The following is a 230,001-nucleotide window of genomic DNA, read 5'->3' as shown; positions in this document are numbered from 1 at the left end:
CTCGAGCGGCGTCAGGCCCATCGACGTCTCGACCGACCGGCCGCCGCGGACCGCGGTCGCGGACGCCCCGTTGCCGAGGTGCAGCACGATGACGTTGACCTCGCTCGGGTCCTTGCCGAGGAACGCCGCGGCCTGGCGCGAGACGTACAGGTGCGACGTGCCGTGCGCGCCGTACCGGCGGATCGCGTACCGGCGGGCGACCTCGCGGTCGATCGCGTACTCGTACGCGGCGGGCTCGAGCGTGCTGTGGAACGCGGTGTCGAAGACCGCGACGTGCGGCGTCGAGGGGAACGCGTGGCGCGCGGCCCGCACGCCCGCGACGTTCGCCGGGTTGTGCAGCGGCGCGAGCGAGGAGAGGTCGTCGATCTGCTGGAGCACCGCGTCGTCGATCACCGCGGGGCCCGCGAAGACGCTGCCGCCCTGGACGATGCGGTGGCCGACGGCCGTGAGCTCGGACTCGACGAGGCGCGGGCCGTGCTCCTCGAACAGCTGCAGGACCATCGCCATGCCGGCCTCGTGGTCGGGGACGGGTTGCTCGAGCGTCGTCGTGCCCGCCGGCCCGGTGTGCTTGAGCTTCCCGGTCGGCTGACCGATCCGCTCGACGAGCCCCGTGGCGAGGGCCTCGTGCGTCTCGACGTCGAGCAGCTGGTACTTGATCGAGGACGAGCCGGAGTTAATGACGAGGACGCGAGTGCTCACTGGAGGCCTTCCGGGTCGGACGCGCCGAGCGCGTCGAGCGCCTGCGCCTGGATCGCGGTGATCGCGACGGTGTTGACGATGTCCTGGACCAGGGCACCGCGCGACAGGTCGTTGACGGGCTTGCGCAGGCCCTGCAGCACCGGGCCGACGGCGACCGCGCCCGCGGACCGCTGGACCGCCTTGTAGGTGTTGTTGCCGGTGTTCAGGTCGGGGAAGACGAACACCGTGGCGCGCCCCGCGACCGCGGAGTCGGGCATCTTGGTCTGGGCGACCGAGGCGTCGACGGCCGCGTCGTACTGGATCGGGCCCTCGACGCTCAGGTCCGGGCGGCGCTCGCGCACGAGCTCGGTCGCGCGGCGCACCTTGTCGACGTCCGCGCCCGAGCCGGACTCGCCTGTCGAGTACGAGAGCATCGCGACGCGCGGCTCGATGCCGAACTGGCTCGCGGTGGCCGCCGAGGAGATCGCGATGTCCGCGAGCTGCTCGGCGGTCGGGTCCGGGTTGACCGCGCAGTCGCCGTAGACGAGCACGCGGTCCTCGAGGCACATGAGGAAGACCGACGAGACGATCGAGACGCCCGGGACCGTCTTGATGATCTCGAACGACGGCTTGATGGTGTGCGCCGTGGTGTGCAGCGCGCCCGAGACCATCCCGTCGGCGAGCCCGAGCTGGACCATCATCGTGCCGAAGTACGACACGTCCGCGACGATCTCGCGGGCACGGTCGAGCGTCATGCCCTTGTGCTTGCGCAGCTCGGTGTACTCGGCCGCGAAGCGCTCGAACAGCTCGCCGGACGCCGGGTCCACGACGTGCGCGTCGTCGAGCCGGAGCCCGAGCTCGACGCCGCGAGCCCGGATCGATGTCTCGTCGCCGAGCAGCGTGATGTCCGCGACGCCGCGCTGGAGCAGCGTCGACGCGGCACGCAGGATGCGGTCGTCGTTGCCCTCGGGCAGCACGATCTTCTGGCGCGAGGAGCGCGCGCGGTCGAGCAGCTCGTACTCGAACATGAGCGGCGTGACGACCTCGATGCGCGGGACCTCGAGCGCCGCGAGCAGCGCCGGGCCGTCGACGTGCTTCTCGAACAGCGCGAGCGCGAGGTCGACCTTGCGCTGGGAGTCGCTGCTCAGCCGGCCGCGGGTGCGCGCCGCGGCGCTCGCGCTGCGGAACGTCCCGAGGTCGGTGCGGATGATCGGCAGCCGGACGCCGAGGCCCTCGACGAGGCGCGCGACGGTCGGCGGCGGGTAGAAGCCGCCGTTGAGGATGATCCCGGACAGCGACGGGAAGCCCTCGGCGGCGTGCGCCGTGAGCAGGCCGAGCAGGATGTCGGAGCGGTCGCCCGGGGTGATGACGACGACGCCGTCGTGCAGCCGGTCGAGCAGGTGCTCGATCGACATCGCGCCGACCAGCACGTCGACGACCTCGCGCGAGAGCAGCTCCTCGTCGCCGACCGTGAGGTGCCCGCCGACCGCGTCCATGAGCTGGCGGACGGTGGGCGCGGAGAGGAACGGCTCCTCGGGCAGGGCCCACGCGGGCACCTCGGAGCCGAGGGCGACCCGCACCGCGTCGAGCGCGCCGGGGTCGCAGCGGTTCGCGACGACCGCGATCGCGTGCGCGTGGTTCGCCTCGAGCTCGGACAGCGACACCTCGGCGGCCTGCCGGACGGCGTCGGGCGTGCGGCCGTACCCGCTCACGACCAGCAGCACCGGGGCGCCGAGGTTCGCCGCGATGCGCGCGTTGTACGCGAGCTCGGTCGGCCCGGCGACGTCGGTGTAGTCGGTGCCGACGATCACGACGGCGTCGCACCGGCGCTCGACCGCGTGGTAGCGCTGGACGATCTCGGCGAGCGCGGCCTCGGGGTCGGCGTGCACCTGCTCGTACGTCACGCCCACGCAGTCGTCGTACGCGAGGTCGACGCCGTCGTGCGCGAGCAACAGCTCGAGCACGTAGTCGCGCGTGTCGGTCGAGCGGGCGACGGGCCGGAACACCCCGACCCGCTGCACGGTGCGCGTCAGGAGGTCGACGAGGCCGAGCGCGACGGTCGACTTGCCGGTCTCGCCCTCGGAGGACGTCAGGTAGATGCTGCGGGCCACGGGACTGCTTCTCTCTGTGCTGGTCCCCGTGCTGCCGGGGACGGCGGACGCGGACGGGGCGCCGGGACGGTGGTCCCGACGCCCCGGTGCGTCACTCGTTGTCGCCGCCGGTCGCGGCGGTGGCGTTGTGGCCGGCGAAGGTCTGCCGCTGGCCCTCGTACTCCGTGCCGCTCGCGTCCCGGCCGGTCTCGCCTGCGTCGGGCCAGACCCAGTCGCGCACCTCGGGGATGTCCTCCCCGTGGCGGCGCGTGTACTCGCGGGCCTCGATGCGCCGGTCGTCCATGCGCTGCCGCAGGCTCGCGGCCTTCGAGCGCAGGCCCGGGGTGTGGTCGATGACGTCCATCACGAGGTGGAACCGGTCGAGGTCGTTGAGCATGACCATGTCGAACGGCGTCGTCGTGGTCCCCTCCTCCTTGTACCCGCGCACGTGGATGTTCGCGTGGCCCTTGCGGCGGTACGTCAGGCGGTGGATGAGCCACGGGTAGCCGTGGTACGCGAAGACGACGGGCTTGTCGGTCGTGAACAGCGTGTCGAAGTCGCGGTCGGAGAGCCCGTGCGGGTGCTCGCGCTCGTCCTGCAGGCGCATGAGGTCGACGACGTTGACCACGCGCACCTTGAGGTCGGGCAGCTCGCGCTTGAGGATGTCCGCGGCGGCGAGCACCTCGAGCGTCGGCACGTCGCCGGCGCAGCCGAGCACGACGTCCGGGTCCTCGCCGGGCACCTCGGTGCCGGCCCAGTCCCAGATGCCGAGGCCCCGGGTGCAGTGCGCGACGGCCTGGTCCATCGTCAGGAAGTTCGGCGCCGGCTGCTTGCCGGCGACCACGACGTTGACGTACTGGCGGCTGCGCAGGCAGTGGTCGTACGTCGAGAGCAGCGTGTTCGCGTCCGGCGGCAGGTACACCCGGACGATCTCGGACTTCTTGTTGACCACGTGGTCGATGAAGCCCGGGTCCTGGTGGCTGAAGCCGTTGTGGTCCTGGCGCCACACGTGGCTCGACAGCAGGTAGTTCAGGCTCGCGACGGGCCGGCGCCACGGGATGTCGTCGGTGACCTTGAGCCACTTCGCGTGCTGGTTGAACATCGAGTCGATGATGTGGATGAACGCCTCGTAGCAGTTGAACAGCCCGTGGCGCCCGGTCAGAAGGTACCCCTCGAGCCAGCCCTGGCACTGGTGCTCCGACAGCATCTCGACGACGCGGCCCACGCGGGCGAGGTGGTCGTCGACCTCGTCGCTCTTGTACTCGGCGTTCCAGACCTTGTCCGTCACGTCGAACACGGCCTGCAGGCGGTTGGACGCCGTCTCGTCGGGCCCGAAGATCCGGAAGTTGTGGGGGTTGAGGCGGATGACCTCCGTGAGCCACTGGCCCAGCACGCGCGTCGCCTCGCTGATCGAGCCGCCCGGGACGGGCACGTCGACCGCGAAGTCGCGGAAGTCGGGCAGGCGCAGGTCCTTGAGCAGCAGGCCGCCGTTGGTGTGCGGGTTGTCGCTCATGCGGAGCGTCCCGGCCGGCGCGAGCGCGGCGACGTCCTCGACGAGCCGACCGTTCTCGTCGAACAGCTCCTCCGCGCGGTACGAGCGCAGCCACCCGTCGAGCACCTGGAGGTGCTCCTCGGTGTCGCGCGCGCTCGCGAGCGGCACCTGGTGCGAGCGCCAGGAGTCCTCGACCTGCTTGCCGTCGATGACCGGCGGGCACGTCCAGCCCTTGGGGGTGCGGAAGATGATCATCGGCCACTGCGGGCGCGTCTCGTCGCCGTCGTGCGCGCGGGCCTTGATCGCGGCGATCTCGTCGAGCACCTCGTCGAGCAGGGCCGCGAACCGGGTGTGCACCGCGGCGTGGTCCTCCTGGTCGAACCCGCCCGTGAACACGTACGGCTTGTGGCCGTAGCCGCGCATGAGGTCGAGCAGCTCCTCCTCGGGGATGCGCGCCAGGACCGTCGGGTTCGCGATCTTGTAGCCGTTGAGGTGCAGGATCGGCAGCACGACGCCGTCGGTCCGCGGGTCGACGAACTTGTTCGAGTGCCAGCTCGTCGCGAGCGGGCCCGTCTCGGCCTCGCCGTCGCCGATGACCGTCGCGACCAGCAGGTCCGGGTTGTCGAACGCCGCCCCGTACGCGCGGGACAGCGCGTAGCCGAGCTCGCCGCCCTCGTGGATCGACCCCGGGGTCTCGGGGGCGACGTGGCTCGGGATGCCGCCGGGGAAGGAGAACTGGCGGAACAGCCGGCGCACGCCCTCCTCGTCCTGCGTGATGTCGGAGTACACCTCGGAGTACGTGCCCTCGAGGTAGGCGTTCGCGACGAGGCCCGGGCCGCCGTGGCCGGGGCCGGTGATGTAGATGGTCGACTGCTCGCGCTCAGCGATGACCCGGTTGAGGTGCGCGTAGAGGAAGTTCAGGCCCGGGGTCGTACCCCAGTGGCCGAGGAGCCGGGGCTTGACGTGGTCGCGCGTCAGCGGCTCGCGGAGCAGGGGGTTGGCGAGCAGGTAGATCTGCCCGACCGAGAGGTAGTTGGCGGCGCGCCACCACGCGTCGATGCGCCGGAGCGTCTCGTCGGTGACGGCGGCGCCCGTGCCGGTGCGCCAGGAGGTGTGCTGCGAGGTCGTCGTGCTCATGTGCTCGTCTCCCCGTGGGTGCTGGGTGCTTGCTCGTCGTTCGTTCCTGCGTGCCCCCGCGCCGTGCGCGCTGCGCGCGTGGTGCCGGTTCCAGCCTTGCGCGGACCAGGACGTCGAGCCGGGACGTCCGACCCAGGCGCGACCCCCGACGGTGCGGTGCACCGGGGTGCGCCGTGGTGTCGGTCCCCGCCCCATACAACCCCATCGGGGTCGGCGCCGCACGGTCGCGTCCCCGTGACGCGCGTCGCGCCGCCGCGCCCCGGTGGGAGCGTTCGTGCTGGTCATCGGGGTCGCGGCCGCCGCGCGGGCGGCCCCGGGGTCGGTCGGGGAGCGGCGCCGGGAGGGCTTCGCGCGGGCCGCGCGAGGTACCGTGCAGGCGTGCTCGAACCCGCCGGACCGGACCGTCCCGACGCCGCCCCCGGGGGCCGTGACGTCGGTCACGCCGGGGGTGCCGCGGGGCACCTCGCGGACGGGGCGGGCTCCGGGTCGACGACCTTCGCGCGGGCGGCGGTGCGCCCCCGCATGCTCGTCCTGCTCCTCGTGCTGCTCGCGGCCGCCGCGGTGTGCGCGCGCCTCGGCGTGTGGCAGCTCGACCGCGCCGAGATCCGCGGGGCGTCGCAGGCGGCGGAGCGGCGCGCCGAGCAGGCGGCGGCGGAGCCCGTCGGGATCGGGACCGTCCTGGCCCCCCAGACGACGTTCCGCGGCGAGCTCGTCGGGCAGCACGTCACGGCGCGCGGCGCCTACGAGCCCGCGGGGCAGCTGCTCGTCGAGGGCCGGGCGCTCGACGGGCGGACCGGCTACCTCGTGCTGACGCCGCTGCGCGTGCACGACGCGGACCCTGGCGCGGGTGCGGGGGCGGACGGGACCGGCACGGCGGGGGCCGGCGACCCGGTGCTGCCCGTCGTGCGCGGCTGGGTCGCGGACCCCGACGACGCCGCTGCGCTCGCGGTCCCCGAGGGAGAGGTCACGGTCTCCGGCTACCTGCAGTCGTCGGAGGGGGCGGGCGACGGCGGCTCGCTGCCCGGGCGGACCGATGCGATCAGCTCGGCGGCGCTCGTCAACGCGTGGGGCGGTCCCATCTGGAGCGGCTACGTCGTCCTCACGCGGTCCGAGCCCGACCAGGGCGACGCGCTCGCGCAGCTCCCGCCGCCGACCCGCGCGGGCTCGGGGCTCAACGTGCAGAACCTCGCGTACGCCGCGCAGTGGTGGATCTTCGGTGGCTTCGCGCTCGTGCTCTGGATCCGGATGGTGCGCGACGAGGCGCGCGGCGACGTCCCGGGGATGCCGGGCGTGGCGGGCGGGCCGCCCGGCCCCGAGCCCGCGCCCGAGGCCGAGGCGCCGGGCGAGCGCGACGGCGGCATGGTGCAGGCCGGGCCGACGGGCGCGGCGGACGGCGGCGTCCCGCGGGGCTGACGCGCGGGCGTCCCCGCCTTGACGGTCCGGAGGCCGTGCCCTAGCGTCGGCCGCGTTCGGAAAGCGCTTTCTACAGTGAGGTAGAGATGCACGCACGACGACGCACCCGACTGCTCGCGATCCCCGTGGCCGTGCTCGGCCTCGTCGTGGGAGGGCTCGCCCCGACCGCCACGGCCGCCGCGGCAGCGCCCGACGCCACCGGCGAGGCCGCGCCGGACGGCACGCGCGCGGGCCCGGGCCACCACGGCGGTCACGGCCGGCCCGACGCGACCGTCTCGGCCGACGGCCGCGGCGACTTCACCAGCGTCCAGGCCGCGATCGACGCCGCACCGGCGGGCGCGACCGAGCCCTGGGTCATCGCGGTCCGGCCCGGCGAGTACCGCGAGCTCGTCAAGGTCCCCGCGGCCAAGCCGTTCCTCGCGCTCGTCGGCACCGGCCGGACGGCGCAGGACGTCGTCATCGCCTACGACAACGCGAACGGCACCCCCAAGCCCGACGGCACCGGGACCTACGGCACGAGCGGCAGCGCGAGCGTCACGGTCGACGGAGCCGACTTCACCGCCCGCAACCTCACCTTCGCCAACCTGTTCGACGAGGCCGCGCACCCCGAGATCACCAACCGTCAGGCGGTCGCGGTGCTGACCCGCGCGGACCGGCTCGTCTTCGACGGCGTCCGCTTCCTCGGCAACCAGGACACGCTGTACGTCAACAGCTCGTCCGCCGCCGTCGTCGCGCGCGCGTACTTCCGCGACTGCTACGTCGAGGGGGACGTCGACTTCGTCTTCGGGCGGGCGACCGCCGTGTTCGAGGGCTGCGAGATCCGGTCGCTCACGCGCGGGTCGACGACGAACAACGGCTACGTCACCGCGCCCAGCACGATGATCGCGAACCCGTTCGGCTTCCTGTTCACGCGCTGCCGGTTCACGAGCGACGCCCCCGCGGGGACCGTCTTCCTCGGTCGGCCGTGGCACCCGAGCAACGACCCGGACGCGATCGGCCAGGTTCTCGTGCGCGACTCGTGGATCGGCGCGCACGTCGGCGCGCCCGCGTGGAGCGACTTCTCGGGCGGCTGGTCGTGGCGCGACGCGCGCTTCGCCGAGCACCACAACCGGGGGCCGGGCGCGCTCGTGACGCCCGATCGGCCGCAGCTGACGCGCGCCGAGGCCGCAGCCTTCACACCGCGGACCTACCTCGCGGGCGACGACGGCTGGGCGCCGTTCCGGCGGAGCTGACCGGCACCCCGGCGGCTCAGGCGTCGGGGCGGCGGCGCAGCGCCTTGACCTCGCGCCTGCGCCGCTCGTCCGTGGCGCGCCGGACCCGCGAGGCCCTGCTGGGTCGGCTCGGGCGCCGGGGCGGCGGCGGGGGTGCGAGCGCGCCGTCGAGGAGCACGGTGACCCGCTCGAGCGCCGCCTCGCGGTTGCGCAGCTGCGAGCGGTACTCGGAGGCGGCGACGACGAGCCGGTCCCCGTCGAGCCGCGCCGCGAGCCGCTCCCGGACGCGCGCCTCCTGGTCGGGCGAGCGCCAGAGCACCGCGGTGAGGTCGACCAGGAGCTCGGCGCGCGAGTCGGCGGTGTTCACGGACTGCCCGCCCGGTCCGCCCGACCGAGAGAACCGCCAGGCGAGCGCGTCCGGGGGCAGCACGACGCCGCCGCGGAGCTGGACGGGGGCGAACATGACCCCAGGATCCGGCATCCGCGGCGCCACGTCGCCGGGATAGTCTGCGTCGGCCGTCCCCCGCGCGATCCGGCGCGACCCGGGGGCGGCTGTGGCGGCGCGGCGCGGCCCGCGCGGAGGAGGGACCCGTGGCGTTCATCCGGCCGTACGAGGCGTTCGACCGCGCCGACGTGTACGACGTGTGCGTGCGCACCGCGGCCGCGGGCGGCGACGCGCGCGGCCTCTACCGCGACGACGACCTCATGCCCGACCTGTTCGCGGGGCCCTACCTGCTGCTCGAGCCCGAGCTCGCGTTCGTGCTCGACGACGGCGACCGGGCCGTCGGCTACGTCCTCGGGACGTCCGACACGGCGCACTGGGTCGCGGAGCACCGCCGCCGCTGGCTCCCGCTCGTCGCGGCCCGGTACCCGCTGCCCGCGGAGCCCGGCACCCCGGACGCACCGTTCGTCGAGCTCCTGCACCACCCGGAGCGCAACCTGCACCCCGAGCTCGCGGGCTACCCCGCGCACCTGCACATCGACCTGCTCCCCGAGCACCAGGGCGCCGGGCACGGTCGCGGCCTGGTCCGGGCGTTCCTCGCGGCGCTGCGCGAGCGGGGCGTCACGGCGATGCACCTCGGCATGGACCCCGCGAACACCTCGGCGCGCGCGTTCTACGACCGGCTCGGGTTCCACGAGATCCCGGTCGCCGACGGGGGAGCCGCCTACCTCGGCATCGCGACGGACGCGCCGGTCTGACGCGGCACGGCGCGCCCGCGGCCGCGGGTGGGCGGAGGCGTGACCGCGACCCGGGGGCGCCGTCCGTCGCGCCCGGACGGCCACACCGCCCAGGCGGCCACGCCGCCCAGGCGCCCACGCCGCCCAGCCGGCCACGCCGCCCAGCCGGCCGCGCCGCCCAGCCGGACACGCCGCCCAGCGGACCGCGCCGCCCACCCGTCCGCGCCGCCCAGCCGGTAGCGGCACCCTCGCGCGAGAGGGCGGGTGGCCGTGCGTCGGCCACCCGCCCTGCGTCGTCGGACGCCCTGTTAGCCGCCCTGTCAGTCGCGCTGCCAGGAGTGCCACAGCGCGGCGTAGTCGCCGCCGGCCTCGACGAGCTCGTCGTGCGAGCCGATCTCCGTGATCCGGCCCGCGTCGACCACCGCGACCCGGTCCGCGTCGTGCGCGGTGTGCAGCCGGTGCGCGATCGCGACGACCGTGCGCCCCTCGAGCACCGCGGAGAGCGAGCGCTCGAGGTGCCGGGCCGCGCGCGGGTCGAGCAGGCTCGTGGCCTCGTCGAGCACGAGCGTGTGCGGGTCGAGCAGCACGAGGCGGGCGAGCGCGACCTGCTGCGCCTGCGCCGGCGTCAGCACCGTGCCACCCGAGCCCACCGCGGTCGAGAGCCCCTCGGGGAGCGCTGCGACCCAGTCCCACGCGTCCACGGCCCGCAGCGCGCGCTCGAGCTGCTCGTCGGTCGCGGTGTCGTCGGCGAGGCGGAGGTTCTCGGCGACCGTCCCGACGAAGACGTGGTGCTCCTGCGTGACGAGGGCGACGTGCCCGCGCAGCTCGTCGAGCGGGAGGTCGACGAGGGGGACGCCGCCGACCGTGACCGTGCCGCCGGTGGGCGGGTGGATGCCCGCGAGCATGCGCCCGAGGGTCGACTTCCCGGCGCCCGACGGCCCCACGACGGCGAGCCGCTCGCCGACCCGGAGGTCGAGGTCGACGCCGTGCAGCACGTCGTGCCCCGCCCGGTAGGCGTACCGCACGCCGCGGCCCTCGACGTGCTCGTCCGCGGGCGTGCCCGGGCGGGCCTGGCGGTCCGGCTCGACGGCGGCGACGCCGATGATCCGCGCGAGCGACGTGGCGCCGACCTGGATCTCGTCGAGCCAGAAGATCAGCTCGCCGATCGGGTGCATGACCTGCGTCGCGTACAGCGTGATCGTCGTGACCGCGCCGATCGTCGCGGAGCCGGTCGACACCAGGTAGGCGCCCCACACGAGGACCGCGACGACGGGCAGCAGGAACGCGCTGTCGACGCCGGGGAACAGGATGGTGCGCAGCCACAGGGTGTGCCGCTCGGCCTCGAACGCCTCGCGCAGGTCCGCGTCGACGCGCGCACGCCGGCGGGCGCCGAGCGAGAGCGCGTCGATCGTCCGGGCGCCCTCGACGGACTCCGTGATGGTCCCGTTGAGCCGCGCGTAGGACGCCGACTCGCGCAGGTACGCAGGGGCGGCCCGGCGCAGGTACCAGCGCGTGACGCCGAGCAGCAGCGGCAGGCCGGCGAGCAGCCCGAGCGCGACGAGCGGGTGCGTCACGAACGCCGCGACCGCGGTGAGCGTGATCGTCGCGACCGTGACGAGCACCCGGGGCACGCCGAAGCGCACGGTGTACTGCACGCGGTCGATGTCGGTCGTGGTGCGTGCGACGAGGTCGCCGGTGCCGGCGCGCTCGACGGTCGACAGCGGCAGCCGGGTGACCGTCGAGACGAAGTCCTCGCGGAGCTCGGCGAAGACCCCCTCGCCGAGCACCATCGCGGAGCGCTGCGCGTACCGGATGAGCACGGTCTGGGCGAGCACCGCGACGACGAGGACGGCGGCGGTGCGGTCGACGTGCGCGGTCGTCGTGCCCTGCGCGACCGCGTCGACGAGCCCGCCGAGCAGCCACGGAGCGGCGAGCCCGGCGGCCGCGGCGAGGGTGTGCAGCACGACGACGAGCAGCAGGCCGCCCCGGTGGCGCCGCAGCAGCAGCCCGGTGTGGCGACGCAGCGCGGGTGCGTCAGCGACGGGCAGCTTCACGGTCGTCCTCCTTCGTCACGCGCAGGGTCTCGCCGAGCTCCTCGGCGAGGTCGTCGGCCGTCCCGTCGACGGTGCCGGGTGCGGCCGCCGGGCCCGCCGGCGGCTCGGCGGTCGAGCGGGACACGACGTCGCGGTACGCGCGCGACGCGTCGTCGGTCCCGTCCATGAGCGCCCGGTGGACCCCCCGGGCGACGACGCGCCCGCCGGAGACGAGCGCGACCTCGTCGACGACGTCGAGCACGAGCGGGCTCGCGGTGACCACGACCGTGGTGCGCCCGCGGCGGGCCTCGACGAGCCGCGACGCGATGCGCGCCTCGGTGTGCGCGTCGACGGCGCTCGTCGGCTCGACGAGCACGAGCACCTCGGCCTCGGTGAGCAAAGCGCGCGCGAGCGCGACGCGCTGACGCTGCCCGCCCGACAGCGAGCGGCCCTTCTCCTCGACCTGGCCGCCGAGGCCGCCCGGCAGGGAGTCGAGCACGTCCGCGGCGTCCGCGACGTGCAGGGCCCGGAGCAGCGCCGGCTCGTCCGCGGTGCCGCGCACGTCGAGCTCCTCGGCGAGGACGCCCGTGAACAGGTGCGGCGTCGACTCGGCGACGACGATCCGGTCGCGGACCTCGCGCAGGTGGAGCTCGTCGAGCAGCGTGCGGCCCCAGCGCACCGCGCCGGTCGCCGCGTCGCCGTCGGTACCGCCGAAGCGGCCGAGCCGGGTCGCGACGCGCGCCGTCTCGTCGGGGTCGGCGCTCACGAGCGCGAGCACGTCGCCGGGACGTACGACGAGGCCGCTCGCCTCGTCGACGAGCTCCGCGCGCGCGTCGGGCGTCGTGCCGGGCGCGGCCGCCCCGCGCGCACCCGTGCCCGCCGCGACCGCCGGCCGGCCGCCCGCCTCCGGGACGGCGAGCACCGCGAGGATCTTGCGCGAGCCCACGACGGCCCGGGTCAGGACGCGCATCGCCTCCGTCGCGGTCCACAGCGGCTGGGTCAGGAACGCGGCGAAGCCGTAGAACGCGACGAGCTGACCTGCGGTGATGTCGCCCGCGATCGCGAGCCGCGCGCCGGTCCACACGACGGCCGCGACGAACAGCCCGGGCAGCAGCGTCTGCAGCGCGTCGAGCAGCGACTGGGTCCGCGCGACCTCGACGCCCGCCGCCCGCACCCGCTGGGACTGCGCGCGGTAGCGGCCGGCGAACACGTCCTCGCCGCCGATCCCGCGCAGGATGCGCAGGCCGGAGACCGTGTCGGCGCCGAGCGTCGTCAGGCGGCCCGCGGCCTCGCGCTGCGCGGCCTGGCGGCGCTGGAGCGGCTTGACCAGGAACGCGAGCACGCCGACGACGACGGGCAGGCCCAGCAGCACGAGCAGGCCGAGCACGAGCGACGTGCGCAGGAGCACGACGCCGACCGCGACGTAGGCGACGAGGCCGCCGACGAAGCGCGCGGCGATCGCGTAGACCTCGCCGAGGCGCAGCGCGTCGGAGGCGACGGTCGAGACCACCTCGCCGGTCGGCAGCTCCGCGGTCACGGCATCGCCCGTCCGGGTGATGTGGTGTCCCACCAGCTGGGACGTCGTGAAGGCCGCACGGAGCCAGTTCTCGACGTCGAGGCGGTGGCCCCACATGTTGCCGAGGACCTGGACGAGGCCGACCGCGGCGAGCGCCGCGCACCCGGTCCAGAGCTCGGTGGAGAGCCCCGCGGCGAGCCCGCCGTCGATGATCCGACCGAGCAGGTACGGCATCGCGGCGGCCGCGAGGTTGCCGACGACCCCGACGGCCACGGCGCCGAGCAGCAGGGGCAGCTGACGGCGTGCCTGCCACCCGAGCAGCGCCCGCGGGGAGCTCAGGGGAGGGGAGCCGGGATCCGGCAGGGGGAGGGTGCGCACGGTCACCCACGGTAGGCGTCACCACCGACGCGCCCGCACGGATTTTCACCCGTGGCGGCCGCCGGGCGGAGCGTCCGTGCGTGGCGGGGGCACGCACCGTGAGCGGCGCCACACCCCGGCGCTGCGCCGGATGAGCGACGATGGTCCCCGACCCCCGAGAGAGGACCCCGCACCGTGAGCGAGACCCGTCCGACCACCACCCCCGTGCCGACGCCGGCCGCGCGTGCCTGGGCGGACAAGGCCGACGGGTCGCTGCGCCGCTACCGGGTCATGGCGTGGGTCACGGGCGTGATGCTGCTGGTCCTGACGGTGGAGATGCTGCTCAAGTACGTCGTCGGGGTCGGCGACGACGTCCTGCGCTGGATCGGCTGGGTGCCGTTCGCGCACGGCTGGATCTACGTGGTCTACCTCGTGACGGTGCTCGGCCTGTGGTCCGCGATGCGGTGGTCGTTCGGCCGTCTCGTGAGCCTCGTGCTCGCCGGCGTCGTGCCCGTGATGTCGTTCGTGGTCGAGCGGCGCGTGCACGCCGAGGCGCGCGAGCGCATCGACGCCGCGCGCTGACCGGTTCACCCGGGCGGCCGGTCCGGCCGCCCCTCCCCGCAGCCCTGCGGGTCAGCCGCCGGCGCGTGCCCCGGCGTCGTCGACGGTGACCGCGCTGCCCTCGCGCAGGCCCCACCGCGCGAAGCTGCCGACGGGGGCCTCGAGGACGTCGCGCGTGCCCCGCGGGGCGCCGACGAGCCCGAGCGGGCGCAGCACCCGGGTGCTGAGGACGGTGCCGTCGGGCGCGAGCATCGCGACGTCGAGCGGCTCGCGCATGCCCATGCCGTGCACCGAGCCCGAGGGGCGCAGGAGGAGGGCGGGCGGCAGCGGTCGCCGACCGAGCATGCCCCGCAGCCGCGTCCAGTAGGTGTCGGCGATCAGCACGTGTGCGACCTCGCGGCCGTCCACCATCAACTGATATGAATGCACGCGCCGTCACCCGTTCGCTGAAGTTCACCCGGAATCGGTCAAAACCGGCCAGGTGGTCGATGTTAACGTTCGGGCCGCGCCGACATGGACGGGGGTCCTGGCCGGGCGTCCCCTGGGAGTGGAGAGGACCTCGCCGTGCCTGTGATCGTGATCGCCGACCGCGCGAGCGTGCCGGACGGGCTGCGCGCTGTCGCTCCCGACCGCCGCGCGCTCGTCGACGCGGTCGCCGAGCTGCCGCCTCAGGCGCCCGTCGTCCTCGTCGCGGTCGACGCCGTCGGCTGGGCCGAGGCGCGCGCCGCACGGCTCCTGTACGGCCGCGAGGACATCGGCCTGCTGCGCCTCGACCTGCCGCCGACCGCCGTCTTCGTCGTCGCCGCGGGCCTCGAGCTCCTCGCGGACGAGAACCTCGGTCTCGTCGGCGCGGTCGTCGACGCCTCGGCCCGGGTGATGCGCACGTACGCGCTCGTCTCGTCCGTCGGCAAGCTCGAGCGGCCCACGCCGAGCTTCGGCCAGCACGTCGCGAGCCTGTGGCCGTCGACCCGCTTCCTCGTCGACCTCACCGCCGGGACCGTGACCCCCGCGCGCGAGCTCCCGGGCCTCACCGGCATCGCCGCCGTCGCGCGCTCGGCCACGACGTGGCGCGGCTTCGACGAGTCGACCCTCCCCGAGAACCGCATCGACCTGCCGTCCGGCCTCGCCGCCGCGCCCTGGCGCTCCGCCCGCTGGGTCGAGGTCACCGCGGTCGACGGGTGGATCGACGACATCGTCGCCACGGTCACGTCGCCGGCGCACGTGCGCACCCTGCCCACGTGCCGGTCCTGCACGCGGCCCGGGCACGGCGCGCGCTGCGTGTTCTGCCAGCTCCCGCTCGACGCGCCCGCCACCAGCGCCGTCGCCACCCCCGCCCTCACCCCAGGAGGACACGCGTGAACCCCCGCCAGCGCCGCGGCGCACTGCTGCTCGTGATCACCTCGATCGGGGCGATCGTCGTGTTCTTCGCGGTGCTCGTCTACCTCGGTGACGTCAGCTCGAAGGTCGGCCCCATGACCGCCGTCGTGCAGTTCACCCGCGACGTCGACGCCCTCGAGCCGATCGAGGAGGACATGGTCACCACGGTCGAGGTCCCCGAGCGCTGGGTGCCCGAGACCGCCCTGCGCTCCACGACCGACGTCGTGGGCCTCGTCGCCGCGACCGCCTACACCGAGGGCTCGACGCTCCAGGAGGGGATGCTCGTGCCGCGGCCCGGCGTCCAGCCCGGGTACCGCGAGGTCGCGATCGTCGTCGACGCCGAGACCGGCGTCGCGGGCAAGGTCGCGTCCGGCAACCACGTCGACATCATCGCGACGGTCGAGGGCGACGAGACGACGCCCTCGCGCTCCGAGATCTGGGTGTCCAACGCGCTCGTCCTCGAGGTCGGCCTGCCGACCGACGTCGAGGGCTCCGACGCCTCCGGCAACTTCGAGTCGACCCAGGGGGTGCCCGTGACGTTCGCGCTCACGTCGGCGGACGCGCTGCGTCTGGCCTACATCGAGAGCTTCTCCGTGAAGCTGCGCCTCGCGCTGCGCGGCGACGGCGACGACCAGGACCTCGCGCCGGCCGACAAGGTCTTCCTCGGGCAGGGGGCGCAGGGCTGATGGCCATCGAGATCCTGCTCGCCACGGCGAGCGAGCGCACCCGCCAGCGCGTCGGCCACATGCTGGCCGAGGCCGAGAACCTCCGGCTCGCGCACGTCGCGGCCGACGGCGACGGCGTCGAGGACACGCTCGCGCGCATCTCCGGCATCGACGTCGTCCTCGTCGACGAGGGGCTCGACGGTGGCCGCGGCCACGCCGTCGCCCGTGCCGTCGGCGCCTCGAACCCGCTGGTCGGCGTGGTCCTGCTCGTCGAGAGCGCCGGACCCGAGCAGTTCGCCGCCGCGATGGAGTCGGGGGCGCGGTCCGTCATCTCGGAGTCGTCGAGCCTGCCCGAGATCGTCGCGCGCCTCGAGGCCGTCGCGCAGTGGTCCGCCGCCGCGCGCACCGCGGTCTCGTCCGAGCTCAGCGGGGGCCGCGGCGGCCGGGTCGTCGCCGTCGCCGGTGCCAAGGGCGGGGTCGGCGCGTCGACGGTCGCGCTGCTCGTGGCCCAGGGGCTGACCGGCGCGCGCACCGTCTCGGTCATCGACTTCGACCTGCAGTCCGGCGACCTCGCCGCGTACGCCGGGGTGCACACGCGCCGCTCGGTCGTCGACCTCGTGGACATCGCGAGCGAGATGTCGGGGCGCGTCCTGCGCGAGACGTCGTACGACATCGAGGGCGGCCTGCGGCTGCTCCCCGCGCCGAACGAGGGGGAGCGCGCCGAGGAGATGACCGCCGAGGCGGCGCGCGCGCTCGTCAACGCGCTGCGCTACCAGTTCGACGTGTCCGTGATCGACGTCGGCTCGCGCCTCGACGACGCGACGGCGCTCGTGCTGGAGTACGCCGACGTCGCGCTGCTCGTCGCGACGCCGGACCTGCCGGCCCTGCGTGCGGCGCGCCGCTCGATCGCGATGTGGGAGCGCCTCGCGGTCCGCAACCCGTCCGAGGTCGACGTGGTGCTGAACCGCCGGTCGAACCGCAGCGAGGTGCAGGAGTCGCTCGCGAACCGCATCGTCGACGCGCCGGTGTCGCTCGTCATCCCCGACGGCGGCTCGGTCTTCGAGTCCGCGATGAACACCGCGTCGATCCTGTCGGCCTCGACGCCCGCGCACGCCGCGGCGGCCAAGGTCGCGGCGCTGCTCGAGCGCGGCACCGTCGAGCGCGGGTCCGAGGGCGAGCTCGTCGCCGCCGGGCCGGCGGACGGCGTCGCCGCACCCACCGAGAAGCGGCGCGGCCGGCGCGGTCGCGGGCGCAAGGGCTCCGACAGCGGGCAGTCCGTCGTCGAGCTGCCCGTCGCGTTCGGGATCGGCCTGCTGCTGTTCCTCGTCGCCGCGCAGTGCCTCGGCTGGGGCGCCGGGTTCCTGCTCGCGCGCAACGCCGCGCAGGAGGGCGCCCGCACCATCGGGATCGCCGAGGCCTACGACCAGGCGTCGGTCGACGCCGCACGCGCGGACGCGCTCGGCGAGCTCAGCGGCCCGTGGCGCAGCCGCGCGTCGGTCAGCGTCGGCCCGGACCAGGTCCAGGTCGCGATCACCACGCCGACGATCGTGCCGGGCCTGCGCCTCGTGTCCGACGCGACGGCGGCCGTCTTCCGGGAACCGCGGTGAGCGCCGCGCTGCGGGCCCGCGTGCGCCGGCTGCGGCCCGCGAGGGAGCGCGGTGCGGCGGCGGTCGAGCTCATCGGCACCGCCGCGATCCTCGCGGTCGTCGGCTCGGTGTGCGTCCAAGGCCTCTACATCACGCAGGTCGGCCCGGCGACGGAGAAGGCCGCGCGCGACGGGGCCCGTGCCGCGTCGCTCGGCCGCGACGTGCGCACCGCCGTCGACCGCCAGCTCCCGGGCTGGGCACCGATCGAGTCGCTCACGACCGGCGCGGCCGCGGTCCCGTCGTGCGGCGGGGACTGCGTGCGCGTCGAGGTCCGCGTGCCGATCGTGATCCCCGGGATCACGACCAGCTCCTTCACCGTCGCCCGCGACGCCGAGCTCCCGAGGGACTGACGATGGCGCTGCGCGACCGCGTCCAGCGGACCGAGACCCGCTCCGACGAGCCCGACCTCGTCGGCCACTACCGCGACCGCCTGCTCGAGGAGGTCGACCTCGACGTCCTCGCGCGGCTCAACCCCACGCAGCGGCGCGCGCGCCTCGAGCGCATCCTGTCGACCCTGCTGTCGATGGACGGGCCCGTGCTCGCGACGCGCGAGCGGTCGACCCTCATCCAGCGCGTCGTCGACGACGCGCTGGGCCTCGGCGTGCTCGAGCCGCTGCTCGCGGACGAGACCATCACCGAGATCATGGTCAACGGCCCGAACGACATCTTCGTCGAGCGCCGCGGGCGGGTCGAGCGCGTCTCGACGACGTTCAGCTCGACCGAGCACCTGTACCAGACCATCGACCGCATCGTCTCGACGGTCAACCGCCGCGTCGACGAGTCCTCCCCGATGGTCGACGCGCGCCTGCCCACCGGCGAGCGCGTCAACGTCATCATCCCGCCGCTCGCGCTCGACGGTCCGACGATCACGATCCGGCGCTTCCCGCGCCCGTTCCGGCTCGGCGAGCTCGTCGGCATGGGCAGCCTCGACGAGCGCACCGCGGCCCTGCTCGGCGCGTGCGTGCGCGCCCGCCTCAACGTGATGATCTCGGGCGGTACGGGCACCGGGAAGACGACGTTCCTCAACGCCCTGTCGGGGCTCATCCCGGACCACGAGCGCATCGTCACGATCGAGGACGCCGCCGAGCTCTCGCTCCAGCAGGAGCACGTCGTGCGCCTCGAGTCGCGCCCCGCGAACGTCGAGGGCCGCGGCGCCGTGTCGATCCGCGACCTCGTGCGCAACTCGCTGCGCATGCGCCCCGACCGCATCGTCGTCGGCGAGGTCCGAGGCGGCGAGACGCTCGACATGCTGCAGGCGATGAACACCGGCCACGAAGGCTCGCTCGCGACGGTGCACGCCAACAGCGCGCTCGACGCGATGGGCCGCCTCGAGACGCTCGCGACGATGAGCGAGCTCGAGCTGCCCGTGGCGACGATCCGCGACCAGATCAACAGCGCGATCGACGTCGTCGTGCACCTCGAGCGCGGCGTCGACGGCACCCGCCGCGTCGCCGAGGTCGGCGCGCTCGTCTCGGTGCGGCGCGACGACTACGAGATGGTCCCGCTCGCGCTGTTCCGGCCGGACCCCGTCGGCCCGGACCGCAAGGTGACCGGACGCTTCGAGCTGCACCCCGTGCCGGCGCGGATCCGTGAGCGCCTGTACCGCGCGGGCGAGCCGGTGCCGGGGGAGGCCCCCGCATGACGGCCGGGGTCATCCTCACCGTCCTGTTCGTGACGCTCGTGCTCGGCGTCGTGACGACGGCCGTGATCCAGGAGAACCGCGCCTACCGCCGCCGCCTCCTCGAGGCCGTGGACTCCCGGCCCGCGTGGCGCAGCGACCTCGTGCAGCGCGCGGACGAGCGGCTGCGGCGCACGCGCCTCGGCGCGCGGTTCGCGGCGCTGCTCGCGGGCTCGGGCCTCGTCGGCTGGTCGCCCACGCTCGCGCTGCTCGGGGTGGTCGGCAGCGGCGTCCTCGGCGTGCTCGTGACCCAGCCCCTCGTCGGGCGGTACGGGTCCGTCGCGTTCGGCGTCGCGGTCGTCCTGTCGTTCAAGCGCTGGCTCGACCACCGCCGCCAGGCCCGGATCGAGAAGTTCGTCGGCCAGCTCCCCGAGCTCGCGCGCCTGCTCGCGAACGGCGCGTCCGCGGGCCTGGGCGTCACGCGGTCCATCGAGCTCGCCGCGCGCGAGATGGACGAGCCCGCGTCGGCCGAGCTCGCGCAGCTCAGCTCGGAGCTCGCGGTCGGCCAGCCGCTCGCGGCCGCGCTGCACCACCTCGCCGAGCGGCTGCCGTCGCGCGAGCTCCTCGTGCTCGTCCAGACCCTCGTCATCCAGGGCAAGGCCGGCGGCGCGCTCGTCTCGGCGCTGTCCAACATCGCCGCGACGCTCGACGAGCGCCGCAAGCTGCGCCGCGAGATCAAGACGGCCACGGTCGGCGCCGCGTTCTCGGGGTACGCGGTCATCCTCATCGGCGTCGGCTCGCTGTTCCTCATGAACGTGATCTCGCCCGGGTCCCTCGACATCATGCTCGGGACGCTGCTCGGCCGGGTCGTGGTCATCGCGGCGCTCGGGCTGTTCGCGATCGGGTTCGTCGCGATCCAGCGGCTCACGAAGGTGGACGTCTGACGTGATCCTGCTCATCCCCTTCGCCGCCGCCGCGCTCGCGGTCCTCGCCATCGTCGGCACGCAGATGCTGCGCACGACCGGCCTCGAGGACGTCGAGGCGTCCATGCGCGCCGCGCGCACCTCGGAGCGGCCCCAGCGCGGGCTGATCCCGCTGCTCGACCTGCTGGGCAAGCGGCTCGTGGGCACCGCGATGCGCGCGTACGGCACCAAGCGGCTCACCGCGCTCGAGGAGACGATCCGCCGCGCGGGCCGGCCCGACGGCGTCACCGTGACGATCTACATCCGCCGCCAGATGGGCTTCCTCGTCCTGACCGCGATCCTCGTGGTGCTGTTCGGGCTCGTCGGGCAGGTGCACATCGGGCTCCTGATCGGCGCGGTGCTGTGCGGGTGGATGCGGCTGTGGCTCACGACGACGGGCCGCAAGCGCCAGGCGCAGATCGAGAGCGAGCTGCCCGACTTCCTCGACGTGCTCGGCGTCACCGTCACGGCCGGCCTCGGCTTCCGGCAGGCCGTCGAGCGCGTGTGCGAGTTCCACAAGGGCCCGCTCGCCCAGGAGATGACGACGGCGCTGCGCGAGATGTCGGTCGGCGTCTCGCGCCGGCAGGCGTTCCTGTCGCTGCGTGACCGCACGCGCTCGGAGGCCGTCGGCACGTTCGTGACCGCGATGCTCCAGGCCGAGGAGCTCGGTGTGCCGCTCTCGGACGCGCTCACCGACATCGCGGCCGACGTGCGCCAGGAGTACGCCCAGCGCGTGCGCCAGCAGGCGGCGAAGGCCGCGCCGAAGGTCTCGCTCGTCATCACCACGACGATCGTGCCGGGGGCGCTGCTGCTCATGATCGGCGCGGTGGTGCTCGCCAACGCGGAGTCGTTCCGTGGCCTCTTCTGAGGTCCGCGCCGTCGACCGCGAGACCGCGGCCGCGGTCGAGGCCATCGGCAGCGTCGTCCGGCTCCTGTGCCACCTGCGGATGGCCGTCCTCGCGCTCAGCGCGGTCACGGCGTTCGTCGCGGGCGGGCTCACGGGCGGCGCGCTGCTCATCACGGCGCTCGCCGTGCCGTTCTCCTACGTCCCGGCGCGCACGTGGGAGCGGCGCGGGGAGCACCTGAGCCGCTCGGGGATCCTGCTCTCCGCGGACCTCGTGATCACCGCGATCGTCATCGCGGTCATGCCGGACTTCCAGCCCGTCGTCGTCTACGCGGCGGCGACCGTCGCGCTGTTCGGCGCGGCCGTCGGGCTGAGCCTCGCGCTCGTCATGGCGGCCCCGATCGCGCTGCTCGTGCTCGTCTCGGTCAACGCCGACCCGCAGCGCCCGCACTGGGCCGTCGGGCTCGCGGCCGCGGCCGCCGTCGCGGTGCTGGCCTGGGCGGGCTCGCGCATCGGTGACGGGCTGCGCGCGCAGGCCCGCACCGCGCGCTCGCTGCGGCTCGTGCAGGCCGGGCAGGCCGCGACGCTCGAACGGGTGCGGATCGCGCGCGACCTGCACGACACCGTCGCGGGCGACCTGGCCGGAATCGTGCTGCTCACGAAGGCCCTCAACCGTCGCCTCGCCGACGCGGACGTCCCCGCGGAGACCCTGCTGCTCGCGCAGCGGCTCAGCGAGGCGTGCGAGGAGGCGCACCGGGGCACGCGCGTCGTCCTGGGGGAGCTCCGGCGCGCGTCGGACGCCCCGAACCTCATGCTCGAGACCACGTGCCGGCAGTGGGCCGAGCGCGCCGGCGTCGCGATCGACGTCGACGTCGACGACCACGTGGCCGACCTGTCCGCCGCGCTCGCCGACGACCTGCGCTCGATCCTCGTCGAGGCGCTCGAGAACGTCCGCAAGCACGCCGGCGCGACGCGGGTGAGCGTGCGGGTCGCGCTCGAGGAGGACTGCGTGCGCCTCGTCGTCACCGACGACGGCCGCGGCATCGGCCCCGGCGAGGCCGCCGCCACGTCGGCCCCGGAGGGCGCCGTGGACGGCCACTTCGGGCTGCTCGGGATGCGCGAGCGCGCGGCGCTGCACGGCGGGGAGCTCGTCGTCACGGGCGCGCCCGGTGAGGGCACGACGGTCACGGTCCGGTTCGACCACGAGAAGGCGGGAGCGGCATGAGGATCCTCGTCGTCGACGACAACAAGCTGATCCGGCTCGGGCTGCGGGCGTCGCTCGAGGGGCTCGACGGCGTCGCCGCCGTCCAGGAGGCCGTCAACGGCCAGGACGCGCTCGACGCCGCGGGGACGTTCGCGCCCGACATCGCGCTGCTCGACGTGCGCATGCCGGTCATGGACGGCCTCACGGCGCTGCCGCGGCTCCTCGAGCACTGCAAGGTCGTGATGCTCACGAACACCGACGACCTCGACGTCGTGGCCGACGCGATGACGCTCGGGGCCAGCGGCTACATCCTGCACGGCTCGCTCGAGCCCGAGGGGATCCTCGCGGCGCTGCGGGCGTGCCTGCTGGGCGGCACGTTCACCGCCGGCCTGGCCCCGTGGGAGCGCCTCGCCGCGCCCGCGACGGGCGCCGTGGCGACCGAGGAGCAGACCGTCCTGTCGCCGCGCGAGACCGAGATCATGGAGCTCGTCGCCGAGGGCCTCGCGAACGGGCAGATCGCGGTGCGCCTGTTCCTGAGCGAGAAGACGGTCAAGAACCACATCAACTCGATCTTCGCCAAGCTCGGCGTCTCGTCACGCCCCCAGGCCATGGCCCTGTGGCACGCGGGCCTGCGTGGGCCCAGGGACCCACGCTGAGCCGGGCAGGACTTGGGCCCCGGATTGGGTCCTGGGGACGTCGTCCCCCGATGCCCGGTTCCGTAGGTTTCTGGTCATCGGAGCTCCCCCGCTCCACACCAGCAGATGGCCCGCGACGGCCGTCTCGACCTCGAAGGAGATCGTCATGATCGAGACCCTGAACCGCAAGGCCGTCCTCGCCCGTCTCGCCGTCACCGGCTACGTCCTCGGCGCCTTCGAGCGTCGCGACGAGCGCGGCCAGGGCGCCGTGGAGTACGTCGGCATCATCCTCGTCGTGGCCGCCATCATCATCGCCCTCGTCGCGCTGGGCCCCGGTCTGGGTGCCGCTATCGGCGCGAAGATCACCGCGGCCATCGCCAGCTTCTGACGTACCGTCGGGCCGGGCGCTCCCCGGAGCGCCCGGCCCTGCTCTGCCCGCCCTCGGAAGGGAAGTCCCGTGCGCCGAACCGCTGCCGGCCTGGCCGCCACCGTCCTCGTGCTGCTCACCGCGTGCACGGGGGGTTCACCGGACCCGGACCCGACGGCGAGCACCGGGCCGACGCAGCAGGCCACGGCGGACGCGGGACCCGAGGCGGTCGTCGCCGAGGCGACGTACCTGTCGCTCCCCGTCGAGGTCGAGGTCGCGCCGGTCCGGGTCAAGGACGACGTGGCGCTCCTGCAGGTCGAGTACCGCCTCGGCGCCGACGCCCCCGCGGGGTCGACGTTCAGCGCCGGCCAGGTGCTCAAGACCACGACCGGCCCGGTCGGGCCGAACGGCGTGCGCCTCGTCGACCTCGGCACGGGCGAGGTCTTCCTGCCCGGGACCGACGCCGCGGGCCAGCCCGCCGTGACGCGCGACTACGTGCAGGCCACCCCGGGCACCCCGGCGACCTCCGAGGGCCTGTACCAGGCCCCCGCCGGTGAGACCGTCGCGGTGCTCTTCCCCTACCTCGGACTCGTGCGCGAGGTCCCGGTCGTGCGGCTCGACGCCGGCGAGGACCTCCCCGTGACCGCGCAGGACCTCGGCCGCGAGGGCGAGCTCACCTACGCCGGTGCGCCGATGGACGCCTTCACGGTCGCGTTCGACGACTCCTCGTCGACCCGCGTCACGCAGGAGGAGGTCACGGTCTCGCTCGCGTCCGACGTGCTCTTCGGCGTCGACCAGGCCGACCTCACACCGCAGGCACAGGCCGTGGTCGACTCCGCGGCGACCGAGATCGCGGCGAAGGCCGCCGAGGGCAGCGTGCAGGTCATCGGGCACACCGACGACGTCGCGTCCCCCGAGTACAACCAGGACCTGTCGGTCCGGCGCGCGCAGGCCGTCGTCGACCGCCTGGCCCCCGTGCTGGGCGCCGCGTACGCGGTGACCGCCGAGGGCCGCGGCGAGAGCGAGCCCGCCGTCCCCGGCACGACCCCCGAGGCCCGCGCGGCGAACCGCCGCGTCGAGATCCGCTTCACCGCCGTGACCCCGGGCACCTCGGTCGAGATCGGCACGGGCGCCGCCCTGCCCGAGCCCACCGGCCCGGTCGCGTCCGGCAGCTCGGCCGTCGAGGTCGCCGGCGTCACCGGCTTCGCGGTCCGCGCGACGCAGGTCGAGCGCGTCGGACCGTTCCTCGTCGGCTCGCTCGAGGTCGAGCGCACCGGCACCGGGACCGGTCAGCCGACCGGCCTGTTCGGCGACTTCGTGCAGGGCCGGGCCACCGCGCGCGGCCTCAGCGCCTTCTCGATGGGCGGCGGCGCGCACAACGCGACGCTGCTCGGCACCGCGAGCCGGTACTACCCGCTCGACTACGTGCGACCGCCGTCCGCGGTCCCCGGCCCGGACGTCCGCGCGGTCGTCGCCGACGAGTGGATCGTCGCGCCCATGGCGCCGGGCGACACCGTCACCGCGACCGTCCTGTGGCCCGACCCGGGCGGCGACACCGTCACCCTCGACGTCCCGGAGCGGTTCCGCCTCACCGACGTCCCCGTCACCTCTCCCTGATCCACGTCCGCCGGAGGTCCCGCATGTCCCGATCCCACCGCACCGCGCGGACCTCGCTCTGGAGGCGTGCGGCCGCCTCGCCCGACGACGGCGCCGGCTCGCTCGAGTACCTCGGCGCGACGATGTTCGTCGCCCTGATCGTCGGCTCGCTGCTCATGGTCGCGACGCCCCTGGGCAACCAGATCGGGGCCCGGCTCTGCGCCGCGATCGGCACGACGTGCGGCAGCGACACCGGCGCGCAGGACGACCTGCCCCCCGACGAGCCGTGCACCGTGCGGACCGACGACACGCACATCGAGGGCGGCGTCAGCATCTCCTTCATCTCGCTCGGGTCGAGCGGCGACATGTCGGTCGAGCGGCTGAGCGACGGCACGTACAAGGTGACGGTCGGCGGCGAGCTCGGCGCGGACGCGTCCCTGAGCGCCGGCGAGGCGCAGGGCACGTTGCGGATCGGCGACTACGGCGGCGAGCTGGGCGCGGAGGCCTCGGTCTCGGGCGGGGTGTTCGCCGGGGCGGGCGTCGAGTACTCGTTCGACAGCAAGGAGGAGGCCGACGAGTTCACGAACTGGGTCGAGCGCACCGTGGCGAAGGAGGGCGCCAAGTCGGTGTCGAACGCCCTCATCCCCGGCAGCGGCGCCTCGGTCGAGGTGCTGAACTGGCTGTGGAACAAGGCGACCGGGTACGACTACGAGCCTCCGGCGCCCAACGTGTCGTACTACGAGGGCGGGATCAGCGCCAACGGCTCGGCGTCGGCCGGCGCCATCGTGGCCGGCGGCAACGCCTCGCTCGACTACGCGAACGCGCTCGGCGTGAAGTTCGACCACGACAAGGGCACCACGACCGTCTACAACAAGATCACGCTCGACGGCGAGGCCGCCGCCCAGCTCGGCCTGTCCGCGACGGACGGCAACTGGGGTGCGGGCGGCGAGGGCTCGGCGGGCATCGAGCTCGTCGTCGCGACGACGCTCGACAAGAACAACCAGATCTCCGAGGTGTCCTTCGACGGCGCCGCGACCGCCGAGGGGGCCGGCTCGCTGACGGCGCTCGCCGGCATCCCGCTCCAGGGTGGCGGCGGCAAGGGCGTGCAGCTCAAGGCGACGGTCCCGGTCACCGACGCCAACCGCGCGCAGGTCACGGCGGCGCTCGGCGGGCTCGGCGCGATCGCCGCCGCGCCGGGCGGCACCTCGATGGTCCCGGCCGTCGCGATCCCGATGATCATGCAGCAGGCTGCGGCGAACGGGGACGTCACGGCGCAGTTCCTCGACGTGAACTCGTCGAACCTCGTCGACGCGGCGCTCGGGCTCGAGGCCCCGGCGATCGGTGGGCTGTCCTTCAGCCTCGGCGCCTCGACCGCGACCTCGGAGTCGACGGGCGCGTACTACCTCGGAGCGAACGGATGGCAGGAGTGGGCAGCATGCGCGGTGTGAGGACGACAGCAGCGGTCGTGTGCCTCGGGGCGGCGCTCGCCCTCGCGGGGTGCTCGCGGGGCGAGGAGCCGGCGGGCGACGACGAGAGCGGGCGCACGGAGATCGCGCCCGAGGGCGACGCGCTCGAGATCGAGGCGCTCGACGACCTCGGCGGCGGCGAGACGTACAGCGACGACGTGCTGAGCATCGCGGTGCCCGAGGGCATGACCGCGTCCGCGACGCCGGCCGGCGAGGGCACGAGCATCCAGCTCCGTGCGGCCGGTGCGCCGCGCGCCGCGGTGATCGTCACGGTCACGCCGCAGGAGCCCGCCAACCCGGACGCCGTCGACGCCGCCTCCGCCGCGGCCGCGGCCCAGCTCGGCGCGAGCGGGGTCGTGGACGACCTCGAGCGGGTCCCCGCGACCTGGTCGGCCGTGCCGTACGCGGTCGCCGCGACGTACACGATCACGCTCGAGGGTGCGGAGCCGCTCGACGGGCTGCTCGTGACCACGCACAACGAGGCCGAGACGTACCTCGTGGCCGTGTCGACGGAGGCGCCGCAGGGCGAGCTCCTGTCCTCGCCCGGCTACGACGCGCTGCGCACGCTCACGCTCAAGGACTGACGGTCACGCTCGGCACGGATGCCGCAGCGGTCCACGGAGAGGACGGATCCACATGACCGCACGCTCGGTCGACCTGCGCGGGGTGGGGCTGTTCGTCCTGCTCGACCTCGTGACGTACGCCGCCGTGTACTGGCTCATCGTGCCGGCGCTCGAGGAGGTGCTCGCGACGCTCGACCCCACGACGCTGACCGCGACGGGGCACGTGCTGACCGCGGTGCGGCTGACCTTCATCGGGGCCGTCGTGACGCGCGCGGTGCGCAGCCGGCGCGGCCTCGCGAACCGCACGGACATCATCCCGACGATCGTCGTCGCCGCGGTGCTCGCGTGGGGCCTGCAGACGACGTTCGGGGTCGCTGCGCTGGTGCTCATGGGCCTGCCGGCGATCGGCTGGGACGTCGTCGTGGCGCTCGTCGAGTGGGTCGCGTTCGGGCTGCTCGGGGCGATGTTCGTGACTCCCGGCGAGGCGATGACCGTGCCTTTGCGCTACCGGGTCGCGGCCGACGACCGGGGGAGCGTCAACATGTTCCTCGTGCCCGCGACCGTCGCGCTCGTGTTCGTCACGCTGCTCGCGATCGTGGTCATCGGCTCGGGCACGAACGACCGGCGCGAGGCGACGACCGCCGCCGACGCCGCCGCGCTCGCGGCCGTGCAGGAGTGGGAGCGGGAGCTCGAGGGCTTCTACCTGCCGCGCGCGTCCGCGTCGCAGCACGCGTCGTTCTGGTCGCTCGCGGGGACCCCGCTGAGCGCGCTGGTCCCGGCGGGCGCCATGGAGGCCGAGGCGGCGAAGTTCGCGGATCGCAACGACGCGACGCTCCTCGACCTCGACATCGACGTGGCCCGCGCCGAGGTCCGGGTCCGCGTGCGCAACGACGACACGGTCCCCCAGACCGGCCGTCAGGTCGAGTCGACCGCGTCCGCGGCGCTCGAGTTCCGCAGCGGGCTGTGTCGCTCGGGCGGGCGGCTCGGCTACCTGATCGGCGGCACGTGCGTCACGACGCCCGCGCCGCTGCCGACCCCCACGCCGACCCCCACACCGACCGTCACCCCGACGCCGGGTGTGACCCCGCCGCCGGTCACGCCGGCCCCGCCGCCGCCGTTCTCCATCCCGGGCGGCCTGGGCGTCTTCCGCGTGGACGCGGTCATCACCGGCTGACGCCCTCGGTGACGATCTACCCTGGCCGCGTGTCCCCTGCCGCGCCGCCGCCCGCACCCACCCACCCCTGCGACGCGGGGGTGCGCGGGTGAGCGGCGCCCGGGTCCTGCTCCTCGGGCTCGTCGTCGTGGTGTTCGTGGTCGCGTGCCTCGCGGTGTTCGCGTGGCGGATCAGCCGGCACCGGGCCTTCACGCGCGGGCTCCGCGGCACCGCGGTCGTCGTGGAGGTCCGACCCATGACGCTGCTGCAGCGCAAGTCGGTCACGGAGCGCCCGACCGAGTTCGTGACCGTCGCGACCGCAGAGGTGCCCCGCGGCGTGCAGGTGTCCCAGAAGATCCCGGCCGGCTCGTACGCCGTCGGTCAGGTCGTGCCCGTCGTGCAGCACCCGCGCGACCCGCACCGGCTCTACCTCGACCGCCCCGACCTCGAGCCGAACGCCCTGGTGGTCTACCTGCCGCTCGTCGCGGCGCTCATGGCCCCCGTGACGCTCGCGATCGCCGTGACGCGGGCGGGGGCGGGGGCCTGATGAGCGTCGTCGCCCGCACCGGTTCCCTGCCGCTCGTCGAGCCCGGTCCCGAGCTCGACCCCGCGACCGCCGCCCGCTACGCCCGGCACCTGAGCCTGCCCGGCATCGGTGTGCTCGGGCAGCGCCGCCTCGCCGCCGCACGCGTGCTCGTCGTCGGCGCGGGCGGGCTCGGCAGTCCCGCGCTGCTCTACCTCGCCGCGGCCGGGGTCGGCACGCTCGGGGTCGTCGACGACGACGTGGTCGACGAGACGAACCTCCAGCGCCAGGTCCTGCACGCGCGCGCCGACGTGGGCCGGCGCAAGGTCGACTCCGCGCGCGAGGCCGTGCTCGCCGCGAACCCCGACGTCACCGTCGAGGCCCACCCCGTGCGCCTGACCGCCGCGAACGCGCTCGAGCTCGTCTCGCGCTACGACCTCGTGCTCGACGGCTCGGACAACTTCGCGACCCGCTACCTCGTGAGCGACGCGACCGCGATCGCGGGGGTCCCGCACGTGTGGGGCGCGCTCGACCGGTTCCAGGGCCAGGTCAGCGTGTTCTGGTCCGCGCCGCCCGCGGGCCTCGAGCCCGTGACGTACCGCGACCTGTTCCCCGAGGCGCCCGCGCCCGGGACCGTGCCGACGTGCGCCGAGGGCGGCGTGCTCGGGGCGCTGTGCGCGACGATCGGCTCCGTCATGGTCAGCGAGGCCGTCAAGCTGGTCACCGGCGTGGGCCGCTCGCTGCTCGGTCGCCTCGCGCTGTACGATGCGGCGGACGTGCGCTGGCGCGAGCTGCGGGTCGCCGCAGACCCGACGCGCCGCCCGGTCACGGAGGTCGCCGAGCCGGACGCCGACGTCTGCGCGGTGCCGCCGGGCGGGTCCGCCGGGTCCACGTCCGCGAGCACCGCGATCTCCGCGCTGCAGCTGCGCGACCTGCTCGACTCGCCGGCGCCGCCGTTCGTGCTCGACGTGCGCGAGGAGCACGAGCGGGCAGTCGTCGCGATCCCCGGGTCGGTGCTGCGGCCGGCGGGGACGCTGCTGCGGCCCGCGCGGCCCGTGCTGCCGGGGGCGGACGGCGCCGTCGACGACCCCTTCGACGGGCTCCCGCGCGACCGCCTGGTCGCGGTCTACTGCAAGTCCGGTGCGCGCTCGCAGCGCGTCGTCGAGGCGGCCCACGCCGCGGGCCGCAGCAACGTCGTGCAGGTCACGGGCGGCGTGCTCGCGTGGGTCGCGGACGTCGACCCGACGCTCCCGCGGTACTGACGCACCCGGCCCCGCGGCGCCGGAGCGGCGGGTCCGGGGACACGCCGCCTCCGACCGCTCCCGGAGCCGGGCCCACCGCACGACCGCGGGGATCCGCTGCCGCTCAGAGCGCGAGGTCGAGGTTCCCGGGCGGTCCGCACACGAGGCCGGTCGTCGGGGACGAGGCGAGCGCCTGCTCCCGGCGGGGGATCCGCCCCGCGAGCCGCGCCGCACGCCCCGCCTGGACCGCGAGGGCCATCGCCCGCGCCATCCGGGCCGGGTCCGCCGCGCGCGTGACCGCCGACGCGACGAGCACGCCGCTGCACCCGAGCTCCATCGCGAGCGCCGCGTCCGACGCCGTGCCGATCCCGGCATCGAGGATCACGGGCACCTGCGCGCGGTCGGCGATCGCCTCGATGCTGCGGGGGTCGAGGATGCCGAGCCCGGAGCCGATCGGCGACCCGAGCGGCATGACCGCGGCGCACCCGACGTCCTCGAGCCTGCGCGCGACGACCGGGTCGTCGCCCGTGTAGGGCAGCACCGTGAACCCCTCGCGCACGAGCCGGTCCGCGGCCTCGACGAGCCCGAACGGCTCGGGCAGCAGCGTGACGTCGTCCGCGAGCACCTCGAGCTTGACCCACGACGTCCCGCACGCCTCGCGCCCGAGCTCGGCGGTGAGCACCGCCTCGCGCGCCGTGAAGCAGCCCGCGGTGTTGGGCAGCGCGCGGATGCCGAGCCGTGCCAGCAGCCCCCAGACCGACTGCTCGCCGCCCGCCCGGACCCGCCGCAGCGCGACGGTCGTCAGGCGCGTGCCCGACGCGACGAGCGCGTCCTCGAGCCGGTCGAGGCTCGGCGCGCCGCCCGTGCCGAGCACGAGCCGCGGGCCGACGACGGTCCCCGCGATCACCAGGGGGTCGTCGGCGGGCGGCCCGCCGGGGACGGTGCCGGGTGCGGGTGCGGGTGCAGGTGACGGGCGTGGCGTGGCCGACGGGCGCGGCGTGGCCGAGGTGCTCGAGGTCGCCGGGGGCGGGGTGGCGCTCATCCGCCCTGCACCGCCGTCACGACCTCGACGCGTGCACCGGCCCGCACGAGCGTCGAGCCCCACAGCCCGCGCGGGACGATCGCGTCGTCGACGGCGACCGCGACCCCGTTCGGCGCGTCGCCGTTCGGTGCGTGGTCGTTCGCCGCGCCGCCGTCCGGTGCCCCGCCGGGGGTCGGCGCGGCGACCGGGGTGCCGGCGTCGTCGGCGAGGAGCTCGGTGACGAGGGCGGCGACGCTCACGGGGTCGGTGAGCGGGCGTTCGACGCCGTTGACGGTCACGGTCGGCGCGGTGGGGGTCATGCGGGTCCTCTCGCGGACACAGGGGCAGGAACAGGAGCGGGAACGGGGACGGCGTCGGGGAGGGGACCGGCCGCGGGAACGTCGCTCCCGGCCCGCGCGGCGAGCCCCCGGGCGTCGCGCACCCGCACCGCCTCGGGCAGGGCCCCGGCCGAGGGAAGGACTCCCGCAGCGCGCGCGGCGAACCGCCGGGGGTCGCACGCCCGCACGGCCTCGGGCAGCGGCTCGCCAGCGAGCAGGGCGTCGAGCACGGCCGCGGTCAGCGGGGTCTGCAGCACCCCGTTGCGGTGGTGGCCGGTCGCGAGCACGAGCCCCGGGACCGCCGCGGGGCCGACGAGCGGCACGTGGTCGGGCGTCGCCGGGCGGGCGCGCGTCGTCACGTCGACGAGGGGCAGCTCGTCGAGCCCGGGCAGGAGCGCGCGGGCGTCGCGCAGCAGCGCGAAGACGTCCCCGGCGCGCGTCCCGTCGGCGGGCTCGCGCTCGTCGCTCGTCGCGCCGACCACGACCTCGCCGGTCGGCCGCGGCACGACGTAGACGGCCCGGTGCTGGACCGTCCCGCGCACGACGGGCAGGCCGCGGAACCCCGGGACGCCGCGCGCGTCGAGCCGCAGCGTCGTCCCGAGCACGGGCCGCACGGGGACGGCGAGGTCCGGCTCGTCGCGCACGACGAGCGCCGAGCCGGCGCCGGCCGCGAGGACCACGAGACCGGCCGGGTGCACGTCGCCGCGGTCGTCGCGGAGCCCCACGACCTCGCCGCCGCGCCCGCGCACGAGCCCGGCCGCGGCGGCCTCGACGACGCGGAGGCGCCCGTCGGCCGGGTCCACCCCGGGGCCGGTCCGGCGGGTGAGCACCGTGCGCAGCGCGGCCAGGACCGCGCGCGGGTCGACCTGCCGCTCGCCCGGGGCCCACGTCGCCGCGCTCACGTGCGGGCCGAGGAGGGGGACGCGCTCGCGCGCCTCGGCGGGCGTGACCTCGTGCACGTCGAGCCCCCACGAGCGCTGGAGCGCGAGCAGGTCGCGGCACCGCCGGGCGTCCGCGGCGTCGTACGCGACCGCGAGCGTCCCGGTGGCGGCGAGCCCGACGTCGACGCCCGACGCGTCCTGCAGCGCGCGCGCCAAGCCCGGCCACAGCGCGGCCGACGCGAGGTTGACGCGGGCCAGCGCGTGCTCGCCGTGCTCGGCCTCGGAGACCGCCGCGAGCATCCCGGCGGCGGCGTGCACGGCCCCGGCCGACCCGCGCAGGCCCGCGGGGTCGAGCAGCGTGACCGCCAGCCCGGCGTCGAGCGCGCGCCACGCGACGGTGAGCCCGACGATCCCGCCGCCCACCACGAGCACGTCGTCGGGTGCGCCGGGGCGCGGCGCGGACGTTCGGCGGGGCGTGCGGGGACGGGCGGCGCTCATCGCGCGTGCTCCCTTCGCTGGCATGACCCAGATCAGGTTCGACGGTCGGCTGCGACGCCCTCTCAGCCCCGCTCTCGTGCGGGGCTCCCGTGCGGCGGTCAGACTACGCTGCCCGGCATGTCCGATGTCCAGGCCCGGGTTCGGCTGCGCGCCCGGCTCGCCGACGCCCACGTGTACCTGTGCACCGACGCCCGACGCGAGCGCGGCGACCTCGAGCCGTTCCTGCACGAGGTGCTCGCGGGCGGCGTGGACGTGGTCCAGCTCCGTGACCGCACGCTCGACGTCGCCGACGAGCTCGCCCTCGGGGCGCTCGTGCGGGACGTCGCGCACGAGCACGGCGCGCTGTTCGCGGTCAACGACCGGGCGGACCTGGCCCGGGCGCTGCGCGCGGACGTGCTGCACACCGGCCAGCGGGACCTTCCCGTCGCGGTGGCCCGCGAGGTCGTCGGTCCCGGTGTGCTGCTCGGGCGCTCGTCGGGCGGCGGCGACCAGGCCGCGGGGGCCGACGCCGACCCCGAGGTCGACTACTTCTGCGTCGGGCCGGTGCTCGCGACCCCGACGAAGCCGGGCCGCGAGCCGGTCGGCCTCGGCGCGGTCCGCGCGGTCGCCGACACCGCACCGGCGACGCCGTGGTTCGCGATCGGCGGGGTCGACGAGGCGCTGCTCGACGAGGTCGTCGCCGCCGGGGCGCACCGGGTCGTCGTCGTCCGGGCGCTCACCCACGCGCCGGACCCCCGGGGCGTCGCCGAGCGGCTGCGCGCGAGCCTCGTCGCCGCGCACGCCGCCGCCACGACCACGGCCGCGGCCGACGCCCGGTAGGCACCCGGGCAGCCGCACGTGAAGACGCGTGCGCAGGCACGCGCGGTCGACCGCAGCCGCCCGGGAGCCGTCCGGCGGCGGTCCAGCGGCCGCCCGGCGACGGCCCAGCAGCCGCCCGGCAGCCGACCGGCCACGGCGACGCGAACCCGCGGACCGGCGTCCGGAGCGGGCGGTGCGCCGCCTATCCTTGGCCCCGTGACCTCCGACGAGCAGACCACGCCGCCGCCCGCCGCACCCCCCGTGTCGCCCGCGACCCTCGAGGACGCGCCGACGGAGCACCGCCCCGTCCTCGTGGTCGACTTCGGTGCGCAGTACGCCCAGCTCATCGCCCGCCGCGTGCGCGAGGCGAACGTGTACTCGGAGATCGTCCCGCACACCGCGAGCGTCGAGCAGATCCTCGCGAAGGACCCGGCGGCGATCATCCTCTCGGGCGGCCCGTCGAGCGTCTACGCCACGGGTGCGCCGTTCGTCGACGCGGCGCTGTTCGAGGCCGGCGTCCCGGTGCTCGGCATCTGCTACGGCTTCCAGGCGATGGCGCAGGCGCTCGGCGGGACGGTCGCGCAGACCGGCGCGCGCGAGTACGGCGGGACCGCGGTCGAGGTCGTCGCGGGCGGCACGGTGCTCGCGGGCAGCCCCGACTCCCAGACGGTGTGGATGAGCCACGGCGACGCGGTGCACGCCGCGCCCGAGGGCTTCGTGGTGCTCGCGACGTCCGCCGGCTCGCCGGTCGCGGCGTTCGAGGACACCGACCGCCGGCTCTACGGGATGCAGTGGCACCCCGAGGTCAAGCACTCGGTGCTCGGCCAGCGCGCGCTCGAGAACTTCCTCTACGAGGGTGCGGGCCTCGCGCCCGACTGGAACGCCGGCAACGTCGTCGCCGAGCAGGTCGAGCGCATCCGTGCGCAGGTCGGCGACGCGCGCGTGATCTGCGGGCTCTCCGGCGGCGTCGACTCGTCGGTCGCCGCGGCGCTCGTGCAGAAGGCCGTCGGCGACCAGCTGACCTGCGTGTTCGTCGACCACGGGCTGCTGCGCTCGGGCGAGGCCGAGCAGGTCGAGGAGGACTTCGTCGCGGCGACGGGCGTGCAGCTCAAGGTCGTCGACGCGCGCGAGCGGTTCCTCACGGCGCTCGCGGGCGTCAGCGACCCCGAGACCAAGCGCAAGATCATCGGCCGCGAGTTCATCCGGGTCTTCGAGCAGGCGGCCCGCGAGGTCGTCGCCGACGCCGGCGAGCACGGCACCGAGGTCAAGTTCCTCGTGCAGGGCACTCTGTACCCGGACGTCGTCGAGTCCGGCGGCGGCGAGGGCGCGGCCAACATCAAGAGCCACCACAACGTCGGCGGCCTGCCCGACGACCTGCAGTTCTCGCTCGTCGAGCCGCTGCGCACGCTGTTCAAGGACGAGGTCCGCGCGGTCGGCCTCGAGCTCGGCGTGCCCGAGGGCATCGTGTGGCGCCAGCCGTTCCCGGGCCCCGGCCTCGGCATCCGCATCGTCGGCGAGGTCACCGCCGAGCGGCTCGAGACGCTGCGCGCCGCGGACGCGATCGCGCGCGAGGAGCTCACGCGCGCCGGCCTCGACCGCGAGATCTGGCAGTGCCCGGTCGTGCTGCTCGCGGACGTGCGCTCGGTCGGTGTGCAGGGCGACGGCCGGACCTACGGCCACCCGATCGTGCTGCGTCCGGTCTCGTCCGAGGACGCCATGACCGCCGACTGGACCCGCCTGCCCTACGACGTGCTGCAGGTGATCTCGACGCGCATCACGAACGAGGTCCCCGAGGTCAACCGGGTCGTCCTCGACGTCACGAGCAAGCCGCCGGGCACGATCGAGTGGGAGTGAGCGCCCGCGCCTGACGCGCCGGGCGGTCGGGGGGAGCGAGCGGGCCACCCGGGGCGTCGACGCCACCGGGCTCCGACGTCGGCGTGCTCAGGCGACGCCGGCGTGCTCAGGCCTCGACGCCCGCCCGGTCGCCCGTGCGCTCCGCCCTGCGTTCCCCCGTGCGCCGGCGCTTGTCCTCGTACATGCGCTGGTCGGCCTGCGCGACGGCCTCGGCGGTCGTGCTGCGCACCCCGGCGGGGACGTGGTGGACGCCGATCGACGCGCCCGTGCCGAGCACGAGGTCGCCGAACGGCACCGGGCGGTCGAGGCACGCGCGCAGGCGGGCGACGACGTCACCGGTGTCCGGGCCGCCCTCGTCGACCACGAGGAACTCGTCCCCGCCGAACCGGGCGACGCGCGGCCCGGGCCCCAGGGTCGTGACGAGGCGCTCGGCGACCGCGGTGATCAGGGCGTCGCCCGCGCCGTGCCCGTAGGTGTCGTTGATGTCCTTGAGACCGTCGACGTCGAGGAACAGGACCGTGACCCCCGCGGTCCGGCCGTCCGCGACCCGGTCGAGCGTGCGCTGCAGCTGCTCGAGCCCGGCGCGGCGGTTCTCGAGGCCCGTGAGCTCGTCGTGCGTCGCGAGGTGCGCGAGCGCGCGCTCGGCACGGGCCTGGCGCCGGGCGAGTCCCGCGATGCGGGCCACGACGAGCGGCACGATCAGCGCCGTGCCGACGGTCAGCAGCAGCCAGTCGACGTCGCCCCGGAACGCCTCCTGCACCCCCGCGAGCAGCGGGTTGAGGCCGAGCGCCACGCCGAGCGTCGCGAGCCGGGCGGGGCCCAGCCGGTCGCTCGGCGGCTCGGCGCCCTCGGCCACGCGCGCGTGCGTGGGGTGCACCGCGGCGGCGGCGAGGCAGCTGTAGCCGAGGATCCACAGAGTCGCGACCCACGGTGCGTACAGGCCGGTCGCCGGGTCGGTGGTCAGGACGATCGCCACGTTCCCGACGAGGGTCAGCAGCACCGAGGTGCACACGTAGACCAGCGCCGGGCGGGCGGCGCGGTGCACGAGCGCCGCCCGGAGCACCATGCCCCCGATCCCGCTGACCAGGACGACGAGCAGCAGCGTGTACAGCCGGACGCCCACGGGCGCACCGGTCGCCACGAGCGCCGGGTGCACCAGGACGGTCCACAGCAGGCTCGCGCACGCGAGCCACAGCACCGCGGCCTCGACCAGGCCGCCGCTGTCGCGCCGCGCGAACGGCAGCAGGATGGCGATCGCCGCCGCGAAGAGCAGCAGGTAGCCGATGGGCAGGGTCACGTCGACGACCAGCCCGGGCTCGGCGGGATCGACGTCCTGACCGCTCACGTCGACGACCCACGCGAGGCCGTTCACCGTCAGCACGCCGAGCGCCGCGCACAGCAGCGTCCACGACGCCGCACGCCGGACCCGGTGCCGCGCGAGCAGGACCAGCACGATCGTCAGCGGGATCGCGCTCGCGAGCACGAGCATCGAGGCCCGGAGGACGCCGCTGGACGCGAGGAACGTCGCGGCGATGGCGAGGCCCGTCGCCACGAGCGCGGCGTGCGCCGGGACGCGTCCTCGAGGGTTCACGTCCTGCTCATCGGCCGTCGGATGCCGCGCTGTGACCTGTGCGGCGGATGATTCTGCCGACCCGGCCGCGTCGGGTGCGCGACGTCGGCACCGGCGTGCGTGCAGCCGCTCCCGGGCCCCGAGCGGGAGACGCCGCGTGGGCCCCCGGCGGACTGCCGGGGGCCCACGCGTGCCGTGCGTCCGCTCAGCGCGACGTGCACGCCTGACCGTCGAGGAACGCGAGCGGCGAGACGGCGCCGGACACGCCCGCGCCGGTGTAGCCGAACGTCGCCGTGGCGCCGGGCCGGAGCACCGAGTACGGCTTGGCCGTGACGGTCACGACCGCGCCGTCCTGCGCCCAGCCCGCGCTCCACAGCTTCGTGATCCGCTGGTCACCGCTGAACGCGAACCGCAGCTCCCAGTCGCGCAGGGGCTCGGTGCCGGTGTTCGTCACCCAGACCTGCGACGTGAAGCCGGTCGCCCAGGAGCCGTGCACGGTCGTGCGGACCTGGCACGACGGTGCGTCGACGGGCGGAGCCGCGAGCTCGACGAGCTCCCGGGCCTGCTCGACGAACCAGCCGCCGGCCCGCGGGTCCTCGATGCCGCGCTCGGGGTCGAGCGGGCCGCCCGTGCCGCGGTAGCACTGCCCGTCGGACTCGCCGGGGATCTTGATCCACAGGAAGCCGTCGACGACGTCGTCGTCCGTGTCGAGCGTCGGGCGCACCCCGAGGCCGCGACCCGGCGGGTTGCACCAGACCTCGGCGTCCGTGTACTTGCCCGGGGGAGCGGTCCACGCGCCCTGGCCGTTGCGGCTCGTGTCGATGACCGCGTGCTTCTGCGCCGCGCGGTCGCGCACGAGGCCCGTGTCGGCGAACGCCTGGTCGTACGCGGCGTCGGAGAGGTCCCACGTGCTGATGTCGTCGGGCGTGGCCGGGTAGTACTGGCTCGCGCACCAGGCGGGCTCCCACCACGTCTGCGTCGACAGGGCGATGCAGTCGGACACCCAGCCCGCGTACCGCTGGACCTTGTCGGTCGGCTGGTAGTTCGACGCGTTGAGGAAGAAGCCCTCGGTGCGCTCGACGCCGGCGCGGATCAGCCGGTCGGTCGCGTCGCCCACCCCGAGCCAGCCGTTGTGCGTGCCGTCGAGGTACGCGCGGGTCGCGGGCAGCGCCGCGAGGGCGTCGACGGCGTGGTTGAGCTGTTCGAAGCGGCTCGCCGCGGCGGTCGCCGGGTCGGCCTCGGCGGGCTTGCACCACTCGGCCTCGCCGTTGACGTTCGTGTACCAGGGGATGATCCCCAGGCCGTCGGGCTCGACGACGACGATCGCCTCGCGGTCGCCGATGCCCGCGGCGAACGCGTCGACCCAGGCGTTGTACGACGCCGTGTCGAGCGCGCCGCCCGCGGAGTACTGCGCGCAGTCGCGGTACGGGAGGTTGTACGCGACGAGCACCGGCACGGCGTCCTCGGCGTCGGCCGCGGAGACGTAGGAGTCGACGGCGGCCTGCACCTCGGCGGGGGTGCCGCTCGTGAACCAGCGCGCCGACGGGAAGCTGCCCAGCAGGAGGGCGTCGTCGCGCGCCTGCCCGGTGAGCGTGCCGGCGGCCTGCACGGTCGAGCTGTTCCAGTCGACGAAGAGGCGTTCGTCGTCGTACGGCGCGGCGGTCGCGGCGAACGGGACCGCGACGAGGGCGGTCGCGGCGAGCGCGGTCGTGGTGAGTGCCGCGGCGAGCGCCCGGCGCGGGGCCGGGCGTCGGGCGGGGCGGGATGGAGCTGACGGCATGCGAGGTCCCCTCGGTCCGGACCGGCCGGGCGTCGTTGCCTGGTCGGGCAGGTCCGGTGGTGGCTCGCGCGCGCGGTCGCCACCCGGACCCGCCCGGGCTCGGTCGTGCCGTCACCGTCGCCGAGCGGGGTCCGGCGCGTCAACGAGCGCACGAATGCCGAAACGATTCGGTGAACGCGCTCGTACACGTCCGGGTGGTCCTGCGGGCGCGCGTGGACGGGCCGAGTCGCACGGGGCGGGCGTCCGCCCAGGTCGTGCGCTCGCGCGACCGGCACGCTCCCGGGTCCTTCGGCAGGACGTCCGCCGGGCCGCGTCACGGCCCGCAGGACGGGCGGCTACCCTGTGCCGGTGCGGATCGTCCACGTCTCCGACTGCTACCCGCCCCGGACGGGCGGGATCGAGACGCAGGTCAGCGACCTCGCCCGTCACCAGTCCCTCGCGGGGCACGACGTGCACGTCCTGACGGCCACGCTCGGTGAGGCGGGGGAGCGCGGCGGCGTCGTCGACCTCGACGGCGGCGTCCACGTGCACCGCCTCGGCACCCGGCTCCCGTTCGACCTCCCCGTCAACCCTGTGGGCTCGCGCCTGGTGCACGCCGCGCTGCGGGACGTCGCGCCCGACGTCGTGCACGTGCACGCGGGCGTCCTGTCGCCGTTCGCGTTCGACGGCGCGCGGATCGCGCTCGGCCACGGCCTGCCCACGGCGATCACCTGGCACTGCATGCTCGACGGCACGGTCCCCGCGCTGCGCACCGCCGTGCGCCTGACCGGCTGGCGCACCGCCCGCGCCGCACTGAGCGCCGTGAGCACCGCCGCGGCGAGCCGGGTCCGCGACGCGTTCGGCGCCGAGGTCGGCGTCGTGCCCAACGGGATGGACCTCGACGTGTGGGCGCCGCTCGAGCCCGCGGCCCGCGCGGCCGCCGACGCACGCCCCGGGCCGACGGACGGCGCCGCGGCCCCGGAGCCCGACGGCCCGGTGCGGCTCGTCGCGACCATGCGGCTCGCCCCGCGCAAGCGCGCCGTCCCGCTCGTCGAGCTCGTCGGCGCGGCCGCGCGCCGCCTGCCGCCGGGCCGCCTGCACCTCACGATCATCGGCGACGGGCCGGTGCGCGGGCGTGTCGAGCAGGTCGTCGCCGCCCAGGGGCTGCGCGACGTCGTGACGCTGCGCGGCCGGCTGCCCCGCGAGCAGGTGCGCGCCGCGTACGCCGACGCCGACGTGTTCCTCGCGCCGGCCGAGCTCGAGGCGTTCGGCATCGCCGCGCTCGAGGCCCGCACCGCCGGGCTCGCGGTCGTCGCGCGGCACGGCACCGGGATCGAGGAGTTCGTGGCCGACGGCACGGACGGCCTCCTCGTCGCCGACGACGAGGAGATGACCGAGGCGATCGTGCACCTCGCGCGCGACGAGCGGCTGCTCGCCGGGATCCGCGCGCACAACCGCGCGGTCCGGCCCGCGTTCGGGTGGCCGCGCGTGCTCGACGCGGCCGACGCCGAGTACCGGCGGGCCACCGCGCTGACCCCCTGAGCAGGCTCGTCCGGGGCACTCCCCGCGTCGCCGGCAAACGGACAAAACCCCTGGTCAGGGACGTCTCGACGCATTAGGCACGGTGCCGTGCGTGCATGACCAACGTCCCTGATCGACCGCGTGACGAGGGGCCACTCTTGTCATGTCAGCCCCACGGGGCAGACCGGGACTGGTGCCTACCAGAACCGCATCCGGGGGTAGACGGGAAACGGAGCAGGACAATGAACAACGGGGCCAAGACCGCTCGCATCATCGGTGCCATCACCGCGATCGCAGGGCTCTTCCTCATCATCGCCGGTGGCGTCACCTGGGGCACGGTCTCGGGTCGCCTGGCCGACGAGAAGATCACCGTCGCCGAGGACGCCGCGAGCTTCGCGGGCCAGCCGGTGACCAGCCCCTGGACGGCCTTCGCGGAGGCGGACATCATCGCCCACCACGCGCTCGACGCCACCGAGGGCAAGACGTACGCGGAGCTCGACCGCGAGGACCCGCTGCGCGCCACGGCCATGAACGGCTCGTTCCTCCGCGCCTCGCTCTTCACCTCGGTCGTCGCCTTCGGTGTCGCCGCCCTGGTCATGGGCCTGGGTCTGCTCTTCATCCTCGTCGGCTACGCCGTGTGGGTCCTCGCCGGTCGCTCGGCGGTCACGCCCGGCACCGCGGCGCAGGGCGTCCCGGTCACCGTCTGACGCTCACCGCACACGGCCTCGGGCCGGTCGCGACAGCCCTCCGCTGTCGGGACCGGCCCGAGGCCGTTCGTGCGTGCGACCCCGGGTCCCCCCCGGCGCCCCCGGTGCGTCCGGCGGTGCCGGGGCGGCCCGGGTCGGTCAGCGCGGGCCGCCGCGCCGGCCCTTGAGCAGCGAGCCGACGAGCATCGCCGCACCCGCCACGCCGAGCAGCACGATCAGCGCCAGCTCCACGTCGAGCTCGTAGCCCGCCGAGAGCGCGAGGACGCCGATGCCGACCGCCACGATGACGAGGCCCCAGACGAACGTGCCGACGCGCACGCCGCGCCGCACGGCCGGCTCGCGCTGCGGTTCCGCTTCCGGTGCGGGGGTGTCCGCGGTGGGGGCGGACGGTGCCGGCTCGGGCCGGTCGAACGCGCTCAGCGGGTCCGACGAGGCCACGGGGTAGGCGGCGGTCGCCGTCCCCGGCTCGGTGCGGGACGCCTCCGTGGGGTCGGCGGCCGTCCGCCCGGGAGCCGTGCCGGCCGCGGGGGTCGTCGGGATCTTCTCGGTGGGTCCGTCGGTGCTCATCGTGCCTCCTCGATCGTGATGTCTCCTGCGCCGAGGTTCACGACGAGGGCGAGCTCGGGTGCCGTCCCGTCGACGACCTCGTCGCTGCGGTAGCTGCGCTCGCCGAGGCCCACGCCGCCGGTCTTCTCGAGCGGCTCGTCGACGTGCCAGGTGATGTCGCCCGCGCCGAGCGTCACGTCGGCGACGACCGCGGTGCCCTCGGGCACGAGGACCCGGAGCGAGCCGGCGCCCATGTCGATCGGCACGCGCAGGGTCTCGTCGGTGAGCTCGACGCCCGAGAGGTCGACCGTGCTGTCGCCGAGCCCGAGGTCGTACCCCCGGCTCGCGACCTCACGCTCCGTCACGAGGAAGTCGGTGTCCGCGATCGCGGCGTGCGAGTCGCCGTCCCAGGTCCAGTCGCGCTCGCCGGCCCAGGCCAGCGGCAGCACGACGAGCGTCGTGAGCACCGCGAGCGTGCCGAGACCGCTGCTGCGCCGGCCGCGCAGGCCCGAGACCATCGCCGCGAGGCCGAGCAGGACGATCGCGACCGCGCCGCCCGTGAGCCCGACCGAGCCGGTGAAGTCCCCGGACCTCTCGGCCGCGAGCAGGACCGCGAACGTGAGCAGGACGAGCGCGGCGACGACGCCGAACGTCGTGCTGCCGGGTCCCGGCGTGCTCACGCGGGGTGCGGGCGGCGGGACGGGCGCGTAGCCCTGCGTCGGGTAGGGCTGCGCGGGGTAGGGCTGCGGCGGCTGCGGCTGCCCGTAGTACGGCGCGGTGGGGGAGGGCGGGGCGGCCGGGTACGCGGCCGTGGGGTACGCGGACGTCGGGTAGGGGGCGGACGCGGCCGGCTCGGACGTCTTGGTCATCCGCACCGGGCCGTACGACGTGGTCTCCGTCGCGGCGGCGGACGGGCCGGACGCCGGGGTGCCGGTCTCGGTCGTGCCGGGCGCCGGGGGAGCCGGGATGCCCGGGTACGGGCCGTACGGCGGCGGTGTCCGGCGGTTGCCCGCGGCCTTGACGACGAGGACGACGGCGACGACGACCGCCGCGACCCACAGGAGCCCGTTGAGCCAGCCGAAGTCCGTGCCGCCCCACCAGCCGAACCAGTGGTCGTTGCGGTTGAGGCCCACGACGAGCAGCGCGACCGCACCGAGCAGCGCGGCGTCGAAGCGCCCGCGGATCGTCTCCTCGAGGTGGATGCGCCCGTCCTTCTGCTCCGGCAGGAGCGCCCAGCCGATCCCGTACAGGACCATCCCGAGGCCGCCGAGCAGCACGCTCGCGCCGAGGATGCCCCGCACGAGCAGCGGGTCCACCCCGAGCCGCAGCGCGATGCCGCCCGCGACGCCGCCGATCCAGCGCTCGTCGCTGCGGACGAGCCCCGAGCGGCGCACGGACGCGAAGAACGCGCTGTCGCCGGGCGGGGCGGGCGGCGGCGGGGTCGCCGGGGAGGGGTACGACGAGGGCGCCGGTCCGGGCTCCGAGGGGCGGGGCTCCGCCGGGTCGGGGGTCTGCGTGTCCATGGGTCGATCGTGGCCCGGCGCCCTGCCCGCGGGCATCGGGGGGAGCCCCTGACACGACCCTGATTCGCGCTCGCGGCGCCCCTGATCCTGGCCCGGACGGGGCCTCAGGGGCGTCCGGGCGTGTGACGATCAGGGGGTGAGCCCCACACTCCCCCCGGACGGCCGCCTCCCGGCGCCCGGCGTGCCCCGCGGCGCGCCCGGTGCCGGCGTCGTGCGCCTGCCGCTGCGCCGACCGCCCCACGGCCGGCGGCTCGGCGGCGTCGCGCTCGGGGTCGCCGCGCACCTCGACCTGCGCCCGACGCACGCGCGGCTCGCGTTCGTCGGCCTCGCGCTCGTCGGGCTCGGGATCCCCCTGTACCTGTTCCTGTGGCTCACGGTCCCCACGGGCGACCCGGCGGCCGCGGCCGGGGAGGCACGGCCCGCGACGCTGACCCGGCTCGCGCAGCGCCAGCTCGGCCCCGAGGGTGCGGCGGCGCGCTGGCCCGTGACCGACATCGCGGTCGCGATCGTGCTGCTGGTCGGCGCGGGTGCGCTCATCGCGACGCGGCAGGGCGCGGAGCTCGGCATGACGTGGGTCGTGCCGTCGATCATCCTGCTCGCGGGCGCGGGGCTCGTGTGGAGCCAGCTCGACGCGGTGCAGCGCGGCCGGTGGCGCGAGCGCGCGGGCGGCGGCCGCACCCCGGTGAGCGTCCTGCGGCTCGTCGGCGGCCTCGTGCTGACCGGCGTCGGGATCCTGCTGCTCGTCGCGCAGGAGCTCGCGCCCGGTGCGCTCGTCCAGTCGACGATCGCCGCGGCCGCGGTGCTCGCCGGGGTCGCGCTCGTCATCGCGCCCTGGTGGCTGCGGCTCGTGCGCGAGCTCGGGGACGAGCGGGCAGCGCGTGCCCGGGAGTCGGAGCGCGCCGACATCGCCGCCCACCTGCACGACTCCGTCCTGCAGACCCTCGCGCTCATCCGGGCGCGCGCCGACGACCCCGCGGAGGTCGCCCGCATGGCGCGCGCCCAGGAGCGGGAGCTGCGCGAGTGGCTGTACGACGACCGCCCCGCGCCGGGCACGTCGGTCGCGGCGGCGCTGCGCGCGATCGTCGCCGAGGTCGAGGACGGCCGCTCGGGACCCGGCGGCGAGGTCGTGACGATCGACACCGTGGTCGTGGGCGACCGCGTGCCCGACGCGGCGACCGAGGCGCTGCTCCAGGCGACGCGCGAGGCGCTCGTCAACGCCGTGGTGCACGGCCGCCCGCCCGTCTCGCTCTACCTTGAGGTCCGGCCCGACGTGGTCGAGGTCTTCGTGCGCGACCGCGGCGAGGGCTTCGACCTCGACTCGATCCCGCCCGACCGGTTCGGGGTGCGCGAGTCGATCCTCGGCCGCGTGCGCCGGCGGGGCGGGACCGCGACGGTCCGCTCCAAGGACGGCACCGAGGTCCACCTCTGCGTCCCGGTCGACGGCTCGGCGGACGAGCCCCCCGCCCCGCACGCCGCGGCCCCCGCACCCGTCCCGCACGCCGGGCCCGCCGCCGGCCCACCCGCCGCGCACGGCGCGCCGGGAACCACCAGAGAGGCATCCGTATGAGCGCACCGGTCGACGTGGTCCTGGTCGACGACCACCTCATGTTCCGCACGGGGGTCAAGGCCTCGCTCGACGACCGCGTGCGCGTCGTCGGCGAGGCCGCGTCGGTCGACGAGGCGGTCCGGGTCGTGCGCGAGCTGCGCCCGCCCGTCGTGCTGCTCGACGTGCACCTGCCCGGGGGGGACGGGGGCGGCGGCGCCGAGGTCATCCGCACGTGCACGGACCTGCTCGGGGAGACCCGCTTCCTCGCGCTGTCGGTCTCGGACGCCTCCGAGGACGTCGTCGCGGTGATCCGTGCGGGCGCCCGGGGGTACGTGACCAAGGCGATCTCGGGCGCCGACCTCGCGGACGCCGTGCAGCGCGTCGCGGGCGGCGACGCGGTCTTCTCGCCGCGGCTCGCGGGCTTCGTGCTCGACGCGTTCGGGACCGCCGCGGGGGACGTCGCGATCGGCGACGACGAGCTCGACCGGCTCTCGGCGCGCGAGCGCGAGGTCATGCGGCTCATCGCGCGCGGCTACTCCTACCGCGAGGTCGCGAGCGAGCTGTTCATCTCGATCAAGACGGTCGAGACGCACGTCTCGGCGGTGCTGCGCAAGCTCCAGCTGTCCTCGCGGCACGAGCTCACGCGCTGGGCCGCCGCCCGCCGCCTGCTCTGACGGTGCGGCCACCGGCCCGTCCGCCGCACGCGCGCGGCACCGCCTAGGGTGTGGCGCATGACCACCCTGTACTACGTCCTGCTCGTGCTGCACCTCGTCGGTTGGGCCATCGTGCTCGGCGGCGTCCTGGCGACGATGCGTGACCGCGTGCTGCCTCGGGGCGCGCTGCACGGCATCCTCACGGCGCTCGTGACCGGGGTGCTGATGGTCGGCCTCGCGTCCTCGGGCGCCGCGGACGTCGGCGAGCCGGACAACACGAAGATCGCGGTCAAGCTGCTGGTGGCGGTCGTCGTCACGGCGCTCGTCGTGCAGGGTGTGCGCAAGCCCGCGAAGGTCACGAACGGGCTGCTCGGCGCCATCGCGGGCCTCACCGCGCTGAACGTCGGGATCGCCGTGCTGTGGCGCTGAGGGTCCGCGCGTGAACCCGGTCGGTGAGGTCCTCGTCGGGGTGGTCATCGCGGTCGGCCTCGTCGGCGTCGTCGTGCAGGTGCTGCCCGGGAGCCTGATCATCCTCGGCGCCGTGCTCGTGTGGGCGGGCGAGACCGGCGGCGCGCTCGCGTGGGTCACGTTCGCCGTCGGCGTGCTCGCGATCGCGGCGGCGTCGGTCGGCAAGTACCTGCTCGCGGGCCGGCACCTCAAGGTCGCCGGGGTCCGCAACGCGACGCTCGTGTGGGGCGGGGTGCTCGGGGTGATCGGCTTCTTCGTCGTCCCCGTCGTCGGCCTCCCGCTCGGCTTCGTGCTCGGGGTCTACGCCGCCGAGCGCGTCCGCCGCCGGGAGCACCGCGCGGCGTGGACCGCGACGGTCGCGGCGCTCAAGGCCACGGGCATCACGCTGCTCGTCGAGCTCGCCGGGGCGCTCGTCGCCGCCGGGGCGTGGGCGGTCGCGGTCGCCGTCACCTGAGGGGGTGACATCGGGCCGGGCGGCTCACGCCGGGCCCGCACCGGGCGATAGGGCGTCGACATCCCGCCCCGACGTCGTGGAGCACCCTCATGAGCCGACTCGCCTCGCTGTCCATCCGCGGGCGCCTCCTGGCGCTGGTCGTCGTGACGGCGCTCGGTCTCGTCGCCGTCGTGACGCTCGCCGTCGGGCAGGCCGAGGGGCGGATCCTCGAGGAGCGCCAGGCCGCGACCCGGGCCGTCGTCGAGACGGCCGTCGGGATCGTCGCCGTGTACGGCGAGCGCGCCGCGGCCGGGGACCTCACCGAGGCCGAGGCGCAGGAGCTCGCGATCGCCGCGGTGCGCGAGCTGCGGTACTCCGGCGAGGAGTACTTCTGGATCAACGACATGACCCCCGCGATGGTCATGCACCCGATGAAGCCCGAGCTCGACGGGACCGACCTCACCGAGAACGCCGACCCCGACGGCAAGCACCTGTTCGTCGAGATGGTCGAGGTCGTCGAGGCGGACGGCGCGGGGATCGTCGCGTACCAGTGGCCCAAGCCGGGCGCCGAGGACCCGCAGCCCAAGATCTCCTACGTCGCGGGCTACGAGCCCTGGGGCTGGGTCGTCGGCTCGGGCGTGTACGTCGACGACGTGCGGGGCGCGGCCGTGGCGGACGCCCGGGGGCTCGTCGTCGGGTCCGCGCTGGTGCTCGCGCTGGTCGTGGGCCTGAGCCTGCTCGTCGCGCGCAGCATCGTGCGCCCGATCGGTGTCGCCGCGGACGTGCTCGCGAGCGGCGACCTCGGGGCCCGCCTCGACGCCGGGCGCGGCACGACCGAGCTCGACCGGCTCGCCGCCGCGCTCAACGCGACGCTCGACCGCACCGCGGCGGTCGCGGCGAGCGTGAACGACGTCGCGCGGGACGTGCGCGCCGCCGCCGGCCGGCTCGCCGAGACGAGCGACGCGATGGGGACGGTCGTCGAGGGGTCCGCGCAGCGCACCGCCGAGGCCAGCACCGCCGCGCACGAGGTCAGCGGGGGCATCGACGCGGTCGCGTCGGGGACGACGCAGATGGGGGCGTCGATCGCCGAGATCGCGTCCAACGCGAACGCCGTCGCGAAGATCGCGGGCGAGGCCGTCGAGGTCGCCGAGCGGACCAACCGCACGGTCGCGCAGCTCGGGGAGTCCTCGGCGCAGATCGGCAGCGTGGTCAAGGTCATCACCGCGATCGCCGAGCAGACCAACCTGCTCGCGCTCAACGCGACCATCGAGGCGGCGCGTGCGGGGGAGGCCGGCAAGGGCTTCGCCGTCGTCGCCGGCGAGGTCAAGGAGCTCGCCCAGGAGACCGCGCGTGCGACCGGCGACATCTCGGCACGCGTCGACGGCATCCAGGCCGCGGTCGACCAGGCCGCCGCGGAGATCGCCCAGATCGCGCAGATCATCGACCGGATCCACGACTACCAGGGCACGATCGCGGGCTCCGTCGAGGAGCAGACCGCGACCACGAGCGCGATGGCGCACGCGGTCGCCGAGGTCGCGACGAGCGGGCGCGGCATGGTCGCGACGCTCGGCGACGTGCAGGCGGCCACCGCGCGCACCACGAGCGACCTCGACGGCATCCGGGACGCGGCGCACGAGCTCGAGGCGACGAGCCGGCGGCTGCAGGAGTCGGTGGGGGTGCTGCAGGGCTGAGCGGTGCCCGCTGGCGGGGCGTGTACCGGGGTGTCGGTGGCGTTGCCTAGGCTGGTGGTGCCATGACGTCGCTCTTCGAGAACCTCCCGCTGCCCGGCTTCGGCGCAGCCGACCTCCCGCGCCCGACGACCGCCGCAGCCCAGCGCGGACCGGGGGCGGGGCGCCCCGCCGACGCCGCCTCGGGCGTGCCGGGCGCGCGCGGGCGCGCGTTCACCCAGGCGACGCTCGACGTGCCGGACGACGCGTCGCTGCCCGCGGCCACGCCGGCGCGCACCCACGACGCGGCGGACGACGTGCCCGACGGCCGCGTGCACGCCTCTCCGGCCGAGGACCGGCACGCGGACGACGAGCACGCGCACGGCTCGCGCCGTTCCCGCGTCGAGCCGGACGCGCTGCTCGAGGGGCTCAACCCGGAGCAGCGCGAGGCCGTGCTGCACCGCGGCAGCCCGCTGCTCATCGTCGCGGGGGCCGGCTCGGGCAAGACGCGCGTCCTCACGCACCGCATCGCGCACCTGCTCGCGACCCGGCAGGCGCGCCCGGGGGAGATCCTCGCGATCACCTTCACGAACAAGGCCGCCGCCGAGATGCGCGAGCGCGTCGAGGCGATCGTCGGCCCGCAGGCCCGGATGATGTGGGTCTCGACGTTCCACTCGGCGTGCGTGCGCATCCTGCGCAAGGAGGCCGCGACGCTCGGGCTGCGGTCGACCTTCTCGATCTACGACTCGGCGGACTCCCAGCGCCTCCTGACGATGGTCGCGCGCGAGCTCGACCTCGACTCCAAGAAGTACCCGCCCAAGGCGCTCGGGTCCAAGATCTCGGCGCTCAAGGACGAGCTCGTCGACCCCGAGACGTTCGCCGCGACGGTCCCGAGCGACGCGGGCTCGTTCGACGCCGTGCTGGCGCAGGTCTACCAGCGCTATCAGACCCGGCTGCGCCAGGCCCACGCGCTCGACTTCGACGACCTCATCATGACGACCGTCAACCTGCTGCAGGCGTTCCCGGCCGTCGCGGAGCACTACCGCCGGCGGTTCCGGCACGTCCTGGTCGACGAGTACCAGGACACCAACCACGCGCAGTACACGCTCGTGCGCGAGCTGGCGGGCGTCGGTGCCGCGGTGCGCGCAGCGGCGGCGGACGGTGCCGCTGCGGGCGGGTCGGCCCAGGGTGGTGCGGGCGACGGCGGTCCGGGGGAGGCCGGGCGCGACGAGCTGCGCGGCGAGCTCACGGTCGTCGGCGACGCGGACCAGTCGATCTACGCGTTCCGCGGCGCGACGATCCGCAACATCCTCGAGTTCGAGGCCGACTACCCGGACGCGCGCACGATCCTGCTCGAGCAGAACTACCGCTCGACCCAGACGATCCTGTCCGCCGCGAACGCCGTGATCAGCCGCAACCCGGGCCGGGGGCCCAAGCGGCTGTGGACCGACTCGGGCGCGGGCGCGCAGATCGTCGCGTACGTCGCGGACAACGAGCACGAGGAGGCGCGGTTCGTCGCCGAGGAGATCGACCGCCTCGGGGACTCCGCGGGTGTGCGCCCCGGGGACGTCGCGGTGTTCTACCGCGCGAACGCCCAGTCCCGCGCGCTCGAGGAGGTGCTGATCCGCGTCGGCCTGCCGTACAAGGTCGTCGGCGGCACGCGCTTCTACGAGCGCCGCGAGGTCAAGGACGCGGTCGCCTACCTGCGCGCGCTCGCGAACCCGGACGACGACGTCAACGTCCGCCGCATCCTCAACGTCCCGAAGCGCGGGCTCGGCGACCGCTCGGAGGCGATGGTCAGCGCGTACGCCGAGCGGGAGCGGATCTCGTTCGGCGCGGCGCTCGAGCGGCTCGACGAGGTCCCCGGCCTCGGCACACGGGCCGTCACGGGCCTGCGCGGCTTCGCGACGATGATGGCCGAGCTGCGGGCGCTCGTGGACTCGGGCGCCGGGCCGGCCGAGGTGCTGGGGGCGGTGCTCGACCGGTCGGGGCTGCTCGCGGAGCTGCGGGCCAGCGAGGACCCGCAGGACGCCTCGCGCGTCGAGAACCTCTCCGAGCTCCACGCGGTCGCGTCCGAGTTCGAGGAGTCGGAGCCCGAGGGCGGGCTCGCGGACTTCCTCGAGCGCGTGTCGCTCGTGGCGGACTCCGACCAGATCCCGGGCGGCGGCGAGGGCGGCGCGGACCAGGGCGTCGTGACGCTCATGACGCTGCACACCGCGAAGGGCCTGGAGTTCCCGGTCGTGTTCCTCACGGGCATGGAGGACGGGACGTTCCCGCACATGCGCTCGCTCGCCGACACCGACCAGCTCGCCGAGGAGCGCCGGCTCGCGTACGTCGGCCTGACCCGCGCGCGGGAGCGGCTGTACATCTCGCGCGCCGCGGTGCGCACCGCGTGGGGCGTGCCGAACGAGTTCCCGGCGAGCCGGTTCCTCGACGACCTGCCGGAGGACCTCGTCGACTGGCGCCGGCGCGAGTCGAGCATGGACGTGCTGCGGCGCCCGGGACCCGGGTCCGGGTACGGGTCGGGCAGCTACGGGTCCGGGGGCTTCGGCTCGGGCGGCTCGCGGTCGAGCGGGTCGGGCGGGTACTACGGCTCCGGCGGCGGCACGCGGTCCGACGCGGGCTCGCGCGGCGCAGCGGGCTCGCGTGCGCGCTCGACCCCGTCGGGCAGTGCGGGCGGGGCCGGCACGGCCGGTGCAGGGGCGGACGGACCGAAGTTCGGGTCCGCGACGCCGCGGCCGGACGGCGCGGTGCCGAGTCTCGCGCTCGGCGACAAGGTCACGCACGACGCCTACGGCATGGGCACGGTCATCGCGCTCGAGGGCTCGGGGCCGAACGCCGTCGCGAAGGTCGACTTCGGCAGCGAGGGCACCAAGCGGCTGCTGCTGCGGTTCTCCCCGGTCACCAAGCTCTGACGGCTGCGTCCCTGCCACGTCCGTCGGTCCCGCGCACGCCGGGCCGTGGGACCGGGCGATGCCGGGCGCCGAGCGGGCAGCGAGCCGAGAGGCGGAGACGGCCGGACTCCGGGGTGGACCGGCTCGGTGTGGCCCAGGCGACATCTCTCGATGTGAAGATACTTGCGATCCACGGCTACGATCGACGGGGCGCTGCGGCCAGACGAGGTCGCGATCGTGGGTCGACGGAAGGACCAAGCCAGGTGGACCTGTTCGAGTACCAGGCACGTGACATCTTCGAGAAGCACGGCGTTCCCGTGCTCGGCGGCGTGGTCGCCACGACCCCCGAGGAGGCCCGCGCGGGCGCCGAGCAGCTGCTCGGCGGCCGGCCCGGCGTCGTCGTGGTCAAGGCGCAGGTCAAGACGGGTGGCCGCGGCAAGGCCGGCGGCGTCAAGCTCGCCCGCTCGGCCGACGAGGCCGCGCAGCACGCCGAGGCGATCCTCGGCATGGACATCAAGGGCCACACGGTCCACCGCGTGATGATCGCCGCGGGCGCCAAGATCGCCAAGGAGTACTACTTCTCGGTGCTGCTCGACCGGGCCGAGCGCCGGTACCTCGCGATGGCGAGCGTCGAGGGCGGCATGGAGATCGAGCAGCTCGCCGTCGAGCGCCCCGAGGCCCTCGCGAAGGTCGCGGTCGACCCGCGCACCGGCATCGACGCGGCCAAGGCCGACGAGATCGTCCGGGCCGCCGGCTTCGACGCCGACGTCGCCCCCAAGGTCGCCGCGGTGCTGCAGAAGCTCTGGGACGTCTACGAGAACGAGGACGCCACGCTCGTCGAGGTCAACCCGCTGGTCCTCACGGAGGACGGCGAGATCGTCGCGCTCGACGGCAAGGTGACGCTCGACGGCAACGCCGCGTTCCGCCACCCGGACCACGCCGCGCTCGAGGACGCCGAGGCCGCCGACCCGCTCGAGGCCGCCGCCAAGGCGAAGGACCTCAACTACGTCAAGCTCGACGGCCAGGTCGGCATCATCGGCAACGGCGCGGGGCTCGTCATGAGCACGCTCGACGTCGTCGCCTACGCCGGCGAGGCGCACGGCGGGGTCAAGCCCGCCAACTTCCTCGACATCGGGGGCGGCGCGTCGGCCGAGGTCATGGCCGCCGGTCTCGACATCATCCTCTCGGACCCGCAGGTCAAGGCCGTGTTCGTCAACGTCTTCGGCGGCATCACGGCGTGCGACGCGGTCGCCAACGGCATCGTCGCGGCGCTCGAGATCCTCGGCGACCACGCGACCAAGCCGCTCGTGGTGCGCCTCGACGGCAACAACGTGCTCGAGGGCCGGCGGATCCTCGCCGAGGCGGGCCACCCGCTCGTCACGCTCGCCGAGACCATGGACGGCGGCGCGGACAAGGCCGCCGAGCTGGCGCACGCCGCCGCCTGAGCCCGGCCGCCCCTCACCCACGCAGACGCGAGAGACGAGAGAACAGCAGACATGGCGATCTTCCTGACCGAGGCATCCAAGGTCATCGTCCAGGGCATGACCGGCTCCGAGGGCCAGAAGCACACGACGCGCATGCTCGCGAGCGGCACGACGGTCGTCGGCGGCGTGAACCCGCGCAAGGCCGGCACCTCCGTCGAGTTCCCGACCGGCTCGGGCGCGCACGCCGCGTCGGTGTCGGTGTCGGTGCCGGTGTTCGGCTCGGTGGCCGAGGCCGTCGCGCAGACCGGTGCCGACGTGTCGGTCATCTTCGTGCCGCCGGCCCACACCAAGGCCGCGGTCGTCGAGGCCGTCGACGCGGGCGTCCCGCTCGTCGTCATCATCACCGAGGGCGTCCCGGTCGACGACACCGCCGAGTTCTTCGCGTACGCGCAGGACAAGGGCGTCCGCCTGATCGGCCCCAACTGCCCCGGCCTGATCAGCCCCGGGAAGTCGAACGTCGGCATCATCCCGGCGGACATCACGGGCCCCGGCAAGGTCGGCCTCGTGTCGAAGTCGGGCACGCTGACCTACCAGATGATGTACGAGCTGCGGGACTTCGGGTTCTCCACGGCCATCGGCATCGGCGGCGACCCGATCATCGGCACGACGCACATCGACGCGCTCGAGGCGTTCGAGGCGGACCCCGACACCGAGCTCATCGTGCTCATCGGCGAGATCGGCGGCGACGCCGAGGAGCGCGCGGCGGCCTACATCCAGGAGCACGTGACGAAGCCGGTCGTGGGCTACGTCGCGGGCTTCACGGCGCCCGAGGGCAAGACGATGGGCCACGCCGGCGCCATCGTCTCCGGCTCCGCGGGCACCGCGCAGGCGAAGAAGGAGGCCCTCGAGGCCGCCGGGGTCAAGGTCGGCAAGACCCCGAGCGAGACGGCGGCGCTCGCGCGCGAGCTGCTGTCCTGACCCGCACCTGACCGCACCCGACGGCGCCGTGCCCCCGCGAGGGGCGCGGCGCCGTCCGTGTGTCGTGCGACATTCCCGGCACGCCGCACCGCCTCGCGCGCTGCGGGCCTCCCGGCAGCGACGATGGACCCGTGAGCACCCCCAGCGGAACCGAGCGACTCCAGCGCGTGCGTCGTCAGCTGCTCACGACCGACGACGGCGCGTCCCGGTTCGGCGACGGCGAGGGTGCGGCCCGGTGGGTCGCGGGCCTGCTCGCGGGGCTCCAGGGCGCGGTCCTGTCGCTCCTGGTGGTCGTGCTGCCGGCGGTCGCCGCGTACGTCGTGACGTCGGCGGACCCGTCGAACGCCGAGGTCCCGTGGACCCGCTCGCTCGAGCTCGGGACCGGGCTCTGGCTGCTCGCGCACGGGGTCCCGCTCGCGGTCGGCTCCGACGTCGTGACCCTCGTGCCGCTCGGCCTCACGCTGCTCGCGCTGTACACGTGCCACGCCTCGGCCCGGCGCTCCGGCTACCCGACGTCGCTCGCGCTGTCCGCCGGGGTCGGCGGGTACGTCGCGGTCGCGGTCGTCCTCTCGCTGCTCGTGCGCGCGTCGGTCGGTCACGTGGTGCTCGCGGCCTCCGGCGCGCTCGTCGTCTCCGGGCTGGGGCTCGCGACCGGGCTGGCGCGCCGCCCCGAGGCACCCCCGTTGCGCGGCCTGACCCGGCCCCTGTGGTCGCGCGTCCCTGCGCCGGTGCGCGCCGGGGTGCCCGCGGGGGTGCTCGCGGTCGCGCTCGTGCTCGCCGTCGCGTCGCTCGTCACGGTCCTGTGGGTGCTCGCCGGGCGCGCGACGATCGTCGACGTGATCGAGGCGCTCGACCTCGACGCGGTCGGCGGGGGGGTGCTCGCGCTCGCGGAGCTCGCGTTCCTGCCGAACCTCGTCGTGTGGGCGTCCGCGTGGCTGGCCGGGCCGGGGTTCCACGTCGGGACGGGCACGACGTTCACGACGGCCGAGGTGGTGCCGGGCCCGATCCCCGCGCTGCCGGTGCTCGGGGCGCTGCCGCAGCCCGACATGGCCGGGGGGCCGCTCGTCGCGGCGCCCGTGCTGCTCGTGCTCGCGGGCTGCGTCGCCGGCTGGTGGCTGCACCGTCGGACGGTCCCGGACCGCGCGCGGGACATGGTCGTGGCGGGCGTGACCGCGGGGCTGGCTGCCGGGGCGTGCGCCGCGGGGCTCGTGTCGCTCGCGAGCGGGGCCGTCGGCCCCGGGAGGATGGCCGAGGTCGGGGCGTCCTGGGCGCCGGTCGGCGGGCTCGTCGCGCTCGGGGTCGCGCTCGGTGCGCTGCTCGTCGCGCTCCCGGCGGAGCCGCTCGTGCGCGACGCGGTGCGGAACTTTCGGCGGAGGTCGGGCGGGGGGACGCGCCCGGAGGGTGAGCGCAGGCCCGAGGGCTGACAGGGAGCGAGCCCCTGCACGCCTGCGGGCTGGGAGGAGCGCGTTCCTAGGGGCGGCTGCGCAGGGTGCGGTCGACGTCGAGGCCCCGGTCGGACAGCTCGTCCATGAAGGCGCTCTCGCACTCCGCCTGGGCGCTCACCGTGAGCGCGCCCCGCAGGCAGTCCTCGCGCTCCTGAAAGAGCGGCCACATCGAGATCATGCCGAGGAGCGCGGTCCCGATCAGACCGGTGAAGGCCAGCCCGGCGACGATCATCGGGAGCATGAGCCCGGGCAGGCGTGCCCGCCACGTCGTGACGAGCGCCCGGCCGCCGACCACGAGGGCGGCGCCGACGAGCACGAGGGCGCCGGCCTTCCACGGCAGCGGCAGCGCGATCGTGACGACGGCGCCGAGCACGAGCAGCCAGAAGTGCAGGAGCTGGCGGGACGCGCGGCGGACCTGGTCCGGGTCGGGCGGCTCGCGCGGCGGTACGGGCGGACGGGTGCCGCCGGGTCCCTGCGGGCCGGGCGCGCCCGGCCCGTCACCGGGAGCCCGCGGCGTGCGCGAGGCATCGGGACGCAGGTCCGGACGCGCGGCGCCCTCCTTCGGCGGCGCGTACGGGTTGCTCACCCGAGCATTCTCGCGCATCGCGGCCGCTAGGGTCGGCGCGTGCCCGCTCCGAACACGCCCCGCACCCCCCGCCCGGACGTCGTCCCGACGTCGACGCGCGTCGTCGTCCTCCTCTCCGGCACCGGCTCCAACCTCGCCGCGCTGCTGGCGGCGCACGCCGACCCGGCCTACGGCGCGCGCGTCGTGGGCGTCGTGAGCGACAAGCCCGACGCCGGCGGGCTGGTGCTCGCCCGGGAGGCCGGCGTCGCGACGGTCGTCGTCCGGCCCGGGGACTTCGACGACCGGGCCGCGTGGGACGCCGCGCTCGCCGAGGCCGTCGGGGTGTTCCGCCCGAGCCTGGTCGTGAGCGCCGGCTTCATGCGGCTGCTCGGCGCCCCGTTCCTGGCCCGCTGGGGCGGCCGCGTGATCAACACGCACCCCGCGCTGCTGCCGTCGTTCCCCGGGGCGCACGGCGTGCGGGACGCGCTCGCGCACGGCGTGAAGGTCACCGGGTGCACCGTCCACCTGATCGACGCGGGCGTCGACACCGGCCCGATCATCGCCCAGCGCGCCGTCGAGGTCCGGGACGACGACGACGAGGCGCGCCTGCACGAGCGGATCAAGACGGTCGAGCGGGAGCTGCTCGTGGACGTCGTGGGCCGCGTCGCGCGCGAGGGGCTCTCGGTCGACGGGCGCCGGGTGAGGATCGGCTCGGGCGGCTGACGCAGAACTCGTGGGTCCCGAGGGTCTCGGAGGAGGCTCCAGGCCTACGGTGAGAGCCATGCTCGTGGAGAACGTCGACCTGTCCTCCCATCCGGGCCTGCCGGGGGTCGCCATGAGCAGGCTGGTGCGGGGGACGGCCGCGGAGTCCGTCCGGGTCGACCTCGCGGTCCTCGAGCCGGGCGCGTCGTTCCCCCGGCACCCCGCCGACAGCGAGCAGGTGTTCGTCGTCGTCTCCGGAGAGGGGCGCGTGGCCGGGGACGACGACGTCGAGCACCCGGTCCGGGCCGGCTCCCTCGTGCGCTGGTCGCCGGGCGAGCAGCACACCTCGTGGGCGGACACGCAGATGACGGTGGTGCTCGTCGAGCGGCGCCCCGCGGGCTGACGGGCTTGCTCAGGCAGGCACCGGACGCGTTGTGGCGTCGCGCTGCGTCACTGTGACACCACCACCTCGCACAAGCCCTTGTCATGACACCACTGGTGGTGTCATTATGGCGTCATGGACCTGACCCGCTACGTCGACGACCTGCAGCACCGGCTGGCCTCGGCCGCCGACGCCGCAGGTCAGGACGCCCGCGAGCTCGCGCAACGGCTCGCCGCACCGCTCGACGCCGCCGTCCGGCTCGTCCTGCTGGACGCGCTCACCGCCGCCGCCGGCGAGATCTCCGCGGAGCTCGCACCCGGCTCGGTCGACGTGCGGCTGCGCAGCGGCGGCCCGGAGTTCGTCGTCGAGCTGCCCGGTGCCCGCCCGGAACCGGCGACGGCGCCGTCGTGGGCCCCGGCATCGCCGGCCGCACCCACGCCCGCCGCACTGCCCGCGCCGTCGGACATCGACGCCGGGGCCACGACCCGCACCACGCTCCGCCTGCCCGACCACCTCAAGGCCCAGGTCGAGCTCGCCGCCGCCCGGGAGGGCCTCTCCGTCAACACCTGGCTCGTGCGTGCGGTCGCCGGGGCGCTCGAGCAGGCGACCGACCTGCCCGCCGCCCAGGCGCGCGCCGAGCCGAGGGGCGGAACGCGCCTCACCGGCTGGGTGCGCTGACCCGGTCACCGCACGCCGGCCCGTCACCACGCACGGCACCTCGTCGCACGTCGGCGCGTCATCGATCGCCGCCCGTCACCGCACGCCGCCCGCACCGCACACCCGGGTCCCGCCGACCCGGTCCACGCCGTCCCGCCCATGCCCTGGAGCCGTCATGCCCACGTTCCCCGCACCCACCCCCGTCCCGGTCGTCGTCGACCTCCCCGTGGGCGCCGGCCTGCACGTCGTCGCCGGGGACCGCGACGACGTCGTGGTGACCGTGCTGCCCGCCGACCCGGCCAAGGCGAGCGACGTGCGCACCGCCGAGGAGGTCCGGGTCGGGCGCGACGACCACGCCGTGACGATCACCGGTCCGCGCGCCTGGAAGCAGTACGTGCCGTTCGCCGCGGGGAGCATCGCCGTCACGGTCGAGCTCCCCGCGGGGTCCGACCTCAGCGGCAGGACCGGCACGCTCTACGCCGAGGGCCGCCTCGGCGCGGTCGACGTGCAGGTCTCCGCGGGCGACGCCCGGGTCGACGAGGCCGGGCGCCTCGACCTCAAGGTGTCCGCGGGGTCGGTCGTCGTGGGCCGGATCACGGGGGCGGCGTCGGTCAAGGCGTCGGCCGGCTCGGTCCGCATCGCCGAGCTCGCCGGCGACGGCTCGGTCCGCGCCAGCAACGGGCCCACCGTCGTCGGCTCCGTGACGGGGTCCCTGCAGGTCACGGGCGCGCACGCGGAGATCTCCGTGGGGCGGGTCCGCGGGACCCTGACCGCGACCACCGCCTCGGCCGGCATCCGCGTCGAGAGCGTCGAGCACGGCACGGCCACGCTCACGACGTCCTACGGGACGATCGAGGTCGGCGTGCCGGAGGGGACGGCCGCGTGGCTGGACGTCTCGTCCGAGCACGGCACCGCGCGCAACCAGCTGATCCCCACCGACGGTCCGGCGGACGACCAGCCGACGGCCGAGATCCACGCCAGCACCAGCTACGGCGACGTCATCGTGCGCCGCCCCTGACTCACCCGGCCCCCGGGGTCGCGCCCTGACCTCGGCCAGGCCCGACGGACCCGCCCGCCCGACGAGGCACGGCGGCGCCCCGCTGCGCCCTCCTCCGCCGCCCGGACCGCTCCGGCCGCCCGGCGTCGTCGCACCACCCACCCACCCGCACCACGAGACGAGGTATCGCCATGCCGGGAACCGCTCCAGCGATCGCGCTCCGCGGTCTGCGCAAGTCCTTCGGGGACCACACCGTGCTCGACGGCGTCGACCTCGTCGTCCAGCCCGGCACGATCACGGCGCTGCTCGGCCCGAACGGCGCCGGCAAGACCACGACGGTCGGCGTCCTGTCGACGCTGCTGCGCCCGGACGGCGGGAGCGCCCACGTCGCGGGCCACGACGTCGTCACGGAGCCCCAGGCCGTGCGTGCGGCGATCGGTGTCACGGGCCAGGCGTCGGCGGTCGACGACCTGCTCACCGGCGCGGAGAACCTCCGGCTCATGACCGCGCTGCACCACCTCGGCCGGCGTGAGGGGCGGGAGCGCGTCGAGCAGCTGCTCGACCAGCTCGGCCTCACGGACGCGGCGCACAAGCCGGTCTCGACGTGGTCGGGCGGCATGCGGCGCAAGCTCGACCTGGCGATGACGCTCGTCGGGCACCCGGCGGTCGTCTTCCTCGACGAGCCGACCACGGGCCTCGACCCGCGCAGCCGCCGCACGCTGTGGGACGAGGTGCGGGCCCTCGTCGCGGGCGGCACGACGATCCTGCTGACGACGCAGTACCTCGAGGAGGCGGACCGGCTCGCCGACCGCGTCGCGGTGCTCGACGGCGGGCGCATCGTCGCCGAGGGCACGCCCGCGGAGCTCAAGTCCGCGCACGACGCCGGCTCGCTCGACGACGTCTTCCTGCGGCTCACGGAGCCGTCCACCGGCAGCGGCGCCTCCACCGACCGCGGGACCGGCACCACCACCCCGACGACCTCGAAGGAGGTGGCCTCATGACCACCGCGACCCTGACCCCGACCGCCGGCGCCCGGCCGGTCGCCGACACGCTCACGATGCTGCGCCGCAACCTGCTGCGGGCCGCGCGCTACCCGGGGCTGACGAGCTTCACGGTCGGCATCCCGATCGCCCTGCTGCTGCTCTTCGTCTTCGTGTTCGGCGGGGCGTTCGGCGCCGGCGTGGCGCCGGGCGTCGCTCCCGGGGCGGACGGCCGCGCGGCGTACCTCGACTACATCACCCCGGCGATCCTGCTGTTCGCGGTCGTCGGGGCGGCGCAGAGCGTCGCGATCACGGCGGCGATGGACGCCACGAGCGGGATCATGGCCCGGTTCAAGACCATGGCGATCTCGCCGGCCTCGGTGCTCGGCGGGCCCGTGCTCGGCACGGTGGTCCAGGGGCTCGTCGCCGTGCTCGTGGTGCTCGCGCTGGCCCTCGCGCTCGGCTTCCGCCCGGGCGCCGGGCCGCTCGACTGGCTCGCGCTCGCGGGCTTCCTCACGCTGGTCACGTTCGCGACGAGCTGGCTGTGCGTGGCGATGGGCCTCACGGCGAAGTCGGTCGAGACCGCGTCGAACACCCCGATGATGCTCACCGCGCTCCCGTTCCTCGGCAGCGGGTTCGTGCCGGTCGAGACCATGCCGTCGGCGGTGCGCTGGTTCGCCGAGTACCAGCCGTTCACGCCGGTCATCGAGACGACGCGCGCCCTGCTGGCCGGGACCGGGCCCGACGCCTCGACCACGCTCCTCGCGCTCGGCTGGTCGGCGCTGATCGGCGTGCTCGGGTACGTGTGGGCCCGCGCGCTGTACCGGCGCGAGCGCCGCTGACCGCCCGTGAGGCACGGCGGCGCGCGGCGCGCGGGCGAAGGCGACCCCCGCGGCGCGACGTCCGGCCGTGCCGACGGGCACCGTCGCCCGCACGGGCCCCCGGTGGGGACGGGACGCGTCGTCCCGCCCGCACCGGGGGCCGTGGCGTCAGGCGGCGGCGCGTCCGGTGCCGGTGCGCTGCGCGTCGCCCGGCCTGGCGCGCCACGCCGCGAGGGTCTCGTCGACGATGCGCGACCACGGCGTCGCCGTGACGCCGAGCACCCGCTCCGAGGCGGTCGCGTCGAGCACGAACGGCTCGACGAACTGGTACCCCATGGCGTGGACCTCGCGCATCATCGGGTTCACCAGTCCGATCGCGCGCACGACCGCGAGCGGGACGGTCCGGACCCGCGGGGCCGGCGCGCCGGCGGCGGTCGCGAAGCGGGTCGCGACCTCGCGGTAGGTCAGCGGCTCGGGCGACGGGACGTGCCAGGGCCGGCCCCAGGCGGCCTCGGTCTCGGCGGCGGCGACGAGGGCGCGCGCGAAGTCGGGCAGGTAGGTCCACGAGTGCGCGGTGTCGGCCGAGCCGATCGGGTACAGGGGCTTGCCGGCGAGGAGCGGCTCGAGCATGCGGGGGCCGACGTGCGCGTGCGCCTGCGCGCCGGGGCCGAGGTAGTCGCTGCCGCGGACCTCGGTCGCGCGCAGGGCGCCGGCGCGGTGGCGTCGCTCGGCCTCGACCCACATCGCGGCGCGCACGGCGCCCTTGGTCTCGGTCGTGGCGAGCGGGGAGTCCTCACGCATGAGCTGCGTGCCGCGTCCGTAGCCGTAGAGGTTGCCCGCGACGACGAGCACCGCGCCGGTGGCCTCGGCGGCGGCGAGCAGCGCGGACGCGACGGGCGGCCAGTCGGTCGTCCAGCGGTGGTAGGGCGGGTTGACGCAGTTGTGCAGCGCGGCGGCCCCGTGCGCCGCGCGGGTCAGCGCGGCGGGGTCGCTCGCGTCGGCGGCGCGGTGCTCGATGCTCCCGCCGGCGGGGGTCGTGCGGACGGCGGGGCCGCCGGAGCGGCTGAGCACGAGCACCTCGTGCCCCGCGTCGGCGAGCTGCTGGGCGAGCGTCGAGCCGATGGGTCCCTTGCCGACGACGACGTGTCGAGCCATGAGGTGCTCCGATGTGAAGTAAGAGCGGTGCTCTCGTCTGTGATCGATGCTTCCGCGCGGTGCCCCCCTGTGTCAAGAGCACTGCTCTCGTTTGCGTGCACCGCTCTGGTCGAGCATGCTCGGACGCATGCCGGAGCCGACGCACGCACCCCGCGGAGCCCGTGAGCGCGCCCGCGCGGAGATCATGGCGGAACTGTTGGCGAGCGCCCGGGCGCACCTCGTGGCCGACGGGGCAGCGAGCCTCTCGCTGCGCGCCGTCGCCCGCGACCTGGGCGTGGCGTCGTCCGCGGTCTACCGCTACGTCGCGTCGCGCGACGCGCTGCTCACGCTGCTCATCGTCGAGGCGTACGACGCCGCGGGCTCGGCGGCGGAGGGGGCCGCCCGGGCGGCGGAGCAGCGGGGGGACGCGCCCGCGCAGCGCTGGCTCGAGGCGGCGCGTGCCGTGCGAGCCTGGGCGCTCGCCCACCCGCACTCCTTCGAGCTCGTCTACGGCACGCCCGTGCGCGGGTACCGGGCCCCCGCGGACACGGTCGCCCCGGCGCTGCGGCTCTGGTCGGTCCTCGTCGGCGTGCTCGTCGCCGCGCACGCCGACGGCTCGCTGCGTCCCGTCGGCCCGGTCTACGACCCGCGCGGCCTCGTCGACCCCGGCGTGTACGCGTTCGCGGGCCTCGGCGCCGAGGACGAGGTGCCGGACGACGTCGCGCTCGCGCTCACCCGGTCGATGTCGCTGTTCGCGTCCCTCGTCGGGGCCATCACCGCGGAGCTGTTCGGGCACCTGCACAACGTCGCGGCCGACGCGGACCGGCTGTTCGACGTGACGATCGCGACGGCGTCCGCCGGGATCGGCCTCCACGTCGACCTCGGCGCGGGCGCCGGCCTCGGGGCCACGGCCGACCTCGGCTAGGATCGGTCCCGGCCGTGACTGGCGTACCTGAGGTGGGCTGAACCACCGGGGAGCGGCCGGAACCACCAACCGTCGCACCGTTCGCCTGGGTGCTCGGGTCCATGACGTCTCACGAGACCCACCGACCCGGGAGGTCGCCGCCATGTCCCACGAGCTCACCCCCCTCGAGCCCGTCCTCGACCCCACCGCCCCCGAGACGCGCCGGACGATCCGCCGCGCGCTCCTCAGCGTCTACGACAAGCAGGGGCTCGTCGAGCTCGCGACCGCGCTGCACGCCGCCGGCGTCGAGCTCGTGTCGACCGGGTCGACGGCCGGCACGATCGCCGGGGCCGGGGTGCCGGTGTCGAAGGTCGAGGACCTCACCGGGTTCCCCGAGTGCCTCGACGGGCGGGTCAAGACCCTGCACCCGCGCGTGCACGCCGGCATCCTCGCGGACACCCGCCGCCCCGACCACGTCGCGCAGCTCGCGGCGCTCGAGGTCGAGCCGTTCGACCTCGTCGTGGTGAACCTCTACCCGTTCAGCGCGACGGTGGCCTCGGGCGCCGGGCCCGACGAGTGCGTCGAGCTCATCGACATCGGCGGCCCCTCGATGGTGCGCGCCGCGGCCAAGAACCACCCGAGCGTCTCGGTCGTCGTCGACCCCGCGCGGTACGCCGAGCTCGCCGAGGCCGTCGCGGGCGGCGGCTTCACGCTCGCGCAGCGCCGCCGGCTCGCGGCCGACGCCTTCGCGCACACCGCCGCGTACGACGTGGCCGTCGCGTCGTGGTTCGCGTCGTCCTACGCGCCCGACGAGGTCGCCGGCGAGTCCGGCTTCCCCGCGGTGCTCGGCGGCACGTGGGACCGCGGGCGGGTGCTGCGCTACGGCGAGAACCCGCACCAGGGCGCCGCGCTGTACCTCTCGGCGGACGGCGCCGCGGGCGAGGGCCTGGCCGGCGCGACGCAGCTGCACGGCAAGGAGATGAGCTACAACAACTACGTCGACGCCGACGCCGCGTGGCGTGCCGCGCACGACCACGACGGCCCGGCCGTGGCGATCATCAAGCACGCCAACCCGTGCGGCATCGCGACCGGCACCGACGTCGCCGACGCGCACGCCAAGGCCCACGCGTGCGACCCGGTCTCGGCGTTCGGCGGCGTCATCGCGTCGAACGGCCCGGTGACGCTCGCCGCGGCGCAGCAGATCGCGCCGGTGTTCACCGAGGTCGTCGTCGCGCCGTCGTTCGAGCCCGAGGCCGTCGAGCTGCTCACGCAGAAGAAGAACATCCGCCTGCTCACGGTCGCCGGCACGCCGAACGCCGCGCCCGTCGAGCTGCGCCCCGTGACCGGCGGCGTGCTGCTCCAGGTCGCCGACCGCATCACGGCGCCCGGCGACGACCCGGCGTCGTGGACGCTGGCCGCGGGCGAGGTCGCCGACGACGCGACGCTCGCGGACCTCGTGTTCGCGTGGCGCGCCGTCCGTGCCGTGAAGTCCAACGCGATCCTGCTCGCGCACGACGGCGCGTCCGTCGGCGTCGGCATGGGGCAGGTCAACCGGGTCGACTCGTGCCGCCTCGCGGTCGAGCGGGCCAACACGGGCGACGTCGAGCGGGCCCGCGGCGCCGTCGCGGCGTCCGACGCGTTCTTCCCGTTCGCGGACGGGCTGCAGGTGCTGCTCGACGCGGGCGTGCGCGCGGTCGTGCAGCCCGGCGGCTCGGTGCGCGACGAGGAGGTCGTCGCGGCGGCCCAGGCGGCCGGCGTGACGCTCTACCTCACGGGCACGCGGCACTTCGCGCACTGACGCGAGCGCCCCGGGTGCGCCGGTGCAGCACGCCGGCGCACCCCCGGGCGGTCCGTGCGCTCAGCGCGGCGGTCGTCCGGGGGTGTTCGGCGTGGCGGTCGTCCGGGGTCCGCTCACGGCCGCCGTCGTCCCGGCGGGCTCACCGTGGCTCGAGCACCACGACGGCGGTCGGGGTCGACCGCGACGCCGTGAGGCCGTCGAGCCGCGGGTCCACGGCGATCCAGCGCTGCCACAGCCGCGCGCGCTCCGCACCCGCTGCGGACCGGGCGCGCACGGGGCGCGCGTCCTGGCCGGCGAGCCGGACCGCCGCCTCCGGGTGGGCCTGCAGGTTGAGCCACCACGCGGGCTCGCCCTCCGCCCAGCCGTTCATCGCGAGCGTCACCAGGTTCGGGCCGTCCTCGAGGTAGCCCAGGATCACGCTGCGCTCGGCGCCGGACCTCCGGCCGGTCGTCGTCAGCCGCAGCGCACCCCAGCCGCGCCTGCTCGACGTCGTCCACAGGAAGCGCCCGCCGCTCACGCGGTACAGGGCGCGGTGGACGCGCCACGCGGTCGTGACGACCCACCGCGGGGGCACCCGCGGCGCGGACGTGCTCCCGGTGCCTTCCGTGCCCCCGGTGCCCCCGGTGCCCCCGGTGTCCGCGGTGCCTGGTCCGTCCGCTGTGCTCATGACCGTCCTCGCTGTCGACGCCGACCCGCACACGCTAGCGGCGCGGACGTCGCCGGCCCAGGGCCGGGCTCAGCGTCGTCACAGGTCACGGTCCCTACGGTCGGCTCCGGGACGCCGCACCGGCGCGCCCACCACGCCGCGGTCCGGCGTCCGGGGTCGCCCGGGCGGGACCCCGCACCTGCCCGGAGGGCCCATGAGACTTCCCGATGCCGTCCACACGTCCTCCCCGTGGCGGATCCACGCGATCGCGCCCGACTTCGCGGTCGAGGACGTGTGGGCGCTCGCGACGCCCGGCGGCACCGACGAGCTGCCGCGGCTCGTCGAGGCCATGTTCGACGGCCGGTTCCCGGACGACGCCCCGATGGTCGTGCGGGCGCTGTGGACCGCGCGCGAGCGGATCGGTGCCGCGCTCGGCTGGGACCGGCCCGACGACGGGCTCGGCGCGCGCGTGCCGTCGCTGCGCGAGCGGCTGCCCGCCGACCTGCGACCACGCCCCGGCGGGCCGGACCCGGCGCCGTTCACGCCGCTCTACGCGACCGACGACGAGTGGGTCGCCGAGATCGCGAACCGGACCGTGCACGCCGTGCTCCACCTCGGCTGGGTCCCCGACGGCGACGGCGGGCACACCGGCCGGATGGCCGTGCTCGTCCGACCGAACGGGAGGCTCGGCGCCGCGTACATGGCCGCGATCGCGCCGTTCCGCCACCTGCTCGTGTACCCCGCGATGCTGCGCGGCATCGAGCGGCGCTGGCGCGCGGCCGGGGCGGGCGGACTCGCGGCGCCGGGCACCCGGTCAGTCGTCGGCCCGCGCCCGGAGCCACGGCGGTCCGAGCCCCGACCCGCCGAGCCTGGGCCCGCCGAGCCCCGGCCTTCCGCGGCGCGGCGGTCCGAGCTCCGGCGCTCCGCGGCCCGGTGAGCAGGCGGACGGGCTGCTGCTCAGAGGCCGAGCAGCCCGTCGATGCTGCTCGTGTTCCGCTCCGCGCGGTAGTCGTCCATCCCGTCCGGGCCCTTCTTCTCCGCGAACAGGCGCATCAGGTCCCGCTCCTCGGTGACGAGGTCCATCACGGGGACGCCCCAGCCGCACGAGTCGCTGATGCGCTCGACGTCGACGGTGATCACCGCCCGCGTGCTCGGGTGGTCGGGGTGCAGGGCCGACACCTCCGCGAACGCCGCGGTGCCCGGCAGGTGCACGTGGCCCCGCCCGTGCAGCCGCACGATGCGCGGGCGTCGGTCGAACGACGCGAACATGAGGCAGATGCGGCCGTTCTCGCGCAGGTGCGCGATCGTCTCGACCCCGCTGCCGGTGAGGTCGACCCAGCCGACGCGGTGCGGGCCCAGCACGGAGAACGAGTCGCTGCCGCGCGGGGAGACGTTGACGCGCCCGTCGGCCGCCAGCGGGGCGGTGGCGACGAACCACATCGGCTGCGCCTCGATCCAGCGGCGCAGCGACTCGTCGATCTCCTCGAACAGCTGTCCCATGCGCGGATCCTGGCAGACGGCGGGCCCCCGCCGGGCCGCCGGCCGAGGACTGGTCGCACCGGTCCTGCAGGACCCCTCGGGCGGAGCCCACCGACCCGAAGGCCGACGGGCCGTGCGTCGGTGGGCAGCGGCGGGGCACCCGGTCAGGGCCGGGGGAGTGGCCGCCCCGGGTCGGCGGCGGCGTCGCGGTCGACGTGCGGGAGCCGCGCGCCGGAGAACAGCCGGCGCGCGGCGGCGACGTCCCTCGGTCGGTCGACCGTGAGCACCGCCGTGAGCTCGTCGGTGCCGTGCGCGAACCACAGCGCCGACCAGCCGCCGGCGCCGGGGTCGCCGCGCAGCACCGCGTCGTCGGTCTCGCCGCGGTGGCCGTAGAGGGTCAGGTCGTGCCCGAGCTGGGTGGAGAACACGTAGGGCGCCGGGTCGTCCGCGGGGCCCACGGCGTCGACCGGGCGCGCGTGCAGCTCGGGGTCCCCGCCCGTCGTGCCCGCCGCCGAACCCGGGCGGACACCCGCCGTCGAACCCGACGGCACGCCCACCGTCGCACCCGCCGCAGCCCCGCCGAGCGAGCCCGGCCGCAGCAGGTCGCGCACCGCGACCGGCGGTCCCGTGAGCGCGCCGTCCCAGTGCCCGCCGGGGACGAGCCCGTGCCGGGGCGAGCGCCGCCGCGCGACGTCGCCGACCGCGCGCACGTGCCGCGGCCCGCCCGCGGGCGCCCACGTCGCGTCGACCCGCACCGCACCGTCGGGGTCGAGCGGGAGCGCGCCGTCGAGCCACGCCGTCGCCGGCCGGGCACCGACCGCCGCGAGCACGACGTCGGCGTCGAGGTGCCGCCCGTCGGTGAGCCGCACCCCGTCGCCCCGCACCTCCGCGACCCCGACCCCCGTGACCAGCCGGATCCCGGCCGCCGCGTACCACGGGACCGTGAGCGCCCCGACGTCCGACCCGAGCGCCGCAGCGAGCGGCGCCGGCGCGGCCTCGACCACGGTCACGTGCACGCCGGCCGCGACCCCCGCGACCTCGGCCCCGACCCACCCGGCGCCGACGACGACGAGCCGGACCCCGGGACGCAGGGCCGCGCGCAGGCGGGCCGCGTCCTGCGCGGTGTGCAGCACGTGCGCGTGCTCCCAGCCCGGCGGCCGGACCGCGTGCGCACCGCTCGCGAGCACGACCGCGTCGGCCACCACGGGACCCGCATCGGTCGTGACGACGACGTCGTCGGGGCGCACCTCGAGCGCACGCGCGGGCTCGGCGAGCCGGACGTCGTCCACGAGCGCGAGCGCGTCGACGCCGAGGTCCTCGGCGAGCCACACCGGCTCGGGGCGGTCGAGCAGGTGCTTGGACAGCGGCGGGCGGTCGTAGGGCGCGACGCCCTCGGCGCCCAGGAGCGTCACCGACCCGGTGAAGCCCTCCTCGCGCAGCGCGGTCACCGTGCGGTGCGCGGCGAGCCCGCCCCCGACGACGACGACGGACCGGGGCGAGCGCGGGGCGGGGTCGGTCACGTGCGCAACGGTAGTCTCACGCGCAGGAGGCAGACCGATGGCGCACGACCCGCAGGACCCCCAGCACGCCCGTGACCCGCAGCCCCACCGGACGGCGGCGTCCCCGTCGTCCCCGGGCGCGAGGCCCGTACCCGGCCCGGGCGGCCCCGTCGCGCTGCGGCCCGACGGCGGCCCGGAGCCGCAGGTCACGCCCCTGGACACGTCGACCGCGGGAGTGCCGGTCATCCCGCCGGAGGAGAAGCCGCTCGACCCGCGCCAGATCGCGCGCGAGTCCCTGGCCGCGAGCCGGAACTGGTCGCTGTGGCTCGTCGTGACCGGCCTCGTGGTCGCGTGCGTCGTCGCGACGGTCCGGGGCGGTGCCGCGGGCGCGCTCGTGATCGCGGCGATCCTCGCGATGTCCGCGGTCGTCCGCGCGGTCGTGCCCGAGCCGGCGCCGGTCGCCCTCGCGGTCCGCGCGCGGGCCCTCGACGTCGCGGTGCTGACGGGCCTCGCCGTCGGCATCGGGATCCTCTCGCAGGCCATCCCGACGAGCTGACCGCGGCAGTCGGGCCCCGGAGCCCGCCGGCCCCGGGCACAGCGACGCCCGAGCGACCGTGGACTGCCACGGCCGCTCGGGCGCTGCGTGCGGTGCGGTGCGAGGGGGCCGTGCCCCCGTGCCGGGGTCAGAGGGCGCGCTCGGCCTCGTCACCTGTCAGCACGACGACGTCGTCCTCGCCGAGCAGGTCGTCCTGGACGGGCTCCGCGCCGAACGCGCGGTAGAGCAGGCCGGCGAGCGCGGCGCCGACCAGCGGGGCGACCCAGAAGAGCCACAGCTGGCCGAGCGCCCAGCTCTCCGAGAAGACCGCCGCGGCGGACGAGCGGGCCGGGTTGAGGCCGCCGTTCGTCATCGGGATGGTCACGAGCAGGCCCACGACGTACGCGAAGCCGATCGCGGCCGGCGCGAGGCTGTTCGTCGAGCGGCGGTCGGTCGAGCCGAGGATGACGCCGACGAAGATCGCCGTCATGACGACCTCGATGAGGAGCGCGCCGAGCAGCGCGAAGCCCTCGCCCTGGACCTGGGCGCCGATCGGCGAGTGCGTGCTGTAGCCGTTCGCGACCGACGAGAAGAACTCGCGCGCCTGCTCGGCAAGGGTCGGGAAGGACGAGAGCGTCACGTACAGCACCGCGGCCGCGGCGACGCCGCCGACGAGCTGGGCGAGCCAGTAGGGCAGCACGTCCTTCCACGACGTGCGGCCGGCGATCGCGGCACCGAGCGTGACGGCCGGGTTGAAGTGCCCGCCCGAGACGTACCCGACCGCGACGGCGCCGGCGAGCAGCGCGAGCCCGAAGGCCAGCGCGGTCGCGAGCGGCCCGCCGCCGAGCCCGGTGATGTTCGCGTACAGCGCGGTGCCGAGGCCCGCGATCACGAGGAACAGCGTGCCGAACGCCTCGGCGGCCAGGCGCGAGCCGAGCCCGGGGCCGACGGGCACGGCCGCGACGGCGACGGGGGCGAGCGCCACGTCGTCGTCCAGGGAGGCGACGGGCGCCGGACCGACGGGTGCGGGCGCGACGGGCGTCGGGTCCAGGGGGGCGGGGGCGACCGGCTTGTCGAGGCCGACGGGCGCGGCGCTCGCGCCGGACGGCTCGGGGGTGACGGTGCCGCCCGCGCCGACCGCGGGCGTGGTGGTGGCGTCGGGGGTCACGGCGTCCGGGCCGGTGGCCTCGGGCGTTCCGGTGTTGTCCTGGGACATGGTGTTCCTGTCGTCGAGGATGGGGTGACGCGACCGGCGGCTGCGCGAGCCGGGCGCGGGGCGGTCAGCACCGGCCAGCATGCCAGCCGAACCCGCACGCGTCCTGGGTAACGCCTGGTCACCCGTGCGGCCGCCGGACCTGAAGCGGTTCAGCCCGCACGCCGCGGCGCCGTCGTCCCCGAGCGAACCGAGCCCGGCAGCGGACGGTCGGGGCAAAGTCTCTCGATGTCGAGTAATCTCGACACCGGACAGCACACGAGAGCTCAGGAGATCCCCGTATGGCGAAGATCAAGGTAGTGGGCCCGGTCGTCGAGCTCGACGGCGACGAGATGACCCGGATCATCTGGCAGTTCATCAAGGACCGCCTCATCCACCCGTACCTCGACATCGACCTGCGCTACTACGACCTGTCGATCGAGAACCGCGACGCGACCGACGACCAGGTCACGATCGACGCGGCGCACGCCATCAAGGAGCACGGCGTCGGCGTCAAGTGCGCGACGATCACGCCCGACGAGGCGCGCGTCGAGGAGTTCGGCCTGAAGAAGATGTGGGTCTCGCCCAACGGCACGATCCGCAACATCCTCGGCGGCGTCGTCTTCCGCGAGCCGATCATCATCTCGAACATCCCGCGCCTCGTGCCGGGCTGGAACAAGCCGATCATCATCGGCCGTCACGCGCACGGCGACCAGTACAAGGCGACGAACTTCAAGGTCGCCGGCGCCGGGACGCTCACGCTGACGTTCACGCCCGCGGACGGCTCCGAGCCGATCCAGCAGGAGGTCGTCACGTACCCCGAGGCGGGCGGCGTGGCGATGGGCATGTACAACTTCAACGAGTCGATCCGCGACTTCGCGCGCGCCTCGTTCGCGTACGGCCTGCAGCGCGGCTACCCCGTGTACCTGTCGACCAAGAACACGATCCTCAAGGCGTACGACGGCGCCTTCAAGGACATCTTCCAGGAGGTGTTCGACGCCGAGTTCGCCGCGGACTTCGCCGCCGCGGGCCTCACGTACGAGCACCGCCTGATCGACGACATGGTCGCCGCCGCGATGAAGTGGGAGGGCGGCTACGTCTGGGCGTGCAAGAACTACGACGGCGACGTCCAGTCCGACACCGTCGCGCAGGGCTTCGGCTCGCTCGGCCTCATGACGTCCGTGCTCATGACGCCCGACGGCAAGACCGTCGAGGCCGAGGCGGCGCACGGCACCGTCACGCGCCACTACCGCCAGCACCAGGCGGGCAAGCCGACGTCGACCAACCCGATCGCGTCGATCTTCGCGTGGACCGGCGGCCTCAAGCACCGCGGCAAGCTCGACGGCACCCCCGAGGTCACGCAGTTCGCGGAGACGCTCGAGAAGGTCGTCATCGAGACCGTCGAGAGCGGCAAGATGACCAAGGACCTCGCCTCGCTCGTCGGGCCCGGCCAGGCCTGGCTCACGACCGAGGAGTTCCTCGCCGCGCTCGACGAGAACCTCGCCGCGCGCCTGGCCTGACCGGCCCACCGGCGCCGCCGCACGCGCGGTGCCACCCCGCACGACCCGCACGCACCACGACGCACGGTGCCCGGCACGGCCCCTGGGCCCCGGGTACCGTGCGTCGTAGCGTGAGGGGCTCCTCGCCGGGCGTCCCGCGCGCGGAGCACCGCAGCACCGATCCCGAGCAGCGACCGATCGAGGGAGATCCCGGACCATGACAACGCCCGTGAACGTGACCGTCACCGGAGCTGCCGGCCAGATCGGCTACGCGCTGCTGTTCCGCATCGCGTCCGGTCAGCTGCTCGGCGCGCAGACCCCGGTGCGGCTGAAGCTCCTCGAGATCCCGCAGGGCGTCAAGGCCGCCGAGGGCGTCGCTCTCGAGCTCGAGGACTGCGCGTTCCCGCTGCTGTCCGGCATCGACATCTTCGACGACGCGACGGCCGCGTTCGACGGCGCGAACGTCGCCCTGCTGGTCGGCGCGCGCCCGCGCACCGCGGGCATGGAGCGCGGCGACCTGCTCTCCGCGAACGGCGGCATCTTCAAGCCGCAGGGCGAGGCGATCAACGCCGGCGCCGCCGAGGACATCAAGGTCCTGGTCGTCGGCAACCCGGCGAACACCAACGCGCTCATCGCCGCGTCGCACGCCCCCGACGTCCCGACGTCGCGGTTCACCGCGATGACGCGCCTCGACCACAACCGCGCGCTCACGCAGCTCGCGACGAAGGCCGGGGCGTCGGTCACCGACATCCAGCGCCTCGCGATCTGGGGCAACCACTCGGCGACCCAGTACCCGGACATCACGCACGCGACCATCGGCGGCCGCCCGGCGACCGAGGTCGTCGACGACCAGGCCTGGGTCGAGGGCGAGTTCATCCCGCGCGTCGCCAAGCGCGGCGCCGAGATCATCGCGGCCCGCGGCGCGTCGTCGGCGGCCTCAGCGGCGAACGCGGCGGTCGACCACGTGCACTCGTGGGTCAACGGCACGCCCGAGGGCGACTGGACGTCGGCCGCGATCGTCTCGGACGGCTCGTACGGCGTGCCCGAGGGCCTCATCTCGTCGTTCCCGGTCACGTCGTCGGGCGGCGAGTGGCACATCGTGCCGGACCTCGAGATCGACGAGTTCAGCCGCGGGCGCATCGACGCGTCCGTCGCCGAGCTCGGTGAGGAGCGCGACGCCGTCCGCTCGCTCGGGCTCCTCTGAGCGCACCTCTCCTCGTCGCCTGCGGGCCGTCGTCCGGGTCGTCCCGGTGGCGGCCCGCACGTGCGTCCCGGGCCGGTCGTGGCGTCCGCGCGATCGCGCACCCTGCAAGGTCTTGCTGAAACTTGCGGACAGTATGTACGGTCAGCCCGACACATCCCCTTTCCGCACGCCGGTGTGCGGTGACGAAGGAGTCCCGGGAATGGCTGCTGCCGACGCGCGCATCCGCACCACCACCTCATTGCTGGCAGCCACCGCGCTCGTCGCCGTCGGTCTCGTCGCGAGCCCCGCGACCGGTCCGGCGAGCGCCGCGACCGAGCCCGCACCCCGCACGTTCGCGCTCGTCGGCTCCCTGCAGGACGAGCTCGGCTGCGCGCAGGACTGGGCGCCGGAGTGCGCCGCGACCGAGCTCGCGCCGACGGGCACCGACGGCCGGTACGCGATCGAGGTGACGCTGCCGGCGGGCACCTACGAGTACAAGGTCGCGGTCGACGACGCGTGGGACGAGTCCTACGGCGCGGACGGCAACGGCGACAACACCCCGCTGGTGCTCGCGGGGGAGTCCGCCGTCCGGTTCACGTACGACGACGCAACCCACCGCACCGCGCTGACGCCGCTCGACCTCACCGGTGCCTACACGGAGGCCGACGACGCCCTCGTCGCGGAGCCCGTGCGCCAGCCCGGCTCGGACGAGCAGTTCTACTTCGTCATGACCGACCGCTTCGCGAACGGCGACCCCACGAACGACACCGGCGGGCTGACCGGCGACCGCCTCACGACGGGCCTCGACCCCACCGACAAGGGCTTCTTCCACGGTGGGGACATCGCGGGACTGCACTCCCGGCTCGACTACATCGAGGGGCTCGGGACGACCGCGATCTGGCTGACGCCGTCGTTCGCGAACCGTCCGGTCCAGGGCACCGGCGCCAACGCGTCCGCCGGCTACCACGGCTACTGGATCACCGACTTCACGCGCATCGACCCGCACCTCGGCACGAACGCCGAGCTCGAGGCGCTCATCGCGGACGCGCACGAGCGCGGCATCAAGGTCTACTTCGACATCATCACGAACCACACCGCGGACGTCGTCGACTACGCGGAGAAGACGTACGACTACGTCGACCAGAAGACCCGCCCGTACACCGACGCGGCGGGCACGGCGTTCGACCCGGCCGACCACGCCGGCACGGGCGAGTTCCCGGAGCTCGACGCCGCGACGTCCTTCCCGTACACGCCCGTCGTCGCGCCCGCCGACGCCGACCTCAAGGTCCCGGCCTGGCTCAACGACCCGACGCTCTACCACAACCGCGGGAACTCGACGTGGACCGGGGAGTCCGTCACGTACGGCGACTTCGATGGTCTCGACGACCTCATGACCGAGCACCCGACCGTCGTGAACGGCTTCGTCGAGGTGTACCAGGACTGGGTCGACCTCGGCATCGACGGCTTCCGGATCGACACGGTCAAGCACGTGAACATGGAGTTCTGGCAGGAGTGGACCACGCAGGTCCGCGACTACGCCCGCGCGAACGGCAAGCCCGACTTCTTCATGTTCGGCGAGGTGTACGACGCGGACGCCAAGAAGCTCTCGCCGTACGTCCGGAACACGGACATGAGCTCGGTGCTGGACTTCGCGTTCCAGGCGGGGGCGGCCGGCTACGCCAAGGGCTTCTCGGCGCAGGGCCTGCGGGACCTGTTCGCGACCGACGACTACTACACGACGCCGGACACGAGCGCCTCGGCGCTGCCGACGTTCCTCGGCAACCACGACATGGGCCGCATCGGGTACGCGCTCGCGGACTCGGGGACCCCGGCCGCGGACACGCTCGCCCGTGACGAGCTCGCGCACTCGCTCATGTACCTCACGCGCGGCCAGCCCGTCGTCTACTACGGCGACGAGCAGGGCTTCGTCGGCGCCGGGTCGCTCGGCGGCAAGGACAAGGACGCGCGCCAGACGCTGTTCGCGACGCAGGTCGCGGAGTACGCGGACCAGCCGCTCGTCGACGGCACCCCGGCCGGCTCGGTCGACCGGTACGACACCGACGCCCCGCTCTACGACCACATCGCGGAGCTCGCGGCCCTGCGCTCGTCGACGCCCGCGCTCTCCACCGGCGCGCAGGTCGAGCGGTACAGCGACGGCCCGGTCTACGCGTTCTCGCGCATCCACCGCGCCGAGAAGGTCGAGCACCTCGTCGCGCTCAACAACGCGACCGAGACCGCGACGGTCACGGTCCCGACGCTCACGCCCGGCGCGACGTTCACCCCGCTCGCGGGCACGGACGCCACGGTCATCGCCGACGCCGCGGGCGCGGTCACGCTCACGGTCCCGGCACTGTCCGCGGTCGTGCTGAAGGCCGACGCGCAGGTCGCCGCGTGGGCGGAGGGTGCCCCCGACGTCACGGTCGCCGTCCCGGCACCGGGTGCCGCGGTCACCGGGATCGCTCCGGTCGCCGCCGACGTCCCGGACTCGTCCTGGACCGAGACGTCGTTCGCCTACCGCGCGCTCGGCGACGACGCGTGGACCCCGCTCGGCACCGCCGAGGACACCGACCCGCGCGTCTTCCACGACGTCACGGGCCTCGCGAAGGGCACGGTCGTCGAGTACCGCGCCGTCACGGTCGACGCCGCGGGCGAGCGCACGGCCGCCTCGACGTACGCGGGCGTGGGCGTGGCGCTCGACGGCGCGGTGCCGACCGAGCCCGATCCCGACGGTGGCGTGGTGTCGATCCCGGGGAGCCACAACTCCGAGATGGGCTGCCCGGGCGACTGGCAGCCGGCGTGCGAGATCGCGCGCCTGACGCAGCAGCCCGGCGGCGCCTACTCCGGGACGTTCGACCTCCCGGCGGGCACCTACGCGTACAAGGTCGCCATCGACGGCACGTGGGACGTGAACTACGGCGCGGGCGGCGTGCTCGGCGGCGCCGACGTCAGCTACACGCACGCGGGCGGCCCGGTCACGTTCGTCTACGACCCGGTCACGCACTGGTTCACGTCGAGCGCGCAGGGCCCGCTGCTCACGGTCCCCGGCAGCCACCAGAGCGAGCTGGGCTGCCCGGCCGACTGGTCGCCCGACTGCCTCGCGCCGTGGCTGCAGGACCCGGACGGGGACGGCACGTTCACCGCGACGGCGACGTTCGCGAACGCCGCCACCTTCGACGCGAAGGTCGCGCACAACCTCTCGTGGGAGGAGAACTACGGGGCAGACGGCGTGCCCGGCGGCGCGAACATCACGTTCGCGGTGCCCGCCGGCCAGCCCGTGACGTTCACGTACGTGCTCGCGACGCACGCGCTGACGATCGGGTCGGCCGAGCCGACGCTCCCCGGCACGGGCGAGTTCCGCGCGCACTGGGTCGACGAGACCACCCTCGCGTGGCCCGCGGCCCTGGTGGGCGACGCCGACCCGGCCGACCTCGTCTTCGCCCTGCACGGCTCGCCCGACGGCGCGGTCGAGGTCGCGGACGGCGAGGTGACCGGTGGCGAGACGTTCCCGCTCACGGTGCGGGACGGCGGCCTGACCGAGGAGCAGCTGACGCGGTTCCCGGCGCTCGGCGGCTACGTCGCCCTCGGGCTCGAGGACGTCGACCGCGCGCAGGTCGAGGCGCTGCTGCGCGGCGAGCTGCTCGTGAGCCAGCGGGCCGCGGGCGACGAGGGCGCGCTGCAGGCGGCGACCGGGGTGCAGATCCCGGGCGTGCTCGACGACCTGTACGCGGACGCGGCCGACGACGGCGCGTTCGGTGCGACGTGGCGCAGGGGCGTCCCGACGCTGCGCCTGTGGGCCCCGACCGCGCAGGACGTCGAGCTCCTGCTGTGGCCCGCCACCAAGGGCTCGCAGGGGCCGGGCTCCGGGAAGCCGGACCTCGGCGCCGAGCCGACCCGCGTCGCGATGGAGCGCGGCGACGACGGCTCGTGGACGGTCCGGGGCGCGAAGTCGTGGCGCGGCGCTGCCTACAGGTACGCCGTCACGGTGTACGTGCCGTCGACGGACGCGGTCGAGGTCAACGAGGTGACCGACCCGTCGTCGGTCGCGCTGACCCTGAACTCGACGCACTCGGTGCTCGTCGACCTCGCCGACGGCGCCCACCGCCCGACGCAGTGGGAGAAGGCGAAGCAGCCCGTCGTCCGGCCGGTCGACCAGACGATCTACGAGCTGCACGTGCGTGACTTCTCGATCTCGGACGAGACCGTCCCGGCCGAGAAGCGCGGCACGTACTCGGCGTTCGCCGTCGAGAGCACCGGGCGCGAGCACCTGCGCGACCTCGCCGACGCGGGGCTCACGACCGTGCACCTGCTCCCGACGTTCGACATCGCGACGATCGAGGAGGACCGCGCGGAGCAGCTCGTGCCGCAGTGCGACCTCGCCGCCTCCGCCCCGGACTCCCCGGAGCAGCAGGAGTGCATCGAGGCCGTCCGGGCCGGCGACGCGTTCAACTGGGGCTACGACCCGCTGCACTGGTCGGCGCCCGAGGGCTCGTACGCGGTCGACGCGCACGGCGGGGCCCGCGTCGCGGAGTTCCGCACGATGGTCGGCGCGCTGCACGCCGACGGGCTGCAGGTCGTGCTCGACCAGGTGTTCAACCACACCGCGGCGAGCGGCCAGGACGAGAAGTCGATCCTCGACCGCGTCGTCCCCGGCTACTACCACCGCCTCAACGCGGTCGGCGCGGTCGAGACGTCGACGTGCTGCGCGAACGTCGCGACCGAGCACGCGATGGCCGAGAAGCTCATGGTCGACTCGGTCGTCACGTGGGCCCGCGACTACAAGGTCGACGGCTTCCGCTTCGACCTCATGGGGCACCACTCGGTCGAGAACATGCAGGCCGTGCGCGACGCGCTCGACGACCTCACCGTCCGCAGGGACGGCGTCGACGGGAAGCGGGTCTACCTGTACGGCGAGGGCTGGAACTTCGGCGAGGTCGCCGACAACCGGCTCTTCACGCAGGCCACGCAGGGCCAGCTCGGCGGCACCGGCATCGGGACGTTCAGCGACCGGCTGCGCGACGCGGTGCGCGGCGGCGGCCCGTTCGACGAGGACCCGCGGGTCCAGGGCTTCGGCTCCGGCGTCGCGACCGACCCGAACGGCGCCGCGGTCAACGGCACCGAGGCCGAGCAGCTCGCCCGGGCCGCCCACCAGGGCGACCTCGTGCGGCTCGGGATGGCCGGCAACCTGCGCGGCTACGCGTTCCTCGCCTCGGACGGCACCGTCCGCACGGGCGCGGAGATCGACTACAACGGCCAGCCCGCCGGGTACGCGGACTCGCCCGAGGAGGTCGTCACGTACGTCGACGCGCACGACAACGAGACGCTGTTCGACGCGCTGACGTACAAGCTCCCGGTCGGCACCGCGATGCCCGACCGGGTGCGGATGAACACGGTCTCGCTCGCGACGACCGCGCTCGCGCAGACGCCGTCGTTCTGGCACGCGGGCGCCGAGCTGCTCCGCAGCAAGTCGCTCGACCGCAACTCCTACGACTCGGGCGACTGGTTCAACCTGCTCGACCTGTCGAAGCAGGACAACGGCTTCGGCCGGGGCCTGCCGCTCGCGGCGGACAACGAGGCGAAGTGGCCGCTCCAGCAGGAGCTCCTCGCGAACCCGGCGCTCAAGCCCGCGCCGGCGGACATCCAGGCGGCGTCCACCGCCGCCGAGGAGCTCCTGCGCCTGCGGTTCTCGACGGACCTGTTCCGGCTCGGCTCGGCGGCGCAGATCGAGAAGAAGGTGACGTTCCCCGGCTCCGGGCCGGACGCCGACCCGGGCGTGGTGGTCATGCGGATCGACGACACGGTGGGCCGCAAGACCGACCGGAAGCTCGACGGCGTGCTCGTGGTGGTCAACGCGTCCGACGAGGCGACCACGCAGACCGTCCCGGAGCTCGCGGGGCACCGTCTCGCGCTCTCGCCGGTCCAGGCGTCGGGCGCCGACCCGGTCGTGAAGACCACGCAGTGGGTCGCGGCCGACGGCGAGGTCACCGTCCCGGCGCGCACCGTCGCGGTGCTCGTCGAGAAGGAGCACCACGCGTCGTGGTGGGACCGGGTCACGGACTGGTGGTCCGACCTGTTCCGCCGCTGACGCACGACCGCTGACCGGGGCAGGGCCCGGTCGGCGCGACACCGACGGCCGGCGCCGCACACCCGTGCGACGCCGGCCGTCGGCGCGTGCGACCGACCGCGGTCAGGACGCCTGCACCGCCGCCGCGAGCTCGGCCTGGAACGCCGCGACGTCGGTCGCGCCCGTGGCGAACCGCCCGGTGGCCGTCGAGATCCCGGTGAGCGTGCCGTTCGGGGCCGCCGCGCCGTGCGCGAGCGAGGACACGATGCGGTCCACGTAGAACGACTCCATCGCGCCCTGCTGGTAGTCGCTGAAGTACGACGACGACACGTCGCCCCGCGCCGGGATCGAGCCCTTCTCGAGGTTGAACGCCGTCTGCCCGTCGACCGAGCTGATGGTGTCGAGCCAGGCGCGCGCGCCGTCGGGGTGCGGGGCGCCGACCGGCAGCACGAACGAGTCGGCGAGGAAGTCGAACACGCCCTGCGTCCCGGGCACCGGGAAGTAGGTGAAGTCGGTCCCGCGGACCTTGCCGGCGTCCTCGAACTCGGCGACGGCCCAGTCACCCATGACGTTGAACGCGGCCTGCCCGTCCATGACGCGCTGCGTCGCGTCGGGCCAGTCCAGGCTCTCCCGGTCGTCGTTGCTCAGGTCGAGCAGCGCGCCGAAGTCCTCGAGCGCCGCCCGGACCTCGGGTCCCTCCCAGTCGGTCGTCCCGTCCCAGAGGCCCGAGTAGGCGTCGGCGCCGAGGTCGGCGAGCAGCACCGTCTCGAGCAGGTGCACCTGGGTCCACGTCGTGGCGATCGACAGCGGGGTGCGGCCGGTCGCCTCGACGGCCCGCAGCGCGACGATCCACTCGTCGATGCTCGCGTAGGTGGCCTCGGGGTCGAGGCCAGCCGCGCTCAGCACGCCCGGGTTCGCCCACACGACGTTGGCGCGGTGGATGTTCGACGGGATGGAGTAGATCTTCCCGTCGACCGTCAGCCGCTCGATCAGGTCCTCGGGGAACGCCGAGCGCAGCTCCCACTCGTCGTACAGCGACGAGATGTCCTCGAGACGGCCGGCCTCGATGTAGTCGGTCAGCTCGGCGCCGGCGTGCGCCTGGAACGTGTCCGGCGGGTCGTTCGCCTCGAGGCGCGACTGCAGGAGGTCCTTGGCGGCGCCGCCACCGCCGCCCGCGACGGACCCGTTGACGAACGTGATCTCGGGGTGCTGCTCGGCGAACGTCGCGACGAGCGAGTCGAGGCCGAGCTTCTCGGAGCCGCTGGCCCACCACGTGAAGACCTCGACCTCGTCGGGCTGGGCCGCGGTGGTGAGCGCGGTGGTCGGTTCCTCGGCCTCGGACGAGCAGGCGGTGAGCAGGAGGGCGGCCGCGGCCACGACGGCGAGCGCGCGGCGGCGGGGACGAGCTGGGTGCATGGGGATCAAACCTCTGTGACGGGGTCGGGGCTCCGACCGGCCCATGTCCAAGGACGGGGCCTGGTTGGTGTCAACTAGTGAATCGACGCACGACAGTGTTCCGCCCAGTTCGTCCGGGGGTGAAATGGTCTCGCGGCGCGGGGGAGCGCTCCCGTTCTCCGAACCGGGCGAACGGGCCGAAAGTGCTGCGCAGCGGGGATTCCCGACCGGTGCGCACGGACGCCCGACATGGCTGCGGACCCGCGCAGGCAAGCGCCTTCGCGGCGCTGTGTATCCTTCCCGCTGTGGGCACAGACCGGGTGACGCCGGGCTCCCAGACTTCACTGCGTGAAGCCAACCGGGCCCGGATCGTGAGTGCGGTCCAGCAGCGTGGCTCCCTCACGCAGGTCGAGCTGGCCGGGGTCACAGGGCTGTCCCCGGCGACGGTGTCGAACATCGTCAAGGAGCTCACGGTGCTCGGCGTCCTGCACACCGCACCCACGTCCCGCAGCGGCCGTCGCGCCCAGCAGGTCACCCTCGCCCGCAACCTCGGGCTCGTCGCGGGCGTGCACTTCGGCACCCGCTCGATGCGCGTCGCGCTGTCGGACGTCGCGCACCGCGTGATCGCCGAGCAGCGCATGCCCCTGCCGCCCGACCACCGCGCCGACGCGGGCCTCGACCGGGCCGCGCTCCTGCTCACCGAGATGGTCGAGTCCCTCGACGCGAGCATGGGAGAGGTCCTCGCGGTCGGGGTCGGGGTGCCCGCGCCCGTCGACGTGCGCACGGGCCGGATCGCGACGGTCGGGATGCTGCGCGGCTGGGACGGCGTCTCGGTGTCCGAGGTGCTCGAGCGCCGCATCGGCATCCCCGTGCACGTCGACAACGACGCGAACCTCGGGGCGCTCGCGGAGGTCCGGCTCGGTGCGGCCCGCGGCGCGCGGCACGTTCTCTACCTCAAGGTGTCGCACGGCGTGGGCGGCGGGCTCGTGCTGAACGGCGAGGTGTTCCACGGGCGCTCCGGCACCGCGGGGGAGATCGGGCACGTGACGCTCGACGACAACGGCCCGATCTGCCGGTGCGGCAACCGCGGCTGCCTCGAGACGTTCGTCGGCGCACCCGTGCTGCTCGCGATGCTGGCCGCGAGCCACGGGCACCTCACGCTGCGCGACGTCATCACGCGCGCGCAGGACGGCGACCCGGGCTGCCGCCGCGTCATCTCCGACGCGGGCCTGCACCTCGGCGCCGCGGCCGCGAACGTGTGCAACGTCTTCGACCCCGAGCTCGTCGTGGTCGGCGGCCAGCTCGCCGAGGCGGGCGCCATCCTGCTCGACCCGCTGCGCACGGTCCTCGCGCAGCGCACCGTGCCGAGCACCGCGGGGCCGGTCGACGTCGTGGCGTCCGAGCTCGGGGCGAGCGCCGAGGTCCGCGGGGCGCTCGCCGTCGCGCTCGACCGCGCCGCGATCGCCGGGTCCGTGGCGGTGGTGGGATGACCCGCCGCCGCTCGGGGCTCGCCGCCGCCGCAGCCGCCGTCGCGACCCTCGTCCTCGCCGCGTGCGCGCCGGTCACCGCCGGCGCCGACGGGCCGCCCACGCCGTCGGGCGAGACCATCGCGCTCCTGCTGCCCGAGTCGAAGACCGCGCGCTACGAGGGCGTCGACCGCCCGACGTTCGAGGAGGTCGTCGCCCGCCGCTGCCCGACGTGCCGGGTGCTGTACGCGAACGCCGACCAGGACGCCGCCCGCCAGCAGGAGCAGGCGGAGTCGGTCCTCACGCAGGGCGCCGGGGTGCTCGTGCTCGACGCGGTCGACGTCACCGCGGCGGCGAGCATCGTCGAGGCGGCGCGCGAGCGCGGCGTGACGGTCATCGGGTACGACCGGTTCATCGCGAGCGCCCCGCTCGACTACTACGTCTCGTTCGACAGCCGCCGCGTCGGCCAGCTCCAGGGCGAGGCGCTCGTCCGGGCGCTCGCGGAGAGCGGCGAGCTCGCCGACCGCGACGACCCGCCGGGCGTGCTGCTCGTCGGCGGCGCCCCCACGGACGCCAACTCGGCCGCGCTCGAGGCCGGGGTCCGCGGCGCGTTCGAGGGCACGGACATCCGGGTGCTCGCCGAGTACGGCACCCCCGACTGGAGCCCCGACAAGGCGCAGGAGTGGGTCGCCGGCCAGCTCACGCAGTACGCCGGGCGCGTCGACGCGGTCTACGCCGCGAACGACGGGACCGCGGGCGGCGCCATCTCCGCGATGAAGGCGGCCGGCCTCGACCCCGTCCCGCCCGTGACCGGGCAGGACGCCGAGCTCGCGGCGATCCAGCGCATCGTCTCGGGCGACCAGTACATGACGGTCTACAAGGCGATCACCGAGCAGGCGCGCACGGCCGCCGAGCTCGCGGTGCGCGTGCTGCACGGCGAGCAGCCCGCGACGACCGCGACCGTCGAGGGCGTCCCCGCGCTCCTGCTGACCCCCACCGCGGTGACCGTCGAGAACCTGAGCCGCGTCGTCGTCGACGGCGGCCTCTATACGATCGAGGAGATCTGCGTGCAGCCTTACACCCGCGCGTGCAGCGAAGCAGGTCTCGTGGGAGAGGTGGCCCGATGAACGGCTCGGTGCTCTCGCTCCGCGGCATCTCCAAGAGCTACGGAGCCGTGCGCGCGCTCGTCGACGTCGACCTCGAGATCCGGCCGCACGAGGTCGTCGCGGTCATCGGGGACAACGGCGCCGGGAAGTCGACCCTCGCGGGCGTGATCTCGGGGGCGCTCGTGCCTGACGCCGGCCAGGTGCTGCTCGACGGCCAGCCGGTCTCGCTGTCCACGCCCGCCGCCGCGCGCTCCCACGGCATCGCGGCGGTGTTCCAGGACGGCGCGCTGTGCGCCAACCTCGACGTCGTCGAGAACATCTTCCTCGGCCAGGAGGTCACGCGGGCGGTCCTGCTCGACGAGGTCGCGATGGAGAAGCAGGCGTGGACGCTGCTCGGGCAGCTCGCCGCGCGCGTGCCGTCGGTGCGCATCCCCGTCGGCGCGCTCTCGGGCGGTCAGCGGCAGGCGGTCGCGATCGCCCGCTCGCTGCTCGGCGAGCCGCGCGTCCTCGTGCTCGACGAGCCGACGTCGGCGCTCGGCATCACGCAGACCGCGGAGGTGCTCAGCCTCATCGAGCGGCTGCGCGAGCGCGGGCACGGCGTCGTCCTCATCAGCCACTCGATGGCCGACGTCCAGGCGGTCGCCGACCGGATCGTCGTGCTGCGGCTCGGCCGCGTCAACGGCGAGTTCGACGCCGCGAGCACGAGCTACGAGGACCTCATCGCGGCGGTCACGGGCGCGACGTCGGGCGCGCCCCGGCGCGGTGCACCGGACGTCGCGCGCGGTGACGGTCCGCGGCCGGCGGCTCGGCCCGGACCGGCGCGTGCGGAGGTGCCCGGGCGCGCCGACGGGCCCAGGCGCCCGGACGCGCACGAGGTGATCCCGTGAGCGTGCTCGGCGGCGAGCGCCGCGACGCGACCGCACCCGTGCCGACGGCGACGGGTCCGGGAGGCGCGCTGCGCGAGCTGGTGGGCCACGTGCGCTCGGGCGAGCTCGGGATGCTGCCCATCGTCGCGGCGCTCGCGGTCATCTGGCTCGTGTTCCAGCTCCTCAACCCCTCGTTCCTGTCGAGCGACAACCTCGTCAACCTGACGCTGCAGTGCGCCGCGACCGGGGTGCTCGCGCTCGGGGTCGTGCTGGTCCTGCTGGTCGGGCAGATCGACCTGTCCGTCGGCTCGGTCAGCGGCCTCGCGGCGGCCGTCGTCGCGGTCGGCGCCGTGCAGCTGCGCTGGCCCATCGCCCTGACCGCGCTCGCGGCGCTCGCGGTCGGCGTCGTCGTCGGCCTGTTGTACGGGGTCCTGTTCACGCGCCTGCGGCTGCCGAGCTTCGTCTTCACGCTCGCGGGGCTGCTCGTCTTCGCGGGCCTGCAGCTGCGCGTGCTCGGGCCGACCGGCTCGGTCAACCTGCCGTTCGAGTCCTGGCTCGTGCAGGTCTCGCAGCGCGGGTTCCTCCCCGCCGGCGTCTCGTACGCGCTCGTCGTGCTCGTCGTCGTCGGGCACGCCGCGAGCCTGCTCGTCGGGCGCGCCCGCCGGGAGCGCGCCGAGCTGCCCGTCCCGAGCCTCACGGTCGTCGCGGCGCGGGTCGGGGTCCTCGCACTCGTGCTCGGCGGTGCCGTCGCCTACCTCAACACCAACCGGGGCGTCGGGTTCACGTTCGCCCTGTTCGTCGGTCTGGTCGCCGTCGTCGACCTGCTTCTGCGACGCACGCGCTGGGGGCGGGCCGTCCGCGCCGTCGGCGGCGACGTCGAGTCCGCGCGCCGCGCCGGCCTGCCGGTGCAGCGCACCTTCGTCTCCGCGTTCGTCGCGTGCTCGACGCTCGCCGCCCTCGGCGGCATCCTGTCCGCCGGGCGCCTCGCGGCCGCGAACCAGGGGACCGGCGGCGGCGACATCTACCTCACCGCGATCGCCGCGGCCGTGATCGGCGGGACGAGCCTGTTCGGCGGCCGGGGGAGCGCGTGGTCCGCGCTGCTCGGCATCCTCGTGATCCAGTCCATCTCGAGCGGCCTCACGCTGCTCAACCTCGACACGTCCGTCCGGTACGTCATCACCGGCGTCGTGCTCGCGCTCGCGGTGCTGATCGACTCGGTCGTCCGGCGGGCCAACCAGGCCTGACGCGCCTCGCCTCCCGCACGGCTCCGCCCGCCGGCCCGGGTGGGCCGGCGGGCGGTCGCCGGTCGGTCAGCGCGTCAGCCGCACGGGGTGCCGTTGAGCGCGAAGCCGCGGGGGGTGGCGTTGGTGCCGGGGTGCGTGCCGTTGAGGCCGAAGGACGTGGAACCCCCGGCGGGGATCGTGGCGTTCCACGCCGCGTTGCGGGCGGTCACCTGGGTGCCGGACTGCGTCGTCGTCGAGCTCCAGGACTGCGTGACCTGCTGGCCCGAGGGGTAGGCCCAGGTCAGCGTCCAGCCGGTGACGGGCGCGGTGCCGGTGTTCCGCACGGTGATGTTCGCCGTGAAGCCGTTGTTCCACTGGTTCACGCCGTACGTCACGGTGCAGCCGCCGGCGGGGTTCGAGGTCGGCGTGGGCGTCGGGGTGGCGGTGGCCGTCGGGGTGGGCGTCGCGGTCGGGGTGACCGTCGGCGTCGGCGTCGGCGTCGGGGTCGCTGTCGGCGTGGGCGTCGGACCCGGCTGGTCGAGGCCGAAGAACCGGATGGCCTGCGCGGCGTCGACGGGGAGGTTGTGCGAGACGCCGGCCATGCTGATCGCCTCGACCGGGGCCTGTGGGCCGCCGCTGCCGTAGCGCGTGCGCGTGTACCCGGCGGCGGGGGAGTCGGTGGACGTCGGCGTCTGGCTCAGCCCGTGCACGTTCGTCCACTGCTCGACGGACTCGCCGAAGTTCACGTAGCTCAGCGTCTCGTCCTGCGTCCCGTGCCACAGCTGCACGCGGGGCCGCGCGCCCGTGTAGCCGGGGTAGGCCGCCCGCACGAGGTCGCCCCACTGCTGCGCCGTCCGGTTGATCCGCCCGCCCGAGCACTCGCTGTTCCACTCGGACCCGTTGGTCGTCGCGAAGCACGACGCCGGGACGCCGGCGTAGGCCGAGCCCGCGGCGAAGACGTCGGGGTAGTTGGCGAGCATGACCTGCGTCATCATCGCGCCCGACGAGACCCCGGTGACGAAGACGCGGCCCGGGTCGGTCGTGTACCGCTGCTGGACGTAGGACAGCATCGAGCGGATGCCGACGGGGTCGCTCCCGCCGTCGCGGCGCAGGGCCTGCGGCGAGGCCACGTCGAAGCAGCTGCCGCTCCGCGTCGCGGACGGGTACACGACGATGAAGCCGTAGCGCGTCGCGAGCTCGTCGAACTGCGCGCCGTTGTAGAACGCCGGGCCACTCCCGGTGCAGTAGTGGATCGCGAGGAGCACGGCGGGATTGGCCGGGAGCTGGTCGGGCACGAACAGGTGCATCCGGAGGTTGCTCGGGTTGGCGCCGAAGCCGGTGACCTCGACGAGCGAGGCGGCGGACGCCGTCGGGGCGGAGACGACCAGGCCGGTCACCAGCGCGGCCGACGCCGCGGCGCCCGTGAGCACGCGGGTCCAGGTCGTCCTGAGGCGGTTCATCGCGAGGGGGGTCCTCTCCGGGCCGGAGCACGACGGCGTCGTCGTGCGGGCGCGCGGCGGGACCGAAGTCTCGGCTCCGCCGCTGGGCTTTTTCGGAGCCTCGCGTCCGCGCGGAGTGGGGTCAACCAGGCGGCCGGGTCCGAATCGCTCCTCGCGCGGTCACGGCGCCCGCGGGCGGCACCGGGACCACGGCGCGCGGACGACGGCGACCGGGCGTCAGCGGAAGACGATCGTCCGGTGCCCGTCGAGCAGCACCCGGTGCTCCGCGTGCCAGCGCACGGCGCGGGCGAGGGCGCGGCGCTCGACGTCCTGCCCGAGCGCGACGAGGTCCTCGACCGTGCGCGTGTGGTCGACGCGCTCGACGTCCTGCTCGATGATCGGCCCCTCGTCGAGGTCGCCCGTGACGTAGTGCGCCGTCGCGCCGATGAGCTTGACCCCGCGGTCGTGGGCCTGCGCGTACGGGCGCGCGCCCTTGAACGACGGCAGGAACGAGTGGTGGATGTTGATCGCGCGCCCCGCGAGCCGCGCGCACAGGTCGGGCGACAGGATCTGCATGTACCGCGCGAGCACGACGAGCTCGACGTCGAGCTCCTCGACGAGCTCGAGCAGGCGGGCCTCCGCGGCGGGCTTGGTCGCGGCCGTCACGGGCACGTGGTGGAAGTCGATGCCGTAGAACGCGGCGAGCTCGGCGAGCACCGTGTGGTTCGAGACGACGGCGACGATCTCGATCGGCAGCTTCTCCGAGCGCTGGCGGAACGCGAGGTCGTTGAGGCAGTGCGCGGCGGTCGAGCCCAGCACGAGCGTGCGCACCGGACGGCCGGAGACGTCGAGCTCCCAGTCCATCGAGAAGCGCTGCGCGAGCTCGGTGAGCGGACCCTCGAGCTCCGCGCGCGAGGCGGCCGACGTCACCTGGACCCGCATGAAGAACAGCCCGGACAGCGCGTCGCCGAACTGCTGCGACTCGGTGATGTTCCCGCCGTGCTCCGCGAGCAGGCCCGCGACCGCGTGCACGATCCCGGGGCGGTCGGGGCAGGAGAGCGTCAGGACCCAGTGCGTGCCGGAGGCGGTGTCGTCGGTGGTGGCCACGACGGCTGAGCGTAGTCGAGCGGTCCGGACGTGCCCGTCGGTGCGCCGGTCCCGCGGACGCCCGGGCCGGCGGCGGCCCCGACGAGGGACGCCGCCGGCCAGGACGTCAGGCCCCGGTCCCGACGAGCTCGCGCGGCCGGTCGTCGGTGGCCACGTCCGCACCGGTGTCCGCACCTCCGCCGGCGCCCGTCCCGCGCTCCGCCGGGGCCTCGCCCTCGCTGAGCCCCGCGCGTGCGTGCAGCCGGGCGAGCGGCGCGGGCAGCCACCACACCGACCGCCCGAGCAGCCGCACGGTCGCGGGCACGAGCAGCGCCCGGACCAGGGTCGCGTCCACGAGCACCGCGAACGCCAGCCCGAGCCCGATGACCTTGAGGAACGCGACGCCGGACGTCCCCATCGCGACGAGCACGACGACGAGCAGCAGCGCGGCCGAGGTGATGGTCCGCCCCGTGCGCTCGAGCCCGACGACGACCGCGTCGTCCGCCGACCGCCCGCGCAGGTGCTCCTCGCGCACGCGGCTCAGCAGGAACAGCTCGTAGTCCATCGCGAGGCCGAACGCGATGACCCCGATGAGGACGAGGTTGGACGGGTCGATGCGCCCGGTCGCGGTGAAGCCCAGCGCCCCGGCGAGGTGCGCGTCGCCGAACGCCCACCACACGGCACCGAACGTCGCACCGAGCGAGAGGACGTTGAGCGCGATCGCCTTCACCGGCAGCACGAGCGAGCCGAGCGCGAGGAACAGCAGGACGGCCGTCGCGCCTGCGATGACGAGCAGCGCCCACGGGAGTGCCGACGCGATCGCGTCGGTCGAGTCCACGTTCGCCGCGGCCGCCCCGCCGACGAGCACCTCGACCGGTGCGCCGTCGGTCCCCGCGGGGCCCTCGAGCGCGCGCACGGCCCGGACCAGGTCGCGCGTCGCCGGGGCGTCGACCGCGCCCGGGGCCGTGACCGCCACGGAGGTGAGCCGGTCGGTCGCGGCGACGACCCGGACCGGGCCGGCGTCGGGGAGCGCGCCGAGCCCGGCGAGGTAGCCGTCGAGCGCGGCGGGCTCCGGGGCGCCGTCGAGCACGACATCGAGCGTGACCTCGCTGCCGCCGCCGGGGAAGAGGTCCGCGAGCCGCTCGGTCGCCTGCCGCGCGGGGGAGGAGGCGGGCAGGTCGCGCTCGTCGGACGAGCCGACCACGAGCCCGAGCGCGGGCAGCGCGACGAGCAGCAGGACGGCCGTGACGCCCGCGGCGACGACCCCGGGCCGGCGCAGCACGCCGCGCCCGAGCCGGGTCCAGGCCGGGGTGCGGCCCGCGCGCCGGGCGGCGAGCCGCTGCGTGAGGCCGCGCGGGAGCCGCCCGGCGTCGACCCGGCGGCCGAGCAGGGCGAGCAGCGCGGGCAGGAGCGTCACGGCGAGGACCATGTCGAGCAGGACGACGGCCATGCCGCCGAGCCCCATGCTGCGCAGGAACATCTGCGGGAACGCGAGCAGGCCCGCGAACGCGATGAGCACGGTGAGCCCCGAGAAGATCACGGTCCGGCCGGCGGTGGTGACCGTCCGGACGACGGCGGCGCCGACGTCGTCGGTGCGGGCCAGCTCCTCGCGGAAGCGGCTCACCACGAACAGCGCGTAGTCGATCGCGAGCCCGAGGCCGAGGATCGTCGTGACGTTGATCGCGAACGTCGAGACGTCGGTGACCAGGGTCAGCGCACGCAGCAGGCCCATCGCGCCGAGGATCGCGAGCACGCCCATGACGACGGGCAGCAGCGCCGCGACGCCGCTGCCGAAGATGACCGCGAGCAGGACCAGGAGCACGGGCATCGCGAGCGTCTCGGCCGCGGCGATGTCGGTCTCGGCGCGGTGCGTGAGGTCGGCGTTGACCGCGAGGGCCCCGCCGACCGCGGTGGTCCACGGCTCGGGCGCCGCGAGGGACGGCTCGAGGTCGCCGTAGGCCTGGACGCGGGCGTCGAGGTCGGTGCCCGGGACGGAGATCGCGACGAGCGCGGACCGGCCGTCGGTCCCGAGCAGCGCGGCCGCCGCGTCCGCGGGGAGCCCGGCCGTCCACGGCCCGACGACGCGGGCGGTCGCGTCGTCGGGCAGCGCGTCGAGGTGGGCCGTGAGGTCGGCGGCGAACCGCGGGTCGTCGGGGGTGAGCGTCGGGTGCGCGTAGGTCACGAGCACGTCGGGCCGGGTCGGCCCGAGCTCCTCGGCGACCCGCTGCTCGGCGCGCTCGGAGTCGGAGCCGGGGACGGTGAAGCCGCCGGCCTGGACGTGGTCGGAGACGGAGGAGCCCCACACCGCGGCGAGCGCGGCGAGGGCGAGCGAGACGGCGAGCACCCAGCGGGCGTGCCGGTGGGTCAGACGACTGAGCGCGTCGAGCACGGGACCTCCCAGGGAAGCGCGACGCGATTGCGCGTCACGAAGTAAACGGCGTTAGCGAACGCTGTTTACTCAAGCATCGAGCGTATGCTCGTGTCAACGCCCGGAGCGCGTCGGTCGCGTGGCACGCTGCGACGGACGCCGGACGGGCGGCGACGACCCCGCGCGACCGACGCCGACCCGGCAGCCGTCCGGGACCGGCGGTGACGAGGAGGAGCGCATGACGACGACCGACACGGTCGTGCCGCGACGCGACCGGCTGCGCGCCGCGACCGAGGCGGAGATCCGGGCGACGGCGCGCCGCCTCCTCGTCGCGGAGCAGGGCCAGCCACCCACGCTGCGCGGCATCGCCCGCGAGATGGGCATGACGGCGCCCGGGCTGTACCGCTACTACGCGAGCCTCGACGACCTGCTCCTCGCGCTGTGCGACGACCTGTTCGGCGAGGTCCACGGCGTCGTCACCGCGTCGCTCGACGCGCACGGCGACGACCTCGGCGCCCGGATGCTCGCCGCCGTGCGGACGTTCCGCCGGTGGGCGCTCGACCACCCCGCCGAGTTCGGGCTGATGTTCCGGAGCGGCGACGGCCTGTGGGCGGACCCGGACGACGGCTGCGAGCAGTCGCGCCGGTTCGCCGGGCTGTTCCTCGAGCTGTTCGTCGGGCTGTGGGAGGCCCGGCCGTTCCCGCTGCCCGATCTGCACGGGGGAGTGGCTGCGAGCTGCGGCCAGCTCGCCGCCTTCGCGCGGGGCGCCGGCGTCGACCTGCCCGAGCCGGCGCTCTGGGTCTTCGCCAACAGCTGGGTCCGGCTCTACGGCGTCGTGTGCATGGAGGCGCTCGGGCACCTGCGGTTCATGTTCACGGACGTCGGGCCGTACTTCGAGGCCGAGCTCGAGCAGGTCGCGCGCAGCATCGGCGTCGCCTACGCCCCGCCGGCCGCCGCGCAGGGCTGAGCGGCACCGGGCGGCCGGGCGCCGCGGGCGACCTCACCCGCGACCTCACCCGCGACCTCACCCCGGACGTCTGTCGCCGGGTGCGCGTCGGCTCTGAGACGATGGGCGCATGAGCGATCCCGAGGTCGACATCCGCCCCGTGACCGACGCCGAGTCGGGCGAGCTGCTCACGCTGCGCCGCGCCGCGTTCGTGAGCGAGGCGCAGATCTACGGGGACCCGAACATCCCGCCGCTGACCCAGACGCTCGACGAGCTGCGCGCCGACCTCGCGAACCCCGAGGTCATCACGCTCGGCGCGTGGGCCGGGCACCGGCTCGTCGGCTCGATCCGCGTGCTCCTCGAGGGGACCCGCGCGACGCTCGGCCGCCTCGCCGTCGCCCCCGACCTGCAGGGCCAGGGCATCGGCACCCAGCTCCTGCTCGCGATCCTCCCGCACCTGCCCGAGGACACCTCCGAGGTGTGGGTCTTCACCGGCCGGGACTCGGTGCAGAACCTCGCGCTCTACGAGAAGCACGGCTACGAGCACGAGCACGACCGCACGGTCGGCGACCTCACGTACGCGTACCTGCGCAAGATCCTGGGCGACAGCGCCGCCGTCTGACGGCGAGGAACGCGTTCCCGCGGGGGTGCCCGCGGTTGCTAGGCTGTGCGCGTCGCGACTGGCGCAACGGGTGGGTCACCACCGGGGAGCGACGAGCAGCAGCAGACTTCGGGTCGGACGCCTGGGCCCCCGGTCACCACACCGAACGGTGTGCGTGCCCGTCCCTGTGCCGGGAACCACCACGCACCCGCTGACTGCGAGGAGAACCATGAGCCTGCTCGACCAGAACCTGTCCGAGCTGGACCCCGAGATCGCCGCCGTCCTCGACGGCGAGCTCGCGCGGCAGCAGGGCACGCTCGAGATGATCGCGAGCGAGAACTTCGTCCCCCGCGCGGTGCTCCAGGCGCAGGGCTCGGTCCTGACCAACAAGTACGCCGAGGGCTACCCCGGCCGGCGCTACTACGGCGGCTGCGAGCAGGTCGACGTCGCCGAGACGCTCGCGATCAGCCGCGCCAAGGAGCTCTTCGGCGCCGAGCACGCGAACGTGCAGCCGCACTCGGGCGCCACGGCCAACGCGGCGGTGCTGCACGCGCTGATCAACGCGGGGGACAAGATCCTCGGCCTCGAGCTCGCGCACGGCGGCCACCTCACGCACGGCATGAAGATCAACTTCTCGGGCAAGCTGTACCAGGTCGGCGCGTACGGCGTGGACCCCGAGACGTTCCTCGTCGACATGGACAAGGTCCGGGAGAAGGCGCTCGAGCAGCGCCCCGACGTCATCATCGGCGGCTGGTCCGCCTACCCGCGCCAGCTCGACTTCGCGGCGTTCCGCTCGATCGCGGACGAGGTCGGCGCCAAGCTCTGGGTCGACATGGCGCACTTCGCGGGCCTCGTCGCGGCAGGCCTGCACCCGAGCCCCGTCGCGCACTCGGACGTCGTGTCCTCGACCGTGCACAAGACGATCGGCGGCCCCCGCTCGGGCTTCATCCTGAGCCGCGAGGAGTACGCCAAGAAGATCGACTCGGCCGTCTTCCCGGGTCAGCAGGGCGGCCCGCTCATGCACGTGATCGCCGCGAAGGCCGTCTCGTTCAAGATCGCGGGCACCGAGGAGTTCAAGGACCGCCAGCAGCGCACGCTCGACGGTGCGCGCCTCATCGCGGAGCGCCTCACGGCGGCCGACGTCACGGGCGCCGGCGTCTCGGTCCTCACGGGCGGCACCGACGTGCACCTCGTCCTGGTGGACCTGCGCCACTCGGACCTCGACGGCCAGCAGGCCGAGGACCTCCTGCACTCGGTCGGCATCACCGTCAACCGCAACGCGGTCCCGTTCGACCCGCGCCCCCCGCGCGTGACGTCGGGCCTGCGCATCGGCACGCCCGCCCTCGCGACGCGCGGCTTCGGCGACGCCGAGTTCGCGGAGGTCGCCGACATCATCGCGACCGCGCTCGTCGCCGGCGCGTCGGCGGACGTCGAGGCGCTGCGGGCCCGCGTCACGAAGCTCGCGGACGCGTTCCCGCTGTACGCCGGCCTGCAGCAGTACTGACCGTCGCTGCCGCACCACGCTCGACCCCTGCCGGCCCCCGCGCCGGTGCGCCCCCACGACCAGGGCGCACCGGCGCGGAGCCGGCGCCGTTCTGCCCGAGGAGACACCATGACCGCACAGATCCTGGACGGGACGGCCACCGCCGCCGCCATCAAGGCCGAGCTGACCGAGCGGGTCACCGCGCTGGCCGCCCGGGGCGTGCAGCCCGGGCTGGGCACGCTGCTCGTGGGCGACGACCCGGGCTCGCGCTGGTACGTCAACGGCAAGCACAAGGACTGCGCCGAGGTCGGCATCGCGTCGATCCGCGAGGACCTGCCCGAGACGGCGTCGCAGGACGAGATCGAGGCCGCGGTGCGCCGGCTCAACGACGACCCGGCGTGCACGGGGTTCATCGTCCAGCTCCCCCTGCCCAAGGGCATCGACACCAACCGGGTGCTCGAACTGATCGACCCCGACAAGGACGCGGACGGCCTGCACCCGACGAACCTCGGGCGGCTCGTGCTGCGGGTCAACGACGAGATCAGCTCCCCGCTGCCGTGCACGCCGCGCGGGATCATCGAGCTCCTCGAGCGGCACGGCATCGAGCTCGCGGGCGCCGACGTCGTGGTCGTGGGCCGCGGGACGACGGTCGGGCGCTCGATCGGGCTGCTGCTGACCCGCCGGGCGGTCAACGCGACGGTCACGCTCACGCACACGGGCACGCACGACCTCGCGGAGCACACGCGGCACGCGGACGTCATCGTCGCCGCGGCCGGCGTCCCGAGCATCATCACCGCGGACATCGTCAAGCCGGGCGCGGTCGTCATCGACGTCGGCGTCTCGCGCGTGCCCGACCCGGAGACGGGCAAGAGCCGCCTCGCGGGCGACGTGCACCCCGAGGTCGCCGAGATCGCGGCGTGGATCTCGCCGAACCCCGGCGGTGTCGGTCCGATGACGCGCGCGATGCTGCTGAGCAACGTCGTCGACTCCGCGGAGCGCACGCTCGACGCCTGACGCACCCGCGCGCACGACCTGACGACCCCCGCCGCACGCTCCGGCGGGGGTCGTCCGTCGTCCCCGGCGGCGACGGAGCCCGCCGGAGGCCGACGAATGTGACGGACCGGTAACTTTCCCTGTCCGGTCCGTGCCGGGACGACCGGGATGTGAGATGTTCACACCGGGTTCACCTCCCCCGTACACCAGCGTCGATCGGCTCCCGTAGATGTGTGCCGCCGACCGCTCGGGGTCGGCACCTGCGCTCCGTCCGCACGAGGACGACGCGCCCGGACTCGTCGCGGCACGTCCGCGCTCGAAGGGATCGACGCATGCACCTGTCCCACCCCTGGCTGCGGCGCTCCGCCGTCGCCGCTGCCGCCACCGCGGCGCTCACCGTCCCCGGGGTCGCCCCGGGGTACGCCGCCGTCGCACCCGACGCCGCGGTCGTGATCAACGAGGTCTACGGCGCGGGCGGCAACACCGGCTCCACGCTGACCCACGACTTCGTCGAGCTCTACAACGCCACCGACGCGGCCGTGGACCTGTCCACCTGGTCCGTGCAGTACGCGTCGGCCGCGGGCACCACGTGGAGCGGGATCGTCCCGCTCACCGGCTCGGTGCCCCCGCGCAGCACCTACCTCGTCCAGGCCGCCTCGCAGACGGCCGGCGCGGTCTCGAACCTCCCGGCGCCCGACGCGACGGGCACGGTCAACCTCTCCGGGACGAACGGCAACGTCGCCCTCGTCTCCTCCGGGACGAGGCTGACCTGCGCGACGACGGCGTGCGCGAGCGACCCCGCGGTCGTCGACCTCGTGGGCTTCGGCACCGGTGCCGCGTTCGCGGGCGAGGCCGCCCCGGCCCTCAGCGCGACGACGTCGATCGCGCGGACCGGCGCGGTCAACACCGCGAACAACAAGGCCGACTTCACGACCGGGGCACCGACCCCGGCGGGCACGGGCGACACGCAGCCGACCCCCGACCCGACCCCGACCGCCACGGCGACGCCGACCCCGAGCGCGACGCCCACCCCGTCCGCGACGCCGACCCCGACGACGGCCCCCGCGCCGCTCGCGATCGCGGCGATCCAGGGCACCGGCGCCGCGAGCACCTACGTCGGCGCGAGCGTCACCACGCGCGGCGTCGTCACCGCCGCCTACCCGACCGGGGGGCTGCGCGGGTTCGTGATCCAGACGCCCGGCACCGGCGGCCCGACCGACCCGGCGACGCGCACCGCGTCCGACGCGCTCTTCGTGTACCAGCCCGCGGGCGTCACGGCGACGGTCGGCCAGCACGTCGAGGTCACCGGCACCGTGTCCGAGTTCAACGGGCTGACCCAGGTCACCGCCGCGACGGTCACGCCCCTCGCGGCGGCCGAGCCCGTGACCCCGGCGGTCGCGCCGTGGCCGGCCACCGACGCGCAGCGCGAGACGCTCGAGTCGATGCTGTACGCCCCGGCGGGCGCCTTCACGGTGAGCAACTCGTACTCGACGAACCAGTACGGCGAGGTCGGGCTCGCGTCCGGCGACCGCCCGCTGATCCAGCCGACCGACGTCGCCGCCCCCGGTTCGCCCGAGGCCGCCGCGGTCGCCGCGGACAACGCCGCGCGTGCCGTGGTGCTCGACGACGGCGCGACGACGAACTTCCTGACCGCGGCGAACTCGTCGCAGACCCCGCCGTACGTCTCGCTGACCGACCCGGTCCGCGTGGGCGCCGCGGTGGTGTTCGCCCAGCCGCTGATCGTCGACTTCCGGAACTCGACCTGGAAGCTCAACCCGACGAGCCAGGTCACGGCCGCGACGCCGCTCGCGGAGCGCACGCAGTTCACGAACACGCGCACCCCGGCGCCCGACGCCGAGGCGCTGGGCGCCGCCGACCTGCGGGTCGCGTCGTTCAACGTCCTCAACTACTTCACGACGCTCGGCGCGGACACCGCGGGCTGCGCGCCCTACCGGGACCGCACCGGCGACGGCGTGACGGTCGACGAGTGCACCGACAACGGCCCGCGCGGGGCGTGGGACTCCGGTGACCTCGCACGCCAGCAGGCCAAGATCGTCGCGGCGATCAACGCCACGGACGCGGACGTCGTCGGTCTCATGGAGATCGAGAACTCGGCCGCGCTCGGCGAGCAGGCCGACGAGGCCACGCAGACGCTCGTCGCCGCGCTCAACGCCGCGGACCCGTCGGCGGGCTGGGCGCACGTCCCGTCCTCGGCGGACCTGCCCGACGCGAGCGAGCTCGACGTCATCACGAACGCGCTGATCTACCGGACGGGCTCGGTCGAGCTCCTCGGGGAGGCCCGCGCGCTCGGCGACCTGAGCGACACCGGCGAGGCGTTCGCGAACGCCCGCGAGCCGATCGCGCAGGCGTTCGCCCCGCTCGGCGGCGGCGAGCCGTTCCTCGTCGTCGTCAACCACTTCAAGTCCAAGGGCTCGGCGGGCCCGCTCCCGGGCGACGCCGACGCCGGTGACGGCCAGGGCGCGTCCAACGCGTCGCGCGTCGCGCAGGCCACGGCGCTGGCCGCGTGGGTCCCGACCGTGCTCGACGACTACACGACCACCCCGGTCGAGGCCGTCGCGCTCGTCGGCGACTTCAACGCCTACACGCGCGAGGACCCGCTCGAGGTGCTGTACGACGCCGGCTACACCGACGTCACCGCGCACTTCGGCACGGGCGAGTACTCGTACAGCTTCAGCGGGCTCGCCGGGTCGCTCGACCACGTGCTCGTCAACGAGGCGATGCTCGCGCGCTCGACGGGCGCGGACATCTGGGAGATCAACGCCCCCGAGTCCCTCGCGCTGGAGTACAGCCGGTACAACTACCACGGCACGGTCCTCACGGACGCGAGCCCGTACCGGTCCTCCGACCACGACCCGGTGCTGCTCGGCATCACGGCCGCCGCTCCCGCGGAGACCACCGAGCTGACGCTGCTCAACCTCAACGACTTCCACGGGCGCATCGACGCCAACACCGTGGCCGTCGCGGGGACCATCGAGCAGGAGCGCGCGGCGCACGGCGAGGACTCGACCGTGCTGCTGTCCGCGGGCGACAACATCGGTGCGTCGCTGTTCGCCTCGTCGGTCCAGCGCGACCAGCCGACGATCGACGTGCTCAACGCGCTCGACCTGCGCGCCTCGGCGGTGGGCAACCACGAGTTCGACGGCGGGTTCGCCGACCTCGTCGACCGCGTCGTCGCCGACCGGACCAACGCCCGGTGGGCGTACCTCGGCGCGAACGTCTACCTCGACGGCACCACGACCCCGGCGCTGCCGGAGTACGAGATCCTCGAGGTCGCCGGCACGCGGCTCGCCGTCGTCGGCGCCGTGACGCAGGAGACCCCGTCGCTCGTCACGCCGGCCGGCGTCGCGGGCCTCGACTTCGGGGACCCGGTCGACGCCGTCAACCGCGTCGTCGCGCAGCTCAGCGACGGCGACGAGGCGAACGGCGAGGCCGACGTGTTCGTGGCCGAGTACCACGAGGGTGCCGGTGCGGGCACGCCCGACGGCGCGACGCTCGAGGAGGAGGTCGCCGCGGGCGGCGTCTTCGCGAAGATCGTCACGGAGACCGACGCCGACGTGGCGGCGATCTTCACGGGCCACACCCACAAGCAGTACGTGTGGGACGCCCCGGTCCCGGGGCGTGCGGGCCAGACACGCCCGGTCCTGCAGACCGGCTCGTACGGCGAGTTCATCGGCTCGATCACGCTGACGGTCGACAACGCCACCGACGCGCTCGTCGCGTACGAGGCGAAGAACGTCAAGCGCACGACGACCCCTGCCGCCGAGCTCGTCGCCGCGTACCCGCGCGTCGCCGCGGTCAAGGCGATCGTCGACGCCGCGCTCGAGGTGGCCAAGGTCGAGGGCAACAAGGTCGTCGGCAGCATCACCGCCGACATCACGACCGCGTACACCGGCACGACGAGCGGCGACCGCGCGTCGGAGTCGACCCTCGGCGGGCTCGTGGCCGACGCGCTCCGGGCCAGCCTGAGCGACCCGACCCGCGGCGGCGCCCAGATCGGCGTCGTCAACCCGGGCGGGCTGCGCGCGGACCTGTTCGCGAAGCAGTCGTCGTACACCCCGCCGGGGCCGGCCGCGGACGGCCAGATCACGTACGCCCAGGCGAACGCGGTCCTGCCGTTCCTCAACAACCTGTGGACGGTCTCGCTCACGGGTGAGCAGTTCGTGACGCTCCTCGAGCAGCAGTGGCAGCGCGACAAGGACGGCAACGTCCCGTCGCGCCCGTACCTGCAGCTCGGCCTCTCGGACAACGTCACGTACACGTTCGACCCGGCGCTGCCCGAGGGCGACCGCATCACGTCGGTCACGGTCGACGGCGCGCCGATCGACCTGACCGCGTCGTACCGCGTGGGGACGTTCTCGTTCCTCGCGACCGGTGGCGACAACTTCCGGGTGTTCACCGAGGGCACGAACCCCCGCGACTCGGGTCTCGTCGACCGCGACGCGTGGATCTCCTACCTCGGCGCGAACCAGCCGGTCTCGCCGGACTTCGCGCGGCAGTCGGTCCAGGTGACCGGCCTGCCGACCGAGGCGACGCAGGGCGAGACGGTGTCGTTCGACGTGGCGAGGCTCGACCTCACGTCGCTCGGCAGCCCCGCGAACACGTCGCTCACCGCGACGTGGCAGGGCAGCGCCGCAGCGCCCGTCGAGATCCCGGTCTCGGCCGGTGCGGCGTCGGTCGAGCTGACCGTGCCCGACGACGTCGAGGGCGAGGTGCTGCTCACGCTCGTGGCGGCGCCGTCGGGCACGACCGTGACGATCCCCGTGACCGTCGAGGCCGGCGGACCCGTCGTCACCGTGCCCCCGGGCCGCGCGACGCTCTCGAGCGACAACGGGTGGGACACCGGCCTGCGGGACGGCGACTACACCATCTCGGCCGCGCTGTGGTGGGGCCAGAACGGCACGACGTTCCGCCTCTTCGAGAACGGGGTGCTGATCGACGAGCAGAAGCTGGTCGACCGTTCCCCGCAGCCGCAGTTCGCCTCGGTGAAGGTCACCGGCCGGGCCAACGGCACGTACGTGTACACGGGCGAGCTCGTCAACGCCGCGGGCGCGACCGCGACCACCTCGGTCACGGTCAAGGTCACGGACGCCAACCCGGGCAAGCCGTCGGTCTCGCACGACAACCACGACGGCGACGGCTCGTACACCGTGACCGCCACGAAGTGGTGGGGCACGGCGGCGACCGAGTACCGGCTCTACGAGAACGACGTCCTGGTCGACACGCAGGCGCTCACGGGCACCGGCCCGGGTGCGCAGTCCGCGTCGACCGCGTTCACCGGCAAGGCGGCGGGCACGTACCGCTACCGCGTCGAGCTCGCGAACGCGGCCGGGACGACCAGCAGCAACGAGATCACGGTCAAGGTCAAGAAGAAGTCCTGACCGTGGGATGACCCGGCGGTGAGTGCCGGGGACGGGGTGTCGGTGCCGCGAGGCGCCGGCACCCCGTCGTGCTGCCCGCCCGGTGCGACGGGTCGTGCCCACCGGGTGTGACCGGGGTCGCGTCCCCGGGGGTCGGGGGCTGTCGGTGGCATGGGGTTGGATGGTCCGGTGCTGACGATCGCGACCGTGAACGTGAACGGGATCCGTGCCGCCTGGAAGCGGGGCATGGGGGACTGGCTCACGACCCGCAAGCCTGACGTGCTGCTGCTCCAGGAGGTGCGCGCGCCCGACGAGCTGCTGAGCGACTTCCTGCCCACCGCCGAGTGGGACCTCGCGCACGAGGCGTCGGAGTTCAAGGGCCGCGCGGGCGTCGCGATCGCCTCGCGCCTTCCGATGTCCGCGATCCGCATCGGCCTCGCCACGGGGAACGCGTGCGACACCGGGCGCTGGGTCGAGGCCGACCTCGAGGTCGCCGCGACCGACACGACCCCGGCCCGCACGGTCACCGTGGTCTCGGCCTACATCCACTCGGGCACCGTCGGGACGCCCTCGATGGAGGAGAAGTACTCCTTCCTCGAGGCCGTCACCGCGCGCATGGCCGCGATCGCGGCGGACGGCGGGCTCGCCGTGGTCGCGGGCGACATCAACATCGCGCACCGCAACGTCGACCTGAAGAACTGGAAGGGCAACCAGAAGTCCGCGGGCTTCCTGCCGGAGGAGCGTGCCTACCTCGACCGCTGGTTCGACGACCTCGGCTGGCGCGACCTCGGCCGTGAGCACGGCGGCGAGGGCCCCGGGCCGTACACGTGGTGGTCGTGGCGCGGGCAGGCGTTCGACAACGACGCGGGCTGGCGCCTCGACTACCAGATCGCGACGCCGGCGCTCGCGGACCTGGCGCGCAGCGTCGAGGTCGACCGCGCCGAGGAGTACGCCGCGCGGTTCAGCGACCACGCCCCGGTCGTCGTGGGGTACGAGCTCTAGGTCCCCGGTGGCGGCGCGCCCGCAGGCCCGGACGGCGGCGTGAGGTCGGCGGGCGGGAGGGGCGCGGCGGCGGCGGCCGGTTCGGCGCCGGGGAGCTCCCGCATGCCGAGCAGCGGCGAGGCGAGCACCGGCACGGCGGCGAGCGTCACGCCACCGACGGCGAACCACAGCGTCGGCAGCACGCCCACGGTGCTGCCGAGCCAGCCGCCCACGAGCGCGCCGATCGGCATGCTGCCCCAGACCACGAACCGCACCGAGGCGTTCATGCGCCCGAGCAGCGTCGGCGGGCACAGCCGCTGCCGGAAGCTCACCTGGGCGACGTTGTAGACGACGACGCCGAACGACAGCAGCGCGCCGCCCGCGACGAGCGGCACCTCGGGCGGGACGCCGAGCTCGCGCAGCGGCGACGCGAGCGGCGTGAGCGCGTACGCCGGGGCGAAGAACAGGGCGCTGACCGGGATGATGCGGCCCTCGCCGACCCACCGGGCCAGCCGGTCCGCGAGGAGCGCGCCGAGCAGCCCGCCGACGGCCCCGGCGGAGAAGACGAGGCCGAGGCCCGCGGCGTCGAGCCCGAGGTGTCGCAGCGCATAGAGGACGACGAGCGCCTCGCCGGCCGCGTGGAACAGGTTGCCGATCCCGGTGCACGCGACGATGCGGCGCAGCAGCGGCTGCTGGAGGACGAACCGCAGCCCCTCGGCGATCGCGGCCCGCAGCGGCAGGTGGTCGCCGGGCGCGGGCAGGTCCTCGACGTGGCGGATCCGCCCGACGGCGAACGCCGACACCAGGTACGTCACGACGGTGACGACGATGAGCAGCGGTGCCGAGATGACCCGAAGCAGCGCGCCGCCGATCGCAGGCGCCGCGACCATCGCGACCGACTGCGTGGCCTGGAGCTTGGAGTTGCCCTCGACGACGTGGTCGAGGCCGACGAGCGCGGGGACGTAGCTCTGGTGCGCGACGTCGAAGAAGACGCTCGCGCAGCTGAGCACGAGCGCCGCGCCGTACAGCACCGCCATCGACGCGTGCCCCGTGAGCGCGAGCGCGACGACCGCCGCGAGGACGACCGCCCGGACCAGGTCCGCGGTGATGAGCACGCGGCGCTTGCGCATCCGGTCGATCCACGCGCCCGCGGGCAGGCCGATCACGAGGAATGCGGCGGTCTCCGCGGCACCGAGCGCGCCCATCTGCCACTCGGTCGCGTCGAGGTGCTGCACCGCGAACACCGGCAGCGCGAGGCCGGTGAGCTGGGCGCCGAGCTGGCCGAGCGCGTCGCCGGTCCACAGCCGGCGGAAGTCCGGGTCGAACGCGAGCGAGCGCCGCTTCGTCGCCCCGCGCGAGGGGCGCTGGGCGTCCGGGCCGGGGGAGCCGGGTGTGGTCACGCACGCAGCATGGCGCGACTGATTGAGAAGTGTCAATCAGTGGCTAGGATCGGACCGTGACCGGTGCGGAGCAGGATGCGGAGGACCCGGGACTGCGCGAGCGGGTCGAGGAGGACCCCGGGACGCGGGAGCGGGACGCGCAGGACCTGGGGGAGCGCGAGCGCGACGCCGACGCGCGCGCGCTCGCCTCGACGCTGCGGCTGCGCATCCTGCGGCTCTGCCTCGACGAGGCGCTCACGAACCGCGAGCTCGCCGACCGCCTCGGCCGCAACCCCGCGACGACCCTGCACCACGTCCGCACGCTCGTCGACCGCGGCTACCTCGCCGCGGAGCCGGTCCGCCGCGGCGCCCGCGGCTCACGGGAGGTCCCGTACCGGGCGACGGGCCGGTCCTGGCACTCCCGGAAGCCGAACGCGTTCAGCCGCGTGCTCATCGACACGTTCCTCGAGGAGGTCGCGCTGGCCGACCCGGACACCGTCGGGACGACCCGGCTCGGCGTCCGGCTCGACGCCGCGGGCAAGGCCGAGCTCGACCGGCGCGTGCAGGAGCTCTTCGACGAGCTCGCCGCGCGGCCGAGCGACCCCGACGGCACGCCGTACTCGATCTTCTACGCGGTCCACGAGGACACCGGCCGCCTCCGGCGCGACCGTCCCACGGGCTGAGCGCGCACCGGCTCACGGCCGGGGGAGACGCACCGGCCCGCGGTCCGGGTGGACGCGCGCCGGCGAACGGTCCGGGGGGGACGCGTGCCGGCGAACGGTCCGGGGGGACGCGTGCCGGCGAACGGTCCGGGGGCGACGCGTGCCGGCACGCGTTCCCCCCGGCGTCACGCCGTGACGTGCCCGCGCGTCAGCTGCCGTCGGCGGTCGAGTACTTCTCGGCCCACGCGTCGAGCTCGGCCTCGTGCTGGTCCACGAACTCCTGCTCGAGGGCGAACTGCACCTCGCGCGCCTTCTCCTCGTACTCCGTCGAGGCCTTGCAGCGCGCGTCGGCGACCGCGGTGGCGATCTCCTTCTCCGTGAACGCCGCGACGGCGGCCGGGTCGGGCTCGGGCGCCTCGGCGGTCGTGGCGGAGACGATCGCGCTGAACTCCTGGGAGACGGCCTCGACCGCGTCCTCGGGGGTGGCGAGGTCGGCGTACCCCGCCTCGGCCATGCACGCGGACCAGGCGGCGTTCGCCTCCGTCATCTTCGGGTCGCTCGTCGCGCGCTCGTACAGCGCGGTCATCTCCTCCTGCAGGGTCGCGAACTCCGGGTCCGCCCACGCCTGGCCCTGCTCGTAGACCTCGTGCTGCGCCTTGCCCTGGCAGCCTTGCGTGGTCCAGTCGCCGGAGGGCGCCGCGCCCTGGGCGGCCGCCGCCTGGTCGCCGAACAGCGCCGCCTGGTAGGCGGCCCGCTCCTCCTCCGACATCGCGGCGACGTACTCGGCGTTGGGGTCGACCCACTCCTCCTCGCCCGCGGCGGGCGCGTCGTACGAGGTCGACATGCCGTACCCGTGCTCCGCGGCGTACTCCTCGGTGCCGTACCGGTCGGCGTCCTTCTGGTCCTCCTCGATCGTCTCCGTGACGGCCGACATGTCCTGCTGCGTGTACTCGAACCCCTGCTCGCGCATGCACGCGGCGACGATCTCCTCCGAGCGACGACCCATCTCGGACCAGTCCTGGTCCTCCATGCTCCCCATGACGCCCTCGAGGTACGCGCTGAGCGGCCCCTTGTCGTCCTCGCTGACCGCGGCAGCGTCCTTGGGCTCCTTGTCGGAGCTGCACCCCCCGACGAGCAGGAGCACGGTGCAGCCGACCGCGGCTGCGGCGGTGGTCAGGGTGTGGGTCCTCATGAGGTGCCTTCCTCGGCGGGCGACGTCGTTCCGATTCCTCCGGGAACGTACCGGTTCCGCGCGCGTGCCGGGTCCCTCTCGGGGATGACCGGTCGCCCGGGACGCACGTGCGGCACCTCGCACGTGCGCCCCGGCGGGGGTCAGTAGCGGATCGCGTCGATCACCTTGACGCGGACCGCGACCGTCGCGGGGATGAGCCCGGCGAGCGCCCCGACCCCGGTGGCGCACGCCATGCCGACGAGCGCGGCCGACACCGGGAACGGGGGCATGTCCTGGACCCCCGTGCCGAGCACGCGCTCGATCGGGAGGTTCTTGATGATCGCGACCGCGACGACGATGCCGACGAGACCCGCGACGACGGTCGCGACGACCGACTCCATGAGCACCCCGAAGAAGATGCGGCCCGACGTCGCGCCGAAGCTGCGCCGGATCCCGATCTCACGGATCCGGTGCCGCACGGTCACGAGCGCGATGTTCACGAGCCCCAGCCCGCCGAGGAGCAGGGCGATCGCCCCGATCCCGAGCGCTGCCCAGCGCATCGCACCGTCGATCGCGCCCCAGCCCTCCTGCGGGAGCATGACGTTGACGTCGGTGCCGGGCAGCGACGCGCGCAGGTCGCGCGTGAGGAGCGGCTGCATCTCCTCGGCGAGGTCCGGCGGCACCCACGCCTTGAGCGTCGGGGCGACGGGGCCCCACGCCGTCGACGGCGTCGCCCACCGCTCGTAGTGGTCGAACAGCAGGTACGCCTCCGGCGGCGCCTCGGGCCACATGTTCGGGTAGACGCCGATGACCTCGGTGCGCACCGGCGTCTCGCCGCCGAGCAGCACGGTCGGGTGCCCGGACAGGTCGGTCGCGCCCAGCGAGTCGAGGAACGCCTCGTTGACGACCACCGCCGGGGCGTACCGGCCGGTGTCGGCGTCGGTGAACCACCGGCCCTGCTCAGGGACGAGCCGCATGATCGTGCCGTAGGACGGGTCGACGACCTGCATCTGCACGGGCCGGCTGCCCGTCGGGAAGCGGAACGGCAGCTCGGTCCACATCTGCCGGCTCGCGTGCTCGATGCCGTACCGCTCGACGAGCCGGTCGTACTCGGCGGTGTACTGCGCCGTGCTCGGCGCGGAGGCGCCGCGCGGGTACGCCGAGATGTCGAGCGTCACGGACCGGCCCGTCTGGCGCTCCGCCGTCTCGTGGGTCGCCTGGTTGAGCATCTGCACGATCGCCGTGACCCCGGTGATCGCGGTGACCGCGACCGCGACGCCGATCAGCGCGAGCAGGACCCGCAGCTTGTGGATCCGCAGCTCGTCCCACGCCTCGACGACCGTGCCGACGAACCCGCTCATGCGAGCACCGCTGTCGCGTCGTCGGGCCGGTCGGTCGGCACGTCGCCGACCCACTCGGTCACGCGGCCGGGCGCGTTCAGCCGGATCGGCACGAGCACGCCGTCGGCGAGCCGGTAGTGCCGTTGCGCGCGCGCCGCGACGGCGAGGTCGTGCGTGATCGCGATGAGCGCGGCCCCGGACTCCGAGGCGATCTCGTCGAGCAGCTCCATGATCTCCCCGCCGGTGTCGACGTCGAGCGCGCCCGTCGGCTCGTCGGCCAGGATCACGCGCGGCCGGCGCACGAGCGCGCGGGCGATCGCGACGCGCTGCTGCTCGCCGCCGGACAGCTTCTCGGGCTTCTCCTCGAGCCGGTCCCCGAGCCCGACGCGCTCGAGCATCTCCGCCGCGAGCCGCGTGCGACGCCAGAACTGCCGCCCGCGGGCGTACAGCAGCGGCGCCGCGACGTTCTCGAGCGCGGTGCGCCCGGGGAGCAGGTTGAACTGCTGGAAGACGAACCCGAAGTCGTCGCCGCGGCGGCGGGCGCGGGCCCGGCCGGACAGCCGTGCGACGGACGTGCCCTCGAGCACGTACTCGCCGGCCGTCGGGGCGTCCAGCAGGCCCAGGATGTTGAGCAGCGTCGACTTGCCGGTCCCGGACCGTCCCACGACCGAGACGTGCTCGCCCGCGTCGACCGAGAGCGTGATGCCGCGCAGGATCTCCAGCACGCGGTCGTCGGGCAGCCGGACCGAGCGCGTGACGTCGGTGAGCTCGAGCAGGCTCATCCGCCGCACACCGCCGGGTCGTACTGCATCGGGTCGCCGCAGTCGACGGGGCCCGAGACGTCGCCGATCGGGATGAACTGCAGCACCTTGTCGCCGGCGGCGAGCCCCTCGGTGACCTGGACGTTCTCGCCGTCGGTCAGGCCGAGCCCGACGGCGCGCATCTCGGGCTCGCCGTCCGGGACCTCGACCCAGACGTTGCCCTTCTGCACCGACCCCTGCACGGACGAGACCGGCACGACGACGGCGTTCTCGGCCGTGCCGTTGGTGATGGCGATGTCGGCGCCGAGGCCCGCGAATGCGGTCACGCCGGCGGGGACGGCGCACGTGACGGTCCCGGAGACGGGCTCGGCGGGTGCGCCCGGGGCACCGACGGTGGTCGCGTCCGGAGCCGTCGCCGGCGGCTGCGCGGCGGCGCCGAGCCGCAGGCCCGTGCACGTGAACGGTGCCGGCCCGCCCTTGAGCGTGACCTGCGCCTCGGGGGGTGCGCCGAGCAGGCGGTACTGCTGCTCGGGGGTGAGCGTGCCGGAGACGGAGAGCGTCCCGGGGGAGACCGAGCCGATCGGGTCGCCGACCGCGACGACCTGGTCCTTGAGCGCCGTGAGCGTGAGCGTCCCGGCGGTCCCGGCCTTGACCGTCTCGCGCTTGATCTTCGGCTTGTTCTGCTTGACCGTCTGCTCGCCCGTCTCGGCGTTCGTCGTCGTGGTCGGCTCGACGGGCGTCTCGAGGGTGACCTCGAGCACCGGGGTGTCGGCGGCGACGGCCTGGCCGTTCGTGGCGAGCAGCTTGGTGACCGTGCCGGCCATCGTGGCCTTGACCGCGGTCGCGGGGTCGGCGACGACGGCGCCCTGCACGGTCACGGCGTTCGTGATGGTCCCGGTGCCGACCTCGACGTACTGCTCGGTGATCTGCCCGGACGGCACGAGCGCGTCGGACGTGGTCGTGACCTCCGAGCCGGCGAACGCGAGCTTGACGAGCGCCACCGCGATCACCGCCCACAGGACGATCCGGACGGTCGGGAAGATGATCCTGCGGGTGACCCCCACGGTCCTGCTCCTCTGTCGACGTGGACGGGAGCGACGTGGGCCGCCCCCGCACGCCGAACCTAGCGACGCGCTCGCGGGGCTCGCCTCCGCCTGGGGGATGACTCCGACGCGCGGCCCTGGTCCTCCCCTGCGACGAGCGCCCAGAGGTTGTCCGCCCGGAGGCGCACTCGTGCGTCGGCGTGCCTCCCGGCGCGCTCGCGCAGGTCAGGGGCGTTCCGCGGCCGCTTCGTCGTGCGACGGGCGTGCGTGCGGAGGGCGCCGGCGGACACAGCCGTGGCCCGGGCGTGGTGCCGGCCCCGGCCCGACCCTCGCGGGGTCGACGCCGGGGCCGGTGCACGGCCGGGGGAGGAGGCCGGTCAGGCGGCCGGTGCCGACGGCGTCGCGACGAGGAACGCCGGCGCCCTCAGCCCTTCGCCCTCGAACGCGGCCCCGACCGCACGGGCGACGTCGTCGACCGCGCCGGCCTCGACGAGCGCGATCGCCGAGCCGCCGAACCCGCCGCCCGTCATGCGCGCGCCGAGCGCGCCGGCCTCGCGCGCCGCGGCGACCGCGACGTCGAGCTCGCGGGCCGAGACCTCGTAGTCGTCGCGCAGCGAGGCGTGCGAGGCGTCCATGAGCGGGCCGACCTCGCGCACCCGGCCCGCGTCGAGCAGGTCGACGAAGGACTCGACGCGCGCGATCTCGGTGACGACGTGCCGCACGCGGCGGACGGCCACGTCGGCGTCCTCGCCCTCGGGCGGGTCCGCGGTCAGCGCCGCGAGCGTCGCGTCGAGCCCGGCGGCGTCGATCTCGCGCAGCGTCGGGACGCCCAGCCGCCGGGCGGCCGCCTCGCAGGTCGCCCGGCGCGCCGCGTACTGGCCGTCGACGAGCGCGTGCTCGGCGCGGGTGTCGATCACGAGCAGTGCGAGGTCGTGCGCCGCGAGGTCGAAGGGGACCTGGCGGACCGACAGGTCGCGGCAGTCGAGCTCGAGCGCGTGCCCCGGCGTCGCGCGCAGCGACACCGACTGGTCCATGCCGCCCGTCGGGGCCCCGGCGATCTCGTTCTCGGCGCGCACGCACGCGGCGGCGAGGCGGGCCTGGCCGGCGTCGTCGGGCGAGCCGGGGTCGCCGGGGGTGCCCGCGAGCCCGAGGCCGAACAGGTGGTCGAGCGCGACCGCGACCGAGCACTCGAGCGCCGCGGAGGAGGACAGGCCGGCGCCGAACGGGACGCACGAGTCGACCGCGACGTCGAAGCCGCCCGCGCCCTCGTCCAGGTCGCCCGCCTGCTGGAGGGCCCACGCGACGCCCACGACGTACGCGGGCCAGCCGTCGACCGTGCCCGGTGCGACGTCGGCCAGCGCGACCTCGCGGACCTCGCCCGCGGGCGCCTGCGCCGACGCGAGCCGCACGACCCCCGACGCCCGCTCCTCGGGCACGGGCGTGCGGCGCACCGCGACGTACGTGCGGTGCGGGAGCGCGATGGGCAGGCACAGCCCGCCGTTGTAGTCCGTGTGCTCGCCGATGAGGTTGACGCGCCCCGGAGCCGACCACACGCCGTCGGGCTCCTCGCCGAACCGCTCGACGAACAGCGCCCGGGCCCGCGCGGAGCCCTTGTCCTGCGTCCACGCCTCGACGCGCTCGACCGTCACAGGGCCACCTCCTGAAGTCGCGCCGCGATCCGCTCGGGCGTCGTGTCGCTGATCCATGCCGCCATCCCGGACTCGACGCCCGCGAGGTACTTGAGCTTGTTCGCGGCGCGCAGCACCGAGAACACCTGCAGGTGCAGCCGGCCCAGGTCGCGGCCCTCGCCGACCACCGCCTGGTGCCAGCCCGCGATGTAGGGAAGCGGGACCGCCGTGCCGTCCTGCTCGACGAAGAACCGGTCGAGGCGGCGCAGGAGCTCGAGGTAGGTGACCGCGAGGTCGTCGCGCTCGGCGTCGGTGAGGCCCGGGAGGTCCAGGACGTCGCGGTTCGGGGCCAGGTGCACCTCGACGGGCCACCGCGCCGCGGCGGGCACGTACGCCGTCCAGTGCTCCGACTCGAGCACGACGCGGGTCCCGGCCCGACGCTCCGCGGCGAGGACGTCGGCGTGCAGGTTGCGGCCCGTGCGCTCGCGGTGCGCGGCGGCCTGCGTGAGCATCGCCTGGGTGCGCGGGGTCACGTACGGGAACGCGTAGATCTGCCCGTGCGGGTGCGGGAGGGTGACGCCGATCTCCTTGCCCCGGTTCTCGAAGGCGAAGACCTGCTCGATGCCCGGCAGCTCCTGGAGCGCGGCCGTGCGGTCCGCCCATGCCTCGATGATCGTCCGCACGCGCGAGGGCGCGAGCTCGGCGAACGAGCTCGTGTGGTCCGAGCTGAAGCACACGACCTCGCAGCGGCCGGCGGCCGGGCGTGCGGCCCACAGCTCCTCGCCGTCGACCTGCCAGCCGTCCTCGAGGGTCACGCCCGGGACCTGCATGAGCGCCGGGAACCGGTTCTCGAAGACCGCGACATCGTAGTCGGTGTCGGGGATCTCGCCGTCGGAGTACGTCGTCCCCGCGGTCGCGGGCCGGGCCGGGCACAGCGGGCACGAGTCGGCTGCGGGCAGGAACGTGCGGTTCATGCGGTGCGACGCCATCGGGATCCAGTCGCCCGTCAGCGGGTCGCGGCGCATCTCGGGGCCGGCGAACGTCGCCGGGGCCGGGGCGCCCGGGGACGGGGACACGGGCGTGAAGCGGTCGCCCAGCGGGCGGGGGTCGTCGAGGCGACGCGTCGCGGCACCCGAGACGTACGGCTCGGAGTCGTCGAAGTAGACGAGCTCGCGGCCGTCGGCCATGGTCGTCGCGGTCCGGCGCACGCGCGGTGCGCCCGGGGTTGGTGCGGGGTCGGTCATCGCTGCTCCTCGGGGAGGGGGTCGGGGGCGACGAGGCGGAGCTCGCCCACCGCGGTCTCGAGCGTGGCGCGGGCGTGCGCGCCGAGCCCGGTGTCGGTCACGAGCACGTCGACGTCGTCGAGCGGGACGATGCGGGCCAGCCCCGCGACACCCCACTTGGAGTGGTCGGCCAGCACGGTCACGTGCGCGGCGCAGCGCACGAGCGCCCGGTCCGTCGCGGCCTCGAGCACGTTGGGCGTCGTCGCACCGCCCGCATCGAGCCCGTGCACGCCGAGCAGCGCGTGGTCGACGCGCAGGCTCGCGAGCGCGGCGTCGGCGACGGGTCCGACGAGCGCGTCCGACGGGGTGCGCACGCCGCCGGTCAGGATGACCTCGAGCGTCCCGCCGCTCCGCGACGGCGGGGCGGCGTGCAGCGCGTCGGCGACGTGCAGGGAGTTCGTCACGACCGTCAACGGGCGCAGCGCGGTGTCGGCGGCGAGCAGCCCGGCCAGCAGGTGGGTCGTGGTGCCGGCCGACAGCGCGAGGGACTGGCCGGGCTCGAGCAGGGTGAGGGCCTCGCGGGCGATCGCGGTCTTCTCGGCTGTGGCCCAGCCCTGCTTCGTGGCGAACGCGGGCTCGACGGCCGAGTGCCCCGCCGGGTCGATCGCGAGCGCGCCGCCGTGCACCCGGCGGACGAGGCCCGCGCGCGCGAGCTCGGCGATGTCGCGGCGGACGGTCATGTCCGAGACGTCGAGCGTCTGCACGAGGTCCGCGACCCGCACGGCCCCGTGCAGGCGCGCCTCGGCGAGGATGCGGTCCTGACGCTGAGACGCGAGCACCTGCACAGTATCCACCAGGATCGAACAGGAACCAACGGCGCGGTGGGCGCGGGTCCGGCGTCCGGGCGCGCGTCGGTCGGGCGGACGGGCGTCCTGCCAGTGTGCGCAGCGTCGGGCCCCGGCGCGCGGTGGGCGGGCCACGGGCGCGCGGGCCGGGAGGAGCGGCGGGCAGGTGACCGCCGCGGTCAGGCGGTCAGCGGCCGACCGGCGAGAGGCCCAGCGGCTTGCCCGCGAGGCCGCGTGACCGCGTCGCCAGCGCCCGTGCCACGTCCCGCAGCGCGAGCGCCGCGGGGGAGTCGGGGTGCGCCAGCACGACCGGCGTGCCGTCGTCACCGTCCTGCCGCAGTGCGACGTCGAGCGGGATCTGCCCGAGCAGCGGCACCGCCGAGCCGGTCGCCCGGGACAGGTTCTCCGCGACGCGCGCGCCGCCGCCCGCGCCGAAGATCTCGAGCCGCGAGCCGTCGGGCTGCTCGAGCCACGACATGTTCTCCACGACGCCCACGACGTGCTGACGGGTCTGCAGTGCGACCGACCCGGCGCGCTCGGCGACCTCGGCCGCGGCGTCCTGCGGCGTCGTGACGACCAGGACCTCGGACGTCGGGAGCAGCTGTGCGACGGAGATCGCGATGTCGCCGGTGCCGGGCGGCAGGTCGAGCAGCAGCACGTCGAGGTCGGCCCAGAACACGTCCGCGAGGAACTGCTGGAGCGCGCGGTGCAGCATCGGCCCGCGCCACACGACCGGCTGCCCGGGCGGCACGAACATGCCGATCGAGATGACCTTGACGTCGTGCGCGACGGGCGGCAGCAGCATGTCGTCGAGCTTCGTCGGCGGCTGCGTGACGCCCAGCATCCGCGGGATGGAGAACCCGTAGATGTCCGCGTCGACGACACCGACCCGCAGACCGTCCGCCGCCATCGCGACCGCGAGGTTCGCCGTGACCGACGACTTGCCGACGCCGCCCTTTCCGGAGGCGATCGCGTAGACCTTCGTCAGCGAGCCCGGCTGCGCGAACGGGATCGTGGGCTCGGCGGTGCCGCGCAGCCGCTCCCGGAGCCCGGCGCGCTGGTCGGCCGACATCACGCCCATCGCAAGGCGGACCTCGGCGACGCCGTCGAGGGGCTGGACCGCCGCCGTGACGTCCTTGGTGATCGTGTCCTTGAGCGGGCAGCCCGCGGTCGTGAGGTCGATCCCGACGGTGACGCGCGCGCCGCCCGGCAGCGTCGTCGTGTCGACCTCGACGGACCGGACCATGCCGAGCTCGGTGATCGGGCGGCGGATCTCGGGGTCGAGGACGCCCTCGAGCGCGGTGCGCACCGCTTCGGCGAGCGCGGTCGGGTCGGTCGTCAGGGGCATGCGCCCATCGTAGGCGCGGCGCCTCGGGGGCCCGTGCGCCGCACGTCCCACCGGCGGCCGGCGCCCGGGGGTGCGCTCGCCGATCCGCCGCGCCGGGCACCCGTCGTCAGCGCCGCCCGGTGTCGGCGGGGCCGTCCGCCGTGGCGCTGTCGTGCTCGCCGCGGGCGTCCTCGCGGTCCGCGGTGAGGTCCTCCAGCAGGTTGCGCAGCTCGGAGCGCACGAAGTCGCGCGTCGCGACCTCGCTCAGCCCGATCCGCAGCGCCGCGATCTCCCGGGCGAGGAACTCGGTGTCGGCGAGGTTCCGCTCGGCGCGCTGCCGGTCCTGCTCGAGGCTCACGCGGTCACGGTCGTCCTGCCGGTTCTGCGCGAGCAGGATCAGCGGCGCGGCGTAGGAGGCCTGCACCGAGAAGAACAGGTTGAGCAGGATGAACGGGTACGGGTCCCAGCGCAGCCCGAACAGCCCGACCGCGTTGATCGTGACCCAGACGATCACGAAGCCGGTCATGTACATGAGGAAGCGCCCGGTGCCCATGAACCGGGCGAACGCCTCGGCGACCCGGCCGACCGCGTCGGGGTCGCGCTGGAACCGCGGGACCCACGTGCGGCGCGACTCCTTGGGGGTGTCGAGCCGCTCAGCCACGACGCACCCGCCCCCGGACCGTGCGCGCGCCGGTCGCCGGCAGCGGGGTGTCGTCGTGCTGCTCGCGCCAGTCCTGCGGCAGGAGGTGGTCGAGGACGTCGTCGACGCTGACCGCGCCGAGCAGGCGGCGCTCCTCGTCGACCACGGGCAGGGCGAGCAGGTTGTACGTCGCGAGCAGGCGCGTGACCTGCAGCAGGGGCGCGTCGGCGGGGACCGCGTCGATGTCGGTGTCGACGAGCGAGCCGATCGACTCGTGCGGCGCCTCGCGCAGCATCCGCTGGAGGTGGACGACGCCGATGAACCGCCCGGTCGGCGTCTCGAGCGGCGGGCGCGAGACGAACACCATGGACGCGAGCGCCGGGGCGAGGTCCTGGCGGCGCACGTGCGCGAGCGCCGCGGCGATCGAGGTCTCCGGGCCGAGGATCACGGGCTCGGTCGTCATGAGGCCGCCCGCGGTGTTGTCCTCGTACGCGAGCAGGCGCCGCACGTCGCGCGCCTCCTCGGGCTCCATGAGCTCGAGCAGCTCGGCGGCCTGCTCGTCGGAGAGCTCGCCGAGCAGGTCGGCCGCGTCGTCGGGCTGCATGGCCTCGAGCACGTCGGCGGCGCGCGTGCGCTCGAGGCCCGAGAGGATCGCGACCTGGTCGTCCTCGGGGAGCTCCTCGAGCACGTCCGCGAGCCGCTCGTTGTCGAGCGCGTGCGCGACCTCGTTGCGCCGCGTGCTCCCGAGGTCGTGCAGCACGTCCGCGAGGTCGGCGGGCTTGAGGTCCTCGTAGCTCGCGAGCATGAGCGCCGCACCCTGCGCGGCCGCCGAGACGCCGAGGCCGGTGACCGCGCCGACGTCGACGAGCAGCGTCTCGCCGCGGCGGCGCAGCAGCGCCGACTTGCCGGGCACCAGGCGCCGCACGAAGAGCTTCGCGACGACCCAGTCGCCGCTGCGCTGGCGCTCGATCGCGACGTCCTCGACCGAGGCGCTGCCGCTGCCGTCGCTGAGCTCGACCGTGCGGTCGAGCAGCTCGCCGACGACGAGCGTCTCCGACGTGCGCTGCTCGAACCGGCGCATGTTGACCAGGCCCGTCGAGATGACCTGGCCCGCGTCGATCGACGTGACGCGGGTCAGGGGGAGGAAGACGCGCCGCCGGCCCGGGACCTCGACGACGAGGCCGACCGCCCGCGGCGCACCCGTCGGGCGCACGAGCACGACGACGTCGCGCACCCGCCCGACCTGGTCCCCGATGGGGTCGAACACCGTGGTCCCGGCGAGGCGCGCGACGAAGACCCGGGTCCCTGCGCTGCTCACGGGCGTCAGCCTAGACCGGCGACCCCGGTCCGGCCGGTCCGGCCGGGTGCCGGTCAGGTGTCGGCCGGGTGGCGCCGGGGTGCCCGTGAGGTGCGGCGACGCCCCTGGCGTGGGACCGGGCGGCGGGGGAGGATCGTCGCATGTCGATGAACAAGGCCTCCCGCGTCCCGACGGCCCCGACCCTCCCCCAGGGCGAGCTCGTCGCCTCCTACAGCACCTACCTCGAGGCCCAGCGCGCGGTCGACCACCTCGCCGACAAGCAGTTCGCGGTGCAGCTCGTGACGATCGTGGGGACCGACCTGCGGATGGTCGAGCGGGTCACCGGGCGGCTGTCCTACCCCCGCGTCGCGCTCGCGGGCTTCGCGTCGGGCGCGTGGTTCGGGCTCTTCGTGGGCCTGCTGCTCTCGCTGTTCTCCGAGGAGGGCTCCTCGACGTTCGTCGCCGCGATCCTCATCGGCGGCGGGTTCGGGCTGCTGTTCTCGGTCATCACGTACTCGCTCACGGGCGGCAAGCGCGACTTCACGTCGTCGAGCCAGATCGTCGCCTCGCAGTACGCGGTGCTGTGCGCGGCCGAGCAGGCGCACAAGGCGCGCAACCTGCTCCAGGAGATCGGCGGCGTGCAGTCGGGCTGGCCCGCCCGCCCGGCGACCGGCGTGACGCCGCCGTCGGACCCGTCGGCCGCCTACCCGGCACCGGGCCCGCAGCAGCCCGCGAGCGGCTCGCCGACGGTCCCGCCGGTCACGTCGCCGGGCGTGACCCCGCCGTCGGCCCCGCCCGCACCGCCGACCGAGCCCCGCTGACGCCGAGGCGCCACCGCCGACCGACCCGCGCTGACGCCGAGGCGTCGCGACGTCCGCAGCGCCGGCACCGGGGCCCCGGTGCCGGCCCCGCGGCTCGTCCCCGCTGCCGTCAGGCCGCCGGCTCCCGCAGCCACGCGGTCGTGGCCCCCGGCAGCGCGCCCCCCTCGAGCGGGGCGCTGCTGAGCAGCACCTCCCCGGCGGGCAGCGGCGCCGGCCGGTCCCCGAAGTTCGTCACGCACAGCCAGCCCCCCGAGCGCCGGAACGCGAGTACCGCGGACCGGCTCGTCGTGACCCACGTCAGGCTCTCGTCGCCCTGCAGCTCGTGCCGCAGCGCGAGCGCGTCGCGGTAGAGGGTCAGCGTCGACGCCGGGTCGTCCTCCTGGGCCTCGACCGAGCGCTCGCCGAACCACCCCGGCTGCGGCAGGAACGGCGCGGCGGTGCTGAACCCGAACGCGACGCCGTCGCGCGTCCACGGCAGCGGGACGCGGCAGCCGTCCCGCCCCGCGTCGACGCCGGGGTTGCGGAAGAACGACGGGTCCTGGCGCGCCTCGTCCGGGAGGTCGGGCACCTCGTGCAGCCCGAGCTCCTCGCCCTGGTAGAGGTAGGACGAGCCCGGCAGCGCGAGCTGCAGGAGCGTCGCGGCCCGCGCGCGCCGCAGCCCGAGCTCGTGGTCGAGCGACGGCTCGGCGCCGCGCGCGAGCAGCCAGGCGCTGCCCTGCTTGTCGGTGCTCGCGCCGCGGGCGGGGAGCCCGTACCGCGTCGCGTGGCGCACGACGTCGTGGTTCGACAGCACCCACGTGGTCGACGAGCCCGACTCCGCGGCGAGCTCGAGGTTGAACGTGATGATCTCCCCGAACTGCGCCGCGTCGAAGTCGGCCTCGAGCAGGTCGAAGTTGAACGCCTGGCCGAGGCCCTCGGCGCTCGCGTACCGGGCGCGGCGCGACGCCTCGACCCACGCCTCGGCGACCGCGGTGCGCGGCGGGTCGTAGGAGTCGAAGACCTCGCGCCACTCGGCGTAGATCTCGTGCACGTCGTCGCGGTCCCACAGCGGGTGCGTGCCGTCCTTGGGGTGCGCGTCGAGCTCGGCCTGGGTCGGCAGCGCGTCGGGCAGGTTCTTCGCCAGCCCGTGCGCGACGTCCACGCGGAAGCCGTCGACCCCCCGGTCGGACCAGAACCGCAGCGTGGTCAGGAAGTCGTCGCGCACCTCGCGGTTCTTCCAGTTGAGGTCGGGCTGCTCCTTGGCGAAGTAGTGCAGGTACCACTGGCCGTCGCCCACGGGCTCCCACGCGGGGCCGCCGAACGTCGAGGTCCAGTCGGCGGGCGGCAGCGAGCCGTCGGGGCCCGTGCCGTCGCGGAAGACGTACCGGTCGCGGGCGGGGGAGCCCTTCGGGGACGCGAGCGCCTCCCGGAACCACACGTGCCGGTCGGACGTGTGGTTCGGGACGAGGTCGACGACGACCTTGATGCCGGCGCCGTGCAGCGCGGCGACGAGCTCGTCGAAGTCCTCGAGCGTGCCCAGGCGCGGGTCGACGGCGCGGTAGTCGTCGACGTCGTAGCCGCCGTCGGCGAGCGCCGAGGGGTAGAACGGGCTGAGCCAGACCGCGTCGACCCCGAGCCGCGACAGGTACGGCACGCGCTGGGTGATGCCGGGCAGGTCGCCGATGCCGTCTGCCCCGGAGTCCGCGAACGACCGGGGGTAGATCTGGTAGACGGCGGCCTGGCGCCACCAGGCGGCCTCGTCACGGCCCAGGTCGGGCGTCGCGCGGGCGTCGAGGACGTCGGTCACGTCGGTCATGAAAGGGCTCTCGTCTCTCTCGGGGTCGGTCGGGATGGTGGGTCCGGGCGGTCGGTGCGGGCACGGCCGGCCGGCGACGCGCTCTCACCAGCGTCGGCGCGGTCGGCGCCGGGCGCTACTTGATGGCGCCCTGCGTCACGCCCGCCATGACCCAGCGCTGCGTGAACAGGTAGACGACGATCGCGGGCGCCATCGCCATGAGGTAGGAGGCGAACGCGACGTTGTAGTTGCTGCTGAACTGGGTCTGGAACACGCTCTGCAGCACCGGCAGGGTCTGCTGCGTGGCGTCGGCGATGATCAGCGACGGCATCATGAAGTCGTTCCACGAGGCCAGGAACGCGAAGATCGCGACGGTCGCGCTCATCGGGGCCAGCAGCGGGAACACGATCCGCCGGAACACCTGCCACGTCGAGGCGCCGTCGAGCCGCGCGCTCTCCTCGAGCTCCTCGGGGACCGAGCGCAGGAACGCGGTGAACAGCATGACGCTGAACGACAGCTGGAACATCACGTGCAGGAGCGCGACACCGCCCGGGTTCGCGAGCCCGACCATGCCGGTGAGCTTGACCTGCGAGAGCGCGAGCACCGGGAACGGCAGGAACATCGCCGCGAGCAGGTAGAAGAAGGACCAGCGGAAGAAGCGGTGGTCCCAGTTCCGGGAGATCGCGTACGCCGCGAGCGAGCTCAGGACCACCGTGCCGACGACCGTCACGAGCGTGACGAGCACCGAGATGGTGAACCCGCGCGGGAAGTTCGTGAGCCGCCACGCCTCGACGAAGCCGTCGACGCTCAGCGGCGAGGGCAGCGAGAACGCGTTGCCGTCGACCGACTGGCGCGTCGTCTTGAACGCCATCGTGACCGTGGCGTAGAGCGGCAGGAGGACCGCGACCGAGCACAGGAGCAGGACCACCATGCCGGGCCGGTTCGTGCGGTCGTCGCGGTCGCGGGCGCGCAGGCTGCGGACGGGAGCGACCGGCACCTGTGCGGGCGCCGTCGTGCGGAGAGTCTGGTCGGTCATCAGAGGGCCGCCTTCCCGCGGGTCAGTCGGATCTGGAGGAGAGCGAGCACCACGGCGATGAGGAAGAAGATCGTCGCGTTCGCCATCTGGTAGGCGTAGTCGCCGCCCGTGAAGCCGGAGAAGATCGTCATCGCGACGCTGCGGGTCGCGGTGCCCGGGCCGCCGTTCGTCAGGCCGACGATGATGTCGTAGGCGTTCAGGAAGTTCTTGAAGCCGATGACGATGTTGATCAGCACATACCCCGCGACGAGCGGCAGCGTGATGGACCGCAGCCGTCGGCCCGCGCTCGCTCCGTCGAGCGACGCGGCCTCGTAGACCTCGCCGGGGATCGACAGGATGCCCGCGACGTAGATCAGCAGCGCCGACGGGATCGCCTGCCACGCCGTGACGATCACGATGGTGATCCACGCGAGGTCGGGGTCGGCGAGCATGCTCTGCTCGAGCGGCGTGAAGCCGACCGCGCCGGCCCACCGCGGCAGCGAGTTCGAGAACAGGAAGTTGAAGACGTAGGCGATCACGATGCCCGAGATGACCATGGGCAGCACGAACACCGCACGGAGCGGCACCTTGCCGCGGATCTTCGACGTGAGTCCGACCGCGAGCAGGAACGCGACGACGTTGACCACGAGCACGGTCACGAGCGCGAAGCCGATCGTGAACCCGTAGGAGCTGAGGATCGCGGGGTCCGAGAAGAGTGCGACGTAGTTGGTCAGCCCGGTGAAGTCGAACTCCCCGAAGCCCACGGAGTCGGTGAAGCTGAGCGTGATGCCCATGATCGCGGGGACGGTGATCGCGAGCGTGAACAGCACGAGCGAGGGCACGAGGAACAGGTAGGACGTGCGGCCGACGCCGGGGCGCCGGCCGCGGCGCGGCGCCGGTGCCGCGTCGTCGCGGCGCACGGCCTGCGTCGTTGTGGTGGTCGCCATGGTGGGTCTCCGGTTTCGATCGGGAGCCGGGCGGGAGGTCGTGCGGGTCGTCGCGGGGACGGTCTGCGCGGGAGCGGTGCTCGGGCGCGGTGCTCGCGCGGGCGGGGCGGGCGTCCCCGTCAGGACCGGAAGGCCAGGCGCGACCAGTCGGCGTCGATCGTGCGTAGCACCGACCGGGGCTCGGCGCCGGTGACGAGGGACTGCGCGTAGTTCTGCAGCGGGATGGACTGCGGGACGAGCTGCGAGGGCCCGATGTAGAAGTCCGCGCGCTCGTAGTACTCCTGCAGCTCGACGAGCGTCGGGTCCGTGACCTCGGCGGCGTCCTTCGTGACGCCGAACCCCAGGTTGTCCGCGTTGTAGGCGTCGATGATCTCGGGCTGCATGAGGAACTGGAGGAACTCCCGCGCGGCCTCCTTGCGGGGCGAGGCCTCGGGGATCCACAGCGCGAGGTCGACGTTGACCCGCACCTTGCGGTCGGCAGGGTCCTCGGTCATCGGCAGCGGGAACGCACCGACGTTCATGTCGGGGTTCGTCTTGGCGATCTCGGTGAGCGCCCACGGCCCCTGGAGGTACATCGCGGCCTCGCCCCGGGCGAACGCGAGGTTGCCGTCGCCGTACCCGCGGCTCGGGGCGTCGGCGTTGTCCCACGCCGTGAGCTGGAGCATCCGCTGCACGGGGTCGAGCAGCTGCTCCTCGAACGAGACGGGGGAGGACGGGCCGACGTCGGCGCCCTGGGCCTTGAGCTCGGTGAAGAAGTCGGTCGTGTCGAGCATGCCTCCGACGGCGTAGTCGAAGTGGCCCTGCGCGATCGTCCACGGGTCGCGGTAGGTGCTGTAGATCGGCGTGATACCGGCCGCCGAGAGCGCCTCGCACACGGCGGTGAGCTCGGACCAGGTCGTCGGCGCGGTGAGGCCCTGCTGCTCGAAGAGGTCCCGGTTGTACAGCACGGCGGCGGCCATGAGCGAGTACGGCAGGACGCTCGTGCGCCCCGGGTAGGTCGCGGTGACCTCGATGAGCGGCAGGAGCTCGTCCTTGACCCGGTCCGCCTCCGGCAGGTCGCCGAGGTCGCTCAGCGCGCCGCGCTCGACGTAGCGGGAGATCTCGAAGTTGTAGTTGAGCAGCCCGATGTCGGGTGGCGACTCGCGCACGAACGAGCCGGCCAGGTTCGACGTCGCGTCGTGGCGCACGCGCACCCGGGACTGGGTTTCGTGGAACTGCTCGATGAGCCCGTCGAAGTAACCGATGACCTCGGGCTTCGACTGGAAGAACGTGATCTCGGTGACGCCGGAGCCGGCGCCCGAGCCGCGTGCGCAGCCGGTCAGCGCGAGGCCGGTGGCCGCGGCCCCGAGTCCGCGCAGGAAGGTGCGCCGGGACAGGTCCCGGGGCGGGCCGCCGGGAGCGCCGGGCGGCGGTGGAGGCAGGGAAGGCACGTCGTCGTCTCCTCGTCGGTGGCCCGGCGGTGCCGGGTGCGCGCGTGGCCCTTGGTTGATCCAGACGGTAAATCTAAGTGCTGGATATATCGAGCATGAGCCCACTCCGCCCGTAAGGTCAAGACGTGTCCGCGATCTCGGGGTCCCCCCAGCAGCTCCGCCGCGCCAACCTCGCGGCGGTGCTCGACTTCGCCTGGGACGCCGGCCCGTTCACCGCGACCGACGCCATCGACGCGACCGGCCTGACCCGCACGACGGTCCTCGGGCTCTGCGACGACCTCGTGGGCCTCGGCTGGCTCCGCGAGCTGAGCCCCGAGCGGCTCCCCGGCGACCGCGCCAAGGGCCGGCCCGCGCGCCGCTACGCGTTCGACCGCCGCGCCGGGCACGTCGTGGGCGTCGACGCCGGCCAGCACCGCGTCACGGCATCCGTCGCCGACCTCGCCGGCGCGGTCCTCGCCCGAGCCACCCGCGTGCTCGAGGCCGGCGGCGAGGACCGGGCGACGCGGGTCGGCGGCGTGCGCGACGCCGTCGTCGACGCGCTCGGCAGGGCCGGCGCGCACGCGGGTTCCGTGCTCGTCACGGTCGTCGGCGTCCCGGCGCCGACCGACGGTCTCGGGCGTCCGCCGGCCTCCGCGGACAGGTTCTGGGCGCGGATGAACCCCGACCTCCTCGCGGCGCTCGCCCGGCCGGGGCAGCACGTCGTCGTCGACAACGACGCCAACCTCGCCGCGATCGCCGAGGGCGCCGTCGGGGCCGGGGTCGGCGCCCGCTCGTTCGTGACCCTGCTCTCGGGCGAGCGCTTCGGGGCCGGGCTCATGGTGGACGGGGTGCTGCTGCGCGGACGCCACGGCGGCGCGGGCGAGATGCACGTGCTCGACCTCGTGGACGGCGTCGGCTCCGCGTCCGGGCTCGCGGCGACCGTGCGGCAGTGGCTCACCGAGGACGCCGGTCTCGCGCGGCTGAGGCGCCGGCTGCCCGCCGAGCCGGAGTTCGCCGACGTCACCACCGCCGCGCTCGCGGGTGACCCCGACGCCCAGCGCGTCGTCGACCGGCTCGGCGACCGGCTCGCGCGGGTCTGCGCGGTGCTCGGCGGGCTGCTCGACGTCGAGCGCGTGATCGTGGGCGGCGCCGTGGCGGGCTCCGCCGGGCCGGTGCTCGAGCGCACGACCGCGAGCCTCGCGTCCTACATGCACCTGCCCGTGCCCGAGGTCGTGGCGTCGACGCTCGGGGCGGACGGCGTGCACCTCGGCGCCGTGCGCCGGGCACTCGCGCTCGTCCGTGCGGACCCGCTCGCGCTCACGCTCCGTGAGGTGCCCACCTCGGAGCCGGCCGAGCCGGCCGAGCCGGAGCAGCCGGCCGCGCGCGACCGCGGGGCCGCCGTCGGGCAGCCCGACCGCGCGGCGGGCACCCCGGCGACGGCGTCCGCCTGAGGCTCAGCCCAGCAGGCCCGCCATCCACGCCTCCACGTCGTCCGGCCGCCGGGGGAGCGCCGCCGAGAGGTTCTCGTTCCCGTCGGCCGTGATCAGCACGTCGTCCTCGATGCGCACCCCGATGCCGCGGTACTCCTCGGGGACGAGCAGGTCGTCGCTCTTGAAGTACAGCCCGGGCTCGATCGTGAAGACCATGCCGGGCTCGATCACCGCGTCGAGGTACAGCTCGCGGCGCGCGAGGGCGCAGTCGTGCACGTCGAGGCCGAGGTGGTGGCTCGTGCCGTGCACCATCCAGCGCCGGTGCTGCTGGCCCTCGGGGCTGAGCGCCTCCTCGACCGGCACGGGCAGCAGGCCCCACTCGCCGAGCCGCGCGGCGATGACCTCCATCGCCGCCGCGTGCACGTCCCGGAAGCGGTTGCCGGGCACCGCGACGGCGAACGCGGCGTCGGCCGCGTCGAGGACCGCCTGGTAGACGCGGCGCTGCACGTCCGTGAACGTCCCGTCGACCGGGAGCGTGCGCGTGACGTCCGCGGTGTAGAGCGAGTCGACCTCGACGCCCGCGTCGACGAGCACGAGCTCGCCTGCGCGGACCTGCCCGTCGTTGTCCGTCCAGTGCAGCGTCGTCGCGTGCTCGCCCGAGGCGGCGATCGTCTCGTAGCCGACGGCGTTGCCCTCCTCCCGGGCGTGCGCGCCGAAGGTGCTCTCGATGACCCGCTCGCCGCGCCGGTGCGCCGTCGCCCGGGGGAGCGCGCGGACCACCTCGGCGAACCCCGCGATCGTCGCGTCGACGGCCTCGCGCATCTGGGCGACCTCGTGCTCGTCCTTGAGCAGGCGCAGCTCCGAGAGCGCCTCCGCGAGGCGGGCGTCGGTCAGGCCCGCGTCCTCGGCCGCGCGGATCTCCTCGACGACGGCCTCGACCGTCTCGTCGGCGTCGGGCACCACGAGCAGCTGCACGCCGCCCTCGCCGACGTCCTTCGCGAGCGCGTCACGCAGGCCGTCGAGGTGCGCGGTCTCGATGCCGGTGACGCTTGCGAGGTCGTCGAGCGTCGGGCGCGCGCCGACCCAGAACTCGCCGTAGCGCGAGTCGGAGAAGAACTCCTCGGTGTCCCGGCCGGCGAGCGGGCGCACGTAGAGCACCGCCCGGTGCGTCGCCGACGTGACGGCCTCGCCGTCCTCGCCACCGGGGGCGTCCCCGTGCGCGTCGTCCACGGGGTGCAGGACGAGCACCGCGTCGGGCTCCTGCTCCGCGCCGAGCCCCGTCAGGTGCGCGAACGCGGAGTGCGGACGGAAGCGGTAGTCGGTGTCGTTCGAGCGGACCTTGAACGAGCCCGCGGGGACGACGACGCGGGCGCCGGGGAACTGCGCGCCGAGCCGCGCGCGGCGGACCGCGGTGTACGGCGCGGCCGGCGACGGGGCCGCGGTCGTGGCCGGGCGGGGACCCCAGCCGGAGGTGATGAACTCGGTGAACGCGCGCGAGTCCGGGCGCTGCGAGCGGTTGGAGCCGCGCGACTCGAGGGGCTGGTCGCCCGGCTGCGGAGCGGGCTGCGCGGGCGCGGACGTCTCGGGGGTCTGGCCGTCGGTCATGACGTCCATCCTCCCACCGCACGCCCACCACGACCCTCGCGAGGCGACGTCCGCGCGCGGCGGGCGGCGCGGGCGCACGCCGGACGCGCGGCGGTCGGCGAGGAGGTGAACCCGCGGCCGCGCCGCCCCCACGGTCTCAGCCCGTGGACGAGCGCCCCTAGGGTTGAGCCCGTGCGCATCGACCTCCACACCCACTCGACGGCCTCCGACGGCACCGAGCCGCCCGCCGAGGTCGTCGCGTCGGCCGCCCGTGCGGGCCTCGACGTCGTCGCGCTCACCGACCACGACACGACCGCGGGGTGGGCCGCGGCGGAGCAGGCGGCGCACGAGCACGGCGTCGCGCTCGTGCGCGGGACCGAGGTGTCGGCGCGTGCGCGCGGCGTGAGCGTCCACCTGCTCGCCTACCTGCAGGACCCCACGCACCCCGCGCTGGTCGCCGAGCTCGAGCGGACCCGCGCCGCCCGCGACGGCCGCGCCCGCGCGATGGTCGACCTCATCGCGGCCGACCATCCGCTGACCTGGGAGGACGTGCTCGAGCACACGAGCCCCGGCACGGTCGTCGGCCGCCCGCACATCGCCGACGCGCTCGTGCGCCTCGGCGTCGTCGCGAGCCGGGACGCCGCCTTCGTCGAGCTCCTGCGCAGCGACGGGCCCTACCACGTGCCGCACTACGCACCCTCGGCCGTCGCCGCGGTGCGCGCGGTCCGGGCGGCCGGCGGCGTGCCGGTCTTCGCGCACCCCGGCGCCGACGGGCGCGGTCGCGTCGTGTCCGACGACGTGTTCGACGAGCTCGCCGACGCGGGGCTCGCGGGCCTCGAGGTCCACCACCGCGACCACACGCCCGCGCAGCGCGAGCGCCTGACGCGGATCGCCGAGCGCCTCGGGCTGCTCATGACCGGGTCGAGCGACTACCACGGCGCCGGCAAGGCCAACCTCCTCGGCGAGAACCTGACCCAGCCGTCCGTGCTGGCGGACATCGAGAAGGAAGGGACCGTGCCGGTGGTGCGCCCGTGAACGACGTCGTCGACCTGCGCCTCCTGAGCGAGGTCTTCATCACCCTGTTCGTCATCATGGACCCGCCCGGGACCGTGCCGATCTTTCTCGGGCTGACCAGCACGATGACCCGCCAGCAGCGCAACCGTGCGGCGCGCCAGGCGATCCTCGTCGCGTTCGGCGTGATCGTGTCGTTCGCGGTGTTCGGCCAGCAGCTCCTCGCGTACATGCACATCTCGCTGCCCGCGCTCCAGGCGTCGGGCGGGCTCCTGCTGCTGCTCGTGGCCATGGAGCTGCTGACCGGCAAGATGGAGGAGCCCGAGCCGTCCGGCAACGGCAACGTCAACGTCGCGCTCGTGCCGCTCGGCACGCCGCTGCTCGCCGGGCCGGGCGCGATCGTCGCGACGATGGTCTTCGTCCAGGCCACCGACGGGTCGACCGCCGACTGGGTCGCGATCGGCCTCGGCGTGCTCGCGGTGCACCTGTGCCTCTACCTCGCGATGCGGTTCGCCAACGTGATCCACCGCGTCCTCGGGGACTCGGGCGTCATCCTCGTGACGCGCATCGCCGGGCTCCTGCTCGCGGCGATCGCGGTGCAGCTCGTCGCGGACGCCGTCCGGGCGTTCGTGCTGCAGGGCTGACCGGCGGGCCGTCGGGTCCGGTTCAGCCGCGCGGCGGGGCCGGCGCGCGCAGGCCGAGGGACCGCAGCTCGAGCGACGCGAGCGCGCGCAGGACGTCGGGGTCGCGCCGGCGCCACGCGTCCGCCGGGTCGTCGCTCACCCGTGCGAGCGCGCGGACGGGCTGCGTCGCGAGCGCGCGCAGCGCGAACAGGTCGAGGTCGGCGGCCGAGTCGAGGATGCGCCTCGCGGCGCGGGACCGGCTCGCGAACCGCACGCGCGCGCGCAGCCAGGCGCCCACGACGAGCAGCACCGGGACCGCCGCGACGAGGATCCCCAGCAGCAGCGCGAGCTGTGCGGCACCCTCCTGGACCTGGACCCCGGCGCGGGCGATCGAGTCGGCGGCGCCGCCGGCCGCGTCGAACGGGCTGCGGGCGTCGTCGCCCACGAGCGGGACGCGCGCGACCGTGTCGCCCGCCGACCCGAGGCTGTCCGAGAGGGACGAGCCCGCGTCCTCGAGCGTGCGCCCGGGAGCGGCGAGCCGGGCGACGGAGTCGTGCACCCACAGCCCGGCGCGGACCCATGCCGCCACCCACAAGACGACGAGCAGGTCGCCGACGAGCTGGCGCGTGCGTCGCCACGGGTTCTGCGCGTAGAGGGCCACGCCGGACATCCTGGCGTGCCCGACCCGGCGTCGCGCGGCGTCCGGCCGGACGGGCGCGGGCTCGACCGTCGGGAGGCGGACGCAGGACGGGCAGGCCGCTCGGGAGGCGGGACGCGAGCCGGCCGCTCGGGAGGCGGGACCCGCGACGAGCCGCCCGCTCACGAGGCCGGACGCACGAGGGGCCGCCCGCTCGGCTGAGCGGACGGCCCCTCGGTGGTGGTGCGGGTCAGCCCTGCGCGGAGGTCTCCTGCGCGGGGGCGGCCGTCTCCTGGCCCGGTGCGTCCGTGCTGCCGCCGCGGGTGCGGCGACGGTTGCGGTTGCGGCGCGGGCGGTCGCCGGCCGGGGCGTCGCCGCCCGCGGCGGCCGTCACCGGCTCCTGGGGGTTCGCCGGCGCGGCCGCCGACCCCTCGACCGCCACGGCGGAGTCGCGTCCGCTCCGGCTCCGGCTGCGCGTCCGGCCACCCTCGCGGGGACCGCCCTCACGCGCGCCGCCGTCGGGGGACCCGCCGTCACGCGCACCGCCCTCACGCTGACCGCCCTCACGCGCGCCGGCCTCGCGGGGTGCGCCGTCGCGGGCACCGCGCCCACGGCCGCCGTCGCGCCCGCCGCCGTCACGACCGGCGTCACGCCCGCCGCCGTCACGACCGGCGTCACGCCCGCCGCCGTCACGCGCGCCCTCGCGACCGCCGGAGCGCCCGCCCGCGGAGGCGTGGCGCTTGCCGGTCTCGCCGAGGTCCTCGAGCTTCTCCGCGTCGAGCCCCGCGCGCGTCTGTGCCGACTTCGGCAGCCGGCCCTTGGTCCCCGCGGGGATGTTCAGGTCGGTGAACAGGTGCGGCGAGCTCGAGTACGTCTCGACGGGCTCGGGGATGCCGAGCTCGAGCGCCTTGTTGATCAGGCCCCAGCGCGGCACGTCGTCCCAGTCGACGAACGTCACGGCGGTGCCCTTGTTGCCCGCGCGGCCGGTGCGGCCCGTGCGGTGCAGGTACGTCTTCTCGTCCTCGGGGCACTGGTAGTTCACGACGTGCGTGACGTCGTCGACGTCGATCCCGCGCGCCGCGACGTCCGTGGCGACGAGCACGTCGACCTTGCCGTTGCGGAACGCACGCAGCGCCTGCTCACGGGCGCCCTGGCCGAGGTCGCCGTGGATCGCGCCCGCGGCGAACCCGCGCTCGATGAGGTCGTCGGCGACCTTCGCGGCGGTCCGCTTGGTCCGCGCGAAGACGATCGTCAGGCCGCGGCCCTCGGACTGCAGGAGCCGCGCGAGCACCTCGACCTTGTCGAGCGCGTGCGCGCGGTAGACGACCTGCTTGATGTTCTTGACGGTCTGGCCGCCGTCGTCGGGGTCGTTCGCCCGGATGTGCGTCGGCTGCGTCATGTACCGGCGCGCCATCGCGACGACCGCACCCGGCATCGTCGCGGAGAACAGCATCGTGTGGCGCGACGCGGGCGTGCGCGAGAGCAGCTTCTCGACGTCGGGCAGGAAGCCCAGGTCGAGCATCTCGTCGGCCTCGTCGAGCACGACGCACCGCACGCGCGACAGGTCGAGGTAGCCCTGGTTGAGCAGGTCGATCATGCGCCCGGGGGTCCCGACGACGACCTCGACGCCGGTCTTGAGCGCGTCGACCTGCGGCTCGTACGCGCGGCCGCCGTAGAGCTGCACGATGCGCACCGAGCGCTTCGCCGACGCGGTCATGAGGTCGCCGGCGACCTGGACCGCGAGCTCGCGGGTCGGGACGACGACGAGCGCCTGCGGCTTGCCGGGCGCGGGCAGCTCGTCGAACCCGCGCTCACCCGGCGCGACGACGCGGTGCAGCAGCGGGACGCCGAAGCCGAGCGTCTTGCCGGTGCCCGTCTTGGCCTGGCCGATGATGTCGTGGCCCGAGAGCGCGACCGGGAGGGTCATCGCCTGGATCGGGAACGGGTGCGTGATGCCGGCCGCGGCGAGCGCCGCGACGATCTCCGGGCGGACCTCGAAGTCCGCGAACGACGGGTTGCTCGCCTGCACGCTGCTGGAGGTGGCGGTGGCCTCGTCCAGCAGGGGCAGGCCCTCGACGGTGGTGTCGTCGGCGGGGAGAGCGGGATCGATGGTGGTCACAGGCGACTCTTCACTCGTGTGGTGGCGAGCCGCACGAGTCCCTCCGGCGCACGGGCCGGGTCAGGAGACGGGCATCGCCACGTGGTTGGCCGGCAGCCGATCGTGAATGTCAGTTCGTGACGACGCGGCGCTCGCGAGCGGCGAGGGCGGTGGAGGCACGAGGCGGTCGAGACGACCGGGCAACCGATGTACGGGTTCGATGCTACCGGACGCCCGTCCGGGCGGCTGTGAGGCCGGTCACCCGGGAGCGCCGCGGCGCTACGATCCTCGGATGACCGAGACGCTTCCGACCGGCACGCAGACCGCCCAGAGCGCCGACACCCTCGAGCTCCTGGGCCTGGTCGCGCAGCTCGAGCTGGTCGCGTTCGCGCGGCTCGCGTCGGACGCCGCCCTCGCCCCCACGCTCGCGCAGCGCCTCGAGCTGACCCGGTTCGCGGCGACGAGCGTCGAGCGTCGGGACCGGGTCCTCGCCCGCGTCGCGGAGCTCGGCGGCGACCCCGAGGCGGTCCTCGGCTCGTTCGCGCACGTGCTCGACGACTTCGACGCGCGGACCGCCCCGAGCACGTGGTGGGAGCGCCTGCTCACCGCGTACGTCGGCTACGGCGTCGCGGACGACTTCTGCCGGCACGCCGCGACGTCGCTCGACGAGCAGTCGCGCGTGCTCGTGCTCGACGTGCTGGGCGACGTCGGGCACACCGACCTCGCGGTCGCCGAGCTCGACGTCGCGCGCGCCGACGACGAGGTGCTCGTCTCGCGGCTCGCGCTGTGGGGCCGCCGGCTCGTGGGGGAGGCGCTCGGCGTCGTGCAGAACCTGCTCGCGACGCGCCCCGGGCTCGCCCGGCTGGCCGCCGCGGCGGACGGCGCGCAGGGCGGCGACGGCACGGCCCGGCTCTTCGGCGAGCTCACCGCCCAGCACACGCGCCGGATGGGCCGCCTCGGGCTCACGGCCTGACCGGCTCACCGCCTGACGCGCCGAGTGCCTCGGACAGCACGGGACCCGGCGCGGTCAGCCGCCGCGCCGGGTCCTCGTCGTGCTCGTCCGTGCCGGCCCGTCGTGCTCCGTGCTGGTGCGTGCTCGTCCGTGGTGGGTCAGAGGTTGCCGAAGCCCACGCGACCCTTGGTCTCCGCGCCGATCTCGACGTAGCCGAGCGTCGCGACCGGGACGATGACGCGCCGGCCCTTCGTGTCGACGAGCTCGAGCACCGTCTTGCTCTCGAGCGCGGCGGCCACGGCTGCGGCGACCTGCTCCGCCGTCTGGTCGGACTCGAGCATCAGCTCGCGCGGGAGGTTCTGCACGCCGATCGTGATGTCCACTGAAACCGTCTCCTCGCAGCTCTCCTCGTCCCGCACCGACGCGCGGGACGTACGGCCCGCGCTCGTCGCGCGGACCGCTCCGTCATCCTAGGCAGATCCGTCGTACTCGAAGTCCGCGCGGATGAGCCCCGCCACCCCGCCCCAGGCGAGCCGCCCGACCAGCTCCGCAGTCTCGTCGGCCGAGGGCGCGTCCGCGACCCGCAGCCGGTGCGTCGCGGCGACCTGGGCCATCGCGGTGAGGGACGTGGCGAGCATCGCGGTGCTCGCGGGCGGCAGGCCGGTCACGTCCTCGAGGACGACGGCGATGCGGCGCGCGGCCTCGGTGGTGGCGTGCTCGACGCGGGTGCGCACGTCGGCGTCGTGGGTCACGTCGGACTCGAAGAGCAGCGTCGAGGACTCCCCGGCGCCGTCGACGAACTCGACGTACGCGCGCACGATCGCCATGACGACGTCCCGCCCGTCGCCGGGCTGGACGGGGCCGCGCTCGATGGGCTCGACCGCGGTCTCGATCGCGTCGACGAGGGCCTGGCCGCGCTGGTCGATGACCGCGAGGTACAGGTCGAGCTTCGAGGGGAAGTGGCGGTAGAGGACGGGCTTGCTGACCTCGGCGCGGTCCGCGATGTCGTCCATCGAGACGTGGTGGAAGCCGTCGCCGGCGAAGAGCTCCTGGGCGACGCGGAGCACCTGCGCGCGCCGCGCATGCTTCGCCATGCGCGGGCTCCTCGCGCGTCCCGCCCCCAGCTCGCTCACCCGGCGATGGTAGCCACGGCATGTGTCCGGGATGCGACGATATTCGGATGTCGGCCCCCCTCCCGTCCCCCGGACGGTCCAGCACGGGGTCCGGCGCGTCCTCGATCGGGCGGCCCCGGCCGCGCAGACGGGTCCGGCTCACGGCGCTCGCCGTCGCGGTCGCGGCGTTCTGCGCGGGGGGCGCCACGGCGGTCGGCGCGCTGCCCGACCCCGGCCCGCGGGGCGCCGTCCTGCAGGCGTGGGGCACCGTGACCGGGGCGCGCGGCGACGAGCCCGCGGGGCGTGACGAGGTCCGCCCGACCGCGACGCCGACCCCGGAGCTCGTGGGCGAGCTCGACTCGCTCCCCGAGGAGCCCGTCGGCACCGACGCCACGGAGGTCTCCGACCAGGTGCTCGTGCCGCAGCTCGGTGGCGGGTCCACGAGCCTCGAGCGCGGCGGCGGACCGACGGCGTCCGACCTCGCGGCGGGCCTGCTCTCGCTCGACGTCCCCCGGTCCGCGTCGGGCGACCTCGTCGTCGTCCCCGGGTCCCAGGCGGCTCCGTCGCCCGCGGCCGGCACGGCGCCCGACGTGCGGACGGTGCGCATCGAGGTCGAGGCGGGCCTCGACGTGGACGCGGGGCTGTTCGCGTACACGGTCATGGCGACGCTCAACGACCCGCGCGGCTGGGGCGCCGACGGGTCGATGGTCTTCGCGCGCACCGACGGCGACGCCGAGCTGCGCGTGGTGCTCGCGTCCCCGGCGCTCGTCGACCGGATGTGCGCGCCGCTCGAGACCGTCGGCAAGCTCTCGTGCGGGATCGAGGGCAGCGCGGTGCTCAACTACCTGCGCTGGGTGGACGCCTCGAGCTCGTGGGACGGGGACAAGGTCGCGTACCGGCACTACCTCGTGAACCACGAGGTGGGCCACATCATCGGTCACCGGCACGAGTACTGCGGCGGGCCCGGCGAGGTCGCGCCGCTCATGCAGCAGCAGACCGGCCCGATGGCGCCCTGCACCCCCAACCCGTGGCCGTTCCCCGGTTCCTGAGGGTGCGCGGTCGCCTCGCGTGGGCGCCACGGGACTGTCGGTGGCGTGTGGTGTGATCTGCCCGTGAACCCCGGACCGTCGCGCGCCGCGCCCCTGCGGCTCGTGCGCCCGGCGATCGTCGAGCAGCACGGCGCGGTGCTCGCCGGGGGCGCGGCCGGCGCCGGCGGGGCGTTCGAGGCCGGGCTCGCGCTCGACCCGCAGCAGCGCGAGGTCGTCGAGCGCGTCGCGGCGGGTGCGGACCCCGCGCTGCTCGTGCTCGGCGCGCCGGGCACCGGCAAGACGAGCGTCGTGGTCGAGGCGGTCGTCGCGGCCCTCGCGGACGGCGACCTCGCGCCCGAGGACGTGCTCGTGGTCGCGGCGAGCCGGCGCGCCGCCGCCGAGCTCCGCGACCGGCTCTCGGCCCGGCTCCAGCGCACGTCGGGGCAGGCGATGGTCCGCACGGCCGCCTCCGCGGCGTTCGCGGTGCTGCGCGCGCGCGCCTCGCTGCTGGGCGAGCCGCCGCCGACCCTCATCTCGGGGCCCGAGCAGGACATGCTGCTCAGCGAGCTCCTCGCCGGGCACGCGGCCGGGGACGGCGTCCCGCTCGACTGGCCGCCGTCCGTGCCGCCCGAGGCGCTCGGCCTGCGCGCGTTCCGCGACGAGCTGCGCGACCTGCTGATGCGCGCCGCCGAGCGGGGGCTCGCGCCGGTCGACCTCGCCGAGCTCGGCGAGCGCCACGCGCGCCCCGCATGGGTCGCGGCGGCGGCGGTCTACCAGGAGTACCTCGACGTCACGCTGCTGCGGACCGCGACGCCCGACCTGGGCTCGCGCTACGACCCGGCGGTCGTCGTCGAGGAGGCCGCCGAGGCGCTGCTCGCGTGGGACGACGAGGTGGCCGCGGCGCCGCGCCCTGGCTGGCGGCTCGTCGTCGTGGACGACCATCACGAGAGCACCGCGGCGACGGCCCGGCTGCTGCGCGTGCTCGCGGACGGCGGGGCGCGGCTCGCGCTGTTCGCGGACCCGGACAGCGCCGTGCAGACATTCCGCGGGGCGAGCCCCGCGCTCGTCGCGCGCGCGACGGTCGACGGCGGCGGCCCGGGCGAGCTCGGTGCGCAGCGCCTCGTGCTCGGGACGGTGTGGCGGCACGGCGCGCGCCTGCGCGAGGTCGCGTCCGCCGTCGCGGGCCGGGTGGGCACCCAGGGCGCGGTCGTGCACCGCCGGGCCCCGGCCCGCGACGGCGCGCCGGGGCACGTGCGCGTCGCGATCCTGCCGAGCGCCGCGCAGGAGTCCGCGTACGTGGCGCACGCGCTGCGGTTCGCGCACCTCGAGCACGGCACGCGGTGGGAGCGCATGGCCGTCGTCGCGCGCTCGGGCGCCCAGGTGACCGCGCTGCGCCGGGCCCTCGCGAGCGCGAGCGTCCCCGTCGCGGTGCTCGGCAGCGACGTCCCGCTGCGCGAGGAGCCTGCGGTCCGCCCGCTGCTCGACGCCGTGCGCTGCGTGCTCCCCGACGGGACGGTCGGGTCCGCGGCGCTCGACGCCGAGACCGCCGCCCGGCTGCTGTGCTCGCCCCTCGGCGGGCTCGACACCGTGGGGCTGCGCCGCGTCCGCCGCGCCCTGCGCGCCGAGGAGCTCGCGGGCGGGGGAGGCCGGGGCAGCGACGCGCTGCTCGTCGAGGCGCTCACCGAGCCCGGCCGCACCGCGGGGCTGCCGCCGGGGGTGCGCCGTCAGGTCGAGCGCCTGGCACGCGTCCTGGCGACGGGGCGGACGGCGGCGCTGGCCGCGACGGCGGACCCGCAGACGGTGCTCTGGGCGCTGTGGGACGCCGCGGCGCTCGCGGAGCCATGGCGCCGGGCCTCGCTCGCGGGCGGCACCGCCGGCGCCCGTGCCGACCGGGACCTCGACGCGGTGCTCGCGCTGTTCCGCGCCGCGGAGACGTTCGTCGACCGGATGCCGCAGGCCCCCGCGGGCGCGTTCGTCGACTGGGTGCTCGGCCAGGACCTGCCCGCCGACACGATCGCGGCGCGGGCCGACCGGGACGCGGTCGCCGTGCTCACGCCCGCCGGTGCGGCGGGCCGCGAGTGGGACATCGTCGTGGTCGCCGGGGTCCAGGAGGGCGTGTGGCCGGACCTGCGCCTGCGCGACTCGCTGCTCGGTGCGCAGACGCTCGTCGAGCTGCTCGCGGGCCGCGAGCCCGACGCGGGGCAGCTCGGTGCGGGCGCGCGGGCGGCGGTCCTGTCCGACGAGCTCCGGTCCTTCCACGTGGCCGTGTCCCGGGCGCGCGAGCGCGTCCTCGTCACCGCGGTCGCCGACACCGACTCCCAGCCCTCGCCGTTCCTCGAGCTTGTCGACCCGTGCGACGACGACGTCGACCCGCGCAAGGTCACGACGCCGTCCCCGCTCGACCTGCGCGGGCTCGTCGCCCAGGTGCGCTCGCGGCTCGAGTCGAGCGTGCTGCGGGGGCGGCCCGACGCGGCGGCCGTCGCGATGCTCGCCCGGCTCGCGCGCGCGGGCGTCGAGGGCGCCGACCCCGGCGCGTGGCACGGCCTCGCGGAGCCGTCGAGCGACGCGCCGCTGTGGCCCGAGGGCGAGAAGGTCACGGTGTCGCCGTCGAAGATCGAGACGGCCGCGACGTGCGCGCTGCGGTGGGCGCTCGAGGCCGCCGGCGGGACGGCCGCGGAGAGCTCGGGGCAGTCGCTCGGCACGCTCGTCCACGCGATCGCCCAGACGTACCCGACCGGGACGCACGACGAGCTGCTCGCCGAGCTCGACCGGCGCTGGCCCGAGCTCGGCCTGCCCGACGGGTGGCCGACCACCGTGCAGCGCCGCCGCGCCGAGTCGATGGTGCGCCGGCTCGCGCAGTACGTGCGCAGCGCGGGGGAGCCGCTGCTCGTCGAGGCCCCGTTCACGCTCGAGCTCGACCGTGCCGTGGTGCGGGGGTCGATCGACCGGATCGAGCGCGCGCGGCCCACGGGGGACGGCGCCGACGGGGACGACGGCACCGAGCGCGTGACCGTGAGCGACCTCAAGACCGGGCGCACCGCCCCGACCGCCGCGCAGGCGCTCGAGAACCCGCAGCTCGGCGCGTACCAGCTCGCGGTCGACGCGGGGGCCGTCGAGGGCCTGCCGCCCGGTGCCCGCAGCGCCGGGGCGCAGCTCGTCTTCGTCTCGGACGTCAACAGGAGCGCCGCCGCGCTGCGGACCCAGGCACCGCTCGAGGACGACGGCGACGGCACGAGCTGGGCGCGGCGCCGGATCGAGGAGGTCGCGGGCCACATGTCGGCGGCGACGTTCGCGGCGTCGGAGAACGAGATGTGCTCGCGCTGCCCGGTGCGGCGCAGCTGCCCGGCCCGCGACGAGGGCGCGCAGGTGGTCGAGTGACCCCGGACGACGCCGCGGCGCCCGTGCGGCGGCCCGTGCTCTCGGCCGCCCGGATCGCGGAGCTGCTCGAGCGACCCTCGCCGACCCCCGAGCAGGTCGAGGTCATCGAGTCGCCCCTGCGACCGTCCCTGGTCGTGGCCGGCGCCGGGTCCGGCAAGACCGAGACCATGGCGGCGCGCGTCGTGTGGCTGCTCGCGAACGGGCTCGTCGCGCCCGAGCAGGTCCTCGGGCTGACGTTCACGCGCAAGGCCGCGGGCGAGCTCGGGGACCGTGTGCGCCAGCGGCTGCGGCACCTCGCGCGCGCGGCGACCGCCCAGGGCCTCGTGCTGCCCGGCCTGCCGCTCGCCGCGTCGGGCTTGGACCCCGGGCTGCTCGACCTCGCGCGCCCGACGATCGCGACCTACAACGCCTACGCGGCGTCGCTCGTGACCGACCACGCGATGCGCCTCGGCGTCGAGCCGACGTCCCGGCTCCTCGGCGAGGCCGCGCAGTGGCAGCTCGCGAGCCAGGTCGTCGAGTCGTGGACCGGGGACCTCGATACGGAGGCCGCCGTCTCCACGGTCGTCGAGGCGCTGCTCGAGCTCTCGGGCGCGCTCGACGAGCACCTCCTGACGCCCGACGAGGCGCGGGCGGGCATCGAGGGCATCATCGAGGCGATCCAGGCGACGCCCCCGGGCACGCCGCCGCGCGCGCCGTACGCGCCGATCACGAAGCTGCTCGGGCTGCTCGGCGAGCGCACCCGCCTGCTCGAGCTCGTCGCCGACTACCGCGCCCGCAAGCGTGCCGCCGACGCCCTCGACTTCGGCGACCAGGTCGCGCTCGCGGCCCGGCTCGCGCGCGAGGTCCCCGAGGTGGGCTCGGGGGAGCGGGCCCGGTACCGCGTCGTGCTGCTCGACGAGTACCAGGACACCTCCTACGCGCAGCTCGCGCTGCTCGGGGCGCTGTTCGGCGACGGGCACCCGGTCACCGCCGTCGGCGACCCGCACCAGTCGATCTACGGCTGGCGCGGAGCGAGCGCGGGCGGCCTCGAGCGCTTCCCGTCGACGTTCCCGGTCGTCGAGCTCGACGAGGACGGCGCGACGCGGCGCCCGGCCGACGTGCACCTGCTCTCGACGTCGTGGCGCAACGACGAGGCGATCCTCGAGGCCGCGAACCACGCGGCCCTGCCGCTGCGGCGCGCGAGCACGCGCGTCGAGGTCCCCGAGCTCGCCGCCCGCCCCGGCGCCGGCCCCGGGCTCGTCCAGGCGCACGTCGCGGCGACGCTCGAGGAGGAGGCGGCGGCGGTCGCCCGCTTCGTCGCCGAGCGCTGGCGACCCGCCGGGCCGGGGGTCGCGCGGGTCACGGCCGCGGTGCTGTGCCGCAAGCGTGCCCAGTTCACGGTCCTGCGGCGGGCGCTGCGCGACGCGGGGCTGCCCGTCGAGGTCGTGGGTCTCGGGGGCCTGCTCGCGACGCCCGAGGTCGTCGACCTCGTGGCGATGCTCCAGGCTGCGCACGACCCGTCGCGCGGCGACGCGCTCATGCGCCTCCTGACCGGTGCACGCACGCGGCTCGGTGCGGCCGACCTGCACGCGCTCGCCGCCTGGTCGGCCGAGCTCGCGGCGGGTCTGGGGCACGCGCGCCGGGCGGCGGAGCGCCGGGACGCCGAGCGCGACGGGACAGGCACGGCCGGGACCGACGGCACACCGCCCGGTGCCGGCGACGTGGTGCTGGGCGCCTCCGACCGCGCGGTGGCCCCCTCCGCCCGAGCGGCGGACGCCGGTGACCGGGCACAGGGGGCTCCCGGCTCGGCGCCGGAGCCGGTCGCGGCCGACGTCGTCGACGAGCGCAGCATCGTGGACGCGATCGACGAGCTGCCGCCCCCCGGCTGGCGCAGCCGCACCGGGCGCACGCTCAGCGACACCGCCCGCGCGCGCCTGACCGACCTCGCGCAGCTCCTGCGGGTGCTGCGCTCGCACACCTACCTGTCCCTGCCCGAGCTCGTCGGCGAGGCGGAGCGCCTGCTCGGCCTCGACATCGAGGTCGCGGCGCGCGCGGGCGTCTCGGCCGGCCGGGCACGCGCGCACCTCGACGCGTTCCGCGACGTGGCCGTGCAGTTCTCCGACGGCGCGGACAGCCCCACGCTGGGCGCGTTCCTCGCCTGGCTCGCCGCCGCCGACACGCGCGAGCGCGGTCTGGACATGCCGGTCGCGGAGCCGGACCCGGACGCCGTGCAGATCGTCACGATCCACGCCGCGAAGGGCCTCGAGTGGGACGTCGTCGCGGTCGCCGGGATGGTCGACGGCGGGCTCCCCGCCATCCGCACGTCCGGCAAGGACGGTCCGACGGACAAGGCGTGGCTCAGCGGGCTCGGCACGCTGCCCTACCCGCTGCGCGGCGACCGGCACGACCTGCCTCAGCTCGCCTACGCCGGTGCGGCCGACCCGAAGGACCTCGAGGAGCGCCGCCGGCGGTTCGTCGAGGACGCCGGGCAGCACGCCGTCGCCGAGGAGCGCCGGCTCGCCTACGTCGCGCTCACGCGGGCCCGGTCGGCCCTGCTGCTCACGGGCGCGTGGTGGGGCGAGGCGTCGCAGCCCCGACCGCCGTCGCTGTTCCTCACCGAGCTCGCCGAGGCGGGCCTCGTCCACCCCGAGGCGTGGGCCGAGGAGCCGGACGACGGCGCGACGAGCCCGCGCGGCGGGGACGACGTCGCGCCGGTCTGGCCGGCTGACCCGTTCACCGGGCCGGGTGGGCGGTCGTCGGGCACGCGGCGTGCCGCGGTCGAGGCGTCCGCGCAGGCGGTGCGTGAGGCGATCGCCGCGGCGTCCTCCGGGGAGGGGCACGGCCCGCCGCCCGACCCCGCGGTGCCGACGCCGTGGGACCGCACCGCCGACCTCCTGCTCGCCGAGCGGGCCCTCGCCGCGTCCCCGTCGACCGACGTCGAGCTCCCGCCGCACCTGTCGGCGTCCGCGGTCGTCCGGCTCGCCTCCGACCCGCAGGAGTTCGCGCGAGCCCTGCGCCGGCCCGTGCCGCTCGAGCCCTCGCCGCAGGCCCGGCGCGGCACGGCGTTCCACGCGTGGGTCGAGGGCTGGTTCGGTTCGGCCTCGCTCGTGGACGTCGACGACCTGCCCGGCGCCGACGACGACTCCGTGCGCGTCGACGCCGACCTCGTCGCACTGCGCGAGGCGTTCCTCGCGACGCCGTGGGCGCACCGGGTGCCGCTCGCCGTCGAGGTCGACATCGAGACGCCGGTCGCCGGGTACGTGCTGCGCTCGCGCATCGACGCGGTCTTCGCCGACCCCGACCGCCCCGACGTGCCCGGCGCGGTCGTCGTCGTCGACTGGAAGACGGGCGCCCCGCCGACCGACCCCGCGGCGGTGCAGGCCCGCGAGCTGCAGCTCGCGGTGTACCGGCTCGCGTGGTCACGCTGGAAGGGCACGCCGCTCGAGCGCGTCAGCGCGGCGTTCTGCTACGTCGGCGGCGGACGCACGGTCCGCCCGGAGCGGCTGCTCGACGAGGCGGAGATCACGGCGCTGCTGCACGCCGCCGCGGCGCCGTCGCCGCGCGCGACCCGGTGAGACGCGCACGGCCGGCGCGCGGCGGCGACGCCTCCGGCGGGCCGCGGCGAGCGGGTCAGCCGATCGAGCGACCCGCGACCGCGTCGGCCTCGCGCGTGCTCTCGTCGAGCTCGTGCAGCATCTGCACCGCGTCGTCGACCACGTCGGCGCTCCCGGTCCGCACGCCGTAGAGCAGCCAGCGCGCGAGCGCGAGCTCCCCGGCGAGCAGCGCGCGCTCGGTCAGGTGGCTGTCGGTGAGCTCGGTCCGGCGGAGCTGGTAGGCCTCCATGATCGAGTCGACGGCCTCCTGCGGCGCGGCGACGAGCAGCCACGAGAGGTCGTCGGCGGGGTCGGCAACCATCGCGTCGCCCCAGTCGAGGATCCCGGTCACGGTCCGGTCGTCGACGAGCACGTGCTCGGTGGTGAGCCCGCCGTGCACAACGGTCGGCTGGAACCGCCACAGCGCGACGTCCTCGAGCCGCTCCTCCCAGCGCCGGAGCAGCGTCGTCGGGACCTTGCCGGTCCGCGCGGCCTCGTCGACCTCGGCCTGACGCCGGTCGCGGTAGGTGGTCGCGTCGTACACGGGCAGCCCGGCGTTCTCGACCAGCGCGGTCGGCAGCTCGTGCAGCGCCCCGAGCGCGCGCCCGAGCGACGCCGCGAGACCCGGCCCCGGGCGCAGCGCCTCGAGCCGCAGCGGCCGGCCGGGAACCTGGGGGTAGACGACGGCGCGTCCGCCCTCGGGCAGGTGCGCGAACCCGGCGGTGCGGGGCACGTCGAACGGCAGGTGACCGGCGTCGACCTGCCCGGCGAGCGCCTCGACGAGCTCGACCTCGGCCTCGAGCAGCGCGCCGGAGCGAGCGCTCGTGGGGGACCGGACGACCCACCGCCGTCGCGCGGCGTCGATCACGACCGCGATGTCGAAGTCGCCGCCCGAGACCTCGGGGCGGCGGACGTCGTACGCGTCGAGCCCGGGCACGGCGACGGTCGCCAGGGCAGCGAGCGCGAGAGGTGAACGTGACACCCGCTCAGCCTAAGCGCGTCGCCCGCTCGGCCGCCCGTGCGTCCGCGCGTGTCTGCGATGTCGGGATTCCCCGCGTACGGTGGCGGGCGTGATCGCCGAGCCGCCGCTGTCCCGCACGCGGACCGACCGTGCCGCCGACGCCCGTGTGCGGCCGGACCTGGTCCCGTCCCTGCTGACCGATGCAGCGACGCGGGTGCTGCTCGTGCACGCCGGCGCGGTCGTGACCCGCGACGGGGGGCAGGGCGGGCAGGAGCTCGCGCTGCTCGACCCGGGGGAGGCGGCGCTGCTCTCGCCGGGCGGGAAGCTGCCCGAGGGCTGGGCGTTCCTCGGGCACGACGACGCGCCGGGCGGGGGCCGGGGCACGGCCTACCTCGCGCGGCTCGTGCCGGACGTCGCGTCCGCCGTGCTCGTGCCGGGCGACCGGTGGTCCCCGCTGCGCGAGGTCGGCGGCCAGCTCTCCGCGCGCGACGCGGGCCTCGCGACCGCGGCGGTCGCGCTCGAGGCGTGGCACGTGCGCCACCCGCGGTGCCCGCGCTGCGGGGAGGTCACCGTCTCGCACAGCGCCGGCTGGGTGCGGCGCTGCACCGCCGACGGCTCCGACCACTACCCCCGCACCGACCCGGCGGTCATCATGGCCGTCGTCGACGGGCGGGACCGCCTGCTGCTCGGGCACTCGGCGCACTGGCCGGAGAACCGCTTCTCGACGCTCGCGGGCTTCGTCGAGCCGGGAGAGTCCGTCGAGTCGGCGATCCGCCGCGAGGTGCTCGAGGAGGTCGGCGTCACGGTCGGCGGGGTCGAGTACCGCGGGAGCCAGCCGTGGCCGTTCCCGGCGTCGCTCATGCTCGGCTTCCGGGCCCGCGCGCTCAGCGAGGACATCACGGTCGACGGCGAGGAGGTCACGCAGGCGCGCTGGTTCGAGCGCACGGAGCTGCGGGCCGCGGTGCGCTCGGGCTCGGTCCTGCTGCCCAGCAGCACCTCGATCGCACGCATGCTGATCGAGGAGTGGTACGGGTCCGAGCTCCCGGACGCGATCTGAGGCCGCGGCGGGCTGGTGCCCGCCGCGCCGGGTGCCGGGTCCGCGGCCCCGGTGCGTCACCGGGGCCGCAGGGTCCCGCCGGTGCTCAGGCCCCCAGGCGGGCCTTGACGTCGGCGAGCGACGGGTTGGTCGCGGCGGAGCCGTCGGGGAACACGACGGTGGGGACGGTCTGGTTGCCGCCGTTGACCTGCTCGACGAACGCCGCGGCGTCGGGCTGCTCCTCGATGTTGACCTCGGTGTAGCCGATGCCCGCCGAGTCCAGCTGCGTCTTGAGCCGGCGGCAGTAGCCGCACCACGTCGTCGAGTACATCGTGATCGAGCCGGCGTCGGGAAGCGTCTGGGTGCTCATGCGTCCTTCTCTCGTGCGGTGTCGCGGCGACCGGGTGGGCCGCGGGCGAGGTCTGACGTGCGTCGTCGCCGGGTCCAACGCCCGGGACGGCCGAACTCTTCCGCCGTCGTCGCCGGGTCGCAAACGCGGCCGTGGCGCGAGGGCGGACCGGGTTGGCAGCACCGCCGGGCGACCGGTGGGCGGCGACCGGTGGGCCGGGTCCGCTGGGCGCCCGCGCCGCCGGGCGATCGGGAGGCCGGGTCGTGCTGCCGCCGGACGACCGGTGGACCGGGCCGCGTCGCCTGTCGGCGCGGGCTGAGACAATCGACCACGATGTCCGCCGACTCCCTCCTCGATGCCCTCGACCCCGACCAGCGCGCCGTCGCCCTCGCGCTCACCGGGCCGGTGTGCGTGCTCGCGGGCGCCGGCACGGGCAAGACGCGCGCGATCACGCACCGCATCGCGTACGGCGTGCGGACCGGCGTCTACCGCCCGACGACCGTCCTCGCGGTCACGTTCACCGCGCGCGCGGCGGGCGAGATGCGCACGCGGCTGCGCGAGCTCGGCGTCGCGGGGGTCCAGGCCCGCACGTTCCACGCCGCGGCGCTGCGCCAGCTCGGGTACTTCTGGCCCAAGGTCGTCGGGGGAGCGCCCCCGCGGATCCTCGAGCACAAGGCCCCGGCCGTCGCCGACGCGGCGCACCGCCTGGGCCTGTCGGTCGACCGGGTGGCGATCCGCGACCTGTCCTCGGAGGTCGAGTGGGCCAAGGTCTCGCTCGTGACCGCCGACGACTACGTGCGCGCCACCGCCGCGATCGACCGCCCGGCGCCCGCCGGCTACGACCGTCAGGCCGTCGCGCGCCTCATCGCCGCGTACGAGGACGCGAAGACCGAGCGCGGGGTCATCGACTTCGAGGACGTCCTGCTCATGCTCGCGGACATGCTCGCGGGGCGCGACGACGTGGCCGAGCAGGTGCGCATGCAGTATCGGCACTTCGTGGTCGACGAGTACCAGGACGTGTCCCCGCTCCAGCAGTTCCTGCTCGACCAGTGGCTCGGGGGCCGCCAGGAGCTGTGCGTCGTCGGCGACCCGAGCCAGACCATCTACTCGTTCACCGGCGCGACCCCGCACCACCTGCTCACGTTCACCGCGTCGCACCCCAAGGCGCAGGTCGTCCGGCTCGTGCGCGACTACCGCTCGACGCCTCAGGTCGTCACGCTCGCGAATCGCCTGCTCGCGCCCAAGCACGCGCCCGGCTCGGCGGCCCGTCGCCGGGGCCCGGCCGCGCCGCTCGAGCTGATCGCGCAGCGCCCGCCGGGTCCGCCGGTGACCTACACCGCGTACGACGACGACGAGGCGGAGGCCGCGGGGATCGCCGAGCGCGCCGGGCGGCTCGTCGCCGCGGGCACCCGCCCCAGCGAGATCGCGGTGCTGTACCGGACGAACGCGCAGTCGGAGGCGTTCGAGCAGGCGTTCGCCGCCGCCGGCATCGGCTACCTCGTGCGCGGTGGCGAGCGGTTCTTCGCCCGCCGCGAGGTCCGGGACGCGCTCGTCCTGCTGCGCGGCGCGGGTCGCGCGGTCGACGCCGACGCCGCGATGCCCGACGTCGTGCGCGACGTGCTGCTCTCCGCCGGCTGGGCCCCCGAGCCCCCCGCGACGCGCGGCGCCGCCCGGGAGCGTTGGGAGTCGATGCAGGCGCTCGTCGCGCTCGCGGACGACCTCGAGGCCGCGGCGCAGGAGAAGGAGGGCCACGCGACGCTCGCGGACCTCGTGGCCGAGCTCGACGAGCGCGCCGCGGCCCAGCACGCGCCGACCGTCGAGGGCGTCACGCTCGCGTCGCTGCACGCGGCCAAGGGCCTGGAGTGGGATGCGGTGTTCCTCGCCGGGCTCAGCGAGGGGCTCATGCCGATCTCCCTCGCGGAGACCGACGCGTCGATCGCGGAGGAGCGGCGGCTGCTCTACGTCGGCATCACGCGCGCCCGCGAGCACCTCGCTCTCTCGTACGCGCGCGCCCGCAATCCCGGCGGCCGCGCCTCCCGCCGCCGGACCCGGTTCCTCGACGGCCTGTGGCCGCAGGAGGAGCGGCGCGGCGGAGGTCCGCGGACGCCGGACCGGTACCGCGCACCCGAGCCCGGTCCGCGCCGGACGATCTCCGGGGACGTCGACGGCGAGATCTACGCGCGCCTGCGCGAGTGGCGCGCGTCCGTGGCCCTCGAGACATCCCGCCCGGCGTACACCGTGCTCGTCGACACGACGCTCGAGTCGATCGCCGAGCTGCGCCCGGCCTCGATCGCGGAGCTCGCGCGCATCAACGGGATCGGCCCGGCGAAGATCGACCGGTACGGCGCGACGCTCCTGTCGATCGTCGCGTCCGGCTCGTCACGCGCCACGAGCGCGTAGACCGACACGCGCGCGCCGGGCGAAGGGAGCGCCGCGCGCCGGGCGACGAGCGCGCCAGACGACGAGCGCGCCAGACGACGCGCGCGCGGGGCAGAGCCCGACAGCGCTCGGCCGGTCGGCCGGCTCAGCCGGACTCGTCCACCCGAGCCTCGTCCCACCACGCCAGCACCCGCGAGCCGTAGAACGTCAGCCACCGCGACGGCTCGCCGGTCGGCACGTCGACGTCGAACCACACCCGCCCGGGCTGCACGACCCCCTGGAGCCACGTCCCGTCGGCCTGCCGGGCGACCCGGACCAGATCGACGGCGTCGGCGAGCCGGGGGTCGGGCGGGACGCCGTCGTGCAGCGCGGCGGCCCGGACGTGGTCGAGCGCCCGCAGCGCGCTGTACGCCCACCGGAACGGGTACGCGAACCGCGTCGCCCACGGCCCGACGAGCTCCCCGGTCGACGCGGTGTACAGCAGCCGGCGCTCGAGCAGGTACTCCTCGCCCGCGTGCCGCGCGGCCCGCAGCGCGTCGGTCCCCCCGGTCGCGACCTCGTACGCGAGCAGCCCGCGCAGCGAGCTGAGCGTCGAGTGGAACGAGGACCGCATCGAGCCTTCGACCCACGCGCAGTTCCAGCCCCCGTCGGGCTGGCGGTGCTCGACGAACCACGCCGCGAGGCGGGACACGTCGACGCCCAGCCAGGCGCCGTTCGCGAGCGTCTGGCCGTTGATGCAGCAGTCGACCTCGCCGTCCCAGTACGGCAGGTCGTCGTACTCCCAGCGGCAGTGGCGCTCGAGCAGCTCCGCGGTGCCGTCCAGCGCTGCCGCGTCGACCCCCCACTCGCGCAGCGCGGTGAGCGACCACGTCGTCGCGACCCACGGCTGCCCCTCCTCGGCCGAGGGGTCGATGCCCTCGACGGGTGCGGGGAAGTAGGCGCCACCGGCCCACTGGCCGTCGGGGTCCTGCAGCGCGAGCAGCCGGGCCCCGAACCCCTCGGTCGCGACGCGGGCGCGCGTCGCCTGCCACACCTCGGGCGGTGCGCCGGCGAGGTCGCGCTCGACCTGCCAGCGCAGCGCCGGGTCGGAGTCGAGCAGCCAGTCGAGGAGCGCGGTGCGGGGCGCCATGCCGGCACGCTACCGGCCGCCGGTGCCGGGTGGGACGTGGCCGCAGAAGGCTCCCTCCCTGGTGCCCGGAGGAGGTCCGCGCGCGTGCGCCGGAGCGGCTGGTCGGACCGGTTCGCGGGGTCTCGCCCCGGTTCTCGCGACGGCCGTCCGGAGGCCGGAAGAAACTTCTCGAAATCACCTGGAATATTCGGTTGTGTGCCTCTGACGGGCACCCCTAGGGTGAGACACGTCCTTGTAGGAGGGCTGCGCCGAAGAGGCCCGGCCGGTGATGAGAGGTGGTGGGAGATCTGATGGAGAGCACAACCGTCGTGAATCGGCAGTCGACGTTCGCGATCACCTTCGTCCCGCGCACCCTCGCGCCCATCTCCGCATGGCTCGAGGGGACAGCTGTGCCCATGGCCGGCTCCCAGGGAATCGGCGGCGATCACAAGCGCACGTACCGCCGTCGCCCGCTGAACCACCCCGACTTCGCACCAGGAACTTGATGGTCTGACGACCGTCTTCCAGGCCGCGGAGTCCACTCGGATCCGCGGCCCTCGTCTTTTCTCCCGATGTCGGGGGAGCGGCGCAGGCACCGGTGATCCGGAAACCAGCACACGCTCACCAGCAAGGACATCAGGAGGACATCGTGCGGCTCACGACGCTGCTCGACACGGTGAACCAGGGCGGATCCGGCCCGTGGCCCCCGAGCCCGGTCATCACGACGGACGAGAACAACCAGCAGTTCGACCAGATGGTCGCGGGCCTCATCCCGTGCCGCTCGAACGACCCCGAGCTCTGGTTCGCGGAGCAGACCGCCCAGGTCGAGCTCGCCAAGGCCCTGTGCCGGGAGTGCCCCCTCGTCGAGGGGTGCCTCGCGGGCGCGGTCGAGCGGGCCGAGCCGTGGGGGGGTCTGGGGTGGAGAGGTCTTCGTCGGCGGCGTGGTCGTCGCGACGAAGCGGGGCCGGGGTCGGCCCCGGAAGTCTGCCGCTCCGGCGGCATGACGGCTCGCCGGGCCCGTGACGATCAGCGCCCCGCGCGGGCGAGGGTCGGGACGGGAGTCGGGGGGAGGGCGGTGCACCCGCAGTCGGGGTGCACCGCCCAGGGCCTCAGGCGCGGCATGAGGTCCGGCATCGCGATCTCGTAGGCCGCGCCGCGGGTGCGCGGCGTCCCTCCGTCGAGGTGGGTGAGCGTCTCGGCGGCGGCCAGTGCGGCGCCCAGCCCCGCGAGCGCGACGGGCTCGCCCGGCGGACCGCTCGAGGTCGGCGGTCGGCACACGAGCTGGGCGGCGACGAGCGGCCAGGCCGGGTCGACGTCACCTCGGTGCAGGTCGAGGCAGCGCAGGCACGCCGAGCCACCGCCCGGCGGGCCGGCCGGTCCCGTGCCGTGGTCGGCCGTCGCGGCGGCACCCCCGCGGCGTCCGTCGCCCGCGCCCACGGGCACCACCAGGGGGCCGACGAGCGCGTCGCCCTCCCGGACGACGACCGACAGGTGCGGCAGGCCCGCGGTCACGAGCCGCAGCGCCGTCTCGGGGCTCGCCGCCCCGTGCTCGACGAGCACCACGACGTCCGGTGCCGTCCCCGGGGCCGCGTCGCAGCGGATCTCCGGGGAGACGTCCCGCAGCACGCGCGTCGCCGTCCCGAGCCGCGCGGACCCCACGTCCCCCATCCGGTACCCGCCCGGGCCGACGTCCGACGACCGCACGACCCCGTCGTCGTCGAGCAGGACCGTCCCGACGCCCGCGGCCGCGAGCGTCGTCGCCACGCCGAGCCCGAGGCGCCCGAGCCCGTGCACGCCGACCACCGCCGAGCGGCGCGCGTCGACCTGCGCGGCACCGTCCCCGTCGGGCCGCAGCAGCGTCCACGCCGCGACGTCCGCGCCCGCGCCGGCCCGCACCGTCGGGCTGCGGCCAGCCGACGTGCTCGTGACCTGGGCGTCGACCAGGAGAGCCACGAGCTGCTCGGCACGCGCGCGGTCGAGTCCCCGGTCGAGGGCCCAGGTGGCCCAGCGGTCGAGCTCGGGCACGGACTCGAGCTCCTGCAGCAGCTCGACCTCCCCGGCGGCGAGCCCCGTGAGGCGGACAGCCCACCGCGGGTCGGTCCCAACCTGCAGCTCGTCCGGGCCCCGCCGCAGGACGCGCAGGTGTGGGCGCAACCGCATGAGCGACCCCTCTCGGCCGTGCGTGCGCCGGCCCGACGCCGACGACCCGATGCCGCACAGCGTGGCACCGGCCGCCGCCGTTCCGCGGCTGTCCACAGGCCCGGACGCGCGCGAGGCGCCGTCCGACCGGACGGCGCCTCGAGGCGTGCGGTGCCTGGGTGGGGCTCAGGCCTTGCCGAGGATGCGGTTGAGCTTGGTGCCGCACACGGGGCACACGCCCTTGGCCATCTTGCGGCCGGACTCCGAGACGACGACGTCGCCCTCGGCCTGGCGCTTCTCCTTGCACTTCACGCAGTAGAACTCGCCCTTGTAGGTCTCGGCCATGACAGGTCTCCTCGCGTCTGCGGACATCGGGCGCGTCCGTCGGCCCGGCGGCCCGGTCGAGATGAGGGGAGCCGCCCCGACCTGAGCGAGCCCCACAGTAATCGCGGCGGCCCTGCGGGGGGCGGCGACGGGCTCGACTCGCCGTAATGGAGGCCCGGAAGGGAACCGTGCCCCCCCGTTCGGGGGACGTGCGGCGCCGGCGGGCGGTCGCCGGCGGGCGGGGACTCGGCGCGCCGGCCTCGTGGTGCGTCGGCGCGCCGGCCAGACGGCGTCGCACGCGCCACGGCGAGGTGGGCGCATCCCGTGGGCCCGAGCCGATAGCGTGCACGGCGTGGAGCGGCGCCGCGAGCACCCGGCCGAGGGCGCCTCCGCCATGCCCGCAGGAACCGGGCCGGGGCAGTCGGCCCGGCCGCGTCGGGCTGCGCCGGCCGGGGCCGCCCGCCGGACGAGGTCCGAGCCCGCCGCCGGCACGTCCGCCGAGCCGGGGTCGCGTGCCAGCCGCACACCCTCCTCGCGCGCCCGCTCGGCCGCGCCGCGCACCGCCGACGCGCCGCCCGAGCACACGCCCGTCGGCCCCGTCGAGGTGCGCCGCTCGCGCAACCGTGTGCGCACGGTGACCGCCTACCGCGACGGCGACCGCACGATCATCGCGATCCCCGCGCGCTTCACGCGTGCGCAGGAGCGCGAGTGGGTCCAGCGCATGGTGACCCGGCTGGAGCGGCAGGAGCGCCGGCGGCGGCCGTCGGACGTGCAGCTCGCCGAGCGTGCCGCCGGGCTCTCGGCGCGCTACCTCGCCGGACGGGCGCGTCCGGCGAGCGTCACGTGGTCGAGCAACCAGGGCCGGCGATGGGGCTCGTGCACGCCGCTCGACGGGACCATCCGGATCTCCGACCGGCTGCAGGGCATGCCCGGCTGGGTGCTCGACTACGTGCTGCTGCACGAGCTGGTGCACCTCCTGCACGCCGGTCACGGGCCGGACTTCTGGGCCGAGCTCGACGCGTACCCGCGCACGGACCGCGCGCGGGGCTTCCTCGAGGGCGTCGCGTACGGGCACGAGCGCGCGCGCACGGGCCAGCAGCCGACGCTCGGCGGGGACGTGGACGACGAGTCGGAGGACGACCCGACCGGCGGGGACGACGACGCGGGGCTCGACGGCACCGGGCTCGACGAGGTCGACGAGGTCGCGGCGGACCGCCCGGAGCGGTGACGTCGCGACCCGCGGACCGCCCGGAGGGGTGACGCGCCGGGTGCCCGGCCGACCGCGCCCACGTACCCGCGGCTTGGGTGCCGGGCGCTCCCTGCGGTCAGCCCTGCGGCTTCTCCGGCTCCTCGCCGAGGATCTCCGCGAGCGCGCGGTCGACGTCCGCCGCCGCGTCGCTGGCCGTCTGGCGCCGCGCCGCGTACCCGTTCGGGTCGTCGAGGTCCTCGTCGGTCGGCAGCAGGTCGGGGTGGTCCCACACGGCGTCGCGCGCCTCGGGTCCGCCGTCGGCCGTGATGCGGGCCCACAGCGCCGCGGCGTCGCGCGACCGGCGGGGGCGCAGCTCGAGGCCGACGAGCGTCGCGAACGTCTGCTCGGCGGGTCCGCCCGCGGCGCGGCGCCGGCGGATCATCTCGCGCAGCGCAACGGCGTGCGGCAGGTGGGGGAGGGCCGCGACGGACGTGACCTCGTCGACCCAGCCCTCGACGAGCGCGAGGGCGGTCTCGAGCCGGCCGAGCACGGCCTTCTGCTCGTCCGTCGTGTGCGGGTTGAAGACACCGCCCGAGAGCGCGGACTGCAGCGCCGACATGTCGGTCGGGTCGATCGAGGCGACGGCCTCCTCGAGCTGGTCGAGGTCGACCGTGATGCCGCGGGCGTACGCCTCGACGGCGCCGAGCAGGTGCGCGCGCAGCCAGGCGACGTGCGTGAACAGCCGGGCGTGCGCGGCCTCGCGGAGCGCGAGGTAGAGGCGGACCTCCTCGAGCGGTGCGTCGAGCCCGGCGGCGAACGCCTCGACGTTCGAGGGGACGAGCGCGGTCGAGGGTTCCCGGACGAGCGGCAGGCCGATGTCGGTGATCCCGAAGACCTCGCGCGAGAGCGTCCCGGCGGCCTGGCCGACCTGCATCCCGAACACCGCGGCGCCGAGGGTGCGCACGAGCTGGGCGGGGTCGGTCGGGGTGCCGGGCACGAGCATCCCCGGGGGCAGCCCCTGCGCGTCGAGGTCCTCGGGCATCTGCTCGGCGAGGGCGCCGGCGAGCGCGGTCGTGAGCGACGACGCGACGGGCTCGGTGAGCGTGCGCCACGTCGGCAGGGTCTGCTCGACCCACTCGGAGCGGCTCCACGCACGGACCGGACCGCCCGCGGGGGGCAGGTCGGTCGCGGCGTCGAGCCACAGCTCGGCGACCGACAGCGCGTCGCTGACCTGCTTCGCCTGGAGCGCGGTCAGCGACGGGTCGCCCTCGGTCACCGCGGCCTGGCGGGCCACGTCGTGCGCGATGTCCCAGTTGACCGGCCCCTCGCCCGAGGACGCGAGCAGGCGGCGGACCTGGTCGAGGACCTGGCCGAGCAGCCGGGGGTCGTCGGGGAGCCCCGAGGCCGCCGCCATCGCCGCCGGGTCCATGCCCTGCGCGCGGAGCTGGGCGAGCGCCTCCTCGGCGTCCGGTCCGAACATCTGGCGCAGGATCTCGTCCCACGGCGCAGGGGTGTCCTCGCCGTCGGGGGACGATCCGGCGGGGCGGTCGGTGCTCATCGGCGTGCTCCTGGGACGATGTGCCGGCGGGAGGCAGGCGGTGTCCCACGGTAACCACAGAGCAGAGGCGACGAGATGGTGCAGCGCGAGGTTCGCTCAGGGCGCAGTGGTGCGCGCGGCGGGGACGCGGTGCCGGGCGAGCTCGTCGTCGTGGGCGTCGGACCGGTCGCGACGGCGCTCGACGGCTGGCTGTCCGCGAACGGCCCGCGGGTGGTCCGGCGGCTCGACGCGGTGCCCGAGCAGGAGCCGCACGCGGCGCTCGCGGGCGCCGAGGTCGTGGTGCTCGTCGCGCACGGCGGGGACCTCCAGGCGGCGTGGGCCGTGCCCGCCGAGGAGCGGCGCGCCGAGGCGGTCGCGCACGCGGCGCGCGTGGTCTCGGCGGCGCGCGAGGCGGGCGTGCGGCACCTCGTCGCGGTGTCGTCGGCGATGGTGCACGGGGCTGCCCCGGACCGTCCGACGATCCACGACGGCGACCCGATCCTGGGGCACGGCAGCGGGGCCGGGCGCTCGCTGCGCCGGACGGGCGAGGCGCCGGACGACGGGCTGCGCGACGGCGTCGTCGGCGACCTGCTCGCGGTCGAGGCGGTGCTCGCGCGCGCGGCCCGGCGCCGGTCGCCGCTCGTGACGGTCCTGCGCCCGGCCGCGCTCGTCGGGCCCGGGCTCGACACGCTCCTGACCCGGCACTTCGAGGCGCCGCGCCTGCTCACGGTCCGGGGCGTGGAGCGGTGCTGGCAGTTCGTGCACGTCGACGACCTCGCGTCGGCCGTCGCGACCGCCGTCGACGCGCGGCTCACCGGCCCGCTGACCGTCGGCGCCGCCGACGAGCTGAGCGCGCGCGAGGTCGAGGCCGCGGCGGGGATGCGGCGCGTCGAGCTCGCAGCCGCCACGGCGTTCGGCACCGCGGAGCGCCTGCACCGGGTCGGCGTCCTGCCCGCACCCGGCGCCGAGCTCGCGTATGCGGTGTACCCGTGGTCGGTCGCGAGCGACGGGCTGCGCGCGGCCGGCTGGGAGGCGCGATGGACCACCGCGGAGTGCCTCGACGTGCTGCTGGTCGCGGTGCAGGGTCGCATCGCGCTCGCGGGCCGGCGCTTCGGCGCGCGCGACGCGGCGGCCCTCGGCGCGGCGGGTGCGGCGGTCGCGCTGATCGGGACCGCCGCCGTCCTGAAGCAGGCGCGCGGCCGGCGTAGGGGATGATCGGGGGGTGCCCGACGAGAACCTCCCCGCCCACGCCCGGACCTCCGGGTACCCGAGCCGTGCCGCCGCGAGCGACGGCGCCGAGGCCCGCGGCGGCGTGGCGGGCGATGACCTGACGCGTGCCGCCGGCCAGCACGACGGGTCGTCCGCCGCCGGGGGACCCGTCGCGGTGGACGCGCCGGGCGCGCCCGGCGCCGACGACGACCCGACGCCCGTCTCGCCGCGCAACGTCACGCTCTCCGTCGCGATGCTCGGGACCGCCGTGCTGCTCGGGGGCCTTGTCGTGCTGCCCGCGCCCTACGCGGTGAGCTCGCCCGGCCCGACCCGGGACACGCTCGGCGAGCAGTCCGGGACGCCGCTCATCTCGATCGAGGGCGCGGAGACCTTCCCCGCGACGGGCGAGCTGCTGCTCACCACCGTCTCCACGACCGGCGGCCCCGGCTACCCGTCGAACGTCGTCGACGTGCTGCGCGGCTGGTGGGACCCGCTGACCGCGGTCCGCCCGGTCGAGGAGGTCTTCCCGCCCGACGTCTCGCAGGACAGCCTCAAGGAGCAGAACCAGGCCGCGATGGTCTCGTCGCAGGAGAACGCGACCGTCGCCGCGCTCGAGGAGCTCGGGCACGAGGTCCCCGCGACGCTGAGCGTGGCCGGCGCCGAGGAGGGCAGCGGGTCCGACGGCGTCGTCGAGGAGGGCGACGTGCTGGCGTCGCTCGACGGGACGACGCTGACGTCGTTCACGCAGCTCACCGACCTGCTCCGGGAGATCGAGCCGGGCACGACCGTGCGGCTCGGCGTCGTGCGCGCGGACGAGGACCGCGAGCTCGAGATCGTGACCGGGGAGCGCGAGGGCGGCGGGAGCCGGCTCGGCGTGCTCGTCGACCCGCAGTTCGAGCTGCCCGTGATCGACCCGGAGATCGGCGAGCCCGTCGAGGTCACGATCCAGATCGAGGACATCGGCGGGCCCAGCGCCGGCACGATGTTCGCGCTCGGGATCATCGACCGGCTGACCCCGGAGGACGAGGCGCAGGGCGCCGTGATCGCGGGGACCGGCACCATGGACGCGTCGGGCGAGGTCGGGCCCATCGGCGGCATCCAGCAGAAGCTCGGCGGCGCGGTGCGCGACGGCGCCACCTGGTTCCTGGCGCCCGAGGGCAACTGCGACGAGGTCGTCGGGCACGTGCCGGACGGGCTGCGCGTGGTGTCCGTGGCGACGCTGCACGACGCGCGCGAGGCGGTCGTCGCGATCGGCGCCGGCGAGACGGACGACCTGCCGGCCTGCTCCTGACGGGACCGGCGCCGCCGGGCCGCCGCTGCTGCGCGGCCCGCCGCGGCGGGACGCGCGCGGCTCAGTGCAGGGTCGCGACCACGGCCTCGACGAGCCCGGGCACGAGGTCCGGCCCCTGGCCGACGGAGTCGTCGCTGTCGTTGCTGCGGCTGCGGACCGCGCACCAGCTCGTGCCGTCGCGCAGCGCGCCCACCGCGATCCGCACGTCCTGCCGGTCGGGGTGCGCCATGAGGTAGGCGAGCGCCTCGTCGGGGTCGGTCGGGACGCCCTCCTCTGCGGCCGGCGGCAGCACGACGCGCTCGACGGTGACCGCCGCGCCGTCGACCCCCGCGGGCCACTCGATCCCGGCGAGGAGCTGCTCGAGGTCCGTCGCGCCCGGCAGGTCCTCCTGCTCGACCGACGTCAGGTGGTGCTCGTCGTGCCGGGCGAGCGCGACGACGGCGGGCGGCAGCTGCGCGGCGAGGCCGGGCTCGGCGGCGAGCGCCGCGGCGGTGCGCACCAGCGCGAAGACCCGCACCGGGCCGTCCCAGCCGCCTGTCGCGACGTGCCGCTCGATCTCGCGGACGGCCTCGGCCAGGCTCGCGCGCGCCGACGGGGGTGACAGGGGCAGGATGGGCTCGTCCACGTCCGACATCGTCCCATCCGTACCCGCTCCCACGGGAACCCCGGGCAGCGGCGGGACGTTCACGGACTGTGCCCCAGCTGTCACCGATGACGAGGACCCTGACCCCGTGACCTTCGCGAACCCCACCGCCCGCCGACCCAGCCCGCGGCCACCCGGTCGACGGCGCGGCCCGCTCGGACCGACCCTCGTCGTGCTCGGCGTGATCGTCGTGCTCGTCCTGATCCTCGCGCAGGTCTGGACCGAGGTCCTCTGGTTCGACCAGCTCGGCTACGTCGGCGTCCTGCGCACCGAGTGGGGCACGCGCGCCGTGCTCTTCGCGCTCGGCTTCCTGCTCATGGCCGGGGGCGTCGCGGCGAGCCTGAGCTTCGCGTACCGCTCGCGGCCCATCTACGCGCCGTCGACGCAGGAGCAGGCGAGCCTCGACCAGTACCGCGAGGCCATCGAGCCGCTGCGCCGCCTCGTCATGGTCGCCGGCCCGGCGGTGCTCGGGCTGTTCGCCGGCGGCGCGGCGTCGCAGCAGTGGAGCACGGTCCAGCTCTGGATGAACGCCGTCCCGTTCGGCGAGAAGGACCCCGAGTACGGGCTCGACATCGGGTTCTACGTGTTCACGCTGCCCGGCCTGCGGTTCGTCGTGTCGTTCCTCATGGCGGTCGTCGTGCTCTCGGCGATCGGCGGCATCGCGACCCAGTACCTGTACGGCGGGATCCGCGTCGGCGGACCGGCGGGCGCACCCCGGACCACGCCGTCCGCGCGCATCCACCTGTCGATCCTCGGCGCGGCGCTCATGCTCCTCATCGGGGCGAACTACTGGCTCGACCGCTACTCGGTGCTGACGCGCGAGGGCAGCCGGTTCGAGGGCGCCAGCTACACCGACGTCAACGCGGTGATCCCGTCGAAGGCGATCCTCGCCGGCGTCGCGGTGTTCGTCGCGATCCTGTTCGTCATCACCGCGGTGCGCGGCAACTGGCGGTTGCCGGCCATCGGCCTCGGGCTCATGGTCGTCGCCGCGGTCGCGGTGGGCGGTGTCTACCCCGCGGTCGTCCAGCGCTTCCAGGTCACGCCGAACCAGCAGGACGCGGAGGCTCCGTACATCCAGCGCAACATCGACGCGACCCTCAAGGCGTTCGACCTCGAGGACGTCGCCGTCCAGCCGTACGAGGCGAACGTCACCGCCGAGGCGGGCCAGCTCCGTGCGGACACCGACACGACGGCGTCGATCCGCCTGCTCGACCCGCAGATCGTCAGCCCGTCGTTCCGGCAGCTGCAGCAGAACAAGGGCTACTACAGCTTCGCGGACACCCTCGCCGTCGACCGGTACGAGATCGAGGGCGAGAGCCAGGACACCGTGATCGCCGTCCGCGAGCTCGCGCTCGACGGGCTGAGCGAGGGCCAGCGCAACTGGACCAACGACCACACCGTCTACACGCACGGGTTCGGGGTCGTCGCGGCGTACGGCAACACGACGGCCGCCGGTGGGCGTCCCGCGTTCTGGGAGCAGGGCATCCCCTCCTCCGGCCAGATGGGCGAGTACGAGGAGCGCATCTACTTCAGCCCGGAGTCGCCGCTGTACTCGATCGTCGGTGCGCCCGACGGTGCCCGCGACTGGGAGCTGGACTACCCGGACGACGAGTCCGGCGGCCAGGTCAACACCTCGTTCCCGACCGACGAGGTGTCCGCGGGACCCGAGATCGGCGACCCGCTCACCAAGCTGCTCTACGCGCTCAAGTTCGGCTCGCAGGAGATCCTCTTCTCGGAGCGCGTGACGTCCGAGTCGCAGATCCTCTACGACCGCGACCCGCGCACGCGCGTCGAGAAGGTCGCGCCGTACCTGACGATCGACGGCCGGCAGTACCCCGCGGTCGTGGACGGTCGGGTCGTGTGGGTCATCGACGGGTACACGACGAGCGACGGCTACCCCTACGCCGCGTCGCGCGCGCTCGACGACGCGACGATCGACTCGGTCACGCAGCGTTCCGAGAGCATCGACGCGCTGCTGCCGCAGACCGTCAACTACATCCGCAACTCGGTCAAGGCGACCGTGGACGCGTACGACGGCACGGTGAACCTCTACGCGTGGGACACCGAGGACCCGGTGCTGCAGGCGTGGCAGGACGTGTTCCCGTCGAGCCTCAAGCCGGTCTCGGAGATCAGCGGGGACCTCATGAGCCACCTGCGCTACCCCGAGGACCTGTTCAAGGTGCAGCGCAACCTGCTCACGCGGTACCACGTGACCGAGGCCGAGGAGTTCTTCTCGGGCGGTGACTTCTGGGCCAACCCGAACGACCCGACGCTTGGTGACGCCCAGGTGCCGCAGCCGCCGTACTACCTGACGCTCAAGATGCCCGACCAGGAGCGCGCGACCTTCTCGCTCATGTCGACGTTCATCCCGGCCTCAGGTGGGACGACGAACGCGCGCAACGTGCTCAGCGGCTTCCTCGCGGTCGACGCGGAGGCCGGTGACCAGGCGGGCGAGCCGGCGGAGGGCTATGGCCAGCTGCGGCTGCTCGAGCTGCCCCGCGACTCGACGGTCCCCGGACCGGGTCAGGTGAACAACAACTTCGACTCGAACCCGACGGTCTCGACGGAGCTCAACCTGCTCGCGCAGCAGAACTCCACGGTGGTGCGCGGCAACCTCCTGACGCTGCCCGTCGGCGGCGGCCTGCTGTACGTGCAGCCGGTCTACGTGCAGTCGTCCGCAGGGACGCGGTTCCCGCTGCTGCAGAAGGTCCTCGTGGCGTTCGGTGACGAGATCGGGTTCGCGAACACGCTCGACGAGGCGCTCGACCAGGTCTTCGACGGGGACGCCGGGGCCGAGGGCGGCGACGCCGGGACGGACCCGGGCGCCGACACCGGGACGGACCCGGGCACCGACACGGGGACGGACCCGGGCACCGACACCGGCGCCGAGCCGGACACCGGGGGCGGCACCGGGGGCGGCGCGGCCGACGCCCGCACACGCCTCGACACCGCGCTGACCGAGGCGCGCGAGGCGATCGAACGGGGCGAGGCGGCGCTCGCTGCGGGCGACTTCGCGGCGTACGGCGAGGCGCAGGACGCCCTCGACGCCGCCCTGGCGGACGCCATCGCGGCGGAAGCAGAGCTCGACTGACGCCCTGAGCGACGCGACGAGGGGCCCGGGCCGGTGCGGTCCGGGCCCTTCGTCGTGGCCGGGCAGCGGCGAGGTCGACCGATGAGTCCGGGGACGCGTCGGGGTCTGCACGGGGGAGGCCTCACACCCACCTGCACCGACCCGCACCGACCAGGAGGTACCCGAGATGGGCGCCGTACGACCGCACCTGTGGTTCCACGACCGCGCCGAGGAGGCCGCGGAGTTCTACGCGAAGACGATCCCGAACACGACGATCACGAGCGTCGTGACGGCTCCGCCCGGGATCCCCGACGTGCCCGAGGGCGCGCCGTTCATCGTCGAGCTCGTGATCGACGGGATGCCCGCGACGTTCCTCAACGCCGGCCCCGCGTTCACGCTCGACGAGGCGTTCTCGTTCTACCTCACGTGCGAGGACCAGGCCGAGGTCGACCGCTACTGGGAGGAGCTCTCCGCGGACGGTGGACGCACCAGCCAGTGCGGGTGGCTGCGCGACCGGTTCGGCGTCTCGTGGCAGGTCGTCCCGCGCCAGCTCGACGACGTCATGTCCCGGCCCGACGCGGCTGGTGTCGCGCGCGCCACGGCGGCCCTGATGGGGATGCAGAAGATCGACGTCGCGGCGCTCGAGGCGGCGTACTCGGGCACGTGACCAGGACCGATTTGGTCCCTCCGCGGCGGTGACGTACTCTAGAGACACCGACGCGGGGTGGAGCAGCTCGGTAGCTCGCTGGGCTCATAACCCAGAGGTCGCAGGTTCAAATCCTGCCCCCGCTACATGTGAAGTAGCAGTTCAGAGGCCCTCTCGATCTTCGGATCGAGGGGGCCTCTGGCGTTGATGCGGACAGGATGTGGGCAGCGGACGCAGCCGGACATCTGCGGACGCGAGCGAGGTGGGGCGCACGCGCCCTTCGCGCCGGGCGGGGCGACCCAACCCCAAGGTGGCCGCTCAGCGCTGCGATCGTGCCGGCCAGGGGGCTCCGGGAAGTCCGCGCTGGCTGCAGACCGTCCGGCGCCTGGCGGCGGCACTCGGGCGGGATGCGGAGGCAGACATCACCAGTGCGCCGATGCTGCGGACGGAGCGAGCCGGCCGCCTCGAGGTGCTCAGGTTCGGTTCCCGAGGGCCGGATCGCGTCGTCGTCGGCCGATCAACCAGGTCGAGATCGTGCGTTCAGGACGCCGTCGGCACCTGCGTGCACTCAGACGATCCTTCAGGCGCATCTCACAGGACGTGGCGTGCCAAAGCCTGTTCGAGACCTCCCGCGGGGCAGTCGGGCGCAGCCTCGAGCGCAGCAGCGCCTCGCCCCCTCCGCGGCTCCTGAGCGGTCAGGTGGTGTTGAGAAGTGTGCGAGCGAGGGTCAGGGGGTCGATGCCAGCGCGCTGAGCGGCTTCGTGAAGGTGCTGGCGGGCGCGGTCGGGCTCGAGGCCCTGTTCGGCGGTGAGGTAGCCGACGGCCTGTTCGACGAGGTCGAACTCGCGCAGAGATCGAGGGCCGTCCGCGGCGTATGCCCGCGTGCGGAACGGCAGGTCGCCGTTCGTCACGGCGGCGTCGATTCCGGGTCCGACCACCTCGCGCAGGGACTCGAGGTTGCCGTTGAACGCATGGGGGTCGGCGGCGTAGAGGTTGATCGACCCGTGCCCGCCCGCGACGGACACAGGCAGGGACAAGCTGCTGCGGACGTTCTCGGCTGCGGCGGCCACGGCGAACTGCTGCCAGCGGTCCTCGTCGAGCACGTCCTCGACGGTGAGCTCGATGCCGTCGAGCGCGGTCTGGACGCAGGGTCCGCTGGTCGTGTACTGCACGCCGTCCAGGGCCGAGGCCTGTGGGGACGTGGACGCGAGGGTGAAGACCAGGTTGGCGTCAGCGATGCTCAGGCTGATCCCGACGCAGGAGGGCACGACCTCCGCGACGTGCTCGGCCATCCGCCGCAGCTTCGCCTCGAGGTCGGTCCCGCCTGAGGTACGCAGCTCGCGCAGCAGTTCGGCGGTCTCGGGTACCGGTTCCATCGTCAGCGGGGAGGGCTGGTGGTCGGCTGGGCTCGGCGTGCGTCAGGCGCCGTCGAGCGCGGGGCGAACTCGGCCGGCTCGACGGCCGGGATGCCGGTGATGCCCTCGATGAGAGCGGCGGCCACGTCGCGGAGCTTGACGTTGCGGTTCTGGGAAGCCCCGCGAAGGATCTGGAACGCCTCGTCGGCGGAGCAGCGGTTCTGGGCCATGATCACGCCCATCGCCTGGTCGATGATGGCCCGAGAGGCCAGCGCCGCCTTGAGGTCGTCGTTGACCTGGGCCTGGGCCGCCGAGCGCAACAGCAGGCGCAGGGTACGGGCGAGCTCGTCGGCGTACGTCTCGGCCCGGGCGAGCGCCTCGGCGTCCCACGCCGCCGGTGCCTCGGAGTACAGGTTCAGCGCGATGGCCACATCGTCGGCGACCTTCCGGGGGAGGGCTGCAGCTGACCTGAATCCGGCCTCCTCGGCCACCTCGCGCCATGCCGGCCAACGCTGCTCGGTGGTGATCTCGTGGACGACGATCCGCTCACCGGTCTCGATCGCGGCCAGGCACGGGCCCTCGCCGGCGGTGTACTCCACCTCGTCGCACCGTGCGGCTCGTTCGTCGCTGCTGGCGACTCCGGTGCTGTGCCCGCGGCGCCGCAGGGTGATCCCGACGTGGGACCCGTCCGCGATGTGATGTTCGGCCGCTCGCGCGACGGCGGTCGTGAACTCCTCCACGCTCGCCGTCGCCAGGACCAGCTCCTGCAGCTCGATGATGGCCTCGGCACGTTCAGCCAACCGGTCCACTCGACCATTCCCTTCGTCGTGTAGCCGCGGGGCGTCAACATCTCCCGCGGAGCTTGCGCGACCAGGGCCGGGTCCGAGCCAGGCCCTGCTCTCCGTCAGGTCCACGGTCGAGGCGTACCCCCAGCGCTGGGTTCTCCTCGTGGGGTCGGTCAGTCACTCGGGCGGTTCGGTGTGGGAAGGGCGTCGACGTCCGCAGAAGGTTCGAGGCTGCGCAACACCAGGACGGCGGCCTGCTCCAGGCTCAGGTCGCCTTCGATGCTCATGCGCGAGAGCACCTCGGAGACCTCCTGCGGGGTGCTGGCGTTGGCGTGCATGAGGACTCCGACGGCATGGTCGAGCAGCGCCCGGGCGTCCAGCGCCCGGCGCACCTCGCGGTCGAGCGTCGGTACCGGCTCGGTCAGCCGGGCACGGAGCGCGACAGCCACCGCCTGGACGTGCGCGTCGGCGTCCAGCAACGCCTGGGCATCCCACGGGTCCGGTTCGCCGGAGTACAGGTTCAGCGTGACCGCGACCCCGGGGCGGACGTGGGCCGGCATCGCCACCGCGGACACGAAGCCCTCCGCCAGCGCCTGGTCACGCCACTGCGCCCACGCGTCCCCGTCGTCAGGGATGCGCGGCACGAGCACCGCATGCAGCTGATCCATCGCCTGCACGCACGGACCGGTCCCGGTGCGGGCCTCGACCTGGTCGCAACGCGCCGCGGGCTCGTCGCTGCTCGCCGCCCGCACGACGGCACCCTGGTAGGTGAAGGTGATGCTCGTCTGGGTGTGCTGCCCGAAGTGGGTAGCGGCCTGCACCGCCAGCTCGTGCAGGTACGGGGACAGCTCGCCCACGAGGAGCCGGCCCTTCCGACGGCTGCGCCGCCCGTGCACCGGTGACGCGCGACACTCGGTAGGCCGCGATGAGAACCATCGACCCCTCTACAGTCTCACATCGAGCTTCGGGACGGTCCAGGTACCTGACCGCCGCCGTCGGCAGGAACGGTCCACCTCGGACGCCGTGGCGGTCGAGGCGCTCACCCACGCCACACACGGTCCGCGTCGCACCTGGCCGGTCGGGCCGTGCTGGACCGCCCGAGCCGGCGACATCAGAGCAACGCTCCCCACCACACGTGCCAGCCCGCAGGGCGCGGCGTTCACCTGAGTTCCCTCAGGTGTGTGCCTGCAGTGCGGCTGGGCGTCAGGTGCTTGCGTGGTGCAGGGCGGCGGCGAGCTCCTGGACGTAGAGGTCGACCTGGACGACGTCGTGGGAGGTCCATGTGGCGGGGCGCGCACTGTAGGCGTTGAGCGCCACGGTGGTGGTCTCGTCGACGTATCCCGGAAGCGCCAGGAAGGAGCGGAACCCCTGGTCTCGGGCGGCCTGGTTCCAGGTCGGCCATCGGGTGTCGGTGTCGAGGTCGTCGACGACCACGGCGTGCAGCTGGTCGATCGCGGTGACGCAGGGCCCCGAACCCTCGCGCACCTCGACCTGATCACACGCCGCGGCGCCCGGGTCGTTGCTCGCCACCTGATCCAGACGGGAGCCTCTGCGCAGCATCACGCTGCACCGGAAGCCCTCACCGAGCCTGGTCACGGCTCGAGCGGCGAACTGGTCGAGGGTCGCTTGCATGGGGTCCACCGACTCGTTTCCGGCGCCTGGCGCCAAGGCCGGTGACGGGCACCCTGCTGGGTGGTGGTCGACCAACGACCCCTCACTGTCCCACCCCGCGGCGCCCACCCTCACCAACTGAGCCGCGCACTTCCTGCGCTCTGAGCGGATCCCCGCGACCGGCAGGGACCGCTCGGAGCGCCAGGGGCGACCACCGCGAGAGCCCGCTCGGACCGCCACTTCCCCCGATGGCGTGTGATGCTGGTCGGACACCGTCGTCAGCCTCCCTTGACTCCCGACGGTCGCGCCCGAATGCGAACACACGCCCGGACGCGACGGGACCCGAGGAGAGCGCATGACCACCCACTCGTTGGACGAGCACGTGCTGCTCCACGACGTCCCCTCGGGCCGGGCGCAGTGGACCCACGAGCAGATCGGCCCGGCGGGCCTGCTCGTCGTCGCGAAAGAGCTGCGGATGCCCGCCCACCGCGGTGCGGTGTGGGTAGCCCGGCACTGGACGAGCGACCGTGCCGAGGACTGGGGGATCAGCTCGGAGATCCAGGCGGTCCTGGCACTGCTCACCAGCGAGCTGGTCGGGAACGCGATCGTCCACGCCCTCGGCGGGGAGATCGAGGTCCGGATGAGCCTCGCCCTCACCGGACTGACCGTCGCGGTGTCCGACTCGAGCCAGGACTCGCCACAGATTCGGGACCCCGACCCGCAGACCCCTGGCGGCCTGGGCCTGCCGCTCGTCGACATGATGTCCGCGTCCTGGGGTCACCACCCGCGCCCAGCCCGCCCGGGCAAGACCGTGTGGTTCCGCCTGGTTGTGTAGAGACCACCCCCCCACGCAGCCCACCCTCGCAGCGCGGACTCATATCGTGACGACGAGCCGCGAGCGCGATGGTGGTCGCGAGCCCGAGCACGCCGCACACGGCTGCGGTGCGCACCCAGGCGCGCGCTGACATAGCTTCTCCTCATGTTCTGAGCGTTCGGGATCGCCAGGCCGCGAATCCGGGGTCGTGGAGCGACCCGAGAAGCAGAGTGCGCGCTGCCGCGCCTGGTGCGGACGCGACACTGCCTTCCGACTCGGCGGCCAGAGCCCTCAGGTCCAGCAGAACCCGCAGGTCGAGCTCGGGCGTTGACTGCGACACCTACGGCGCCCCCGGCTGCCCGACGGCGCCCGGGGCCGCCAGCTGCGGTCCTGAGGTCGTGCGAGGGTGGCCGCATGGGAACGACCACACCTGGAGCGGCGCAAGCGGTGGACCCCGGTATCCCTTTCGGGGAGCGGCTTGAAGCGCTCCGTACGCCGCTGACGGGGTACTGCTATGGATTGCTGGGATCGGCCGCAGATGCCGACGACGCCGTTCAGGAGACCCTGATCCGGGCGGCCGCCCGAGCGGACCGGTATGAGCCCGACCGCGCGCGGCTGACCACGTGGGTCCACCGCATCGCGACCAACGTCTGCCTCGACATGCTGCGAGGTTCGCGGCGCCGGGCTGTGCCGATGGACCTCGGCCCGGCCGCAGGGAACGCCGACCTCGGCCCTGCCTTGCCTGCTGACCGGTGGGTGGAGCCGATGCCGGACGCGCGGGTGCTGCTGGCGTCCGACCCGGCCGACCGAGTCGTCGAGCGTGAGAGCGTGCGGTTCGCCTTCATCGTGCTGCTGCAGCGGCTGCCTGCTCGGCAGCGGGCCGTCCTGGTCCTGCGCGACGTCCTGGGCTTCTCGGGCCACGAGAGCGCGGACATCCTCGATACCTCGGTGGCCGCCGTCCACAGTGCGCTCCAGCGTGCTCGTGCCGCGTTGGACATGGCGCGCACCGAGCCCGTGGACGTGCTGGATCCGAATGACGAAGCCCAGCGAGACCTCCTACGACGGTACGTCGCTGCCTTCGAGGCCCACGACGTCGCAGCACTGACCGCGATCCTGCGCGAGGACGCGATCACGTCCATGCCGCCGTTCCCGTGGTGGCTGCGCGGTGGTGCGCTCATCGCCGAGCTCATGACCACGAGCGATGCGTGTGCGGGCGACCGGCTCCTCCCCACAGCGATCAACGGCGCTCCCGGCTTCGGTCAGTACCGCCCAGCCGCCGACGGAGTGCTCCGACCGTTCGCCCTGGTGCTCGTCGACGTCGTGCGGGGCCAGGTAGCGGCGACGACGACGTTCCTCGGTACAGGTGCTCGGTTCAGCGAGTTCGGGCTACCCACATCGCTGCCATCGGACCGATGAATCCTGGGCCGTTCGGTCGTAGAAGCAGCGAACCCCGTCCCCGACCGAAAGGGTCATGATGCTGCTCGAGAACCTGGCCGCCGAGAGCTTCGCCGAGCGGGAACGGCTCGCCACGCTGCTCGCCACCCTCGATGGCGAGCAGTGGACTGCCGCGTCCCTGTGCGCGGGGTGGCGCGTGCGCGAGGTCGTCGCCCACCTCACCATGCCGTACCGCGCCAGCCCACCGCGGTTCCTCGCCGGGCTCGTACGGGCCAGGTTCTCGTTCGACCGGTACGCCGACCAGGACGCTCGCAGGACGACACTGCGGATGACTGACGCCGAGCTTCTCGACCTGTTCCGCGCGAACATCGAACACCCGTGGCAGCCCCCCGGCGGCGGCCCGGCCGGAGCACTGAGTCACGACGTCAGCCACGGCCTCGACATCACCGAGCCGCTGGGGCTCCCCGGCCCGCCGGCACACCGCATCGCTCACGTGCTCGACCACGCGAGGCCCCGTCACCTGAAGTACTTCGGCGTCGACCTGCGAGGCGTCCGCCTCGATGCCTCGGACGCTGACGTCAGCGTCGGCGAGGGAACGACTCAGATCCGCACCATGCCGGCGAAGGACATCCTCTTGGTCGTCACCGGACGCGTGGCGCTCACCGAGGCAGGAGCACCGTCGTGACGACGGTGGCGCAACTGCGGAAGGCCGCGCTGGACCTGCCTGAGGTCGAGGAAGGCACGCACTTCGGGATGGTGTCGTTCTCGATACGCGGCCGAGGGTTCGCCGCGGTCACCGAGGACGGTGCCGTCCAGCTCCACATGGACGACCAGGACGCCGAGCTCGGCCTAGCCGCTCATCCCACGGCCGAGCGACTCGTCAGGATGGGCCGCCCGATCGGCATTCGCGTGCCGTTGGCCGACGTGGGCGGTCAGGCCTTGAACGGCCTCGTGCACGCCGCGTGGCGCTCACGCGCGCCGAAACGCCTCGCCGAGCGCGCCGACTGAACCGATGCTGATGCTGATGTCGGCGTCGCCTCGCCCAATAGTGGCGGCGGTGCGATCTTTCGGACGAGGGCCGGTGTGCTGCTGTGCGTGGTCATGGGGTTCCTCGTCGTCGGTGACTCATCGGGTGCGTCCACGGGTGGTCCGGACCGGGGGAGGGCCACGATCTCCTCGCGGCCCTCCCCGCCGGCTCATACGGTCGGGACTGTGCCGCCGTCGATGACGTACTCGGCGCCGACGATGGCCGAGGCGCGGTCCGACACGAGGAACCCGACGAGGTCGGCGACCTCCTCGGGCTGGGCGAAGCGCCCCAGAGGAACCCCGCCGAGGGAGTCGTAGATCGTCTGCTCGGCGGCCTCGCGGGAGAGCCCGTTGCCCTCGGCGATCCGGTCGACGAACCGCTCGTAGGCCTCGGTCTCGATGCCGCCGGGACTGATCGCGTTGACCCGCACGCCGCGGGGTGCCAGCTCGTTGGCGAGGCCCTTGCCGTACGTGCGCAGCGCAGCCTTCGCCGCCGCGTAGGCCAGCGACGCGTCGTACTGCGGTAGCTCCCGCTGGATCGACGTGAAGTGCAGCACCACACCCGACCCGGCCCCGACCATCGCCGGCAGGAGGGACCGGTCGAGCCGCACCGCACCCAGGAGGTTCAGGTTCAGCTCGGTCATCCACTGCTCTTCGGTGATGACCGCGAACCCACCCGACGGCGTCGAGGCGCCCCCGACGACGTGCACCAGGATGTCGAGCGCGCCGACGGACTCGGCGATGCGGTCCGTCACGAGCTGCGCGCCGGCCACGGTCGAGGTATCTGCCTCGATGAACCTGTCGGGACGGTCGTACCCGTCAGGCATCGTCCGCGCCGTCGTCCACACGTCGGCGCCCATCTCCCGCAGGCGGGTGACGACGGCCTTGCCCGAACCCTTGGACCCGCCCGTGACGAGCGCGCGGCGGCCGTCGAGGCGGTCACGCTCCTTGCTGGACATCGTGTCTCTTTCCTCTGGCGGTCCGGTGGTTGCGGTGGGGCTCACGCCTCGTGGTTGGCGATGACGAGCTCGGTCACGAGGTCGCCGCGCAGGGTGAAGCGGTAGTCCAGGTCGGCCACGCCGCCCGGGAAGGTGCCCTCGAGGCGCAGCGTCACCACCCAGTGGTCGTCGTCGACGCGGCGGGCGCCGATCTGCTCGGTGGTGTACTCGAACTGCGCGCCGGCGTCGCGCAGGAACGCGTGCGCCTTGTCGCGGCCTCGGAAGGTCTCGTCCTGGTCGACGACCACGACGTCCTCGACGAGGAACGACGAGGCCGTGTCGGCGTCGTGCACGGTGCTGGCGGCGAGGAAGTCGCGGACGGTGGTCGGGAGGATGTCGGAGCTGAGGTCGGTGTGTGTCATGTCGTCACCGTGCGGCCTCGCGGCGCAGGAGGGTCAAGCGTGGGACCCTCCCCCTGGGGGAGCCCCCAGACTGGGCGCGTGCTGACCATCGGGGAGTTCTCGCGTCTGACCCACCTGAGCGTGCGTACGCTGCGCCGGTACCACGAGGACGAGCTGCTCGAGCCGGCCGTCGTGGACGGGGCGACCGGCTACCGCTACTACACCGTCGAGCAGATCCCCACCGCCCAGGTCATCCACCGCCTCCGCGAGCTCGACGTCCCCTTGGGTGACGTGCAGCAGATCCTGCGGACGCCGGACCCCGGCGCCCGGTCCACCTTGGTCGCGGGGCACCTCCGGCGGCTGGAGGCCGAGCTCGACCGCACCCGTGCCGCGGTGACCTCGCTGCGCCGCCTCCTCCAGCCCGACCCCGCGCCGATCGAGGTCGAGCTGCGCGCCGAACCCGCCCGCGAGGTCGCGGCGGTCGAGGCGGTGATCGGCCACGGCGACGTCGAGGCGTGGTTCGCCGGCGCGATGGCCGAGCTGGAGGTGGCCGTCGGCGCGGGCGTGACCGGGCCACCGGGAGGTGCCTACGACAACGCCCTGTTCGAGGAGGGCCGCGGCCGGGTGCTGGTCTACCTGCCGACCTCCCGCCCACCGCGCACCGGACGGGTGCACGCCGTGACCCTGCCCGCCGCCGAGCTGGCGGTGACCACCCACGTCGGCGAGCACGACGGGGTCGACGTCACCTACGGCGAGCTCGGTGCCTGGGTCGTGGAGAACGCGATGTCGGTGGCCGGGCCCGTCCGGGAGGTCTACCGCGTAGGGCCTCGCGACACCGGCGACCCAGCCGCCTGGCGCACGGAGATCGGATGGCCGGTCTTCCGGGTGACATGACGGCTCATGGATGGACCTGTCGGGTTGCCCGTCCTGCGGGAGGCGCCGCGGCCTGGTGCCCTGGTCGGGCTGCCCGGCGACCGCACCAGGGTCGGCCTTTCCGACCTCGATGTCGGGGGCCGGCCGCGTCATGGTCGACCACCTGCCCCGCCTGGGACACCGCGAGATCGTGCTCGTCGCACAGCCCGAGCACCGGGTCCGCGCCGAAGGGTCTGCGGATGCGGGTCCCCGCGGCGTGCTGAACAGTGGAGGCGATGTCGAGCGCACGCTCGAACCGCACCGCGCACCAGGAGGTACACATGGCACGCACCGTCTCGAGCCTCATGACCCCGCACCCCACCGTCGTCGAGGTGACCGACACCCTGCACGCCGTCGCGCAGACGATGGCCCAGCAGGACGTCGGCGCGCTGATCGTGGCGGAGGACGGCGCGGTCGTCGGCATCGTCACGGACCGCGACCTCGTCGTCCGCGGCCTCGCCGCCGGGATCGGCCTCGACGCGCCGGTGGGCCAGCTCGCGTCCGAGGAGCTCGTCACGGTCGGCCCGGACGACGACGTCGCCGAGGTCGTGCACCTCATGCGCGAGCGTGCCCTGCGGCGCGTCCCGGTGGTCGAGGGGGACCAGGCCGTCGGCATCGTGACGATCGGCGACCTCGCCGTCGCGCTGGACTCCGACTCCGCGCTCGCGGACATCTCGGCCGCGCCGCCGCAGGACTGACGCCGGGGAGCACCGGGCGGCGCAAGGGGCGCGGGGACGGCGGTCCTCGCGCCCCTTGCTGCGTCAGGCGAAGGGGCGCGACGAGGACGCGTCGCCGGTCCGGTCCGGCCTGGCCCGGTGCGCTCGCTGACGGGGCGCGCGCCGGACGTCGTCGCGCACTGCCGACAGCTCGGGGTCGCCCGGCCGCCTACGCGAACAGCGACACGACCAGCACCATCGGCAGCGACACCGCCGACGCGATCGAGGTGCCCAGCGTCAGGGTCTTGAGGCTGCCCTTCGTCGACAGCCCGAGCAGCGCCTTGAACATCCAGAAGAAGTTGCTGTTGACCTGGAGCGCGAACATCGCGCCCGAGGCGATCGCGAGACCGATGACGATCGGTGCGACGTCGAGCGACGTGAGCACCGGGGCGATGATGCCCGCGGCCGTGATCGCGGCGACGGAGACCGACCCGATCGCGAGGTGCAGGAGCGCCGCGATGAACCACGCGAGCAGGACGCTGAGCAGGACGGGTGCGCCGGCGTCCGCCTGGAACAGCCCGGCGAGGACCTGGTCGAGGTCCGTCCGGGTGATGACCGCGCCGAGCGAGCCGCCCACGCCGGTGATGAGCAGGATCTCGCCGGTCGTGTGGAACCCGTCGTCGAGCGCGTCGTCCGTGCGCTGCCGGCCCGCCGTCCGGCGGGAGAGCAGGTAGGCACCGAGCAGGCCGACGAACAGCGCGACGTTCGCGTCACCGACGAACTCGACGAGCGGGGTGGCGAAGCCGAGCAGGTCGGCGAACGCGCCGAACCCGATCATGACGAGCGGCACGAGGATCGGCAGCAGCATGAGCCACAGCGGCAGCGGGCGGTTCGCGGACGGCTCCTCGGCACCCGCGGCGGCGTGCGCCTCCTGCTCGACGAGCGCGTCGTCCACCTCCTCGTCGGACTCCGGCTTCCAGAACCCGCCGCGCAGGACGAGCCGCATGACCAGGCTCGTCAGGACGGCCGTGAGCGGGCCGATCACGATCCCGTACAGCAGCCACCGGCCGAGCGGGATGTCGAGCAGCCCCGCGATGGAGATCGCCGCGAGGCCCGGGATCACGAACACGTAGCCCGCGAAGATCCCGGCGCCGAGCGCCGAGGCCATCAGCGGGAGCCCGTTGCGGCCGACGTGCGGCGACGCCGAGCGGGCGACCGGCGACGCGAGGACGACCTGCACGTCGACGTAGATCGACGGGAGGATCGTCGAGAGCAGGGTCGCCATCGCGTACGGCAACCGCGTCGCACCGACCGCGCGGACCAGCACGCGCACCATCCGCTGGAACGCGCCGGTGGAGTGCAGCAGCGCCCCGATGAGCACCCCGAAGCCGATGAGCAGCCCGACCTCGGTCATGATCTCGCCGAAGCCGACCGTGATCGCCTCGATGGTCCCCGCGAAGCCCACGCCCGACGCCAGGCCGAGGTAGAGCGAGGCGAGGATCAGCGAGATCACCGGGTTCACCTTGAACCGGATGATCAGGCCGATGGCCAGGACGATCGCGACGGCGGTGTGCAGAGCGACCACGCTGAGCTCCTCGCGTCCGTGTGCCCCCTGTCCCGGCACGGCGCCGGCACGGTCCGGCACGACGCCGGCACGGTGCTCACGAGCATGTCGTGGGCGGGGTCGGACGTCCATCGCTGCGACACCCTCGCGCGCAGGCAGCCTCCGCCCGCGCCCGCGCCCGCGGCGCGCCCGGCTCCGGCCCCGGGCGCGCCGCGGTGCGGGTCAGACGAAGCCGAAGACCGGCGGGAAGGCGACGACGACGACGGCCGCCCACGCGGCGTAGACCGGGAGATACCGCGTCTGCCAGCGCTCGAGCGTCGCGAACCCGGCCTGCCGGCGCAGGAAGCGCGCCGTGAGCCACGCGGAGCCGACGAGGTGGACCAGCAGCAGGACGTTGAGGCCGAGCGCGGCGACCCGGTTGGGGCTCGACCCGAGCTCCGCGATGCGGGTCAGCATCGCCGTCAGCATCACGGCGTCGACGGCGAGCGCCGCGACCACGAGCACGAGCTGGAGCGCGTCGAACACCCCGGGCGGCGCGAGCGGGTCGCGCGCCGAGATCGAGTACAGCAGCAGGCACAGCACGAGCACGAGGATCGCGTCCATGAGGATGAGCAGGTCGCGGTCGACGTCCGCGAGGCCGCCCGAGGACAGCAGCACGACGAGCACGGCGAGCAGCATGACGATCGTCAGCGGCGTGAACACCCGCGTGAGGACCGGGGCGATGTTCTCCACGACGTTCTTCTTGGCCTCGACGAGCCAGGCGGCGACGACGAGCGCGCCGGGCACCGCGAACGGCAGGATCCAGTCCTCCATGACGGGCTCGAGGTCGACGCCGAGGGCCGCCAGGACGGCGAACGTCAGCCCGATGAGCACGCCGCCGCCGAGCGCGAGGAGCGTGAGGTAGATCGCGAGCTCGCCGGTGAACCGGGCGAAGTCCATCCGGCCGCGGTCGGACCGCCACCGGCCGCCGACGTACGCCAGGCCGAGCAGCAGCCACAGGACGACCGGCGTGTGCACGACGGTGAGCACCTCGGTCGAGCCGCCGCGCGCGAACGGGTAGACGTTGACCACGACGGCGACGGCGGCGAGCGCCGCGACGAGCGCCGCCGCGACCGGGACGGTGAGCCGGCGCTTCCACGCGAAGTACGCGGCGACGAACGGCACGACGAGCACGCCGACGTTCCGGGCGAGCGCGTTCTCGTCGGTGATCCAGGCCGCGCCCGCCTTGACGGCCAGGCCGGCGCCGACGGCGAGCCCGAGCACGACCGCGAGCTCGCGCCAGGACGGGGACCCGGTGTCGTCCGGGCCGTCGGGCACGAGCGCGAGCTGCTTCCACAGCCGCTCGGAGTGCTCGCGGGCGAACTCGCGCGACACGGCGTCGAGGTTGCCGAGGCGCTTGATCGCGATGAGGAACGACTCCTCGTCGTCGAGCCCGGTCGCCTGGAGGTCGGCGACCTGGCCGCGCAGGTGGTCCTCGAGCTCCTCGACGTCGGCGGTGGAGATCGCGCGGCGACGCTGGACGTACCCGCGCCAGCGGTCGACCTGCGCCTCGAGCTCCGCGTGCTGCTCCATCACGCCCACCCCTCCACGAGCCCCGCGGGGCGCTGGGCCTGCTGCCAGACCTGCCGCAGCGCGTCGGCGACGACCGTCCACTGCTCCTGGCGGTCGGTCAGTGCCTCGCGGCCGGCGGGCGTGAGCGCGTAGTGCTTGCGCCGTCGCCCCGCCTCGGACGTGCTCCACGACGACGACACGTAGCCGACGCGCTCGAGCCGGTGCAGGAGCGGGTAGAGCATCCCGTCGGTCCACTGCATGCGTCCGCCCGAGAGCTCGCCGACGCGCTTGAGGATCGCGTAGCCGTACTGCTCGCCGTCGGAGAGGATCCCCAGCACGAGCGGTGTGGCCGAGGCGGCCACGAGGTCCTTGTCGATGCGCACATCGCCTCCATACCTAGATCTGCAGGGTATCGACCCTAGCGCTGCTACGTATGCGCCGAGGCGCGTCCGTGCGGAGATCTCGTGCGGGCGACGTGGACGTCGGGGGACGCCGGGTGACCGGCGCCGGTCAGGCGGGCCGGGGTGCGCGGCGCGCGGGCCCGGGAGCACCCGCCCGGGCTACGTCGAGCGGGACCGGGCTGACGAGCGTGGCCGGTCCGCGCCGCAGCGTCCCGGTCGTGAGCGGTCGGCAGCGCAGGCCGCCCCGGCCCCGCATCGCGGCGTGCGCGCCCGGCGCGAGCACGCGGTCCATCCACGCGCACGGCGCCGCAGGCCGCGCGGCCCGCAGGCGCACCGCGCCGCCGGGCTGCTCCAGCACGAGCTCCTCGCCGAGCAGCGGGGGCAGCTCGGCGCCGCGCAGGACGACGTTGCGCCGCGCGCGCAGCGGGTCGAACGGGGGAGCGCCGAGCTCCGCGGCGATGGCCTCGAGCGCCTCGGCGGACAGCAGGGTCACCGCGGCGTCGGCGTGCGCGGCGTGCCCGAAGAACCGGTCGCCCACGATGCCCTTGCCCGCGACGACCTCGACGCTCGCGGCATCGGTCGTGGGGACGTCCGCAGCCCCGTCGCGCGGGCGGCCGGCATAGGCGTGCCGCGGTGAGACGAGCAGGTGCACGATCTCGACGTCGTACCGGTGGACCGCGCTCACCCGACGAGTCTGCCCCGTCAGCGGCCCCGACCGGCCGGCGCGGGCCGGAGCTCCACGACGCCGTAGGTGTGGCCCGCGGCGCGCAGCCGGTCGACGAGGGCGTCGCCGAGGCCGGTCGCCGGGGTCAGCGAGCCCGCCCGGTCCGGCAGCCGGTCCTCGTCGAGCGCGAGCGCGAGGCCCGCCTCGCCGATCATGACCGCGGTCGCGGCGTACCCCGGGTCGCCCTGCGCCGCCGCGACGGCCCGGTAGCGGCGGCCCGACGTGGTGATCGCGTCGGTCTGCATCCGGAACCAGCCCTGCGCGCGCGTCTCCTCGGACGGGCCCGTGCCCGGCGCGGGGAGCGCCCGGTCGAGCAGGGCTCGCGTCGGCGGGAACGCCATCGCCGCAGGCAGCAGCCCGCGCGCTGCGGTCACCCCGAGCGCGGCGGCGGCCCCGCGCGCGCCGCGTCCGACCCCCATGACCTCGCCGTAGCGCAGCGAGCGCCCGTACGCCCAACCCTGCAGCGCGTTGCTGCGCCGCACGACGCGGCTGTTGAAGGACGCCATGAGGAACGGCGCGGTCCAGCCCCCGTCCGGCCCGCGGTGCGGCGGCGGCGCGTCCGACGGCTGCGGCAGCGACGTCTCGGCGGCCCGGTCGGGGCTGAGCGAGAACGGGTCGGCGAGGACCCGCCGAGCGTCGGGGGAGCGCAGCGCCTCCGCGACCACGCCGCGCATCGACTCGACCGTGCCGCCGCTGAACCCGCCGCGCGCCGTCGCCACGAGCCGGGCCTCGGTCAGGGTCCCGGCATCGTCGGCGGCGCTGCGCCGGTGCAGCAGCAGGACGCTGAGGTCCGACGGCACGGAGTCGTAGCCGCACGCGTGCACGAGGCGTGCGCCGGACCCGCGCGCGACCGCGTCGAACCGGTCCGCCGCCTCGCGCACGAACAGCACCTCGCCGGTGAGGTCCGCGTAGTGCGTGCCCGCCCGGGCGCACGCCTCGACGAGCGGCAGGCCGTGGCGGGCATACGGCCCGACGGTCGTGACGACGACGCGCGCCGCTCCGGCGAGGGCCGCGAGGGACTGCGGGTCGTGCGCGTCGGCGACCACGAGCGGCCAGGCGCCGGCCGCGGCCGGGAGGGCGGAGCGGGCCTCGGCGAGCCGGGCGTGCGAGCGACCCGCGAGGGCGATGCGGGCCGTCGGCGGTGCGTGCTCGGCGAGGTGCGCCGCCACGAGCCGGCCGACGAAGCCGGTCGCGCCGTACAGGACCAGGTCGTGCGCGCGCTCGGCGGTCGTCATCGCGCGATGCTCGCGCGGTGCACCGGGGCGCGCAACCGCTCGCACCGTCGCCCGGGCGCGTCCCGGACGGCGCGCAGGAAGGGGCGAAGGGGCAGCCCGCCGCGCCCGTCCGGGGCTGTCGCGGCCGCGGTCGTCGGCGGGACGATGGGGGACCGCCGCCGGCGTCGGGTCGGCGGCCCGGTCGGTGGAGGCCCCCGTGGACTTCAGGCTCGAGCTCGTGATCGTCCCGGTCAGCGACGTGGACCGCGCCAAGGCGTTCTACGCGGACCAGCTGGGGTTCGGCGTCGACCAGGACAACGTGGTCGCCGAGGGGCTGCGGTTCGTGCAGGTCACGCCGCCCGGCTCGGCGTGCTCGATCGCCTTCGGGCTCGGTCTCTCGGACGCGGAGCCCGGATCGGTGCGCGGGCTGCAGGTGGTCGTCGACGACGCCGACGCCGCGCGCGAGCACCTGCTCGCGCGCGGCGTCGAGGCGCCGCCCGTCGAGGACTACCCGTGGGGCCGGTTCACGGGGTTCCGGGACCCGGACGGCAACGAGTGGTCGGTCCAGCAGCTGCCGGACCGCTCCGGCCAGGGCTGACGCGGCGGCGGTGCGGTCGTCGGTCCGCGCCCGACGGGACGCCGGCTGCGGGGCCCCGCCGCGGGGCCGTGTCCGGTCCGCACCCGCGTGCGACCCGGCGGGCGCCGCCCTAGCGTGGAGGGGTCATCGGCGGTGCACGTCCCCACCCGCGCGACGGGCGTCCTCCGCCTCCGGAGCGACGTCCGCTGGAGGGCGACATGCAGACCACCGCGATGATGAGGAGCTACCCCGCCTCGATCACCCTGGACCGGGGGCTCCTGGCCCGCGTCGTCGACGTCGCGATCGAGTGCGCGCAGGCGTGCACCGCGTGCGCGGACGCGTGCCTCAGCGAGGAGATGGTCGCGGACCTGCGCACGTGCATCCGCGGCGACCTGGACTGCGCGGACGTGTGCGAGACGACGGGCCGGGTGCTGTCCCGGCACACGGGCTACGACGCGAACGTGACGCGCGCGCTGCTCACCGCGTGCATCGCGGCGTGCGTCGCGTGCGGCGACGAGTGCGAGCAGCACGCCGGGATGCACGAGCACTGCCGGATCTGCGCCGAGGCGTGCCGGGCGTGCGAGGCGGCGTGCGGCGACCTGCTCGCGGCGATCGGCTGAGCGCCCCCGCGGACGGTGCCGAGGCCGTCAGACCACGAGCCGGAGCCGGCGCTCCGCGAGCCCCAGGCGGACGGTCTGGCCCCACGTCGCGGTCAGCCGGTCCGCCTCGAGCCCGTCGCCGAAGACGACCAGCGAGTCCGAGCCCACGACGAGCCCGAGCTCGGTGCCCGCGGCCAGCGTCCCCGCCGTGAGCGTCGTCCCGGTGCTCGGCGAGGGCCACGCCTCGCGCACGAACCAGGCGAGCGCGGCGTCCGCCGCACCGGGAAGCGGGGGAGCGTCGGCCCGTCCTCGGGCGAGCGACACGGCCCACCCGGTGGCGCCCGTCCCCGTCGTGACGACGACGCCCGAGGAGTACTGCGCCTCGCTCGCACCGCCCGGGACGTGCAGCGCGTACCGGGCCGACTGGTGGCCCGCGTGCCCCACGTAGACGTCGTTGAGCGCCTCGAGGGACGTGCCGTCGTCGAGCGACGCGCGCACGAGCGCCCGGGGCTCGACGCGGGCGGCGCCGCGCACGACCGCGTCGAGGACCTGCGCGACGGCCGCCGGGCGGTGGCGCACGAGCACGCCCGGGTTGCGCCCGGGCTCGGGGTCGACGCCCACGACCGGCTGGGAGCCGACGTACTTCGCGGTGTTGGCGACGAGCCCGTCGCTCCCGACGACGAGGCACACGTCCTGCGGCTCGAACGCGAAGCGGTGCAGGTCGTCCCGGTCGACGTCCCCGCGGCGCCAGTGCGCCGGGACCGCGGCCCGGGTCCGCGCGAGCGCGTCGGCGAGGGCGTCGTGGCTCGCCTGCACCTCGGCGAGGTCGCGGCCGCGCGTCCGCAGGAAGAACTCGGCCTGGCCGCGGGTGCCGTGGCGGTCCACCAGCTCGTCGAGCGCGCTGCGGCGGTGCACGACGACCACGCGCGGGGCGAGCGTCACGTCACTCACCCCGCCCGGCGGTCAGCGCGGTGAGGGCGCCGGTCAGCGCGTCCGGGGTGAGCGTGAGCTGACCGATCGCGGGCAGGTTCCCGGCGAGCTCGCGCAGCGCCACGGCGAGCAGCACCTCGTACGGCACGTCGGCGTAGGCGGCCATGCGGGCGCTCTCGGCGGCGCCCTCGGCCTCGCCCTGCAGCCGTGCCGCCTCGGCCGCGGCGGCGGCGAGCACGCGCTGGCGGTCCGCGTGCGCCCGGGCCTCGATGAGTGCGGCGGCGGCGGCCTCGTCCGCCCGGGCGCGGGCGTTGGTGCCCTCCTGCGCGACGAGCTGCTGCTCGCGGCCCGCGAGCTCGATGCGGTTGGTCATCTCGTTCTCGGCGATCGCGCGATCGCGCTCGACGGCCAGCGCGCGCCGCTCGAACGTCGACCGCTCGGCCTCCGACTGCGCCTGCTCGCGAGCCGGCGTCTGCAGCGCACGCTCGAGGTCGGCGTCCGCCCGGACCGAGCCGATGCGCGCGCCGAGCACGCGCAGCCCGGTCGCGGCGACCCGGTCGTCGGCCAGCAGGGCCGCGGTGACCCGCGCGCGCAGCGGCCCGGTCCCCGAGGAGATCGCCTCACGCAGCGTGCTGCCCGCGAGGGCGTCCATGACGTGGCCCGACGCGAGCTCCCCGAGCAGGTGCGCGACCTGGTCGAGCGGGCTCGCCGTCCACGTGCCGGTGCCGGGGTCGATGCCGAAGTCGAGCCGCCGGGCGACGAGCTCGGGGTCCTCGAAGCGGTAGCTCACGGTGACCTGAGCGGTGACCTCCTGGAGGTCGGCGGTGCGGGCGCGGGCCACGAGGGGCAGCTCGCGGTCGTCGACGGGGACCTCCGACAGGACCGCTGTCAGCGGGCGGAACCAGAACGAGAGCCCGGTGCCGGAGCGCCGGACGGTGCCGTCGCGCAGCTGCACGACGTGCGAGGTGGGGGCCGTCCGGAGGTGCCGGACGAACGGGTAGCGGGTGATCGTGGCCACGGGGGCCTCCTTCGTTTTGTCGTCGCCATGACGATAAAGCGGCGCGTGCTTAATCGTCAAGTTGACGATATAGAGTGGCCGGCATGGGACCCCGCGACTACACGCCGTCCGCCTACCCCCGGTTCGCGGTGACCGTGGACCTCGTCGTGCTCACGCTGCGGACCGGGACCTTGCAGGTGCTGCTCGTCGAGCGCGGCGAGGAGCCGTTCCGCGGGCAGCGGGCCCTGCCGGGCGGGTTCGTGCGCCCGGACGAGGGGCTCGACGCCGCCGCGGAGCGCGAGCTCGCCGAGGAGACCGGGCTGCGGGACGTCCCCGGTCACCTCGAGCAGCTCGGCTCGTACGGGGAACCGGGCCGCGACCCGCGCATGCGCGTCGTGTCCGTCGCGTACCTCGCGCTCGCGCCCGACCTGCCGGAGCCCCGCGCGGGGACCGACGCGGACGCCGCGGACTGGGTCCCGGTCGACGACGCGCTCGGCGCCCCGCTCGCCTTCGACCACGCGCGCGTGCTGGCCGACGGGCTCGAGCGGGCGCGGGCGAAGCTCGAGTACAGCCCGCTCGCGACCGCGTTCTGCCCGCCCGAGTTCACCGTCGCCCAGCTCCGTCTGGTCTACGAGAGCGTGTGGGGCCAGCGCCTCGACCCGCGCAACTTCCACCGCAAGGTCACGGGCGCGCCGGGGTTCCTCGTCGACACCGGGCGGACCCGCACCGAGGGGCGGGGGCGGCCCGCGACGGTGTACCGGCGGGGCGACGCGACCGCGCTGCACCCGCCGCTCGCGCGGGAGTGACCGTCGGGCACCCGACGGTCGCGCGCGAGTGACGTCCGGCACCGACGGTCGCGGGGGAGTGACCTCCCGCAGGCGACGGTCGCGGGGGAGTGGCGTCCCGCAGGCGACGGTCGCGCCGAACCGCTGCCCGCGTCCGCGCGTCGCGCACGGGAGCGACGGACCGGCGCACACGTGCGGCCCGCTGCCTCCCGTCCTAGCGTGAGCAGCGCGCGCCGCACGGCACGCTGCGTCGCCCGGGCGGTCCGCGGGCCGAGGTGAGGGAGCCAGGTGGTGGCAGCGCGGGAGCGGCAGACCGGCGAGCTCGAGACGTACCGGGCGATGCGAGACTTCGCCCGGACCCCCGAGCCGTCCGGCACACCGGCGCCCGACCCCGCCGACGGGCTGCGGCGCTTCGTCGTGCAGCGCCACCGGGCCCGCCGCCTGCACTACGACGTGCGCTTCGAGATCGACGGCGTGCTCGTGAGCTGGGCGGTCCCGCGGGGGCCGACGCTCGACCCGAAGGTCCGGCGCATGGCGGTGCACGTCGAGGACCACCCGCTCGAGTACGCGGACTTCGAGGGCGTCATCCCGTCCGGGGAGTACGGCGGCGGCGACGTCATCGTGTGGGACCGGGGCACGTGGGTGCCGTACAAGAGCGACGACCCCGGCGCCGAGGTCGCGCACGGCGAGCTGCACGTCGAGGTGCACGGGACGAAGCTGCACGGGCGGTTCGTGCTCGTGCGCAGCGGCGGGCCCGACGCGCACGGCAAGGAGCAGTGGCTGATGCTGCACAAGCGCGACGACCACGCGGTCGAGGGCTGGGACGCCGAGGACCACCCGCACTCGGTGCTGAGCGGCCGGACGAACGACGAGGTGCTCGCCGACCCCCACCGGCTGTGGCGCTCGGACCTCCCGGCGGCGCAGGCGTCGGTCGCGCTGCACCCGGAGGTCGCCGCCCCGACCGACGACGAGCTCGCCGCGCTCGACGACCTCGGCTCCGGCGGGACGTGGGAGGTGCACGGCCGCAGGCTCAAGGTGACGAACCTCGACAAGGTGCTGTTCCCGGCCCGGCCCGGCGAGGAGCCCGTGACCAAGCGCGAGCTCGTCCGGTACGCGGCGCGCATCGCCCCCGTCGCCCTGCCGTACCTGCAGGGGCGCGCGCTCAACATGCACCGGTTCCCGCAGGGCGCGGGCGGCTCGGGGTTCTGGCACAAGGAGCTCCCCGGGCACGCGCCCGACTGGCTGCCGCGCTGGGACCGGCCCGACGTCGAGCCGGGCGACACGCGCACGTACCTCGTGGTCGACGAGCCCGCCGCGCTCGTGTGGGCCGCGAACTTCGGGGCCCTCGAGTGGCACGCGTGGACGTCGCCGACGGCCGAGCCGCAGCGTCCGAGCTACGCGCTCGTCGACCTCGACCCCGGGACGTCCACGGCGTGGGAGGACGTCGTGCTGCTCGCGCGGCTGCACCGCGACGCGTTCGAGCACCTCGGCGTGCAGGCCCAGCCCAAGCTCACGGGCCGGCGCGGCATCCAGATCTGGATCCCGATCGCGCCCGGCCCGGCGTTCGACGACACGCGCGCGTGGGTCGAGCGGGTCTCGCGCACGGTCGGCGCCGTCGTCCCCGAGCTCGTGAGCTGGCGCTGGGGCGTGCACGAGCGCGGCGGGCTCGCGCGGCTCGACTACACGCAGAACGCGATCAACAAGACGCTCGTGGCGCCGTACAGCCCGCGCGCGGCGGCCGGGGCGCCGGTGTCCGCGCCGATCACGTGGGACGAGCTCGACGAGGACTGGCTGCGGCCCGACGCGTTCACGCTGCGCACGGTGCTCGACCGGGTCGCGGAGCGCGGCGACCCGTTCCGGGCGGTGCTCGCGCGTGACCAGGTGCTGCCGCCGCTCACGTGAGCCGGCGCGGGGGCGGGCCCGGGCGCGGGGCTGGCCTCGGGGCGCGGCCCCTCCCGCCCTGCGGCTTCGGCGGTGCGGGTCGCGCCCTCCGCGGCTGCGGCGTACGGGCTACGCGCCGCGGGGCAGCGGCGTGCGGGTCACACGCCGCGGGGCAGCCCGAGCGTCGCGAGCAGGTCCTCGTGCAGCTCGAACCACACGGTGTGGCACGAGTCCTCGCCGGTGCGGTTGACCCAGCTCCCGTCGCCCGCCCGGACGCGGTCGAGCGCGGCGGAGAACCGCCGGTCGTAGCCGGCGAAGCGGTCGAGCACCGCGACGAGCCCGTGCACCACCGCGACGAGCTCCCGGGCGAGCGCGTCGAGCTCGGAGACCACCAGGCCGTCCCATGCGGGGTCGGTGTGGTCGTTCTCCGCGAGCGGGTCGCCAGGCCGGGGCCGCAGCTGCCAGCCCGTGCACGCGCCCTGCAGCCGGTCGTTGAGCGGCCCGAACGCCTCGAACGTCGCCGAGACGGCCTCGCGCCCGCCCGGCACGGCGGCGAGCTCCGCGGCGAGGAGCCGCTCGCCGTGCGCCCGCCCGCGGTCGGTGAGCGACCAGCCGCCGAGCCCGGCGAACTCCGACCACGCGACGCGCCCGAGCGCCTGCTCGTCGAGCAGGAGCTCCTCGGCGACGCCGGGATCGAGCGTGAAGCGCCGGGCGGCCGACGCGACGTCGGTGAAGCCGCGCAGCCGGACGGCGTGCAGGACGAGCAGCTCGTCCGACGACGCGCGCGTCACGGCGTGCGCCCCTGCCCGCCGCGCGACCGCCGGGTCAGCAGGCGGTCGAGGCGCTGCTGGCAGGCCTGCGGCGAGTTCATGCCGAGCGCGTCGGCCATCTGCGCCCACGTCAGGCCGGCCGCGCGTGCGGTGAACAGCAGCGCGGTCTCGAGCTGGTCGAGCTCGGCGCGAGCGGCCGGGAGCAGCGCGAGGGCGGCGCGCGCGGCGTGGGCGTCGTCGGGGCCGCCGGGGTCGTGCGGTCGGGTGCGGCCGGCGTCGCCGCGTGCCGACCGCCACAGGAAGAAGCGCACGAGGTCGACGGCGGACGGCGGCATCCCGGCGGGCTCCCAGGGCCGGGCGTCGAGGTCGGCCGCCCCGAGGTCGAGCAGCAGCGTGCGGGCCGCGCTCTCGGAGCGCGCCTGCGCCTGGTCGGCGCGTGCGGCCTCCGCTGCCTGTGCGGCCCGCGCGGGGTCGTTGTGGTCCACGCGCCGACCGTGCATCATCAACGGGACGTTGTCAACGATCAGTTGATGCGCAGCGGCGGTCGCGGCGGCCGAGCGCCGTGACCGCCCGTGGGAGTCCCGGTGGCGGACGCGCTCGCGGTCGCGGCCCGGCGATGCGGAGGACCTGTGCTCGTACCCCTGGAGGACGCGACCATCGACGTCGCGGGCGGCAAGGCAGGGACGCTCGGGCGCCTCGTGCGCGCCGGTCTCCCGGTGCCTGCGGGCGTCGTCGTGCCGCTCGCCGTGTACCGCGCGGCGGCGCAGCGGCTCGACGTGCCCGGGCTCGTGCGGCTCGGCGGTCCCCGGGCGGCGCAGCGGGCGCTCGAGGCGGTCGACCTGCCCCGGATGCTCGTCGACGAGCTCGCGCGGGCGCTCGTGCGGCTGGGCGACGGGCCGGTCGCCGTCCGCTCGTCGGCCACCGGGGAGGACGGCGCGACGCGCTCCGGGGCGGGGCAGCACCTCAGTCGCCTCGGGGTCCGGGGCGTCGACGAGGTCGTGGACGCCGTGCGGGCGTGCTGGGCGTCGCTCTGGTCGCCCGAGGCGGTCGCGTACCGGCGGCTCGACGACGACCAGGACGTCGGCGGCCCCCGAGCCGCCCGCGACGCCGTCTCCTCCGGAGGCTCCCGCGAGGACCTCGGCTCCGGAGGCTCCCGCGCGACCGCCGGCTTCCCGGGCTCCCGACACGCTTCGGGTTCCGTGGGCGCCCCCGACGCCGCGGGGTCGCGCGACGCCCCCGAGACGGCGGTGCTGGTCCAGCGGCACGTCGACGCCGACGTCGCGGGCGTGCTGTTCACGGGTCGCGCGCCCGGCGACCCCGTCGTCGTCGAGGCGTCGTGGGGGCTGGGGGAGTCGGTCGTCGGCGGGCACGTCACGCCCGACCGGCACGTGGTCGACGCCGCGGGCGCGGTCGACACCGTCGTGGGCGCCAAGGTCACGCGCGCCGACCGCGCGGGGGCGAGCGTCGTCCGGACGGCGGTGCCCGACGGGCTCGCCGGTGCGCGGTGCCTCGACGACGCCGCCGTGCGCGGGCTCGCGGGGCTGGGGCGCGACCTCGCGGCGCTGCTCGGGGGGCCGCAGGACGTCGAGTGGGCGCTCGCGGGCGGCGTCGTCCACGTGCTGCAGGCGCGTCCCGTGACCGCCGGGCTGCCGGGAGTGCCCGGGCGCGGTGGTGACGCTGCGGGGGCGGGCGGCTCCGTCGGCGGTGCTCCCCCGGGGGGCGGTCCCGCCGCCGCCGCACCGGACGAGCAGGCTGCCGGCGCCGGGGACGTCCTCGTCGGGGTCCCCGGGAGCCGCGGCGTGCGTCGAGGGACGGTGCGCGTCGTCGCCGGGCCCGAGGGGTTCGCCGCCGTCCGGCCCGGGGACGTCCTCGTGTGCCGGTTCACCGACCCGGCGTGGACGCGGCTGTTCGGCGTGGTCGCGGCGGTCGTGACCCAGACGGGCGGGGTGCTCTCGCACGCGGCGGTCGTCGCGCGGGAGCACGGGATCCCGGCGGTCCTCGCGGTGCCCACGGCGCTCGACGCGCTGCGTGACGGCGAGGTGGTCGAGGTCGACGGCTCGGCGGGCACGGTCCGGCGCGTGCGCTGACGGCTGGGTCCGGGTCAGTCCGCGATCCGGAAGTCGGGCAGCCCCTCGGGCTCCTCGTCCACCACCTCGGCCGCGGTCACGTGCGCGTGGGACGGCCCGCGCCGCGCCCAGTCGACCAGCCGGTCGACGGCCTCCGGCTCTCCCTCGGCGACCGCCTCGAGCGCGCCGTCGGGCCGGTTGCGGACCCAGCCGCGCACCCCCAGCGCCTGCGCCTCGCGCGCGCAGGCCCAGCGGAAGCCGACCCCCTGGACCTCGCCGCGGACGACCACCCTGCGACGGACGACCATCGGCCCAGTGTGCGCCGGGCGGCGTGCGCCGACCCCCCGGCCGGCGTCCGCCGCCCCGCCGCCCGGCGCCGCCCGGCCGGTCCCGTCAGGCGCTCTGCCCTTTGGGGCCGGTCGCCTCACCCCATCGTCTGCCCCGCGCCCGTGCGGGGGCCGGCGCGCGCCCCGGCACAGTGGAGGCGACGGCGTCCGTGCCCGTGCGGCGCGCGGCGTCCCGGGCGACAGGACGGCGGTTCGACGTGCGGCGCAGCTCACCGGTGCTGGTCCTGGCCCTCGCATGCGTCGTCGGCGGCGCCGGGGCGCTGCCCGCCGCGCCGGCGTCGCAGCACGGGCTCGGGCGTGCCGGGCTGCCCGCCGCGGTCACGGACCCGGTGGACCCGCGCCTGGCGTTCACGCAGGACCGGGACGAGCTCGCGTCCGCGCTCGTGCGCCGCGTCGACCTGGGCAAGGGCGGTCCCTACCGGTACGAGGCGCAGCCCAGCTCGGGCGACGTGCCGCTCGCCGACGCCGCCGCCGCGCACACCGGGGAGGCCTCGGGGCCCACGGGGGTCGAGGCCGGCTTCCCGGCCTGGGTGAGCACGACGGGCGGCGACGCGGACGGCGAGGTGTGGGTCGACCCGCCGGACTCCGACAGCCCACCGGTGCGCGTCACGTGCGCGAACGACGCCGTCGAGACCCACCCCGTCGTGTCCCCGCGCGGCGACGCGGTCGCGTACGCGTCCGACGCGGCCGGGGGCTGGGACATCTGGGTCACGCCGCTCGCGGGGTCCTGGTCGGGGTGCACCGACGAGGAGCCGCTGCCCGCGGTCCGCATCACGACGGACGCCGCGGCCGACACGTGGCCCGCGTGGGCGCTCCTCGGGTCCGTGCTGGTCTTCAGCAGCGACCGCCCCGACCCCGGGGCGCCGCCCGCGCAGGCCGGCGTGCCGACGCTCGGCGACCTCTTCGGCGTCGAGGTGGACCTCCGCGCCGGCGGTGAGGCGGGGCTGCGCCGCCTCACGCGCGGACCGGACGCGGACACGCAGCCCGCCGTGCTGCCCTACAGCGACGACGTCGGGCCGATCCACGTGGTGTTCACCACGACCCGGTACCGCTCCGACGGCTCGCTCGCGTCGCTCGCGCTGCCCGACGGTCTCGCCGGCGGCGCCGAGCCCGAGGTGGTCCCGCTGTGGGTGGGCCCCGAGGGCGGGGCGGTCACCCAGCCGCCGAGCGCGGAGGCGGCGTTCGCCCCGGGCGGCGCCGAGCTGTTGCTGACGACGACGCGCGACGACCGGTTCGGCGACGTCCACGTGACGCGGCTCGTCCGGGACGCGACGACGACGCCCGTGCGCGCCGACGCGGGCTCGCTCAGCCCGGTCGCCGCGGTGGCGGGCGTCGCGGAGTCGCACGGTGCCTTCCTCGGGGCGTTCGTGTTCCCGGACGTCGGGCAGGCCGAGGCGCGCGTCCTGGTGACCCGGCGCAGCCACGACGCCGACGTGGCCGACGTCGTCGCCGCGGACGGCCGGGACCGGCGGGTCGTGGGAGCGTCGACCGAGACCGTCGCCGGCGCGCCCGTCCGGCTCGACGACGTCGGCCCGGCGTACTCCCCGGACGGGGCGGAGCTCGTGCGCGCGGTCGGCGACCTCGACCCACCGGCGCCGAGCCTGCCCGCGCCGGGGTACCGCCTGGTGCGGGCGGCGGCCGACGGGTCGGGCGCCGCGCCGCTCGACTACGCGCGCGAGCCCGGGGACGTCGACGTCGACCCGGCCTGGTCGCCCGACGGGACGCGCGTGGCGTTCGTGCGGTACCGGGCCCTGCCCGGCGCGGGCTACGGGCCGGCGCGGATCTGGGTCGTGACGCTCGCGACCGGGGACACCGTGCAGGTCGGGGAGCCTCCCGGCGAGCCGCTCCTCGAGCACGTCGACCCGGCGTGGTCGCCCGACAGCACCCGCCTCGCGTACAGCAGGCTCACGCCGCCCACCGACGTCGCCGTCGCCGTGGCCGCGACGCCCGCGACCGTGACCTCCGGGAGCACGACGCGGATCGGCGTGACCGTCTCGGCGTCCGGGCCGGCGACCGCCGTGGACGTGCAGGTCGGCTTCGGCGGGCTCACGCTCGCGCCCGCGGCGACGCTCCCGCGCGGCTGCGGAGCCGTGGACGACGGCGCGGTGTGCCGCCTGCCGGGGCTCTCGGGCGCCGAGCTCCTCGCATTCGACCTGACCGGCGTGACGAACGGGCCGTACACCGTGACGGCGTCGGCGGCCGGCGAGGCGCGCGACGCCCGCCCGGCGAACGACTCGGCGTCGACGGTCGTGACGGTGCTCCCGGTCGCGGACGTCGAGCTCGCGCTGAGCCCCACGACCGTGCGCCCGGGCGGCTCGGTGACGGCGACCGTGACCGTGGCGGTCCGCGGCGGTCCCACGAGCGTCGACCTGCAGCTCGACGTGCCCGCCGAGCTGAGCCTCTCGGTGTCCGAGGGGAGCCCGTGCACCGTCGCGACCCCGCCGAGGACCGCGCGCTGCCCCCTGCCGGTCGTGTCGACGCCGCTCGAGCTGCCGGTGACGGTCACGCGCGCGGGCGGTCCGGACACGCAGGGCACCGTCTCGGTCCGGGCGGTACCCGGCGGCAGCGGCATCCCGGACAGCGCGTCCGCGGAGCTCGACTACGTGCCGGACCCCGGCCCGCGGCTCGCCGCCGGCACCGGGGCGGGGTCCGCCTTCGAGCGCCTGACCACGACCCCCGCGGGGCGCACCGCCGCGTCGCTCGTCGGGCTCGCCGACGCCGCGCTGCGTGCGGTGGCCGCCGGGACCGGTCCGCGACGGGCGGCGGGTGCCGGCGCCGCGGCCGCCCCGGCCGCCGGGGGTGTCGCGCTCGGCGCGCTCGTCCCCGCTCGCTTCATCCCCGCGGCCCCGGCGACCGCGGAGCTCCACGTGATGGACGCCGCGGACGGGTCGGGCGACGTCACGCTCACCGATCCGTCGGCGTGCGGAGGCGTCGCGGGCTGCTCGCCGCTCCCGCTCGACGGCCGGCACCCCGACTGGTCGCCCGACGGGGCGCGCCTCGCGGTCGAGCGCGACGGCGCGGTCCACCTCGTGGCGCTCGCGGGCACGGGCGGACCCGACGTGCCCGAGGTCGTCACCGCCGTCACGCAGCTCACCGGCCTCCGGCCCGACGGGACCCCGACCGCGTCGCGCGCGTCGCTCTCGGTCACCGAGGACCCGGCGTGGTCGCCCGACGGCGCCGAGCTCGCCGTCGCGGGGCAGCCCGCCGGGCAGCCCGACCAGCGCGGGATCTACGCGCTCGCGCCCGACGGCACCCTGCTCCGCGAGGTCGCCCAGAGCCGCGCGCCCGAGACGGAGCCCGCGTACCAGCCGTTCGTCGTGGTCGACGAGCCCCCGGACGACCCCGCCGCCGACGTCGCGGTCGACGTGTCGGTCGACCGCCCGGAGACGTGGCTCGGTGGGGAGCCGGTCGTCGCGACGGTCGTCGTGACGAACCCGGTGGGCCCCGAGGCCGCGGCGGGCGTGGTGCTGACGCTGGCGTACCCGCCGTCCGCGACCGTCGCGCCCGACCCCGCGTGCCCGCCGCCCGGGACGGTGTGCGCCCTGGGAGCCCTCGCCCCCGGTGCGATCCGCACCCTGACCGCGACGCTGACCTTCCCGGTGCCGGCCCCGCCCGACCCACCGTCGCTCGAGCAGCCCGAGGCGCCCGCGACCGAGGCCGGGCAGGTCCGCGCGAGCGTGACGTCGGCGACGCCCGACCCGGTGCCCGCGAACGACGTGGACGCCGCCGACGTCACCCTGCAGCGCCCGACGCTGCGGCTCCTGCCCGCGGTCAGCCGGCCCGGCACCGTCGTGCTCGCGTACGGCGAGAACTTCCCGCCCGGCGCCGCGGTGGAGCTCGAGTGGTCGTTGGGGATCACGGTCGACCCCGGACCGGCCTTCGTCGACCCGGACGACCGGACGGTGCGGTTCTCGGTGCTCGTGGTGCGGCGCGACCGGCTGGGGCAGCGGACGCTCGACGCGACGAGCCCCGACGGGCTGTTCGGGCTCGTGCAGGGCGACCTGCTCGTCGTGCCGCGCAGCGCCTCGCCGCCCGAGCTCATCGCCCGCGGCTGACGCGCCGGGCGGCGCGCCCCCGGTCCGCCACGCTCAGTCCGGTGCGACCCCGACCGCGTACCGGAACGCGTTGACGAGCCGGTAGCCGCCGGCCTCGGTGCGGAACGGGCGCGCGGCCTCCACGACGGTCCGGTGGCCGGCGTCGGTGCCCTCCGCGTCCTCGCCGAGCAGCACGCCGCGCACGAGGGTCGCGTCGTCGGGCACCTCCCACGGCACCTCGACGAGCCCGGCCGCGACGACCTCGAGCCCGCCGCCGGCGAGCAGCGCCTCGAACCCGCCGGCCTCGCGCAGGGGGCCGTCGGGCGGGACGTCCTCGTCGGCGGCCGCCGCGACCGCGCGCTGGACCACGTCGAGGTCGTTGAGCGCCCCCTCGGCCCACGACGCGACCGCGACGCGACCGCCCGGCACCGCGACGCGCACCGCCTCGGCGAGCGCGTCGGTGATGCTGCCCGCGAGCTGGAGCGAGTTGACGGCGGTCACGACGTCGAAGCGGGCGTCGTCCCACGGCAGGGCGTCCGCCGGGGCGACGCGCACGTCGGCGCCGGGGACCAGGGCGCGCGCGAGGGCGACCATGCCGGGCGCGGGGTCGACGCCGGCCGGGTGCGCTCCCGAGGCGTCGACGTGCGCGAGCAGCTCACCGCTGCCGCACCCGACGTCGAGCACGCGCGTCCCCGGACCGACGCCGGCCGCCGTGAGGATCGTGCGCCGCACCGGGTCGGCGAACCCGCCCCACAGCTCCGCCCAGCCCTCGGCGACCGCCGACCAGGGGTCCTCGTCGGCTCCGTCCACGTGGCGTGCTCCTCGCGCGTCGCGCCGGGTGCGACGGGCCCGGCGCCCGTCCGCGGCCCGGACGCGACCAGTGTGCCGTCGGCGCCGGTCCGGCGCGCGCGAGCGGCGCCCGAGCCCGCCGGGGCACGGCGGGGCGTCGCGACACGCCGTCGGCGCCGATCACCGCTCGGCCAGGACCACCGGCCGCGATGCGCGACCCCCGGTTCAGCCGCGACCGCGGGACAGGCGCCGGTCGCCGCTCGGCCGCGACGGCGGTCCGGCGTCGACCCAGGCCCTTGCGCCGACCGCTCAGCCGCCGATCGCGGCGACCGCCGACAGCACACCGTCCGGGTCGTACCGGCGCTTGGCCGCGAGCAGCCGGTCGGCGTTCGCGCCGAAGCCGAGGCGCGTCCGGTCGGCGTCGTCGGGCCCGAGGATGTTCGGGTACCCGCCGGGCAGGGCGCCGGGCGCCAGCGCGGAGGCGACCCGCGACACCCACGCGTGGTGCGCCGCCGCGGTCGCCGTGGGGTCGGCGTCGTCCGGCGCCCACGACGCGATGACCTCGGCGAGCAGGTGGTCGCGGCGCAGCGCGAACGCGGTCGTGTCCGGGGTGACCCGGGCGGCGGCGCCGTGGAAGTGGTGCAGCGCGAGCAGCGACGACGGCGACGGCGAGGTCGTGGCGGCGTCGGCCAGCGTGCGGATCGCGTCGTCGGTCAGCCCGGGCAGCCAGCGGGTGCCGAGCGCGTAGTGCCGGCCGGGCGCGGAGCCGGCCTCGAACATCCGGATGAGCTCGGGGTAGGGCAGCGGCGCGACGCCGCCGCCGAGCGGGGTGCCGAGCCGGGTCAGCGGTGCCACCGCGCGCTCGCCGGCGGTGAGGTCGCCGCTCCAGGTGGGTGCGACGAAGACCGCGGGCGTGCCGGTCGGGCCGGTGACGAACCCGGCCATCACGGTGAGCTCGTCGGGCGCGGCTGCCAGCACGTCGCGGTAGCCGCGGAGCACGTCGACGGCCTGCTCCTGCGGGTACAGGACCATGCCGCCGAGGACCTGCCCGAGCGGGTGCAGCCGGTAGCGCGCCGCGGTCACGACCCCGAAGTTCCCGCCGCCCCCGCGCAGCGCCCACAGCAGCTCGGGGTCGCCGTCGGGGCCGGCCGTGACGTGCGTGCCGTCGGGCAGCAGGACGTCCGCCGAGAGGAGGTTGTCGAGCGCGAGCCCGAACCGCCCGACGAGGCCGCCGTAGCCGCCGGCCAGCGTCATGCCGGCCATGCCGACGCTGCGCACGACCGCGGTCGCCGTGCCGAGGCCCTGCACCGCTGCGGGGTCGACGACGTCCGCCACGAGCGCACCGCCCTGCGCGTGCGCGACCACCGCACCGGCGTCGACCCGCACGGCGCGCATCGCCGACAGGTCGAGCACGACCCCGCCGTCGAGCACCGCGCGCCCGGCCCAGTCGTGCCCGCCGCCGCGCACCGCGAGCGGGACCCCGTGCTCGCGCGCGAGGAGCAGCGCGGTGCGGACGTCGTCGGCGTCGGCGCACCGGACGACCACCGCGGGCCGCCGGTCGACCGCGCCGTTCCAGACGGTCCGCGCCGCGTCGTACCCGGCGTCCTCGTGCTGCCACACCTGCCCGCGCACGCGCTCGCGCAGCCGCGCGCCGACGTGGGACCCCGTCATCTGCGTCATGAGGGTGAGGACCCCCTCCCGGTGCGCCTGATACCCACGCCGACGCGCGGGCCGACCTCGCCCCCGGCCGCTCAGTGCGCGTCGCGGTACCGCCACATGGTCAGCGAGCCGAAGACCGCGACGAGCGCCGCGGCCCACACGAGCGTGAGCGTGATGCTGCCGCCCGCGTCCACGCCGCCCATGAGCGAGCGGACCGCGGTCACGAGGTGCGTCACGGGGTTGACCTCGACGAACGCCTGGAGCCAGCCCGGCATCGTCGCGGGGTCCACGAAGATGTTGCTGCCGAACGTGAGCGGCGTGATGACGAGCATGCTCGCGCCCATCACGGACTGCGACGTGCGCAGCAGGAGGCTCAGGAACGTCCAGATCCAGCCCAGCGCGAACGCGAACACGAGGAGCAGCAGCACGCCGAGCGCGACGCCGACCACGCCGCCGCCGGGCCGCCAGCCCAGGAGCAGCCCGAGCGTGAGGGTGACGAGCGAGGAGATCGTGAACCGCACGGCGTCGCCCAGCAGCATCCCGACGAGCGCCGACGGCCGCCAGATCGGCAGCGAGCGGAACCGGTCGAACACGCCCTTCTCGATGTCGGTGCGCAGGGTCGTGCCCGTGTACATCGTGATCATGATGACGCCCTGGACGAGGATCCCGGGCAGCAGGAACTGGATGTACTCCTCGGTGCTCCCGGCGAGCGCGCCGCCGAACAGGAACGTGAACAGCAGCGTGAACATGACGGGGAAGATCGTCACGTCGATGAGCTGCTCGGGGACGTGCTTGATCTTGAGCAGCGCCCGCCAGCCGAACGTCAGGGACGTCGACAGGGCGCTCGGCGGCGCGGGGCGCTCGGTGCTCGCGAGCGCGGACAGGATCGCCGACGTCTGCGCGCCGGGCGTGCTGCGGGTGGCCTCGAGCGTCATGCCGCGTCCTCCTGGGTCGTCGTGGTGCCGGTCGCGCCGGTGGTCGGCGCCGCGTCGGCGTGGTGGCCGGTGAGCGCGAGGAAGACCTCGTCGAGCGTCGGCTGGCCGAGCGAGAACTGCGCGAGCCGGAGCCCGGAGGCGTCGAGCGCCGTGAGCGCGCGGGTCGCGAGCGCGGGGCTCTCGACGTTCGCGTCGAGCGCGGCCGGGTCGGCCTGGGTGCGGACCTCGACGCCGAGCTCGCGCTCCAGGACGTCCCGGGCCGCGTCGCGGTCCGCCGGGTGCATCACGCGCACGTGCAGCGACCCGGAGCCGACGGACGCCTTGAGCTCGCTCGACGAGCCCTCCGCGATGACCTTGCCGCGGTCGATCACGCTGATCCGGTCCGCGAGCTGGTCCGCCTCGTCGAGGTACTGCGTGGTCAGCAGCACGGTCGTGCCGCACGCGACCATCGCCCGCACGATGTCCCAGACCTCGTTGCGGCTGCGCGGGTCGAGGCCCGTCGTCGGCTCGTCGAGGAACAGCAGCTCGGGGGTCACGACGATGCTCGCCGCGATGTCGATGCGCCGGCGCATGCCGCCCGAGTACTTCTTGACCTGCTGGGTCGCGGCCTCGGTGAGCCCGAACGCCGCGAGCAGCTCGTCGGCCCGGCGCGTCGCCGCACCGCCCGTGTACCCGAACAGCCGGCCGAGCAGGCGCAGGTTCTCCCGCCCGGTCAGGTCCTCGTCGACCGACGCGAACTGCCCCGTGAGGCTCACGCGCCGGCGGACCTCGCGCGACTCGTGGACGACGTCGTAGCCGAGCACGCGCGCGGTCCCGGCGTCCGGGGTCGAGAGGGTCGCGAGCATGTGGATCGTCGTCGTCTTGCCCGCGCCGTTCGGCCCGAGGAACCCGTGCACGCCGCCGCGCGGGATCTCGAGGTCGACGCCGTCGACCGCGCGCGTCGCCCCGAACGTCTTGACGAGACCGTGGGTCTCGATGGCCAGGTCGGTCATGCCGCCTCCTCCTCGTGCCGGGCGCAGGTCCTGCCCGGTCGGGGTGCAGACCCGCACGGCCCGCGGAACTCATCGGCCGTCCCGCACCCCGAGGCCCGTCTCGGCGCGCGCGCCGCGTGGTGCGGCACCAGACTTCCCAGGACGGACGTCGGAGCACGTCGGCCCCCGGGAGGCCCCATGTCGACCGCACCCCCCACCTCCGAGCGCGCGGCGGGCGAGGACGCCCCGCTGGCCCGGACCGTCGGGCGCAAGGTCCTGCTCCTGTTCGTGGTCGGCGACATCCTCGGCGCGGGCATCTACTCGCTGACCGGCAAGGTCGCGGGTGAGGTCGGCGGCGCGATCTGGGTCCCGTTCCTCGTGGCGTTCGGGCTCGCCACGCTCACCGCCGCGTCCTACGTCGAGCTCGTCGGGAAGTACCCGCGCGCGGCGGGTGCCGCCCTGTACGCGCACAAGGCCTTCGACAACCCGTTCGTCACGTTCATGGTCGCGTTCACCGTGATGATGTCGGGCGTCACGTCGGCCGCCGCGGCGGCCCGGGCGTTCGGCGGCGACTACCTCGCCGAGTTCGTGAGCGTGCCGACGCTCGTCGCGGCGTACGCGTTCCTCGCGCTCGTCGCGGTGGTCAACCTGATCGGCATCTCGGAGTCGATGCGCGTCAACGTGGTGCTCACGGTCATCGAGGCGTCGGGGCTGCTCGTCATCATCGCGATCGGCGTGTGGGCGGTCGTGACCGGGGACGGGGAGCCGTCGCGCGCGCTCGACCTCGACCCGGGCGACGCGAGCGTGTGAACCGCGGTGCTCGGCGGGACGGCGCTCGCGTTCTACGCGCTGCTCGGCTTCGAGGACTCGGTCAACCTCGCGGAGGAGTGCCAGGAGCCGCGGCGGGACTTCGGGCGGGCGCTGTTCGGCGGGCTCGCGATCACCGGCGTGGTCTACCTCGCGGTCGCGTTCACCTCGTCGCTGCTCGTCGACACCGCGACGCTGCGGGAGTCGACCGGGCCGCTGCTCGAGGTCGTCAAGGTCGCGGGACTCGCGTTCCCGCCGTCGCTGTTCGCGCTCATCGCGCTGTTCGCGGTCGGCAACACCGCGCTGATCAACATGATCATGGCGTCGCGCCTCGTCTACGGGATGGCGCGGGAGGGCATCGTCCCGCCGGCGCTCGGGCGCGTGAGCCGGCGCCGGACGCCGTCGGTCGCGATCGCGTTCACCATCGCGATCGCGCTCACCCTCGTGAGCACCGGGGACCTGGCGGGCCTCGCGGACACGACCGTGCTGCTGCTCCTGCTCGTCTTCGCGGTCGTCAACGTCGCGGTGCTGGTGCTGCGGCGCGACCCGGGGGACGCGACGGGCGACGCGCGGGCCGACGCGGGGGCGGACCTCGGCGACGGTGCGGGCGGGCCGGCGGCGGGCGACGCAGCGCGCGGGGGCGCCCGGCGCGGGTTCCGCGCGCCGACGTGGGCGCCCGTGCTCGGCGCCGTGGTGAGCCTGACGCTCGCGAGCCCGCTGACGGGACGCGAGGACGCCGTGTACGTCCGGGCGGCGCTGCTGCTCGGCATCGGTGTCGTGCTCTACGCGGTCAACCGCGTGCTCGTGCGCCGGGCGGGCTGAGCCCGCACCGGCCCGGCTGGCCGGGCCCCCACCGCCGGGCCGGGCGAGCCCCCATCGCCGGGCCGGCCGAGCCCCCACCGCCGAGCCCCCCACCGCCCGGCCGGCCGAGCGGCGGACCGAGCCGGACCCTGCCCGACCCCGCCGGGTCACGCCGTGATGAGCACCGGGGTCCCGAGCGGGACGCCCGCGAACGCGTCGAGCATGTCCGCCGGGATGCGCAGGCACCCGTTCGAGATCGCGCCGCTGTGGCTCGGGTAGGCGTGGATCGCGATCGGGGCGGGCCCGCCGCTGAACTGGTCCAGCGTGGGGGAGTGCGCGCCGAACGTCACGAAGAGCCGGGAGTACGTCGCGTTCGGGTCCGGGTAGATCGACATCACGAACGTGCGCGTGACGGGGGTGGGCGTCTCCGGCGTGCCGATCCCGGCGCCGGTGCGCGCGAGGACCTCCTCGCCGCGCCACAGGGTGACCTCGCCCGTGGAGAGCGTCGCGGTGATGCGCAGGTCGGTCGTGCTCGTCGTGACGTCCCCGGCCCAGACCCAGCCGGTCGCCTCGTTGACGCCCGACGGGCCGACCTCGCTCGGCAGCCCGCGCCGGACGACGAGCATCACCTGGTACCAGTCGCCCTCCTGCGCGACGACGGGGTACGCCGTGTCGCCCTGGTACGCGGCGACGGGCAGGAGAGCGAACGCCTCGCCGCGCGGGGCGTCGTAGAGCGGGGCGCCCGCGGGCGTGCTCGGGGCGACGAGCTGACCGCTCGGGACCGCGCCGGGGTCCGGGTCCGGGACGGCGCGCGGCAGGACCGCCCACGGGTCCGCGACCGGGAGGCTCGCGAGGTCGAGCGGGGGTGGGGTCCAGGCGGGGGTCGGTGCTGCGGGAGCGGGCGCGGGCGGGTGCGTGCGCTCGGCGGTCACCGGCGCCGCGACGGTCTGCGTCGGCCCGGGCTCGGCGGTCCCGGTGCCCCCGGTGCCGCAGCCTGCGAGCACCAGGAGCAGGGCGGCGGCGAGGGCCGTGCGCGGTCGGGTGCTCATCCCGTCGAGTATCACCCGGGTCCGCCGCACGGTCACCCCGGGCCGTACCCGTCCCGTCCTCGAGCCGTGCCTGGGCCGAAGGTCGGTGGCCCGAGGGGGCCGGACGGGCTACTGTGGTCTAGACCACTGTCGCCGAGCCCGGAGGCCAGCATGCCCGCACGTCGCGTCACCGTCGCGATCCCCGAGGGGCTGCACGCGCGCCCCGCGGCGCTCTTCGTCAAGCTCGCGGCGGAGCAGCCGTCGCCCGTGACGCTGCGCCGCCCCGACGGTGAGCCGGTGCCGGCCTCGAGCATCCTCAGCATCATGACGCTGGGCGTGCACGCGGGCGAGGAGGTCGTGCTCGAGTCCGACGGCGACGCCGCCGACGCCTCGCTCGACGCGCTCGAGACCTACCTCGTCAGCGCCGGCTGACGACCCGGGCGTCCGAGCCGCGGCCGCCGCGTCACAGCCCCAGCTCCTCCAGCACCCCGAGCCGCGCGCGCACCGCCGCGCGCGCGTCCTCGGCGGAGTCGGACCCGAGCGCGAGCTCCCCGAGCTCGACGCACTCCGCGTGCGTGACGCTCGCGAGCACCGCGGCGACGTCCGGCAGCGCGCGCGCCGTCATCGACAGGCTCGTGACGCCGAGCCCGACGAGCACGACGGCCAGCGCGGGGTCAGCCGCCGCCTCGCCGCACACGCCCACAGGCCGGTCGTGGCGCGCGCCGCCCCGGCACGTCGCGGCGACGAGCTCGAGCACCGCGGGCTGCCACGCGGTCGACAGCGGCGCGAGCTCACCCAGCAGCCGGTCCGCGGCCATCGTGTACTGCGTGAGGTCGTTGGTGCCGACGCTCGCGAACGCGGCCCGCGCGAGGATCGGCCCGGCCGTCAGGGCCGCGCTGGGCACCTCGACCATGACACCCGCGGTGGTCAGCCCGTGCGCGGCGCAGCGCGCGACGAAGTCCGCCGCCTCCGCGACGGTCGAGACCATCGGCGCCATGACCCACACCTCGGCGCTCTCGGCGGCGGTGGCCCGGGCGATCGCGGCGAGCTGGTCGTCGAGCACCTGCGGGTCGCGCGTCGCGGTGCGCAGCCCGCGGACGCCGAGCGCGGGGTTCGGCTCGCCGGGCGCCGTCAGGAACGGCAGCGGCTTGTCCGCCCCGGCGTCGAGCGTCCGCACGACGACCTTCTTGCCCGGGAACGCGGACAGCACCGTCCGGTACTGCGCGACCTGCTCCTCGACGCCGGGTGCGTCGGCGCGGTCGAGGAAGCAGAACTCGGTGCGGAACAGCCCGACGCCCTCGGCGCCCGCCGCCGCGGCGGACGCCGCCCCGCCGGGGTGGCCGATGTTCGCGAGCAGCGGCACGTCGTGGCCGTCGCGCGTCCGCCCGTGGCCGTCGAAGGTCCGGGTCCGGCGGGCGGCGGCGACCGCGCGCTCGACCTCGTCGTCCGTCGGGTGCACGAGCACCGTGCCGGCCGCGCCGTCGACGAGCACGAGCGCGCCCTCGGGGACCGACGCGGCGTCGGCGGCGCCGACCACGGCGGGGATGCCGAGCGAGCGCGCGAGGATCGCGGTGTGCGAGGTGGGCCCGCCCTCGCGCGTGACGATCGCGAGGACCTCCTCGGGGTCGAGCGTCGCGGTGTCGGCGGGGGAGAGGTCGTCGGCGAGCAGCACGATCGGGTGCCCGGGGTGCGGGACGCCCGGCGCGGGCCGGCCCGCGAGCGCGCACACCAGGCGGTCGCGCACGTCGGCGACGTCTCGCGCGCGCTCGCCCAGGTACCCGCCGATCGCGCGGAGCTGGTCGATCACGGTCGCGGCGGCGTCCCACACGGCGCGCGCGGGGTCGAGGCGCTGCGTCCGGACGAGTCCCGTCGCGGTCGTCACGAGCGTCTGGTCCGCGGCCATCAGCGCGGTCGCCTCGAGCACCTCGCGGCCCTCGCCGGTCGCGTGCTCCGCGGCCGCCTCGAGCTCGTGCTGGACCTCGGCCGAGACGCGGGAGATGCGGGCCGCGGCCTCGTCGGCGTCGGCGCCCTCGGGCAGGGTCGCGACCGGCGGCTCGGGCACGCCGTCGGGCATGCGCGTGACGCGGCCGGCGACGCGGCCGGGGCTCACGCCGATGCCGGTGACGAGGTGCTGGTCCTGGACGTCGGTCATGGGGGTCCTCGTGCTCGGGGTCGGCGCTGCGCCGACGGGGGTGCCGGCGGAGCCGACGGGTGCTGACGGGGGTGACGCCGGGGACGGGCGCCGGTGGCTGCGGCCGGGGCCGGGTCGGCGAGGTGCTGCCGACCCGGCCCGGGCGCGTCAGGTCCCCGTCGGGCGGGCGAGCCGCCGGTGCCGGTGGTGGGGTCCGGCTTCGTGAGGGTCGGTCCCGTCGCCGTGGTGTCGCCCGGGGCGACGGCGGGGCGCGTGCCGGCGGCGACGGGCACGGCGTCCGCCGGCTGGTCGACGAGCACGTTGTTCGGGTCGACCGTGGCCTCGTCGTCCTCGCGGCCCGGCGTGCGCAGGTTCCACCGCGTGATGACGAAGCGGAAGAGCACGTAGTAGAGGACGCCGTACGCGAGCCCGATCGGGATGAGCAGGAGCGGCTTCTGCGCGATGTTGAAGTTGAGCAGGTAGTCGATCACCCCGGCGGAGAAGCCGAAGCCCTGGTGGATGTCCAGCGCGTTCGTGAGCGCGAGCGACGTGCCCGTGAGGACCGCGTGGATCACGTACAGCGGGTACGCCAGGAACAGGAACGAGAACTCGAGCGGCTCGGTCACGCCGGTGACGAACGAGACGAGCGCGGCCGAGCCCATGATCCCGGCGATGACCTTGCGCTTCTCGGGCTTCGCGGTGTGCACGAACGCGAGCGCGGCCGCGGGCAGGGCGAACATCATGATCGGGAAGAAGCCGGTCATGAACGTCCCGGCGGTCGGGTCGCCGTGCAGGAAACGGTTGATGTCGCCGCTCCACACGTCGCCGTTGGCGTCGGTGAACTCGCCGAACTGGAACCAGGGCAGCGAGTTGAGCAGGTGGTGCAGGCCGATCGGGACGAGCAGGCGGTTCGCGGTGCCGTAGACGAACGCGCCGAGGATCGTCGAGCCGGTGACCCAGTCGCCGACGGCGGTCAGGACGGCGTCGAACCAGGGGTAGACGAGCGCGCCGATCACCGCGACGACGATCGCCATGCCGGCGGTCACGATCGGCACGAAGCGCCGGCCGCCGAAGAACGCGAGGTAGGGCGGGAGCTTGATGCGCGAGTACTTCTGGTAGAGCAGCGCCGCGACGAGGCCCATCACGATGCCGCCGAGGACGCCGTAGTTGATGAGCTCCTGCGGGTCGTCGCCCTCGGGCGTGCCGAGCACGTACGGCGACAGGGCGTCGGACACGCCCTTGAAGACGAGGTAGCCGACGACGGCCGCGAGCCCGGTCGAGCCGTCGGACTTGCGCGCGTAGCCGACGGCGACGCCGAGCGCGAAGAGCAGCGGCAGGTTGGCGAAGAGCGCGTTGCCGGCGGCGGCGAGCACCGCGGCGACCGGGAGCATCCAGTCGCCCCACGAGCCGGCGAGGCCGTCGGCGCCCAGCATGTCGGGCTGGCCGAGCCGCAGGAGCAGCGCGGCCGCGGGCAGGGACGCGATGGGGAGCATGAGCGAGCGGCCGACACGCTGGAGCTGCGGCAGCCCCGGGATGGCCCGCTTCTCGCGCGTGGCGGGTGCGGTGGTGGTGGTCATGACGGGGGTTCACTCCTCGTGGTGGGCGGCCGTGCGCATGGGGGGCGGGGCCGATCGAGCGGAGGATGGGCGGGGGTAGGGCGACGGGACTGCGGTGGGCCGAACGCGCTGCACTAGATGTCTGGACCAGTTGCGGCAACCATGATGGAATGCCGCATAAGGTGTCAAGAGTCCGGCGATCCCGCCGCGGCCCGACGAGGGGATGAGGGTGGGTCGCTCGGTTCTCAAGCACGTCCGGGTCAGGGACTACCTGCGCTCGCTCGTCACGCACGAGCTCGCCGTGGGGGACACGATCCCGTCCGAGCGCGCGCTGTGCGAGCGGTTCGGCGTCTCCCGGATGACCGTGCGGCAGGCCGTCGACGCCCTCGTCGTCGAGGGGCTGCTCGCCCGTGAGCAGGGCCGCGGCACGTTCGTCGCCCCCGGCAAGGTCGACCTCGAGGTGCGCCTCGCCTCGTTCGGCGAGGAGATGGCCCGCCGCGGCATGACGCCGTCGTCCGAGGTGCTCTCCGCCGAGGTCGTCGAGGCGACGCCCGACATCGCCGACGCGCTCGACATCCTCCCCGGCGAGATGACCTTCTACCTGCACCGTGTGCGCTTCGCCGACGGCGAGCCCATGGCCATCGAGCAGTCCTGGCTGCCGTGCCGGCTCGTGCCCGGGCTGTTCGACGGCGACGTCCCCCAGAGCGTCTACGGCGAGCTCCGCCGGCGCGGGCTCGAGCCCGACTGGGGCGAGGACGTCGTCGCGGCGACCGAGGTGCACGCCGCCGACGCCGAGCTGCTGCGCGTCCCCGTCGGGCGCGCGGTGCTGCGGCTCTCGCGGCGCACGTTCGCCGGCGAGACCGCGTGCGTGTACTCCCGGTCGGTCTACCGGGCCGACCGCTACGTCCTGTGGGTCCCGCTGCGCGCACCGAGGCGCGCTCTGACACCGAGGTCCGGGAACCCGTCCGAGGCGCAGGCACTGCCGCCTGCGCAGGAGCAGGGCGACGGGACGCCGGCCGACCCGGCGATGAGCGGGGTCGCGACATGAACGAAGGGTGGAACGGGTGACGGGTCAGGCCCAGAACATTCTGGCGGCGCTCGGAGGGGTCGCCAACATCGTCGACATCGAGCCGTGCACCACGCGGCTGAGGTCCGAGGTGCGCGACACGGCCCTCGTCGACGTCAAGGCGCTGCGCGTCGCCGGCGCGCACGGCGTGATGATCGCGGGACGCGTCGTGCAGGTCGTCGTCGGCCCGCACGTCGACACGATCGCGGCGGACCTCGAGGAGCTCCTGTGAACCGCAGGACCTCCGGGCGGTCCGGCGCCCACACGCGGGGGCCCGGCAGCCCCCGCCCGACATCAAGGGAGAACTCATGAGCAAGGCAGAGCAGATCCTCGCGGGCCTCGGCGGCGACGCGAACGTCGTCGACCTCGAGGCGTGCATCACGCGCCTGCGCGTCGAGGTCGTCGACCCCTCGCTCGTCGACGAGGCCGTGCTCAAGGCCACGGGCGCGTTCGGCGTCATGCGCTCGGGCACCGCGGTCCAGGTCGTCGTGGGCCCCGAGGCCGACACGATCGCCTCCGACATCGAGGACCTCCGCTGATGGGCCTCACCGTCCTGGCCCCGGTCGCGGGCGTCGTGCACGCCATGGCCGACGTGCCCGACCCGGTGTTCGGCGGCGAGATCGTCGGCCCCGGGCTCGCGATCGACCCGCCGCGCGACGGCGTCGTCAACGCGATCGCCCCGGTCAGCGGCACGATCGCCAAGCTCCACGCGCACGCGTTCGTGGTCGTCGGGGGCGACGGGCGCGCGGCGCTCGTGCACCTCGGCCTCGACACCGTCCAGCTGCAGGGCAAGGGCTTCGAGCTGCACGCCGCCGAGGGCGACGTCGTCCAGGCCGGCGACGTGGTCGTCAGCTGGAACCCGGGCGAGGTCGAGGCCGGCGGTCGCTCGCCGATCTGCCCCGTCGTCGCGCTCGAGGGCGCACCGGGCAGCCTGACGCCGCTCGTCGAGATCGGTGCGCAGGTCAGCCCCGGGGACGCGCTGTTCGAGTGGAGCTGACGGGGCTCGACGCGGCGCTGCGCGACGCCACCGGGCTGCTCGTGGACCTCGACGGGACGCTCGTCGACAGCGAGCCGCTGCACCGCCAGGCGTACCGCGACTACTTCGCGGAGCGCGGGTGGGACGTGCCCGACGACGTCGTGCGGCAGTTCGCGGGGCGGCGCGCCGTCGAGGTGTTCCCGGTGCTCGACGGGCCGTGGGCGGGGGAGGACCCCGAGGCGCTGACCGCGGGCGTGCTCGACGTGCTGGCCCGGGCGACCGCCCGGCCCGAGGCCGTCGCCGGCGCCGCCGAGCTGCTCGCCGCGTGCGCGCGGACCGGCGTCCCGGTGTGCGTCGTGACGTCCGCCCGGCTGTCGTGGGCGCTGCCCGCGCTCGACCTGCTCGGCGTCCCGCGCGGCGGCCTGCGGCTCGTGACCGCCGAGGACTGCACGCACGGCAAGCCCGATCCCGAGCCGTTCCGCCGCGGCGCGCAGACCCTCGGGCTCGACCCCGCCGGGCTCGTCGCGCTCGAGGACTCCCCGGCCGGGATCGCCTCGGCCCGCGCCGCCGGCGTCGGGCTCGTGCTCGGGGTCCGCACGACGCAGCCGGACGACGTGCTCCGCGCCGCCGGTGCCGACGCGACGAGCGGCGACCTGACGGCCCTCGCGGCGGCGGTCGGGGCGCGCTAGCAGCCGTCGGCCGGAGCCGTCCGAGTCGGGCAGGTCGAGCGTGCGGACGATCGCGTGGACGTGCTTCTCGACCGCCGACGGATGCAGCGCGGTCGACCGGCGCCGGCCGTCAGCCCGCGGGCGTCCCGGAGGCCGCACGCAGGCGGCGCAGGCCCTCGTCCAGCGTGACCGCGGGGGCCCACTGCAGGTCGGCGCGCGTGCGGCGCTGGTCGAACCAGTGCGCGGTCGAGAGCTGCTCGGCGAGGAACCGGGTCATCGGCGGCTCGTCCGTGCCCGGGCGCACGCGCCACACGGCCTCCACGAGGGACCCGGCGGCGCGGGCGAGGGCCGCCGGGACGTGCCGGCTCGGGGCCGGTGCGCCCATCGCGGTGCAGATGCCGCCCAGCATCTCGGCGATCGGCCGTGGCTCGCCGTTCGTCACCACGTACGCCTGGCCGCGCACGGCGCCGTCGGGGGCGTCGAGGCGGCCGAGCGCGGCGACCATCGCGGACGCGGCGTTGTCGACGTAGGTCGTGTCGACCAGCACGGTCCCGGCGTCGAGCAGGGGCAGCCGCCCGGCCCGGGCGCGCTCGGCGAGACGTGCGACGAGCTGGGTGTCGCCGGGACCCCACACGAGGTGCGGGCGGACCGCGACCACGCGCAGGCCGGGCCGGTCGGCGGCCAGCGCGAGGACCTCCGCCTCCGCCTTCGTCCGGGCGTAGTCCCCGCGGGCCCGGGCCGGGTCCGCGGGCAGCGCGCCGTCGCCGACGATCGAGGCGCCGGTGTGCGCGACCGACGGGGACGAGACGTGCACGAGCCTTTCGACGCCGTGGCGCGCGAGCGCCGCGAGCACGTTGCCCGTGCCGCGGACGTTGACCTCGTGGAACTGCGCCGGGTCGCCCGCGAGCGAGACCTTCGCCGCGAGGTGCACCACGGCGTCGACCCCCGCGACGGCGCGGTCGACCTCCGCCGGGACGGTCACCGAGCCGAGCACGTCCTGCGCGTGGGCCAGGCCGCTCGGGCGGCGCTGGAACGTGCGGACGTCGTGCCCCGCGGCGTGCAGCGCGTCCGCCACCGCACGCCCGAGGAGGCCGCTCGCACCGGTGACGAGCACCTTCACGGTCGACGGGCCCGTCGGCCGGCGAGCACGCCCTCGGCCCAGGCGGCGAGCCGGGTCCGGTCGATCTTCGAGTTGTGCCGCACGTCGGTCGGCATGCGGGGCACGACGAGCACGGCGGCGAGGGGCCGACCCGCGGCGGCGCGCACGGCGGCCGCGAGGTCGGGCGCAGCCAGGCCCGGTCGGCGGGCCGCGGGACCGGTCTCGACGACCGCGACGAGCACTGCCGCGCCGCGCGGACCGACGCCGACGAGCGCCGAGCGGGCCACGCCGGGGACCCCGTCGACGCGCTGCTCGACGCCCACGGGCGTCACGACGCCGTCCGCGGTGACGACCACGTGCGCGAGCCGGCCCTCGACCCAGAGGCGACCCTCGGCGTCGAGGTGCCCGACGTCGCCGGTGCGGTGCCAGCGCTCGGGGCCGGGGCCGGGGCCGGGGGCCGTGCCCGTGCCCGTGCCGGCCCGCGGGCCGGTGTCGGAGCCGGAGCTCGTGGCCGTGCCGAGCGTGCTCGCGCGGTCGGTGAGGTGCAGGCGGTCGTAGCCCTGCTTGAGGTGCGGCGCCGAGACCACGATCTCCCCGGTCACGTCCGGCTCGGTCGACGGCGTTCCCGTCGCCGCTCCGTCGTCGTCCAGCGCGCTGATCCGCACGACGGCCCCCGCGGCCGGCCGGCCGACGCACACGCCGCCGGGCACGTCCGGTCCGGGGGCACCGGCCGCGTCGCGGATCTCGTCGAGCGTGATGTCGGTGACGACCAGGCACTCCGTCATCCCGTACGGGGTGTGCGGGGTGGCGTGCGGCAGGAGCTCCGCGGCGCGCGCGAGCAGCTCGACCGGCACGGGCGCGCCCGCGGACAGGAAGGTGCGCACCGACCCGAGGCCGGCGTGCTGCTCGGCGGTGAGGCCGTCGGCCGTCGCGACGACGTTCGCGAGCGCGGCGGGGGACAGGAACAGCACGGTCGCGTCGACGGCGGCGGCCGCGTCCGCGACGGCGGCGGCCGTGAGCGTGCGCGGCGACGTGACGTCCATCGCGGGGATCGCGGTCCGCGCGCCCAGGCCCGGCGCGAGCAGCGCGAACGGGGCGAAGCCCGCGACGAGCCCGGTCCCCGGCCCGAGGTCGTACCGGGTCGCGAGCGCGCGGCACGCCGCGGCGAGCTGCGCGTGCGTGTACACGACGCCCTTCGCGGGGCCGGTCGAGCCCGACGTGAACAGCACCGCCGCGGTGTCGTCCGGACCGGGCGGCGCGGGTGGCTCACGGCGGGCGCCGAGCTCCGCGACGTCGGCGAGCGTGTGCTCGACGCCGAGCGCCCGGGCCAGCGCGGGCGCGAGCGGTGCGACCGAGATGCGCCGCCCGGGCCAGCCGAGCGCGCGTGCGGCGGAGAGCCCGGGTGCGGCGCCGATGACGACGTCGGGGCGCGCACCGCGGACGGCGCGCGTGAGGCCCCGGACGCCGAGGCCCGCGTCGGCGACGACCACGACCGCACCGATGCGCAGGCACGCGTAGAGGACGGCGGTGAGGTCCGCGCCGGGCGGGACGACGAGCGACACCCGGTCGCCGCGCCGCACCCCGAGGGCGTCGAGGCCCGCGGCGATCTCCCGGACGCGCCGGGCGAGCAGCCGCCAGCTCACGACGCGCGGCGCCGGCCCGGCGGAGGGCGCGAGCTCGACGAGCGCGGTCTCCGCGCTCCCGGCCAGCGACTCCAGCCGGTACCAGAGCGGGTGCCGGTCGCCCCACTCGCCCGCGGTGCCCCCGGCCGCGTGCGCCGGGTGGCCCGCCGGGACGTCCTCGACGTGGCCGGGTCCGACGTGTGCGGGACGGCCCGGGCGCGGGTCGTCGTCCGCGACGCCGTCGGGGTGTGCGGGACGGTCCACGCCAGGCGCGGCGTGCGCCGCGACGTCCGCCGGTGCGTCCTCGACGTGCCCGGGTGCGGCGTGCCGTCCATGGGTGTCCGCGTCGGCGCCCAGCGTCGCGCCGCCCGCGCCCGCCCGGTAGGCCCCGCCCGCGTCGTGCTCCCCGAACCGGTCGTCGAGCCAGTCCAGCACCGCCGTCGCGTGGTCGACGTCCTCCGCGACCAGGTGGCCCGCGGTCTCGAACCGGTGCACGTCCGCGTGCGGCAGCCGCGCCTGCAGGTCGTCGAGGTAGCGGTCGCGGAACACGGGGTCCTTGGCGCCCCACAGCACGAGGGCCGGCACGTCGAGCGCCCGCACGCCCGCGGCGACCCGGTCGAGCTCGGCGGCGCTCGGGTGCGCCGCGTCGGCGGGGATGTCCGCGACGAAGCCCTCGATGCCGCCGCGGCGCCCGGCGCTGCGGTACGGCGCCCGGTAGCCGGCCTTGACCGCGGGGTCGAGCGGGGGGTGCGCGAGCGCGAGCGTCGTGTCGAGGAACGCCGTCGTGCGGCGTGTCGAGGATGCGAGCACGCCGCGGCGCAGCGCGAGGCGCAGGGGAGCGGGCACCGGGGTGCCGGCGGGCTGGTGCACGGCCGTGTTGAGCACCGCGACGCCCGCCAGGACGTCCGGGTGGTCGACCGCCCAGCCCAGCGAGACGACGCCGCCCCAGTCGTGCCCGAGCGTCACGACCGGTCCCGCGAGGCCGAGGGCGTCCGTGAGGTCACCGAGGTCGCGCACCCGCCGCGCGAGCGGTCGGTGCGCGCCGGTCCGCTCGGAGAAGCCCATCTCGAGCTGGTCGACGGCGACGACGCGCCACGCGGGCCGACCGGCGGCGGCGGCCTCGGTCGCCACCGCGACGAGCCGACGCCAGAGGTAGGACCACGTCGGGTTGCCGTGCACGCACAGCACGGTGCCGACGGGCTCGCGGCCGAGCTCGTCGAGCCGCCCGCCGTTGTCGAGCACGTGCCACGTGCGCACCGGTCCGGCGGACGAACCCGCGCCGGCGCGTCCTGCGCCGTGCTCCGGCACGGCTGTCAGCGGGGTCTCCGGGGCGCGGACCAGCCGCGAGAACCCGGCGTCGAGACCGGCGAGGCCGCGCGGCGGCAGGGATGCCGGGGCGGTGGGCCCCGGCGCACCCGGGGACGTCACCAGGCGATCTCCATCATCGCGGTGTTGAGCCCCGAGCCGACGCCCATGAGCAGCAGCCGGTCGCCGGGCTCGAGCGAGGAGGCCTCGTGCGCGAGCGTGATCGGGATCGACGCCGGGCCGACGTTGCCGTAGCGCCCGTACGTCGTCGGGATGCGCGAGCGGTCGAGCCCGGCCGCCTTGACGATCGCCTTGGTATGCACGTCCGAGACCTGGTGGAGGATGTAGCGGTCCATCGCGGCCCAGTCCCACTCGTGCCGGGCCTCGGTCCAGGCGGCGAGCACGAGCTCCATGCCGCCCTCGAGCAGCGCGCGCGTGTCGGTGTACATGCCCTCGACGCTGCCGACGCACACGTCGTGGAACTGTGTCGCGGCTCGCGTGACGCCGCCGAGGATCCGGTGCCCCTCGGGGTGGGCGTCCGCGGGCCCGACGACGGCCGCCGCCGCACCCGAGCCGAGCGTCAGGCTCGCGAACTCCTGCATGAAGTCCGCGCGCGTGATGTCGTCGCCGATCAGGCGCTCGATCGTGTTGTTCTGGATGTCGTCGGCGTCCTCGCCCGCGACCACGACGGCGTACTTGATCTGGCCGGCGTCGATGAGCTGCGCCGCGAGGTTCATGCCGTTGACGAAGCCGAGGCACGCGTTGGCGATGTCGAAGTTCACGGCGGACGACGGCAGCCCGAGCCCGTGGTGGATCCGCACCGCGACGGACGGCTCGAGGTGCTTGCGCGTCACGGACGTGTTGACCAGGAGGCCGACCTCGCGGCGGTCGATCCCGGACTCGGCGAGGGCCTTCTCCGCGGCGGCGATCGCGGCGCCGTCGAACGTCTGCCCGTCCGCCCAGTTCCGCCGCTCGTGCACCCCGGCGACGCGCTGCAGCAGGCCGCGGGGCAGCCGGAGGCGCTTGAGCGCGGGGGCGAGGCGACGATCGATGTCCGCGGAGGTCGTCACGCGGTCGGGCGTCGTCGAGGCGAGGGCGAGGAGAGCGGCGTTGCGGTGCCGTGAGGTCGCGTTGCCGCTCACTGCTCACCTCACGATCGTGTTCGCCGACGGTCCGGACCTGCGCCATCGTCGCATCCCCGGTGCGAGCCCGCGCGCGCACCGGCCTAGGTGGACCCCTCCGGGAAGGTGACGTGCGCCTCGCCGGAGGCGGACCGGCCTCCCGTCCGCCGCCCGTCGGCGTCCGGACGGCGTCCCGTCCGCGGCTGACGCGCGTCCCGTCGGCCGCCCCGTCGCGGCGTGCACGGCGACGGGCGCCGCGCCACGCCGATGGGTCCGTCAGGCCGAGACCGCGAGCTCCTCGGCGCGCGCGCCGCGGCTGCGCTCGTCGCGCCCGGGCGTCAGGTCGTCGTCCTCGAGCGTGAGCACGAGCTCGAGCGTGTCCTCGTCGAGGACGTACACCGCGCGCTGGCCGCAGCCGCACACGAGCTCGCCGTCGTCGTAGTAGGTGCATGCGTGCGTCCGGTTCCGAGCCATGCTCCGACGGTAGACGCGACCACCGACACGGCCCGCGCCGACACGCCCGGGGAGAGCACGACGCCGGGCCGGCACCGCGCCCGCGGGGGGGTGCGGCGCCGGCCCGGCGTCGGAGGTCGACCTGTCGCGGTCGAGGAGAGCTGCGGTCAGTCCTGCGCGGTCGTCGCGACGGCGGCGCGCAGCTCGGGGACGAGCGTGTCGAGGTACGCGGCGGTGTCCTCCCAGCCCTCGACGGCGTGGCAGGGGACGCCGAGCGCCTTGACGGGGTAGTCGTTGCCGTCCTCGTCGAGGCGGTCGCCCACGAACAGCATCTCCTGCAGGTCGATCTCGGTCATGTCCGCGAGGCGGGTCATGCCGTACGCCTTGTCGATGCCCTTGCGCGTGATGTCGACGGACGTCGAGCCGCCCGAGCGGACCTCGAGGTCGGGCAGCAGCGCCGCGACGGCCTCACGCAGCGAGGACTTCTTGCTGCCCGTGGGGTCCCACGCGGACTTCGCGGCGACCGGCGCGGCCTGGCCGAGCGCCGAGAACGTGATCTGGCTGCCGCGGTCCTCGAGGATCGGGCCCCACGTCTCGGACTCCCAGAGCCCGAGCTCCTTGGCCTGGCCCTCGACCGCGGCGAGCGCGCGCTGCTTCTCGTCCTCGGTGAGGTTCTGCGCGTACACCTGGTCCCACGCGGTGCCGGTGTGGCGGTAGTACTGCGTGCCGCACGTCGGCATGAGGTGCAGGCGGGCGAGCGCCGCGGGGTCCGCGCCGGTCAGCCGGTCGACGACCTGCATCTGGAACTGGCCGAACTGGCCGCCCGAGATGATGCAGACCTCGACGACGTCGAGCAGCTCGACGAGCAGCTCGGCCATGCGCGGGTCGAGCGGGGACTTCGAGGGGGCCAGGGTGTCGTCCAGGTCGAACGCGACGAGCCGGGGTGCGCGGGACAGGGGAGCCTCCGGGGGCGAGGGCGGGCGGGGGAGCGCAGCGCGCGGCCACCCGGGTACACGTGGACACCCCGATCCTCCCAGAGTCCCGGGGTGACGTCGCCCTCCTGAGGTCCCGGTGGCGCTCCCGGTGGCGCTCAGCGGGCCCGGACGAGCTCGCGCTGCGTCGGGACGACCGTGGGTCGCACGTCGGCGGCGACCGTCGACCGGCCCACCGTGACGTGCTCGCCGATCGGCACGACCGAGTGCATGACGGTCTCGTCGTAGACGTGCACGAGGTTGTACGCCTGCGCGCCGTCCCGCCCCCGCGTGCCGCGGTCGGGGGTGCGCAGGTCCTGGGTGTAGCACGTGGCCGACGCGACCGAGACGGGGATGCCCGCGAACGTCGCGGACGTCGAGTAGTGCAGGTGACCCGCGAGGATGCCCCGGACGTCGGTCCCGCGCAGCACGTCGGCGAGCCGCTGCTGGTCGCGCAGCTCGACCGCGACCGCGAGGTCCTGCAGGCAGGGGACCGGCGGGTGGTGCATGAGCAGCAGCGTGCCCTCCGGGGCCGGCTCCGCGAGGACGTCCTCGAGCCACGCGAGCTGCACCGGGGTGACCTCGCCGTGGTGGAAGCCCGGCACCGTGGAGTCGAGCACGACGACGCGCAGGCCGCCGAGGTGCAGCACGTGGTCGTACGGCGCGTCGGACGGCGTCTCGTCGGTCAGCTCGCGCCGCAGCGTCGCGCGGTCGTCGTGGTTGCCCATGGCCCACACGACGCGGGCACCCATCCGGCGCGCCGCGGGCTCGACGACCTCGCGCAGGCTCCGGTACGCCTCGGCGTCCCCGACGTCCGCGAGGTCCCCGGTGAACAGCAGCGCCTCGGGCGCCGCGCCGGAGTCCTCGAGGCCCGCGAGGAGCTCCGCGAGGTGCGCCCGGGAGTCCGCGACGCCGTAGAGCAGCGGGTCCTCGGGCGAGACGAAGTGGGTGTCGCTGAAGTGGGCGATGACGTGCCGGGCCTGGGGGCGGCCCGCATGATTCGAGGTCATGACGCTTTCTCTCACCGGGGACGACGGTCGGACGGTCAACTCCATCCGACCGCTCCAGCATGAACGATGGTCGAACGAGCGGCACCCGGGGCGAGGCGCGCCGCTGTCCATCCGATCGGTCACCCGTCCGTGGTCCTGAGGCGCCGGGACCGGACCGGCCCCGGCGCCTCAGGTTCCGGCGTCAGGCGTCGGCGTTCTCCCACGGTGCGACGACCGGGAAGTACCGGTCGAGGAAGTCGCGGACGGCCCGGGCCCGCACGTCCTCGTCGATCTCCGGGAAGCTGCCGTCGTTGAGGCAGAACATGTCCGTGGAGCGCTTCGCGAGCAGCGACTTCATCGCCTCGAGCCCCGTGCGGGACGTCGTGTCGACGTACTTCGTGCGGGCCGTCGTCTGCACCGCGCGCCCGCTCATCAGCGCGTAGTAGTGGTAGAGCGAGTTCGTCACCGAGATGTCGGTCGCGGAGCGGAACCGGCTCGCGGCCGTCGCGGCGAACTGGTCGGCGAACTCGCGCTCCATCTCGTCGAGGACGCTGCGCCGCAGCGGGGCCGCCGAGTGCTCGAGGTGCCGGGTCGTCAGGCGCCCGAACCGCTCGAGCAGCAGCGCGCGGTTGACGCGCGCGGCGTTCTCGAAGCCGCTGCGACGGGGGTCGTTGCCGCCGAGGCCGATGCGCGTCGTCGCCTCCACGAACTTCGTCACGCCGCCCGGGGAGAAGAACAGGTCCGGGGTGATCGGGCGGCCGAAGAACATGTCGTCGTTCGAGTACAGGAAGTGCTCCGCCAGGCCGGGGATGTGGTGCAGCTGGGCCTCGACCGCGTGCGAGTTGTGCGTCGGGAGCACCGAGGGGTCGACGAAGAACTCCTCGCTGCGGACGAACGTCACGCCCGGGTGGTCCGCGAGCCACGCCGGCTTCGGGGAGTCCGTCGCGACGAAGATCCGCCGGACCCACGGCGCGAACATGTGCACCGAGCGCAGCGCGTACCGCAGCTCGTCGACGTGCCGGTAGCGCGCCGGGGCGTCGTCGCCCTCGCCCACCACGTAGCTCTTCATGCGGGCCGCACGGGCCTTCTGGAACGCCGTCGACGTCCCGTCGACCCACGAGAACACCATGTCGATCTCGAACGGCAGGTCCGACGCGTGGTCGGTGAACATGTGCTCGATCGTCGACCACGTGCGCCCGTAGCGCTCGACCGTGCCGCGCGTCAGCTCGTCGACGTGCACGGTGCGGCGGGTCAGGGAGTTCTCGGCGGGGAGCACGACCTCGTCGGGCCCGTGCTGCCACAGCTCGATCTGCACGGCCTCGTCGGCGCCGTAGCGCAGGCCGCCGACGGGCTCGATCCGCGGCCGGTACACCCGCAGGACCCGCGCCTTCGGGGTCGCGTGCAGGCCGCCGGTCGCCACCAGGCGCGCCTTCGGCTTCGTCGCGTCGGCCGCGCGCACGTAGAACGGCTCGTCGGCGCACGCCCGGGTGAGGGCCTCGCGCAGCGCGGACCGGTCCGCCCAGTCGACCGCGATCACGGGGCGGGCCCCGTTGCCGCGCACCAGGAGGTGGTCGACGCCCGCGCTCTCCAGCACCTCGCGCACGAACAGCAGGTCGGCGACCGTCGCCTCGTGCGGCGTGAGCGTGCGGTTCGCGAGCGTGTACCTGCCCTTGACGAGCAGGACGTCGTCGCGTTGGAGCAGGTGCGCTCCCGGCTCGGCGGCCGGGGGGAGCGTCGAGCTCGACGTCAGGGGGGCGGCGTAGGCGGCGAGGTCCGCAGGCAAGGTGGTGATGGCGGTTCCCAGGTGGTCGGCGGTGGGGACGGCGCCGGGGCACCTCGCGCGAGGACGCGCAGAGCGTGCTGCAGCGTCGTCGGGGGGCAGTGGGCAGAGCGTACGCCGTCCGGACCCCCACGGCGAGAGATCTGCCGGACATCTGCGGTCGGTACCCTCACCGCCCTGACCTCGACGGAAGGGGTGACCGTGCCCGGACCGACCCGCCCGCGCGTGCTCCAGCCCGGTGCCGGACCGGTGCGCGGTGACCACTACCTGCCCACCGACCCCGCGGCGGCGTTCTGGGGCCGCCTCCCGTGCGCCGCCGACGACCCCGTCCTCACCGTCGACGCGGGCACCGAGGTGACGATCGACACCCTCAGCCACGAGGGCGTGCTCGAGGACCAGGGGCGCGACCCGGTCGCCTTCTTCGGCTCGCACGGCGTCGTTCCGGCCGACGTGCTGGCCGACGCCGTCGCGCTCGCGGCGGGCGCGCACCCGCGCGACCCCGAGGCCGACGGGCCGCACGTCGTGACCGGCCCGGTGCACGTGCGCGGGGCGCTCCCCGGGGACCTGCTCGCGATGACGCTCGTCGAGGCGCTGCCGCGCGTGCCGTACGGCGTGATCTCGAACCGGCACGGCCGCGGCGCGCTGCCGGGCGAGTACCCGCGCGGACCCGGGAACGTGAGCGTGTTCGCGGGCGTCGAGACGGTCGACGGGGCGGACGTCGGCGTCATGGCGCGCACCGCCGGCGGGCCCCGCGACGTGCGGTTCCCGCTCGCGCCGTTCCTGGGGATCATGGGCGTCGCGGTCGCCGGGGACGAGCGCCCGCACTCCGTCCCGCCCGGCGCGCACGGGGGCAACGTCGACATCAACCTGCTCACCGTCGGCAGCACGCTCTACCTGCCGGTCCAGGTGCCCGGCGCGCTCGCGTACGTGGGGGACCCGCACCTCGCGCAGGGCGACGGCGAGGTCGCGCTCACCGCGCTCGAGGCGTCGCTGCGCGTGACCGTCCGGTTCGACGTGGTGCCCGCGGCCGAGGCGCTCGCGCGGTTCGGGCCGCTCGACGGGCCGCTCGGGCAGACCGCCGAGCACCTCGTGCCGACCGGGCTCGACCCCGACCTCGACGTCGCGGTCGCCCGGTGCGTGCGCGCCGCGGTCTCGCTGCTCGGGGCGCGGTTCGGGATGGACCCCGAGCACGCCTACGCGTACCTGAGCGCCGCGACGGACTTCGACATCTCGCAGGTCGTCGACCGGGTCAAGGGCGTGCACGCGCGCATCCGCGTCGCGGACCTGGAGCGCTGAGGTGGGCGGGGTGCGCGGCGCGGGCGGCGCCGGCGGGCGTGAGCCGGGAGGCGGGCGCGGCGTGGGTGAGCCGGCCGGACGTGAGCCGGGAGGGACGGAGGCCGTCGACCCGACGGTGTGGCGCGTCGTCGGGGACCCGCTCGTCGCGGGCACGGCGGACGGGCCGCTGCGGGGCGAGAGCGTCGCGGTCAAGGACCTGTTCGCGGTCGCCGGTCACCGGGTCGGCGCCGGCGTGCCCGCGTTCCTCGCGCAGCAGGGGCCCGCCCCGGCGCACGCCGACGCGGTGCGGCTGCTGCTCGACGCCGGCGCGGACGTACGGGGCATCGCGCGCACCGACGAGCTCGCGTACAGCCTCGCGGGGCGCAACCCGCACCACGGCACACCGCCGAACCCGGCCGTGCCCGACGGGCTCCCGGGCGGCTCGTCGAGCGGCCCCGCCGCGGCGGTCGCGCTCGGGGAGGCCACGATCGGGCTCGGGACCGACACCGGCGGCTCGGTGCGCGTGCCCGCGTCCTACCAGGGGCTGTGGGGGCTGCGCACGACGCACGGCAGCGTCCCCGCCGCCGGGCTCGTACCGCTGGCGCCCGCGTTCGACACGGTCGGGTGGCTGACCCGCGACGCCCGCACGCTCGCCGCCGCCGCGGACGCGAGCCTGGGGGTGGGCGGCGGCTGCGGCGCGCGGGACGACGCCGTGGGGGACGACGGCGTGGCGGACGACCGCGTGGCGGACGACGGCGTGCGAGGCGACGGCGTGCGAGTCGGTGGCGTGCGAGGTGACGGCGGGCCGGTGCCGGGGCGGCCGGTCCGCGGGTTCGCCGTCGCGCCCGGCCTGCTCGCCGAGGCAGAGCCCGGCGTGCGCGCCGCGTTCGACCACGCGCTGTCGTGCCTCGCGGCGGCCGGGCTGCTCGAGGACCTCGCCGTGGTCGGGCTGCCCGTCGCGGACGACCTGCTGGGGGTGTTCCGCGCGGTGCAGGCGGCGCAGGCGTGGCGCACGCACGGGGACTGGCTCACCCGGAACCCCGACGCGCTCGGGGCCGACGTCGCGGCCCGGTTCCGCTGGGCGTCGACCATCACGCCCCCGGCGCCGGGTACGGCGGTCGCCGCGGCCCGGCGGGTCGAGGCCGTGCTCGGGGACCGGGTGCTCCTGCTGCCGTCCGCGTCGTCCGCCGCCCCGCCGCGCGCCGGTGGCGGGGCGGACGACGAGCGGGTGCGCACCGCCACGATGCGCCTGACGTGCGTCGCGGGGCTCACGGGCCGCCCGGCGCTCAGCGTGCCGGTCCTGGGCGTCGAGCGGTCGGGGTCCTGGGCGCTCGCGCCGGTCGGGCTGTGCCTCGTCGGGCCACGGGGCAGCGACCGGGCGCTCGTCGGTCTCGGCGCGCGGTGGGCCGAGGAGCTCGGCACCGTCGGGCCGCCCGCGGCGAAACGCTCGTGAAACGCCGGGTCCGTACCGTCGGCCACCCGACCTGACCGAGCCGCCGCGGAGGCGCCCATGACCGGCCTGCCGATCGACCCGCCGCCGCGCCTGCTCATGGGGCCCGGGCCGGTCAACGCGGACCCGCGCGTGCTGCGGGCGATGTCGGCACAGCTCGTCGGGCAGTACGACCCCGTCATGACCGGGTACATGACCGAGACCATGGCGCTGTACCGCGCGGTGTTCCGCACCGCGAACGAGGCGACGCTGCTCGTCGACGGCACGTCGCGCGCGGGCATCGAGGCGGCGCTCGTGTCGCTGCTCGAGCCGGGCGACCGCGTGCTGGTGCCGGTGTTCGGGCGCTTCGGGCACCTGCTGCGCGAGATCGCCGAGCGGTGCGGCGCCGAGGTGCACGTCCGTGAGGTCCCGTGGGGGACCGTCTTCACGGCGCGCGAGCTCGAGGAGGCGGTCGCGGCGGTCCGCCCGAAGCTCGTCGCGATCGTGCACGGCGACACCTCGACGACCCTCGCGCAACCGCTCGACGAGCTCGGCGCGATCTGCGCCCGGCACGGCGCGCTGCTCTACGCCGACGTGACCGCCTCGCTCGGCGGCAACCCGGTCGAGGTCGACGCGTGGGGCGTCGACGTCGCGACAGCCGGGCTGCAGAAGTGCCTCGGGGGCCCGTCGGGCAGCGCGCCGGTCACGCTCTCGCCGGCCGCGGTCGCGGTGCTCGACGGCCGCCGCAGCATCGAGGCGGGGCTGCGCGACGACCGCGACGAGGAGGTCCTGCCCGCGAGCCGGATCCGGTCCAACTACCTCGACCTCGCGATGATCCTCGACTACTGGGGCGAGCGACGGCTCAACCACCACACCGAGGCCACGACGATGCTCTACGGCGCGCGCGAGTGCGCCCGGATCCTGCTCGAGGAGGGGCTCGACGCGGCGGTCGACCGGCACCGGCGCCACGGCGCGGCGATGGCCGCCGGGCTCCGCGGGCTCGGGCTCACGCTGTTCGGCGACCAGTCCGTGCGCATGGCGAACGTCGTGGGCGTCGAGATCCCCGACGGGGTCGACGGGGAGGGCGTGCGCGGGACGTTCCTGCGCGACTACGGCATCGAGATCGGCACCTCGTTCGGGCCGCTGCACGGGCGGATCTGGCGCGTGGGGACCATGGGGCACAACGCGCGGCGCGACGCGGTGCTGACCACGCTCGTCGCGCTCGAGGACGTGCTGCGGCGCGCGGGCGTCGCGGTGCCGACCGGCGGCGGCGTCGCGGGCGCGCTCGGGTCGTACACGCAGGAGGCGGCGTGAGCGCGGGGCGGGCCGTGGCCCACGAGCGGGCCGAGCCCGCCGCGCCGGTCGACGCCTCCGCGCCCGGGGTGCGCGCCGGGTCGCTCGCCGAGGCGGACCTGCTGCTCGACCGGGCCGACGTCCTCGCCACGCACAGCGCGAGCCCCACCGGCATCGAGCGCGTCTACCTCTCGCCCGAGCACGCGCGCGTCCACGAGGTGGTCGGCGCCTGGATGCGCGACGCCGGGTTGCGGACCTGGCAGGACGCGGCCGGCAACCTGTGCGGCCGGCTCGAGGGCGAGCGCGACGGGCTCCCGGCGCTGCTGCTCGGCTCGCACCTCGACACCGTCCCCGGGGCCGGGCGGTACGACGGGATCCTCGGGGTGCTCGCCGCGGTCGCGGTCGCGGCGCGGGTCGCCCCCGGGACGCTCCCGTTCGCGCTCGAGGTCGTCGCGTTCGGCGACGAGGAGGGGACGAGGTTCGGCACCACCCTGCTCGGCTCGCGCGCGCTCGCCGGCACGTGGGACCCGGCGTGGGGCGCGCTGACCGACCGGGACGGGGTGACGCTCGCCGACGCGGCGCGCGCGTTCGGGCTCGACCCCGCGCGGATCACCGAGGCGGCCCGGGCGCCGGGCAGCCTGGTCGGGTACCTCGAGGCGCACATCGAGCAGGGCCCGCTGCTCGAGGAGGCCGGGCGGGCGCTCGGGCTCGTGACGTCGATCGCGGCCGCGCGCCGGTTCGAGCTCACGCTGACCGGCGAGGCGCGGCACTGCGCGACGCCCTGGCACCGGCGCCGGGACGCGCTGACCGGAGCGGCCGAGGCGGTCCTGACGGTCGAGCGGGTCGCGCGCGCACGGGGCTGCCCCGCGACCGTCGGCCGGATCGAGGCGAGCCCCGGGGCGGTCAACGTGATCCCGGGCATCGCGACGTTCAGCCTCGACCTGCGCGCGCCGAGCGACGCGGAGCGGGACACGACCTGGGACGTGCTGCGCGCCGAGCTCGAGCGGGTCGCCGCCGACCGCGGGCTCGTCCTCCAGGTCGTCCCGACCCACGAGGCGCCCGCGGTGCACTGCGCGCCGCGCCTGCAGGACGCGCTGCGGGCGGGCGTCGCGGCCACCGGCGACCCCGACGCACCGGAGCTGTTCAGCGTCGCGGGCCACGACACGATGGCCGTCGCGGCGGTCACCGACGTCGCGATGCTGTTCGTGCGGTGCGCCGGCGGGATCAGCCACCACGCCGACGAGTCGGTCACGCGCGCGGACGTGGCCGCGACGATCGACGCGCTGCACGCCGCGGTCCTCGCGCTCGCGGAGCGGCCCGCGTGACGGCGGCACCTCGCCGGTCAGCCGGGCGGCGGGTGGTCGACGTCCGCGCCGTCGAACAGGTCGCCGCACTCGACCGGCTCGGCCCCGTGCGCCGCGAGGTAGGCGCGCGCACCGCTGTCGCCGCCGAGCCCCGCGAGCAGCGCGGGCCAGTGCGCGCGCCCGAGCAGCACCGGGTGCCCGGGCCGCGCGCCGTGCACCGCCTGCCGCAGGACCCGGTCGTCGAACGGCCGTCGGGCGACGCGGCGCACGGCCTCGACCGGCAGCCCGGGGAGGTCGACGAGCGTCACGAGCGCGGCGCCGGACGGACGTGCCTCGGCGCCCTCGCCCACGGCTGCGTCCGTCCCGGCCGCACCGTCGGCCGCGGCCGCGTCAGTCCCGGCCGCGTCGCCGCCGCACGCCACGAGCCCTGCGCGCAGCGACGCCGAGACGCCGGACGCCCAGTCGTCCGCGACGACGACCGACACGCGCGCGTCGCCGGGCACGAGGCCGCGCGCGGCGTCCGCCCCCGCGCCGAGCACCACCACGACCCGGTCGCACCCGCCGTCGAGCAGCACGTGCACGGCGCGCGCGACCCACGGCGCGCCGCCGGCGGTGCGGGCGAGGGCCTTCGGGCCGCCGAACCGGCTCCCGGCACCGGCCGCGAGCACGAGCCCCGAGAGGATCGGTGACGTCATGACGACCATGATCGACGTGCCGGAGGCACGCCTGCGCGAGGCGCTCACCGCGAGCCTCGCCGTGGGGCGGTGGGTCGACGACGTCGCGGCGGGCGCGCCGTACGGGTCGCTCGAGGCGCTGCTCGCGGCCGCCCGCGCCGCCGGGACCCCGCTCAGCGGCGCCGAGATCGACGAGGCGCTCGCGCACCACCCGCGGATCGGTGAGCGACCCGCGGGCGACGGGGCGGCGCAGGCGTTCAGCCGCCGCGAGCAGTCCTCGGCCGACGCGGACGACCCGGCGCTCGCCCGCGCGGTCGCCGACGGCAACGCGGCGTACGAGAAGCGATTCGGGCGGGTGTTCCTGATCCGCGCCGCGGGGCGCTCGCGCGCCGAGATCCTCGCCGAGCTCCGCCGACGCCTCGTGCTCGACGACCGCACGGAGCGCCGGGTCGTCGGCGAGCAGCTCGTCGAGATCGCGCTGCTGCGGCTCGCCGCGACGTTCGGGCTGGGTGCCGCATGAGCGCCGGGCAGGCGAACGGCGGCAGCGCCGGCGGAGCGGACCGCCCGAGCCACGTGACGACGCACGTCCTCGACACCGCGCGCGGCTGCCCGGCCGCAGGGGTCCCGGTCGAGCTTGTCGGGCCGGACGGGACGCCGCTCGCGCGCGCCATGACGGACGCCGACGGGCGCGTCCCCGACCTCGGCCCGCGCACGCTCGCCCCGGGCGCCTACCGCCTGGTGTTCGACGTCGCGACCTACGCCGCGACGTCGGGTCAGGACGTGTTCTTCCACCGCGTGACGGTCGACATCGCCGTCACGGACGCGACCGGGCACCTGCACGTCCCGCTGCTGCTGAGCCCGTTCGGCTACACGACGTACCGCGGGAGCTGACCGCCGCCCCGCCGGCGCGTCCGGAGTTCCGCGGGGCCCGAGTCCCGCGGGCCCGGCACGCGCCGGACCTGCGGTGCGTCAGTAGTCGGTGCGCTGGACGTGCGCGAGCCACGCGTCGAACGGCACCGGGGCGTCCGGCACCCGCAGGCTGTCGACCGCGACCGGCCAGGTGCGGCGGTCGCGCGCGAAGAGGTCGTAGAACTCCCGGTCGTCGAACCCGCCGCGCGCGGCGTCGTGCCGGTCCGCTGCGAAGACGACGCGGTCGACCCGCGCCCACAGCGACGCCGCGAGGCACAGCGGGCACGGCTCGCAGGACGTGTAGAGCGTCGCGCCGACGAGGGAGAAGTCCTGGACCACCTGGCACGCGGCGCGGATCGCGACGACCTCGGCGTGGGCCGACGGGTCGAGCGTCGCCGTCACGCGGTTCTGGCCCTCGGCGAGCAGCAGCCCGCCGCGCACGACGAGCGCGCCGAACGGGCCGCCGCCGGCCGCGACGTTCGCGGTCGCGAGCTCGATCGTGCGGCTGATCCACCGCTCGTCGGCGGTCGCGGGTGCCGGGGGGACGTCCTCGAGCGCGCTCATGCGAGCCCCGCCCCGGTGTCCCACGCGGAGCCGGCGTCGGGGGCGTCGTCCCGCGTCACGGTCGCCTGGATGAGCCCGTAGGGGCGGTCCGTGGCGACGAACACCTCGCCGGGGTTGTCGAGCCCGAACGGCTCGAGGTCGACGAGCAGGTGGTGCTTGTTCGGGGCGACGAGCCGGATCTCGGCGAGCGCGGGGTGCTCGTCGAGCACCGCCCGGCCCATGTGCCAGAGGGTCTGCTGGAGCGCGAGCGAGTGCAGGGTCGCGAACTCGCGCAGCAGCACCGCCCGGACCGACGCGTGCACCGCGTCCCACGGCACGTCGTCGGGCACGGTCCGCCCGGCGCCCGCGTACCGCCACCGCGCGACGAGCGACGTCGCCATGACCCGGTCGTGGGTCTCCGGCAGCGTCGTGTACGCGTCGCGCAGGAACCCGGCGAACTCGGAGCCGGTCGACTTGAGCACGACGAGGTCCTTGAGGCCGGAGACGACGTGCTCGCCGTCCGCGTCGACCGTGACCGCCGCGGTGCGGACCTCGGGCCCGCGGCGCACCCAGGTGTGGTCGTGCTCGGTGCCGCCGGCGTCCACGCGGTCCCAGGCGTGCTCCTCGATCTCGACGCGGGCGCCGCTGACGGGCGCGACGTCGGCCACGAAGTGCCGCGCGAGCGCGAGCCCGAACTGCTCGGGCGAGCCCACGCCGGACGCGCGGGCGAAGGCGTACGCCGTGTTCTTCTGCGAGTCGGTCGGTAGGACCCCCGACTGGTCCCCGTCGAGGTACGCCGCGTCGAACGCGCCCCGCAGGGTCGTCGTGACGGTGAGGTCCCGCAGCTCGTGCCGGGGCTCGTCGCGCACGACGCGCACGAGCCGGCACTCGGCCTTGCCGTACTGGTGGTCCGCGAGAACGATCGCCATGCGCCATTGACGCAGACCGGTGTGACCGCGGTGTTACCGGCCGGTGCCGATCGCGTGCCCCGGCGTGGCGGGCCCGGCGGGCGGTCCTGCGCCGGCGCCGGCGCGGTGCAGCAGCCGGCCGCGCGCGGGCTCGTCCGGCCCGGTGCCGACCGGCTCGCCGCGCAGCCACACCCCGCGCACGACGCCGCGCAGCCTCCGCCCGTCGAACGCGCTCACCGGGTTGCGGTGCAGCAGCTCGGCGGCGTGCACGGTCCGCTCGGCGTCGGGGGCGAACGCGACCAGGTCGGCGTCGGCGCCGACGGCGATCCGCCCCTTCGCGCCGAGCCCCGCGAGCCGCGCCGGGCCGCCCGACATCCAGCCCAGCACCCGCTCGAGCCCGATCCCGCGCCGCGCGGCCTCGGTCCACACCGCCGCGAGCCCGGTCTGCAGTCCGGCGATCCCGCCCCACGCCTGCGCGAAGTCCCCGCCGCCCGCGGCCTTGAGGTCGGGAGTGCTCGGCGAGTGGTCGGTCACGACGACGTCCACGTCGCCGTCGAGCAGCGCCCGCCACAGCGCGTCCTGGTTGGCGGCGTCGCGGATGGGCGGGCAGCACTTGAACTGGGTGCCACCCTCGGGCACCTGCTCGGCGGAGATCGTCAGGTAGTGCGGGCACGTCTCGACGGTGATCGGCAGCCCCTCGGCGCGCGCGGCCCGCAGCACCGGGAGCGCGGCGGCCGAGGACAGGTGCAGCACGTGCGCGCGTGCCCCGGTGCGGCGGACGCCGTCGACGAGCCGCTCGATCGCGGCGACCTCCGCGGCGTCGGGACGTGAGCCGACGAACCGCGCGTAGTCCTGCCGGCCGGGCGTCGCGTGCGCGTCGAGCACCGCGGGGTCCTCGGCGTGCACGAGCAGCAGGCCGTCGAACGCGGCGACCTCGGCGAGCGCGCGGTCGAGGTCGGCGTGCCCCAGGTGCGCGAACTCGTCGACGCCCGACGGCGCGAGGAACGCCTTGAAGCCGAGCACGCCCGCGTCGTGCAGCGCCCGGAGCGAGCCGAGGTTGCCGGGCACCGCGCCGCCCCAGAACGCGACGTCGACCCGGACCTGGGGCGTGGCGCACGCGCGCTTGGTGGCGAGCGCCGCGACGTCCGTCGTGGGCGGGATGCTGTTCAGCGGCATGTCGACGAGGGTCGTGACCCCGCCCGCGGCGGCCGCGCGGGTCGCGCTCGCGAAGCCCTCCCAGTGCGTGCGCCCCGGCTCGTTGACGTGCACGTGCGTGTCGACGAGGCCGGGGACGAGCACCTCGTCGTCCGCGAGGGTCACGGTGCGGGCACCGACGAGCGCGGTGCCGACCTCGCGCTCGGCGCCGCCGGCACCGGTGGGCCCGCGGCCGGGGGCGGTGCCGGTGCCGGTGCCCGACGCGACCGTCACGATGCGGCCGTCGCGCACCCCCACCTCGGCGGGACCCCAGCGGCCGTCGACGAGCGCGCGCGCCGCCCGGATCACGAGGTCGTGCTGCTCGGGCATCGGGGGCCTCCCGTCGTCGTGCCGGACGCGCAGTGAAGCAGGCCCGTGTGCCGGGCAGGTTTCGTGGCGGCCGCAACGCGATCGACACGCGGCCGCAACCCCCGTGCCGTCCGGCGGTGCGACCGTGGCGGGATGCTCGAGATCGCCGACCGGCTGCTCACCGCGCTCGACGCGGGCCGCACGCTCGCGGTCGGCACCGTCGTGCGGGTCGACGGCAGCGCACCGCGGACCGTGGGCACGTCCATGGCGTTCGACGGGACCGCGGTGGTCGGCACGGTCGCGGGCGGCTGCGTCGAGGCGGCGGTCGTCGAGGTGTGCGAGCGCGTGCTCGCCGACGGCCGGGCGCGGACCGCGACCTACGGGGTGAGCGACGAGACGGCGTTCTCGGTCGGGCTCACGTGCGGCGGGCGGCTGCGGGTCCACGTGCAGCGCGTCGCGCCGGGCGACCCGCTCGTCGAGCGCCTGCGGGCGGCCGTGCGCGGGGAGGCGGTCGCGCTCGTGTCGGTGCTGCCGGCGGACGACGACGCGCCGGGCGAGCCGCTCGGGGACGTCGTCCGCGGCGTCGGGCCCGGCCGCGACGTCGATCCCGGCCAGGACGCGGGCCCACCGGCCGGCGCGCCGGAGGCGCCCTCGTGGCTCGCGCGACAGCTCGACGTCGAGGTTGCGGCCCGGCTCGCGTCCGGGCGGACGGGCACAGCGACGCTCGCGTGCGACGGGGCGGCCGGTGCCCCGGTCGACGCGGTCGAGGTGTTCGTCGAGGTCGAGGTCGCGCCCCCGCGGCTCGTGGTCGTCGGTGCGATGGACTTCTCGGTCGCGCTCGCCGCCGCCGGGCGGCTGCTCGGGTACCGCGTCACGGTGTGCGACCCGCGGCCGCTGTTCGCGACGGCCGAGCGGTTCCCCGGCGTCGAGGTCGTGCTCGCGTGGCCGACGACCTACCTGCGGAAGACGGCGCTCGACCAGCGGGCCGCGGTGTGCGTGCTGAGCCACGACGCGCGCTTCGACACCGAGGCGGTCGCGCTCGCCCTCGCGTCACCGGCCGGGTACGTCGGGGCCATGGGCTCGCGCCGGACCCACGAGCGCCGGGTCGCGGAGCTGCGGGCGCGCGGCGTCGGCGAGGACGCGATCGCCCGGCTGCGCTCGCCCATCGGCCTCGACGTCGGGGCGAGCACGCCGCAGGAGACCGCGGTCGCGATCCTGGCCGAGGTGCTCGCGGTGCGCTCGGGCGCGAGCGGGGAGCCGCTGCGCGCGGCGTCGGGGCCGATCCACCGCACGACGGCCGAGGCGCTCGCGAACGCGTGACGCGCTCTCGCCGGGTGCGTCGCCCGCCCGGCTCCTAGAGTCGCGAGCATGACCGGGTCGGGGCAGGTGCGGATCGGCATCTCCGGCTGGCGGTACGTGCCGTGGCGCGGCGAGTTCTACCCGCGCGGGCTGCCGCAGCGGCGCGAGCTCGAGTGGGCCTCGCGGCACCTCGGCTCGATCGAGATCAACGGCTCGTTCTACTCGCTGCAGACCCCCGACAGCTACCGGGCGTGGCGCGCGGACACGCCCGAGGGCTTCGTGTTCTCGGTCAAGGGCCCGCGCTTCGTGACGCACCTGAAGAAGCTCGCGGGCGTCGAGACCGCCGTCGCGAACTTCTTCGCCTCCGGCGTGCTCGCGCTCGGCGACCGCACGGGACCGGTCCTGTGGCAGCTCCCGCCGAACCTGGGGTTCGACGCCGACCGGCTCGCCCGGTTCTTCGACCTGCTGCCGCGCTCCACGGCCGCCGCGGCGGTGCTGGCCGAGGGGCACGACGACAAGGTGCCCGAGGGGAGGGCCCTGACCACGGTCGACGAGGACCGGCCGCTGCGGCACGTCCTCGAGGTGCGGCACGGGACGTCCCTCGACCCGGCGTTCCCCGCGCTGCTGCGCGCGCACGACGTCGGGCTCGTGGTCGCGGACACCGCGGGGACGTGGCCGCACCTCGAGGACGTCACGAGCGACGTCGTCTACGTGCGGCTGCACGGCGACAGCGAGCTGTACGTGTCGGGGTACGACGACGCGGCCCTCGACGCGTGGGCGGCCAAGGTCCGGGCCTGGTCGACGGGCACCCCGCCGCCCGACGGCCCGCGCCTCACGCCGCCCGCGCCGGACCGCCCGCGCGACGTGTTCGTGTACTTCGACAACGACGTCAAGGTCCGCGCACCGTTCGACGCGATGGCGCTCGCGGCCCGGCTCGGCGTGTCGCCGCCGGACCCGGAGCCGGACAGGTTCGCGGTCCGGCTCCCCGACCGGGCGGGCTGACGGGCGCCGGTCCCGGTGCCTGGCTCCCGCGGGCTGACGCGAGCCGGTCCGGTCCCGGACCTCGCTGCCGGAGGCACGCGGGATCAGGGTGCCGCGTCCGAGGGCGCGACCCGGCACCCCGCGGCGAGCCGCCACACCCGGTCGCGCGTCATCGGCAGCGCGTGGGGCCGCACCCCGAGCGCGTCGCGCACCGCGTTGGCGAGCGCCGGGGCGACCGGGTTGTACGGCGCCTCGCTCATCGACTTCGCGCCGAGCGGGCCCAGGTCGTCGTGCGTGCGGGCGAACAGGACCTCGGTGACCGGCACGTCGGACATCTGGGGCACGTGGTAGCTGCGGAACGCCGCGGTCGTCACGCGCCCCTCGGCGTCGAGCCGGACCTCCTCGTGCAGTGCGGTGCCGAGCGCCTGGGCCGTCCCGCCCTCGACCTGGCCGCGCAGCTGCTCGGGGTTGAGCACCGTCCCGGCGTCGACCGCCTGGACGGACTGCAGGACGCGGACCTCGCCCGTCGCGGTGTCGACCGCGACCCGGAACGCGTGCACGTTGAACGCGACCGACCGCAGCGCGCCGTGCTCGCTCGCGTCGGCCTCGAGCGGTCCGGCGGCGAGCAGCTCGTCGGCGGTGACGAGCCGGTCGCCGACGAGGACGCCGCCGTCGACCACCCGGACGTCGTGCGCGTCCTCGTCGCGGGCCGCGTCCGTCGTCGGCCCCGCCGCACCGCCGTGCGCGACGAGCGGCGACGCACCCGAGCTCGCACCCTGACCCGCGCCGACCAGCGCGACCGCCCTCCGCTCCATCGCCGCTGCGAGCGCGAGCGCCGCGACGTGCAGCGCCCGGCCGGCGACGACGACGCCCGCCGACCCGTACGCGCCGGTGTCGTAGCGCGCGGTGTCGGTGTCGGACTGGCGCACCCGCACCCGGTCGGTGCGCGTGCCGAGCGCGGTCGCGACGAGCTGCGCGTGGACCGTCGTCGTCCCGTTGCCGAACTCCGCCGTCCCGACGTCGACCTCGACGTCGCCCCCGGGCAGGAGCCGCGCGGCGACCTCGGCGTGGTGCCCGCGCGGGGGGAGCGTCGCGATCATCGCGAGCGCCATGCCGGTGCCGGTCCGCCACGTGGGCCCGGTCGGCGCCGCGACGCCGTCGCCCCGCGCGAGGGCGTCCTGCGCGAGGTCGAGGCACTGGTCGAGCCCGTAGCTGCCGTAGAGCAGCTCGGGGTGCCCGGCGGGGTCGGTCACGACGAGCGGGTCGCCGGGCACGACGACGTTGCGCCGCCGCAGGTCGAACGGGTCGATGCCGAGCTCCCGGGCGAGCTCGTCGAGCGCGGACTCGACCGCGAACGCGACCTGCCCGAGCCCGTACCCGCGGAACGCCCCCGACGGGAGCGTGTGGGTGTAGACCGACCGGGCGTCGACGCGCTTGTTCGGGCAGCGGTACACGCTCGTCGACTCGTTGACGCTGTGGAACATGACGCCGACGCCGTGGTTGCCGTACGCGCCGGTGTCGGCGAGCTCGTCGACCGCCATCGCCGTGAGCACGCCGTCGCGCGTGGCACCGAGCGTCACGGTCACGCGCATCGGGTGCCGCGTCGGGGCGACACGGAACTCGTCCTCGCGCGTCATCTCGTACTGCACGGGGCGCCCGATGCGGAGCACGGCGAGCGCGACGAGGTCCTCGGTGAGCATCTCCTGCTTGCCGCCGAACCCGCCGCCGATGCGCCCGGTGAAGACCCGCACGCGCTCGCGGTCGAGGCCGAGGACGTGGGCGATCTCGTCGCGCACGAGGAACGGCACCTGGCTCGACGTGCGCAGCACCAGGCGCCCGTCGGCGTCGAGCCACCCCCGCGTCGCGTGCGTCTCGAGCGCCGCGTGGTTGACGCGCGGCGTGCGCCAGGTCCCGGTGACGACCACGTCGGCGGCGGCGAGCGCGGCGTCGACGTCGCCGAGCTCGCCGTGCATCTCCGCGACGGTGTTGCGCTCCGGGGCGGCGATGCGGCTCTCGGGCCCCTTGTCGCCGTGCACGAGCGGCGCCCCGGGCAGGTCCGCGAGCTCGGGGTCGAGCACCGCGGGCAGCACCTCGTAGTCGACCAGGAGCGCGTCGAGCGCGCGCTCGGCCTCCGCGAGGGAGTCGGCGACCACGGCGGCGACGCGCTGGCCGCGGAAGCGCAGCACCGGGTCGAGCACGCGCGTGTCGTCGGGGTCGTCCGTGCGGGACTCGTGGCGGCCGGTCGAGAACAGCGTCGCGGGGGAGTCGTGGTGCGTCAGCACGGCCCGCACGCCGGGCATGGCCTCGGCCGCGCGCGTGTCGATCGCGGTGATGCGCGCGTGCGCGTGCGGGCTGCCGAGCACGGCGACGTGTGCGAGGTCGGGCGTGCGGACGTCGAGCGTGTAGGGCTCGGTCCCGGTGACGACGCGCACCGCGGCGGGCGCCGGGACCGAGCGCCCGGCGGCGTCCCCGGCCGGCGCCGGGCCGGTGTTGACGACGCCGCAGATCCCGTCGCGGATCGACCGGTACCCGGTGCACCGGCACAGGTTGCCCTTGAGCAGCCGCGCGAGCGCCTCGGGGTCGGCGCGCTCCTCGTCGGTGAAGGTCGAGGCCGTCACGACCATGCCCGCGGTGCAGAACCCGCACTGGAACGCGCCCGCGTCGACGAACGCGCGCTGCAGCGGGTGCAGCGCGTCGGGGGTGCCGAGGCCCGCCGCGGTGGTGACGGACCGGCCGTCGAGCCGGTGCGCCGGCACGAGGCACGCGTGCACGGCGGCGCCGTCGAGCAGCACGGTGCACGCGCCGCAGTCGCCCGCGTCGCAGCCCTTCTTGACCGCGTGGTGGCCGTGCTCGCGCAGCAGCGTCCGCAGGACCTGACCGGGCCGGGGGGCGGCCTCGACGGGCTCGCCGTCGACGTGGAACCTCATGCGCCACCGCCCCGGCCGGCCGGCGCCGGGGGAGGTGCCGCCGCGAGCTCGGCGCGGACCTCCTCGGCGAGCAGCACGGTCATCGCGTGCCGCCAGTCCGGCGCGCCGTGCGGGTCGTCGTACCAGTCGTCGATCGCGTGCACGGCGCCGGCGAGCTCGCCCGGACCCGGCGGGGCGTCGAACCGCAGGACGTGGGGCCGCGGCGTCGAGGCGGTCACCACGACGACCGTGCGCCCCGTGGCGTCGACCCGCCCTGTCACGAACGCCCCGGAGCGCCCGAGCGGCGACAGCGCGATCCGGCGCGCCGCCGTGCGGGCGTCGAGCACGGCGCGCGGGACCTCGACCGACCGCAGCACCTCGCCGGGACGCAGCGCGGTGCGCCGCACGCCGAGCACGAGATCGGCGACGGGCTCGGTGCGCTCGCCGCCGCCGGGCGTCCACACGAGCGCGTCGGCGTCGAGCGTCGCGGCGAGCGCGATCATCGGCCCCGCGGGCAGCGCGAGGCAGACGTTGCCGCCCACGGTCGCCGCGTGCCGGACCGTGAACGAGCCGAGCAGCGCGTCGCAGCACGCGCCGACGAGCGCCGCCACCGGCGCGGGCAGCCCGGGCGTGGCCGCGCCCAGCTCCGCGAGCGTGCACGTCCCCGCGATGCTCAGGCCCGCGCCGGTCACGGTCAGCGGCGGCCAGCCGAGCCCGGCGAGGTCGACGAGCCCGGTCACGCCCGGCTGCGGCTCGGAGAACAGCCACGTCCCGCCGCCGAGCAGGACCTCGCCCGGCGCGCACCCGAGCTCGTCCCGGCGGTGCGGGACGCGGACGGTCCGGACGGAGGTCAGATCCATGGGACGGCCGAGTGAACCGCACGCGCGTGACGCCGGTGTAACGCGCGGGGCCACGGCGGGTTGCAGGTCCACCCGCCCGCGCGGCACGTCTGGGGCGCGGGAGCGGTGTGCAGCAGGCGAAGATGTGCGTCAGCGGACCGGAGGGTCCCGGCGGTGCTCACGGCGGGCACGGCCCCGGTCGCGGCACGACCGTCGTCGTCGAGGAGGCACATGCGGGACGAGCGGGCACCGGCGGCCCTCGACGGCGCCGTCGACCTCCGTCGGGTCTTCGACGCCTCGCCGACCGCGTACCTCGTGCTCGACCACGACCTCGTCGTCGTCGAGGTGAACGCGGCGTACGTCGGGCTCGTGGGCCGCGGCCGCGAGGAGCTCGTCGGTCGCCCGCTCTTCGAGGCGTTCCCCCCGGACCCCGCGACGGTCGACGAGCAGGGCCGCCACCCGCTGCAGCTCGCGCTCGAGCGGGTCCGCGACACCGGGCGCAGCCAGGTCGTGCCGCTCGCGAAGTACGACGTCGACGTCCCCGGCGGCGGGCGGGCCGAGCGGTTCTGGTCGCTCACGCTCGTCGCGCTGCCGGGTCACGACGGCGGACCGGGCCTGGTCCTCGAGCGCGTCGAGGACGTGACCGCCTACGTCGCCGAACGGCGCGCCCGCGGCCGGGACACCGGCGGCGAGGCGCCCCTGCCCGAGCACGTCGAGGCGCTCGAGGCCGACCTCTACGTGCGGCTGCAGGAGCTCGTCGCCGCGCAGGAGGCCCGGGACGTCGCCGCGCGCCGGGTCGCGGGCCTCGGCGAGGTCGCGCTGCGGCTCACCTCCGCGGAGAGCGTGCAGGACCTCGAGCGGATCGTCCTCGCCCAGGGCCCGCAGGTGCTCGGCGCCGCGGGCGGGGCCCTGTTCACGCGCGACGAGGTAGGCGGCTGGCGGGTCAGCGCCGCCGCGCTCGGCGAGCACGTGCAGGACCGGTACCAGCACCTGCCGTTCGACAGCCCGCTGGCGGGGCCGTGGGTCGCGCGCACCGGGCGACGGCTGCTGCTGCCCACGCGGGCGTCGGGCGTCGCGTTCCACCCGAGCATGGCCGCGGCGTACGCCGACACGCAGCGCGACGCGTGGGCGATCCTCCCGCTGACGGTGCGCGACGCGTGCGTCGGTGCGCTCGCGGTGTCCTGGGTCGAGGAGCGCACGTTCGACGCCGACGAGCTCGAGCTGCTCGACAGCCTCGCGGCGCAGTGCGCCCAGGCGCTCGACCGGCTCATGGCGCTGCAGGCCGAGCGGGAGGCCGCCGCGGTCGCGGCACGGACGTCGGAGACGCTCCAGCGCTCGCTGCTCAGTGACCCGCCGCAGCCCGCCGGCCTCGAGGTCGCGGTCCGCTACGTCCCGGCGGCGCAGGCGACCCAGGTCGGCGGGGACTGGTACGACGTGTTCGTGCAGCGCAGCGGCGAGACCGTCGTCGTGATCGGCGACGTCGTCGGGCACGACATCGAGGCCGCCGCCGCGATGGGCCAGCTCCGGGCGATGCTGCGCGGGATCGCCGTCACGACGCCCGCGTCGCCGGCCGAGCTCGTCCGGGCCGTCGACCGGGCGATCGACACGCTCGAGCTCCCGACCGTCGCGACGGGGCTCGTCGCGCGCGTCGAGCGCGTGCCCGGCGAGCCGGACGGCGACGACCGGGTCGTGCGGTGGTCGAACGCGGGGCACCTCCCGCCGCTCGTCGCGCACCCGGACGGCTCGGTCACGCAGCTCGCGGGCGAGCGCACGAACCTCCTCCTGGGCATCAACCCGGAGGCGGAGCGCGACGAGTGGACCGCGGAGCTCGCCGCCGGCTCGGTGCTCTTCCTGTACACGGACGGGCTCGTCGAGCGGCGCGGGGAGAGCGTCCCGCTCGGCATCGAGGCCCTGCGCACCCGGCTCGCGGCGTCGGCCGGCGCGCCGCTCGAGGAGCTGTGCGACGACGTCCTGGGCGCGATGCTGCCGCCGCACCCCGAGGACGACGTCGCGGTCGTCGCCATCCGCGTGCACCGCGCAGGCGACCCGGCGCTCGCGGACCGCGCCCCCGCGTCCCCGGTGGCCGAGGAGCGCACCCGGACGCCCCGGGACGCCGGCGACCCGGGCCCCGCCGGACCGGGCGCCGACCGCCGCACGCTCCGCGTCCCGGCCGTCCCGCAGTCCGCGCACACCAGCCGGCACTGGGTCGTGGGCGTCGCGCGCGAGCACGGCGCGGGTGACCCCACGCTCGCGCTGGCCAAGCTCCTCACGAGCGAGGTCGTGACCAACGCCGTCAAGTACGGGCTGGTGCGTGAGCTCGTCGCCGTGACGGTGACGTGCGCCGCGGGGTCGATCACGGTCTCCGTGCAGGACGACAACCCCCACGCGCCCGTGGTCAAGCACGCGCGCCGCGAGGACACCGGGGGGCGCGGCATGGAGCTCGTCGAGCGGTTCGCGGAGGCGTGGGGGACCGACGGGAGCGCGGCCGGCAAGGGCGTGTGGTTCCGGCTGCGGCTCGACCGGCCGACGGTCCACGACCCGGGTCCGGCGCCGGCGTCGTGACGGGGCGGCGTCAGCACGAGCCCGGTGCGCGCGAGCCCGCGACGCCGCGCGCGGGTGGCCGCGGCGCCACGGGCCCCCGCCCGGTCAGCCCTCGGTGAGCCGCGCCGCGAGCCGGTTGTCGAACATCGACATCGCCGACGCGATCGCCATGTGCATGTCGAGGTACTGGTACGTCCCGAGCCGCCCGCCGAAGAACACGTCGGGCTCCGCGGCGGCGCGCTCCCGGTACCGCGCCAGGACCTCGCGGTCCCGCGCGGTGCTGATCGGGTAGTACGGCTCGTCGCCGGGCTCGGCCGTCCGGGAGTACTCGCGCACGACGACCGTCCGGTCCTCCGGGTAGTCGCGCTCGGGGTGGAAGTGCCGGAACTCGTGGATCCGGGTCCACGGCACGTCGGAGTCCGCGTAGTTCATGACGGACGTCCCCTGGAAGTCGCCGATCGGCAGCACCTCCTGCTGGAAGTCGAGCGTGCGCCACCCGAGCCGCCCCTCGGCGTCCCCGAAGTACGTGTCGAGTGGCCCGGTGTACACGACCGGCACGCCCGCCGGGACGAGCCCGCGCACGTCGAGGTAGTCGACCTCGAGGACCACCTCGACCAGCGGGTGGTCGGCGAGGCGCTCGAGCCACGCGGCGTACCCGTCGACCGGCAGGCCCTCGAAGGTGTCGTTGAAGTAGCGGTTGTCGAAGTTGTAGCGCACGGGGAGCCTGCTGATGATCTCCGGGGGCAGCTCGCGCGGGTCGGTCTGCCACTGCTTCTCGGTGTACCCGCGCACGAACGCCTCGTACAGCGGGCGCCCGATCAGGGAGATGGCCTTGTCCTCGAGGTTCCCGACGTGCGCCGGGTCGATCTCGGCGGCGTGCTCGCGCACGAGCGCCCGGGCCTCGGTCGGGGACAGGTGCTGCCCGACGAACTGGCAGATGGTGCCGAGGTTGATGGGCATCGGGAACGTCTGGCCCTTGCTCACCGTGAACACGCGGTGCTGGTACCCGGTGAAGTCGGTGAACCGGCGCACGTAGTCCCAGACCCGCTGGTTCGACGTGTGGAACAGGTGCGCGCCGTAGCGGTGCACCTCGATGCCGGTCTCGGGCTCGAACTCCGACCAGGCGTTCCCGCCGAGGTGGGCGCGGCGCTCGAGCACGACGACGCGCTTCCCGAGCTCGGTGGCCGCACGCTCGGCCACCGTGAGGCCGAAGAAGCCGGAGCCGACGACGACGAGGTCGGCGGACGCGAGCCGGTCGGCGAGGCCCGCGGTGCCGGAGGGGTGGGTGCTCGTCACTGGTCCAGCTCCTTCGTCGTCGGGCACGGTGCCGGGACCCGGCACGTCGGGCAGAGGTCGGGCCCGGTCGCGGGCGACGGGCTGTGCAGCCGCCGGACCCGGGACAGCCGGGCGAGCAGCGGCGCGCGGACGAACGGCGTCGCGGACGTGACGGCGGCGTCAGCCAGCAGCGGGACGGCCGTGCCGGTGAGCCGCACGGGACCGAGCCCGGCGTCCCGCAGCCCGGCGGACGCGGCGCCGACGGCGTACCGGTGCGCCTCCTCGAGGTCGTGCGCGAGCGCGGTGCGCCGCAGCTGCGCCTGCCACGCGGTCACGCCGTCTCCTCCGCCCGGGTGCCGGCGCCCGCGGACCGGGCCGCGTCGAGCAGCCCGGCCATGGAGGACGCGATGTGGTCCCACTCCTGGCGCGCCTGCAGCGGCCTCGCCCGGCGGTCGCGCGCCCGGGGGTCGTCGAGCAGCACACGCCGGCACGCCGCCGCGAACTGCTGGCCGTCGTCGGCGAGGCAGACGACGTCGGCGTAGTCGGCGATCACGTCCGCGACCCCCGTCGAGACCACGGGCAGCCCTGCGGCGAGGTACTCGAGCGTCTTGGTGGGGCTGATCGAGCGCGTGGCCTCGTTCAGGGCGAACGGCATCAGCGCGACGTCGAAGCCGGCCATGACCTCGGGCAGCTCGTCGTACCGCGCCATGCCCGGGTACTCGATGTTCGGTCGCCGTGGCAGGTCGGCGGGGTCGATCTTCGCGACGGGCCCGACGACCCGGATCGTCCAGTCGGGCAGGTACTCCGCGAGCTCGTCGAGGAGGTCGAGGTCCAGCCGCTCGTCGACGACACCGACGTAGCCCGCGACCGGGCGCTCGTGCTCGGTGCGCAGCAGCCGGCTCTGCGCGTAGTGCTCCGTCTCGACGCCGCTGCGGAACAGGTGCACACCCGTGGTGCGCTGCTTGCGGATGGACCGGTCGAGCGACGGCCCCCCGGTGAAGACGACGTCGGCCTCCGCGAGCAGCCGGCGCTGGCGCAGGACGAGGCCCTCGGGCGCGTCCTTGAACGACGCGAGGTCGTCCATGACGTCGTACACGAGCCGGCCCGGCTCGAGGTGCTGCGCGAGCTCGAACGCCATGGGGGTGTACACCCACACGTCGGGGGGCAGCGCCCGCTCCCCGAGCATCGCGGCGAGCAGCGCGCCGTAGCAGTCGGCCGCCGCGTCCTCGAAGCCCCGGTCGGCCGGGTGGGCCTCGGAGCGCAGGGTGGGGCTGTCCGCGACCGGCATCACGAGCCACACGCGCGTGATCCCGTCGACCTCCTCGGTCCCGAGGCGGGGGGTGTCGACGTCCGCGACGACCGGCTCCTCGACGACGTACGTCCGGGCGCCGGCCTCGGCCCGCTGCCGGGCGAGCCGGGACACGATGTGCTGGGGTCGCTGCCAGACCCACGGCCACCGGAGATGGGACAGCACGACGAGATCGGGCTGCGTCGGCTCGGTCGTGGCCGGTACGGCGGACGACGGCAACGTGGTCATGGTGTGCTCCCGGGTGTCGAGGTCGTGGTCGGAGAGGTCGGGGGAGCCGGTGCGGCCCGTGGGGAGGTCGGCGCTCAGCGCCGGGACCGTCTGCTCGGGGGTCGGGTCGAGCCACGGCCAGTGCGCCAGCGACGGCAGGAGGCCCTGGAGCTGCTCGTCGCACGGCGGCTGGAAGCGCACCGCCGGGAGGTCCGCGACCGGGGCGCCGGCGGCGGCGCGCTCCCAGGCGTCGGTGAACTCCGTGCGCCGGCGCGTGCCGTCCGCGTCGAGCGAGACCACCCCGACGGGGTCGACCCGGCCGGCGGCCCGCGCCAGCAGCGAGTCCCAGTCGGCGGAGTCGACCTGCGGGAACCAGCAGTACCCGTGCAGCGGGACGCCGCGGGACAGCGCGAGCTCGTACTGCTCGAGCGTGTAGCGCATCCAGGAGATGCGGTCCGAGGGCAGCCCGCGCAGGTTCGTCTCGGTCAGCATGACCGGCAGTCCGTAGCGCTCCGCGTACTGCTGCACGACGTCCGCCATGCCGACCGGGTGCGGCGACGGCGCGTGGCTGCCGTGCTCGTCGTAGAACCACTCCGAGTGGCAGTAGTAGTCGAGCCCGAGCACGTCCACCCGCAGCGGCGGGAGCGTGAGCAGCTCCTCCCCGCCGTCCACGACGAGCTCGCGGAGGAACGGCCGCTCGAGATCGAGGTCGTGGCCGAGGGCGAGGTCGAGGACGACGTGGCGCCGGTCGTTGGCCAGCGCGGCGTAGTCGACCCCGGGGCCGGTCGCGGTGTGGTGCTCCGCGGTGTCGACCCACACGTGGTGAGCATCGGGCAGTGCGGTGCGCCAGTACGCCGCCGCCTCGGACAGGGACGGGAGCACCGAGAGGAGCAGCCGGCGCAGGCCGGGGACCCCGCGGTCGTACGGCGGCCAGAGGGCCTCGTGGCCGGACAGGAACAGCGTCGCGAACGGCTCGTTGAAGAGGGTGTACGCGGCCAGCCACGGGTACCGGTCGGCGACGGCGGTCGCGTACCGCACGAACGCCGGGCCGAACCGCTCGTCCCGGAACCCGTCGGTCAGCCAGTCGGGGTAGGACGTGTGGTGCACGAGGTCGACGATCGGGACGGCACCCCGCGCGCGCAGCGTCCCGAGCACGCGGTCGGTCTCGTCCCAGTCGAAGACCCCGGGCTGGGCCTCGATGCGGTGCCACCGCAGCGGGTACCGCAGGTGCCGCACACCGCCCGCGAGGAGCTGGTCGAGGTCCTCGTCGTACCGGGCGACGTGTCCGGTGACCTCGAGGGCATCGACACCGGACGCCGGGTGGTAGGTGCTCTCGAAGCCGCCCACGAACGTACGGCCCACGTCCGGGAGAGGGTGGAGCGGGTGGACAGAGCCGGCGTCGATCGGGCGCACAGTACCTCCGAGATCGGGGACGCGGCCTCGCGTCCTCCGTGCATCGGGCTGTGTACCCAACCGGTCTGCCAGACAACCTAAGCCGGAAACGCCGGTCCGGCGCGTCGAGCGTCCTCCGGGAGACGGGCAAGTGTCCAGGTCAGGGGCCTGGGGTGCAGGTCAGCGCGGGTCCAGGTCCGCACCGACGCCCTCGATCCGGAAGTCCGGGGAGGGCTCCCGGGGGCCGCCCGGGGGGTAGTCGCCGTAGGAGAACTCGTCGACCGCGTCGCCCGGGACGGCCGCCGAGACGCGCGTCGTGATGCGCCGGATCTGCTCGACGGGGGCCTTCGGGACGCGCTCCGCGGTCAGGAGCCCGTTGCGTTCCTGCTGGGTGTCGGTGAGCTGGGTCCAGCAGAAGCCGACGACGGCCGCGCTGTCGAGCAGCGCGTGCACGAGGTCCTGGTACCCGGCGAGCAGCTGGTCGCTGCTGCGCACGGAGCCGTACCCGCTCCAGCCGGCGCGCTGGTCCGGGTCGTAGGAGATCCCCCCGAACTCGCTGATCAGCACGGGCCGGTCCTCGCGCGAGGCGCCCGCGAGCAGCACGACGCGGTACGCGGGCTGCGTCCGCGCGAGGGTGTGCTCGAGCCGGTCCCAGTCGGCGTACCGGTCGCGCAGGACCTGCCCGCGCGAGGCGTAGTCGTGCACCGTGACGACGTCCGTCACCGGCTGCTCCCAGCCGTCGTTGCCGATCACGAGACGGTCGCCGTCGAGCGACTTCGTCAGGTGGTAGAGCGCCCGCACGAGGTTCTGCTGCTCCGGCGAGCGCTCGAGCGCGGGCACGCCCCAGCTCTCGTTGACCGGGACCCAGGCGATGATGCACGGGTGGCTCGCGTCGCGGTCGAGCACCTCGAGCCACTCGCGGGTGAGCCGCTGGATGGTCGTCACCGAGAACTCGTACGCCGCGGGCATCTCGGCCCACACGAGCACCCCGAGGCGGTCGCACCAGGCGAGGAACCGCGGGTCCTCGACCTTCTGGTGCAGCCGCACGCCGTTGAAGCCGAGGTCCTTGACGAGCTGGACCTCGCGCCGCAGGGCATCGGGGTCAGGGGCGGCGAGGTGGGACTCGGGCCAGAACCCCTGCGCGAGGACGAGCCGCAGGTAGTACGGCCGGCCGTTCAGCAGCAGGCGGTCGCGGGACGCGGAGATGCTTCGGACGGCGGTGTAGCTGCCCACGACGTCGAGGACCTCGTCGCCGTCGAGGAGCACGAGCGTCGCGTCGATGAGGTTGGGGTGCTCGGGCGACCAGAGGAGGTCCGAGTGCCCGAGGCTCATGTCGTGCTCCGCGAGCGTGATCCGGCGCTGGACCTGGCCGCGGTCGACCGAGTAGACGTCGTCGGACAGGACGCGCTCGCCCTGACGCAGCACGACGCGCAGCCGGGCACCGTCCCGCCCGTCGGTCCGCACGCGCACGTCCATGTCGACGCCCCGCCCGTCCGCGTCGGGCTTCCAGCGCAGCGCGCGGATGCGGGCGGCCGGGACCTCCTCGAGCCACACCGTCTGCCAGATCCCGGACGTGCGGTCGTACCAGATCGCGTGCGACTCCGCCTGCCAGTCCTGCTTGCCGCGCGGCTGGCGCAGGTCGCCCGGCAGGTCCTCGGCGCGGACGACGACGACCTGCTCGCCCTCCGGCACCAGCGCCGACGTGATGTCGGCCGTGAACGGGGTGTTGCCCCCCTCGTGGTAGGCGACCGACTGCCCGTTGACCCATACGTGCGCGCGGTAGTCGACGGCGCCGAAGTGCATGAGGAGCCGGTGACCGTCGCGCTCGTGCGCGGTGAAGGTGCGCCGGTACCAGACGACCGGGTGGAACCCGGTGTCGCCGATCCCGCTCGCGGGCGACTCGAACGGGAACGGCACCTGGATCCGCCGGTCGAAGTGCGCGGGGTCGCCGTCGTGCCAGTCGTCGTGCATGCCGACCATGCCGTCGTCGAACGCGAAGCCCCACGGGCCGCTCAGGTCCACCCAGCCGGGCCGCACGAACTGCGGACGGGGGTGGTGCACGTCGGTCGGGACGGTCGGCGCGGGTCCGTGAGCCATGCGGTTCATCGTGTCCCAGCCGCGCCCGCTCGGCACGCGGGCGGAGGACCTCGGACCTCTCATCTGGGTGCCCGAGGCGACGAATGAGGGGGTGCGGTCCGGGGCAGGGCCGTGCTCACCACAGAACGGAACAGCCGTCATGTCTGCAGAACGCCGGACCTCCTTCCTCTCCTGGTTCCGCGACCGCGGGGTCCAGACCCGGGTCCTCACCGCGGTGGTCGTCGCCGCTCTCGTCGCCGCCCTGCTGGGCACCGTGGGCGTCGCCGCCCTCGCGAGCACGAACGCCGCCGCGACCGCGATGTACGAGAACAACTTCACGGGCTTCCAGCACGTCGCGACCGTGCGCCGCTCGGTCCTCGAGATGCGCCTCGAGGCCGCCAACCAGGTCATCTCGGGGACGGAGGAGGCCGACGCGCACGAGACCGCGTCGCGCGCCGCGGAGACCGCCGGGCGCGAGGCGCTCGCCGCCTACCGCGAGCTCGACGTGACGCCCGAGCAGGAGGCGCTGCTCGACGAGGTCGAGGCGGCGCTCGACGGCTACGTGCTGATCCGCGACGAGCGGATGTTCCCGGCCGGCCGCGAGGGCGACGTCGAGGCCTGGCGCGAGGCGCGCGAGGTCGCTGGCGCGCAGATCGACCCGATGATGGACGCGCTGCAGGCGCTCGTGGACGTCGAGAAGTCCGACGCGGCCGGCGCCGTCGAGCAGTCGACCACCGCGTACGAGGGTGTCCGGACGCTCGTGATCCTGCTGCTCGTCGTCGGGCTCGTGCTCGCGCTCGGGCTGGGCGTGCTCATCGCGCGGTCGATCGTGGGCGGGCTGACCCGGGTGCGCCTGGTGTGCGAGGCCCTCGAGCGCGGCGACCTCACGGTGACCGCCGGCCTGACGTCCGCGGACGAGGTCGGGCGGATGGGCTCGGCGCTCGACGCCGCGGTCGGGTCGCTGCGCACGGTCGTCACGACGATCGACGCGTCCTCGGGCACGCTCGCGGGCGCGGCCGAGGAGATGTCGAGCACGAGCGCGCAGATCGCGGCGAACGCCGAGGAGACCGCGTCGCAGGCGGGCGTCGTCTCGGCGGCCGCCGAGCAGGTCTCCCGCAGCGTCCAGACGGTCGCGGCGGGCGCCGAGCAGATGGGCTCCTCGATCGCCGAGATCGCGTCCAACGCGAGCCAGGCCGCGCAGGTCGCGGGCCAGGCGGTCGACGCCGCGGGCGCGACGACCGAGGTGATGAACCGGCTCGGGGAGTCGAGCCGGC

192 protein-coding genes, 1 tRNA gene, 3 pseudogenes and 2 riboswitches (1 of these 198 only partly in view) are annotated in these 230,001 nt (G+C 75.4%); of the genes and pseudogenes, 104 read left to right on the top strand and 92 right to left on the bottom strand.

What is annotated here, in order from left to right; translation table 11 throughout:
* The 3 genes from CCE01nite_RS00975 to CCE01nite_RS00965 form a co-directional block, all read right to left on the bottom strand.
* Positions 1–699 carry the 5' portion of an acetate/propionate family kinase gene (locus CCE01nite_RS00975; RefSeq protein WP_034629070.1) on the bottom strand. 498 nt of this gene lie to the left of the window's left edge, so 699 of the gene's 1,197 nt are visible here — the first part of the coding sequence; its start codon is at positions 697–699; the stop codon falls past the left edge of the window.
* Positions 696–2,789, bottom strand: a complete 2,094-nt coding sequence (gene pta / locus CCE01nite_RS00970) for a phosphate acetyltransferase (protein ID WP_034629066.1) — start codon at positions 2,787–2,789, stop codon at positions 696–698. The genes CCE01nite_RS00975 and pta overlap by 4 nt, the downstream gene beginning before the upstream one ends.
* Before the next feature lie 91 nt (positions 2,790–2,880).
* Entirely contained in the window at positions 2,881–5,397 is a 2,517-nt protein-coding gene (locus CCE01nite_RS00965) for a phosphoketolase family protein (protein WP_034629064.1), read from the bottom strand.
* Between the two features lie 378 nt (positions 5,398–5,775).
* On the opposite strand from CCE01nite_RS00965, the gene CCE01nite_RS00960 reads away from it, so the two are divergent.
* Positions 5,776–6,810 carry an SURF1 family protein gene (locus CCE01nite_RS00960; RefSeq protein ID WP_246056245.1) on the top strand — a complete coding sequence of 345 codons (1,035 nt, stop codon included), beginning with the start codon at positions 5,776–5,778 and terminating at the stop codon, positions 6,808–6,810.
* 86 nt (positions 6,811–6,896) lie between these two features.
* Positions 6,897–8,042, top strand: a complete 1,146-nt coding sequence (locus CCE01nite_RS00955; RefSeq protein WP_084142641.1) for a pectinesterase family protein — start codon at positions 6,897–6,899, stop codon at positions 8,040–8,042.
* Positions 8,043–8,058: 16 nt separating this feature from the next.
* Here CCE01nite_RS00955 and arfB read toward each other — a convergent pair whose 3' ends face one another.
* Positions 8,059–8,484, bottom strand: coding sequence for an alternative ribosome rescue aminoacyl-tRNA hydrolase ArfB (arfB, locus tag CCE01nite_RS00950; protein WP_141371851.1), 426 nt, complete (start codon positions 8,482–8,484; stop codon positions 8,059–8,061).
* Between the two features lie 128 nt (positions 8,485–8,612).
* On the opposite strand from arfB, the gene CCE01nite_RS00945 reads away from it, so the two are divergent.
* Positions 8,613–9,221, top strand: coding sequence for a GNAT family N-acetyltransferase (locus CCE01nite_RS00945; protein WP_034629058.1), 609 nt, complete (start codon positions 8,613–8,615; stop codon positions 9,219–9,221).
* Positions 9,222–9,520: 299 nt separating this feature from the next.
* On the opposite strand, the gene CCE01nite_RS00940 is transcribed toward CCE01nite_RS00945, so the two are convergent.
* Together CCE01nite_RS00940 and CCE01nite_RS00935 are read right to left on the bottom strand one after the other, a co-directional pair.
* Positions 9,521–11,254, bottom strand: coding sequence for an ABC transporter ATP-binding protein (locus CCE01nite_RS00940; RefSeq protein ID WP_034630818.1), 1,734 nt, complete (start codon positions 11,252–11,254; stop codon positions 9,521–9,523).
* On the bottom strand, positions 11,235–13,127 hold the full coding sequence (locus CCE01nite_RS00935) for an ABC transporter transmembrane domain-containing protein (protein WP_034630837.1): 1,893 nt from the start codon (positions 13,125–13,127) through the stop codon (positions 11,235–11,237). Before CCE01nite_RS00935 ends, CCE01nite_RS00940 begins: the two co-directional genes overlap by 20 nt.
* Positions 13,128–13,301: 174 nt before the next feature.
* On the opposite strand from CCE01nite_RS00935, the gene CCE01nite_RS00930 reads away from it, so the two are divergent.
* Complete coding sequence (locus tag CCE01nite_RS00930) at positions 13,302–13,688, top strand: DUF3817 domain-containing protein (protein ID WP_084142728.1); 387 nt, start codon at positions 13,302–13,304, stop codon at positions 13,686–13,688.
* 51 nt (positions 13,689–13,739) lie between these two features.
* Here the strand turns inward: CCE01nite_RS00930 and CCE01nite_RS00925 are convergent, their stop codons facing one another.
* Entirely contained in the window at positions 13,740–14,078 is a 339-nt protein-coding gene (locus CCE01nite_RS00925; protein ID WP_052104193.1) for a DUF192 domain-containing protein, read from the bottom strand.
* A 153-nt stretch (positions 14,079–14,231) separates the two neighbouring features.
* Here CCE01nite_RS00925 and CCE01nite_RS00920 point away from each other — a divergent pair, with 153 nt between their 5' ends.
* The 16 genes from CCE01nite_RS00920 to CCE01nite_RS00845 all read left to right on the top strand — a co-directional run bounded on the left by CCE01nite_RS00920 (position 14,232) and on the right by CCE01nite_RS00845 (position 29,548).
* Positions 14,232–15,026, top strand: coding sequence for a hypothetical protein (locus CCE01nite_RS00920; protein ID WP_141371850.1), 795 nt, complete (start codon positions 14,232–14,234; stop codon positions 15,024–15,026).
* Positions 15,023–15,730, top strand: a complete 708-nt coding sequence (gene cpaB / locus CCE01nite_RS00915) for a Flp pilus assembly protein CpaB (RefSeq protein ID WP_034630810.1) — start codon at positions 15,023–15,025, stop codon at positions 15,728–15,730. Before CCE01nite_RS00920 ends, cpaB begins: the two co-directional genes overlap by 4 nt.
* Positions 15,730–17,316 carry a CpaE/TadZ family protein gene (locus CCE01nite_RS00910; protein ID WP_052104192.1) on the top strand — a complete coding sequence of 529 codons (1,587 nt, stop codon included), beginning with the start codon at positions 15,730–15,732 and terminating at the stop codon, positions 17,314–17,316. Before cpaB ends, CCE01nite_RS00910 begins: the two co-directional genes overlap by 1 nt.
* Complete coding sequence (locus CCE01nite_RS00905; RefSeq protein WP_052104191.1) at positions 17,313–17,705, top strand: hypothetical protein; 393 nt, start codon at positions 17,313–17,315, stop codon at positions 17,703–17,705. Before CCE01nite_RS00910 ends, CCE01nite_RS00905 begins: the two co-directional genes overlap by 4 nt.
* 2 nt (positions 17,706–17,707) lie before the next feature.
* Positions 17,708–18,997: a TadA family conjugal transfer-associated ATPase gene (locus CCE01nite_RS00900; RefSeq protein WP_034630807.1), complete on the top strand. Its 1,290-nt coding sequence runs from the start codon at positions 17,708–17,710 to the stop codon at positions 18,995–18,997.
* Positions 18,994–19,917 carry a type II secretion system F family protein gene (locus CCE01nite_RS00895; protein WP_034630804.1) on the top strand — a complete coding sequence of 308 codons (924 nt, stop codon included), beginning with the start codon at positions 18,994–18,996 and terminating at the stop codon, positions 19,915–19,917. The genes CCE01nite_RS00900 and CCE01nite_RS00895 overlap by 4 nt, the downstream gene beginning before the upstream one ends.
* Before the next feature lies 1 nt (position 19,918).
* Positions 19,919–20,803, top strand: a complete 885-nt coding sequence (locus CCE01nite_RS00890) for a type II secretion system F family protein (protein ID WP_034630799.1) — start codon at positions 19,919–19,921, stop codon at positions 20,801–20,803.
* Positions 20,790–22,004: a sensor histidine kinase gene (locus CCE01nite_RS00885; protein WP_034630797.1), complete on the top strand. Its 1,215-nt coding sequence runs from the start codon at positions 20,790–20,792 to the stop codon at positions 22,002–22,004. The genes CCE01nite_RS00890 and CCE01nite_RS00885 overlap by 14 nt, the downstream gene beginning before the upstream one ends.
* On the top strand, positions 22,001–22,639 hold the full coding sequence (locus CCE01nite_RS00880) for a response regulator transcription factor (RefSeq protein ID WP_034630794.1): 639 nt from the start codon (positions 22,001–22,003) through the stop codon (positions 22,637–22,639). The genes CCE01nite_RS00885 and CCE01nite_RS00880 overlap by 4 nt, the downstream gene beginning before the upstream one ends.
* 145 nt (positions 22,640–22,784) lie before the next feature.
* Entirely contained in the window at positions 22,785–23,006 is a 222-nt protein-coding gene (locus CCE01nite_RS00875) for a hypothetical protein (RefSeq protein WP_034630792.1), read from the top strand.
* Between the two features lie 69 nt (positions 23,007–23,075).
* On the top strand, positions 23,076–24,602 hold the full coding sequence (locus CCE01nite_RS00870; RefSeq protein WP_141371849.1) for an OmpA family protein: 1,527 nt from the start codon (positions 23,076–23,078) through the stop codon (positions 24,600–24,602).
* Positions 24,603–24,625: 23 nt separating this feature from the next.
* Positions 24,626–26,029: a hypothetical protein gene (locus tag CCE01nite_RS21125; RefSeq protein ID WP_034630787.1), complete on the top strand. Its 1,404-nt coding sequence runs from the start codon at positions 24,626–24,628 to the stop codon at positions 26,027–26,029.
* The gene (locus CCE01nite_RS00860) at positions 26,026–26,631 is read left to right on the top strand and encodes a hypothetical protein (protein ID WP_141371848.1); all 606 of its coding nucleotides are present in this window, start codon (positions 26,026–26,028) and stop codon (positions 26,629–26,631) included. The genes CCE01nite_RS21125 and CCE01nite_RS00860 overlap by 4 nt, the downstream gene beginning before the upstream one ends.
* A gap of 52 nt (positions 26,632–26,683) precedes the next feature.
* On the top strand, positions 26,684–27,784 hold the full coding sequence (locus CCE01nite_RS00855; protein WP_034630777.1) for a pilus assembly protein TadG-related protein: 1,101 nt from the start codon (positions 26,684–26,686) through the stop codon (positions 27,782–27,784).
* Between the two features lie 88 nt (positions 27,785–27,872).
* The gene (locus tag CCE01nite_RS00850) at positions 27,873–28,310 is read left to right on the top strand and encodes a DUF3592 domain-containing protein (RefSeq protein WP_034630773.1); all 438 of its coding nucleotides are present in this window, start codon (positions 27,873–27,875) and stop codon (positions 28,308–28,310) included.
* Entirely contained in the window at positions 28,310–29,548 is a 1,239-nt protein-coding gene (locus CCE01nite_RS00845; RefSeq protein WP_034630768.1) for a ThiF family adenylyltransferase, read from the top strand. Before CCE01nite_RS00850 ends, CCE01nite_RS00845 begins: the two co-directional genes overlap by 1 nt.
* A 103-nt stretch (positions 29,549–29,651) precedes the next feature.
* Here the strand turns inward: CCE01nite_RS00845 and CCE01nite_RS00840 are convergent, their stop codons facing one another.
* Genes CCE01nite_RS00840 through CCE01nite_RS00830 form a run of 3 tightly spaced genes read right to left on the bottom strand, consistent with a single transcriptional unit; the run spans position 29,652 to position 32,265 of the window.
* Positions 29,652–30,569 (bottom strand): thiazole synthase, encoded by a 918-nt coding sequence (locus CCE01nite_RS00840; RefSeq protein WP_246056243.1) that lies wholly within the window; start codon positions 30,567–30,569, stop codon positions 29,652–29,654.
* Positions 30,566–30,868 (bottom strand): sulfur carrier protein ThiS, encoded by a 303-nt coding sequence (gene thiS, locus CCE01nite_RS00835; RefSeq protein WP_034630761.1) that lies wholly within the window; start codon positions 30,866–30,868, stop codon positions 30,566–30,568. The genes CCE01nite_RS00840 and thiS overlap by 4 nt, the downstream gene beginning before the upstream one ends.
* Positions 30,865–32,265 (bottom strand): FAD-dependent oxidoreductase, encoded by a 1,401-nt coding sequence (locus tag CCE01nite_RS00830; protein WP_141371847.1) that lies wholly within the window; start codon positions 32,263–32,265, stop codon positions 30,865–30,867. The genes thiS and CCE01nite_RS00830 overlap by 4 nt, the downstream gene beginning before the upstream one ends.
* Before the next feature lie 117 nt (positions 32,266–32,382).
* Here CCE01nite_RS00830 and thiE point away from each other — a divergent pair, with 117 nt between their 5' ends.
* Together thiE and guaA are read left to right on the top strand one after the other, a co-directional pair.
* Positions 32,383–33,084, top strand: coding sequence for a thiamine phosphate synthase (gene thiE / locus CCE01nite_RS00825; protein ID WP_141371846.1), 702 nt, complete (start codon positions 32,383–32,385; stop codon positions 33,082–33,084).
* 240 nt (positions 33,085–33,324) lie between these two features.
* A complete protein-coding gene (gene guaA, locus CCE01nite_RS00820) occupies positions 33,325–34,917 on the top strand; it encodes a glutamine-hydrolyzing GMP synthase (RefSeq protein WP_141371869.1) in 1,593 nt (530 codons plus the stop codon).
* A 106-nt stretch (positions 34,918–35,023) separates the two neighbouring features.
* Here guaA and CCE01nite_RS00815 read toward each other — a convergent pair whose 3' ends face one another.
* On the bottom strand, positions 35,024–36,508 hold the full coding sequence (locus CCE01nite_RS00815; RefSeq protein WP_141371845.1) for a GGDEF domain-containing protein: 1,485 nt from the start codon (positions 36,506–36,508) through the stop codon (positions 35,024–35,026).
* Between the two features lie 184 nt (positions 36,509–36,692).
* Positions 36,693–38,267, bottom strand: a complete 1,575-nt coding sequence (locus CCE01nite_RS00810; RefSeq protein ID WP_141371844.1) for a glycoside hydrolase family 6 protein — start codon at positions 38,265–38,267, stop codon at positions 36,693–36,695.
* A 348-nt stretch (positions 38,268–38,615) separates the two neighbouring features.
* Here CCE01nite_RS00810 and CCE01nite_RS00805 point away from each other — a divergent pair, with 348 nt between their 5' ends.
* Together CCE01nite_RS00805 and CCE01nite_RS00800 are read left to right on the top strand one after the other, a co-directional pair.
* Positions 38,616–39,788: a glycosyltransferase family 4 protein gene (locus CCE01nite_RS00805; protein ID WP_141371843.1), complete on the top strand. Its 1,173-nt coding sequence runs from the start codon at positions 38,616–38,618 to the stop codon at positions 39,786–39,788.
* Positions 39,789–40,009: 221 nt separating this feature from the next.
* Positions 40,010–40,474: a hypothetical protein gene (locus CCE01nite_RS00800; RefSeq protein ID WP_034629288.1), complete on the top strand. Its 465-nt coding sequence runs from the start codon at positions 40,010–40,012 to the stop codon at positions 40,472–40,474.
* Between the two features lie 138 nt (positions 40,475–40,612).
* On the opposite strand, the gene CCE01nite_RS00795 is transcribed toward CCE01nite_RS00800, so the two are convergent.
* A complete protein-coding gene (locus CCE01nite_RS00795; protein WP_034629286.1) occupies positions 40,613–41,041 on the bottom strand; it encodes a hypothetical protein in 429 nt (142 codons plus the stop codon).
* A complete protein-coding gene (locus tag CCE01nite_RS00790; protein WP_034629284.1) occupies positions 41,038–42,543 on the bottom strand; it encodes a PspC domain-containing protein in 1,506 nt (501 codons plus the stop codon). Before CCE01nite_RS00790 ends, CCE01nite_RS00795 begins: the two co-directional genes overlap by 4 nt.
* A gap of 136 nt (positions 42,544–42,679) precedes the next feature.
* Here CCE01nite_RS00790 and CCE01nite_RS00785 point away from each other — a divergent pair, with 136 nt between their 5' ends.
* The 9 genes from CCE01nite_RS00785 to CCE01nite_RS00745 all read left to right on the top strand — a co-directional run bounded on the left by CCE01nite_RS00785 (position 42,680) and on the right by CCE01nite_RS00745 (position 54,030).
* A complete protein-coding gene (locus CCE01nite_RS00785; protein WP_371861001.1) occupies positions 42,680–44,110 on the top strand; it encodes an ATP-binding protein in 1,431 nt (476 codons plus the stop codon).
* Positions 44,107–44,763 carry a LuxR C-terminal-related transcriptional regulator gene (locus CCE01nite_RS00780; protein WP_034629283.1) on the top strand — a complete coding sequence of 219 codons (657 nt, stop codon included), beginning with the start codon at positions 44,107–44,109 and terminating at the stop codon, positions 44,761–44,763. Before CCE01nite_RS00785 ends, CCE01nite_RS00780 begins: the two co-directional genes overlap by 4 nt.
* Before the next feature lie 57 nt (positions 44,764–44,820).
* Positions 44,821–45,171 carry a hypothetical protein gene (locus tag CCE01nite_RS00775; RefSeq protein WP_034629309.1) on the top strand — a complete coding sequence of 117 codons (351 nt, stop codon included), beginning with the start codon at positions 44,821–44,823 and terminating at the stop codon, positions 45,169–45,171.
* A 10-nt stretch (positions 45,172–45,181) separates the two neighbouring features.
* Positions 45,182–45,664: a DUF456 domain-containing protein gene (locus CCE01nite_RS00770; RefSeq protein WP_034629280.1), complete on the top strand. Its 483-nt coding sequence runs from the start codon at positions 45,182–45,184 to the stop codon at positions 45,662–45,664.
* A gap of 89 nt (positions 45,665–45,753) precedes the next feature.
* Positions 45,754–47,334, top strand: coding sequence for a methyl-accepting chemotaxis protein (locus CCE01nite_RS00765; RefSeq protein ID WP_034629278.1), 1,581 nt, complete (start codon positions 45,754–45,756; stop codon positions 47,332–47,334).
* A gap of 62 nt (positions 47,335–47,396) precedes the next feature.
* Complete coding sequence (gene pcrA / locus CCE01nite_RS00760) at positions 47,397–50,225, top strand: DNA helicase PcrA (protein ID WP_034629274.1); 2,829 nt, start codon at positions 47,397–47,399, stop codon at positions 50,223–50,225.
* A 242-nt stretch (positions 50,226–50,467) separates the two neighbouring features.
* Positions 50,468–51,649, top strand: coding sequence for an ADP-forming succinate--CoA ligase subunit beta (sucC, locus tag CCE01nite_RS00755; protein ID WP_034629271.1), 1,182 nt, complete (start codon positions 50,468–50,470; stop codon positions 51,647–51,649).
* Positions 51,650–51,700: 51 nt separating this feature from the next.
* The gene (gene sucD / locus CCE01nite_RS00750; RefSeq protein ID WP_034629268.1) at positions 51,701–52,606 is read left to right on the top strand and encodes a succinate--CoA ligase subunit alpha; all 906 of its coding nucleotides are present in this window, start codon (positions 51,701–51,703) and stop codon (positions 52,604–52,606) included.
* Between the two features lie 131 nt (positions 52,607–52,737).
* A complete protein-coding gene (locus CCE01nite_RS00745; protein WP_141371842.1) occupies positions 52,738–54,030 on the top strand; it encodes a cell division protein PerM in 1,293 nt (430 codons plus the stop codon).
* Between the two features lie 46 nt (positions 54,031–54,076).
* Here CCE01nite_RS00745 and CCE01nite_RS00740 read toward each other — a convergent pair whose 3' ends face one another.
* Positions 54,077–54,637 carry a hypothetical protein gene (locus CCE01nite_RS00740; protein WP_052104055.1) on the bottom strand — a complete coding sequence of 187 codons (561 nt, stop codon included), beginning with the start codon at positions 54,635–54,637 and terminating at the stop codon, positions 54,077–54,079.
* A 39-nt stretch (positions 54,638–54,676) separates the two neighbouring features.
* On the opposite strand from CCE01nite_RS00740, the gene purN reads away from it, so the two are divergent.
* The 6 genes from purN (at position 54,677) to CCE01nite_RS00710 (ending at position 59,176) form a co-directional block, all read left to right on the top strand.
* A complete protein-coding gene (gene purN, locus CCE01nite_RS00735; protein WP_034629266.1) occupies positions 54,677–55,339 on the top strand; it encodes a phosphoribosylglycinamide formyltransferase in 663 nt (220 codons plus the stop codon).
* 58 nt (positions 55,340–55,397) lie between these two features.
* Complete coding sequence (locus CCE01nite_RS00730; protein ID WP_052104054.1) at positions 55,398–55,721, top strand: cupin domain-containing protein; 324 nt, start codon at positions 55,398–55,400, stop codon at positions 55,719–55,721.
* A 114-nt stretch (positions 55,722–55,835) separates the two neighbouring features.
* Positions 55,836–56,378, top strand: coding sequence for a toxin-antitoxin system HicB family antitoxin (locus CCE01nite_RS00725; protein WP_034629263.1), 543 nt, complete (start codon positions 55,836–55,838; stop codon positions 56,376–56,378).
* A 154-nt stretch (positions 56,379–56,532) separates the two neighbouring features.
* On the top strand, positions 56,533–57,375 hold the full coding sequence (locus CCE01nite_RS00720) for a DUF4097 family beta strand repeat-containing protein (protein WP_034629261.1): 843 nt from the start codon (positions 56,533–56,535) through the stop codon (positions 57,373–57,375).
* Between the two features lie 170 nt (positions 57,376–57,545).
* On the top strand, positions 57,546–58,355 hold the full coding sequence (locus tag CCE01nite_RS00715) for an ABC transporter ATP-binding protein (protein WP_034629255.1): 810 nt from the start codon (positions 57,546–57,548) through the stop codon (positions 58,353–58,355).
* Entirely contained in the window at positions 58,352–59,176 is an 825-nt protein-coding gene (locus CCE01nite_RS00710; RefSeq protein ID WP_034629248.1) for an ABC transporter permease, read from the top strand. Before CCE01nite_RS00715 ends, CCE01nite_RS00710 begins: the two co-directional genes overlap by 4 nt.
* A gap of 147 nt (positions 59,177–59,323) precedes the next feature.
* On the opposite strand, the gene CCE01nite_RS00705 is transcribed toward CCE01nite_RS00710, so the two are convergent.
* Positions 59,324–60,310 carry an NAD-dependent epimerase/dehydratase family protein gene (locus CCE01nite_RS00705; RefSeq protein ID WP_052104052.1) on the bottom strand — a complete coding sequence of 329 codons (987 nt, stop codon included), beginning with the start codon at positions 60,308–60,310 and terminating at the stop codon, positions 59,324–59,326.
* A gap of 127 nt (positions 60,311–60,437) precedes the next feature.
* Here CCE01nite_RS00705 and CCE01nite_RS00700 point away from each other — a divergent pair, with 127 nt between their 5' ends.
* On the top strand, positions 60,438–61,214 hold the full coding sequence (locus tag CCE01nite_RS00700; protein WP_034629295.1) for a TetR/AcrR family transcriptional regulator: 777 nt from the start codon (positions 60,438–60,440) through the stop codon (positions 61,212–61,214).
* A gap of 4 nt (positions 61,215–61,218) precedes the next feature.
* Positions 61,219–61,312: riboswitch (ZMP/ZTP riboswitch) on the top strand.
* A 44-nt stretch (positions 61,313–61,356) separates the two neighbouring features.
* Positions 61,357–62,991, top strand: coding sequence for a bifunctional phosphoribosylaminoimidazolecarboxamide formyltransferase/IMP cyclohydrolase (gene purH / locus CCE01nite_RS00695; protein WP_034629243.1), 1,635 nt, complete (start codon positions 61,357–61,359; stop codon positions 62,989–62,991).
* Between the two features lie 139 nt (positions 62,992–63,130).
* Here the strand turns inward: purH and CCE01nite_RS00690 are convergent, their stop codons facing one another.
* Positions 63,131–63,658, bottom strand: coding sequence for a nitroreductase/quinone reductase family protein (locus CCE01nite_RS00690; protein ID WP_084142652.1), 528 nt, complete (start codon positions 63,656–63,658; stop codon positions 63,131–63,133).
* Positions 63,659–63,851: 193 nt separating this feature from the next.
* On the opposite strand from CCE01nite_RS00690, the gene CCE01nite_RS00685 reads away from it, so the two are divergent.
* On the top strand, positions 63,852–64,574 hold the full coding sequence (locus CCE01nite_RS00685; protein ID WP_084142651.1) for a DUF2867 domain-containing protein: 723 nt from the start codon (positions 63,852–63,854) through the stop codon (positions 64,572–64,574).
* Positions 64,575–64,594: 20 nt separating this feature from the next.
* Here CCE01nite_RS00685 and CCE01nite_RS00680 read toward each other — a convergent pair whose 3' ends face one another.
* Positions 64,595–65,137, bottom strand: coding sequence for a pyridoxamine 5'-phosphate oxidase family protein (locus tag CCE01nite_RS00680; protein WP_034629240.1), 543 nt, complete (start codon positions 65,135–65,137; stop codon positions 64,595–64,597).
* A 143-nt stretch (positions 65,138–65,280) separates the two neighbouring features.
* Positions 65,281–66,636 carry an NAD(P)/FAD-dependent oxidoreductase gene (locus tag CCE01nite_RS00675; RefSeq protein ID WP_170223923.1) on the bottom strand — a complete coding sequence of 452 codons (1,356 nt, stop codon included), beginning with the start codon at positions 66,634–66,636 and terminating at the stop codon, positions 65,281–65,283.
* 37 nt (positions 66,637–66,673) lie between these two features.
* Between CCE01nite_RS00675 and CCE01nite_RS21615 the strand changes: the two genes are divergently transcribed.
* Positions 66,674–67,171, top strand: coding sequence for a DUF3017 domain-containing protein (locus CCE01nite_RS21615; RefSeq protein WP_052104209.1), 498 nt, complete (start codon positions 66,674–66,676; stop codon positions 67,169–67,171).
* A 127-nt stretch (positions 67,172–67,298) separates the two neighbouring features.
* Here CCE01nite_RS21615 and CCE01nite_RS00665 read toward each other — a convergent pair whose 3' ends face one another.
* The gene (locus tag CCE01nite_RS00665; protein ID WP_052104211.1) at positions 67,299–68,366 is read right to left on the bottom strand and encodes an aquaporin; all 1,068 of its coding nucleotides are present in this window, start codon (positions 68,364–68,366) and stop codon (positions 67,299–67,301) included.
* A 278-nt stretch (positions 68,367–68,644) separates the two neighbouring features.
* Here CCE01nite_RS00665 and CCE01nite_RS00660 point away from each other — a divergent pair, with 278 nt between their 5' ends.
* The 3 genes from CCE01nite_RS00660 to pulA all read left to right on the top strand — a co-directional run bounded on the left by CCE01nite_RS00660 (position 68,645) and on the right by pulA (position 77,106).
* Positions 68,645–69,862: an NADP-dependent isocitrate dehydrogenase gene (locus tag CCE01nite_RS00660; protein ID WP_034631181.1), complete on the top strand. Its 1,218-nt coding sequence runs from the start codon at positions 68,645–68,647 to the stop codon at positions 69,860–69,862.
* 196 nt (positions 69,863–70,058) lie between these two features.
* Positions 70,059–71,045: a malate dehydrogenase gene (locus CCE01nite_RS00655; protein WP_034631178.1), complete on the top strand. Its 987-nt coding sequence runs from the start codon at positions 70,059–70,061 to the stop codon at positions 71,043–71,045.
* A 199-nt stretch (positions 71,046–71,244) separates the two neighbouring features.
* Positions 71,245–77,106, top strand: a complete 5,862-nt coding sequence (gene pulA, locus CCE01nite_RS00650) for a pullulanase-type alpha-1,6-glucosidase (protein ID WP_052104208.1) — start codon at positions 71,245–71,247, stop codon at positions 77,104–77,106.
* A 102-nt stretch (positions 77,107–77,208) separates the two neighbouring features.
* Here the strand turns inward: pulA and CCE01nite_RS00645 are convergent, their stop codons facing one another.
* The gene (locus tag CCE01nite_RS00645) at positions 77,209–78,501 is read right to left on the bottom strand and encodes an ABC transporter substrate-binding protein (RefSeq protein WP_034631174.1); all 1,293 of its coding nucleotides are present in this window, start codon (positions 78,499–78,501) and stop codon (positions 77,209–77,211) included.
* Positions 78,502–78,785: 284 nt separating this feature from the next.
* Here CCE01nite_RS00645 and CCE01nite_RS00640 point away from each other — a divergent pair, with 284 nt between their 5' ends.
* From CCE01nite_RS00640 to CCE01nite_RS00625, 4 genes are read left to right on the top strand one after another with little or no spacing between them, the layout of a single operon-like run.
* On the top strand, positions 78,786–79,970 hold the full coding sequence (locus CCE01nite_RS00640; protein ID WP_034631171.1) for an ROK family transcriptional regulator: 1,185 nt from the start codon (positions 78,786–78,788) through the stop codon (positions 79,968–79,970).
* Entirely contained in the window at positions 79,967–81,073 is a 1,107-nt protein-coding gene (locus tag CCE01nite_RS00635; RefSeq protein ID WP_034631170.1) for a substrate-binding domain-containing protein, read from the top strand. Before CCE01nite_RS00640 ends, CCE01nite_RS00635 begins: the two co-directional genes overlap by 4 nt.
* Positions 81,070–81,939, top strand: a complete 870-nt coding sequence (locus CCE01nite_RS00630) for an ATP-binding cassette domain-containing protein (protein ID WP_084142748.1) — start codon at positions 81,070–81,072, stop codon at positions 81,937–81,939. Before CCE01nite_RS00635 ends, CCE01nite_RS00630 begins: the two co-directional genes overlap by 4 nt.
* Entirely contained in the window at positions 81,936–83,162 is a 1,227-nt protein-coding gene (locus CCE01nite_RS00625) for a sugar ABC transporter permease (protein ID WP_174774669.1), read from the top strand. The genes CCE01nite_RS00630 and CCE01nite_RS00625 overlap by 4 nt, the downstream gene beginning before the upstream one ends.
* Positions 83,163–83,236: 74 nt before the next feature.
* Here CCE01nite_RS00625 and CCE01nite_RS22315 read toward each other — a convergent pair whose 3' ends face one another.
* The 3 genes from CCE01nite_RS22315 to CCE01nite_RS00610 form a co-directional block, all read right to left on the bottom strand.
* The gene (locus CCE01nite_RS22315) at positions 83,237–84,601 is read right to left on the bottom strand and encodes an extracellular catalytic domain type 1 short-chain-length polyhydroxyalkanoate depolymerase (RefSeq protein ID WP_034631169.1); all 1,365 of its coding nucleotides are present in this window, start codon (positions 84,599–84,601) and stop codon (positions 83,237–83,239) included.
* 216 nt (positions 84,602–84,817) lie between these two features.
* Positions 84,818–85,687 carry a formyltetrahydrofolate deformylase gene (gene purU, locus CCE01nite_RS00615; RefSeq protein WP_034631167.1) on the bottom strand — a complete coding sequence of 290 codons (870 nt, stop codon included), beginning with the start codon at positions 85,685–85,687 and terminating at the stop codon, positions 84,818–84,820.
* A gap of 106 nt (positions 85,688–85,793) precedes the next feature.
* Complete coding sequence (locus tag CCE01nite_RS00610; RefSeq protein WP_141371840.1) at positions 85,794–88,055, bottom strand: MMPL family transporter; 2,262 nt, start codon at positions 88,053–88,055, stop codon at positions 85,794–85,796.
* Between the two features lie 217 nt (positions 88,056–88,272).
* On the opposite strand from CCE01nite_RS00610, the gene CCE01nite_RS00605 reads away from it, so the two are divergent.
* From CCE01nite_RS00605 to CCE01nite_RS00580, 6 genes are all read left to right on the top strand, one after another.
* Positions 88,273–89,001 (top strand): TetR/AcrR family transcriptional regulator, encoded by a 729-nt coding sequence (locus CCE01nite_RS00605; protein WP_034629569.1) that lies wholly within the window; start codon positions 88,273–88,275, stop codon positions 88,999–89,001.
* Positions 89,002–89,110: 109 nt separating this feature from the next.
* Entirely contained in the window at positions 89,111–89,602 is a 492-nt protein-coding gene (locus tag CCE01nite_RS00600; protein WP_034629549.1) for a GNAT family N-acetyltransferase, read from the top strand.
* 44 nt (positions 89,603–89,646) lie between these two features.
* A riboswitch (ZMP/ZTP riboswitch) is annotated at positions 89,647–89,736 on the top strand.
* A gap of 74 nt (positions 89,737–89,810) precedes the next feature.
* A complete protein-coding gene (glyA, locus tag CCE01nite_RS00595; protein WP_034629546.1) occupies positions 89,811–91,085 on the top strand; it encodes a serine hydroxymethyltransferase in 1,275 nt (424 codons plus the stop codon).
* A gap of 108 nt (positions 91,086–91,193) precedes the next feature.
* Complete coding sequence (locus CCE01nite_RS00590; RefSeq protein WP_034629543.1) at positions 91,194–92,078, top strand: bifunctional methylenetetrahydrofolate dehydrogenase/methenyltetrahydrofolate cyclohydrolase; 885 nt, start codon at positions 91,194–91,196, stop codon at positions 92,076–92,078.
* 311 nt (positions 92,079–92,389) lie between these two features.
* Positions 92,390–97,456 carry an ExeM/NucH family extracellular endonuclease gene (locus tag CCE01nite_RS00585; protein WP_052104091.1) on the top strand — a complete coding sequence of 1,689 codons (5,067 nt, stop codon included), beginning with the start codon at positions 92,390–92,392 and terminating at the stop codon, positions 97,454–97,456.
* Positions 97,457–97,624: 168 nt separating this feature from the next.
* Positions 97,625–98,437 carry an exodeoxyribonuclease III gene (locus CCE01nite_RS00580; RefSeq protein WP_246056241.1) on the top strand — a complete coding sequence of 271 codons (813 nt, stop codon included), beginning with the start codon at positions 97,625–97,627 and terminating at the stop codon, positions 98,435–98,437.
* On the opposite strand, the gene CCE01nite_RS00575 is transcribed toward CCE01nite_RS00580, so the two are convergent.
* Positions 98,434–99,816 carry an MFS transporter gene (locus tag CCE01nite_RS00575; RefSeq protein WP_052104088.1) on the bottom strand — a complete coding sequence of 461 codons (1,383 nt, stop codon included), beginning with the start codon at positions 99,814–99,816 and terminating at the stop codon, positions 98,434–98,436. The two genes, CCE01nite_RS00580 and CCE01nite_RS00575, sit on opposite strands and share 4 nt — an antisense overlap.
* A gap of 56 nt (positions 99,817–99,872) precedes the next feature.
* Here CCE01nite_RS00575 and CCE01nite_RS00570 point away from each other — a divergent pair, with 56 nt between their 5' ends.
* A complete protein-coding gene (locus CCE01nite_RS00570) occupies positions 99,873–100,478 on the top strand; it encodes a winged helix-turn-helix domain-containing protein (RefSeq protein ID WP_307722697.1) in 606 nt (201 codons plus the stop codon).
* 187 nt (positions 100,479–100,665) lie between these two features.
* Here CCE01nite_RS00570 and CCE01nite_RS00565 read toward each other — a convergent pair whose 3' ends face one another.
* The 10 genes from CCE01nite_RS00565 to CCE01nite_RS00520 form a co-directional block, all read right to left on the bottom strand.
* Positions 100,666–101,649 carry a hypothetical protein gene (locus CCE01nite_RS00565; protein ID WP_034629537.1) on the bottom strand — a complete coding sequence of 328 codons (984 nt, stop codon included), beginning with the start codon at positions 101,647–101,649 and terminating at the stop codon, positions 100,666–100,668.
* 140 nt (positions 101,650–101,789) lie between these two features.
* On the bottom strand, positions 101,790–102,989 hold the full coding sequence (locus tag CCE01nite_RS00560) for an ABC transporter permease (protein WP_034629535.1): 1,200 nt from the start codon (positions 102,987–102,989) through the stop codon (positions 101,790–101,792).
* Positions 102,986–103,750 carry an ABC transporter ATP-binding protein gene (locus tag CCE01nite_RS00555; protein ID WP_052104093.1) on the bottom strand — a complete coding sequence of 255 codons (765 nt, stop codon included), beginning with the start codon at positions 103,748–103,750 and terminating at the stop codon, positions 102,986–102,988. Before CCE01nite_RS00555 ends, CCE01nite_RS00560 begins: the two co-directional genes overlap by 4 nt.
* Positions 103,747–104,793 (bottom strand): permuted SH3 domain-containing protein, encoded by a 1,047-nt coding sequence (locus tag CCE01nite_RS00550; protein WP_034629532.1) that lies wholly within the window; start codon positions 104,791–104,793, stop codon positions 103,747–103,749. The genes CCE01nite_RS00555 and CCE01nite_RS00550 overlap by 4 nt, the downstream gene beginning before the upstream one ends.
* Before the next feature lie 356 nt (positions 104,794–105,149).
* On the bottom strand, positions 105,150–106,421 hold the full coding sequence (gene galK / locus CCE01nite_RS00545; protein WP_034629530.1) for a galactokinase: 1,272 nt from the start codon (positions 106,419–106,421) through the stop codon (positions 105,150–105,152).
* Positions 106,418–107,644: a galactose-1-phosphate uridylyltransferase gene (gene galT / locus CCE01nite_RS00540; RefSeq protein ID WP_034629528.1), complete on the bottom strand. Its 1,227-nt coding sequence runs from the start codon at positions 107,642–107,644 to the stop codon at positions 106,418–106,420. Before galT ends, galK begins: the two co-directional genes overlap by 4 nt.
* Entirely contained in the window at positions 107,641–108,462 is an 822-nt protein-coding gene (locus CCE01nite_RS00535) for a DeoR/GlpR family DNA-binding transcription regulator (RefSeq protein WP_034629555.1), read from the bottom strand. Before CCE01nite_RS00535 ends, galT begins: the two co-directional genes overlap by 4 nt.
* 193 nt (positions 108,463–108,655) lie before the next feature.
* Positions 108,656–109,816 (bottom strand): Mrp/NBP35 family ATP-binding protein, encoded by a 1,161-nt coding sequence (locus CCE01nite_RS00530; protein ID WP_034629527.1) that lies wholly within the window; start codon positions 109,814–109,816, stop codon positions 108,656–108,658.
* A gap of 106 nt (positions 109,817–109,922) precedes the next feature.
* Positions 109,923–110,456 carry a DUF1003 domain-containing protein gene (locus tag CCE01nite_RS00525; protein WP_034629524.1) on the bottom strand — a complete coding sequence of 178 codons (534 nt, stop codon included), beginning with the start codon at positions 110,454–110,456 and terminating at the stop codon, positions 109,923–109,925.
* Positions 110,449–111,753, bottom strand: coding sequence for a magnesium transporter MgtE N-terminal domain-containing protein (locus CCE01nite_RS00520; protein ID WP_034629521.1), 1,305 nt, complete (start codon positions 111,751–111,753; stop codon positions 110,449–110,451). Before CCE01nite_RS00520 ends, CCE01nite_RS00525 begins: the two co-directional genes overlap by 8 nt.
* A 140-nt stretch (positions 111,754–111,893) precedes the next feature.
* On the opposite strand from CCE01nite_RS00520, the gene CCE01nite_RS00515 reads away from it, so the two are divergent.
* The gene (locus CCE01nite_RS00515; RefSeq protein ID WP_246056239.1) at positions 111,894–112,553 is read left to right on the top strand and encodes a YflT domain-containing protein; all 660 of its coding nucleotides are present in this window, start codon (positions 111,894–111,896) and stop codon (positions 112,551–112,553) included.
* 109 nt (positions 112,554–112,662) lie between these two features.
* Here the strand turns inward: CCE01nite_RS00515 and CCE01nite_RS00510 are convergent, their stop codons facing one another.
* The 4 genes from CCE01nite_RS00510 to CCE01nite_RS00495 form a co-directional block, all read right to left on the bottom strand.
* On the bottom strand, positions 112,663–114,348 hold the full coding sequence (locus tag CCE01nite_RS00510) for a glycoside hydrolase family 13 protein (protein ID WP_052104469.1): 1,686 nt from the start codon (positions 114,346–114,348) through the stop codon (positions 112,663–112,665).
* Positions 114,349–114,463: 115 nt separating this feature from the next.
* Complete coding sequence (locus CCE01nite_RS00505) at positions 114,464–115,363, bottom strand: carbohydrate ABC transporter permease (RefSeq protein WP_084142960.1); 900 nt, start codon at positions 115,361–115,363, stop codon at positions 114,464–114,466.
* A complete protein-coding gene (locus CCE01nite_RS00500) occupies positions 115,363–116,289 on the bottom strand; it encodes a carbohydrate ABC transporter permease (RefSeq protein ID WP_034634720.1) in 927 nt (308 codons plus the stop codon). Before CCE01nite_RS00500 ends, CCE01nite_RS00505 begins: the two co-directional genes overlap by 1 nt.
* Positions 116,290–116,408: 119 nt before the next feature.
* Positions 116,409–117,710: an ABC transporter substrate-binding protein gene (locus CCE01nite_RS00495; protein ID WP_174774670.1), complete on the bottom strand. Its 1,302-nt coding sequence runs from the start codon at positions 117,708–117,710 to the stop codon at positions 116,409–116,411.
* A 134-nt stretch (positions 117,711–117,844) separates the two neighbouring features.
* Between CCE01nite_RS00495 and CCE01nite_RS00490 the strand changes: the two genes are divergently transcribed.
* On the top strand, positions 117,845–119,149 hold the full coding sequence (locus CCE01nite_RS00490; protein WP_052104470.1) for an ROK family protein: 1,305 nt from the start codon (positions 117,845–117,847) through the stop codon (positions 119,147–119,149).
* Between the two features lie 3 nt (positions 119,150–119,152).
* Here CCE01nite_RS00490 and CCE01nite_RS00485 read toward each other — a convergent pair whose 3' ends face one another.
* Positions 119,153–120,733: an aminopeptidase P family protein gene (locus CCE01nite_RS00485; protein WP_034634741.1), complete on the bottom strand. Its 1,581-nt coding sequence runs from the start codon at positions 120,731–120,733 to the stop codon at positions 119,153–119,155.
* A gap of 171 nt (positions 120,734–120,904) precedes the next feature.
* On the opposite strand from CCE01nite_RS00485, the gene CCE01nite_RS00480 reads away from it, so the two are divergent.
* Positions 120,905–121,747, top strand: coding sequence for a PHP domain-containing protein (locus tag CCE01nite_RS00480; protein ID WP_034634721.1), 843 nt, complete (start codon positions 120,905–120,907; stop codon positions 121,745–121,747).
* Entirely contained in the window at positions 121,744–122,367 is a 624-nt protein-coding gene (locus CCE01nite_RS00475) for a MarC family protein (RefSeq protein WP_034634722.1), read from the top strand. The genes CCE01nite_RS00480 and CCE01nite_RS00475 overlap by 4 nt, the downstream gene beginning before the upstream one ends.
* Positions 122,368–122,389: 22 nt before the next feature.
* On the opposite strand, the gene CCE01nite_RS00470 is transcribed toward CCE01nite_RS00475, so the two are convergent.
* Together CCE01nite_RS00470 and CCE01nite_RS00465 are read right to left on the bottom strand one after the other, a co-directional pair.
* The gene (locus CCE01nite_RS00470) at positions 122,390–123,007 is read right to left on the bottom strand and encodes a hypothetical protein (protein WP_141371838.1); all 618 of its coding nucleotides are present in this window, start codon (positions 123,005–123,007) and stop codon (positions 122,390–122,392) included.
* A 226-nt stretch (positions 123,008–123,233) separates the two neighbouring features.
* Entirely contained in the window at positions 123,234–125,102 is a 1,869-nt protein-coding gene (locus CCE01nite_RS00465; protein ID WP_170223922.1) for a DEAD/DEAH box helicase, read from the bottom strand.
* A gap of 271 nt (positions 125,103–125,373) precedes the next feature.
* Here CCE01nite_RS00465 and CCE01nite_RS00460 point away from each other — a divergent pair, with 271 nt between their 5' ends.
* Positions 125,374–126,054, top strand: coding sequence for a ferritin-like fold-containing protein (locus CCE01nite_RS00460; RefSeq protein WP_141371837.1), 681 nt, complete (start codon positions 125,374–125,376; stop codon positions 126,052–126,054).
* A gap of 137 nt (positions 126,055–126,191) precedes the next feature.
* On the opposite strand, the gene CCE01nite_RS00455 is transcribed toward CCE01nite_RS00460, so the two are convergent.
* Positions 126,192–126,416: a DUF3107 domain-containing protein gene (locus CCE01nite_RS00455; RefSeq protein ID WP_141371836.1), complete on the bottom strand. Its 225-nt coding sequence runs from the start codon at positions 126,414–126,416 to the stop codon at positions 126,192–126,194.
* Between the two features lie 87 nt (positions 126,417–126,503).
* Positions 126,504–127,127, bottom strand: coding sequence for a TetR/AcrR family transcriptional regulator (locus CCE01nite_RS00450; RefSeq protein ID WP_141371835.1), 624 nt, complete (start codon positions 127,125–127,127; stop codon positions 126,504–126,506).
* Positions 127,128–127,213: 86 nt separating this feature from the next.
* Between CCE01nite_RS00450 and CCE01nite_RS00445 the strand changes: the two genes are divergently transcribed.
* The 3 genes from CCE01nite_RS00445 to CCE01nite_RS00435 all read left to right on the top strand — a co-directional run bounded on the left by CCE01nite_RS00445 (position 127,214) and on the right by CCE01nite_RS00435 (position 135,105).
* On the top strand, positions 127,214–128,194 hold the full coding sequence (locus CCE01nite_RS00445) for a DUF3152 domain-containing protein (RefSeq protein WP_141371834.1): 981 nt from the start codon (positions 127,214–127,216) through the stop codon (positions 128,192–128,194).
* A 63-nt stretch (positions 128,195–128,257) separates the two neighbouring features.
* The gene (locus CCE01nite_RS00440; protein ID WP_246056237.1) at positions 128,258–131,551 is read left to right on the top strand and encodes an ATP-dependent helicase; all 3,294 of its coding nucleotides are present in this window, start codon (positions 128,258–128,260) and stop codon (positions 131,549–131,551) included.
* The gene (locus CCE01nite_RS00435; protein WP_141371833.1) at positions 131,548–135,105 is read left to right on the top strand and encodes an ATP-dependent helicase; all 3,558 of its coding nucleotides are present in this window, start codon (positions 131,548–131,550) and stop codon (positions 135,103–135,105) included. Before CCE01nite_RS00440 ends, CCE01nite_RS00435 begins: the two co-directional genes overlap by 4 nt.
* A 55-nt stretch (positions 135,106–135,160) precedes the next feature.
* On the opposite strand, the gene CCE01nite_RS00430 is transcribed toward CCE01nite_RS00435, so the two are convergent.
* Entirely contained in the window at positions 135,161–136,105 is a 945-nt protein-coding gene (locus tag CCE01nite_RS00430) for a phosphotransferase (RefSeq protein WP_034633645.1), read from the bottom strand.
* Between the two features lie 88 nt (positions 136,106–136,193).
* On the opposite strand from CCE01nite_RS00430, the gene nudC reads away from it, so the two are divergent.
* Positions 136,194–137,141, top strand: a complete 948-nt coding sequence (nudC, locus tag CCE01nite_RS00425; RefSeq protein ID WP_141371832.1) for an NAD(+) diphosphatase — start codon at positions 136,194–136,196, stop codon at positions 137,139–137,141.
* An 85-nt stretch (positions 137,142–137,226) separates the two neighbouring features.
* Here the strand turns inward: nudC and CCE01nite_RS00420 are convergent, their stop codons facing one another.
* On the bottom strand, positions 137,227–137,490 hold the full coding sequence (locus tag CCE01nite_RS00420; protein WP_034633633.1) for a mycoredoxin: 264 nt from the start codon (positions 137,488–137,490) through the stop codon (positions 137,227–137,229).
* Positions 137,491–137,802: 312 nt separating this feature from the next.
* Here CCE01nite_RS00420 and CCE01nite_RS00415 point away from each other — a divergent pair, with 312 nt between their 5' ends.
* Positions 137,803–139,869 carry an ATP-dependent DNA helicase UvrD2 gene (locus CCE01nite_RS00415; protein WP_034633627.1) on the top strand — a complete coding sequence of 689 codons (2,067 nt, stop codon included), beginning with the start codon at positions 137,803–137,805 and terminating at the stop codon, positions 139,867–139,869.
* 124 nt (positions 139,870–139,993) lie between these two features.
* Here CCE01nite_RS00415 and CCE01nite_RS00410 read toward each other — a convergent pair whose 3' ends face one another.
* On the bottom strand, positions 139,994–140,977 hold the full coding sequence (locus CCE01nite_RS00410) for a prenyltransferase/squalene oxidase repeat-containing protein (RefSeq protein ID WP_034633622.1): 984 nt from the start codon (positions 140,975–140,977) through the stop codon (positions 139,994–139,996).
* A 290-nt stretch (positions 140,978–141,267) separates the two neighbouring features.
* On the opposite strand from CCE01nite_RS00410, the gene CCE01nite_RS00405 reads away from it, so the two are divergent.
* Positions 141,268–141,462, top strand: coding sequence for a hypothetical protein (locus CCE01nite_RS00405; RefSeq protein ID WP_141371831.1), 195 nt, complete (start codon positions 141,268–141,270; stop codon positions 141,460–141,462).
* 130 nt (positions 141,463–141,592) lie between these two features.
* Here CCE01nite_RS00405 and CCE01nite_RS22565 read toward each other — a convergent pair whose 3' ends face one another.
* Positions 141,593–141,727: a hypothetical protein gene (locus tag CCE01nite_RS22565; RefSeq protein ID WP_281282360.1), complete on the bottom strand. Its 135-nt coding sequence runs from the start codon at positions 141,725–141,727 to the stop codon at positions 141,593–141,595.
* Here CCE01nite_RS22565 and CCE01nite_RS22560 point away from each other — a divergent pair.
* Positions 141,711–141,815: pseudogene (locus CCE01nite_RS22560) on the top strand (WhiB family transcriptional regulator); the annotation flags it as partial. The gene CCE01nite_RS22565 and the pseudogene CCE01nite_RS22560 overlap by 17 nt on opposite strands.
* Positions 141,816–141,982: 167 nt before the next feature.
* Here CCE01nite_RS22560 and CCE01nite_RS00395 read toward each other — a convergent pair.
* Together CCE01nite_RS00395 and CCE01nite_RS00390 are read right to left on the bottom strand one after the other, a co-directional pair.
* The gene (locus CCE01nite_RS00395; RefSeq protein WP_141371830.1) at positions 141,983–143,116 is read right to left on the bottom strand and encodes a ThiF family adenylyltransferase; all 1,134 of its coding nucleotides are present in this window, start codon (positions 143,114–143,116) and stop codon (positions 141,983–141,985) included.
* A 165-nt stretch (positions 143,117–143,281) separates the two neighbouring features.
* Positions 143,282–143,440 carry a DUF5679 domain-containing protein gene (locus CCE01nite_RS00390; protein ID WP_141371829.1) on the bottom strand — a complete coding sequence of 53 codons (159 nt, stop codon included), beginning with the start codon at positions 143,438–143,440 and terminating at the stop codon, positions 143,282–143,284.
* Positions 143,441–144,023: 583 nt separating this feature from the next.
* Between CCE01nite_RS00390 and CCE01nite_RS00385 the strand changes: the two genes are divergently transcribed.
* On the top strand, positions 144,024–144,647 hold the full coding sequence (locus CCE01nite_RS00385) for a YgjP-like metallopeptidase domain-containing protein (protein ID WP_034630513.1): 624 nt from the start codon (positions 144,024–144,026) through the stop codon (positions 144,645–144,647).
* Between the two features lie 97 nt (positions 144,648–144,744).
* Here the strand turns inward: CCE01nite_RS00385 and CCE01nite_RS00380 are convergent, their stop codons facing one another.
* The gene (locus tag CCE01nite_RS00380) at positions 144,745–146,166 is read right to left on the bottom strand and encodes a zinc-dependent metalloprotease (protein ID WP_034630507.1); all 1,422 of its coding nucleotides are present in this window, start codon (positions 146,164–146,166) and stop codon (positions 144,745–144,747) included.
* A gap of 129 nt (positions 146,167–146,295) precedes the next feature.
* Here CCE01nite_RS00380 and CCE01nite_RS00375 point away from each other — a divergent pair, with 129 nt between their 5' ends.
* Together CCE01nite_RS00375 and CCE01nite_RS00370 are read left to right on the top strand one after the other, a co-directional pair.
* Positions 146,296–147,360: an NAD(P)H-binding protein gene (locus CCE01nite_RS00375; RefSeq protein ID WP_141371828.1), complete on the top strand. Its 1,065-nt coding sequence runs from the start codon at positions 146,296–146,298 to the stop codon at positions 147,358–147,360.
* Positions 147,361–147,367: 7 nt separating this feature from the next.
* A complete protein-coding gene (locus CCE01nite_RS00370; RefSeq protein WP_246056235.1) occupies positions 147,368–148,645 on the top strand; it encodes a YlbL family protein in 1,278 nt (425 codons plus the stop codon).
* Between the two features lie 61 nt (positions 148,646–148,706).
* Here the strand turns inward: CCE01nite_RS00370 and CCE01nite_RS00365 are convergent, their stop codons facing one another.
* A complete protein-coding gene (locus CCE01nite_RS00365; RefSeq protein WP_034630520.1) occupies positions 148,707–149,279 on the bottom strand; it encodes a PPA1309 family protein in 573 nt (190 codons plus the stop codon).
* A gap of 97 nt (positions 149,280–149,376) precedes the next feature.
* On the opposite strand from CCE01nite_RS00365, the gene CCE01nite_RS00360 reads away from it, so the two are divergent.
* From CCE01nite_RS00360 to CCE01nite_RS00350, 3 genes are all read left to right on the top strand, one after another.
* A complete protein-coding gene (locus CCE01nite_RS00360) occupies positions 149,377–152,379 on the top strand; it encodes a UPF0182 family membrane protein (RefSeq protein WP_034630524.1) in 3,003 nt (1,000 codons plus the stop codon).
* 166 nt (positions 152,380–152,545) lie between these two features.
* A complete protein-coding gene (locus tag CCE01nite_RS00355; RefSeq protein ID WP_034630527.1) occupies positions 152,546–153,025 on the top strand; it encodes a VOC family protein in 480 nt (159 codons plus the stop codon).
* Between the two features lie 51 nt (positions 153,026–153,076).
* Positions 153,077–153,150 (top strand) — tRNA-Met (locus CCE01nite_RS00350).
* A gap of 549 nt (positions 153,151–153,699) precedes the next feature.
* Here CCE01nite_RS00350 and CCE01nite_RS00345 read toward each other — a convergent pair.
* The 4 genes from CCE01nite_RS00345 to CCE01nite_RS21120 form a co-directional block, all read right to left on the bottom strand.
* Positions 153,700–154,380 (bottom strand): GAF and ANTAR domain-containing protein, encoded by a 681-nt coding sequence (locus CCE01nite_RS00345; RefSeq protein ID WP_034630530.1) that lies wholly within the window; start codon positions 154,378–154,380, stop codon positions 153,700–153,702.
* Between the two features lie 2 nt (positions 154,381–154,382).
* The gene (locus CCE01nite_RS00340) at positions 154,383–155,168 is read right to left on the bottom strand and encodes a GAF and ANTAR domain-containing protein (RefSeq protein WP_052104177.1); all 786 of its coding nucleotides are present in this window, start codon (positions 155,166–155,168) and stop codon (positions 154,383–154,385) included.
* Positions 155,169–155,317: 149 nt separating this feature from the next.
* Entirely contained in the window at positions 155,318–156,001 is a 684-nt protein-coding gene (locus tag CCE01nite_RS00335; protein WP_141371827.1) for a GAF and ANTAR domain-containing protein, read from the bottom strand.
* Between the two features lie 346 nt (positions 156,002–156,347).
* Positions 156,348–156,776, bottom strand: a complete 429-nt coding sequence (locus CCE01nite_RS21120) for a GAF domain-containing protein (protein WP_169744027.1) — start codon at positions 156,774–156,776, stop codon at positions 156,348–156,350.
* A gap of 334 nt (positions 156,777–157,110) precedes the next feature.
* Between CCE01nite_RS21120 and CCE01nite_RS00325 the strand changes: the two genes are divergently transcribed.
* From CCE01nite_RS00325 to CCE01nite_RS00310, 4 genes are all read left to right on the top strand, one after another.
* Positions 157,111–157,590 carry an ATP-binding protein gene (locus tag CCE01nite_RS00325; RefSeq protein WP_084142719.1) on the top strand — a complete coding sequence of 160 codons (480 nt, stop codon included), beginning with the start codon at positions 157,111–157,113 and terminating at the stop codon, positions 157,588–157,590.
* Between the two features lie 393 nt (positions 157,591–157,983).
* Positions 157,984–158,985 (top strand): RNA polymerase subunit sigma-70, encoded by a 1,002-nt coding sequence (locus tag CCE01nite_RS00320; protein WP_052104178.1) that lies wholly within the window; start codon positions 157,984–157,986, stop codon positions 158,983–158,985.
* Between the two features lie 55 nt (positions 158,986–159,040).
* Positions 159,041–159,649, top strand: coding sequence for a maleylpyruvate isomerase family mycothiol-dependent enzyme (locus tag CCE01nite_RS00315; protein WP_034630551.1), 609 nt, complete (start codon positions 159,041–159,043; stop codon positions 159,647–159,649).
* Positions 159,646–159,972 carry an MmcQ/YjbR family DNA-binding protein gene (locus CCE01nite_RS00310; RefSeq protein WP_034630590.1) on the top strand — a complete coding sequence of 109 codons (327 nt, stop codon included), beginning with the start codon at positions 159,646–159,648 and terminating at the stop codon, positions 159,970–159,972. The genes CCE01nite_RS00315 and CCE01nite_RS00310 overlap by 4 nt, the downstream gene beginning before the upstream one ends.
* A gap of 188 nt (positions 159,973–160,160) precedes the next feature.
* Here CCE01nite_RS00310 and CCE01nite_RS00305 read toward each other — a convergent pair whose 3' ends face one another.
* Together CCE01nite_RS00305 and CCE01nite_RS00300 are read right to left on the bottom strand one after the other, a co-directional pair.
* A complete protein-coding gene (locus CCE01nite_RS00305) occupies positions 160,161–160,949 on the bottom strand; it encodes an SDR family oxidoreductase (protein ID WP_084142720.1) in 789 nt (262 codons plus the stop codon).
* Between the two features lie 41 nt (positions 160,950–160,990).
* On the bottom strand, positions 160,991–161,350 hold the full coding sequence (locus CCE01nite_RS00300) for a nuclear transport factor 2 family protein (protein ID WP_034630554.1): 360 nt from the start codon (positions 161,348–161,350) through the stop codon (positions 160,991–160,993).
* A 78-nt stretch (positions 161,351–161,428) separates the two neighbouring features.
* On the opposite strand from CCE01nite_RS00300, the gene CCE01nite_RS00295 reads away from it, so the two are divergent.
* Both CCE01nite_RS00295 and CCE01nite_RS00290 read left to right on the top strand, forming a co-directional pair.
* Positions 161,429–162,223: a MerR family transcriptional regulator gene (locus CCE01nite_RS00295; protein WP_034630557.1), complete on the top strand. Its 795-nt coding sequence runs from the start codon at positions 161,429–161,431 to the stop codon at positions 162,221–162,223.
* Positions 162,224–162,522: 299 nt separating this feature from the next.
* Positions 162,523–162,939, top strand: coding sequence for a CBS domain-containing protein (locus tag CCE01nite_RS00290; RefSeq protein ID WP_034630562.1), 417 nt, complete (start codon positions 162,523–162,525; stop codon positions 162,937–162,939).
* A 187-nt stretch (positions 162,940–163,126) separates the two neighbouring features.
* Here the strand turns inward: CCE01nite_RS00290 and CCE01nite_RS00285 are convergent, their stop codons facing one another.
* From CCE01nite_RS00285 to CCE01nite_RS00265, 5 genes are all read right to left on the bottom strand, one after another.
* Positions 163,127–164,482, bottom strand: a complete 1,356-nt coding sequence (locus CCE01nite_RS00285) for a GntP family permease (protein WP_034630568.1) — start codon at positions 164,480–164,482, stop codon at positions 163,127–163,129.
* A 201-nt stretch (positions 164,483–164,683) separates the two neighbouring features.
* Complete coding sequence (locus CCE01nite_RS00280) at positions 164,684–166,033, bottom strand: permease prefix domain 1-containing protein (protein ID WP_034630596.1); 1,350 nt, start codon at positions 166,031–166,033, stop codon at positions 164,684–164,686.
* Complete coding sequence (locus CCE01nite_RS00275) at positions 166,033–166,395, bottom strand: PadR family transcriptional regulator (RefSeq protein ID WP_034630573.1); 363 nt, start codon at positions 166,393–166,395, stop codon at positions 166,033–166,035. Before CCE01nite_RS00275 ends, CCE01nite_RS00280 begins: the two co-directional genes overlap by 1 nt.
* Before the next feature lie 127 nt (positions 166,396–166,522).
* Positions 166,523–167,098 (bottom strand): MOSC domain-containing protein, encoded by a 576-nt coding sequence (locus CCE01nite_RS00270; RefSeq protein ID WP_141371825.1) that lies wholly within the window; start codon positions 167,096–167,098, stop codon positions 166,523–166,525.
* Between the two features lie 17 nt (positions 167,099–167,115).
* Positions 167,116–168,372, bottom strand: coding sequence for a saccharopine dehydrogenase family protein (locus CCE01nite_RS00265; RefSeq protein ID WP_141371824.1), 1,257 nt, complete (start codon positions 168,370–168,372; stop codon positions 167,116–167,118).
* A gap of 196 nt (positions 168,373–168,568) precedes the next feature.
* On the opposite strand from CCE01nite_RS00265, the gene CCE01nite_RS00260 reads away from it, so the two are divergent.
* Positions 168,569–168,949: a glyoxalase superfamily protein gene (locus CCE01nite_RS00260; protein ID WP_034635439.1), complete on the top strand. Its 381-nt coding sequence runs from the start codon at positions 168,569–168,571 to the stop codon at positions 168,947–168,949.
* 197 nt (positions 168,950–169,146) lie between these two features.
* Complete coding sequence (locus tag CCE01nite_RS00255; protein ID WP_034635441.1) at positions 169,147–169,548, top strand: four-helix bundle copper-binding protein; 402 nt, start codon at positions 169,147–169,149, stop codon at positions 169,546–169,548.
* 27 nt (positions 169,549–169,575) lie between these two features.
* Here the strand turns inward: CCE01nite_RS00255 and CCE01nite_RS00250 are convergent, their stop codons facing one another.
* Entirely contained in the window at positions 169,576–170,469 is an 894-nt protein-coding gene (locus CCE01nite_RS00250) for an NAD(+)/NADH kinase (RefSeq protein WP_034635444.1), read from the bottom strand.
* Between the two features lies 1 nt (position 170,470).
* Positions 170,471–171,475 (bottom strand): SPFH domain-containing protein, encoded by a 1,005-nt coding sequence (locus tag CCE01nite_RS00245; RefSeq protein ID WP_034635447.1) that lies wholly within the window; start codon positions 171,473–171,475, stop codon positions 170,471–170,473.
* Positions 171,476–171,558: 83 nt separating this feature from the next.
* On the opposite strand from CCE01nite_RS00245, the gene CCE01nite_RS00240 reads away from it, so the two are divergent.
* Both CCE01nite_RS00240 and CCE01nite_RS00235 read left to right on the top strand, forming a co-directional pair.
* Positions 171,559–172,260, top strand: coding sequence for an NUDIX hydrolase (locus CCE01nite_RS00240; protein ID WP_034635449.1), 702 nt, complete (start codon positions 171,559–171,561; stop codon positions 172,258–172,260).
* 270 nt (positions 172,261–172,530) lie between these two features.
* Entirely contained in the window at positions 172,531–174,141 is a 1,611-nt protein-coding gene (locus tag CCE01nite_RS00235) for a non-homologous end-joining DNA ligase LigD (RefSeq protein ID WP_034635451.1), read from the top strand.
* A 137-nt stretch (positions 174,142–174,278) separates the two neighbouring features.
* Here CCE01nite_RS00235 and CCE01nite_RS00230 read toward each other — a convergent pair whose 3' ends face one another.
* Positions 174,279–174,911, bottom strand: a complete 633-nt coding sequence (locus tag CCE01nite_RS00230) for a hypothetical protein (RefSeq protein WP_034635454.1) — start codon at positions 174,909–174,911, stop codon at positions 174,279–174,281.
* Positions 174,908–175,375 (bottom strand): DNA-binding protein, encoded by a 468-nt coding sequence (locus tag CCE01nite_RS00225; RefSeq protein ID WP_246056233.1) that lies wholly within the window; start codon positions 175,373–175,375, stop codon positions 174,908–174,910. The genes CCE01nite_RS00230 and CCE01nite_RS00225 overlap by 4 nt, the downstream gene beginning before the upstream one ends.
* A gap of 144 nt (positions 175,376–175,519) precedes the next feature.
* On the opposite strand from CCE01nite_RS00225, the gene CCE01nite_RS00220 reads away from it, so the two are divergent.
* A complete protein-coding gene (locus CCE01nite_RS00220; protein ID WP_141371823.1) occupies positions 175,520–176,977 on the top strand; it encodes a PEP/pyruvate-binding domain-containing protein in 1,458 nt (485 codons plus the stop codon).
* A gap of 14 nt (positions 176,978–176,991) precedes the next feature.
* Here the strand turns inward: CCE01nite_RS00220 and CCE01nite_RS00215 are convergent, their stop codons facing one another.
* Positions 176,992–177,264 carry an acylphosphatase gene (locus CCE01nite_RS00215; RefSeq protein ID WP_141371822.1) on the bottom strand — a complete coding sequence of 91 codons (273 nt, stop codon included), beginning with the start codon at positions 177,262–177,264 and terminating at the stop codon, positions 176,992–176,994.
* 236 nt (positions 177,265–177,500) lie between these two features.
* Between CCE01nite_RS00215 and CCE01nite_RS00210 the strand changes: the two genes are divergently transcribed.
* Entirely contained in the window at positions 177,501–181,358 is a 3,858-nt protein-coding gene (locus CCE01nite_RS00210) for a DUF11 domain-containing protein (protein ID WP_141371821.1), read from the top strand.
* A gap of 33 nt (positions 181,359–181,391) precedes the next feature.
* On the opposite strand, the gene CCE01nite_RS00205 is transcribed toward CCE01nite_RS00210, so the two are convergent.
* From CCE01nite_RS00205 to CCE01nite_RS00190, 4 genes are all read right to left on the bottom strand, one after another.
* The gene (locus tag CCE01nite_RS00205; RefSeq protein WP_141371820.1) at positions 181,392–182,147 is read right to left on the bottom strand and encodes a class I SAM-dependent methyltransferase; all 756 of its coding nucleotides are present in this window, start codon (positions 182,145–182,147) and stop codon (positions 181,392–181,394) included.
* Between the two features lie 288 nt (positions 182,148–182,435).
* Positions 182,436–183,806 carry an FAD-binding oxidoreductase gene (locus tag CCE01nite_RS00200; RefSeq protein WP_141371819.1) on the bottom strand — a complete coding sequence of 457 codons (1,371 nt, stop codon included), beginning with the start codon at positions 183,804–183,806 and terminating at the stop codon, positions 182,436–182,438.
* Positions 183,807–183,877: 71 nt separating this feature from the next.
* A complete protein-coding gene (locus CCE01nite_RS00195; protein WP_141371818.1) occupies positions 183,878–184,720 on the bottom strand; it encodes an ABC transporter permease in 843 nt (280 codons plus the stop codon).
* A complete protein-coding gene (locus CCE01nite_RS00190; RefSeq protein WP_141371817.1) occupies positions 184,717–185,712 on the bottom strand; it encodes an ATP-binding cassette domain-containing protein in 996 nt (331 codons plus the stop codon). The genes CCE01nite_RS00195 and CCE01nite_RS00190 overlap by 4 nt, the downstream gene beginning before the upstream one ends.
* 177 nt (positions 185,713–185,889) lie before the next feature.
* Here CCE01nite_RS00190 and CCE01nite_RS21910 point away from each other — a divergent pair.
* Positions 185,890–187,320, top strand: a pseudogene (locus CCE01nite_RS21910) (APC family permease).
* A gap of 146 nt (positions 187,321–187,466) precedes the next feature.
* Here the strand turns inward: CCE01nite_RS21910 and CCE01nite_RS00180 are convergent.
* Positions 187,467–188,348 carry a L,D-transpeptidase gene (locus tag CCE01nite_RS00180; protein ID WP_034630910.1) on the bottom strand — a complete coding sequence of 294 codons (882 nt, stop codon included), beginning with the start codon at positions 188,346–188,348 and terminating at the stop codon, positions 187,467–187,469.
* A gap of 150 nt (positions 188,349–188,498) precedes the next feature.
* Here CCE01nite_RS00180 and CCE01nite_RS00175 point away from each other — a divergent pair, with 150 nt between their 5' ends.
* Positions 188,499–188,759: an HPr family phosphocarrier protein gene (locus tag CCE01nite_RS00175; protein WP_034630914.1), complete on the top strand. Its 261-nt coding sequence runs from the start codon at positions 188,499–188,501 to the stop codon at positions 188,757–188,759.
* Positions 188,760–188,790: 31 nt separating this feature from the next.
* Here CCE01nite_RS00175 and ptsP read toward each other — a convergent pair whose 3' ends face one another.
* Positions 188,791–190,479, bottom strand: a complete 1,689-nt coding sequence (gene ptsP / locus CCE01nite_RS00170) for a phosphoenolpyruvate--protein phosphotransferase (protein WP_141371816.1) — start codon at positions 190,477–190,479, stop codon at positions 188,791–188,793.
* Between the two features lie 308 nt (positions 190,480–190,787).
* Positions 190,788–192,035, bottom strand: a pseudogene (locus tag CCE01nite_RS00165) (PTS transporter subunit EIIC); the annotation flags it as partial.
* 208 nt (positions 192,036–192,243) lie between these two features.
* Here CCE01nite_RS00165 and CCE01nite_RS00160 point away from each other — a divergent pair.
* The 5 genes from CCE01nite_RS00160 (at position 192,244) to CCE01nite_RS00140 (ending at position 194,745) form a co-directional block, all read left to right on the top strand.
* Entirely contained in the window at positions 192,244–193,062 is an 819-nt protein-coding gene (locus CCE01nite_RS00160; RefSeq protein WP_246056231.1) for a GntR family transcriptional regulator, read from the top strand.
* A gap of 16 nt (positions 193,063–193,078) precedes the next feature.
* Positions 193,079–193,312: a PTS sugar transporter subunit IIB gene (locus CCE01nite_RS00155; protein WP_034630932.1), complete on the top strand. Its 234-nt coding sequence runs from the start codon at positions 193,079–193,081 to the stop codon at positions 193,310–193,312.
* Between the two features lie 76 nt (positions 193,313–193,388).
* Positions 193,389–193,619 (top strand): PTS sugar transporter subunit IIB, encoded by a 231-nt coding sequence (locus CCE01nite_RS00150; protein WP_034630937.1) that lies wholly within the window; start codon positions 193,389–193,391, stop codon positions 193,617–193,619.
* Positions 193,619–194,077, top strand: a complete 459-nt coding sequence (locus CCE01nite_RS00145) for a PTS sugar transporter subunit IIA (protein ID WP_034630940.1) — start codon at positions 193,619–193,621, stop codon at positions 194,075–194,077. Before CCE01nite_RS00150 ends, CCE01nite_RS00145 begins: the two co-directional genes overlap by 1 nt.
* Entirely contained in the window at positions 194,068–194,745 is a 678-nt protein-coding gene (locus CCE01nite_RS00140) for an HAD family hydrolase (protein WP_052104198.1), read from the top strand. Before CCE01nite_RS00145 ends, CCE01nite_RS00140 begins: the two co-directional genes overlap by 10 nt.
* A 109-nt stretch (positions 194,746–194,854) precedes the next feature.
* Here the strand turns inward: CCE01nite_RS00140 and CCE01nite_RS00135 are convergent, their stop codons facing one another.
* The 7 genes from CCE01nite_RS00135 to CCE01nite_RS00105 form a co-directional block, all read right to left on the bottom strand.
* Complete coding sequence (locus CCE01nite_RS00135; RefSeq protein WP_034630942.1) at positions 194,855–195,844, bottom strand: NAD-dependent epimerase/dehydratase family protein; 990 nt, start codon at positions 195,842–195,844, stop codon at positions 194,855–194,857.
* The gene (locus CCE01nite_RS00130; protein ID WP_246056230.1) at positions 195,841–198,702 is read right to left on the bottom strand and encodes an alpha/beta fold hydrolase; all 2,862 of its coding nucleotides are present in this window, start codon (positions 198,700–198,702) and stop codon (positions 195,841–195,843) included. Before CCE01nite_RS00130 ends, CCE01nite_RS00135 begins: the two co-directional genes overlap by 4 nt.
* 167 nt (positions 198,703–198,869) lie before the next feature.
* Positions 198,870–199,892, bottom strand: coding sequence for a 3-oxoacyl-ACP synthase III (locus CCE01nite_RS00125; protein ID WP_034630949.1), 1,023 nt, complete (start codon positions 199,890–199,892; stop codon positions 198,870–198,872).
* Positions 199,893–200,147: 255 nt separating this feature from the next.
* Positions 200,148–200,345: a hypothetical protein gene (locus CCE01nite_RS00120; protein ID WP_034630951.1), complete on the bottom strand. Its 198-nt coding sequence runs from the start codon at positions 200,343–200,345 to the stop codon at positions 200,148–200,150.
* 146 nt (positions 200,346–200,491) lie between these two features.
* Positions 200,492–201,280 (bottom strand): HAD-IIB family hydrolase, encoded by a 789-nt coding sequence (locus tag CCE01nite_RS00115; RefSeq protein WP_034630966.1) that lies wholly within the window; start codon positions 201,278–201,280, stop codon positions 200,492–200,494.
* Between the two features lie 134 nt (positions 201,281–201,414).
* On the bottom strand, positions 201,415–202,305 hold the full coding sequence (locus CCE01nite_RS00110) for a phosphodiesterase (RefSeq protein ID WP_052104199.1): 891 nt from the start codon (positions 202,303–202,305) through the stop codon (positions 201,415–201,417).
* A gap of 181 nt (positions 202,306–202,486) precedes the next feature.
* Entirely contained in the window at positions 202,487–204,067 is a 1,581-nt protein-coding gene (locus CCE01nite_RS00105; protein ID WP_211254562.1) for a stealth family protein, read from the bottom strand.
* 198 nt (positions 204,068–204,265) lie between these two features.
* On the opposite strand from CCE01nite_RS00105, the gene CCE01nite_RS00100 reads away from it, so the two are divergent.
* The 4 genes from CCE01nite_RS00100 (at position 204,266) to CCE01nite_RS00085 (ending at position 209,386) form a co-directional block, all read left to right on the top strand.
* On the top strand, positions 204,266–205,360 hold the full coding sequence (locus CCE01nite_RS00100; protein ID WP_034630974.1) for an acetamidase/formamidase family protein: 1,095 nt from the start codon (positions 204,266–204,268) through the stop codon (positions 205,358–205,360).
* A 61-nt stretch (positions 205,361–205,421) separates the two neighbouring features.
* Positions 205,422–206,792 (top strand): amidase family protein, encoded by a 1,371-nt coding sequence (locus tag CCE01nite_RS00095; RefSeq protein ID WP_052104201.1) that lies wholly within the window; start codon positions 205,422–205,424, stop codon positions 206,790–206,792.
* A gap of 57 nt (positions 206,793–206,849) precedes the next feature.
* A complete protein-coding gene (locus CCE01nite_RS00090) occupies positions 206,850–208,082 on the top strand; it encodes a pyridoxal-phosphate-dependent aminotransferase family protein (protein ID WP_034630954.1) in 1,233 nt (410 codons plus the stop codon).
* A complete protein-coding gene (locus CCE01nite_RS00085; protein ID WP_307722696.1) occupies positions 208,079–209,386 on the top strand; it encodes an allantoate amidohydrolase in 1,308 nt (435 codons plus the stop codon). Before CCE01nite_RS00090 ends, CCE01nite_RS00085 begins: the two co-directional genes overlap by 4 nt.
* 17 nt (positions 209,387–209,403) lie before the next feature.
* On the opposite strand, the gene CCE01nite_RS00080 is transcribed toward CCE01nite_RS00085, so the two are convergent.
* Positions 209,404–210,060 carry a nucleotidyltransferase family protein gene (locus CCE01nite_RS00080; protein WP_141371815.1) on the bottom strand — a complete coding sequence of 219 codons (657 nt, stop codon included), beginning with the start codon at positions 210,058–210,060 and terminating at the stop codon, positions 209,404–209,406.
* Here CCE01nite_RS00080 and uraD point away from each other — a divergent pair.
* Both uraD and uraH read left to right on the top strand, forming a co-directional pair.
* The gene (gene uraD / locus CCE01nite_RS00075) at positions 210,059–210,559 is read left to right on the top strand and encodes a 2-oxo-4-hydroxy-4-carboxy-5-ureidoimidazoline decarboxylase (RefSeq protein WP_141371814.1); all 501 of its coding nucleotides are present in this window, start codon (positions 210,059–210,061) and stop codon (positions 210,557–210,559) included. The two genes, CCE01nite_RS00080 and uraD, sit on opposite strands and share 2 nt — an antisense overlap.
* Entirely contained in the window at positions 210,556–210,930 is a 375-nt protein-coding gene (gene uraH / locus CCE01nite_RS00070; RefSeq protein WP_141371813.1) for a hydroxyisourate hydrolase, read from the top strand. Before uraD ends, uraH begins: the two co-directional genes overlap by 4 nt.
* Before the next feature lie 78 nt (positions 210,931–211,008).
* Here the strand turns inward: uraH and CCE01nite_RS00065 are convergent, their stop codons facing one another.
* From CCE01nite_RS00065 to allB, 3 genes are read right to left on the bottom strand one after another with little or no spacing between them, the layout of a single operon-like run.
* Entirely contained in the window at positions 211,009–211,512 is a 504-nt protein-coding gene (locus tag CCE01nite_RS00065; RefSeq protein ID WP_141371812.1) for a nucleoside deaminase, read from the bottom strand.
* The gene (gene pucL / locus CCE01nite_RS00060; protein ID WP_141371811.1) at positions 211,509–212,420 is read right to left on the bottom strand and encodes a factor-independent urate hydroxylase; all 912 of its coding nucleotides are present in this window, start codon (positions 212,418–212,420) and stop codon (positions 211,509–211,511) included. Before pucL ends, CCE01nite_RS00065 begins: the two co-directional genes overlap by 4 nt.
* Before the next feature lie 33 nt (positions 212,421–212,453).
* Complete coding sequence (gene allB / locus CCE01nite_RS00055) at positions 212,454–213,923, bottom strand: allantoinase AllB (protein ID WP_141371810.1); 1,470 nt, start codon at positions 213,921–213,923, stop codon at positions 212,454–212,456.
* Positions 213,924–214,055: 132 nt separating this feature from the next.
* Here allB and CCE01nite_RS00050 point away from each other — a divergent pair, with 132 nt between their 5' ends.
* Both CCE01nite_RS00050 and CCE01nite_RS00045 read left to right on the top strand, forming a co-directional pair.
* Complete coding sequence (locus tag CCE01nite_RS00050) at positions 214,056–215,222, top strand: XdhC family protein (protein ID WP_034628054.1); 1,167 nt, start codon at positions 214,056–214,058, stop codon at positions 215,220–215,222.
* A 48-nt stretch (positions 215,223–215,270) separates the two neighbouring features.
* Entirely contained in the window at positions 215,271–216,203 is a 933-nt protein-coding gene (locus CCE01nite_RS00045; protein ID WP_141371809.1) for a DUF72 domain-containing protein, read from the top strand.
* A gap of 83 nt (positions 216,204–216,286) precedes the next feature.
* Here the strand turns inward: CCE01nite_RS00045 and CCE01nite_RS00040 are convergent, their stop codons facing one another.
* Both CCE01nite_RS00040 and CCE01nite_RS00035 read right to left on the bottom strand, forming a co-directional pair.
* A complete protein-coding gene (locus tag CCE01nite_RS00040; protein ID WP_052103899.1) occupies positions 216,287–219,109 on the bottom strand; it encodes a molybdopterin-dependent oxidoreductase in 2,823 nt (940 codons plus the stop codon).
* Complete coding sequence (locus tag CCE01nite_RS00035) at positions 219,106–219,948, bottom strand: FAD binding domain-containing protein (protein ID WP_034628052.1); 843 nt, start codon at positions 219,946–219,948, stop codon at positions 219,106–219,108. The genes CCE01nite_RS00040 and CCE01nite_RS00035 overlap by 4 nt, the downstream gene beginning before the upstream one ends.
* A gap of 210 nt (positions 219,949–220,158) precedes the next feature.
* Here CCE01nite_RS00035 and CCE01nite_RS00030 point away from each other — a divergent pair, with 210 nt between their 5' ends.
* Entirely contained in the window at positions 220,159–222,489 is a 2,331-nt protein-coding gene (locus tag CCE01nite_RS00030) for an ATP-binding SpoIIE family protein phosphatase (RefSeq protein ID WP_052103897.1), read from the top strand.
* Between the two features lie 84 nt (positions 222,490–222,573).
* On the opposite strand, the gene glf is transcribed toward CCE01nite_RS00030, so the two are convergent.
* The 4 genes from glf to CCE01nite_RS00010 all read right to left on the bottom strand — a co-directional run bounded on the left by glf (position 222,574) and on the right by CCE01nite_RS00010 (position 228,748).
* Positions 222,574–223,764, bottom strand: coding sequence for a UDP-galactopyranose mutase (glf, locus tag CCE01nite_RS00025; RefSeq protein WP_052103894.1), 1,191 nt, complete (start codon positions 223,762–223,764; stop codon positions 222,574–222,576).
* A complete protein-coding gene (locus CCE01nite_RS00020) occupies positions 223,761–224,078 on the bottom strand; it encodes a hypothetical protein (protein ID WP_034628049.1) in 318 nt (105 codons plus the stop codon). Before CCE01nite_RS00020 ends, glf begins: the two co-directional genes overlap by 4 nt.
* Positions 224,075–226,621, bottom strand: a complete 2,547-nt coding sequence (locus CCE01nite_RS00015) for a glycosyltransferase (RefSeq protein WP_141371808.1) — start codon at positions 226,619–226,621, stop codon at positions 224,075–224,077. The genes CCE01nite_RS00020 and CCE01nite_RS00015 overlap by 4 nt, the downstream gene beginning before the upstream one ends.
* Positions 226,622–226,831: 210 nt before the next feature.
* A complete protein-coding gene (locus tag CCE01nite_RS00010) occupies positions 226,832–228,748 on the bottom strand; it encodes a sugar-binding domain-containing protein (protein ID WP_084142585.1) in 1,917 nt (638 codons plus the stop codon).
* 139 nt (positions 228,749–228,887) lie between these two features.
* Here CCE01nite_RS00010 and CCE01nite_RS00005 point away from each other — a divergent pair.
* The coding region (locus CCE01nite_RS00005; RefSeq protein ID WP_170223918.1) for an MCP four helix bundle domain-containing protein at positions 228,888–230,001 on the top strand (1,114 nt) is incomplete at its 3' end.

This window comes from Cellulomonas cellasea (genome assembly GCF_006538745.1).
Classification (GTDB): Bacteria; Actinomycetota; Actinomycetes; order Actinomycetales; family Cellulomonadaceae; genus Cellulomonas_A; species Cellulomonas_A cellasea.
The sequence above is the reverse complement of the archived record's forward strand: the minus strand, read 5'-3'. Positions and strand labels throughout refer to the sequence as shown.

Bases quoted from the DNA above. Each gene is read 5' to 3' on its own strand.
- CCE01nite_RS00965 (WP_034629064.1), bottom strand. From the start codon at position 5,397: ATGAGCACGACGACCTCGCAGCACACCTCCTGGCGCACCGGCACGGGC.
- CCE01nite_RS00955 (WP_084142641.1), top strand. From the start codon at position 6,897: ATGCACGCACGACGACGCACCCGACTGCTCGCGATCCCCGTGGCCGTG.
- arfB (WP_141371851.1), bottom strand. From the start codon at position 8,484: ATGTTCGCCCCCGTCCAGCTCCGCGGCGGCGTCGTGCTGCCCCCGGAC.
- CCE01nite_RS00925 (WP_052104193.1), bottom strand. From the start codon at position 14,078: ATGGTGGACGGCCGCGAGGTCGCACACGTGCTGATCGCCGACACCTAC.
- CCE01nite_RS00910 (WP_052104192.1), top strand. From the start codon at position 15,730: ATGGCCATCGAGATCCTGCTCGCCACGGCGAGCGAGCGCACCCGCCAG.
- CCE01nite_RS00900 (WP_034630807.1), top strand. From the start codon at position 17,708: ATGGCGCTGCGCGACCGCGTCCAGCGGACCGAGACCCGCTCCGACGAG.
- CCE01nite_RS00895 (WP_034630804.1), top strand. From the start codon at position 18,994: ATGACGGCCGGGGTCATCCTCACCGTCCTGTTCGTGACGCTCGTGCTC.
- CCE01nite_RS00880 (WP_034630794.1), top strand. From the start codon at position 22,001: ATGAGGATCCTCGTCGTCGACGACAACAAGCTGATCCGGCTCGGGCTG.
- CCE01nite_RS00875 (WP_034630792.1), top strand. From the start codon at position 22,785: ATGATCGAGACCCTGAACCGCAAGGCCGTCCTCGCCCGTCTCGCCGTC.
- CCE01nite_RS21125 (WP_034630787.1), top strand. From the start codon at position 24,626: ATGTCCCGATCCCACCGCACCGCGCGGACCTCGCTCTGGAGGCGTGCG.
- CCE01nite_RS00855 (WP_034630777.1), top strand. From the start codon at position 26,684: ATGACCGCACGCTCGGTCGACCTGCGCGGGGTGGGGCTGTTCGTCCTG.
- CCE01nite_RS00845 (WP_034630768.1), top strand. From the start codon at position 28,310: ATGAGCGTCGTCGCCCGCACCGGTTCCCTGCCGCTCGTCGAGCCCGGT.
- CCE01nite_RS00840 (WP_246056243.1), bottom strand. From the start codon at position 30,569: ATGAGCGCCACCCCGCCCCCGGCGACCTCGAGCACCTCGGCCACGCCG.
- thiS (WP_034630761.1), bottom strand. From the start codon at position 30,868: ATGACCCCCACCGCGCCGACCGTGACCGTCAACGGCGTCGAACGCCCG.
- CCE01nite_RS00830 (WP_141371847.1), bottom strand. From the start codon at position 32,265: ATGAGCGCCGCCCGTCCCCGCACGCCCCGCCGAACGTCCGCGCCGCGC.
- thiE (WP_141371846.1), top strand. From the start codon at position 32,383: ATGTCCGATGTCCAGGCCCGGGTTCGGCTGCGCGCCCGGCTCGCCGAC.
- CCE01nite_RS00810 (WP_141371844.1), bottom strand. From the start codon at position 38,267: ATGCCGTCAGCTCCATCCCGCCCCGCCCGACGCCCGGCCCCGCGCCGG.
- CCE01nite_RS00800 (WP_034629288.1), top strand. From the start codon at position 40,010: ATGAACAACGGGGCCAAGACCGCTCGCATCATCGGTGCCATCACCGCG.
- CCE01nite_RS00795 (WP_034629286.1), bottom strand. From the start codon at position 41,041: ATGAGCACCGACGGACCCACCGAGAAGATCCCGACGACCCCCGCGGCC.
- CCE01nite_RS00790 (WP_034629284.1), bottom strand. From the start codon at position 42,543: ATGGACACGCAGACCCCCGACCCGGCGGAGCCCCGCCCCTCGGAGCCC.
- CCE01nite_RS00780 (WP_034629283.1), top strand. From the start codon at position 44,107: ATGAGCGCACCGGTCGACGTGGTCCTGGTCGACGACCACCTCATGTTC.
- CCE01nite_RS00775 (WP_034629309.1), top strand. From the start codon at position 44,821: ATGACCACCCTGTACTACGTCCTGCTCGTGCTGCACCTCGTCGGTTGG.
- CCE01nite_RS00765 (WP_034629278.1), top strand. From the start codon at position 45,754: ATGAGCCGACTCGCCTCGCTGTCCATCCGCGGGCGCCTCCTGGCGCTG.
- pcrA (WP_034629274.1), top strand. From the start codon at position 47,397: ATGACGTCGCTCTTCGAGAACCTCCCGCTGCCCGGCTTCGGCGCAGCC.
- sucD (WP_034629268.1), top strand. From the start codon at position 51,701: ATGGCGATCTTCCTGACCGAGGCATCCAAGGTCATCGTCCAGGGCATG.
- CCE01nite_RS00730 (WP_052104054.1), top strand. From the start codon at position 55,398: ATGCTCGTGGAGAACGTCGACCTGTCCTCCCATCCGGGCCTGCCGGGG.
- CCE01nite_RS00725 (WP_034629263.1), top strand. From the start codon at position 55,836: ATGGACCTGACCCGCTACGTCGACGACCTGCAGCACCGGCTGGCCTCG.
- CCE01nite_RS00720 (WP_034629261.1), top strand. From the start codon at position 56,533: ATGCCCACGTTCCCCGCACCCACCCCCGTCCCGGTCGTCGTCGACCTC.
- CCE01nite_RS00715 (WP_034629255.1), top strand. From the start codon at position 57,546: ATGCCGGGAACCGCTCCAGCGATCGCGCTCCGCGGTCTGCGCAAGTCC.
- CCE01nite_RS00710 (WP_034629248.1), top strand. From the start codon at position 58,352: ATGACCACCGCGACCCTGACCCCGACCGCCGGCGCCCGGCCGGTCGCC.
- CCE01nite_RS00705 (WP_052104052.1), bottom strand. From the start codon at position 60,310: ATGGCTCGACACGTCGTCGTCGGCAAGGGACCCATCGGCTCGACGCTC.
- CCE01nite_RS00700 (WP_034629295.1), top strand. From the start codon at position 60,438: ATGCCGGAGCCGACGCACGCACCCCGCGGAGCCCGTGAGCGCGCCCGC.
- purH (WP_034629243.1), top strand. From the start codon at position 61,357: ATGTCCCACGAGCTCACCCCCCTCGAGCCCGTCCTCGACCCCACCGCC.
- CCE01nite_RS00690 (WP_084142652.1), bottom strand. From the start codon at position 63,658: ATGAGCACAGCGGACGGACCAGGCACCGCGGACACCGGGGGCACCGGG.
- CCE01nite_RS00685 (WP_084142651.1), top strand. From the start codon at position 63,852: ATGAGACTTCCCGATGCCGTCCACACGTCCTCCCCGTGGCGGATCCAC.
- CCE01nite_RS00680 (WP_034629240.1), bottom strand. From the start codon at position 65,137: ATGGGACAGCTGTTCGAGGAGATCGACGAGTCGCTGCGCCGCTGGATC.
- CCE01nite_RS21615 (WP_052104209.1), top strand. From the start codon at position 66,674: ATGGCGCACGACCCGCAGGACCCCCAGCACGCCCGTGACCCGCAGCCC.
- CCE01nite_RS00665 (WP_052104211.1), bottom strand. From the start codon at position 68,366: ATGTCCCAGGACAACACCGGAACGCCCGAGGCCACCGGCCCGGACGCC.
- CCE01nite_RS00660 (WP_034631181.1), top strand. From the start codon at position 68,645: ATGGCGAAGATCAAGGTAGTGGGCCCGGTCGTCGAGCTCGACGGCGAC.
- CCE01nite_RS00655 (WP_034631178.1), top strand. From the start codon at position 70,059: ATGACAACGCCCGTGAACGTGACCGTCACCGGAGCTGCCGGCCAGATC.
- pulA (WP_052104208.1), top strand. From the start codon at position 71,245: ATGGCTGCTGCCGACGCGCGCATCCGCACCACCACCTCATTGCTGGCA.
- CCE01nite_RS00645 (WP_034631174.1), bottom strand. From the start codon at position 78,501: ATGCACCCAGCTCGTCCCCGCCGCCGCGCGCTCGCCGTCGTGGCCGCG.
- CCE01nite_RS00635 (WP_034631170.1), top strand. From the start codon at position 79,967: ATGACCCGCCGCCGCTCGGGGCTCGCCGCCGCCGCAGCCGCCGTCGCG.
- CCE01nite_RS00630 (WP_084142748.1), top strand. From the start codon at position 81,070: ATGAACGGCTCGGTGCTCTCGCTCCGCGGCATCTCCAAGAGCTACGGA.
- CCE01nite_RS22315 (WP_034631169.1), bottom strand. From the start codon at position 84,601: ATGAACCGCCTCAGGACGACCTGGACCCGCGTGCTCACGGGCGCCGCG.
- CCE01nite_RS00605 (WP_034629569.1), top strand. From the start codon at position 88,273: ATGACGACGACCGACACGGTCGTGCCGCGACGCGACCGGCTGCGCGCC.
- CCE01nite_RS00600 (WP_034629549.1), top strand. From the start codon at position 89,111: ATGAGCGATCCCGAGGTCGACATCCGCCCCGTGACCGACGCCGAGTCG.
- glyA (WP_034629546.1), top strand. From the start codon at position 89,811: ATGAGCCTGCTCGACCAGAACCTGTCCGAGCTGGACCCCGAGATCGCC.
- CCE01nite_RS00590 (WP_034629543.1), top strand. From the start codon at position 91,194: ATGACCGCACAGATCCTGGACGGGACGGCCACCGCCGCCGCCATCAAG.
- CCE01nite_RS00585 (WP_052104091.1), top strand. From the start codon at position 92,390: ATGCACCTGTCCCACCCCTGGCTGCGGCGCTCCGCCGTCGCCGCTGCC.
- CCE01nite_RS00565 (WP_034629537.1), bottom strand. From the start codon at position 101,649: ATGAGGACCCACACCCTGACCACCGCCGCAGCCGCGGTCGGCTGCACC.
- CCE01nite_RS00560 (WP_034629535.1), bottom strand. From the start codon at position 102,989: ATGAGCGGGTTCGTCGGCACGGTCGTCGAGGCGTGGGACGAGCTGCGG.
- CCE01nite_RS00555 (WP_052104093.1), bottom strand. From the start codon at position 103,750: ATGAGCCTGCTCGAGCTCACCGACGTCACGCGCTCGGTCCGGCTGCCC.
- galT (WP_034629528.1), bottom strand. From the start codon at position 107,644: ATGACCGACCCCGCACCAACCCCGGGCGCACCGCGCGTGCGCCGGACC.
- CCE01nite_RS00530 (WP_034629527.1), bottom strand. From the start codon at position 109,816: ATGCCCCTGACGACCGACCCGACCGCGCTCGCCGAAGCGGTGCGCACC.
- CCE01nite_RS00515 (WP_246056239.1), top strand. From the start codon at position 111,894: ATGTCGATGAACAAGGCCTCCCGCGTCCCGACGGCCCCGACCCTCCCC.
- CCE01nite_RS00510 (WP_052104469.1), bottom strand. From the start codon at position 114,348: ATGACCGACGTGACCGACGTCCTCGACGCCCGCGCGACGCCCGACCTG.
- CCE01nite_RS00505 (WP_084142960.1), bottom strand. From the start codon at position 115,363: ATGACCGACCAGACTCTCCGCACGACGGCGCCCGCACAGGTGCCGGTC.
- CCE01nite_RS00500 (WP_034634720.1), bottom strand. From the start codon at position 116,289: ATGGCGACCACCACAACGACGCAGGCCGTGCGCCGCGACGACGCGGCA.
- CCE01nite_RS00485 (WP_034634741.1), bottom strand. From the start codon at position 120,733: ATGACCGACGGCCAGACCCCCGAGACGTCCGCGCCCGCGCAGCCCGCT.
- CCE01nite_RS00460 (WP_141371837.1), top strand. From the start codon at position 125,374: ATGACCGAGACGCTTCCGACCGGCACGCAGACCGCCCAGAGCGCCGAC.
- CCE01nite_RS00450 (WP_141371835.1), bottom strand. From the start codon at position 127,127: ATGGCGAAGCATGCGCGGCGCGCGCAGGTGCTCCGCGTCGCCCAGGAG.
- CCE01nite_RS00445 (WP_141371834.1), top strand. From the start codon at position 127,214: ATGTCGGCCCCCCTCCCGTCCCCCGGACGGTCCAGCACGGGGTCCGGC.
- CCE01nite_RS00420 (WP_034633633.1), bottom strand. From the start codon at position 137,490: ATGAGCACCCAGACGCTTCCCGACGCCGGCTCGATCACGATGTACTCG.
- CCE01nite_RS00415 (WP_034633627.1), top strand. From the start codon at position 137,803: ATGTCCGCCGACTCCCTCCTCGATGCCCTCGACCCCGACCAGCGCGCC.
- CCE01nite_RS00410 (WP_034633622.1), bottom strand. From the start codon at position 140,977: ATGGCGCCCCGCACCGCGCTCCTCGACTGGCTGCTCGACTCCGACCCG.
- CCE01nite_RS00405 (WP_141371831.1), top strand. From the start codon at position 141,268: ATGGAGAGCACAACCGTCGTGAATCGGCAGTCGACGTTCGCGATCACC.
- CCE01nite_RS22565 (WP_281282360.1), bottom strand. From the start codon at position 141,727: ATGAGGCCCGCGACCATCTGGTCGAACTGCTGGTTGTTCTCGTCCGTC.
- CCE01nite_RS00395 (WP_141371830.1), bottom strand. From the start codon at position 143,116: ATGCGGTTGCGCCCACACCTGCGCGTCCTGCGGCGGGGCCCGGACGAG.
- CCE01nite_RS00390 (WP_141371829.1), bottom strand. From the start codon at position 143,440: ATGGCCGAGACCTACAAGGGCGAGTTCTACTGCGTGAAGTGCAAGGAG.
- CCE01nite_RS00380 (WP_034630507.1), bottom strand. From the start codon at position 146,166: ATGAGCACCGACCGCCCCGCCGGATCGTCCCCCGACGGCGAGGACACC.
- CCE01nite_RS00365 (WP_034630520.1), bottom strand. From the start codon at position 149,279: ATGTCGGACGTGGACGAGCCCATCCTGCCCCTGTCACCCCCGTCGGCG.
- CCE01nite_RS00355 (WP_034630527.1), top strand. From the start codon at position 152,546: ATGGGCGCCGTACGACCGCACCTGTGGTTCCACGACCGCGCCGAGGAG.
- CCE01nite_RS00345 (WP_034630530.1), bottom strand. From the start codon at position 154,380: ATGGAACCGGTACCCGAGACCGCCGAACTGCTGCGCGAGCTGCGTACC.
- CCE01nite_RS21120 (WP_169744027.1), bottom strand. From the start codon at position 156,776: ATGCAAGCGACCCTCGACCAGTTCGCCGCTCGAGCCGTGACCAGGCTC.
- CCE01nite_RS00325 (WP_084142719.1), top strand. From the start codon at position 157,111: ATGACCACCCACTCGTTGGACGAGCACGTGCTGCTCCACGACGTCCCC.
- CCE01nite_RS00320 (WP_052104178.1), top strand. From the start codon at position 157,984: ATGGGAACGACCACACCTGGAGCGGCGCAAGCGGTGGACCCCGGTATC.
- CCE01nite_RS00315 (WP_034630551.1), top strand. From the start codon at position 159,041: ATGATGCTGCTCGAGAACCTGGCCGCCGAGAGCTTCGCCGAGCGGGAA.
- CCE01nite_RS00305 (WP_084142720.1), bottom strand. From the start codon at position 160,949: ATGTCCAGCAAGGAGCGTGACCGCCTCGACGGCCGCCGCGCGCTCGTC.
- CCE01nite_RS00300 (WP_034630554.1), bottom strand. From the start codon at position 161,350: ATGACACACACCGACCTCAGCTCCGACATCCTCCCGACCACCGTCCGC.
- CCE01nite_RS00290 (WP_034630562.1), top strand. From the start codon at position 162,523: ATGGCACGCACCGTCTCGAGCCTCATGACCCCGCACCCCACCGTCGTC.
- CCE01nite_RS00280 (WP_034630596.1), bottom strand. From the start codon at position 166,033: ATGGAGCAGCACGCGGAGCTCGAGGCGCAGGTCGACCGCTGGCGCGGG.
- CCE01nite_RS00265 (WP_141371824.1), bottom strand. From the start codon at position 168,372: ATGACGACCGCCGAGCGCGCGCACGACCTGGTCCTGTACGGCGCGACC.
- CCE01nite_RS00255 (WP_034635441.1), top strand. From the start codon at position 169,147: ATGCAGACCACCGCGATGATGAGGAGCTACCCCGCCTCGATCACCCTG.
- CCE01nite_RS00240 (WP_034635449.1), top strand. From the start codon at position 171,559: ATGGGACCCCGCGACTACACGCCGTCCGCCTACCCCCGGTTCGCGGTG.
- CCE01nite_RS00215 (WP_141371822.1), bottom strand. From the start codon at position 177,264: ATGGTCGTCCGTCGCAGGGTGGTCGTCCGCGGCGAGGTCCAGGGGGTC.
- CCE01nite_RS00200 (WP_141371819.1), bottom strand. From the start codon at position 183,806: ATGACGCAGATGACGGGGTCCCACGTCGGCGCGCGGCTGCGCGAGCGC.
- CCE01nite_RS00195 (WP_141371818.1), bottom strand. From the start codon at position 184,720: ATGACGCTCGAGGCCACCCGCAGCACGCCCGGCGCGCAGACGTCGGCG.
- CCE01nite_RS00190 (WP_141371817.1), bottom strand. From the start codon at position 185,712: ATGACCGACCTGGCCATCGAGACCCACGGTCTCGTCAAGACGTTCGGG.
- CCE01nite_RS00180 (WP_034630910.1), bottom strand. From the start codon at position 188,348: ATGAGCACCCGACCGCGCACGGCCCTCGCCGCCGCCCTGCTCCTGGTG.
- CCE01nite_RS00175 (WP_034630914.1), top strand. From the start codon at position 188,499: ATGCCCGCACGTCGCGTCACCGTCGCGATCCCCGAGGGGCTGCACGCG.
- ptsP (WP_141371816.1), bottom strand. From the start codon at position 190,479: ATGACCGACGTCCAGGACCAGCACCTCGTCACCGGCATCGGCGTGAGC.
- CCE01nite_RS00150 (WP_034630937.1), top strand. From the start codon at position 193,389: ATGAGCAAGGCAGAGCAGATCCTCGCGGGCCTCGGCGGCGACGCGAAC.
- CCE01nite_RS00145 (WP_034630940.1), top strand. From the start codon at position 193,619: ATGGGCCTCACCGTCCTGGCCCCGGTCGCGGGCGTCGTGCACGCCATG.
- CCE01nite_RS00120 (WP_034630951.1), bottom strand. From the start codon at position 200,345: ATGGCTCGGAACCGGACGCACGCATGCACCTACTACGACGACGGCGAG.
- CCE01nite_RS00110 (WP_052104199.1), bottom strand. From the start codon at position 202,305: ATGACCTCGAATCATGCGGGCCGCCCCCAGGCCCGGCACGTCATCGCC.
- CCE01nite_RS00090 (WP_034630954.1), top strand. From the start codon at position 206,850: ATGACCGGCCTGCCGATCGACCCGCCGCCGCGCCTGCTCATGGGGCCC.
- uraD (WP_141371814.1), top strand. From the start codon at position 210,059: ATGACGACCATGATCGACGTGCCGGAGGCACGCCTGCGCGAGGCGCTC.
- CCE01nite_RS00080 (WP_141371815.1), bottom strand. From the start codon at position 210,060: ATGACGTCACCGATCCTCTCGGGGCTCGTGCTCGCGGCCGGTGCCGGG.
- uraH (WP_141371813.1), top strand. From the start codon at position 210,556: ATGAGCGCCGGGCAGGCGAACGGCGGCAGCGCCGGCGGAGCGGACCGC.
- CCE01nite_RS00065 (WP_141371812.1), bottom strand. From the start codon at position 211,512: ATGAGCGCGCTCGAGGACGTCCCCCCGGCACCCGCGACCGCCGACGAG.
- pucL (WP_141371811.1), bottom strand. From the start codon at position 212,420: ATGGCGATCGTTCTCGCGGACCACCAGTACGGCAAGGCCGAGTGCCGG.
- allB (WP_141371810.1), bottom strand. From the start codon at position 213,923: ATGCCCGAGCAGCACGACCTCGTGATCCGGGCGGCGCGCGCGCTCGTC.
- CCE01nite_RS00050 (WP_034628054.1), top strand. From the start codon at position 214,056: ATGCTCGAGATCGCCGACCGGCTGCTCACCGCGCTCGACGCGGGCCGC.
- CCE01nite_RS00045 (WP_141371809.1), top strand. From the start codon at position 215,271: ATGACCGGGTCGGGGCAGGTGCGGATCGGCATCTCCGGCTGGCGGTAC.
- CCE01nite_RS00040 (WP_052103899.1), bottom strand. From the start codon at position 219,109: ATGAGGTTCCACGTCGACGGCGAGCCCGTCGAGGCCGCCCCCCGGCCC.
- CCE01nite_RS00035 (WP_034628052.1), bottom strand. From the start codon at position 219,948: ATGGATCTGACCTCCGTCCGGACCGTCCGCGTCCCGCACCGCCGGGAC.
- CCE01nite_RS00030 (WP_052103897.1), top strand. From the start codon at position 220,159: ATGCGGGACGAGCGGGCACCGGCGGCCCTCGACGGCGCCGTCGACCTC.
- CCE01nite_RS00010 (WP_084142585.1), bottom strand. From the start codon at position 228,748: ATGGCTCACGGACCCGCGCCGACCGTCCCGACCGACGTGCACCACCCC.